Source organism: Pseudomonas sp. AC247 (assembly GCF_979258015.1).
In genome coordinates this window covers 5,201,980-5,431,053 of sequence record NZ_OZ409829.1, presented here as the reverse complement: position 1 = coordinate 5,431,053, position 229,074 = coordinate 5,201,980, and the positions used below count along the sequence as shown (strand labels likewise).

The 229,074-nt window shown below is 60.1% G+C and carries 196 protein-coding genes, 2 tRNA genes and 6 pseudogenes (2 of these 204 cut by a window edge); 103 read left to right on the top strand and 101 right to left on the bottom strand.

Going from position 1 to position 229,074, the window contains the following annotated elements:
- On the bottom strand, positions 1-2,002 hold the 5' portion of the coding sequence (locus tag ACZZ0B_RS24640; RefSeq protein ID WP_463546432.1) for a TonB-dependent receptor. Its footprint begins 98 nt before the window's first position; 2,002 of the gene's 2,100 nt are visible here — the first part of the coding sequence; its start codon is at positions 2,000-2,002; its stop codon lies beyond the left edge, outside the window.
- A gap of 263 nt (positions 2,003-2,265) precedes the next feature.
- Here ACZZ0B_RS24640 and ACZZ0B_RS24635 point away from each other — a divergent pair, with 263 nt between their 5' ends.
- From ACZZ0B_RS24635 to ACZZ0B_RS24610, 6 genes are all read left to right on the top strand, one after another.
- Positions 2,266-2,934, top strand: a complete 669-nt coding sequence (locus tag ACZZ0B_RS24635; RefSeq protein WP_463546431.1) for a DsbA family protein — start codon at positions 2,266-2,268, stop codon at positions 2,932-2,934.
- Positions 2,935-3,229: 295 nt separating this feature from the next.
- Entirely contained in the window at positions 3,230-4,534 is a 1,305-nt protein-coding gene (locus ACZZ0B_RS24630) for an OprD family porin (RefSeq protein WP_008080515.1), read from the top strand.
- 231 nt (positions 4,535-4,765) lie between these two features.
- On the top strand, positions 4,766-5,512 hold the full coding sequence (locus ACZZ0B_RS24625; protein WP_008080516.1) for a 2OG-Fe dioxygenase family protein: 747 nt from the start codon (positions 4,766-4,768) through the stop codon (positions 5,510-5,512).
- Positions 5,513-5,591: 79 nt separating this feature from the next.
- A complete protein-coding gene (locus ACZZ0B_RS24620; RefSeq protein ID WP_008080517.1) occupies positions 5,592-5,969 on the top strand; it encodes a GNAT family N-acetyltransferase in 378 nt (125 codons plus the stop codon).
- Positions 5,966-6,682, top strand: coding sequence for an AzlC family ABC transporter permease (locus ACZZ0B_RS24615; RefSeq protein WP_008080518.1), 717 nt, complete (start codon positions 5,966-5,968; stop codon positions 6,680-6,682). Before ACZZ0B_RS24620 ends, ACZZ0B_RS24615 begins: the two co-directional genes overlap by 4 nt.
- On the top strand, positions 6,661-6,978 hold the full coding sequence (locus ACZZ0B_RS24610) for an AzlD domain-containing protein (RefSeq protein WP_007952614.1): 318 nt from the start codon (positions 6,661-6,663) through the stop codon (positions 6,976-6,978). The genes ACZZ0B_RS24615 and ACZZ0B_RS24610 overlap by 22 nt, the downstream gene beginning before the upstream one ends.
- On the opposite strand, the gene ACZZ0B_RS24605 is transcribed toward ACZZ0B_RS24610, so the two are convergent.
- On the bottom strand, positions 6,895-7,821 hold the full coding sequence (locus ACZZ0B_RS24605) for a LysR family transcriptional regulator (RefSeq protein WP_008080520.1): 927 nt from the start codon (positions 7,819-7,821) through the stop codon (positions 6,895-6,897). The genes ACZZ0B_RS24610 and ACZZ0B_RS24605 overlap by 84 nt on opposite strands.
- Positions 7,822-8,206: 385 nt before the next feature.
- Between ACZZ0B_RS24605 and ACZZ0B_RS24600 the strand changes: the two genes are divergently transcribed.
- From ACZZ0B_RS24600 to ACZZ0B_RS24590, 3 genes are all read left to right on the top strand, one after another.
- On the top strand, positions 8,207-8,398 hold the full coding sequence (locus tag ACZZ0B_RS24600) for a hypothetical protein (protein ID WP_463546430.1): 192 nt from the start codon (positions 8,207-8,209) through the stop codon (positions 8,396-8,398).
- Positions 8,399-8,680: 282 nt separating this feature from the next.
- Complete coding sequence (locus ACZZ0B_RS24595) at positions 8,681-9,088, top strand: MbcA/ParS/Xre antitoxin family protein (protein WP_158830489.1); 408 nt, start codon at positions 8,681-8,683, stop codon at positions 9,086-9,088.
- Between the two features lie 11 nt (positions 9,089-9,099).
- Positions 9,100-9,765 carry an RES family NAD+ phosphorylase gene (locus ACZZ0B_RS24590; protein ID WP_463546966.1) on the top strand — a complete coding sequence of 222 codons (666 nt, stop codon included), beginning with the start codon at positions 9,100-9,102 and terminating at the stop codon, positions 9,763-9,765.
- A 42-nt stretch (positions 9,766-9,807) separates the two neighbouring features.
- Here the strand turns inward: ACZZ0B_RS24590 and ACZZ0B_RS24585 are convergent, their stop codons facing one another.
- Entirely contained in the window at positions 9,808-10,089 is a 282-nt protein-coding gene (locus tag ACZZ0B_RS24585) for a DUF3077 domain-containing protein (protein ID WP_095190047.1), read from the bottom strand.
- Positions 10,090-10,563: 474 nt separating this feature from the next.
- Between ACZZ0B_RS24585 and ACZZ0B_RS24580 the strand changes: the two are divergent.
- A pseudogene (locus ACZZ0B_RS24580) lies at positions 10,564-10,668 on the top strand (helix-turn-helix domain-containing protein); the annotation flags it as partial.
- Positions 10,669-10,999: 331 nt separating this feature from the next.
- Here ACZZ0B_RS24580 and ACZZ0B_RS24575 read toward each other — a convergent pair.
- The 7 genes and pseudogenes from ACZZ0B_RS24575 to ACZZ0B_RS24545 form a co-directional block, all read right to left on the bottom strand.
- Positions 11,000-11,075, bottom strand: a tRNA-Thr gene (locus ACZZ0B_RS24575).
- Positions 11,076-11,150: 75 nt separating this feature from the next.
- Positions 11,151-12,004, bottom strand: a pseudogene (locus ACZZ0B_RS24570) (FkbM family methyltransferase).
- 345 nt (positions 12,005-12,349) lie between these two features.
- A complete protein-coding gene (locus ACZZ0B_RS24565; RefSeq protein ID WP_463546429.1) occupies positions 12,350-13,585 on the bottom strand; it encodes a methyltransferase in 1,236 nt (411 codons plus the stop codon).
- Positions 13,566-14,255 (bottom strand): ABC transporter permease, encoded by a 690-nt coding sequence (locus ACZZ0B_RS24560; protein WP_007909164.1) that lies wholly within the window; start codon positions 14,253-14,255, stop codon positions 13,566-13,568. Before ACZZ0B_RS24560 ends, ACZZ0B_RS24565 begins: the two co-directional genes overlap by 20 nt.
- Positions 14,256-14,948 carry an ABC transporter permease gene (locus ACZZ0B_RS24555; protein WP_007909165.1) on the bottom strand — a complete coding sequence of 231 codons (693 nt, stop codon included), beginning with the start codon at positions 14,946-14,948 and terminating at the stop codon, positions 14,256-14,258.
- Positions 14,949-15,026: 78 nt separating this feature from the next.
- On the bottom strand, positions 15,027-15,776 hold the full coding sequence (locus ACZZ0B_RS24550) for an ABC transporter substrate-binding protein (RefSeq protein WP_008080539.1): 750 nt from the start codon (positions 15,774-15,776) through the stop codon (positions 15,027-15,029).
- Between the two features lie 13 nt (positions 15,777-15,789).
- A complete protein-coding gene (locus tag ACZZ0B_RS24545; protein WP_103304177.1) occupies positions 15,790-16,563 on the bottom strand; it encodes an ABC transporter ATP-binding protein in 774 nt (257 codons plus the stop codon).
- Positions 16,564-17,117: 554 nt separating this feature from the next.
- Between ACZZ0B_RS24545 and gabP the strand changes: the two genes are divergently transcribed.
- On the top strand, positions 17,118-18,509 hold the full coding sequence (gene gabP, locus ACZZ0B_RS24540; protein WP_008080541.1) for a GABA permease: 1,392 nt from the start codon (positions 17,118-17,120) through the stop codon (positions 18,507-18,509).
- Positions 18,510-18,579: 70 nt separating this feature from the next.
- Here gabP and ACZZ0B_RS24535 read toward each other — a convergent pair whose 3' ends face one another.
- From ACZZ0B_RS24535 to ACZZ0B_RS24520, 4 genes are all read right to left on the bottom strand, one after another.
- The gene (locus ACZZ0B_RS24535) at positions 18,580-19,032 is read right to left on the bottom strand and encodes a hypothetical protein (protein WP_008080542.1); all 453 of its coding nucleotides are present in this window, start codon (positions 19,030-19,032) and stop codon (positions 18,580-18,582) included.
- A gap of 6 nt (positions 19,033-19,038) precedes the next feature.
- Complete coding sequence (locus tag ACZZ0B_RS24530) at positions 19,039-19,452, bottom strand: hypothetical protein (protein ID WP_008080543.1); 414 nt, start codon at positions 19,450-19,452, stop codon at positions 19,039-19,041.
- 28 nt (positions 19,453-19,480) lie between these two features.
- Entirely contained in the window at positions 19,481-20,455 is a 975-nt protein-coding gene (locus ACZZ0B_RS24525) for an alpha/beta hydrolase family protein (protein WP_008080544.1), read from the bottom strand.
- Positions 20,456-20,522: 67 nt separating this feature from the next.
- The gene (locus ACZZ0B_RS24520; RefSeq protein ID WP_463546428.1) at positions 20,523-21,581 is read right to left on the bottom strand and encodes a PDDEXK nuclease domain-containing protein; all 1,059 of its coding nucleotides are present in this window, start codon (positions 21,579-21,581) and stop codon (positions 20,523-20,525) included.
- A 258-nt stretch (positions 21,582-21,839) separates the two neighbouring features.
- Between ACZZ0B_RS24520 and ACZZ0B_RS24515 the strand changes: the two genes are divergently transcribed.
- The gene (locus ACZZ0B_RS24515) at positions 21,840-22,289 is read left to right on the top strand and encodes a carboxypeptidase regulatory-like domain-containing protein (protein ID WP_463546427.1); all 450 of its coding nucleotides are present in this window, start codon (positions 21,840-21,842) and stop codon (positions 22,287-22,289) included.
- 74 nt (positions 22,290-22,363) lie between these two features.
- A complete protein-coding gene (locus ACZZ0B_RS24510) occupies positions 22,364-22,654 on the top strand; it encodes a YceK/YidQ family lipoprotein (RefSeq protein ID WP_158830477.1) in 291 nt (96 codons plus the stop codon).
- On the opposite strand, the gene ACZZ0B_RS24505 is transcribed toward ACZZ0B_RS24510, so the two are convergent.
- From ACZZ0B_RS24505 to ACZZ0B_RS24480, 6 genes and pseudogenes are all read right to left on the bottom strand, one after another.
- Positions 22,651-23,004, bottom strand: a complete 354-nt coding sequence (locus ACZZ0B_RS24505) for a hypothetical protein (protein ID WP_440094818.1) — start codon at positions 23,002-23,004, stop codon at positions 22,651-22,653. The genes ACZZ0B_RS24510 and ACZZ0B_RS24505 overlap by 4 nt on opposite strands.
- Positions 23,005-23,116: 112 nt before the next feature.
- A tRNA-Phe gene (locus ACZZ0B_RS24500) sits at positions 23,117-23,192 on the bottom strand.
- Positions 23,193-23,295: 103 nt separating this feature from the next.
- Positions 23,296-23,568, bottom strand: coding sequence for an oxidative damage protection protein (locus ACZZ0B_RS24495; protein WP_008080549.1), 273 nt, complete (start codon positions 23,566-23,568; stop codon positions 23,296-23,298).
- Positions 23,565-24,632, bottom strand: a complete 1,068-nt coding sequence (mutY, locus tag ACZZ0B_RS24490; RefSeq protein WP_008080550.1) for an A/G-specific adenine glycosylase — start codon at positions 24,630-24,632, stop codon at positions 23,565-23,567. Before mutY ends, ACZZ0B_RS24495 begins: the two co-directional genes overlap by 4 nt.
- Complete coding sequence (locus ACZZ0B_RS24485) at positions 24,629-26,854, bottom strand: AsmA family protein (RefSeq protein WP_463546426.1); 2,226 nt, start codon at positions 26,852-26,854, stop codon at positions 24,629-24,631. The genes mutY and ACZZ0B_RS24485 overlap by 4 nt, the downstream gene beginning before the upstream one ends.
- A gap of 78 nt (positions 26,855-26,932) precedes the next feature.
- A pseudogene (locus ACZZ0B_RS24480) lies at positions 26,933-27,073 on the bottom strand (aspartate 1-decarboxylase autocleavage activator PanM); the annotation flags it as partial.
- Positions 27,074-27,379: 306 nt separating this feature from the next.
- Here ACZZ0B_RS24480 and ACZZ0B_RS24475 point away from each other — a divergent pair.
- From ACZZ0B_RS24475 to ACZZ0B_RS24445, 7 genes are all read left to right on the top strand, one after another.
- Positions 27,380-29,044, top strand: a complete 1,665-nt coding sequence (locus tag ACZZ0B_RS24475; protein WP_463546425.1) for an OFA family MFS transporter — start codon at positions 27,380-27,382, stop codon at positions 29,042-29,044.
- A gap of 264 nt (positions 29,045-29,308) precedes the next feature.
- Positions 29,309-29,902 carry an imidazoleglycerol-phosphate dehydratase HisB gene (gene hisB, locus ACZZ0B_RS24470; RefSeq protein ID WP_007909204.1) on the top strand — a complete coding sequence of 198 codons (594 nt, stop codon included), beginning with the start codon at positions 29,309-29,311 and terminating at the stop codon, positions 29,900-29,902.
- Positions 29,902-30,540, top strand: a complete 639-nt coding sequence (hisH, locus tag ACZZ0B_RS24465) for an imidazole glycerol phosphate synthase subunit HisH (protein ID WP_008080553.1) — start codon at positions 29,902-29,904, stop codon at positions 30,538-30,540. The genes hisB and hisH overlap by 1 nt, the downstream gene beginning before the upstream one ends.
- The gene (locus ACZZ0B_RS24460; protein ID WP_064117035.1) at positions 30,541-30,801 is read left to right on the top strand and encodes a DUF2164 domain-containing protein; all 261 of its coding nucleotides are present in this window, start codon (positions 30,541-30,543) and stop codon (positions 30,799-30,801) included.
- A gap of 42 nt (positions 30,802-30,843) precedes the next feature.
- On the top strand, positions 30,844-31,581 hold the full coding sequence (hisA, locus tag ACZZ0B_RS24455; RefSeq protein WP_003220753.1) for a 1-(5-phosphoribosyl)-5-[(5-phosphoribosylamino)methylideneamino]imidazole-4-carboxamide isomerase: 738 nt from the start codon (positions 30,844-30,846) through the stop codon (positions 31,579-31,581).
- A 9-nt stretch (positions 31,582-31,590) separates the two neighbouring features.
- The gene (hisF, locus tag ACZZ0B_RS24450) at positions 31,591-32,361 is read left to right on the top strand and encodes an imidazole glycerol phosphate synthase subunit HisF (RefSeq protein WP_053116590.1); all 771 of its coding nucleotides are present in this window, start codon (positions 31,591-31,593) and stop codon (positions 32,359-32,361) included.
- Positions 32,362-32,443: 82 nt separating this feature from the next.
- Positions 32,444-33,199, top strand: coding sequence for a substrate-binding periplasmic protein (locus tag ACZZ0B_RS24445; RefSeq protein ID WP_008080555.1), 756 nt, complete (start codon positions 32,444-32,446; stop codon positions 33,197-33,199).
- An 84-nt stretch (positions 33,200-33,283) separates the two neighbouring features.
- Here the strand turns inward: ACZZ0B_RS24445 and ACZZ0B_RS24440 are convergent, their stop codons facing one another.
- The 4 genes from ACZZ0B_RS24440 to gpmI all read right to left on the bottom strand — a co-directional run bounded on the left by ACZZ0B_RS24440 (position 33,284) and on the right by gpmI (position 38,483).
- A complete protein-coding gene (locus tag ACZZ0B_RS24440; RefSeq protein WP_463546424.1) occupies positions 33,284-34,060 on the bottom strand; it encodes a divergent polysaccharide deacetylase family protein in 777 nt (258 codons plus the stop codon).
- A 2-nt stretch (positions 34,061-34,062) separates the two neighbouring features.
- A complete protein-coding gene (locus ACZZ0B_RS24435; RefSeq protein WP_008080557.1) occupies positions 34,063-35,382 on the bottom strand; it encodes a S41 family peptidase in 1,320 nt (439 codons plus the stop codon).
- A gap of 31 nt (positions 35,383-35,413) precedes the next feature.
- Positions 35,414-36,700 carry a murein hydrolase activator EnvC family protein gene (locus tag ACZZ0B_RS24430; RefSeq protein WP_463546423.1) on the bottom strand — a complete coding sequence of 429 codons (1,287 nt, stop codon included), beginning with the start codon at positions 36,698-36,700 and terminating at the stop codon, positions 35,414-35,416.
- A 253-nt stretch (positions 36,701-36,953) separates the two neighbouring features.
- Complete coding sequence (gene gpmI, locus ACZZ0B_RS24425; protein ID WP_463546422.1) at positions 36,954-38,483, bottom strand: 2,3-bisphosphoglycerate-independent phosphoglycerate mutase; 1,530 nt, start codon at positions 38,481-38,483, stop codon at positions 36,954-36,956.
- 153 nt (positions 38,484-38,636) lie between these two features.
- Between gpmI and ACZZ0B_RS24420 the strand changes: the two genes are divergently transcribed.
- From ACZZ0B_RS24420 to secB, 3 genes are read left to right on the top strand one after another with little or no spacing between them, the layout of a single operon-like run.
- The gene (locus ACZZ0B_RS24420; RefSeq protein ID WP_008080560.1) at positions 38,637-39,050 is read left to right on the top strand and encodes a rhodanese-like domain-containing protein; all 414 of its coding nucleotides are present in this window, start codon (positions 38,637-38,639) and stop codon (positions 39,048-39,050) included.
- Position 39,051: 1 nt separating this feature from the next.
- Positions 39,052-39,306 (top strand): glutaredoxin 3, encoded by a 255-nt coding sequence (gene grxC / locus ACZZ0B_RS24415; RefSeq protein ID WP_008080561.1) that lies wholly within the window; start codon positions 39,052-39,054, stop codon positions 39,304-39,306.
- A 57-nt stretch (positions 39,307-39,363) separates the two neighbouring features.
- Positions 39,364-39,849 (top strand): protein-export chaperone SecB, encoded by a 486-nt coding sequence (secB, locus tag ACZZ0B_RS24410; protein WP_008080562.1) that lies wholly within the window; start codon positions 39,364-39,366, stop codon positions 39,847-39,849.
- 181 nt (positions 39,850-40,030) lie between these two features.
- On the opposite strand, the gene ACZZ0B_RS24405 is transcribed toward secB, so the two are convergent.
- Positions 40,031-40,486 carry a tRNA (cytidine(34)-2'-O)-methyltransferase gene (locus ACZZ0B_RS24405; RefSeq protein WP_463546421.1) on the bottom strand — a complete coding sequence of 152 codons (456 nt, stop codon included), beginning with the start codon at positions 40,484-40,486 and terminating at the stop codon, positions 40,031-40,033.
- Here ACZZ0B_RS24405 and ACZZ0B_RS24400 point away from each other — a divergent pair.
- The gene (locus ACZZ0B_RS24400) at positions 40,485-40,925 is read left to right on the top strand and encodes a hypothetical protein (RefSeq protein WP_045123100.1); all 441 of its coding nucleotides are present in this window, start codon (positions 40,485-40,487) and stop codon (positions 40,923-40,925) included. The two genes, ACZZ0B_RS24405 and ACZZ0B_RS24400, sit on opposite strands and share 2 nt — an antisense overlap.
- Positions 40,926-41,430: 505 nt before the next feature.
- Here the strand turns inward: ACZZ0B_RS24400 and ntrC are convergent.
- The 6 genes from ntrC to glnA form a co-directional block, all read right to left on the bottom strand.
- Positions 41,431-42,867, bottom strand: coding sequence for a nitrogen regulation protein NR(I) (gene ntrC, locus ACZZ0B_RS24395; protein WP_008080565.1), 1,437 nt, complete (start codon positions 42,865-42,867; stop codon positions 41,431-41,433).
- Positions 42,864-43,949 carry a nitrogen regulation protein NR(II) gene (gene glnL, locus ACZZ0B_RS24390; RefSeq protein WP_008080566.1) on the bottom strand — a complete coding sequence of 362 codons (1,086 nt, stop codon included), beginning with the start codon at positions 43,947-43,949 and terminating at the stop codon, positions 42,864-42,866. Before glnL ends, ntrC begins: the two co-directional genes overlap by 4 nt.
- A gap of 231 nt (positions 43,950-44,180) precedes the next feature.
- Entirely contained in the window at positions 44,181-44,804 is a 624-nt protein-coding gene (locus ACZZ0B_RS24385) for a DUF4124 domain-containing protein (RefSeq protein WP_463546420.1), read from the bottom strand.
- Positions 44,801-45,304 (bottom strand): DUF4124 domain-containing protein, encoded by a 504-nt coding sequence (locus ACZZ0B_RS24380; protein ID WP_463546419.1) that lies wholly within the window; start codon positions 45,302-45,304, stop codon positions 44,801-44,803. Before ACZZ0B_RS24380 ends, ACZZ0B_RS24385 begins: the two co-directional genes overlap by 4 nt.
- Before the next feature lie 100 nt (positions 45,305-45,404).
- Positions 45,405-46,748 carry a toxin-antitoxin system YwqK family antitoxin gene (locus ACZZ0B_RS24375; protein ID WP_463546418.1) on the bottom strand — a complete coding sequence of 448 codons (1,344 nt, stop codon included), beginning with the start codon at positions 46,746-46,748 and terminating at the stop codon, positions 45,405-45,407.
- Positions 46,749-46,877: 129 nt separating this feature from the next.
- Entirely contained in the window at positions 46,878-48,284 is a 1,407-nt protein-coding gene (glnA, locus tag ACZZ0B_RS24370; protein WP_008080570.1) for a type I glutamate--ammonia ligase, read from the bottom strand.
- A 328-nt stretch (positions 48,285-48,612) separates the two neighbouring features.
- Between glnA and thiI the strand changes: the two genes are divergently transcribed.
- Together thiI and typA are read left to right on the top strand one after the other, a co-directional pair.
- Complete coding sequence (thiI, locus tag ACZZ0B_RS24365) at positions 48,613-50,067, top strand: tRNA uracil 4-sulfurtransferase ThiI (protein WP_008080571.1); 1,455 nt, start codon at positions 48,613-48,615, stop codon at positions 50,065-50,067.
- 139 nt (positions 50,068-50,206) lie between these two features.
- The gene (gene typA, locus ACZZ0B_RS24360) at positions 50,207-52,027 is read left to right on the top strand and encodes a translational GTPase TypA (protein ID WP_008080572.1); all 1,821 of its coding nucleotides are present in this window, start codon (positions 50,207-50,209) and stop codon (positions 52,025-52,027) included.
- A 191-nt stretch (positions 52,028-52,218) separates the two neighbouring features.
- Here the strand turns inward: typA and ACZZ0B_RS24355 are convergent, their stop codons facing one another.
- On the bottom strand, positions 52,219-52,656 hold the full coding sequence (locus ACZZ0B_RS24355) for a YkgJ family cysteine cluster protein (RefSeq protein WP_038359983.1): 438 nt from the start codon (positions 52,654-52,656) through the stop codon (positions 52,219-52,221).
- Between the two features lie 260 nt (positions 52,657-52,916).
- Here ACZZ0B_RS24355 and ACZZ0B_RS24350 point away from each other — a divergent pair, with 260 nt between their 5' ends.
- The 5 genes from ACZZ0B_RS24350 (at position 52,917) to ACZZ0B_RS24330 (ending at position 62,428) form a co-directional block, all read left to right on the top strand.
- Positions 52,917-55,367, top strand: coding sequence for a glycogen/starch/alpha-glucan phosphorylase (locus tag ACZZ0B_RS24350; RefSeq protein WP_463546417.1), 2,451 nt, complete (start codon positions 52,917-52,919; stop codon positions 55,365-55,367).
- Between the two features lie 155 nt (positions 55,368-55,522).
- Positions 55,523-59,119, top strand: coding sequence for a DUF2339 domain-containing protein (locus ACZZ0B_RS24345; protein ID WP_463546416.1), 3,597 nt, complete (start codon positions 55,523-55,525; stop codon positions 59,117-59,119).
- Complete coding sequence (locus ACZZ0B_RS24340) at positions 59,116-60,480, top strand: DUF3999 domain-containing protein (protein WP_463546415.1); 1,365 nt, start codon at positions 59,116-59,118, stop codon at positions 60,478-60,480. The genes ACZZ0B_RS24345 and ACZZ0B_RS24340 overlap by 4 nt, the downstream gene beginning before the upstream one ends.
- Before the next feature lie 331 nt (positions 60,481-60,811).
- Positions 60,812-61,822 (top strand): class 1 fructose-bisphosphatase, encoded by a 1,011-nt coding sequence (locus tag ACZZ0B_RS24335; RefSeq protein ID WP_008080580.1) that lies wholly within the window; start codon positions 60,812-60,814, stop codon positions 61,820-61,822.
- 3 nt (positions 61,823-61,825) lie between these two features.
- Positions 61,826-62,428, top strand: a complete 603-nt coding sequence (locus ACZZ0B_RS24330; protein ID WP_426618621.1) for a DUF924 family protein — start codon at positions 61,826-61,828, stop codon at positions 62,426-62,428.
- Between the two features lie 85 nt (positions 62,429-62,513).
- Here the strand turns inward: ACZZ0B_RS24330 and ACZZ0B_RS24325 are convergent, their stop codons facing one another.
- Together ACZZ0B_RS24325 and ACZZ0B_RS24320 are read right to left on the bottom strand one after the other, a co-directional pair.
- Positions 62,514-63,278, bottom strand: coding sequence for a methyl-accepting chemotaxis protein (locus tag ACZZ0B_RS24325; protein WP_371748298.1), 765 nt, complete (start codon positions 63,276-63,278; stop codon positions 62,514-62,516).
- 93 nt (positions 63,279-63,371) lie between these two features.
- A pseudogene (locus ACZZ0B_RS24320) lies at positions 63,372-64,394 on the bottom strand (HAMP domain-containing protein); the annotation flags it as partial.
- 293 nt (positions 64,395-64,687) lie between these two features.
- On the opposite strand from ACZZ0B_RS24320, the gene ACZZ0B_RS24315 reads away from it, so the two are divergent.
- Together ACZZ0B_RS24315 and ACZZ0B_RS24310 are read left to right on the top strand one after the other, a co-directional pair.
- Positions 64,688-64,942 (top strand): hypothetical protein, encoded by a 255-nt coding sequence (locus ACZZ0B_RS24315; RefSeq protein WP_003220802.1) that lies wholly within the window; start codon positions 64,688-64,690, stop codon positions 64,940-64,942.
- 30 nt (positions 64,943-64,972) lie between these two features.
- Positions 64,973-65,542, top strand: coding sequence for a lipocalin family protein (locus ACZZ0B_RS24310; RefSeq protein WP_008080588.1), 570 nt, complete (start codon positions 64,973-64,975; stop codon positions 65,540-65,542).
- Positions 65,543-65,630: 88 nt separating this feature from the next.
- On the opposite strand, the gene ACZZ0B_RS24305 is transcribed toward ACZZ0B_RS24310, so the two are convergent.
- Positions 65,631-66,995, bottom strand: coding sequence for a formimidoylglutamate deiminase (locus ACZZ0B_RS24305; protein ID WP_463546414.1), 1,365 nt, complete (start codon positions 66,993-66,995; stop codon positions 65,631-65,633).
- Between the two features lie 146 nt (positions 66,996-67,141).
- Here ACZZ0B_RS24305 and hutC point away from each other — a divergent pair, with 146 nt between their 5' ends.
- From hutC to ACZZ0B_RS24215, 18 genes are all read left to right on the top strand, one after another.
- Positions 67,142-67,852 carry a histidine utilization repressor gene (gene hutC, locus ACZZ0B_RS24300; protein ID WP_162130175.1) on the top strand — a complete coding sequence of 237 codons (711 nt, stop codon included), beginning with the start codon at positions 67,142-67,144 and terminating at the stop codon, positions 67,850-67,852.
- Positions 67,849-68,418 carry a HutD/Ves family protein gene (locus tag ACZZ0B_RS24295; RefSeq protein ID WP_463546413.1) on the top strand — a complete coding sequence of 190 codons (570 nt, stop codon included), beginning with the start codon at positions 67,849-67,851 and terminating at the stop codon, positions 68,416-68,418. The genes hutC and ACZZ0B_RS24295 overlap by 4 nt, the downstream gene beginning before the upstream one ends.
- A 495-nt stretch (positions 68,419-68,913) precedes the next feature.
- Positions 68,914-70,581, top strand: coding sequence for a urocanate hydratase (gene hutU, locus ACZZ0B_RS24290; RefSeq protein ID WP_463546412.1), 1,668 nt, complete (start codon positions 68,914-68,916; stop codon positions 70,579-70,581).
- 122 nt (positions 70,582-70,703) lie between these two features.
- On the top strand, positions 70,704-72,176 hold the full coding sequence (locus tag ACZZ0B_RS24285; RefSeq protein ID WP_159811600.1) for a purine-cytosine permease family protein: 1,473 nt from the start codon (positions 70,704-70,706) through the stop codon (positions 72,174-72,176).
- A 69-nt stretch (positions 72,177-72,245) separates the two neighbouring features.
- Positions 72,246-73,214, top strand: a complete 969-nt coding sequence (locus tag ACZZ0B_RS24280) for an ABC transporter substrate-binding protein (protein WP_440094836.1) — start codon at positions 72,246-72,248, stop codon at positions 73,212-73,214.
- An 83-nt stretch (positions 73,215-73,297) separates the two neighbouring features.
- Positions 73,298-74,149 carry an ABC transporter permease gene (locus tag ACZZ0B_RS24275; RefSeq protein WP_008080600.1) on the top strand — a complete coding sequence of 284 codons (852 nt, stop codon included), beginning with the start codon at positions 73,298-73,300 and terminating at the stop codon, positions 74,147-74,149.
- Positions 74,146-74,976 carry a quaternary amine ABC transporter ATP-binding protein gene (locus tag ACZZ0B_RS24270; protein ID WP_008080602.1) on the top strand — a complete coding sequence of 277 codons (831 nt, stop codon included), beginning with the start codon at positions 74,146-74,148 and terminating at the stop codon, positions 74,974-74,976. The genes ACZZ0B_RS24275 and ACZZ0B_RS24270 overlap by 4 nt, the downstream gene beginning before the upstream one ends.
- A 134-nt stretch (positions 74,977-75,110) precedes the next feature.
- On the top strand, positions 75,111-76,634 hold the full coding sequence (gene hutH, locus ACZZ0B_RS24265; RefSeq protein ID WP_463546411.1) for a histidine ammonia-lyase: 1,524 nt from the start codon (positions 75,111-75,113) through the stop codon (positions 76,632-76,634).
- A 116-nt stretch (positions 76,635-76,750) separates the two neighbouring features.
- Entirely contained in the window at positions 76,751-78,283 is a 1,533-nt protein-coding gene (gene hutH, locus ACZZ0B_RS24260) for a histidine ammonia-lyase (protein WP_463546410.1), read from the top strand.
- A gap of 130 nt (positions 78,284-78,413) precedes the next feature.
- Positions 78,414-79,619 (top strand): imidazolonepropionase, encoded by a 1,206-nt coding sequence (hutI, locus tag ACZZ0B_RS24255; RefSeq protein WP_463546409.1) that lies wholly within the window; start codon positions 78,414-78,416, stop codon positions 79,617-79,619.
- Between the two features lie 10 nt (positions 79,620-79,629).
- Complete coding sequence (gene hutG / locus ACZZ0B_RS24250) at positions 79,630-80,433, top strand: N-formylglutamate deformylase (RefSeq protein ID WP_463546408.1); 804 nt, start codon at positions 79,630-79,632, stop codon at positions 80,431-80,433.
- 241 nt (positions 80,434-80,674) lie between these two features.
- Positions 80,675-81,646: a prolyl aminopeptidase gene (pip, locus tag ACZZ0B_RS24245; protein ID WP_008080611.1), complete on the top strand. Its 972-nt coding sequence runs from the start codon at positions 80,675-80,677 to the stop codon at positions 81,644-81,646.
- On the top strand, positions 81,643-82,080 hold the full coding sequence (gene dtd, locus ACZZ0B_RS24240; RefSeq protein ID WP_008080612.1) for a D-aminoacyl-tRNA deacylase: 438 nt from the start codon (positions 81,643-81,645) through the stop codon (positions 82,078-82,080). Before pip ends, dtd begins: the two co-directional genes overlap by 4 nt.
- Positions 82,081-82,512: 432 nt before the next feature.
- Positions 82,513-84,324 (top strand): glucan biosynthesis protein G, encoded by a 1,812-nt coding sequence (locus tag ACZZ0B_RS24235; protein WP_008080613.1) that lies wholly within the window; start codon positions 82,513-82,515, stop codon positions 84,322-84,324.
- Complete coding sequence (mdoH, locus tag ACZZ0B_RS24230; RefSeq protein ID WP_463546407.1) at positions 84,317-86,887, top strand: glucans biosynthesis glucosyltransferase MdoH; 2,571 nt, start codon at positions 84,317-84,319, stop codon at positions 86,885-86,887. Before ACZZ0B_RS24235 ends, mdoH begins: the two co-directional genes overlap by 8 nt.
- Before the next feature lie 237 nt (positions 86,888-87,124).
- The gene (locus tag ACZZ0B_RS24225; protein WP_463546406.1) at positions 87,125-87,922 is read left to right on the top strand and encodes a transporter substrate-binding domain-containing protein; all 798 of its coding nucleotides are present in this window, start codon (positions 87,125-87,127) and stop codon (positions 87,920-87,922) included.
- 138 nt (positions 87,923-88,060) lie between these two features.
- Positions 88,061-89,020, top strand: coding sequence for an amino acid ABC transporter permease (locus ACZZ0B_RS24220; protein ID WP_034152979.1), 960 nt, complete (start codon positions 88,061-88,063; stop codon positions 89,018-89,020).
- On the top strand, positions 89,013-89,747 hold the full coding sequence (locus ACZZ0B_RS24215; RefSeq protein ID WP_064117071.1) for an amino acid ABC transporter ATP-binding protein: 735 nt from the start codon (positions 89,013-89,015) through the stop codon (positions 89,745-89,747). Before ACZZ0B_RS24220 ends, ACZZ0B_RS24215 begins: the two co-directional genes overlap by 8 nt.
- Before the next feature lie 157 nt (positions 89,748-89,904).
- Here ACZZ0B_RS24215 and ACZZ0B_RS24210 read toward each other — a convergent pair whose 3' ends face one another.
- The 11 genes and pseudogenes from ACZZ0B_RS24210 to ubiE all read right to left on the bottom strand — a co-directional run bounded on the left by ACZZ0B_RS24210 (position 89,905) and on the right by ubiE (position 98,144).
- The gene (locus ACZZ0B_RS24210; RefSeq protein WP_371850961.1) at positions 89,905-90,618 is read right to left on the bottom strand and encodes a methyl-accepting chemotaxis protein; all 714 of its coding nucleotides are present in this window, start codon (positions 90,616-90,618) and stop codon (positions 89,905-89,907) included.
- Between the two features lie 141 nt (positions 90,619-90,759).
- Positions 90,760-91,704, bottom strand: a pseudogene (locus ACZZ0B_RS24205) (methyl-accepting chemotaxis protein); the annotation flags it as partial.
- A 321-nt stretch (positions 91,705-92,025) separates the two neighbouring features.
- Positions 92,026-92,733, bottom strand: coding sequence for a 16S rRNA (uracil(1498)-N(3))-methyltransferase (locus ACZZ0B_RS24200; RefSeq protein ID WP_008080621.1), 708 nt, complete (start codon positions 92,731-92,733; stop codon positions 92,026-92,028).
- Positions 92,730-93,521 carry a twin-arginine translocase subunit TatC gene (gene tatC / locus ACZZ0B_RS24195; RefSeq protein ID WP_008080622.1) on the bottom strand — a complete coding sequence of 264 codons (792 nt, stop codon included), beginning with the start codon at positions 93,519-93,521 and terminating at the stop codon, positions 92,730-92,732. Before tatC ends, ACZZ0B_RS24200 begins: the two co-directional genes overlap by 4 nt.
- Positions 93,518-93,985: a Sec-independent protein translocase protein TatB gene (tatB, locus tag ACZZ0B_RS24190; protein ID WP_440094843.1), complete on the bottom strand. Its 468-nt coding sequence runs from the start codon at positions 93,983-93,985 to the stop codon at positions 93,518-93,520. Before tatB ends, tatC begins: the two co-directional genes overlap by 4 nt.
- 10 nt (positions 93,986-93,995) lie before the next feature.
- A complete protein-coding gene (locus ACZZ0B_RS24185) occupies positions 93,996-94,277 on the bottom strand; it encodes a twin-arginine translocase TatA/TatE family subunit (protein WP_003220847.1) in 282 nt (93 codons plus the stop codon).
- Between the two features lie 25 nt (positions 94,278-94,302).
- Complete coding sequence (locus tag ACZZ0B_RS24180) at positions 94,303-94,635, bottom strand: phosphoribosyl-ATP diphosphatase (protein ID WP_003220849.1); 333 nt, start codon at positions 94,633-94,635, stop codon at positions 94,303-94,305.
- Positions 94,628-95,029: a phosphoribosyl-AMP cyclohydrolase gene (hisI, locus tag ACZZ0B_RS24175; protein WP_007909357.1), complete on the bottom strand. Its 402-nt coding sequence runs from the start codon at positions 95,027-95,029 to the stop codon at positions 94,628-94,630. Before hisI ends, ACZZ0B_RS24180 begins: the two co-directional genes overlap by 8 nt.
- Before the next feature lie 120 nt (positions 95,030-95,149).
- A complete protein-coding gene (gene ubiB, locus ACZZ0B_RS24170; RefSeq protein ID WP_159811612.1) occupies positions 95,150-96,754 on the bottom strand; it encodes a ubiquinone biosynthesis regulatory protein kinase UbiB in 1,605 nt (534 codons plus the stop codon).
- A complete protein-coding gene (locus tag ACZZ0B_RS24165) occupies positions 96,751-97,374 on the bottom strand; it encodes a ubiquinone biosynthesis accessory factor UbiJ (protein ID WP_007909360.1) in 624 nt (207 codons plus the stop codon). The genes ubiB and ACZZ0B_RS24165 overlap by 4 nt, the downstream gene beginning before the upstream one ends.
- Positions 97,374-98,144: a bifunctional demethylmenaquinone methyltransferase/2-methoxy-6-polyprenyl-1,4-benzoquinol methylase UbiE gene (ubiE, locus tag ACZZ0B_RS24160; RefSeq protein WP_008080626.1), complete on the bottom strand. Its 771-nt coding sequence runs from the start codon at positions 98,142-98,144 to the stop codon at positions 97,374-97,376. The genes ACZZ0B_RS24165 and ubiE overlap by 1 nt, the downstream gene beginning before the upstream one ends.
- A 154-nt stretch (positions 98,145-98,298) precedes the next feature.
- Between ubiE and ACZZ0B_RS24155 the strand changes: the two genes are divergently transcribed.
- From ACZZ0B_RS24155 to ACZZ0B_RS24145, 3 genes are all read left to right on the top strand, one after another.
- Positions 98,299-98,574: a polyhydroxyalkanoic acid system family protein gene (locus ACZZ0B_RS24155; RefSeq protein WP_008080628.1), complete on the top strand. Its 276-nt coding sequence runs from the start codon at positions 98,299-98,301 to the stop codon at positions 98,572-98,574.
- A gap of 205 nt (positions 98,575-98,779) precedes the next feature.
- The gene (locus tag ACZZ0B_RS24150; protein ID WP_008080629.1) at positions 98,780-99,202 is read left to right on the top strand and encodes a phasin family protein; all 423 of its coding nucleotides are present in this window, start codon (positions 98,780-98,782) and stop codon (positions 99,200-99,202) included.
- Positions 99,203-99,212: 10 nt separating this feature from the next.
- Positions 99,213-100,136 (top strand): phasin family protein, encoded by a 924-nt coding sequence (locus ACZZ0B_RS24145; RefSeq protein ID WP_463546405.1) that lies wholly within the window; start codon positions 99,213-99,215, stop codon positions 100,134-100,136.
- A 146-nt stretch (positions 100,137-100,282) separates the two neighbouring features.
- Here the strand turns inward: ACZZ0B_RS24145 and ACZZ0B_RS24140 are convergent, their stop codons facing one another.
- From ACZZ0B_RS24140 to argS, 9 genes are all read right to left on the bottom strand, one after another.
- A complete protein-coding gene (locus tag ACZZ0B_RS24140) occupies positions 100,283-100,903 on the bottom strand; it encodes a TetR/AcrR family transcriptional regulator (protein ID WP_008080633.1) in 621 nt (206 codons plus the stop codon).
- A gap of 30 nt (positions 100,904-100,933) precedes the next feature.
- Positions 100,934-102,616, bottom strand: a complete 1,683-nt coding sequence (gene phaC, locus ACZZ0B_RS24135; protein WP_008080634.1) for a class II poly(R)-hydroxyalkanoic acid synthase — start codon at positions 102,614-102,616, stop codon at positions 100,934-100,936.
- A 139-nt stretch (positions 102,617-102,755) separates the two neighbouring features.
- Entirely contained in the window at positions 102,756-103,610 is an 855-nt protein-coding gene (gene phaZ / locus ACZZ0B_RS24130) for a poly(3-hydroxyalkanoate) depolymerase (protein WP_008080635.1), read from the bottom strand.
- 140 nt (positions 103,611-103,750) lie between these two features.
- Positions 103,751-105,430, bottom strand: a complete 1,680-nt coding sequence (gene phaC, locus ACZZ0B_RS24125) for a class II poly(R)-hydroxyalkanoic acid synthase (RefSeq protein WP_008080636.1) — start codon at positions 105,428-105,430, stop codon at positions 103,751-103,753.
- 258 nt (positions 105,431-105,688) lie between these two features.
- On the bottom strand, positions 105,689-106,066 hold the full coding sequence (locus tag ACZZ0B_RS24120; protein ID WP_008080638.1) for a gamma-butyrobetaine hydroxylase family protein: 378 nt from the start codon (positions 106,064-106,066) through the stop codon (positions 105,689-105,691).
- Between the two features lie 125 nt (positions 106,067-106,191).
- Positions 106,192-107,529: an ATP-dependent protease ATPase subunit HslU gene (hslU, locus tag ACZZ0B_RS24115; protein WP_008080639.1), complete on the bottom strand. Its 1,338-nt coding sequence runs from the start codon at positions 107,527-107,529 to the stop codon at positions 106,192-106,194.
- 49 nt (positions 107,530-107,578) lie between these two features.
- A complete protein-coding gene (gene hslV / locus ACZZ0B_RS24110; protein ID WP_003220875.1) occupies positions 107,579-108,115 on the bottom strand; it encodes an ATP-dependent protease subunit HslV in 537 nt (178 codons plus the stop codon).
- Between the two features lie 232 nt (positions 108,116-108,347).
- Complete coding sequence (locus ACZZ0B_RS24105) at positions 108,348-109,064, bottom strand: SPOR domain-containing protein (protein WP_007909385.1); 717 nt, start codon at positions 109,062-109,064, stop codon at positions 108,348-108,350.
- Between the two features lies 1 nt (position 109,065).
- Positions 109,066-110,802: an arginine--tRNA ligase gene (argS, locus tag ACZZ0B_RS24100; protein ID WP_463546404.1), complete on the bottom strand. Its 1,737-nt coding sequence runs from the start codon at positions 110,800-110,802 to the stop codon at positions 109,066-109,068.
- On the opposite strand from argS, the gene ACZZ0B_RS24095 reads away from it, so the two are divergent.
- Positions 110,801-110,923 (top strand): hypothetical protein, encoded by a 123-nt coding sequence (locus ACZZ0B_RS24095; protein WP_256579857.1) that lies wholly within the window; start codon positions 110,801-110,803, stop codon positions 110,921-110,923. The two genes, argS and ACZZ0B_RS24095, sit on opposite strands and share 2 nt — an antisense overlap.
- A gap of 92 nt (positions 110,924-111,015) precedes the next feature.
- On the opposite strand, the gene ACZZ0B_RS24090 is transcribed toward ACZZ0B_RS24095, so the two are convergent.
- Positions 111,016-113,235: a primosomal protein N' gene (locus ACZZ0B_RS24090; protein WP_463546403.1), complete on the bottom strand. Its 2,220-nt coding sequence runs from the start codon at positions 113,233-113,235 to the stop codon at positions 111,016-111,018.
- Between the two features lie 287 nt (positions 113,236-113,522).
- Here ACZZ0B_RS24090 and rpmE point away from each other — a divergent pair, with 287 nt between their 5' ends.
- From rpmE to ACZZ0B_RS24075, 3 genes are all read left to right on the top strand, one after another.
- Positions 113,523-113,753 (top strand): 50S ribosomal protein L31, encoded by a 231-nt coding sequence (rpmE, locus tag ACZZ0B_RS24085; protein ID WP_008080648.1) that lies wholly within the window; start codon positions 113,523-113,525, stop codon positions 113,751-113,753.
- 14 nt (positions 113,754-113,767) lie between these two features.
- The gene (locus tag ACZZ0B_RS24080; protein ID WP_463546965.1) at positions 113,768-114,568 is read left to right on the top strand and encodes a thermonuclease family protein; all 801 of its coding nucleotides are present in this window, start codon (positions 113,768-113,770) and stop codon (positions 114,566-114,568) included.
- Positions 114,569-114,751: 183 nt separating this feature from the next.
- On the top strand, positions 114,752-116,020 hold the full coding sequence (locus ACZZ0B_RS24075; RefSeq protein WP_463546402.1) for a malic enzyme-like NAD(P)-binding protein: 1,269 nt from the start codon (positions 114,752-114,754) through the stop codon (positions 116,018-116,020).
- A gap of 212 nt (positions 116,021-116,232) precedes the next feature.
- Here the strand turns inward: ACZZ0B_RS24075 and ACZZ0B_RS24070 are convergent, their stop codons facing one another.
- The gene (locus ACZZ0B_RS24070; protein ID WP_463546401.1) at positions 116,233-118,674 is read right to left on the bottom strand and encodes a penicillin-binding protein 1A; all 2,442 of its coding nucleotides are present in this window, start codon (positions 118,672-118,674) and stop codon (positions 116,233-116,235) included.
- A 215-nt stretch (positions 118,675-118,889) separates the two neighbouring features.
- Here ACZZ0B_RS24070 and ACZZ0B_RS24065 point away from each other — a divergent pair, with 215 nt between their 5' ends.
- From ACZZ0B_RS24065 to hemE, 11 genes are all read left to right on the top strand, one after another.
- Positions 118,890-119,954 carry a pilus assembly protein PilM gene (locus tag ACZZ0B_RS24065; protein ID WP_008077252.1) on the top strand — a complete coding sequence of 355 codons (1,065 nt, stop codon included), beginning with the start codon at positions 118,890-118,892 and terminating at the stop codon, positions 119,952-119,954.
- On the top strand, positions 119,954-120,520 hold the full coding sequence (locus tag ACZZ0B_RS24060; RefSeq protein ID WP_463546400.1) for a PilN domain-containing protein: 567 nt from the start codon (positions 119,954-119,956) through the stop codon (positions 120,518-120,520). The genes ACZZ0B_RS24065 and ACZZ0B_RS24060 overlap by 1 nt, the downstream gene beginning before the upstream one ends.
- Positions 120,517-121,140 (top strand): type 4a pilus biogenesis protein PilO, encoded by a 624-nt coding sequence (pilO, locus tag ACZZ0B_RS24055; RefSeq protein WP_463546399.1) that lies wholly within the window; start codon positions 120,517-120,519, stop codon positions 121,138-121,140. The genes ACZZ0B_RS24060 and pilO overlap by 4 nt, the downstream gene beginning before the upstream one ends.
- Positions 121,137-121,664, top strand: a complete 528-nt coding sequence (locus ACZZ0B_RS24050) for a pilus assembly protein PilP (protein WP_008077249.1) — start codon at positions 121,137-121,139, stop codon at positions 121,662-121,664. Before pilO ends, ACZZ0B_RS24050 begins: the two co-directional genes overlap by 4 nt.
- A gap of 13 nt (positions 121,665-121,677) precedes the next feature.
- Complete coding sequence (gene pilQ, locus ACZZ0B_RS24045) at positions 121,678-123,762, top strand: type IV pilus secretin PilQ (protein ID WP_463546398.1); 2,085 nt, start codon at positions 121,678-121,680, stop codon at positions 123,760-123,762.
- A gap of 4 nt (positions 123,763-123,766) precedes the next feature.
- On the top strand, positions 123,767-124,285 hold the full coding sequence (gene aroK, locus ACZZ0B_RS24040; protein WP_045122915.1) for a shikimate kinase AroK: 519 nt from the start codon (positions 123,767-123,769) through the stop codon (positions 124,283-124,285).
- Positions 124,286-124,437: 152 nt separating this feature from the next.
- Entirely contained in the window at positions 124,438-125,538 is a 1,101-nt protein-coding gene (aroB, locus tag ACZZ0B_RS24035; protein ID WP_008077246.1) for a 3-dehydroquinate synthase, read from the top strand.
- A gap of 10 nt (positions 125,539-125,548) precedes the next feature.
- Positions 125,549-127,138: an AAA family ATPase gene (locus ACZZ0B_RS24030; protein WP_463546397.1), complete on the top strand. Its 1,590-nt coding sequence runs from the start codon at positions 125,549-125,551 to the stop codon at positions 127,136-127,138.
- Between the two features lie 350 nt (positions 127,139-127,488).
- On the top strand, positions 127,489-131,934 hold the full coding sequence (gltB, locus tag ACZZ0B_RS24025) for a glutamate synthase large subunit (protein ID WP_463546964.1): 4,446 nt from the start codon (positions 127,489-127,491) through the stop codon (positions 131,932-131,934).
- A gap of 33 nt (positions 131,935-131,967) precedes the next feature.
- A complete protein-coding gene (locus ACZZ0B_RS24020; RefSeq protein ID WP_007909438.1) occupies positions 131,968-133,386 on the top strand; it encodes an FAD-dependent oxidoreductase in 1,419 nt (472 codons plus the stop codon).
- Positions 133,387-133,633: 247 nt separating this feature from the next.
- Positions 133,634-134,701 (top strand): uroporphyrinogen decarboxylase, encoded by a 1,068-nt coding sequence (gene hemE, locus ACZZ0B_RS24015; RefSeq protein ID WP_463546396.1) that lies wholly within the window; start codon positions 133,634-133,636, stop codon positions 134,699-134,701.
- A 139-nt stretch (positions 134,702-134,840) separates the two neighbouring features.
- Here hemE and ACZZ0B_RS24010 read toward each other — a convergent pair whose 3' ends face one another.
- The gene (locus tag ACZZ0B_RS24010) at positions 134,841-136,115 is read right to left on the bottom strand and encodes an MFS transporter (RefSeq protein WP_463546395.1); all 1,275 of its coding nucleotides are present in this window, start codon (positions 136,113-136,115) and stop codon (positions 134,841-134,843) included.
- A gap of 117 nt (positions 136,116-136,232) precedes the next feature.
- Between ACZZ0B_RS24010 and ACZZ0B_RS24005 the strand changes: the two genes are divergently transcribed.
- Complete coding sequence (locus tag ACZZ0B_RS24005) at positions 136,233-137,129, top strand: LysR family transcriptional regulator (protein ID WP_463546394.1); 897 nt, start codon at positions 136,233-136,235, stop codon at positions 137,127-137,129.
- Positions 137,130-137,182: 53 nt separating this feature from the next.
- Here ACZZ0B_RS24005 and ACZZ0B_RS24000 read toward each other — a convergent pair whose 3' ends face one another.
- Entirely contained in the window at positions 137,183-137,620 is a 438-nt protein-coding gene (locus ACZZ0B_RS24000; protein WP_008077237.1) for a hypothetical protein, read from the bottom strand.
- A gap of 191 nt (positions 137,621-137,811) precedes the next feature.
- Here ACZZ0B_RS24000 and ACZZ0B_RS23995 point away from each other — a divergent pair, with 191 nt between their 5' ends.
- Positions 137,812-138,195 (top strand): type II toxin-antitoxin system PemK/MazF family toxin, encoded by a 384-nt coding sequence (locus tag ACZZ0B_RS23995; protein ID WP_105706014.1) that lies wholly within the window; start codon positions 137,812-137,814, stop codon positions 138,193-138,195.
- A 209-nt stretch (positions 138,196-138,404) separates the two neighbouring features.
- On the opposite strand, the gene ACZZ0B_RS23990 is transcribed toward ACZZ0B_RS23995, so the two are convergent.
- From ACZZ0B_RS23990 to ACZZ0B_RS23890, 21 genes are all read right to left on the bottom strand, one after another.
- Positions 138,405-138,848, bottom strand: coding sequence for a hypothetical protein (locus tag ACZZ0B_RS23990; protein WP_008077235.1), 444 nt, complete (start codon positions 138,846-138,848; stop codon positions 138,405-138,407).
- A gap of 20 nt (positions 138,849-138,868) precedes the next feature.
- On the bottom strand, positions 138,869-140,104 hold the full coding sequence (locus ACZZ0B_RS23985) for a beta-ketoacyl-ACP synthase (protein WP_463546393.1): 1,236 nt from the start codon (positions 140,102-140,104) through the stop codon (positions 138,869-138,871).
- Complete coding sequence (gene fabG / locus ACZZ0B_RS23980; RefSeq protein ID WP_008077232.1) at positions 140,104-140,832, bottom strand: 3-oxoacyl-ACP reductase FabG; 729 nt, start codon at positions 140,830-140,832, stop codon at positions 140,104-140,106. The genes ACZZ0B_RS23985 and fabG overlap by 1 nt, the downstream gene beginning before the upstream one ends.
- Positions 140,825-141,289 carry a hotdog family protein gene (locus ACZZ0B_RS23975; RefSeq protein ID WP_158829919.1) on the bottom strand — a complete coding sequence of 155 codons (465 nt, stop codon included), beginning with the start codon at positions 141,287-141,289 and terminating at the stop codon, positions 140,825-140,827. The genes fabG and ACZZ0B_RS23975 overlap by 8 nt, the downstream gene beginning before the upstream one ends.
- Positions 141,286-142,482, bottom strand: coding sequence for a beta-ketoacyl-[acyl-carrier-protein] synthase family protein (locus tag ACZZ0B_RS23970; RefSeq protein WP_463546392.1), 1,197 nt, complete (start codon positions 142,480-142,482; stop codon positions 141,286-141,288). The genes ACZZ0B_RS23975 and ACZZ0B_RS23970 overlap by 4 nt, the downstream gene beginning before the upstream one ends.
- On the bottom strand, positions 142,479-142,952 hold the full coding sequence (locus tag ACZZ0B_RS23965) for a hypothetical protein (RefSeq protein ID WP_463546963.1): 474 nt from the start codon (positions 142,950-142,952) through the stop codon (positions 142,479-142,481). The genes ACZZ0B_RS23970 and ACZZ0B_RS23965 overlap by 4 nt, the downstream gene beginning before the upstream one ends.
- Before the next feature lie 122 nt (positions 142,953-143,074).
- Positions 143,075-143,800: a class I SAM-dependent methyltransferase gene (locus ACZZ0B_RS23960; protein WP_463546391.1), complete on the bottom strand. Its 726-nt coding sequence runs from the start codon at positions 143,798-143,800 to the stop codon at positions 143,075-143,077.
- The gene (locus ACZZ0B_RS23955; RefSeq protein WP_463546390.1) at positions 143,797-145,044 is read right to left on the bottom strand and encodes an NAD(P)/FAD-dependent oxidoreductase; all 1,248 of its coding nucleotides are present in this window, start codon (positions 145,042-145,044) and stop codon (positions 143,797-143,799) included. Before ACZZ0B_RS23955 ends, ACZZ0B_RS23960 begins: the two co-directional genes overlap by 4 nt.
- Positions 145,031-146,194, bottom strand: coding sequence for a cation:proton antiporter (locus tag ACZZ0B_RS23950; RefSeq protein WP_158829929.1), 1,164 nt, complete (start codon positions 146,192-146,194; stop codon positions 145,031-145,033). Before ACZZ0B_RS23950 ends, ACZZ0B_RS23955 begins: the two co-directional genes overlap by 14 nt.
- Positions 146,191-148,530: an MMPL family transporter gene (locus ACZZ0B_RS23945; protein WP_463546389.1), complete on the bottom strand. Its 2,340-nt coding sequence runs from the start codon at positions 148,528-148,530 to the stop codon at positions 146,191-146,193. The genes ACZZ0B_RS23950 and ACZZ0B_RS23945 overlap by 4 nt, the downstream gene beginning before the upstream one ends.
- Positions 148,514-149,116: an outer membrane lipoprotein carrier protein LolA gene (locus ACZZ0B_RS23940; RefSeq protein ID WP_463546388.1), complete on the bottom strand. Its 603-nt coding sequence runs from the start codon at positions 149,114-149,116 to the stop codon at positions 148,514-148,516. The genes ACZZ0B_RS23945 and ACZZ0B_RS23940 overlap by 17 nt, the downstream gene beginning before the upstream one ends.
- Positions 149,113-149,538 (bottom strand): acyl-CoA thioesterase, encoded by a 426-nt coding sequence (locus ACZZ0B_RS23935; protein ID WP_463546387.1) that lies wholly within the window; start codon positions 149,536-149,538, stop codon positions 149,113-149,115. Before ACZZ0B_RS23935 ends, ACZZ0B_RS23940 begins: the two co-directional genes overlap by 4 nt.
- Positions 149,531-151,075: an HAL/PAL/TAL family ammonia-lyase gene (locus tag ACZZ0B_RS23930; protein WP_008077612.1), complete on the bottom strand. Its 1,545-nt coding sequence runs from the start codon at positions 151,073-151,075 to the stop codon at positions 149,531-149,533. Before ACZZ0B_RS23930 ends, ACZZ0B_RS23935 begins: the two co-directional genes overlap by 8 nt.
- Positions 151,056-152,003 (bottom strand): LpxL/LpxP family acyltransferase, encoded by a 948-nt coding sequence (locus ACZZ0B_RS23925; protein WP_463546386.1) that lies wholly within the window; start codon positions 152,001-152,003, stop codon positions 151,056-151,058. Before ACZZ0B_RS23925 ends, ACZZ0B_RS23930 begins: the two co-directional genes overlap by 20 nt.
- Complete coding sequence (locus ACZZ0B_RS23920) at positions 152,000-152,734, bottom strand: glycosyltransferase family 2 protein (RefSeq protein WP_008077609.1); 735 nt, start codon at positions 152,732-152,734, stop codon at positions 152,000-152,002. Before ACZZ0B_RS23920 ends, ACZZ0B_RS23925 begins: the two co-directional genes overlap by 4 nt.
- A gap of 77 nt (positions 152,735-152,811) precedes the next feature.
- Positions 152,812-154,491, bottom strand: coding sequence for an AMP-binding protein (locus ACZZ0B_RS23915; protein ID WP_463546385.1), 1,680 nt, complete (start codon positions 154,489-154,491; stop codon positions 152,812-152,814).
- Positions 154,488-155,033 (bottom strand): COG4648 family protein, encoded by a 546-nt coding sequence (locus ACZZ0B_RS23910; RefSeq protein ID WP_463546384.1) that lies wholly within the window; start codon positions 155,031-155,033, stop codon positions 154,488-154,490. The genes ACZZ0B_RS23915 and ACZZ0B_RS23910 overlap by 4 nt, the downstream gene beginning before the upstream one ends.
- Positions 155,030-155,284: an acyl carrier protein gene (locus ACZZ0B_RS23905; RefSeq protein ID WP_007909503.1), complete on the bottom strand. Its 255-nt coding sequence runs from the start codon at positions 155,282-155,284 to the stop codon at positions 155,030-155,032. Before ACZZ0B_RS23905 ends, ACZZ0B_RS23910 begins: the two co-directional genes overlap by 4 nt.
- A 9-nt stretch (positions 155,285-155,293) precedes the next feature.
- Entirely contained in the window at positions 155,294-155,554 is a 261-nt protein-coding gene (locus ACZZ0B_RS23900; protein WP_008077600.1) for a phosphopantetheine-binding protein, read from the bottom strand.
- A complete protein-coding gene (locus tag ACZZ0B_RS23895) occupies positions 155,535-156,344 on the bottom strand; it encodes a lysophospholipid acyltransferase family protein (protein ID WP_008077599.1) in 810 nt (269 codons plus the stop codon). Before ACZZ0B_RS23895 ends, ACZZ0B_RS23900 begins: the two co-directional genes overlap by 20 nt.
- Positions 156,320-157,045: a beta-ketoacyl synthase chain length factor gene (locus ACZZ0B_RS23890; protein ID WP_008077597.1), complete on the bottom strand. Its 726-nt coding sequence runs from the start codon at positions 157,043-157,045 to the stop codon at positions 156,320-156,322. Before ACZZ0B_RS23890 ends, ACZZ0B_RS23895 begins: the two co-directional genes overlap by 25 nt.
- Positions 157,046-157,400: 355 nt before the next feature.
- On the opposite strand from ACZZ0B_RS23890, the gene ACZZ0B_RS23885 reads away from it, so the two are divergent.
- Positions 157,401-158,171: a ParA family protein gene (locus ACZZ0B_RS23885; RefSeq protein WP_008077595.1), complete on the top strand. Its 771-nt coding sequence runs from the start codon at positions 157,401-157,403 to the stop codon at positions 158,169-158,171.
- A gap of 129 nt (positions 158,172-158,300) precedes the next feature.
- Here ACZZ0B_RS23885 and trxC read toward each other — a convergent pair whose 3' ends face one another.
- Complete coding sequence (gene trxC, locus ACZZ0B_RS23880) at positions 158,301-158,735, bottom strand: thioredoxin TrxC (RefSeq protein WP_008077593.1); 435 nt, start codon at positions 158,733-158,735, stop codon at positions 158,301-158,303.
- A gap of 236 nt (positions 158,736-158,971) precedes the next feature.
- On the opposite strand from trxC, the gene mazE reads away from it, so the two are divergent.
- Positions 158,972-159,241: a type II toxin-antitoxin system antitoxin MazE gene (mazE, locus tag ACZZ0B_RS23875; RefSeq protein ID WP_008077592.1), complete on the top strand. Its 270-nt coding sequence runs from the start codon at positions 158,972-158,974 to the stop codon at positions 159,239-159,241.
- Positions 159,241-159,603 (top strand): type II toxin-antitoxin system toxin MazF, encoded by a 363-nt coding sequence (gene mazF, locus ACZZ0B_RS23870; RefSeq protein ID WP_041477600.1) that lies wholly within the window; start codon positions 159,241-159,243, stop codon positions 159,601-159,603. The genes mazE and mazF overlap by 1 nt, the downstream gene beginning before the upstream one ends.
- A 5-nt stretch (positions 159,604-159,608) precedes the next feature.
- On the opposite strand, the gene selO is transcribed toward mazF, so the two are convergent.
- The 4 genes from selO to ACZZ0B_RS23850 form a co-directional block, all read right to left on the bottom strand.
- A complete protein-coding gene (selO, locus tag ACZZ0B_RS23865) occupies positions 159,609-161,072 on the bottom strand; it encodes a protein adenylyltransferase SelO (RefSeq protein WP_463546383.1) in 1,464 nt (487 codons plus the stop codon).
- A 48-nt stretch (positions 161,073-161,120) separates the two neighbouring features.
- Complete coding sequence (gene mscK / locus ACZZ0B_RS23860; RefSeq protein ID WP_158829946.1) at positions 161,121-164,474, bottom strand: mechanosensitive channel MscK; 3,354 nt, start codon at positions 164,472-164,474, stop codon at positions 161,121-161,123.
- Positions 164,475-164,508: 34 nt separating this feature from the next.
- Positions 164,509-166,251, bottom strand: coding sequence for a potassium/proton antiporter (locus ACZZ0B_RS23855; protein ID WP_463546382.1), 1,743 nt, complete (start codon positions 166,249-166,251; stop codon positions 164,509-164,511).
- A 290-nt stretch (positions 166,252-166,541) separates the two neighbouring features.
- Positions 166,542-168,167 (bottom strand): methyl-accepting chemotaxis protein, encoded by a 1,626-nt coding sequence (locus tag ACZZ0B_RS23850; RefSeq protein ID WP_463546381.1) that lies wholly within the window; start codon positions 168,165-168,167, stop codon positions 166,542-166,544.
- A gap of 276 nt (positions 168,168-168,443) precedes the next feature.
- Here ACZZ0B_RS23850 and ACZZ0B_RS23845 point away from each other — a divergent pair, with 276 nt between their 5' ends.
- Both ACZZ0B_RS23845 and ACZZ0B_RS23840 read left to right on the top strand, forming a co-directional pair.
- Complete coding sequence (locus ACZZ0B_RS23845; protein ID WP_008077586.1) at positions 168,444-168,674, top strand: hypothetical protein; 231 nt, start codon at positions 168,444-168,446, stop codon at positions 168,672-168,674.
- A complete protein-coding gene (locus ACZZ0B_RS23840) occupies positions 168,671-168,976 on the top strand; it encodes a cell division protein ZapA (RefSeq protein ID WP_008077585.1) in 306 nt (101 codons plus the stop codon). The genes ACZZ0B_RS23845 and ACZZ0B_RS23840 overlap by 4 nt, the downstream gene beginning before the upstream one ends.
- Positions 168,977-169,035: 59 nt before the next feature.
- On the opposite strand, the gene ACZZ0B_RS23835 is transcribed toward ACZZ0B_RS23840, so the two are convergent.
- The gene (locus ACZZ0B_RS23835; protein ID WP_463546380.1) at positions 169,036-169,380 is read right to left on the bottom strand and encodes a hypothetical protein; all 345 of its coding nucleotides are present in this window, start codon (positions 169,378-169,380) and stop codon (positions 169,036-169,038) included.
- A gap of 220 nt (positions 169,381-169,600) precedes the next feature.
- Here ACZZ0B_RS23835 and ACZZ0B_RS23830 point away from each other — a divergent pair.
- A pseudogene (locus ACZZ0B_RS23830) lies at positions 169,601-170,671 on the top strand (HAMP domain-containing protein); the annotation flags it as partial.
- Positions 170,672-170,692: 21 nt separating this feature from the next.
- Positions 170,693-171,538 carry a methyl-accepting chemotaxis protein gene (locus tag ACZZ0B_RS23825; protein WP_463546962.1) on the top strand — a complete coding sequence of 282 codons (846 nt, stop codon included), beginning with the start codon at positions 170,693-170,695 and terminating at the stop codon, positions 171,536-171,538.
- A 119-nt stretch (positions 171,539-171,657) separates the two neighbouring features.
- On the opposite strand, the gene ACZZ0B_RS23820 is transcribed toward ACZZ0B_RS23825, so the two are convergent.
- A complete protein-coding gene (locus ACZZ0B_RS23820; RefSeq protein WP_008077582.1) occupies positions 171,658-173,460 on the bottom strand; it encodes an acyl-CoA dehydrogenase in 1,803 nt (600 codons plus the stop codon).
- Between the two features lie 278 nt (positions 173,461-173,738).
- Positions 173,739-177,692 carry a trifunctional transcriptional regulator/proline dehydrogenase/L-glutamate gamma-semialdehyde dehydrogenase gene (gene putA, locus ACZZ0B_RS23815; RefSeq protein ID WP_463546379.1) on the bottom strand — a complete coding sequence of 1,318 codons (3,954 nt, stop codon included), beginning with the start codon at positions 177,690-177,692 and terminating at the stop codon, positions 173,739-173,741.
- 456 nt (positions 177,693-178,148) lie between these two features.
- Here putA and putP point away from each other — a divergent pair, with 456 nt between their 5' ends.
- From putP to ACZZ0B_RS23795, 4 genes are all read left to right on the top strand, one after another.
- Positions 178,149-179,633: a sodium/proline symporter PutP gene (gene putP / locus ACZZ0B_RS23810; protein ID WP_008077579.1), complete on the top strand. Its 1,485-nt coding sequence runs from the start codon at positions 178,149-178,151 to the stop codon at positions 179,631-179,633.
- Positions 179,634-179,985: 352 nt separating this feature from the next.
- Complete coding sequence (locus ACZZ0B_RS23805) at positions 179,986-182,001, top strand: type VI secretion system Vgr family protein (RefSeq protein WP_463546378.1); 2,016 nt, start codon at positions 179,986-179,988, stop codon at positions 181,999-182,001.
- Complete coding sequence (locus tag ACZZ0B_RS23800; protein ID WP_463546377.1) at positions 181,991-182,704, top strand: DUF4123 domain-containing protein; 714 nt, start codon at positions 181,991-181,993, stop codon at positions 182,702-182,704. Before ACZZ0B_RS23805 ends, ACZZ0B_RS23800 begins: the two co-directional genes overlap by 11 nt.
- Positions 182,705-183,029: 325 nt before the next feature.
- The gene (locus ACZZ0B_RS23795) at positions 183,030-183,350 is read left to right on the top strand and encodes a hypothetical protein (protein WP_008081382.1); all 321 of its coding nucleotides are present in this window, start codon (positions 183,030-183,032) and stop codon (positions 183,348-183,350) included.
- 97 nt (positions 183,351-183,447) lie between these two features.
- Here the strand turns inward: ACZZ0B_RS23795 and ACZZ0B_RS23790 are convergent, their stop codons facing one another.
- Complete coding sequence (locus ACZZ0B_RS23790; RefSeq protein WP_440094873.1) at positions 183,448-184,044, bottom strand: hypothetical protein; 597 nt, start codon at positions 184,042-184,044, stop codon at positions 183,448-183,450.
- Here ACZZ0B_RS23790 and ACZZ0B_RS23785 point away from each other — a divergent pair.
- Complete coding sequence (locus ACZZ0B_RS23785) at positions 184,021-184,860, top strand: 23S rRNA (adenine(2030)-N(6))-methyltransferase RlmJ (protein WP_008081379.1); 840 nt, start codon at positions 184,021-184,023, stop codon at positions 184,858-184,860. The genes ACZZ0B_RS23790 and ACZZ0B_RS23785 overlap by 24 nt on opposite strands.
- 126 nt (positions 184,861-184,986) lie before the next feature.
- Here the strand turns inward: ACZZ0B_RS23785 and msrA are convergent, their stop codons facing one another.
- The 5 genes from msrA to aceE form a co-directional block, all read right to left on the bottom strand.
- Positions 184,987-185,652 carry a peptide-methionine (S)-S-oxide reductase MsrA gene (gene msrA / locus ACZZ0B_RS23780; RefSeq protein WP_463546376.1) on the bottom strand — a complete coding sequence of 222 codons (666 nt, stop codon included), beginning with the start codon at positions 185,650-185,652 and terminating at the stop codon, positions 184,987-184,989.
- A 183-nt stretch (positions 185,653-185,835) separates the two neighbouring features.
- The gene (locus ACZZ0B_RS23775; RefSeq protein ID WP_008081374.1) at positions 185,836-188,532 is read right to left on the bottom strand and encodes a putative bifunctional diguanylate cyclase/phosphodiesterase; all 2,697 of its coding nucleotides are present in this window, start codon (positions 188,530-188,532) and stop codon (positions 185,836-185,838) included.
- Between the two features lie 252 nt (positions 188,533-188,784).
- On the bottom strand, positions 188,785-190,182 hold the full coding sequence (locus ACZZ0B_RS23770) for an alkaline phosphatase D family protein (RefSeq protein ID WP_463546375.1): 1,398 nt from the start codon (positions 190,180-190,182) through the stop codon (positions 188,785-188,787).
- A 280-nt stretch (positions 190,183-190,462) separates the two neighbouring features.
- On the bottom strand, positions 190,463-192,424 hold the full coding sequence (aceF, locus tag ACZZ0B_RS23765; protein WP_463546374.1) for a dihydrolipoyllysine-residue acetyltransferase: 1,962 nt from the start codon (positions 192,422-192,424) through the stop codon (positions 190,463-190,465).
- 11 nt (positions 192,425-192,435) lie between these two features.
- Positions 192,436-195,081, bottom strand: a complete 2,646-nt coding sequence (gene aceE, locus ACZZ0B_RS23760; RefSeq protein ID WP_008081364.1) for a pyruvate dehydrogenase (acetyl-transferring), homodimeric type — start codon at positions 195,079-195,081, stop codon at positions 192,436-192,438.
- Between the two features lie 384 nt (positions 195,082-195,465).
- Here aceE and glnE point away from each other — a divergent pair, with 384 nt between their 5' ends.
- The 14 genes from glnE to ACZZ0B_RS23690 all read left to right on the top strand — a co-directional run bounded on the left by glnE (position 195,466) and on the right by ACZZ0B_RS23690 (position 213,974).
- Positions 195,466-198,405 (top strand): bifunctional [glutamate--ammonia ligase]-adenylyl-L-tyrosine phosphorylase/[glutamate--ammonia-ligase] adenylyltransferase, encoded by a 2,940-nt coding sequence (glnE, locus tag ACZZ0B_RS23755; protein WP_463546373.1) that lies wholly within the window; start codon positions 195,466-195,468, stop codon positions 198,403-198,405.
- A 1,115-nt stretch (positions 198,406-199,520) separates the two neighbouring features.
- Positions 199,521-200,555 carry a lipopolysaccharide heptosyltransferase II gene (gene waaF, locus ACZZ0B_RS23750; RefSeq protein ID WP_463546372.1) on the top strand — a complete coding sequence of 345 codons (1,035 nt, stop codon included), beginning with the start codon at positions 199,521-199,523 and terminating at the stop codon, positions 200,553-200,555.
- Between the two features lies 1 nt (position 200,556).
- Entirely contained in the window at positions 200,557-201,618 is a 1,062-nt protein-coding gene (gene waaC, locus ACZZ0B_RS23745; protein WP_463546371.1) for a lipopolysaccharide heptosyltransferase I, read from the top strand.
- Positions 201,618-202,739 carry a glycosyltransferase family 4 protein gene (locus tag ACZZ0B_RS23740; protein WP_440094878.1) on the top strand — a complete coding sequence of 374 codons (1,122 nt, stop codon included), beginning with the start codon at positions 201,618-201,620 and terminating at the stop codon, positions 202,737-202,739. The genes waaC and ACZZ0B_RS23740 overlap by 1 nt, the downstream gene beginning before the upstream one ends.
- On the top strand, positions 202,739-203,545 hold the full coding sequence (rfaP, locus tag ACZZ0B_RS23735) for a lipopolysaccharide core heptose(I) kinase RfaP (protein WP_463546370.1): 807 nt from the start codon (positions 202,739-202,741) through the stop codon (positions 203,543-203,545). The genes ACZZ0B_RS23740 and rfaP overlap by 1 nt, the downstream gene beginning before the upstream one ends.
- A complete protein-coding gene (locus ACZZ0B_RS23730; RefSeq protein ID WP_008081351.1) occupies positions 203,545-204,279 on the top strand; it encodes a lipopolysaccharide kinase InaA family protein in 735 nt (244 codons plus the stop codon). The genes rfaP and ACZZ0B_RS23730 overlap by 1 nt, the downstream gene beginning before the upstream one ends.
- A complete protein-coding gene (locus ACZZ0B_RS23725) occupies positions 204,276-205,028 on the top strand; it encodes a lipopolysaccharide kinase InaA family protein (RefSeq protein ID WP_008081349.1) in 753 nt (250 codons plus the stop codon). The genes ACZZ0B_RS23730 and ACZZ0B_RS23725 overlap by 4 nt, the downstream gene beginning before the upstream one ends.
- Entirely contained in the window at positions 205,028-206,476 is a 1,449-nt protein-coding gene (locus tag ACZZ0B_RS23720) for a lipopolysaccharide kinase InaA family protein (protein ID WP_463546369.1), read from the top strand. The genes ACZZ0B_RS23725 and ACZZ0B_RS23720 overlap by 1 nt, the downstream gene beginning before the upstream one ends.
- 235 nt (positions 206,477-206,711) lie before the next feature.
- Positions 206,712-208,469, top strand: coding sequence for a carbamoyltransferase family protein (locus ACZZ0B_RS23715; RefSeq protein WP_008079282.1), 1,758 nt, complete (start codon positions 206,712-206,714; stop codon positions 208,467-208,469).
- Positions 208,453-209,583 carry a glycosyltransferase gene (locus ACZZ0B_RS23710; protein ID WP_463546368.1) on the top strand — a complete coding sequence of 377 codons (1,131 nt, stop codon included), beginning with the start codon at positions 208,453-208,455 and terminating at the stop codon, positions 209,581-209,583. Before ACZZ0B_RS23715 ends, ACZZ0B_RS23710 begins: the two co-directional genes overlap by 17 nt.
- On the top strand, positions 209,583-210,479 hold the full coding sequence (locus ACZZ0B_RS23705) for an antimicrobial resistance protein Mig-14 (protein WP_440094882.1): 897 nt from the start codon (positions 209,583-209,585) through the stop codon (positions 210,477-210,479). The genes ACZZ0B_RS23710 and ACZZ0B_RS23705 overlap by 1 nt, the downstream gene beginning before the upstream one ends.
- 8 nt (positions 210,480-210,487) lie before the next feature.
- The gene (locus ACZZ0B_RS23700; protein ID WP_463546367.1) at positions 210,488-211,924 is read left to right on the top strand and encodes a PIG-L family deacetylase; all 1,437 of its coding nucleotides are present in this window, start codon (positions 210,488-210,490) and stop codon (positions 211,922-211,924) included.
- Positions 211,921-213,075, top strand: coding sequence for a glycosyltransferase family 4 protein (locus ACZZ0B_RS23695; RefSeq protein WP_463546366.1), 1,155 nt, complete (start codon positions 211,921-211,923; stop codon positions 213,073-213,075). Before ACZZ0B_RS23700 ends, ACZZ0B_RS23695 begins: the two co-directional genes overlap by 4 nt.
- A 14-nt stretch (positions 213,076-213,089) precedes the next feature.
- Positions 213,090-213,974: a glycosyltransferase gene (locus ACZZ0B_RS23690; RefSeq protein WP_463546961.1), complete on the top strand. Its 885-nt coding sequence runs from the start codon at positions 213,090-213,092 to the stop codon at positions 213,972-213,974.
- Positions 213,975-213,992: 18 nt separating this feature from the next.
- On the opposite strand, the gene ACZZ0B_RS23685 is transcribed toward ACZZ0B_RS23690, so the two are convergent.
- The gene (locus tag ACZZ0B_RS23685; protein WP_463546365.1) at positions 213,993-215,210 is read right to left on the bottom strand and encodes an acyltransferase family protein; all 1,218 of its coding nucleotides are present in this window, start codon (positions 215,208-215,210) and stop codon (positions 213,993-213,995) included.
- On the bottom strand, positions 215,210-217,072 hold the full coding sequence (locus ACZZ0B_RS23680; RefSeq protein WP_463546364.1) for an O-antigen ligase family protein: 1,863 nt from the start codon (positions 217,070-217,072) through the stop codon (positions 215,210-215,212). The genes ACZZ0B_RS23685 and ACZZ0B_RS23680 overlap by 1 nt, the downstream gene beginning before the upstream one ends.
- 154 nt (positions 217,073-217,226) lie before the next feature.
- Between ACZZ0B_RS23680 and msbA the strand changes: the two genes are divergently transcribed.
- The 4 genes from msbA to hldE all read left to right on the top strand — a co-directional run bounded on the left by msbA (position 217,227) and on the right by hldE (position 222,118).
- Positions 217,227-219,029, top strand: a complete 1,803-nt coding sequence (gene msbA / locus ACZZ0B_RS23675; protein ID WP_440094887.1) for a lipid A export permease/ATP-binding protein MsbA — start codon at positions 217,227-217,229, stop codon at positions 219,027-219,029.
- A gap of 256 nt (positions 219,030-219,285) precedes the next feature.
- On the top strand, positions 219,286-219,990 hold the full coding sequence (locus ACZZ0B_RS23670) for a sulfotransferase family 2 domain-containing protein (protein ID WP_463546363.1): 705 nt from the start codon (positions 219,286-219,288) through the stop codon (positions 219,988-219,990).
- Complete coding sequence (gene cysC, locus ACZZ0B_RS23665; RefSeq protein ID WP_463546362.1) at positions 219,983-220,594, top strand: adenylyl-sulfate kinase; 612 nt, start codon at positions 219,983-219,985, stop codon at positions 220,592-220,594. The genes ACZZ0B_RS23670 and cysC overlap by 8 nt, the downstream gene beginning before the upstream one ends.
- Before the next feature lie 102 nt (positions 220,595-220,696).
- Positions 220,697-222,118 carry a bifunctional D-glycero-beta-D-manno-heptose-7-phosphate kinase/D-glycero-beta-D-manno-heptose 1-phosphate adenylyltransferase HldE gene (gene hldE / locus ACZZ0B_RS23660; RefSeq protein WP_158829974.1) on the top strand — a complete coding sequence of 474 codons (1,422 nt, stop codon included), beginning with the start codon at positions 220,697-220,699 and terminating at the stop codon, positions 222,116-222,118.
- A 160-nt stretch (positions 222,119-222,278) separates the two neighbouring features.
- Here the strand turns inward: hldE and ACZZ0B_RS23655 are convergent, their stop codons facing one another.
- The 4 genes from ACZZ0B_RS23655 to ACZZ0B_RS23640 all read right to left on the bottom strand — a co-directional run bounded on the left by ACZZ0B_RS23655 (position 222,279) and on the right by ACZZ0B_RS23640 (position 225,788).
- Positions 222,279-223,241, bottom strand: a complete 963-nt coding sequence (locus tag ACZZ0B_RS23655) for a metal ABC transporter ATPase (RefSeq protein ID WP_440094890.1) — start codon at positions 223,239-223,241, stop codon at positions 222,279-222,281.
- 31 nt (positions 223,242-223,272) lie between these two features.
- The gene (locus ACZZ0B_RS23650) at positions 223,273-224,085 is read right to left on the bottom strand and encodes an aldo/keto reductase (protein WP_463546361.1); all 813 of its coding nucleotides are present in this window, start codon (positions 224,083-224,085) and stop codon (positions 223,273-223,275) included.
- Positions 224,082-225,257 carry an NAD(P)/FAD-dependent oxidoreductase gene (locus ACZZ0B_RS23645; RefSeq protein WP_440094891.1) on the bottom strand — a complete coding sequence of 392 codons (1,176 nt, stop codon included), beginning with the start codon at positions 225,255-225,257 and terminating at the stop codon, positions 224,082-224,084. Before ACZZ0B_RS23645 ends, ACZZ0B_RS23650 begins: the two co-directional genes overlap by 4 nt.
- A gap of 198 nt (positions 225,258-225,455) precedes the next feature.
- Positions 225,456-225,788 carry a DMT family transporter gene (locus ACZZ0B_RS23640; RefSeq protein WP_008079257.1) on the bottom strand — a complete coding sequence of 111 codons (333 nt, stop codon included), beginning with the start codon at positions 225,786-225,788 and terminating at the stop codon, positions 225,456-225,458.
- Positions 225,789-225,896: 108 nt separating this feature from the next.
- Between ACZZ0B_RS23640 and ACZZ0B_RS23635 the strand changes: the two genes are divergently transcribed.
- Positions 225,897-226,793, top strand: a complete 897-nt coding sequence (locus tag ACZZ0B_RS23635; RefSeq protein WP_008079256.1) for a LysR family transcriptional regulator — start codon at positions 225,897-225,899, stop codon at positions 226,791-226,793.
- 11 nt (positions 226,794-226,804) lie between these two features.
- Positions 226,805-228,079, top strand: coding sequence for a lipid IV(A) 3-deoxy-D-manno-octulosonic acid transferase (waaA, locus tag ACZZ0B_RS23630; protein ID WP_463546360.1), 1,275 nt, complete (start codon positions 226,805-226,807; stop codon positions 228,077-228,079).
- Between the two features lie 169 nt (positions 228,080-228,248).
- On the opposite strand, the gene ACZZ0B_RS23625 is transcribed toward waaA, so the two are convergent.
- Positions 228,249-229,074 carry the 3' portion of a TolC family outer membrane protein gene (locus ACZZ0B_RS23625; protein WP_463546359.1) on the bottom strand. Its footprint extends 608 nt past the window's final position, so 826 of the gene's 1,434 nt are visible here — the last part of the coding sequence; its start codon lies beyond the right edge, outside the window; the stop codon is at positions 228,249-228,251.

The following is a 229,074-nucleotide window of genomic DNA, read 5'->3' as shown; positions in this document are numbered from 1 at the left end:
TGTTGTTCAGTGCCGCCCGCAAATCCCAATCCTTCATCCGGTAACCCACCAACGCATCCCAGCGGCCATATCCCGGCAATACGGTGGTGTTGGCGTTGTCGGCATAACGCTGGCCAACCAGGGTCAGACCGGTTTCGCCGTACCAACCCATCTCCGGTTTCCAGGTCAGGAACAGGCTGCCGTTATGCTTGGCGACGTTGTTGATGCGTTTGCCTTCCAGGCCATTGTTGTCCTTCTCGATGGTCGCATCCTGCATGCCGACGCCACCGCGCATGTACCAGTTGCCGACGATGTTGCCGGTCGCGGTCAACTCGATCCCGCGAGAACGTTGCAGGCCCGACAATACGGTCAGGGTCGGGTCGTTGGGATCGGTGGTACGACGGTTGTAGAGTTCCAGGTCATAGATCGCCAGCGTGGTGCTGAGACGGTCATCGAGCCAGTCGCTCTTCACGCCGATTTCTTTTTGCTTGGTCAGCTCGGGACTGAGGTCGTTGCTGTTGCCGGCCGCGCCCGGGGTGATGCCGATCAGGCCACCGCCGACGGGCGAGAAGGTCTTCGACCAAGAGGCGTAGAACGAGTGATTCTGCAGCGGCGTCCAGACCAGGCCCACGCGCGGGCTGGTGCTGTGGCTGTCGCGGTCTTCGGAGATGTTGCGCAGCTTGTTGGTCGACTCGATGTCGAAGGTGTCGTAACGCAGACCGCCGAGCAGTTGCCATTGATCGTTCAGGCGCAGCTGGTCCTGCACGTACACCGCGCGACTTTCGACTTCGGTATGGCTGCTGCTGGAAACCTGCATGCTGCCGGTGTGGCGCAGGTCGCGATTGGGGCTGTAGAGGTCAAGCGACGGCACGGGGCGTGCGCCCGGGGTTCTGCCGGTGGCGGCGTTGTACAGCGTCGGGTCGCGGCGCTGACTGCCGGTTTCAACGCCGGTGAGCAGGCGATGCTCGAGGCCGAACGTATCGAAACCACCTTCCAGTTCGAGGTTGTTGTAGATGTTGCGAGTGGTCAGATCCTGCTGCCAGTGCTGGCGTGTAACCTGGCGGGTGGCCGGGGTGAAACCGGTCAGGTAAGTGTTGTCGAAATCGCTGTCGAGCTTGAACACGCCGAGGGTCTGGCGCAGCTGCCAGTTGTCGTTGATTTCGTAAGTGAGTTTCGAGCGCAGCGACTGCGACTTGTCGTCGATAAAGTCGTGATCGTTGCCATAGGTCGTGTCGCGACCGACATCCGCCGGGCGCCCGTTGACGCCGGGAATGCCGCGATCCGGGGTGCGGTTGTAACGGCTGTATTCGTACTGCACCAGCCAGTTCAGATCCGGCGTCAATTGCCAGCTCATCGACGGCGCGAACAGTTGGCGATTGCCGCTGACGCCGTCGCGGAAGCTGTTTTCATCCATGTTGCCCATGTTCAGGCGCAGGCTGATGTTGTCGCTCGGGTCGGTGCTGAGGTCTGCGTAAAGGCTGCGCAAATCTTCGCTGCCGCCCTGGGCTTCGAGGGTCGAGCGGCGGCCGGCTTCCGGCGTCTTGCTGACGCGGTTGACGATCCCGCCCTGACTGCCACGGCCGTACAACACGGCGGCCGGCCCCTTGAGCACTTCGACGCGTTCGATATTGTGCAGGTCGCGCTTGTATTGGCTGTCGTCGCGGATGCCGTCCAGATAGAAGTCGTTGCTGGCGTCGAAACCACGGATGCGCAGGCTGTCGAAGCGGGTGTCGGCGCTGCTGCTGACGTTGGGCATGCCGCTCAGAGCGTCGGCGATATCGTTGGTGCCGTAGTCGGCGACGTTCGACGTCTTGATCGAATCAATGGCCTGCGGCACATAACGTACCGGCGTCGAAGTGCGGGTCGCGGTGTTGCTGACTTTTACCCGTGGATCATCGGTTTCGGTTTCGGCAGCGCTGATCGATGTCTCGGGCAATGTTGTAGGAGCAGCGTAGGAAAAACCGGCAGACAGCAGGGCAGAAAGGCCAACGCTGTAGGACGTAAGGCGAAAGGGGGCAGGCATTGAAGAAAACATCCGTAGGATTTTTAGGCTGTAGCGTGTAGGGGTGCGGATGATAATGCTTGCTATTTACTTCCGTTAATTATTCCTGAGAAGTTCCCCTGCGTGATTGTTTCAATTTGTGTCGATGTTGATACAAGTTGGCCGAGCAGACCATTCGCCCGATCCACGAAACAGACTGAAAGCCGTTTTGAGGTTTTTCCGTTTCGGCTGGAGGCATAGTCTCCCGGCATCAATTTTTGCCTGTTGGCTGCCGGAGATGACAGATGATCCTTCACTACATTTACGACCCGTTGTGCGGCTGGTGTTACGGCGCCAAACCGTTGGTGCAGGCTGCGCAAAACGTGCTGCCAGTCGTGGCGCATGCCGGCGGGATGATGAGCGGCGCCAATCGCCAGTGTGTTTCGCCGCAGCTGCGCAATTACGTAATTCCCCACGACCGGCGTATCGCCGAATTCACCGGGCAGCCATTTGGCGAGGCGTATTTCGAAGGTTTGCTGCGAGATCATTCAGCCGTCTTCGATTCGACGCCGCCGATTGCTGCGGTCATGGCAGCCGAATCCATCGACGGTGGCGGTGTGCAGATGCTTGGGCGATTGCAGACTGCGCACTATGTGGAAGGGCGGCGCATTGCCGATTCAACAGTGCTGCTGGAATTGGCGGTCGAGAGGGGTTATGCACAGGAGGACTTCCACATTGCCTTTGAATCGGTCGACACCGAGGCGCACATAAAAGCCAGTCGCCAGTTGCTGGCACAACTGGGCGGCCAGGGTTTTCCTACGTTCGCCCTGGAGCAAGACGGGCAATTCAAACTAGTCGACATCAGTCCCTGGCTGGGGAAGCCGCAACCTTTCGCGGACTGGCTGAAACAATCGATCAGCGTCGATGAGGCCGATGTGACCGCTGCGCTTTGCGGGCTCGAAGGATGCGCTTGAGGGCACTGTATTCACTGGTTGCAGGCATTTCCGTGCAAGGAGTCAGCGCAAAATTTACGTTTCTTAGACGATTTTCGCCTATTTAAAGACGATTCTTGAAATTGACACATAGTTCAGGGCGCGGCTACGATTCGGCCCAACGCCTGTGGCCAACCGCCATGACTCAAAATAATAAGAAGGCCCGCCACGGCATTGTCGTGGGCGGGTCTTTTTGTTTCGGGATGAAAAAAGAGTGCAATAGCGCCGTTTCAGCCGTTCGACACAGCGCGTTTCAACCCGTAATAAGGAAAACAAAATGTTGAACAAGCGAATCAGCCTGATCGCTCTGGGGATGTTGAGCGCCACACAGGCCATGGCTAACGACCAGGCCGAGTCCAAGGGTTTTCAAGAAGACAGCAGCCTCAAAGTGCTGTTGCGCAACGCCTACATCAACCGTGATTACAAAGACGGTAACGACGACAAAGCCGAGTGGGGCCAAGCGGCCATCGGCACGTTCTCGTCCGGCTTCACCCAGGGCACTATCGGTGTCGGCGTGGATGCCTTCGGTCTGTACGCACTGCGTCTGGATGGCGGCAAAGGCCGCAGCGGCGCCGGTGGTATCGACTTCTTCAAGCAAGACAACGGCAACGTTGCCGGCCAGCACGGCGATGCCGCCAACGATCTGGCCAAGGCTGGCGCAGCGGTCAAATTCCGCTTCTCCAACACCGTGCTGACGTACGGCGACCAGATGCCGGCACTGCCGGTGCTGAACTATGACAACTCGCGTCTGTTGCCGGAAAGCTACACCGGTACTTTGATCACTTCCCGTGAGATCAAGGGCCTGGAACTGAACGCCGGCCGATTCACTGCCGAATCGCGCAAGAGCGATGAAGGCCGTGACAGCGGTGGTCTGAAGTCGATCAACGTGTTGGGCGGTAGTTACCAGTTCACTGAACACTTCAAAGGTGCGTTGTACGCTTCCGACGTTGAAGACGTATTGAAGAAACAATACGTGAACGCCAACTACGTGTTGCCGTTCAACAAGGATCAATCGCTGACCTTGGACTTCAACGGCTACCGCACCAAGCTGGACAACTCCTATGTCCGCGAAAACGGTGTGACCGGCGACGACAACAAGATCTGGAGCCTGGCAGCCACTTTCGCCACCGGCCCACACTCGTTCACCGTGGCGCACCAGCGCTCCACTGGCGACAGCAACCTGGGCTACGCCTACGGCGGCTACCAGAAAGATCAAAACCGTGTCGGCGATGGCGGCAACACCATCTACCTGGCCAACTCCTACTGGTCGGACTTCAACGCTGAAGACGAACGCAGCTGGCAGTTGGGCTACGGCCTCGACTTCGGCGCATTCGGCGTACCGGGCCTGAGCTACAACTTCGCTTACGTGCGTGGCGACAACATCACCACCTCAACCAGCACCGGTGGCACCGAGCGCGAGATCTTCAACCAGTTCAAGTACGTCGTGCAAAGTGGCCCGGCCAAAGACCTCAGCGTGAAACTGCGCAGCTCGATCCTGCGCGTGTCGCAGAAGTCCAGCGAGTACAACGTGGGCGGCAACGAAGTGCGTGTATTCGTGGATTACCCGATCAACATCTTCTGATGCCCGATCCGGTGTAAGAAACGTGAAAAAACTCCGACTGGTTCGGAGTTTTTTTTCGACGGTTTTTCGATGAAAACCGGAAAAAACCCGAGTTTTTGTCATGTAAAAGTTGTTTTTAAGTCGCTTCAATCACCGTTTCAAACAGGGCTTTAAATGCCTCAAATTCTTTCTCATGGACGCAAATTCTCCACCTAATAGATTAGGCCGCTCAACGCAGCGGAGAATTTGGTAATGATCGTTTTGAACAGAGAAGTGGGCGAATCGCTACGGCGCGACAAATATGTCAACGTCCAGGGTGGTGACTTCAATCTCTACGGTCATTTTGCCGACTTCGTCAGACTGACCAAAAGTTGGGAAAACATGGAGCCTGACAGCTACTACGGTCAGGCCGAAGCCGGCATGCGTTACCGTCGTTACAGCGACTTTGAATACAACCCGAAAACCCGCGAGCTGACGCAACTCGAGCATCGCGCGTACGTGCAATCGAAAGAGAACAACGCCTACGTTGGCGGCCTGGTACGACACTTCCAGGACTTCTCCGATGAAGTGATTTCTTCGCCGGTAATGCGCAGCCTGATCGACACCGATTTCGAAGTGTACAAAAGCGTGTTGCCGGAAGAGCTGCACGATGAAATCTGGCAGTGCCAGATCCATCAGATCCGCATCGAGATCAAACCCGGCAAACAATTGGAAATTACCCCTGAAGGCATTCACTGCGACGGTTACCCGTTCAGCGGCGTGCACTTCTGGGGCCGCAACAACGTCGAGGGTGCGGAGAGTCGTCTGTACGACATCCACGAGCATCAACTGGCGTCGACCACTTACGAGGAAATTCTCGACACTACCTACTTCCTCGACCGCGACATGCGCCACTACGTGACCCCGGCGCGCAACAGCCACACCCATGCCATGGCGTATCGGCAGATTCTGGCGATTTCTTTCTCGCGGCCCGGGACCGCTTTCGACATTGTTCGCTAATCAGATCACCCCAATCGATGGCGTCGAGTGCTCGACGCCTGTGGTGCTGCGACGTGCCACGGCCAAGGATGCGCAGCGCATGGAGCGCTTCTTCCGCCAGTTCGACGAAGTGTCCTTCTGTGAATGGCAGGACGCCAAGTGCCTGCGCGGCGTGCTGATCCAGAAAACCACGACGGCCTATCTCGCCTTCGACGTCGCCGGCGAAATCGTCGGCGCGGTGCTCGGTGGCATGCTCGGCAGTCGCGGCACCATCAATCATCTGGCCGTCAGCCCGCGCTATCGCAGCCAGGGCGTCGGTCAACGTCTGGTTGAAGCGGCGTCGTCCGACATGAAGCGTGTCGGTGTGTTGCGGATGTTTCTGTTTGTCGACGATGCTAACCTCGCGGGCAAGCGTTTTTGGACTGCCCAGGGTTTTTGCGAGCCCCACGGCGAACGGACTTTTGAGAGGGATCTATGAATGAAAGGTCCGGCAGTGCGCCGCTGATGGTCACCCATCAGCCGTCGCGCACGTTTGCCGAAGCCAGCCCGGTGGTCGCCGGCTACTTCACGGTGTCATTCGTGTTCGGGCTGATGGCCGTCAACGCCGGGTTGCCGATGTGGCTGCCGGTAGCGATGTGCTTGTTCGTGTATGCCGGCGCATCACAATTCGCCGCGCTGGCGCTGATCTCCAGCGGCGCCTCGTTGACCACCATTGTGCTGACCACGTTTCTGATCAACGCGCGGCACATGCTGATGTCGGTGTACATGGCCAAGGCCCTGCGCGCACTCGGTTTGAGTCGCATGGAACGTTGGGCATACGCCGGTGGCCTGACCGATGAATCCTTCGCCTTCCACAGCGTCAAGCTCGGCACCGGCGCACCAGTCAACGTGCGCTATCTGATCGGTTTCAACCTGTTCTGCCACACCTCGTGGGTGCTCGGCGGTTTGCTTGGCGCGGTCTGCGCGCAGTACGCGGCGCACCTGATCAAATATCAGCTCGACTACGCACTGACGGCGATGATGCTCTACGTGCTGGTGTCGCTGTGCAACACGCGCAACAAACTCATCGCCGCCGGGGCCGCGGTGATTTGCATGGGCGCACTGAGCCTGGTCGGCAGCTCGCCATTCAACGTTTTCATCGCCACGTTTGTGGGCTGCGGAGTGGGTGTATGCCTGACCAAACGTTCCTGATTCTGGTGGTCGCGCTGATGATGGCCGTGACCTTCCTGCCACGCGCCTTGCCATTGCAAGTGAATACCGAGCACTGGCCGCCGTTTGTTGCGCGGGCGCTGGAATACTTGCCGGTGGCGATCGTCGCTGCGATCAGCCTGACTCCCTTGTTGATCAAGGATCAGCACATACAGCTCGATCGCCCGGAATTCTATGCCGCGATTCCGACGTTGCTATGTGCGTATTTCAGCAAAAACCTCTTTCTCAGTGTGGCGGTTGGGACGGCTGCGTACATTGCGCTCGGCTCGTTCATGTAGCGGTAGATCGACGACGTCACTCAACGCCTGGCTCGACAACTCCGGATTGTTCACCGCCAGGCGTACCTCGAGGAAATCCTCGAAACCGGGGAAAATCGTCAGGCCGTTCTTCTGCGCGGCCTCACGCGAAACCATGCCGACCGCGTCCATTTGCGTGATCAGCGACAGCGTCAACGTTTCACTGCACGAATAGACCATGCGCTGGCCGTTCTCGTGATTGCCCAGACCGGCGTCGAGAAAGCGCAAAAAGCTGTGGGAATAAGGACAATCTTCCGCAGGACGCACCTGAAACTTGTTGCCCAGCAACGTCAGTGGATCGTTTTCCTGGCCGCAATGCGCGCCGACCACCTGCACCTGAACATCCGGCAAGACAATGCTCGGCAACCCCGGCCGCTGCGGGCCGATCAGCACCGCAAGGTCAAAGTCTTCGTTCTTCAGCTTACTGAGGTTTTCCATCGACTCGGCATAACTGAATTCCATCTGATAATCGGGGAACACCTCGATCAGGCGCCCGATCATTCGCCGATTGAAATCAGGCGACAACGTGTTGTTCAGCGCCACCTTCAACGTACGTTGGCCCGGCACCTTCAGCGCCTCGACCTTTTCTTCCATCTGTCGCGTGGCAATCAGCACTTTGTCCATATAAGGCGTCAGCTCAGTGCCTTGCGGCGTCAGCGTCAGCCCTTTGTTGGAACGACGAAACAAGCGGAAACCGAACTGCTCTTCGACCTTGTTCAACTGCGCGGCCAGCGCCTGCACAGTCAGGCACGAATGCTCGGCTGCGGCCGACAACGAGCCGGTCTGCACGATGCGCATGAGGTTGCGTAAGGTTCTGCTATCCATGGGTAATGCCCTCTAAAGTGGGCTGGGTATTGTTGTTTACGAGACCGCCGGTCCGGCGGCCATATGCTGGGTATATTCCTGCACCTGAGCATAGTTGTCGCGGGTTTAGTAGCGAATTGATGTCCCTGCCGATGGCTGGAGGCTGACACAGGATCGGGGTTTTTGGGGGGATGGGGGTGATGGGGGTCAAAAAAAGTGCGTGGTTTTGGTGCGAGGGGGCGATTTTTCACGGGGAAAAGGCTGACAACGTTAGTGGTATTGGCCTGCGAAATACGTGGATGCGTCCTAGGCGAACTTGCGACCGAGCTGATAGCGGCGAATTGTTAAAGCAGATGAAGTGGCAGCGTCGAGACATCGAGCCTATGTGGCTGCGGATCTGAATGAGGTGAGCGAAGTGATTGCATCACAAGAAGCGGTTGATCTGGACTGCCCAAATGGCACCCGGCGGCACCAGGTTATTGAGATTCGAGAGCGGCCTTCCGTTGCACGAATCCCTACGGATAAGACAGCTCAAGCGATGTTGGAAGCACTGAATATTCTGCAGCGGTTTGAGTCGGTCGACGGAATGCTCAAATAATTGAGGCAATAAAAAACCGACATCGCTGTCGGTCTTTTTTTACTCCCCAAATAGGGAAAGAGGTCTCACCCGGGCACTGATCCTCAGGTCATCAGTGGGGTTCCTAACGCCGACTATCGCCACCTGATGGCAGTCGGTTTCGCGCTCTTGGGCCGATTCTCGGCATCGCGAGTAAAACTGTCAATCCGGAGCTAGGTCATTGTTACTACGCTTGCGAATCAGATTTATAGATTGGTTCATATCTGTACTAGTATTAAAGCAAGCCAAATCAGGAGAGGCGCAATGACTACCTCATCCCAAGCCCTCACTCCACGCGAACAACTCGACGCCCCCGAAGCTGGTCGCGTTGCGCTGAAGTTCTTCTTCAACCTCATGGAGCGCTGGGGCTGCAGCGCTGAGCAGCAACGCACATTGCTGGGCGGTGTAGGTAACACCACGTTCTATAAATACAAACACCTGCCGAACATACGTCTGCCTAACGATACCCTTGAGCGCATCTCTTATTTGATGGGCATTCACAAGGCGTTGAGCATCATCTTCAGCAACAGCCGTGAGCGCGCGTACACATGGGTCAGTAGTCCGAACACCGCGGCGCCGTTCAATGGGCAAACGGCGCTGGATTACATGCTGGCCGGGCGAGTGGTCGATATCGCCGATGTACGCCGCTACCTCGATGGGGTGCGCGGTTGAAGGCGCTCGATTTGGTTGATGTGGCCTGGCCGCGAGTCTATCGGATCGTCAACAGCAGCTTCCCGCCGATCGCGTTGTTCGAAGACGTGCTCGATCCCGAAGATCTGGAAGTTGCCTACGCAATTGAAGCGCTGACCAATGATCGGTTGATAGAGCAGGCCGGGGTTCTCGCCCGAGTGCGGCCCGAAGATCGACTCTCTGGCCCCGGCTCTACTCCGGTGATGGCTGCGTTCACCCACATCGGCAAACGCAGTCGTTTCTGCGACGGCACCTTCGGTGTTTACTACGCCGCGAGCAGTCAGGCTGCTGCGATCGCCGAGACCTGTTATCACCAGGAGCGATTTCTTGCGGCGACTCAAGAAGCTGATCTTGAGTTGACCATGCGCACTTACGTCAATCGGGTGGTTAAACCGTTGCACGATATTCGTCACGATCACCCCGAGCTGCACAATCCGGATCCGGACGCTTATGGGCCGTCTCAACTATTCGCCCGGCAGCTACGCGAAACAGAGTCGTGGGGACTGCTTTACAACAGCGTTCGCCTGCCGGGCCATGAATGCATCGCCGCGTTCCGGCCGCCTGCGGTGTCGATTCCAAAGCAGGGCAAGCATTTGCGGTATGTGTGGAGTGCGACTCAGCAGAAGATTTCGTTTGTGCTTGAGATCAGTCAGGTCTGAAACGCATAAGCCCTCGCATCGGCGAGGGCCTGAAACCGGCGTTTACATCAACGGCTTGTCCGGCGGCGCATCCATCACTTTCACTACATCATCGATCAGCGCTTTGCTTAACTCCTGCAGATACTGCGAGGCATAAGCGTGAAGATCAGGGTCTCGCGAGATTGAAGTGTCCGCAGTGAGCAAACGTGAGATGTGAAGCAAGTGGGATGCGTGGGAAAGGGCGGCTATTACCGGCACACCACGGTTGGTGCGGAACATCGCTTGATTGGATTGAAAGGAAAAGTGGGTGAGGCCGAGTGTTTTCAGATCTTGAGAATGGGTCATTTCGCTTCACCTGCAGTTCGAGAAGGGCGGCGTGAAGTGACCGGGGTTACTGACGGATCAATGGCTTTCATTTGTGAACTCCCTGTATCAAATGAGAGCTGCCAATACGTTATCAGACGAATGGGTGGCAGCTATGCGCGGGCTGATAAACCGGAGATACAGGAACCCGGCAGACCCGAAGGTCTCCCACGCACAGCCGCCATTGCACGGTAATGCAGACACAAAAAATGCGCCGGCAAACGTGAGTTGGGGCGCTGGTGCGCCTGTATCTTACGCGGGTTATCAGGCCCGGTCGCTGAATTGGCAGCGACGGGTTTGACGGTAGCTTGGGGAAGAGCCGATGCACAATCGTGGCCAGTAATGGCTTTGCCTGGCTTCTCGTTACAGCAGATTTCTCAGGATTTCGCGGCATGTGTTTTGTCGGTGACGACTTGTCCTTAACCTTTTCTAAGCAACAAAACGAGGAGATCAGCGATGGTCGTTGAATTGGAGCAATTCCAGCAGGACTTACTGGAGTCTGTACGTCAGATGAAGGCCGGTGAGGCCGCGCGCGTAACGCAGATGCTGCCCTCTGCGGCGGAGAAACAAAGCGTCGAGGCATCAAGCACTCTGGACTGGGAAACCGCGTTGCCATTGACTCCGCCAGTTCAGTGAGCTGAGAAACACTGCTCATGCAATTACGCTTTTTTATGGGCGCACCAAAATTATTGCCAGTTCATAATTTGGCATAAAAGCGGAAATTCGGGCGTTTTGGGCAAAAGCCGTGTTTTGTGGGAGAAGGGCGTCTGGCGATTAGATCGATGTGTGCGGAGGAGAGGCGCTATTTCTACTGAAGCAGAAACGCTGCCAAAAATATAAACACCCCAGAAACAACGAAGCCCCTGCATTTCTGCAGGGGCTTCGTTTTGTATGGTGCCGGCACCAGGAGTCGAACCCGGGACCTACTGATTACAAGTCAGTTGCTCTACCAACTGAGCTATACCGGCGTGTGGGCGACGATTATAGCGACTGGATAATTTCTGTAAACCCCTGAATTCAGACTATTTTTGCATCTCTGTAAATCAAGCCTTTCTCAGTACATTTCGCAGCGTTCGCACTGCCTTCACAGTCCGACTGTTTTGCAGGGCAAACAACTGCGCTTCGGCCTGTTCGGCGCGGTGCAGGGCGGTGGCGAGTTGTTGGGTGGTGTCGAGTTGTTGGATGGTGTCGAGTTCGCCGGGGCTCAGTGGGTGGGCGAGGGCATGGCCTTGGCACAGCCGGAAATTGTCGAGATTGCAGGGCGGGAGGTCGAAGGCCGGCTTGATGCTCAGGTGTTCTTCGGCCAGGAACCACGTGTTGAGGCCATCGAACAGGACCGACTGGTAGCCAGCGTCGGTGACCAGGTGTTCCCAAGTGTGATCGCGCAGCCATGGGGTTTCGATGACGATGATCCATGGGCGGAAGCGGCTGAAGTCCATGCCGCGCAGGACGGTTTCTTCGTGGCCTTCAACGTCGATTTTGAGGAAATGGATCGGCCGATCGGCAGCATATTGTTCGCAGATGGAGGTCAGTGTGCGGGCTTCGACGGTGAGGCTGCGCACCTTCATGCCTAGGTCTTTGCGTTGCTGGGCGACGGCTGGGTCCGCGGTGGAGAGGCCGGTGCCGGGGATGCCGTAGAAGTGCTTTCGCCAGGTTGGTCGCTGGCGACGCATTGCACGGTGGTATCGCGCGGGCGTTGCTGGCACAGCGCGTCGTAGTAATCCTGCATCGGCTCGACGTTGACGCCGTGCCAGCCGTGATCGTAGAAGGCTTTGGTGACCGAGTCGTGGCTCGGGTCATTGGCGCCGACATCGATGTAGAAACCGTGTTCGAACTGCTTGAGTGCGCGCCACAGGCGGACGTCTTCAAAATTCTGTGCATAAGAAATGAACGTCACGGTCGCTTCCTGTCGGTCAGATTTTTCTTGTTTGAATGTGCGCTGCCGGCGCGCTGCGTACCTGTATAGCAAGGGTTACAAGGCGCTGCAATTATTCGCTGGGCGCTGCTGATTTTCGGCGGTTATGTCGTTTTGATTGGCGGCTTATGCACAACTGAGTAGCCCGAATACGCGCTTAGGCCAGTTTTTGTGGATGCGTTCTCATTTTGTTCGCAAATCCCTGTTTTATTGGTTTTTTCTTTATGTGAACAAAAAATGACCAGAGCTGTTTCAGCGCCGAAACAGGCGTGGATATTGGATCCGAGCAAAATCCATCAACAGAGTTATCCACAGGCTGGCGGTGGTTTATTCGCGTTCTGCCAACAATAGAAAATTGCGCGGCGTCAGCGCTGATTCGCAGAAAGTGCCGAGGCGTACGACGTATCCCTGTTCAGCGAGGAAAAGTGCCCGATCAAGGCTCAGCCAAAGCTCTAGCGGTCGTCGGAATAATCCGCGCAGCAATTCCAGATTGCGCACTTCGGCCAATCGTTGCCAACCGGCTGATTCCAACGCTGCCCAATCAGGCGTGCCAACTGTGGATAACTCTTTTAGATCGGCCAGATTGTGGCAGTAATCGTCAAAGGATTTATCCAGCCATGCGCTGGGCAACGATGGCGTGGGCAAATACTCGTCGACGCCGCGCACTTGCCGTTGCAGCAGGTCGAAAGCGAGGCGACGGGCCATCGAGGTGTCGCGCTGACGTCGGACGCGTGCACCGGCGGTAACGGTTTCACTCATCGGCAGCGCCAGATCTTCCAGCGAGAGCTGTAGGAGCGATCCCGAACCGGACGAAGACAAAGCCTGATATTCGCTGCGACTGATGCGGTTGTAGCAGCAGGGCGCGATCGCCATTTGCCGGCAACCGGCAGCGCTGGCCAGTTGCATCAAGCGCACGTGCAGATCGCCGCAGGCGTGGAGTGCGACGGGCGTTTGAGTCGCGCTCAATAAGGCAGAGGCGTCCGCCGCCAGTACGTCCTGCTGCACATGCAAAGCGTGCAGATGATGGCGCTGACTCAACGCCTGTCCGCTCGCGACCAATTGAGGATCATATTCAACGCAAGTCAGTTGCTGCTCCGAGCCCAACAAGCGCCGCCCCAAATGCCCCTTGCCCGAACACCAATCCAGCCAGTGCGTCGGCTGCGAAGCGAAGGACAAACGACTGGCAAACGCCTCGATCTGCTGCCACTTGCGCCCCGGCACATCGACATTCAACCGATGCCCCGCAGCGTCCAGCGTATGCCCCGGCAGCTCACCCACCGCGCTCAACTCAGCCGACAACCCGGCCAGTGAAGCAAACGGCTCCGGCGCATCAACAAGATCAGCAGGTTGGTTGTGAGCGTTTTCCGCGTCTTCCAGCGACCGCCCGCGCAGCCACAAGGCCAGTTCCGGGTAGGACGCTTCCCAAGCAAGCGAAAGATGTGTGAACGGTCGAGGTTTCCACAGCGCCTGATGCTCAATCAAAAAAGCATCCAGCGCCGTGAAGCGGGCGAGTAAGTCCTCGCCCGTCAGCACGTAGGAAGAATCAACGCCCTTGGCAGGCATCGACGCGCAGCCAGCGCTCCAGCAGCTTGAAGCCGCGGACCAGCACGTAAGCCATCAGCAGATAGAACACGCCCGCCGCGAAGAAGATTTCCACCGGCAGATAGGTGCGGGCAATGATCGTGCGCGCCATGCCGGTCAGTTCCAGCAAGGTCACGGTGCTGGCCAGCGCACTGGCCTTGAGCATCAGGATCACTTCGTTGCTGTAGGCCGGCAGGCCGATACGCGCGGCACGCGGGAGGATGATGTAGAACATCGCTTTCGGCTTGGACATGCCCAAGGCCCGCGCCGCTTCGATCTCGCCCGGCGGAATCGCCTGGATCGCCCCGCGCAGGATCTCGGCGATGTACGCCGCCGTGTGCAGCGTCATGGTTACGGTTGCGCACCAGAACGGATCGCGCAGGTACGGCCACAACGCGCTTTCACGTACCGCGTCGAACTGCGCCAGGCCGTAATAAACCAGGAACAGCTGAACCAGCAATGGCGTGCCACGGAAAAAGAAGATGTAGGCGTAAGGCAGCGAGCGCACGTACCACAGCTTCGAAGAGCGGGCGATGCCCAGCGGAATTGCCAGCAGCAGGCCAGCGATTACCGCGATGGCTACCAGCTCCAGGGTCAGGGTCGCGCCCTGCGCCAGTTTCGGCAGCCACTTGATGATGACTTCCCAGTTCATTTAAGCGCTCCTCGCAAAGCCGCGAGCGGCGCGTTTTTCCAGGAAGTGCATGCCGGTCATCGCCAGCACGGTCAGGCCCAGGTACATGATCGCGGCGACCATATAGAAGGTGAACGGTTGTTTCGACACGGTCACGCCGATTTGCGCGTGACGCATGATTTCTTCCAGGCCTATCACCGAGACCAGCGCGGTGTCTTTCATCAGGATCATGAACAGATTGCCCAGGCCGGGCAGGGCGATACGCCACATTTGCGGCATGATCAACCGGGTGAAAATCCGCCATTTCGACAGGCCCAGGGCCTGGCCGGCCTCACGGTGGCCTTTGGGAATGGCGAGGATCGCACCACGGAACACTTCCGTGGCGTAGGCGCCAAAGCACAGGCCCAGAGCGATCACACCGGCGGCAAAGGCGTTGAGTTGCAGGTCGGGGTTGCCGAAGAACTCACCGAGGGCGCGCATCAGGTTGACCGTACCGAAGTAGATCAACAGCACCCAGAGCAATTCCGGGACGCCACGCACGAGGGTCGAATAAGTGCCGCCAAGCCATTGCAGCGGCTTGTACGGGGAAGTCTTGGCCAAGGCGCCGAGCAGACCGAGCACCAATCCCAGGCACAGGGCCGTAAGGGCCAGTTGGACGGTCATCAGCGCGCCGGCAGCGAGGGCCGGGCCGAATCCGTAGAGGTCGATAATCATGGAGTTCTGTTCAAATTGCGGCAGGCAAAGTCGGGAGCCGGCGCCGTTCGATCACGGCGCCAGTCCCACAGGTCAGAATCAGTAGATGCTGAACGGGAAGTACTTGTCGTTGATCTTCTTGTAGGTACCGTCGGCGACGATTTCCTTCAGGGCAGCGTTCAACTTCTCACGCAGTGGATCGCCTTTACGCACAGCGATGCCGATCTTGTCGCTTTCTACGACCGGGTCACCTTTGAACTCGTAGTTCTTGCCAGCGTCGCTTTTCAGCCAGTCATAGTTGGCGTACTTGTCGGCGAGGATCGCGTCGACACGACCGGAGGTCAGGTCGAGGTAGGCGTTTTCCTGGGTGTCGTAGAGGCTGACTTTGATGTCATCGGCGTAGGTGTCTTCCAGCCAGGTACCGGCCAGGGTTGCACGCTGAGTACCGATGGTCTTGCCTTTCAGCGAGTCCTTGTCGGTTTTGAAGTCGACGTTTTTCGGGGCGATGAACTGCAGCTTGTTCGAGTAGTACGGGTCGGTGAAGTCGACCGCGCCTTTGCGCTCGTCGGTGATCGACAGCGAGGAGATCAGGAAGTCGAACTTCTTCGCGTTCAGTGCCGGGATGATGCCGTCCCAATCGGAAGTGACTACGGTGCACTCGACTTTCATCTTCGCGCACAGGGCGTCGCCGATGTCTTTGTCGAAGCCGACCACGTTGCCGCTGGCGTCTTTGTTGTTGAATGGCGGGTAAGCCGCTTCGATGCCCATCTTCAGGGTTTCAGCCATGGCACCGGCGCTGAACGCGAGGGTGACAGCGGCGGCCAGGAAGACCTTCTTGAAATTCTGCATGCATGTTGCTCCGTTAGCGGTTGCTGGACATGAATTGTTTGCAGCGCGCCGAAAGCGGGTTTTCGAACACCTGCTGAGGCGATCCTTGCTCTTCTATTAGACCTTGATGAAGGAACACCACTTCGCTGGAGACCTGACGGGCGAAGCCCATTTCGTGGGTCACGAGCAGCATGGTGCGGCCTTCTTCGGCCAATGCGCGGATAACACTAAGTACTTCCTGAACCATTTCCGGGTCAAGCGCCGAGGTGGGTTCGTCGAACAGGATCACCTTCGGTTGCATCGCCAGCGTGCGGGCAATCGCTGCACGTTGCTGCTGACCACCGGACAATTGCGCCGGGTAGGCGTGGCGCTTGTCGGCGATGCCGACCTTGGCCAGCAGCGCTTCGGCGACTTCGATCGCCTCGGCTTTGCTCTGGCCGAGCACGCGGCGCGGTGCCTCGATGATGTTGTCGAGGATGCTCATGTGCGGCCACAGATTAAAGTTTTGAAACACAAAACCAATCTCGGAGCGCAGGCGATTGATCTGCTTGCCATCGGCGGCAACCAGTTCGCCATTTTTGGCGGCCTTGAGCTTGAGTTCTTCACCGGCCACCAGAATCTGGCCCTGGTGCGGGTTCTCCAGCAGGTTAATGCACCGCAGGAACGTGGACTTGCCGGAACCGGAAGAACCGAGGATCGAGATCACATCGCCGTCGCGGGCGGTCAGCGAGATGCCTTTGAGCACCTCAAGCTTTCCGTAGCGTTTGTGCAAGTTGCGGATTTCAAGCGCGGGCGTGGCCTCAGCCATGTGCGTTCCTCATATATGTTGCGCTCCAGCTGTTGGATGGCCTTCCTGGCGAGGCGGCCAAGCTAGCATAGCGTTTCAATGGCAGCCAACAGCGCTGCGAGCGGTTAACGGGTGGCGTGTGGCAGGTTGTCGCATCGGCACAGCAGACTGTCGCCCCATCAACAACCGAACGGGTGTTTGATCGTGCAAACCCGCGGGTGTCGCGTAAAAAAAGGCGCGATGTTGCCAGCTTTGGCGGGGTGTTGGAAGCGCTATCCGGCCGAACGTTCCTGATTCGCCCTTTTATTGTGCATCCCACACTTTTTCAGTGTGTTTCTGGTGCGCTGATTCGTCTTGAAAGTGAGTCGCAGGGTAACGTTCTGGCGAATAGCCATTAATCTCAATGAGTTGCGATGAATGTCCGGTCGCACGCAAAGCCGCGATCCAGAAGACTTTGAAACATTTTGGCGCATTTATTGCGTGCAGAATCCGGAACGCCCTGTTGGTTTCTTTTTACGAGAAAGAACACGCCAGACAGGACGGACTGAATCGCTTTCCTCGCAAAGGTAGTTTCGATGAGCAGTACCCCAAGCTCCAATGGCCTCGAACAGGGGCTCAAACCGCGTCATGTGACCATGTTGTCGATCGCCGGTGTGATCGGCGCCGGTCTGTTCGTTGGCTCCGGCCACGCCATCGCTGCTGCCGGCCCTGCGGTGCTGCTGGCTTATGCCGCCGCCGGTACGCTGGTGGTGTTGGTGATGCGCATGCTCGGCGAAATGGCTGTTGCCTCGCCGGACACCGGTTCGTTCTCGACGTACGCCGACCGTGCCATCGGACACTGGGCCGGTTTCACCATCGGCTGGCTGTACTGGTGGTTCTGGGTATTGGTGATTCCACTGGAAGCCAACGCCGCCGCGACCATCCTCCACGCTTGGTTCCCGGGCGTAGGCATTTGGGCTTTCGCGCTGATCATCACCATGCTGCTGACCGTCACCAACCTGTTCAGCGTGAAGAACTACGGTGAATTCGAATTCTGGTTTGCCCTGATCAAAGTGCTGGCGATCATTGGCTTCATCGCCCTCGGTCTTGCAGCGATCTTCGGCTACCTGCCGAACAGCCAGGTCAGCGGTGTGTCGCACCTGTTCGACAGCGGCGGCTTCCTGCCAAACGGCATGGGCGCGGTACTGGGTGCAATCCTGACCACCATGTTCTCCTTCATGGGTACCGAAATCGTGACCATCGCGGCCGCGGAATCGAAGAACCCGGGCAAGCAAATCTCCAAAGCCACCAACTCGGTGATCTGGCGGATCGGCTTGTTCTACCTTGTATCGATCTTCATCGTTGTAGCGCTGGTGCCTTGGAACGATCCTACGCTGGCCAACCTCGGTTCCTACCAGACCGTGCTTGAGCGCATGGGCATTCCTAACGCGAAAATGATCGTCGACATCGTCGTTCTGGTCGCAGTGACCAGCTGCCTGAACTCGGCGCTGTACACCTCGTCGCGCATGCTCTTCTCCCTCGGCAAGCGTGGCGATGCCCCGGCCATGTCGACCCGCACCAACAAAAGCGGCACGCCTTACTGGGCGGTGATGCTGTCGACTGGCGCAGCGTTCCTCTGCACATTCGCCAACTACGTGGCCCCGGCCGCCGTGTTTGAATTCCTGCTGGCCAGCTCCGGTGCTATCGCGCTGCTGGTGTACCTAGTAATCGCCTTCTCGCAATTGCGCATGCGCAAACAACGCGTGGCGCGCGGCGAGAAAATCGAATTCAGCATGTGGCTGTTCCCGGGCCTGACCTACGCGGTGATCATCTTCATCGTCGCGGCCCTGACGATCATGTTGTTCCAGGAAGCGCATCGCGTGGAAATCCTCGCGACTGGTTTGCTGAGTTTGATGGTGGTGGCTGCCGGTCTGCTGGTGGCACGCCGTCGCAAGCTGGAAAAACGTGGCGCGGTGGTGTTGAACTGATCCGTAACGCGTAATGCAAAACGGCCGCTGTCAGTGATGATTAGCGGCCGTTTTTATTTGTGAGCGATGTTTATTCGCTCTTGTCTTCCTGTGCTTCCACCGACTTGCCATAAGCATCCAGCGCAACCCCGAAATCGGTGATGAACTGTGGTTCGCTCAGCCAGGCCTGGGCTTCTTCGATCGTTACGCCTTCGGCCCACATGCGGTAGTCGATCAGCATGTCGGCGGCCAGGTGGGTGGCGGCCATGCCTTCGTTGTCGGCGTTTTCCATGTCCAGCAGCTCTGGATGGTCAACGATGACGAACGCCAGTTCGCGCAGCAGCGTCAGCAGCATTTCGTTGCGGCTGATGGCTTCGGCGTCGCGCATTTTGCTGAACATCGCCAGGACGTATTCCGGTACCGGCTCGGCGAGGTGGTCGAGGTCTTCGTCCTGTTCCAGCGGCTTGCGGCCGACCATACGGATTTGTTTGGCTTTGGCCTTGGCGCGTTTGGCGCGTTTCTGTTGCTTGTTCAGGGATGCCATGGGAACTCAGTTCTTCTGTTGGGTTTGCGCGGCGATCGCGTCGGACGCCGCCACATAGTCGGCCTGAAAGGCCGGGGATTCGATCCATGCCAAGGCGCCGGCCTCGTCGGTTTCCTGCGACCACTGGCGATACTCGATCAGCGCGGCGAGGATGAAGTCCATCGCGCCTTCTTCGCCTTCCTGCTCGTAAACCAGCTCCAGCAGCGGGTCTTCGAGGAACGCGGTGCACAGGGCCTGCTGGCTGATCTTCTCGGCGTCGATCATTTTCTTGAACAGCTCGGTCAGATCCACCGACTCGAAGTCGATTCGATCGTCGTTCGGGTCCAGCTCGACCGGCGCTTCAGCGCGTTTGGTGCGGTTCTGCTTGGCCTTGGCTTTGGCCCGGGTGGCGCGTTTTTGCTGCTTGTTGGCGGAGGCCATGATGTGTTCCGTCGTGCGTTGAGAGGGCTCAGCTGCGCGGGACTTGCCGCCCGGGTGTGTCGGGGGCCAGTGCGCCGGTTTGCAGCCAGGTCAGAGCGATGGGCCATAGTGTGGCTTGGTATGCGCTGCGAAAAAAGGCGAAATGTCCGACTTGTTGTTCGCCGATGTCCTGCGGTTCGATGCGCAGGTGGGTTTTTGCCGCGTTGCTGAAGTAGCCGAGCAGGCGTTCGATGGCCGCAATTGTGCCGTAGGGATCGTCGCTGATGCTGATGGCCAGAGTTTGGGCGCGGACATTGGCGAAGGGCAGGGCGCCGCTTTTTTCCATCAATGCGCGGCCGCTTGGGCGTCCTTCGAAACGCGCGGCAGGCGTGCTCCAGTCGCGCACGACGCCCGTTGGCGTGTCTTCCAGCCAGCCGAGGCGTTTGCCAGGGAAGTAGCCGCAGAACAGCGTTATCAACGGCATCACGACATGCCATTTGCCGAACATGCGCCAGCGCTGCTCGGGTGCGTAATCTCGCCAGTAGGCGAACTGTGCGCCGACGGTGACCAACCGTCGGATAGCTCGCCCCGACTCGGCCAAACCCGCCGCGCATCCGCCAAAACTGTGCCCGACCACATCAATGGGCTGGCCGGGAAACTCGCGTTGCGCGCGCTTGAGCATCGCTTCGAAATCCAGCGCGCCCCAATCTGTCCATGAAGCGTTCAAGCCTTTGATCGAAGCATGTCGCGATTCGCCGATGCCACGGTAGTCGTAAGTCATCACGTCGAAACCATGGGCGAACAGATAAGCCGCGAAGCGCGAATAATGACGACAGCGCACAGACGTAGCCGCGTTGATGATGACGACAGGGCGCTCGGCGTCGGGCAGGGAATGGCACCAAGTGAAACCACCCAAAACAAAGCCGTCGGCAGCCGCTTCCTTGAAAGGCTCACCTTGCGTCGCAGCCAAAGTCGGCGACTTTGACTGCGTGTCCTGCATTGCGGGCATGTCTTGACAGCTCATGACAATCGACCTGGGCGGGTAAGCTGCCAACGATAGTCCGCGCGCCGCCCAGTAACAATCCGCAGGTTTATTCAGTGGATTCAGTGAGCATGCGTTCCTCGATCAAGGCCTGTTCGCGATTGAGTTCTGCGCGCAACTCCTCTTCACTCGGCAGGATCGTCTTGTAACTGCTGGCGAACAATTGCTCATTGCCCTTGAGCATTGAGTAGCGCGCCACCGAATCGTTGCTCTCGGCAGAGAGGATGATCCCGACTGTCGGCTTGTCGCCCTCGCTGCGCATGAGCTCGTCGTACATGCGCACATACATGTCCATCTGCCCGACATCGCGGGCGCTGAGCTTGCCGCGTTTAAGGTCGATGATCACAAAGCATTTGAGCAGGTAGTTGTAGAACACCAGATCGATGTACAGCTCGACGCCGTCGGTGCTGATGCGTTGCTGGCGAGCAACGAAGGAAAAGCCTTTGCCCAGTTCGAGCAGAAAGCCCTGCAGGTGGTCGATGAGGGCTTGTTCCAGGCCGCTTTCCCTGACCTTGCCCGCTGACGGCAGACCGAGAAACTCGAGCATCACCGGATCACGAATGAATTCTCGCGGATTGCACTTCATTGCCTCGATGTTGGTGGTGGCTTCTTCGATCACGTCGGCTTTGTCTCGACTCATGAGGAGCCGCTCGTAGTAGAGCGTCAGGATCTGGCGATCGAGGGCGCGGCTTGACCAGTTCAGGTTGGCGCACTCGTCCATGTACCAATGGCGAGCCTTTTCATTGTTCACTCCCAACAGCCGACGGTAGTGGGTCCAGCTCAATTCGGAACGCACTGCGTTCCAAATTGGAAACAGCTGATAAAAGCTGCGCATGTATCGCAGATTACGATCATCAAACCCTTTACCAAACTGCGCCGTCAAATCCTTCGCCAGCAAGGCAAGCAACTGCTTTCCATAGCCCGCACGCTGGGCACCTTGCTGTTCAAACTCGACGATATGCCTGCCGATCTGCCAGCAGGTCTGCACTTGTATCGTATCCACCGCTCGCAGCACTTTTTGCCGCGCCTGACGAATCAACTCGCCCAGCTCTCCCGGCAATGAATCGATTTTCGGGTCTTGCGTGTCAGCAGGTTTTAGCTGGCTCATCGGTCTTCCGCGTTATTGGGAACAGAGGCAAAAGCATGCCAAGAGTTGCCGTTGCGGTATGTCGGGAGAGGCGACGAAATCCGCAGGAAGAGGCGGTGGGTGTTGCAGGACATTGCCGAGTCAAACGGCTTTAACGGGCAAAGGTCTGTAGTCCATTTCGTACACCCGCCAAGTGCCAATCAATCTGAAACCCACTCTCGCCGGCAAAATCTAAAAGGAGTAACGGTTGGGCTCTGCCAGAGCCCGGGAGTCGTCATCATGAAACGCGTTCTAACCTTCATGCTGCCCGTCGCCGCTGTGATTGCATTGTTGTTTCCGGTGATGTTGCAGGCAGCCAGTCTTGAGCCCATCGACAGTGCCGGGGTGCAAGTTCAGCAGCAACAACAGAACGGCATCAGCTATTTGGCCGGTGGGGTCGGTGAGGATGAGGCGAAGGCCATTCAACAAGCCACCGGTTACAACCTGCACATGACGTTCGCAGTGGGGCCGCAGGATGAGTACACCGCAGATGTCGATGTGACGATTGAACAGTCGCCGGGGCAAACCGTACTGACCCTCCGCCAGACGGGGCCGCTGCTGTACGTGAAATTGCCGCCCGGCAAGTACACGGTGGTGGCCACTCGTAACGGCGAAACACGGCACGATGTCACAGACGTTGGCAGCGGCACTGCGCGCAATCTGGTGTTCCACTGGAATGATGCTGGATAGCGATGGGTGTTTGTCAGGTTGAGGCGCCGGTACAATCCCGCGCCTCTTGTTTTGTGATGTAAGGAAGCGCCGGTTTGAAAGGGATTTTGCGTGTTGGCTGTGTAGCAGGCCTGGTGTTGCAGTTGGTTGGCTGCGGAACGTTCATCGGCCGTTTGAATGACGGTTTGTCCGATGCTCAGTATTACCGAGGGGTTGATGGCAACCTGCACCTGCTGGGTGTGCGCGGAGGCGGCAGCAGTGGCATGCCGGCGGCCGTGATCTGTTACATGATGATTGTCTGTCCGATCATCACCGTTGTATCCCTGCCAGTAGACGCCGCGCTGGACACGGTTCTGCTGCCTGTCGATTACATCAATACACTTTAGGTTTTCTTTGTGCGGCGTTTGCTTTTCGGTGTGTGCACGGGCTCTTGCACTTTGCGGTAGACCCACAAGCCGAACACAGAAAACGCCAACAGAAACACCGTGCCGATGCTTTGCGACACAAACTCAACCCAGAATCGCCGCGGTTGCAGAGCCAGGGTGTAGGTGCTGCGCGGGCCGCGATTGTTGGTGGTGATGGAGCCTGTGAGCCAGCTGTCGACCAGCATCCAGATTGATGCACCGATGCCGAAAACAATCAGCAGGGCAGCGAGGATCGTCAGCCAGTAAGTCGTGCGGCTCGGGCGATACGGCGGCGGATGGGGCAGGGGCACGCGGGTTCGTTTCTGGTTCATCAGCTTGATGACCCTCTTCCGTAAGGGGCGGGCAAAGTAGCGCGGATTCAGTGTTTATCAAATCGCAGGCATAAAAAAACCCTGAATCTTGCGATTCAGGGTTTTCGGTATTTGGTGCCCAGAGACGGAATCGAACCGCCGACACGGGGATTTTCAATCCCCTGCTCTACCGACTGAGCTATCTGGGCAACGGGGCGCATTAAAAGGGTTTTTCGGATTTACGTCAACGACTTTTTTAAAATTTCTTAAATTAATTCCGTCGCTTACGATCCGACCCCCGATTTCCGGGGTTTACTCGGCAGGCGGAACGTAGCCTTCGGCTTGAGCGTATTCCTCGCCGGAGAAGTACTTGTCCATTTCGCCCTGAAGATATTTGCGGTCTTCGGCGTTCATCATGTTCAAACGCTTTTCGTTGATCAGCAGGGTCTGGTGTTTCTGCCAGTCGGCCCAGGCCTTGGCCGAGACGTGGTCAAAAATATCCTGACCTTTGGCGCCCGGGAAAGGGGCGCGTTCCAGGGCGGGCAGTTGTTCTTTGTATTTACGGCACATTACGGTGCGGGTCATGGCGACTCTCCTGCATTCAAGACGGCGGCCGCGCGTTCGAGCAAGGTTTTGACCGGGGCGGCGAGGCCCAGGCGCGGCGGGGTGGCGAGGTTATACCAGAGCCAGTCGGCCTCGGCCACGTGATGGGCGGCCTCCTGCACCTGAACCAGCCAGGGTTCGATGGACAGCTGGAAATGGCTGAACGTGTGGACAAGGCTCGGCAGTGCCTGCTGCTCGCCCATGGTCAGCGCGTGCTGATCGGCGAGGTGTTGCAGGTCGTCGAGGTCGTCGAGTTCCGGCAAGCTCCACAAACCGCCCCACAAACCGCTCGAGGGGCGACGGTAGAGCAGAATCGCGCCGTCGCCGTTGGCAAGCATCGGCATCAGCGTGCGCTTCTGCGGGATGGCTTTACGCGGCTTGGGGATCGGGTAGCGGGTTTCGAGGCCGAGCATGTGCGCTTCGCAACCGCGCTCCAGCGGACACAGCAGGCAACTCGGCTTGCTGCGCGTGCAGAGTGTGGCGCCGAGATCCATCATCGCCTGGGTGTAGGCGTTGACCCGATCGTGTGGCGTAAAGCGCTCAGCGTTGGCCCAGAGCTGTTTGGCGACCTTCGGCTCGCCGGGGTAGCCCTCTTGCGCAGTAAAGCGCGCCAGCACGCGTTTGACGTTGCCGTCGAGGATCGGCGCGCGCAGACCCATGCTGATGCTCGCGATCGCGCCGGCAGTGGACAGGCCGATGCCCGGCAGATCGGTAAGCTTTTCAACGTCACGCGGAAACTCGCCGCCGTACTGGCTGACGACGATCTTCGCGGTCTTCTGCAAATTGCGCGCGCGGGTGTAGTAACCCAGCCCCGTCCACAGGTGCAGCACTTCGTCTTCCGGCGCTGCGGCCAGCGCTTCGACCGTCGGCAGCGCGGCCATGAAGCGGTCGAAATAATTCAGCACGGTGCTGACCTGGGTCTGCTGCAACATGATCTCCGACACCCACACCCGATACGGATTGATGTCCTGTTGCCAAGGCAAATCATGGCGGCCATGGCGGTCGAACCACTCCAGCACCGCCGTGGAAAACTGCTCCGCTCTCATCGCTTGAACAGCCCCTTCAATGCGTTTTTCAATTCCGGGCTGACCTTGTCGCCGAGTTTCTCGTCGATCTTCTCGCTGAGCTTGTTGCCCGCCATTTTGGTGGCGACCTGGCCGAGGCGATCATTGTCGATACGGCAGGCCTTGGCGCCGAGTTCCAGCGGGCCACGGCAGCGCAGTGGCCACTCGATGCCGACGAACTTATCGCCGACCTGGCAGGCTGGATCCGGCATGGCGCTGGTATCGCCTTCAACGATGATGCCGACGCGATAGTCCATGCCGAGCACGCGCAGGTCGATGTCGCCGTCACCGTTGACGGTCATGCCAGGGATGCGCACTTTCAGGTCCGGGTTGCTGGCGATGCCGTTGCGGAAGGTCAGGTTGCCTTTCAGCTCCTGGAATGGCGTGTCTTTGCCGCGTGGCTCGCCGCTGAGGGTTTTGCGGTTGAGCGTGGCGATGCCTTTGCACAGTTGCTGTTCAAGGTTGGCGTTGAGCAGCACGCCGTTGTTGATCACAAAACTGGCATTGCCGTTGAGGGTGTCGATCAGCGCTTGCTGGCTATTGCCGCTGCTGGTCACGTTGCTGGTGAGGGTCACCAGGCCTTTGACCGGCGGGTTTTTGCCTTGGCTTTCGAGGATTTTTTCCGCAGGCACGCGGTTGAGCCTGGTCTGCAAATTCAGCACCGGCGCACTTTGGCGTACATCGAGGGTGCCTTTGGCTTCGAAGCCGCCGTTGTACAGCTCACCGCTCAGGTTGGTCAGGGTCAGCAAGCCGCCTTGGCCGGTGGCTTTAAGTGCGGCGTTCTGAATCGGCAGTTTGTCGAGGGTCAACTGGCCGAAGGTCAGGTCAGCATCGACGTCGAGTTTGGCCAGGCGTTCGACCGGCAGCAGGCGCTCGGTGCTCCAGGCGGTTTTGCTCGGCTTGTCCGGCAGCGGCGTGGAACCGGCGCCGGCCATGGCATCGGCTTCGGTGCTGGCCACTTCGGCCTGGCGTACTTGCGTAGCGTTCGTGGCTTTTTCCGATTTCGGCGGCAGGTAGCGGTCGACGTTGAACGTGTCAGCCTTGAGCACGGCGCGCAGCGATTGTTTGGCGAAGTCTTCGACGGCGATGCGGCCGCTGAAGCTGCTGTCGTCGAGTTTCAGATTGATGTTGTCGAAAGCGACGCTGGTTGGCGTGGCCGCCACGCGGCTGACCAGTTCGACTTTGCTCAGGCTGCCCTCGGCCATGGCCGGGAGTTTCTGGCCGATGCTGTCGACGAACTTCGCCAGATCGAACTGGGCGATGGAGAGGCCGCCGCTGATCTGTGGGGTTTTGTCGAGGTCGTTGGCTTTCAGTTCACCCAAGGCGCGCAACTGGTTGGCGGAGATCTTGATGCCGGTCCATTCGGCGACGTTCGCCGCTTTATCCAGCAACAACTGCCCTTGGGCTGCGAAGGTCATGGTCTTGCCTTGCAGCGGGTCGCCAGCCAGTTCGCCGGACAGTTTCATGTCCTCGAACTTGTAGCGTTGCAGGGCGCGCTCGATGCGCAGCTCGCCAGTGAGCTCGGTGCGCACGCGCAGCACCGGCTGATTGGTGCCGAGGAACGCCGTGGCTTTCACCGGGATATTGGTCGAATCGTGCACCGGGCCGGTGCTCAACTGAATGCTCTCAGCGCTGAACTGCTTGCCGGTCTTCTCGTCGTTGTATTCAACGCGGGCGTTGTTGACGGTCAGGCTGTCGATGTCGAGGCGGATTGGCTGCGGCGGTTTTTCCACGGCGGCGGTGGTTTCGCTCGCCGGTTGGCCCGCAGTAGCGGCTGGCGGCGTCGTGCCGGCCGGAGCGGGCACCTTGCCGATGTCTTCCCAGTTGCCATGGCCGTCCTTGTCGCGGTTCAGCCGCAGGTTCAAGCCTTCGACGCGCACGTCGCTCATCTGCACTTCGCGGCGCAGCAGCGGCAGCACGCGCACGGAAAGGCCGAGCATCTGCAAATCGGCAAACGGTTCGGTCGGCTTGACCAGTGTGGCGACGCTGGCCTCGTGCAATTCCAGGCCGAGCCACGGGAACAGGCTCCAGCCGATATCGCCATTGAGCGTCAGCTCGATGTGGGCCTTGTCGCGGGCTATCTGGCGGATCTCGTCTTTGTAATCGTTGGGATCGAAGAGGTGGGTCAGGGCAAAACCTGCCGCCACAATGATCAGCAACAGCCCGAGAAGTACCAGACCCAGGATTTTGCCGAACGCTTTCATGGGCGAGTCCTTGTAATTAGTCGAATTCGTAATTTAGCCGGGGAGTATAGCGCTGCAAATGCCCGGTTCGGTGTGGCGTCATGTTGCCAGTACCTCCAGCGGCACGCTTGGCTTCGCCGCGACGGCCTGAGCTTCGAGATGCCCGGCAGGCGCCAACAGGTGCAGTTCCGCCCCCGCTTGCGACGCCATTTTCTGCGCTTGGTTCACCCGTCGTTCAGCAAAAATCGCCCCGTGTAGGAGCTGCGGAACGCTGCGATCTTTTGATGTTTTTCAAAAACAGGATCAAAAGATCGCAGCCTTCGGCAGCTCCTACACAGGTGTAGAGATCAGATGACTGAAAAAAGGTGATATCAGTTTGGTTTTTCTGTCACCTGCAAATGGTAACCTTCGCCCGTTCGTCCGCCCTTCTGCGACTTAACGTCGCGCCTTCAAGGAGCTTCACCTTAAAAAACGGTCATGCCTGCGTGCATAAGGCCGAGGGTGAACAGTGGCTGGCGAACCATACTAATAATTGGGGGATACACAATGAGCACGAGCATCACGGCGGACGGCCTCAGCGCCGCCCAGCCTGCGTTCCTGTCCAAGGAACGCATCATCGCCAAGCCCGGTTTCAACCGTTGGCTGGTACCACCGGCCGCTCTGGCCATCCACCTGTGCATCGGCATGGCCTATGGCTTCTCGGTGTTCTGGTTGCCGCTGTCCAAGGCGCTGGGCGTAACCGCTCCGGTGGCTTGCGCGCCGGACATGAGCTTCATCGCACAAGTGTTTTCGTCGCAATGCGACTGGCCGATCTCCATGCTTGGCTGGATCTACACGCTGTTCTTCATCTTCCTCGGCTGCTCGGCAGCGATCTGGGGTGGCTGGCTGGAACACGCCGGGCCACGCAAGGCTGGCGTTGTATCGGCACTGTGCTGGTGCGGCGGTCTGCTGATCTCGGCGTTGGGTATTTATACCCACCAGATCTGGCTGATGTGGATCGGCTCGGGCGTGATCGGCGGTATCGGTCTCGGTCTGGGCTACATTTCGCCGGTGTCGACCCTGATCAAGTGGTTCCCGGACAAGCGCGGCATGGCGACCGGCATGGCGATCATGGGATTCGGTGGCGGCGCGATGGTCGGTGCACCGTTGGCGACCGCGCTGATGAGCCACTTCGCCTCGGCTGAAGGCGTTGGCGTCTGGCAGAGCTTCGTGGCCATGGCCGCGATCTACTTTGTGTTCATGATCGGTGGCGCCCTCGCTTACCGCGTGCCGCCAACCGGCTGGAAACCTGAAGGCTGGACCGCTCCGGCGAAAAAAGCCTCCAACTCGATGATCACGCACCGTCACGTTCACGTGAATGTGGCGTGGAAAACCCCGCAATTCCGTCTCGTTTGGCTGGTGCTGTGCCTGAACGTTTCTGCCGGTATCGGCATCCTCGGCATGGCTTCGCCACTGCTGCAGGAAGTGTTCGGCGGCAAACTGCTGGGTGTTGATGTGCCGTTTGGCCAACTTGATGCCGGGCAGCTGGCTTCGATTGCGGCGATCGCTGCCGGTTTCACCGGTTTGCTCAGCCTGTTCAACATCGGTGGCCGCTTCTTCTGGGCCTCGTTCTCGGACTACCTGGGCCGCAAAAACACCTACTTCGTGTTCTTCGCCCTGGGTTTTGCCCTGTACGCGCTGATCCCGAACCTCGGTCACTTGGGCAACGTTGCGCTGTTCGTGGCGGCGTTCTGCATCATTCTGTCGATGTACGGCGGCGGTTTCGCCACGGTTCCGGCGTATCTGGCCGACCTGTTCGGTACGCAGATGGTTGGCGCGATTCATGGTCGTCTGCTGACGGCCTGGGCAGCGGCGGGCGTGCTGGGGCCGGTATTGGTGAACTACCTGCGTGAATATCAGTTGAGCATCGGCGTTGAACGTGCGGCGGCTTACGACATCACCTTGTACATCCTCGCCGGCCTGCTGGTGCTGGGCTTCCTGTGCAACCTGCTGGTACGTCCGGTGGCCGATAAATACTTCATGACCGACGCTGAACTGGCGGCCGAACAGGCGCTGGGCCACGACAAAGGTGCTGACGCCAGCACCGTTCTGGAGTGGAAAGCCGCGCCGGGCAGCAAGCCGTTGGCGATTGCAGCGTGGCTGGCGGTGGGTATTCCGTTGGCGTGGGGTGTGTGGGTGACCCTGCAGAAAACGGCGGTACTGTTTCACTAAGTAAAAACGCAGTACCCCTGTAGGAGTGAGCCTGCTCGCGATAGCGGTCTGACAGTCACAGAAATGTTGACTGTGAGGCCCTCATCGCGAGCAGGCTCACTCCTACAGTTGTTTTTGCGCTACCTGTAATGGCTTGTATGGACATGTCTACCCGCGACAGCCGGGGGTTCTATCCGTCAGCCATCTCACCTCTCGTGTTTCTGTTTCGGCCCCGCGTGCCTATAATGGCTGCCTTTTTCGCCCAATGATTTTGCGGAGCTGGTGATGGCCGAACGTAAGGCTTCTGTCGAGCGCGACACTCTGGAAACCCAGATCAAAGCCTCGATCAACCTTGATGGCACCGGAAAGGCCCGATTCGATATCGGTGTTCCTTTTCTTGAGCACATGCTGGATCAGATCGCCCGTCACGGGTTGATCGACCTGGATATTGAATGCAAGGGCGATCTGCATATCGACGACCACCATACGGTGGAAGACGTCGGTATCACCCTCGGCCAGGCATTTGCCAAAGCCATTGGCGATAAAAAAGGCATCCGTCGCTACGGTCATGCCTACGTGCCGCTCGATGAAGCGCTGTCGCGCGTGGTGATCGACTTCTCCGGTCGTCCAGGCCTGCAGATGCACGTGCCGTACACCCGCGCCACCGTCGGCGGTTTCGACGTTGACCTGTTCCAGGAATTCTTCCAGGGCTTCGTCAACCACGCGCTGGTCAGCCTGCACATCGACAACCTGCGCGGCACCAACACCCACCACCAGATCGAAACCGTGTTCAAGGCTTTCGGCCGCGCATTGCGCATGGCCGTCGAGCTGGATGAGCGCATGGCCGGGCAAATGCCATCGACCAAAGGCGTTCTGTAATGCAGACGGTTGCAGTAATCGATTACGGCATGGGCAACCTGCACTCGGTGGCCAAGGCCCTCGAGCACGTCGGCGCCGGCAAGGTGTTGATCACCAGCGATGCCAACGTGATTCGCGAAGCTGACCGCGTGGTGTTCCCGGGTGTTGGTGCGATTCGCGATTGCATGGCGGAGATCCGTCGCCTCGGCTTCGATTCGCTGGTGCGTGAAGTCAGTCAGGATCGTCCGTTCCTCGGTATCTGTGTCGGCATGCAAGCCTTGCTCGACACCAGCGAAGAGAACGATGGCGTCGACTGCATCGGCCTGTTCCCGGGCGCGGTGAAGTTCTTCGGCAAAGACCTGCATGAAGACGGCGAGCACCTGAAAGTCCCGCACATGGGCTGGAACGAGGTGAAGCAGAAGGTCAGCCACCCGCTGTGGCATGACATTCCGGACATGGCGCGTTTCTACTTCGTACACAGCTACTACATCGCTGCCGCCAATGCGCGGCAAGTGGTCGGTGGCGGTCATTACGGTGTCGATTTCGCTGCGGCGCTGGCCGATGGCTCGCGCTTCGCCGTGCAATTCCACCCGGAGAAAAGTCATACCCATGGCCTGCAGTTGCTGCAGAACTTCGCCGCGTGGGACGGTCGCTGGTAAATGGCTGCCAAGAAATCCAAACCGCCGATCCTGACCCTCACTGCCGAGCAGGAGAGCGACGCCAATCGCAAGATTCAGCGGTTCATGGAAGACCGTTTCGAACTGGACCTGGGGTCGTTCGAAGCGGCGGAAATTCTTGAGCTGTTTACCCGCGAAATTGCTCCGCACTATTACAACAGGGCGATTTTCGATGTGCAGACCCACCTCAAAGAGCGGTTTGAAAGCATCGAAAGCGACCTGTGGGCGCTCGAGAAAAACTGATTTCCGAGCCAAGCTGAACATTCAAATTTGAAGGTTTGCCAGATGCTGATTATTCCCGCTATCGATCTTAAAGACGGTGCCTGCGTACGTCTGCGCCAGGGCCGCATGGAAGATTCCACAGTGTTCTCCGATGATCCGGTGAGCATGGCTGCCAAGTGGGTGGAGGGCGGTTGCCGCCGTCTGCATCTGGTCGATCTGAACGGCGCGTTCGAAGGCCAGCCAGTCAACGGCGAAGTGGTCACCGCGATCGCCAAGCGCTACCCGACCCTGCCAATCCAGATCGGTGGCGGCATCCGCTCGCTGGAAACCATCGAGCACTACGTCAAGGCTGGCGTCAGCTACGTGATCATCGGCACCAAAGCGGTGAAAGATCCTGCATTCGTCGCTGAAGCCTGCCGCGCGTTCCCAGGCAAGATCATTGTTGGTCTGGACGCCAAAGACGGCTTCGTCGCCACCGATGGCTGGGCGGAAATCAGCACCGTGCAGGTCATCGACCTGGCCAAGCAGTTTGAAGCCGACGGCGTCTCCTCGATCGTTTATACCGACATCGCCAAAGACGGCATGATGCAGGGCTGCAACGTGCCCTTCACCGCTGCGCTGGCTGCCGCTACCAAGATCCCGGTGATCGCTTCCGGCGGCATCCACAATCTGGGTGACATCAAGTCGCTGCTCGACGCCAAGGCGCCGGGCATCATCGGCGCCATCACTGGCCGGGCGATTTACGAAGGCACCCTCGACGTCGCCGAAGCGCAAGCTTTCTGCGATTCGTACCAAGGCTGAGGACTGACCATGGCGCTGGCCAAACGCATCATCCCTTGCCTGGACGTGGACAACGGCCGGGTCGTTAAAGGTGTGAAGTTCGAGAACATCCGCGACGCCGGTGACCCGGTGGAAATCGCCCGTCGCTATGACGAGCAGGGTGCCGACGAGATTACTTTTCTCGACATCACCGCCAGCGTCGATGGCCGCGACACTACGCTGCATACCGTCGAGCGCATGGCCAGCCAGGTGTTTATTCCGCTGACCGTCGGCGGTGGCGTGCGTACCGTGCAGGACATCCGCAACCTGCTGAATGCCGGCGCGGACAAGGTATCGATCAACACCGCTGCCGTGTTCAATCCGGAATTCGTCGGTGAAGCGGCGCAGCATTTCGGCTCGCAGTGCATTGTCGTCGCCATCGACGCGAAGAAAGTTTCCGGCCCGGGCGAAACCCCGCGTTGGGAAATCTTCACCCACGGCGGGCGCAAGCCAACCGGCCTCGATGCGGTCGAGTGGGCGAAGAAAATGGAAGGCCTCGGTGCCGGCGAGATCCTGCTGACCAGCATGGATCAGGACGGCATGAAAAACGGCTTCGACCTCGGCGTGACCCGCGCGATCAGCGATGCGCTGGGTATTCCGGTGATCGCTTCCGGCGGCGTTGGCAATCTGCAGCACTTGGCTGATGGCATTCTCGAAGGCCACGCCAGTGCTGTATTGGCGGCGAGTATTTTCCACTTCGGTGAATACACCGTGCAGGAAGCCAAGGCCTACATGGCCAAACGCGGCATCACGATGCGTTAAGCGTCAAAATCGATACAGGCCAGTGGACACCATGGCGCACCCAAGGCACTCTTGGGCACGCCATGGATTTCGGTAGCCCGACATGATCAAACGCCTGCTTCTAGTTCTCGCCAGCGCCTCGATGTTGCTCATCAACACGGCCCGCGCCGAAACCAGTCCCGACACCGATCTGGTGCTCCTCACCGAAAACTTCCCGCCGTACAACATGGCGAAGAACGGCAAAAATTTCGCCCAAGGCGAAAACATCAACGGCATCGCTACCGACATCGTTCGCGAAATGTTCCAGCGTGCCGGCGTCACCTACAGCCTGACCCTGCGTTTCCCTTGGGAGCGCGTGTACAAGCTCGCTCTGGAAAATCCTGGCTACGGTGCCTTTGTGATGGCGCGCCTGCCGGATCGCGAAAAGCTCTTCAAATGGGTCGGCCCGATCGGCCCGGACGACTGGATCCTGTTGGCCAAGGCTGACAGCAAGATCACCCTCGAAACCCTCAATGACGCGCGCAAATACAAGATTGGCGCCTACAAGGGCGATGCAATTGCCGAGACGCTGACCAAGCAGGGCTTGAAGCCGGTGGTGGTGTTGCGCGATCAGGACAACGCCAAGAAGCTGGTCAACGGGCAGATTGATTTGTGGGCCACGGGCGACCCGGCCGGGCGCTATCTGGCGCGGCAGGATGGGGTGACGGGGTTGAAGACGGTGCTGCGCTTCAACAGCGCCGAGCTGTATCTGGCGCTGAATAAAGACGTGCCGGAAGAGACGGTGAAGAAGCTTCAGGCTGCGCTGGATCAGATGCGCAAGGATGGCGTGGTGGACGAGATTATGGGGCGGTATTTGTAGCGCTTGTTAAAAGATCGCAGCCTTCGGCAGCTCCTACAGGGGAATGCATTGCCGATGTAGGAGCCGCCGAAGGCTGCGATCTTTTCAGCGGTAAACGCCATCCTTGCCGTGAGCCGCCGTGGCCTTGTTACTGCGCACGCTGATCATCTGCCGAATATCAATCCACTCAATCCCCTGAGCCTTCAGCTTCGGCAATTCGCGCTCCAGCACCGCCAGCGTCTGCGGATACGGATGGCCGATCATCACCGCCGAACCCTGTTTGTGCGCCAGGCTGATCGCCGTCTGCAACTGCGTGGAAATCGCCGCCTCAGTTCGCTCATCATCAAGAAACACATCTCGCGAAACACTCGCCAGATCGATCTTCTGCGCCTGCTGCGCAGCAACGGTCTGCGCACTGGTGCGGCTGTCGACGAAGAACTTGTGCCGGCGCTGCAACTCGGCCATCAGCCACGCCATCGCCACCGGTTGCGCAGTCATGCGGCTGCCCATGTGGTTATTGATGCCGGCGGTGTAGGGGACCATTTTGAACGCAGCGTCGAGGCGTTTTTGCAGTTCTTCGATCGGCAGTTCCGGATGCCAGGCGTACGACCCGGTGGCCGGGTCCATCGGCATGTGCAGGATGACGATCTTGCCGGCGCGATGAGCCTCGCGAGCAAATTCGGTGGCGTGCGGGGTGTCGGGCATGATCGCCGTAGTTACCGGGCCGGGCAGGGCCAGCACGCGGCGATCCCGGGGCAGGTTCTGCCCCAGGTCGTCGATGATCAGTGTCAGGTAGGCTTTGTGTGGCTTTGAGCTGACGGGCTCTGCGTGAGCAGCACCCGCCAGACAGCACAGCAGAACGAAGACGAAACGCAAAGACATCCTCAACGGCCGGACGTAATGCTCAGGCCTTTGAGCAGGCTCAGGGCCTGGGCCAGTTGGTAATCGTCATCCTGCGGCATCGCTTTGGCCTTGCCGCCGGAACCGGTCGGTTTGTCCGCGCCGCCGTTGCCATTGCCCAAGTGACCTTGCAGGTCGGCTTCCTTGAAGTAATCGCTGTCGGCCTCGTTGGTGATCTTGGCCTTGCGCACTTCGATGTCCGGAACAATGCCTTGCGCCTGAATCGAGCGGCCATTCGGCGTGAAGTACAGCGCCGTGGTGATCTTCAGCGCGCGGTCGTTGTTCAGCGGCAGCACGGTTTGTACCGAGCCTTTGCCGAAGCTGGTGGTGCCCATGACCACGGCGCGTTTCTGATCCTGCAGGGCACCGGCGACGATTTCCGACGCCGAGGCGCTGCCACCGTTGATCAACACCACCATCGGCACCGCTTCGCTTTCGTCTTTGCCGGTGGCCGAGAAGCGCAGTTCGGAGTTGGCGATCCGGCCCTTGGTGTAGACGATCAGGCCTTTGGTGATGAAGTGGTCGACCACTTCCACCGCCGCCTGCAATACGCCGCCCGGGTTGTTGCGCAGGTCGAGGATCACGCCGTTGAGCTTCTTGCCGTTGTCCTTGCGCAGCTTGGCCAGGGCTTTGGAAACCTCTTCGCCGGTCTTGACCTGGAACTGGGTGATACGGATGTAGCCGTAGCCCGATTCCAGCAGTTGTGCCTTGACGCTCTTCACCTGAATCACCGCACGAGCGAGGGTCACGTCGAACGGCGTGCCGCCGTCGCGCACCAGGGTCAGGGTGATTTTCTGGCCGATCTTGCCGCGCATCTTGTCGACGGCTTCGGTCATGGTCTGGCCGCGCGTTGGCGCCCCGTTGATCTTGACGATGAAGTCGCCGGCCTGAATACCGGCCTTCGACGCCGGGGTGTCATCGATTGGTGAGACCACCTTGATGAAGCCGTCTTCAGCACCAACTTCGATACCCAAGCCGCCAAACTCACCGCTGGTGCTTTCCTGCAGTTCGGTGAAGTCTTCAGGGCCGAGATAGGCCGAGTGCGGATCGAGGTTGCTGAGCATGCCCTTGATCGCATTTTCGAGCAGGGTTTTGTCGTCTACCGGTTCGACGTAAGCGGCTTTGATCCGGTCCATGACCTCGGCAAAGGTGCGCAACTCTTCCAGCGGCAGCGGCGCCTTGGAGGTCGCGGCTGTACCTGCCGGAGCGACGGCCGGGGCTGGTTGCGCGGCAAACGCCAGAGGCGCGCCGATCACCAGAGCGATCGTCAGGGCCAGCGAGGTAAGGCGGGACAAATGCAGCATGTCGAACGAACTCCTGAATTAGGCGGTGCGCTTATCCTTGCGCACGGCACCATTGCGCCGGATCACTCGGGTGACCCTGCTGACGAATTGCGAAATACAGTGCTGGTGTGTCCTGACCGCCACTGTTACCGACAGTGGAGATCGACTCACCGGCTTTAACCACGTCCCCAGCCGACTTGAGCAGCGTCTGGTTGTGACCGTAAAGACTCAGAAAACCATTGCCGTGATCAAGGATCACCAGCAGTCCGGCGCCGCGCAACCAGTCGGCGAACACCACGCGACCACCATGCACGGCATGTACCTGGCTGCCGGCGGAGGCGCTGATCATCACACCGTCCCATTTGGTCCGGGCGTCGTCGCCACGGCTTTCACCGAAGCGCGCCAATAGTCGACCATCAACCGGCCAAGGAAGTTTTCCCCGGGTTGCAGCAAAAGCGCCACCGAAGGTCTCGCCGCTGCTGGAAACCAGCGCGCCGGGAGTGGGTCTGGCAGGTTTTCGTGGGGCGTCGCTGTTTTCAGCCTGCGCCTCACGCAAACGCTTTTTTTCCGCTTCCTGCTGGGCGATCAGCGCTTTCTGCCGCGCTTCTTCTGCCTCACGAGCCTGGCGAGCCAGGGTTTCCTCAATGGTTTTAAGGACTTTAGACAGGTCTGCCTGATCCTGCTCGCGGGCGGCGAGTTTCTGATCGCGGGCCTTCACGTCATCGTTGAGCTTGGCGAGGACTTGCTGGCGTTCCTTGCGAACATTTTCCAGTTCGTCGCGCTGCGTATCGAGGGTGCTTTTCTGCACCATCAATTGCGCTTGCTGGGCGGCGATGTCTTTTTCGACATTGGCCAGTTGGCGCAGGGTTTCGTTGAAGTTCTTCAACTGCTCCAGGCGGGCCTGGCTCAGGTAATCGTAATAGGTGAGGGTGCGGGCGAATTTCTCGGGATTCTGCTGGTTGAGCAGCAACTTGAGGTATTCCTGGCGACCGTTCTGATAGGCCGCACGGGCCTGAATGGCGATCAGTCGCTGCTGTTCAGTGCGCGCGCTCTGGAGTTTTTTTTTCTCTGCATCGAGTCGCTGCAACTCGGATTCGCTTTTCTGCAGCTCTTTCTGCAGCGCATCGACCTGTTTCTGCAGCTTGCCCAGCTCGGTTTCAGTGCCCTTGAGCTCTTTCTGCACGCCGGATTTTTCTTCCTGGACCTTGCTCAGCAGTTTTTTCAGCTCGGCAATGTCCTGACGCGTGGCGTCCAACTGCTGTTGGGTTTGCGCGCGCTCGTCAGCGAAGGCCGGTTGGAGCAGGCAGGTCAGAGCGAGGGCGATCAGGACGCGGAGCATAGAGGCGGGCGGCACCAGGGTAAGGGACGGCCTAGTATGCCCGCCCGAGGCTGCAAAAAAAACGCCCAATTGGGGCTGTGTGATAACTGGACCAAGCAATACACCGAATTCCATTTCGAAAACTCCATAAACCACTGTGGGAGCTGGCTTGCCAGCGATGGCGTCTGCACATTCAACATAGATGTTGGCTGTCAGATTGCTATCGCTGGCAAGCCAGCTCCCACAGGGTTTTGCGGTGTTTTGGCGATTGGGGTCAGACCAGGATAGAAGTGCCGGTCATTTCCGCAGGTTTTTCCAGGCCCAACAGTTTCAGCATGGTCGGCGCCACATCCGCCAGCACGCCGCCTTCACGGACCTTGAGGTCGCGCTTGCCGACATAAATGAACGGCACCGGCTCAGTAGTGTGCGCGGTGTGTGCCTGGTGGGTTTCTTCATCGGCCATTTTTTCGACGTTGCCGTGGTCTGCGGTGATCAGCGCTTCGCCACCGACCTTTTCCAGGGCTTCAACGATGCGACCGACGCAGGTGTCGAGGCATTCAACCGCTTTCACCGCCGCGTCGAATACGCCGCTGTGGCCGACCATGTCGCCGTTGGCGTAGTTGACCACGATCACGTCGAAACGCTGGTTTTCGATGGCTTCAACGATGCGGTCGGTCACCTCAGGCGCGCTCATTTCCGGCTGCAAGTCGTAAGTGGCGACTTTCGGCGACGGGATCAGAATGCGCTCTTCGCCCGGGAACGGCTCTTCACGACCACCGGAGAAGAAGAACGTCACGTGCGCGTATTTCTCGGTTTCAGCGATGCGCAGCTGTGTTTTGCCGTTCTTCGCCAGATAATCGCCCAGCACGTTTTCCAGACTGCCCGCCGCGAACGCCGACGGTGCCGGAATGCTTGCCGCGTATTGGGTCAGCATGACGAAACCGGCCAGTTTTGGCTGGCGGGCGCGCTCGAAATCCTTGAAATCGTCTTCAACGAATACGCGAGTCAGCTCACGGGCACGGTCGGCGCGGAAGTTCATGAACACCACAGCGTCGCCGTCTTCGACTTTTACCGGCTCACCGATGGTCGTGGCTTTGACGAATTCATCGCTCTCGCCACGCGCATAAGCAGCGTCGAGACCTTCCTGTGCGGTGGCGGCGTTGAATTCGCTGTGGCCGTCGACGATCAGGTTGTACGCCTGAGCAACGCGATCCCAGCGGTTGTCACGGTCCATGGCGAAGTAACGGCCGATGATGCTGGCGATGCGACCTTTGCCGAGTGCCTGGAAGGTCGCGTCGAGCAATTCGATCGACGACGCAGCGCTTTTCGGCGGCGTATCGCGGCCATCAAGGAAAGCGTGCAGATAGATTTTTTCAGCGCCACGCTTGAAGGCCAGTTCGGCCATGGCGATCAGGTGATCCTGGTGGCTGTGTACGCCGCCATCGGAGAGCAGACCCATGAAGTGCACGGCTTTGCCGGCGGCCACGGCTTTATCCACAGCGGCGCAGATGGTCGGGTTCTCGAAAAACTCGCCGTCGCGGATCGACTTGGTCACGCGGGTGAAGTCCTGATACACCACGCGGCCAGCGCCAAGGTTCATATGACCGACTTCAGAGTTGCCCATCTGGCCGTCCGGCAGACCGACGTCCATGCCGCTGCCCGAGATCAAGCCATTCGGCACGGTGGCCCACAGGCGATCAAGGACGGGCTTCTTCGCCGCAAAAACGGCGTTGGATTCGGGGCTTTCGCTGTGACCGAAGCCGTCGAGAATCATCAGGACCAAAGGTTTAGGCGTAGTCGTCATGGAATCCACTCGTGGCTAATAAAGAAGAGGGCGATGGAAAAGGGAGTTGGAGTTTAAAGCTAAGTTCCGACCGCGTCACCGCCGGACGGGGTTTGGCCGACCATAGTGGCTGTGTATACTGGCCGACATTTTAACGCCCTGGAACCTCCTTCGATGGTTGCTCACCTGATTGAATTTGCCACTAACCACTACATTCTTGTCGGTATCTTCGTCGTACTGCTGGCCCTGCTGCTGGCGCACACGATGCAGGGCGGCGGTAAAAGCCTGAGCACCGGTGAGCTGACTGCACTGGTCAACAAAGACGCAGGCGTAGTGGTGGACATCCGTCCGGCCAAGGATTTCGCTGCCGGCCACATCGTTGGCGCGATCAACATTCCCCAGGACAAACTGGCTGCGCGCACCGCCGAGCTGGAAAAGCACAAGGCCAAGACCATCATTCTGGTCGACGCCCTGGGCCAGACCGCCGGCACCCACGCCCGCGAGCTGATGAAATCCGGCTTCACCGCCGCCAAGCTGTCCGGCGGGATCTCCAGCTGGAAAGGCGACAACCTGCCGCTGGTGAAGTGATATGAGCGAAGTCATCGTCTACTCCAGCGATTACTGCCCTTATTGCTCGCGAGCCAAGTACCTGCTCGAGAACAAAGGCGTGGCGTTCAAAGAGATCAAGGTCGATGGCAAGCCGCAGGTGCGCGCCGAAATGGCCCAGAAAGCCGGACGCACGTCCGTGCCGCAGATCTGGATCGGCAGCAAGCACATCGGCGGTTGTGACGATTTGTATGCCCTGGAGCGCGCCGGCAAGCTCGACGCGCTGCTCAAGGCCTGAACGGCTGCACCCACGTACAGCACTCCCTAAAAGACCCAAGATCAGAAAGGATCTGAGATGACTGACCAACAGAACACTGCAGCCAGCGAAGAAGAAACCGCACCGCAATTCTCCTTGCAGCGCATCTACGTTCGCGACCTGTCCTTCGAAGCCCCGAAAAGCCCGGCGATCTTCCGTCAGCAGTGGGATCCGACCGTTGGTCTGGATCTGAACACTCGCCAGAAAGAACTCGAAGGCGATTTCTACGAAGTCGTACTGACCCTGTCCGTGACCGTGAAAAACGGTGACGAAGTGGCCTTCATCGCTGAAGTGCAACAGGCCGGTATCTTCCTGATCAAGAACCTCGACGCGGCTTCGATGAGCCACACCCTGGGTGCGTTCTGCCCGAACATCCTGTTCCCGTACGCACGCGAAACCCTGGACAGCCTGGTCACCCGTGGTTCGTTCCCGGCGCTGATGCTGGCTCCGGTGAACTTCGACGCCCTGTACGCGCAAGAATTGCAGCGCATGCAGGAAAGCGGCGAGACGCCAACCGTTCAATAAACGGTCCTGGCTACAACGAAAAAAGCGCCGTAACAGGCGCTTTTTTCTTGGGCTGAAACAAGCCTCATGTAGGAGCTGCCGAAGGCTGCGATCTTTTGATCCTGCTTTTCAAGATCAAGATCAACAGATCGCAGCCTTCGGCAGCTCCTACAATGGAGTCAGGAAGTGCGGATTTGCGGTGTTATTTGAAGTCGTTCTGGCGCCAGGCTTCGTATACAGCGACGGCCACGGTGTTGGACAGGTTCAGGCTGCGGCAGCCTTCACGCATGGGCAGGCGCAGGCGCTGATCCGGCGCAAGGGCATCGAGCACTTCCGGCGGCAAGCCACGGCTTTCCGGGCCGAAAATGAACGCATCGCCCGGGACAAACGCTGCATCATGAAACGGTCGCGAGCCCTTGGTGGTGAACGCAAACACCCGAGGGTTACCGATGCTTGCCAGGCAACTGGCGAGATCGGCGTGACGTTGCAGCGTGGCATATTCGTGGTAATCGAGACCGGCACGGCGCAAGCGCTTGTCGTCCATCTCGAAGCCCAACGGTTCGATCAAATGCAGGTGGCAGCCGCTGTTGGCGCACAGCCTGATAACGTTGCCGGTATTCGGCGGAATTTCTGGTTGAAAAAGGATGACGTGAAACATGCACGGCTCCGAAGGTAAAGATGAGCGGCATTCTACGCCGCCTGTGGACAACCGTTCGAAACTATTCCCGCGTGTGATCGCTTCGCTGGCGATTGTCGGCGTGATGATCGGCTTGATGATCGGCCGCCTGACCACGCCGGATCCGACGGTGTTGCAGCAGATCGAGGTGACTGACGGCGGTTTGCTGGTGTGGTTCAACAACGAGCCGAAGCTGCATGGCGAAGTCATCGACGGCACGGTGGCGCTGCTGTTCCAGGCTGAGGGGCCGGCGCAGAAGGGCCAGCTCAAGCTCAATGGCAAAGACGTCAATTGGCGGACGCGAGCGAGTGACGGTGGGTTGTTGCTGACGGTGCTGGCGGCGCGGCCGCTGCAGGGTGACTGGGCCGGCAGTGCGGTCGATGACCGCTGGCGCCTGGAGATTCATCTGAGGGAGCAATAAAAGCGGGAATCCCTGACCTGCCTGTATCAGGGTTCCCAAAACGGGATGGACTTCGCGTGACGCGTCGGTCCGGTGTAAAGAGGGAACCCCCGGCCTGCCTGTACCAAGAGCCCCAAAAGGGTGAGCTCGCCGCGTTGCGGTGTGAGCCCGATGTAAAGAGGGGAATCCCCGGCCTGCCTGTACCAAGGTCCCCGAAACGGGTGGTGAAACGAATCACCTGTGAGAGTTATTGCAGGGGGCGTGCCAGGTTTTAATCTGTTGAAACAAAAAATCTGAGCAGAAACGCGAAAGCCCCGGAATTCGGGGCTTTCGTGGTTTTGGACGGTTGTTTTTCGAGCTCTGTTTGGGTGTTTTTTGATCCGGTTGTTATGCCCGATTGCGGGTCGTCGTGCCTTTTGGCGGTGCACGCAAACAAAAAGATCGCAGCCTGCGGCAGCTCCTACATGGGTTCAATGTAGGAGCTGCCGCAGGTTGCGATCTTTTCGCGGACGACTAGAGTGCCGAGTTAACCCTCATCCCCCTCATCATCATCCGCACCATCAACCTTCATCCCCAATTCCTTGATCTTGCGCGTCAGGGTATTACGCCCCCAACCCAGCAACACCGCCGCATCACGCCGACGTCCGGCCGTGTGCTTCAGCGCCGTCTCGATCATGATTCGCTCAAACGCCGGCACCGCGCTGTCGAGCAAGCTCGACTGGCCACGCGCCAAGGCTTGGTCGGCCCACTGGCGCAGCGCCTGCTCCCAGTTGGTCACCGGTGCCGAGTCCTGCGGCAGGTTGAGGAGCTCTGGCGGCAGGTCGCTGATGTGCACTTCACGTCCGGACGCCATTACGGTGATCCAGCGGCAGGTATTCTCCAACTGACGTACGTTGCCGCCCCACGGCAGGTTTTTCAGGTATTCCTCGGTCTCGCTTTTCAGCAGTTTCGGCTCGACCGCCAGTTCCTGCGCGGCACGGCTGAGGAAATGCTTGGCCAGGGTCGGAATGTCTTCGCGACGGTCCGACAGGCGCGGGATGTGGATGCGGATCACATTGAGGCGATGGAACAAATCCTCACGGAATTTGCCGGCGTGCACCAGGGTTTCCAGATTCTGGTGCGTCGCGGCGATGATGCGCACATCGACCTTGACCGGCACATGCCCGCCGACGCGGTAGAACTCGCCGTCGGCCAAAACGCGCAGCAAACGGGTTTGCGTATCCGCCGGCATGTCACCGATTTCATCGAGGAACAGCGTGCCGCCGTCAGCCTGCTCAAAGCGGCCGCGACGCAGATTCGCCGCGCCGGTGAACGCGCCTTTCTCGTGACCGAACAGCTCGGATTCCATCAGATCCTTGGGGATCGCCGCCATGTTCAGCGCAATGAACGGCGAGGCCGCGCGCGGGCTGTGGCGGTGCAGGGCGTGGGCGACCAGTTCTTTACCAGTACCCGATTCACCGTTGATCAACACGGTGATGTTGGAGTGGCTCAAGCGCCCGATGGCGCGAAACACTTCCTGCATCGCCGGCGCTTCGCCGATGATTTCCGGGGTGCGGGTCAGCGCCGGTACAACTTCCAGGCCTTGCTGTTCTTGCGCGTGCTGGTTGGCACGTTTGACCAGCGACACCGCCTCGTCTACATCGAACGGCTTGGGCAGGTATTCGAAAGCGCCGCCCTGATAGGAGGCGACAGCGCTGTCCAGATCGGAGTGAGCGGTCATGATGATGACCGGCAACCGTGGGTGCTGCTCGCGAATCCGCGCCAACAAGTCCAGGCCGCTGGCACCCGGCATACGAATGTCGGAAATGATCACGTCAGGCTGCTGACGGGCCAGGCGACTCATTACGCCATCAGCGCTGTCGAAGCTCTGGGTGGTCATGCCTTCCTGCTGCAAGGCCTTTTCCAGCACCCAACGGATAGAACGGTCGTCATCGACGATCCACACGGTTTCACTACGGCTCATGTCGATGTGGCTCCTTGTTCCAGTGGCAGAAAGATCGAGAAGGTGGTGTGGCCTGGATGGCTGTCACACTCGATCAGGCCCTGGTGCTGGCTGATGATGTTCTGGGTAATGGCCAGGCCGAGCCCGGTACCGTCCGGGCGTCCGCTGACCATGGGAAAGAAAATGGTTTCCTGAAGTTCCGCGGGGATCCCCGGGCCGTTGTCGATGATCTCGATCTTGGTCACCAGACGATGGCGGACGTGGCCGATGGTGAACTGGCGCATGGCGCGGGTGCGCAGGCTGATGCGGCCCAGGCGCAGCTCGTTCTGGCTGCTGATTGCCTGCATCGCGTTGCGCACGATGTTCAGCACGGCCTGAATCATTTGCTCGCGGTCGATCAACACGTCGGGAATGCTTGGGTCGTAATCGCGCACCAAGGTGATGCAGCCCTGACTTTCGGCCTCGACCAGATGGCCGACGCGTTCCAGTACCTCGTGAATGTTGCACATTGCCAGCGACGGCAGCTTGTTCGAACCGAGCATGCGATCGACCAGATTACGCAGACGGTCGGCCTCTTCAATGATCACATTGGTGTAGTCACGCAGACTGTCTTCCGGCAGTTCGCGGGCCAGCAATTGCGCGGCGCCACGGATGCCGCCCAGCGGATTCTTGATCTCGTGGGCGAGGCCGCGCACCAGCATTTTGCTGGTTTCCTGTTTGGAGATTTGCGCCTCTTCCTTGGTGATCCGCAGCAAGCGGTCACGCGGGTGGACTTCCAGCAGAAGCATGGTCGCGCCATTACTGAGGATCGGCGTCACCGCGTAATCCACGGTCAACGTCTGGCCAGTGAGGGCGGTGAGCATCGCTTCGCGTTTGGTGAACGGATGCGCCTGTTCCACGGCCTGGCGCAGGGAATTCAACGCCTCGGTAGATTCGGTGAACAGCTCGCTGATGAACTGCCCATGGCTGCGCTGCCCGCTGATGGCGAGCAGCATCTCCGCCGCCGGGTTCATGTACTCGAGGCGCAATTCGGCGTCGAGCAGGATGGTGGCGGTGGTCAGGTTGTCGAGCAGCAAACGGTGGATTGCGTCGCTAATGGTCATCGGAGCCTCTTTTGGGGGCGGAGCGTGCGCAACAAGCAAGCGTCGGTATCGGGAAAATGCAAAAACCAAACCAAGGCTCTGAAAAGAAGCGTTCGACGCCTGAAACGGGCGTTTGACGCTCGTTTGCGTGGCATTCGGCCAGCGCGAACGGGAAGTTTCGAACCAAAATGGGTTGGAATATGAGTACGGTGCAGCCTATTGCACCAATATAGTGCGCAAAGCTGAACGGCGTTAGAAGAAACGCAGGAAGGGGTTTTTCGGCTCTTCGGGTTTGTCTTTGAGCGGACATTCCGGGCGAACCCCGTAATCGTCGGCAACGCACGGTTTGACCTGGCGTTTCTGCGCAAGGGAGATGCGCAGCATGTGGAAGGGTTGGTTAGCGGTGCGCTCGACCGTCCGCCCTTCGGCGTCGAGGATTTCCACCGAAAGGTTGTGGCTGCCACGATCGATATTGCTCAGCGGGAAGACTGGCGTCAGGCCGGGCTCGCCAGTGGCCTGACCGTCCAGCAGCAACCGATAACGATGCCCTTTTTGCAGGCCCGGTTCGCTGGTGACGCTGACGATGACTTCGCCGGCGCTGCTGCGAATCGTGGCATCGGGTTCGGGCACCAGAATGCGCAGCATGTCGTAGTGGAACGGCGGTTGTTCCGGGGATTTCTTCGCCGTGGTGATCGGCGCGGCGGCCGTTGGATTGGCCGACATGCGATTGCTGGTGGCGATGGGCACACGCTTGGCATCGCCGCGTGGCTGGTCGGTGTAGACGCGATTGCCCTGCGCATCGACGTAGGTAAAGACCTCTGCCGAGGCTTGTAGCGTCATCAGGGCAAAAGCGGCGACCAGCCACGCGCGAATCATGGCTTGTGTACTCGCTGCACAGTGAAGGCCACGGGCGGGCTTTGCTGAACGATTGTTTGCCCGTCGATGACCTGGACGGCCAGTCGATGCTCACCCCGGTCAACATTCACCAACTGCAGGATTGGCACGTTGCTCGGCTGACCGTACGGTTCATCGTCGAGCACCAGCCGTAATTGATGCGGCGCCTGCAGACGCGGTTTGATCAGCACATTGACGGTGAAGGTGCCGTTGTTGGCGCGCAAGGCTTCTTCAGTGGGCAGGCCGGCCAGTTCAAGAATGTCGTAGGCGTTGCGCGCAGGTTCACGATTGTCGGGCTCAGGTGCGCTCGGCGCTTGCGGCTCGACCCGATTGAGCGGCGGCAAGTCCACCGGTTGCGCCTGCACGCCGTCCGGCGAGTGATCGCTGTACACCGTGTGGCCGTTGGCGTCGGTGTACTTGTAGATCTGCGCCGCGACGGGCAGGGCGATCACCAGCAGGAGGATTAGAAAACCACGACCCATGGATGCAACCGATCAGCAGTGAGATTGGCTTGCAGCATAGGCCAGAGGCGGCGGTAAGCCCAACCGCCTCAACATCAGCTCACACAAATGGCCCCAGGCCTTATCGTGAGGCGCCCGCCGCAAGCACGCTCTCGCGACTGCCGGACAGGACGCCCGCCTTGTAATGCTCGATGTAGGTCAACACACCATTGGCGTCGAAATCGCGCAGCTCGCCTTCTTTTTTGCCGGCGACGAAGTTCACGGTTTGGGTGTGTCCGTTGTCAGTCTTGAGTGTCCACGGGCCGCTTTGCAGGTCATTCGTGTAGTCGCCGTTTCCTGCTTTGGTTTCCCACGGGCCTTGGCGTTTATCGTCGACATTATTGCCGCGCTCGGTGTTGCCGGCGATGGTCAGTTCGCTCGGGCCGTTGAGTTGACCATGGACATAGGTCTGGAATCCGGTGGCGACCCATTCCATCTCGTCGTAGTTGGAAAGCTGCCAGCGGCCTTCGCGCAAATCATTGTGGTACTCGCCGTCCAGCGTCTGCCCGTCTTGGTAAATGCTCCATTGCCCCTCCCGTTTACCCTCTGCAAAGTGACCGGACGCCGAATATTTCTCGTCTTTGGAAATAGACCACGGGCCGATACGTACGCCCTGCTTGTAGGCACCTTTGGCCGAGATCGATCCGGAGTCATAAGACACCGATTGGCCGTCCTCGCTGCCGGTGAATTTAAGCGGAGCGGTTTCCCAGGCAATACGTCTGACCTGATAGTTGTAGAGCGTGCGGTTACCCTCGACGAGGGTGCCATCGAGCCAACGCCAGAAGGTAACAGTGAGAAACCGACCGTCTTTTTCCTGATAGGTTTTCTTGTAGAAATACGGTTCGTCGTCCGGTGTGGGATTGCTCAGAGGGTCGTAGTACTGGCCGTAATAGCTCACCAGTGTTCCTTGGCTGAAATCGAGTTGGTCGAACTCCGGTACGCCGGACTCTTCATAGTAGAAGCGATAGTTCAGCGGGGTGTTTTGGCTCAGGGCTTTCTTGATGGTCAGGGCATCGAGGTGTTTCTGGCCTGCGGTAATGCGATCCAGCGCTGGCTGCAGACCCATGACGCGGCTGTAGAGGTGATCGTTGTCGTTGTACTTGTAGGCGTAGATTCGGTATTGCTCGTTCTGCCGGAACAGCACAAAGCGGGTCGGATCCTCACTGTCGAGCGACATGAGGAAAACCGATTCGATGGTCGCCTGACCGAAATCGTCAAGCAAACGGGGTTCGGCATTGGGCATATTGCAAATGCAGTAATAACCTTTGACGCCCCCCGCTTCCTTGATGAACGCCAACGTCGCCGAGCTTTCCTGCAAACCCTCGATCAGCGGATGCGCCAGGGTTTTGTTTTCATAGAACGCTGCCGCTCCGGCCGTTTGGCAGGCGAGGCCGGCCGTCAGGGCGATGGCCCATAACCACTTCATGCGAATCCCTTCGTCAAGGCGCCGGTAACGGGCGCTGAGGCGGCGGATTATCCATGGATGCGCGCGCACAAAAAAGGCCTCCCGAAGGAGGCCTCTTTTTGTCACGCCGCGTAGCGCGGCGCTACCGGATCAGCAGCTGTAGTACAGCTCATATTCCAGTGGGTGTACGAAGGTGCGAACCTTGATTTCTTCTTCCGATTTCAGCGCGATGTAAGCGTCGATGAAGTCGTCGGAGAATACGCCGCCCTTGGTCAGGAACGCGCGGCCCTTGTCCAGCTCTTCCAGGGCTTCTTTCAGGCTGCCGCAAACTTGCGGGATCTCTTTCGCCTCTTCAGGCGGCAGGTCGTACAGGTTTTTGTCGGCAGCGTCGCCTGGGTGAATCTTGTTCTGGATACCGTCCAGACCGGCCATCAGCAGAGCTGCAAAGGCCAGGTACGGGTTGGCAGCCGGATCCGGGAAGCGGGCTTCGATACGGCGGGCTTTCGGGCTCGACACGTAAGGAATACGGATCGAAGCGGAGCGGTTGCGAGCCGAGTAGGCCAGCATCACTGGAGCTTCGAAGCCTGGTACCAGACGCTTGTAGGAGTTGGTCGCCGGGTTGGTGAAGCCGTTCAGGGCCTTACCGTGCTTGATGATGCCGCCGATGAAGTACAGAGCGGTATCGGACAGGCCGGCATAGCCTTCACCTGCGAAGGTGTTCTTGCCGTCTTTCCAGATCGACATGTGTACGTGCATGCCCGAACCGTTGTCGCCGTACAGTGGCTTCGGCATGAAGGTCGCGGTGCGGCCGTAAGCGTCAGCAACGTTGTGCACAACGTACTTCAGGGTTTGGGTTTCGTCGGCTTTCTTCACCAGGGTGTTGAACTTGACGCCGATTTCGTTCTGGCCGGCAGTCGCCACTTCGTGGTGGTGAACTTCGACGGTCAGGCCCATTTCTTCCAGTGCGTTGCACATGGAGGTACGGATTTCGTGGTCGTGGTCGAACGGTGGAACCGGGAAGTAGCCGCCTTTGACGCCTGGACGGTGACCCTTGTTGCCGCCTTCGATGTCCTGGTCGGACATCCACGAACCTTGCTCGGAGTAGATCTTGAACATCGAGCCGGAAATGTCCGACTTGAATTTCACCGAGTCAAAGATGAAGAATTCTGGCTCTGGACCGGCGAACACGGTGTCACCGATACCGGTGGCTTTCAGGTGTTCTTCGGCGCGCTTGGCGATCGCACGTGGGTCGCGGTCGTAGCCTTGCATGCTCGAAGGTTCGATGATGTCGCACACCAGGATCAGGGTGGCGTCTTCGGTGAACGGGTCGAGAACGGCAGTTTCGTCAACCGGCATCAGGATCATGTCGGAGGCTTCGATGCCTTTCCAGCCAGCGATGGAGGAACCGTCGAACATTTTGCCGACTTCGAAGAAGTCGTCGTCCAAAGCATCGCGGGCCGGCATGGTCACGTGGTGCTGAGTACCTTTGGTGTCCGTGAAGCGCAGATCAATCCACTTGACGTCATGATCTTTGATGAGTTGAACCGTCTTCGACATATGTCCTCCGGGTGGCTTCGGGCTTGGTAGTGGATGCCCTTGAATTTGGTTGATGCCGGCGCGAATACTCTGCCAAGGCAACCTGCCTCACAAGGGAGCAAATTGCATGCCAGTGCCCCAGCATGGGTTTTTTGCCCCAAATTCACGCTTATTAAGGTGCTGCGCGCCTGAAAGTGGAAAATCTCGCCCTCTAATGTAGCGTTATAAATCGAAAATGACCCGTTTTGGTGCATGCAAAACCTTCTGCACATTAACTGGTTAAACCTTGAGCAATTTCCGCTATAATCCGCGCCCCCCTTTTTCGGCTGGCCGTTCGCGCGCTGTTTTCATGAAACTAATCGTAAAAGTCTTCCCCGAGATCACCATCAAAAGCCGACCTGTCCGGACGAAATTCATCCGCCAGTTGGCCAAGAACATCCGCACCGTGCTCCGCGACCTGGACCCGGCCGTGGTGGTGAACGGTGTGTGGGACAATCTCGAGCTGGAAACCCGCATTACCGACGCCAAAGCCTTGAAAGAGATGGGTGAGCGCCTGACCTGCATGCCGGGCATCGCGCACTTTTTGCAGATCGACGAGTACCCGCTGGGCGACTTCGACGACATCACCGAGAAGTGCAAAGAGCACTACGGCGCGGCGCTGGCCGGGAAGATTTTCTCGGTGCGCTGCAAGCGTGCCGGCAAGCACACCTTCAGCTCGATGGACGTCGAAAAATACGTCGGCAGCAAGCTGCGCCGTGAGTGCGGTGCCGCCGGAATCGACCTGAAAGCGCCGGAAATCGAAGTCCGTATCGAAGTTCGCGACAAACGGTTGTTTGTGATCCACAGCCAGCACAACGGCATCGGCGGCTATCCGCTCGGTGCATTGGAGCAGACGCTGGTATTGATGTCCGGCGGCTTTGACTCGACCGTTGCGGCCTACCAGATCATTCGTCGCGGCCTGATGACCCACTTCTGTTTCTTCAATCTGGGCGGTCGTGCCCATGAATTGGGCGTGATGGAAGTCGCGCATTTCATCTGGAAGAAGTACGGCAGCTCGCAACGCGTGCTATTTGTCAGTGTTCCGTTCGAAGAAGTGTTGGGCGAAATTCTCGGCAAAGTCGATAACAGTCATATGGGCGTCGTATTGAAGCGTATGATGTTGCGCGCGGCCTCCAACATCGCCGACCGCCTGCAGATCGAGGCGCTGGTCACTGGCGAGGCGATCTCCCAGGTGTCGAGCCAGACGCTGCCGAACCTGTCGGTGATCGACTGCGTGACCGACAAACTGGTCCTGCGTCCGCTGATCGTGGCGCACAAGCAGGACATCATCGACACGGCCAACGAGATCGGCACCGCCGATTTTGCCCGGCACATGCCGGAATACTGCGGGGTCATTTCGGTCAACCCGAAGACCGCCGCCAAACGCGGTCGCGTTGAACACGAAGAGAAAGAATTCGACATGGCGGTGCTCGAGCGTGCGCTCGAAAACGCCAAACTGGTGCCGATCGATCGGGTGATCGACGAATTGGGCCAGGACGTACAGATTGAAGAAGTCAGCGAAGCACTGGCCGGCCAGATCGTGATCGACATCCGTCACCCGGATGCCGCCGAGGATGAGCCGCTGGAACTCGCTGGCGTAGAAGTACAGACGATGCCGTTCTACGCAGTGAACGCTCGTTTCAAGGAGCTGGATCCGACTCGCCAGTACCTGCTGTATTGCGACAAAGGCGTGATGAGTCGCCTGCATGCTCACCATTTGCTCAGTGAGGGGCATGCCAATGTGCGCGTTTATCGACCGAGCTAAGTGCCCGGGGCTGTTTGCCTGTGGCCTGCGTCACCGGCCCCCCGACACCGCCGTCAAGCTGTAACGGCCATGCCGGACACTACTGCTAATCGCTGCCAAGACTTGTCAGCAAACCGAATCCTCTGATCGAGATACACAAGTGATCGAAAATCTACGTAACATCGCCATCATTGCCCACGTTGACCATGGTAAAACCACCCTGGTAGACAAACTCCTGCGTCAATCCGGCACTCTGGAGCGCAACGAGCTCAACGACGAGCGCGTGATGGACTCCAACGACCAGGAAAAAGAGCGCGGTATTACCATTCTGGCGAAAAACACCGCCATCAACTGGAACGGCTACCACATCAACATCGTGGACACCCCGGGCCACGCCGACTTCGGCGGCGAAGTTGAACGCGTAATGTCGATGGTTGACTCCGTTCTGCTGCTGGTTGACGCTCAAGACGGCCCTATGCCGCAAACCCGTTTCGTGACCAAGAAGGCTTTCGAAGCCGGCCTGCGTCCGATCGTGGTGATCAACAAGGTTGACCGTCCAGGCGCGCGTCCGGACTGGGTTCTGGACCAGATCTTCGACCTGTTCGACAACCTCGGTGCTACCGAAGAACAACTGGACTTCCAGGTTGTTTACGCTTCGGCCCTGAACGGCATTGCCGGTCTGGATCACACCGCCATGGCGGAAGACATGACCCCGCTGTACCAAGCGGTAGTCGACCACGTTCCGCCTCCGGCCGTTGACCGTGATGGCGCGTTCCAGATGCAGATCTCCGCTCTGGACTACAACAGCTTCCTGGGTGTTATCGGCGTTGGCCGTATCGCTCGTGGTCGCGTCAAGCCGAACACCCCGGTTGTGGCGATCGGTGCCGACGGCAAGCGCCGTAACGGCCGTATCCTGAAACTGATGGGTCACCACGGTCTGCACCGCATCGACGTTGAAGAAGCTGCAGCAGGCGATATCGTGTGCATCAGCGGTATGGACTCGCTGTTCATCTCCGACACCCTGTGCCACCCGGACACCGTCGAGGCGATGAAGCCTCTGACCGTTGACGAGCCAACCGTTTCGATGACCTTCCAGGTAAACGACTCGCCATTCTGCGGTAAAGAAGGCAAGTTCGTGACGTCCCGTAACATCAAGGACCGTCTGGACAAAGAGCTGCTGTACAACGTTGCACTGCGCGTTGAAGAAGGCGACTCCGCTGACAAGTTCAAGGTTTCCGGCCGTGGTGAGCTGCACCTCTCGGTACTGATCGAAACCATGCGTCGCGAAGGCTTCGAGCTGGCCCTGGGCCGTCCTGAAGTGATCATTCGTGAAGTTGACGGCGTCAAGCAAGAGCCGTTCGAAAACGTCACCATCGACATCCCTGAAGAAGCGCAGGGCAAGGTGATGGAAGAGATGGGTCTGCGTAAGGGCGACCTGAGCAACATGGTTCCTGATGGCAAGGGCCGTGTTCGTCTGGAATACAACATCCCTGCTCGCGGTCTGATCGGTTTCCGTAACCAGTTCCTGACCCTGACCAACGGTGCTGGCATCCTGACCTCGATCTTCGATCGCTACGACACCGTCAAGTCGGGCCACATGTCCGGCCGTCAGAACGGCGTTCTGGTTTCGGTTGAAACCGGTAAGGCACTGACCTACTCGCTGGAAACCCTGCAGGCTCGTGGCAAGCTGTTCGTAGAACACGGTCAAGAGATCTACAACGGTCAAATCGTTGGTCAGAACAGCCGCGACAACGACCTGGGCGTTAACCCTACCAAGGGCAAGAAGCTCGACAACATGCGTGCTTCGGGTAAAGACGAAACCATCGCTCTGGTTCCACCAGTGAAGTTCACTCTGGAACAGGCTCTGGAATACATCCAGGAAGACGAGCTGTGCGAAGTTACTCCTAAGTCCATCCGTCTTCGCAAGAAGATCCTGGACGAAAGCGAGCGTACCCGCGCTGCCAAGAAAGCCAAGAACTGAGTCATTAGTTCAGGCTGAATGAAAACGCCCCCGGTCGCGAGCCCGGGGGCGTTTTTGTTTGTCTGGGGTTTGATGATCTCGTTCCTACGCTCTGCGTGGGAATGCCTCCACGGACGCTCCGCGTTCGGCTTTTTGGGACGCAGAGCGTCCCGGGCTGCGTTCCCACGCGGAGCGTGGGAACGATCAAGCGTTTAAAACTTCTCGATCGCGCGGAAATTCTGCTCGCGCACCACTTCCTTCGGCTTGTAAGCGCAATACCCCGGACGCGGCCCGATCTTCGGGTGATTGCGGCAGGTATCCGGGCGCTTGTCATAAATGGTGCACAGGCGGCTCTTACGATCCAGGTAGTAGCAGTCGTTGTTGCTCATGCGCTGCAGGGTGAAGATGCCGGACTTCTGATTGAAGCGCTCGACCAGGCCTTCCTTTTGCAGACGCTTGGCGATGTTCTTCGGCGGGTCACCGAGTTCGAACTCGTCGACCACACCGATGCGCACCAGATCCTTGATCTTCACCTCAACCGGCAGCGTGCAGCAGCTGGACACGCAGGAACCGCACATCGGGGCTGAATATTTTGCCCACGTATCGAGACGATCGATCTCGGCGGCGGCAATCAGGTTGGGCTTCATCATCGGGAGTTACCAGGCGTGTGTGCATCAGGGCGCGCGATCATACCGGGACTGGTGGATTTTTGAACAACCTTTCGCCAGATTTTTTCTGCGTGCAGGCACATTGCCGGACAATTCGGCACGGCCCCTGCATTCATTAGCTCATCCGCCAGGGTAATGCCGGGCTATCTCACAGTCTCAGGAAATACTGCCGAACCAGAGCCTCGACCGTCGGTCAGACCGTCTAGGCTCAGACAATTCCCCGCTCGCTCGAGGTCCCATTGATGACTCAAGAACCACTAGTTCGCGAAGCAGAGGTGGCCGCATTCCGCGACGCCGTCCTGACCAAACTCACCTACGCGGTGGGCAAAGACCCCGATCACGCCTTCGACCATGACTGGTTCGAAGCCATCGCATTGGCTGCGCGTGATCACATGGTCGAACACTGGATGGACCACACCCGGCAGATCTACCGCAAAGGCCAGAAACGGGTGTACTACCTCTCGCTGGAATTCCTTATCGGCCGTTTGCTCTACGACAGCCTGAGTAACCTCGGCCTGCTCGATGTCGCCCGTGAAGCGTTGACCGAACTCGGCGTTGATCTGGAACGCATCCGTTTGCTGGAGCCCGATGCGGCGCTCGGCAACGGCGGTCTCGGGCGTCTGGCGGCGTGCTTCATGGAAAGCATGTCGACCCTCGGCATCGCCGGCCACGGTTACGGCATTCGTTATGAGCACGGCTTGTTCCGCCAGGCCATCGTCGATGGCTGGCAACAGGAGCAGACCGAGCACTGGCTGGATTTCGGTAACCCGTGGGAGTTTGAGCGGCCAGAGGTCGTCTACTCCATCGGCTTCGGCGGCAGCGTCGAAACCGTCACCGATGCTTCCGGCAAATCCAAACAAGTCTGGTCGCCGGCAGAAACCGTCCGCGCGATCGCTTACGACACGCCGGTGGTTGGCTGGCGCGGGGCGAGCGTCAACACCCTGCGCCTGTGGCGTGCCCGCGCCATGGAAGATTTGCACCTGGAGCGCTTCAACGCCGGTGACCACTTGGGCGCCGTCGCCGAAGTGGCGCGCGCCGAGAGTATCTCCCGCGTGCTTTACCCGGCGGACAGCACCGAAGCGGGGCAAGAGCTGCGCCTGCGTCAGGAATATTTCTTCGTCGCCGCCTCGCTGCAGGATCTGCTGCGCCGTCATCGCAACATGCACACCTCGGTGCTGACCCTCGGCGATCACGCGGCGATCCAGCTCAACGACACCCACCCTTCGATTGCCGTCGCCGAACTGATGCGGCAATTGGTCGATGTCTACGACGTCGCGTGGGATGCCGCGTGGCAAGTGACGGTCGACACGCTGTCGTACACCAACCACACGCTGTTGCCGGAAGCGCTGGAAACCTGGCCGGTGGGCTTGATGGAACGCATGCTGCCACGGCACATGCAGATCATTTACCTGATCAATGCCCAGCACATCGATTCGCTGCGCGCCAAAGGCATTCACGATTTCGACGTGCTCCGTGCCGTGTCGCTGATCGAAGAAGACAACGGTCGCCGGGTGCGCATGGGCAACCTCGCGTTCCTCGGTTCGCACAGCGTCAATGGCGTGTCCGGGTTGCACACACAGTTGATGCGTAAAACCGTGTTCGCCGAACTGCACAAGCTCTACCCGGAGCGGATCAACAACAAAACCAACGGCATTACTTTCCGCCGCTGGCTGTATCAGGCCAACTCGGAACTGACCTCGATGCTGGTCGATGCGCTCGGCCCGGATTTGTTGGATAACCCTGAAGAGCGCTTGCTCGATCTCGAACCGTTCGCCGAGAAACCCGCGTTCCGCAAAGCTTTCGCCGAGCAACGGCTGCACAGCAAAAAGGCGCTGGCCTATCTGATTCATGAACGCCTGGGCATCGCGGTCAACCCGGCAGCGATGTTCGACGTGCAGGTCAAACGGATCCACGAATACAAGCGCCAGTTGCTCAACCTGCTGCACACCGTGGCGCTGTACCAGGCAATTCGCGCCGAGCCGGAAGTCGACTGGGTGCCACGGGTGAAAATCTTTGCCGGTAAAGCGGCGGCGAGTTATCACCAAGCGAAACTGATCATCAAGCTGACCAACGATATCGCGCGGGTGGTGAATAACGACCCGACTGTGCGCGGCTTGTTGAAGGTGGTGTTCCTGCCCAACTACAACGTCAGCCTGGCGGAGAGCATTATTCCGGCGGCGGACTTGTCCGAGCAGATCTCCACTGCCGGTTTCGAGGCCTCGGGCACCAGCAACATGAAGTTCGGCCTCAACGGCGCGCTGACCATCGGTACCCTCGACGGCGCCAACGTGGAAATGTGTGAGCGCATCGGTGCCGAGCACATGTTCATCTTCGGCCTCAGCGCGCAGCAGGTCGAGGCGCGTAAACAGAACCACGAGTTCAGCGCCTTGCCGGATATTGCTGCGTCGCATCGTCTGAACGATGTGCTGCAAGCGATCCGCAGTGGGGTGTTCTCGCCGGATGACACCTCGCGCTACACCGGGTTGATCGATTCGCTGGTGGATTACGACCGCTTCCTGGTCTGCGCCGACTTCGACTCGTATTGGGAAGCGCAGAAGCGTGTTGAAGCGCACTGGCATGACGCCAATAACTGGTGGCGTTCGGCGGTGCTGAACACTTCGCGGATGGGCTGGTTCTCGTCGGACCGGACGATTCGTGAGTACGCCACGGAGATCTGGAAAGCACTGGAGTAACTTTCCGCTCGGCTCGATATAATCGCGCGCCAGAAAAGATCGCAGCCTGCGGCAGCTCCTACAGGGTTATGTAGGAGCTGCCGCAGGCTGCGATCTTTTTGGGTCAGGCTGCGCTAATCTTCCCGGATTGGCCTTCGCGCTTAGGGATATCGACCATGCAATGGATGTTCATGTTGATCGGGCTGGTGCTCGGCTGGCTGCTCGACGAGTCGCTCAGTGATGCGCTGTTGGGCGCGCTGCTGGGGCTGGCGATCGGGCAGACGATCCGCATCACGCGGCTCGGCTCACAAATGGCTGAGCAACAGCAGCAATATGAACAGCTGAAGGAGGCTCTGCAGGGTGTCGCCCAGCGTCTGTTTCTGCTCGAAGGCTCACCGTCGCATGCGGTGCCACCGCCACCGCCACCGCCAACGGTGGAACCTGTCGCCGAGCCTGTCGTAGACCCCGTCGGCATCGTCGAACCGGCCCCTGCGCCGGAGCTGGTCTGGGAGCTGCCGCCCGACCTCGAACCGATTGCTGCCGTGGCCAATCAGGCCAGCCAACCCTTGCCGGCCGATGTCTGGAGCGCCGAACCGGCGCCGCGCGAGCCGCAACAGCCTGCCGCACCCCGTGGCCCCAACCTCATCGAACGCGGCATCAGTGCTGCGCGTAATTGGCTGTTTGGCGGCAACACCGTGCTGCGCGTTGGCGTGGTGTTGCTGTTTTTCGGTCTGGCGTTCCTGCTGCGCTACGCCACCGAAGGCATGGTCGTGCCGATCGAGTTGCGTTATGCCGGCGTGGCGGCGGCTGCGCTGGGCCTGCTTGCACTGGGTTGGTGGCTGCGCAAACGCAACAGCAATTACGCCTTGATGCTGCAAGGCACCGGGATCGCGGTGTTGTACCTGACGGTGTTTGCGGCGATGCGTTTGCATCCGCTGCTTGATCCATCTGCCGCGCTGGGCTTACTGGTGGCGGTGACGGTTTTCTCGGCAATTCTGGCGATCACCCAGGACTCGCTCGCGTTGGCGGCAGTGGCCGCATTGGGCGGATTCGCCGCACCAATCCTGACCTCGACCGGCGCCGGCAACCACGTCGCGCTGTTCAGTTATTTCGCGCTGCTCAACGCCGGCATTCTCACCATCGCCTGGTTCAAGGCCTGGCGCCTGCTCAACCTGATCGGCTTCGTCGGCACCTTCGGCATCGGTTTCGCCTGGGGCTTGCGCTCATATACGCCAGAGCTGTTGTGGAGCACCGAGCCGTTCCTGATTCTGTTCTTCCTGATGTACCTGGCTATCGGCCTGTTGTTTGCCCGGCGCAAGTTGCTCGACATGCCCGATGCCCCAGCGGACGGCGATCGCGAGGCGTTACTGCACTGGTCGGCGCGCAAGGGCGACTACGTCGACGGGACGATGCTGTTCGGTCCGCCTATCATCGGTTTCGGTTTGCAGTTCGCACTGGTACAGCATCTGGAATTTGCCGCCGCGTTCAGTGCGCTGGCACTCGGCATGATCTACATGGCGCTGGCCAAAGTGTTGATGGGTGGTCGCGCGGTGCTGCTGGGTGAAACCTGTCTGGCGCTCGGGGTGATTTTCGCCAGTCTGGCGATTCCGCTGGGGCTGGACGCTCGCTGGACGTCGGCGGCGTGGGCGGTGGAAGGTGCGGGGATTTTCTGGCTCGGCCTGCGTCAGCATCGACCGTTCGCGCGGGCCTTTGCGTTGCTGTTGCAACTGGGCTCGGCGTTGGTATTCCTCAGCCAATTGCGCGTCGGCGAAAGCAGTTTGCTCGACGGCGCTCCGCTGGGCGCGTTGATGCTCGGCATTGCGCTGCTATTCAGTTTCTATCAACTGCGCAAAGCTGCCCCGGAACAGGCATCGCCTTGGGAGCGCCAAGGCCTGCCAGTGCTGGCGTGCCTGGGCCTGACGTTCCTCTACTTGCTGGCGCCGTTGTTCTTCTTCATCCAGGGCACGGCGATCAGTTGGGCGCTGGCCGGGTTGGCGACGTTGTTTGTCGGCCTGCGGATTCAGTCGCGGACATTCCTGTTCACCGCGTTTGCCGTGCAGTTGTTGGGTGGCGCGTTGTTTCTGCTGCGTCTACAAGGTGCGGGGGAAGATTCCGCCGCAGTGTTCAGCGCTGGCTGGAGCGGTTTGCTCAGTGCTTCGCTGATCGGTCTGGCGTTGATCGCCGGCATGCTGTTGGCCGCTCGCGATGAAATGGTGCGCAGTGACGTGCGTCTGCTGCGCGGTCTGTCGGTGGTGCTGCTGGCCGGGTTGGTGCTGATCAATCTGGCGGTGTTGTTTGTGCTGCCGTGGCAAACGGCGAGCGCGGTGTGGGCGGCGAGTGGTTTGCTGATCATCTGGTTGAGCCTGTACCTCAAGCAGCGCGTGAGCTTTGTTTTCGGTCTGCTGTTGCAGGTGATTGGCGGCGCGGCGTTTTTACTGGCCGGTCCCGAGTTGCTTGGGCCGCTGTCCAGCGAAGGGCTGAGACCGCTGGCCCACGGCGGATTCTGGACGCCGCTGGTGCTGGGGCTGGCGGCAATGATCGGAGCGTGGCGCCTGCAGCTGGGCAATCACGCCTCGGCATTTGATGCGTTGAGTTTGCAGCGCTTGTCCGAAGTGTTGCTGGTGTGGGGCGCCGGTTGGTGGACGCTGGCGTGGGTCAGTGAAGTGCTGCGGTTTGCCTCGCCGAATCTGCAAGGCACGTTGCTGCTTTTGGTTGCCGCCGTCAGCGTGGCGTTGTGGACGTTGCTGTCGCTGCGCTTGAAATGGCCGGCACTGGGTCTGCTGTGCACTTTGTTGATTCCGGCTGCGGCACTGGTGCTGCTCGGGGCCTGGCATTCGCGTTATCACCCGGCGGCGGATTTCGGTTGGCTGGCGTGGGCGGCGGTATTCACCGTGCATTTCTTCAGTCTGCGACGCTTGGCGCCGATGTTGCCGGCGCGGGCCTTGAGTACGGCGCATGTGCTCGGCTGTTGGCTGCTGATCGGCGTGCTGGCGTTGGAATTGCGCTACGGCCTGCTGCTGTTGTCCGAGCAATACAACGCCTGGCGCTGGCTGGGCTGGGCGATTCTGCCAAGCGTTTATCTGTTGCTGGCAGCGGCCCCGCGCTCTTGGCCGTGGCCGGTCGCAGCGTTTGCTCGCGAATACCGCTTGTACGCTGCTGCGCCGTTGGCGGTGCTGATGCTCGCGTGGTTCTGGTTGGCCAATGGCATCAGCGATGGCAACGCCGAACCGCTGCCGTATGTGCCTTTACTCAACCCTTTGGAATTGGGCCTGCTGTTCGCGTTGTTCGGCGTTTACGTGTGGTCGCGCAGTGCGATTTCGCAATTGTCGATTCGTCAGGACTATGCCGATTACGCCACGCAACTGATCGCCGGGGTTTCGCTGTTCGCCTTCTGCACCGCGTTGGTCACTCGCGCCGCGCACCATTGGGCGGGGATTCCGTTTGAGCTGGATACGCTGCTCGCCTCGATGCTGGTGCAGGCTGGATTGTCGATTGTCTGGACGCTGATGGCGCTCGGTTTGATGATCGGCGGGCATCTGCGCCATCGCCGCGAAGTGTGGCTGATTGGCGCCGCGCTGATTGCGCTGGTGGTGGCCAAACTGATTTTTGTCGAACTGAGCAACCGTGGCGGCCTTGCCCGGATCGTCTCGTTTATCGGCGTCGGCGTGTTGCTGCTGGTGGTTGGCTATTTCGCGCCGCTGCCACCCAAACGCGTCGAGGCGGAACCGGCGGCGGACACACCGGCCGCGGTCACCGAAGGAGTTTCATCTTGAGTCGCATGCGAAATCTGGGTTGGTTGGCGTTGGGCGTGGTGATGGTGGCCGGCGCCCAGGAAAAGCCGGCGGACTTCGCCACGCAGGTGCCGCTGGCGGTCAGCGGCAACGGCCCGTGGTATCGCCTTGAACTGCCGCTGAGCGTGCAATTGCAGGCACGCCAGACCGATCTCAGCGACCTGCGCGTGTTCAACGCCGCCGGTGAACCACAGGCTTACGCCTTGGCGCGCGAGTCGGCGCAGACCCGCGACGACGGTAAGTTGCACGAGGTGAAATGGTTCCCGCTGTACACCGCCGCTGAAGCCAGCGAACGCGCGCCGAACGTGCGCGTGCAATCGACCACCAACGGCACACTGGTCGAAGTGCAACCGTCCAGCCAGTTGGAGGCGGGTGAAGAAGTGCTGCGCGGCTGGCTGCTCGATGCCAGCGCGATCAAGGCGCCGTTGCAGCAATTGATCCTCGACTGGACCAGCGAACGCGACGGCTTTCAGCGTTTCAGCATCGAAGCCAGCGACGACTTGCAGCACTGGCAGCCGTGGGGCGAAGGCCAGGTGGCGCGGCTGACCTTTTCCGATGAGCGCATCGAGCAGCACGAAGTGACGTTGCCGGGGCAATCGGCGCGTTATGTGCGGTTGCTGTGGGAGTCGCCGAATTCGGCACCGATCCTGACAGCGGCACAGCTGAAAAGCAGCGACCCGCGCGATCTACCGCTGCCATTGGTCTGGTCGCAGGCATTGGCCGGCAGCAGCACCAAGGCCGGGGAATACACCTGGCAGTTGCCGATGGGGCTCAACGTTGAGCGTGTGCAGGTGGAACTGAAGCAGCCAAACAGTCTGGCGCCAGTGATATTGGCGGGGCGACGTGAAAGCAGTCTGCCGTGGCAGGAACTGAGCAGCGGCTTGCTCTATCGCCTGACGCAGAACGGCCAGGACGTGGTGCAGAACGAATTGCAGCTCTACGGGCAGACCGTGCAGCAGTTGAAGCTGACGGTCGATGAACGCGGCGGTGGTCTGGGCGCGCAGGCACCGAGCGTGAAATATGCGGTGCGGGCGACGCAGGTGATTTTCCTCGCGCGGGGCGAGGGGCCGTACAGTCTGGCGTTGGGCAATGCGACGGTGAAGACGGGGAATCTGCCGTTGGCGACGCTGATTCCGGATTTCAAGCCGCAGAAGCTGGCGTCGTTGGGCAAGGCGTCGGTGCAGGGTGAAGCGGTTGGTACGCAGACATCGACGGCGACCACAGCGGCGGTGGCGCAGACCAATTGGAAGAAGATCGGGTTGTGGGCAGTGTTGTTGTTGAGTGTGGTGTTTTTGGGGGCTATGGCGTTTAGCTTGTTGCGCAAGCCGCCTGCCAATTCCTGAAAAGGCGGGTGCTGCGCACCCGATCGCGAGCAGGCTCACTCCTACAGGGGATCGCATTTCTTCAGTTGGAATACCGTCAACTGTAGGAGTGAGCCTGCTCGCGATAGCGTTTTCCCAAACAACAAAAATCCACAAACTGTCGCGCGCACCCTGCACCATCCGTCCCGAACCGGTCTACGCTAAATCCGCTACCTGAACTCTCCACCGACAATCACGTCTCATGCAGGCAATTACACCCCAACGCACGTTACCGGGCGTCTTCGCTCGCTACGTTTTCAGACTCCCTGTAAACTGCGCGGGTTTTTAGCCCCCCATTCCACCGGAGCCGTCCATGTCCCGCGTTACCCTGAGTCGCTATTTGATTGAGCAGACCCGCAGCAATAACACTCCTGCCGATCTGCGTTTCCTGATCGAAGTGGTGGCGCGTGCCTGCAAGGAGATCAACCACGCCGTGTCCAAAGGCGCCCTGGGTGGTGTTCTGGGCAGCATGGGCACCGAAAACGTGCAAGGCGAAGTGCAGAAGAAGCTCGACGTGATCTCCAACGAGATTCTGCTCGAAGCCAACGAATGGGGCGGTCATCTGGCCGGCATGGCGTCCGAAGAAATGGACAATGCCTACCAGATCCCGGGCAAATACCCGAAAGGCGCGTACCTGCTGGTATTCGACCCACTGGACGGTTCGTCGAACATCGACATCAACGCCCCGGTCGGCACCATCTTCTCGGTACTGCGTTGCCCGAACGAATACCTGAGCCAGAACGAGCCGCTGAACGAGAAAGCGTTCCTGCAGCCAGGCACCCAGCAAGTAGCCGCCGGTTACGCGATCTACGGTCCACAGACCATGCTGATCCTGACCTTGGGCGACGGCGTCAAAGGTTTCACCCTGGACCGTGAAATGGGCAGCTTCGTGCTGACTCACGAAAACATCACCATTCCTGAATCGACCCAGGAATTCGCCATCAACATGTCCAACCAGCGTCACTGGGAAGCCCCGGTACAACGTTACGTGGGCGAGCTGCTGGCCGGTGAAGAAGGTCCGCTGAAAAAGAACTACAACATGCGTTGGGTCGCGGCGATGGTTGCCGACGTACACCGCATCCTGACCCGTGGCGGTCTGTTCATGTACCCGCGCGACAGCCGTGAGCCATCCAAGCCAGGCAAACTGCGTCTGATGTACGAAGCCAACCCGATGTCGTTCCTCGTGGAACAAGCGGGCGGCGCGTCCACCGACGGTCATCAGCGCATTCTCGACATCCAGCCGGAAGGCCTGCACCAGCGCGTAGCGGTGTTCCTCGGCTCGAAAGAAGAAGTCGCACGCGCGACGGCCTACCACAAGGAATAAACCATGACCGCGCCCTGGCAGCCGTTGCTCGATTGGTGGTTCGGACATGCCGAATCACCGGACGACATTTCGGCTGACAAGGGCAAGTTGTGGTTCGGTAAGCGAGACAGCCAAGACCTCGAAGCGCAGACGCGTTTCGGGGTCTTTGTCGATCAGGCCCTGGCCGGCGAATTGACCGAGTGGACGCAACGTCCCGAAGGTTGGCTGGCGCTGGTGTTACTGCTCGATCAACTGCCGCGAATGATTTTTCGCGACACCCCCAAAGCATTTTCCGGTGATCTGCGCGCGCAGAAACTCGTCGCCCAAGGCATTGCGGCGGATTTTGATCGGCAGTTGAAACCGATCCAGCGAGTGTTCATTTATCTGGTGTTCGAACACTGCGAAAACCTCGCGGTGCAGAACGAGGCGGTTTCCCGATTTATCGAACTGGTGGCTGAACAGCCGGAAGCGCAGCGGGCGGTGTTTGCCGATAATCTGGATTATGCCGAACGGCATCAGAAAGTGATTGCGCGGTTTGGCCGGTTTCCGCATCGCAATGCGGTGTTGGGGCGGGAGTCTACGGTGGAGGAGTTGGTGTTTCTTTCCGAACCGGGTTCGCGGTTCTGATCCCAAAAAAGATCGCAGCCTACGGCAGCTCCTACAGTGAACTCGATCTATGTAGGAGCTGCCGCAGGCTGCGATCTTTTGATCCTTAAATGCGGAAACTACCGACCAACTGTTTCAGACGCGCCGCCTGCTGCTCCAGATCCGAGCACGCGCGCAACGTTGCCTGCAAGTTCTCCACACCTTCCTGATTCAGTGTGTTGATCTCGTTGATATCCACGTTGATCGACTCGACCACAGCGGTCTGCTCTTCGGTCGCAGTTGCCACCGACTGGTTCATCCCGTCAATCTCGCCGATACGCTGAGTCACGCTGCCCAGACGCTCGCCGGCCTGGTTGGCGATGCCGACGCTGCTTTCGCTCTCGCGCTGGCTCTCGGTCATGATGCTGACCGCCTGACGCGCGCCGACTTGCAGCTCTTCAATCATCTTCTGCACTTGCTGCGCCGAATCCTGGGTGCGGTGCGCGAGGTTGCGTACCTCATCGGCAACCACGGCAAAACCACGACCGGCCTCACCGGCACGCGCCGCTTCGATCGCGGCGTTGAGCGCGAGCAAATTGGTCTGCTGGGAAATGCTGGTGATCACTTCGAGAATCTGGCCGATGTTCACCGTGTTGCTGTTCAGGGTTTCGATGTTGCCGCACGAATCGCTGATCTTCGCCGACAGCTGCTGCATGGCCTGAATGGTTTTATCCACCACCTGCTGACCGTCGACCGCGAGGCTGCGCGCATCGCTCGAATGCTGCGAAGCGAGGGCGGCGTTCTGGGCGATTTCCTGAGCGGCGGCGCCGAGCTGGTTGATCGCGGCAGCGACGCTGTTGGTACGGCTGGATTGCTGGTCGGAGTTGTACATCGACGAGTTCGATGCCGCGACCACGCGCAGGGCGACTTCGTTGACCTGGCCGGTGGCCGAGGATACTTCGCGAATCGAGGTGTGAATACGTTCGACGAAACGGTTGAACGAGGTGCCCAGCGCGCCGAATTCATCGTTGCCGTGAATCACCAGGCGTTTGGTCAGGTCGCCTTCACCTTCGGCGATGTCGTGCATGGCGCGGCCCATGGTCAGCAGCGGTTGCATCAACACGCGGATGAGCATGCCAAGCAGGGCGATGATGATCACCACCGCGATGATCATCGCGATCAGCGCCGAGGTGCGGAATTCGCTGAGCATGGCGAACGCGGTGTCTTTGTCCAGCACCAGCGCCACGTACCAGTCGGCCGACGGCACGCCGTTGACGCGGGTGAAGGAGATCAACTGAGTCTTGCCGTCGAACTCGACTTCTTTCAGGCCCGGGCTGACTTTCGGCGCACCGTTCGGGTAGGCCTCGGCGAGGGTTTTTAGTACCAGTTTGCTGTCCGGGTGGATCAGGATCTTGCCATCGGCACTGACGATGAAGGCATGGCCATGGCCGCCGAAGTTCAGCGAGTTGATGATCGCGCTGACGCTGGTCAGGTCGATGTCGGCACCGGCGACGCCGAGCATCTGGCCCTGACGTTGTACCGGAGTGGCGACGGTGATCACCAGTTTGCCCGAGGACGCGGCGATGTACGGTTCGGTGACGATGGTCTGTTGCGCGCTGTTGGCGGCTTTGTACCAGCCGCGTGCGCGTGGATCGTAATCCGGTGCGCGGTTGCCGGCCGGTACCGAGAACATCACGCCGTCGGCACCGCCGAAATAGCTGAGCTGGAAATTGCCGGTGTAGGCGGGCAGGTCGATGATGCGCTTCAGGCTGGCCGGGGCATTGCCGTCGACAGCCACTTGCTGCGACAGCGATTGCAGCAATTGAATGCGGCTTTCCAGCCAGGTCTGGATGTTGCTGGTAGTCAGGCTGCCCAGTTCCTGCATCGACGCTTCGGTACTGCTGCTCAGGGCTTCGCGCTGTCGATAGTCGTTGAAGAAAATGAAACAGGCGAACGCAACGGCCACCACGAGGGCGGCCGCCAACAAGATCTTGTGGCTGAATTTCATGTTTCTGGTCATCGAATGAGCTACCGCGAAGGGGCTGGTCAAGAAAGGGCGGCAATTTGCCACACTCGGGGGCTTTGCGCTGCTCTTATTTCGACCGCGGCGCGCCAAAGATTAGGCGTCTTTTGCGAAATGCGACGAAATGCTCAATAGCCCTACAAAGTGTCTGATTTATCGGCAAAAGCCGGACGGGCGGGCTAATAAATAGCCGTCCGGCCACGGAACCAGATGAGGGTTTTCTCTTCTAAGCTTCTGGTTGGCACCATGCCATCCCCCCTCGTTCCAGGAGTTACACCATGTCGTTGCGATCTATCGCCCTTCTGACGTTTTGCGTGCTGTTGGCCGCATGCAGCAAGGTCAATCAGGAAAACTACTCGAAGCTCTCGGCCGGCATGGCCAAGGCCGAAGTCGAGACACTGCTCGGCAAACCGACTGATTGCTCGGGCGCGCTCGGCATGTCCAGTTGCACCTGGGGCGACAAGAACAGCTTTATCAGCGTGCAGTACGCCGGTGACAAAGTGCTGATGTTTTCCGGCCAAGGCCTGAAGTAAACCGGGGCTTCGCGCCCACGGAGAAGAAAAATGAAGCGGTTATTGCTGATCCTTTTTGCCGGCCTGGTACTGGCCGGCTGCGCCACTTCCGGCGTCGACCCGTTGGCGCCGAAAACCGTCAACAGCGTCAATCTCAAGCGCTATCAGGGCACATGGTACGAGCTGGCGCGTTTGCCGATGTATTTCCAGCGCAATTGCGCGCAATCCGAAGCCCATTACACCCTCAAGCCTGACGGCAATGTCGCGGTGCTCAATCGCTGCCTGACCCCGCAATGGCAGTGGGAAGAAGTGAAGGGCACGGCGTCTCCACAGGTGCCGGGCAAGACCGACAAGCTTTGGGTCGAATTCGATACCTGGTTCTCACGCCTGATTCCGGGTGTGGCGAAAGGCGAATACTGGGTGCTGTACGTCAGCGATGACTACAAGACCGCCATCGTCGGCGACCCGAGTCGCAAGTACATGTGGTTGCTGTCGCGCACGCCGACCGTCAACGGTGTGGTGCGCGAGGAGCTGTTGAGCAAGGCGCGTCAGCAGGGCTATGACACCACGCGACTGATCTGGCGAGCGTCGGATCGGCAGATGGCCAAGACTTCAAATTAAGAGCGAAAAGATCGCAGCCTCCGGCAGCTCCTACATGGGAAAGTGTTCACCCTGTAGGAGCTGCCGAAGGCTGCGATCTTTTGCTTTTCTAGCCGAGGAGGTCGCGCAAGACTTGGGTGAACGCGCGGGCGCTGTCTTCTTCGCCAGCATGGCGACCATCGCGCACCACCCACTGGCCATTGACTAGCACATCGCGCACCTGCCGATCGCCACCGGCAAACAACCAGCGATTCAAAATCCCGTCGCCATTGGCCGTCGCCAGATACGGATCGTTGCCATCGAGCACAATCCAGTCGGCACGTTTGCCAACCTCCAGCGCACCAATCGGCTGCCCCAACGCCTGCGCACCACCATCCAGCGCCGCGTCATAGAGCGTGCGCCCGACCATCGGCTGTTCCGCGCCATACAAACGATTACGCCGCTGATCACGCAGACGCTGGCCGTATTCCAGCCAGCGCAATTCCTCCACCACACTGAGCGACACATGGCTGTCGGAACCAATACCCATGCGTCCACCCTGCGCGAGAAAATCCACCGCCGGGAAAATCCCGTCGCCCAGGTTCGCTTCAGTGGTCAGGCACAGCCCGGCAATGGCGTGACTCTTGGCCATCAGCGTGACTTCTTCCGGATTGGCATGGGTCGCATGAACCAGGCACCAGCGCTGATCGACTTCGGTGTTCTCGTAAAGCCATTGCAGAGGACGCCGACCGCTCCAGCTCAGGCAGTCATCGACTTCTTTCTGCTGTTCGGCGATGTGGATGTGAATCGGGCATTGCTTGTCGCTGGCCACCAATACTTCGCTGATTTGCTGCGGCGTCACCGCGCGCAACGAGTGGAAACACAGGCCCAGCGATTGCGCCTTTTGCTGCGCCAACATTGGCTGCAAGCGTGACTGCAGATTCAGGTAGTTTTCGGTGCTGTTGATGAAGCGACGCTGGCCATCGTTGGGCGTCTGGCCACCGAAACCGGAGTGGCTGTAGAGCACCGGCAGCAGTGTCAGTCCGATGCCGCTTTCGCTTGCGGCCTGACTGATGCGCAACGCCAGCTCAGCCGGATCGGCATAAGGCTGGCCATTGCTGTCGTGGTGCACGTAATGAAATTCGGCGACAGAGGTGTAACCGGCCTTGAGCATTTCGATGTACAGCTGACGGGCGATCACGCCGAGCTGATCCGGGCTGATTTTTCCGACGAGGCGATACATCAGATCGCGCCAGGTCCAGAAACTGTCGTTCGGATTGCCGGCCACTTCAGCCAGTCCGGCCATCGCACGCTGGAAGGCGTGGGAGTGCAGATTGGGCATCCCCGGCAGCAACGGCCCGCTCAGTCGTTCGGCGCCATCTGCGGTGGAATCGGCCTGGATTTGGGTCAGCAGGCCCTCGGCGCTGACCTCAAGACGTACATTGTTGGCCCATCCGTTAGGCAGCAGTGCGCGTTCGGCAAAGAAGGCGGACATGGTTCAGCACCCCATCGTGTGTTATTTGTATATACATATACAGACGTTTGCCTGCCCGGTAAACTCCGGCAAGCTAGCCACTTTCATCCAAAGAACAGGGATCAACCGTGCCGACTCCGCCTCCAGTCTCCCCGTTGGCCGCGAACATGGGCGACAGTCCGGCGCCCTTGTACGCCCGCGTCAAACAGATGATCACCCAGCAGATCGACAGCGGAAACTGGCCGCCGCACTACCGCGTGCCGTCCGAAAGCGAGTTGGTCAATCAACTCGGTTTCAGCCGCATGACCATCAACCGCGCGCTGCGCGAGATGACCGCCGACGGTCTGTTGGTGCGCATGCAAGGCGTCGGCACGTTTGTCGCCGAACCGAAGAGCCAGTCCGCGTTGTTCGAAGTGCACAACATCGCCGACGAAATCGCTTCCCGTGGCCATCGCCACACCTGCCAGGTGATCACCCTCGAAGAAGAGGCCGCCGGTTCCGAGCGCGCACTGGCGCTGGACATGCGTGAAGGGCAGAAGGTGTTCCACTCGTTGATCGTGCATTACGAAAACGACATTCCAGTGCAAATCGAAGACCGTTTCGTCAACGCGCTGGTCGCCCCGGAATACCTCAAGCAGGACTTCACCCTGCAAACGCCTTACGCCTATCTCAATCAGGTCGCACCGCTGACCGAAGGTGAGCACGTGGTTGAAGCGATCCTCGCCGAATCCTCCGAGTGCAAGTTGTTGCAGATCGAGAAGGGCGAGCCGTGCTTGCTGATTCGTCGCCGCACGTGGTCGGGGCGTCAACCGGTGACCGCTGCACGATTGATTCACCCGGGTTCTCGTCATCGTCTGGAAGGACGCTTTCATAAATGAGTGAAGTGAAGGTTTTACGCGCGGAAGGCTACCCGCGCATGCCGTGGAAAAACGGCGGCGGCAGCACTGAGGAAATAACCCGTGATGCCGGTGCCGGGCTGGATGGTTTCGGCTGGCGCCTGTCGATTGCCGACATCGCCGAGTCCGGTGGTTTTTCGACCTTCGCCGGTTATCAGCGGGTGATCACCGTATTGCAGGGTGATGGCATGACCCTGTGCGTCGACGGCGACGATACGCGGCCGCTGTTACCGCTCGACCCGTTTGCCTTCAGCGGTGAAAGCCAGGTGTCGTGCACGCTGCTCGGTGGCGCGATTCGCGACTTCAACCTGATCTACGCGCCACAGCGTTACAGCGCGCGGTTGCAGTGGCTGGACGGTGACCAGCGATTCTTCAGCTCGGCGGGGACGGTGTTGGTGTTCAGTGTCAGTGAGTTGCTGGAAGTGCAGGTCGGTGACACTGCGTCGCAACTCGGTCGCCATGATTGCCTGCAACTGGACGGTAACAGTGGCCTGATCGAAATATCCACCAATGCCCCTTGCTGCGTAATCGAACTCCTCCAAAACTGAACACAACCCCCTGTGGCGAGGGGATTTATCCCCGATGGGCTGCGCAGCAGCCCCACTTCTTCTTAATTGTAAATGGGGCCGCTTCGCGACCCATCGGGGATAAATCCCCTCACCACAACAGCCATCCCACTCCTGTTCCCCAATGCGCACCAACTTGTTACCGAACGCCCCAGCGTGGCGCAAAACCTCGCTTTCGAAAAAATCCCCAATCCCTTCCATCAATACCCTCGAAATATTTCATCCACGCCTGAACCCTTGATTCAGGCGCTCTCCAGCCCTGTCCGCATTTTTTCTTGAACACCCCACCAGCAAGTTGGCCGCTTGATTGCATATGCTTGTATGTACAAGTAAAGACGTATGCGTATGAGTCGTTCGAGACTCTCCGCAGCGTCCACTGATTCGCTTGTCGCGCAGCGAAGCGCGCAGGCTGCTTGCCCACTGCCAGGGTTGGTTTGAATTGATCGCTGAGGAGTCTCTTTCGTGACTGATAACAAAATGACTAAGTTTCGCGACGTCGAAATCCGTGCCGCCCGCGGCAACAAGCTGACCGCCAAGAGCTGGCTGACCGAAGCGCCGCTGCGCATGCTGATGAACAACCTCGACCCGGAAGTCGCCGAGAACCCGAAAGAGTTGGTGGTTTACGGTGGTATTGGTCGCGCTGCGCGTAACTGGGAGTGCTACGACAAAATCGTCGAAAGCCTGACCAACCTGAATGACGACGAGACCCTGCTGGTGCAATCCGGCAAGCCGGTCGGCGTGTTCAAGACCCACAGCAACGCCCCGCGCGTACTGATCGCCAACTCCAACCTCGTCCCGCACTGGGCGAGCTGGGAGCACTTCAACGAACTCGACGCCAAAGGCCTGGCCATGTATGGCCAGATGACCGCCGGCAGCTGGATCTACATCGGCAGCCAGGGCATCGTTCAAGGCACCTACGAAACCTTCGTTGAAGCCGGTCGCCAGCACTACAACGACAACCTCACCGGCAAGTGGGTGTTGACCGCCGGTTTGGGTGGCATGGGCGGCGCACAACCGCTGGCGGCAACCCTGGCCGGCGCGTGCTCGCTGAACATCGAATGCCAACAAGTGAGCATCGATTTCCGCCTGAAAAGCCGCTACGTCGACGAGCAAGCCAAAGACCTCGACGACGCTCTGGCACGCATCGACAAGTACACCAAAGAAGGCAAAGCGATCTCCATCGCGCTGCTGGGTAACGCTGCAGAAATCCTGCCGGAACTGGTCAAGCGTGGCGTGCGCCCGGACATGGTCACCGACCAGACCAGCGCCCACGACCCGCTCAACGGTTACCTGCCTGCCGGCTGGACCTGGGACGAATACCGCGCCCGCGCCAAGACCGAGCCGGCCGCCGTAATCAAAGCCGCCAAGCAGTCGATGGCCGTGCACGTCAAAGCCATGCTGGAATTTCAGAAGCAAGGCATTCCGACCTTCGACTACGGCAACAACATCCGTCAGATGGCACAGGAAGAGGGCGTCGAAAACGCATTCGACTTCCCGGGCTTCGTACCGGCTTACATCCGTCCGCTGTTCTGCCGTGGCATCGGCCCGTTCCGTTGGGCGGCGCTGTCCGGCGATCCGCAAGACATCTACAAAACCGACGCCAAGGTCAAAGAGCTGATCCCCGACGACGCGCACCTGCACAACTGGCTGGACATGGCCCGCGAGCGCATCAGCTTCCAGGGTTTGCCGGCACGTATCTGCTGGGTCGGTCTGGGCCTGCGCGCCAAGCTTGGTCTGGCCTTCAACGAGATGGTCCGCAGCGGTGAATTGTCCGCACCAATCGTGATCGGTCGCGACCACCTCGACTCCGGCTCGGTGGCCAGTCCGAACCGTGAAACCGAATCGATGCAGGATGGTTCCGACGCCGTCTCCGACTGGCCATTGCTCAACGCTCTGCTGAACACCGCGAGCGGCGCGACCTGGGTTTCCCTGCACCACGGCGGCGGCGTCGGCATGGGCTTCTCGCAGCACTCGGGCATGGTGATTGTCTGCGACGGTACGGACGAAGCGGCCGAGCGCATTGCGCGCGTACTGCACAACGACCCGGCCACTGGCGTTATGCGTCACGCCGATGCCGGTTACCAGATCGCCATCGACTGCGCCAAGGAAAAGGGCCTGAACCTGCCGATGATTACCGGCAAATAAATGCAAAAGCCCTGTAGGAGCTGCCGCAGGCTGCGATCTTTTGATGTTGGTTTTTCAAGATCAAAAGATCGCAGCCTGCGGCAGCTCCTACAGAGAATCTAACAATCCACAGAGGTTGAATCATGGCTGTCAACACCGATCGTGCAAGCAACAAACCGTTGATCGAAAGGCGTTCGATTGACTACATCCCGGAAGCGGAAAGACACGGTCGTCTGTTCAGCCAATTCACCCTGTGGATGGGCGCCAACCTGCAAATCACTGCGATTGTCACCGGGGCTTTGGCCGTGGTGCTCGGTGGTGATGTGTTCTGGTCGCTGATCGGTCTGTTGATCGGGCAATTGCTCGGCGGTGGCGTGATGGCGCTGCACGCCGCGCAAGGGCCGAAACTCGGTCTGCCGCAGATGATCTCCAGCCGTGTGCAGTTCGGCGTGTATGGCGCGGCGATTCCAATCGTGTTGGTGTGCCTGATGTACCTGGGTTTCACCGCGACCGGTACCGTGCTTTCCGGTCAGGCGCTGGGCCAGTTGTTTAATGTCAGCGACAGCGTCGGCATCCTGATTTTCGCCAGCGTGATCGTGGTGGTCACGGTGCTCGGTTACCGAGTGATCCACTGGATCGGCCGTGTCGCCAGTGTCATTGGCGTGATCGCTTTCGTCTTCCTGTTCTGGCGTCTGATGAGCCAGACCGACGTTGGCGCACTCCTGCAAATCCGTCATTTCAGCTGGAGCAGCTTCCTGCTCGCGGTGTCGCTCGCGGCCTCCTGGCAGATCGCGTTTGGCCCATACGTGGCTGACTATTCCCGTTACCTGCCGAGCAATACCTCGGCGGTCAAAACCTTCTTCGCCGCCGGTGCCGGTTCAGTGGTCGGCGCGCAGGTGGCGATGATCCTCGGCGTGTTCGCGGCGGCTTCGGCCAACGGCCAGTTCGCCGGTCACGAAGTTGCCTACATCGTCGGTCTGGGCGGCACCGGTGCTACCGCTGCGCTGCTGTACTTCAGCATCGCATTCGGCAAGGTGACCATCTCGACGCTGAACTCCTACGGCAGCTTCATGTGCATCGCGACCATCATCAGTGGTTTCAAAGGTCACCTGACCGTTACGCGTATGCAGCGTCTGGTGTTCGTGCTGGTGATCGTTGGCGCAGCGACGCTGATTGCGCTGCTCGGTCAGCACTCGTTCCTTGGTGCGTTCAAGTCTTTCATCCTGTTCCTGCTCGCCTTCTTCACCCCGTGGAGCGCGATCAACCTGGTCGACTACTACTGCATCACCCGTGAGCGCTACGACGTGCCGGCGCTGGCCGATCCGAACGGTCGCTACGGTCGCTGGAATTTGCTCGGCATCAGCGTCTACGTGTTCGGTGTGCTGGTGCAGTTGCCGTTCATCTCCACCAAGTTCTACACCGGCCCGCTGGTGGCGGCCCTCGGTGATGTGGATATCTCCTGGATCATCGGCCTGGTGCTGCCGGCCGTCGTCTACTACGTGTGCGCAAAAAAATGGCACAGCGCGGTGCCCGATCAACTGATTCTGCCGGTCGAGCAGAACAGCGTTGTACAACCTAAAACAAGCGGGGCCGGTCGCGCTGCGGCGCAGGCCTGATTGGACGTGGACAGGGCTGGATGCCTCTTGACTGCCGTAAGCCAATTCATGATTAGGAGCGTCACAACAATGAAATCGAACAAGACCCTGCTGACCACATTGCTGTCCATGGGCCTGCTGGCCAGTGCCGGCGCGACTCAAGCCGCCGGCTGGTGCGAATCGGGCAAACCGGTGAAATTCGCCGGGCTGAACTGGGAAAGCGGCATGCTCCTGACCGACGTCCTGCAAGTGGTGCTGGAGAAAGGCTACGACTGCAAGACCGACAGTTTGCCGGGCAACTCCATCACCATGGAAAACGCCCTGAGCAGCAACGATATTCAAGTGTTCGCCGAAGAGTGGGTCGGCCGCAGCGAGGTCTGGAACAAGGCCGAGAAGGCCGGCAAGGTCGTCGGTGTCGGCGCACCTGTGGTGGGCGCTGTCGAAGGCTGGTACGTGCCGCGCTACGTGATCGAAGGCGACGCCAAGCGCAAGCTGGAACCGAAAGCCCCGGACTTGAAAAATATCGCTGACCTGGGCAAATACGCCGCCGTGTTCAAAGACGCCGAAGAGCCTTCCAAGGGCCGTTTCTACAACTGCCCGGCCGGCTGGACCTGCGAGCTGGATAACAGCGAAATGCTCAAAAGCTACGGCCTCGAAAGCAGCTATACCAACTTCCGCCCGGGCACCGGGCCGGCGCTGGATGCGGCGGTGCTGTCGAGCTACAAGCGTGGCGAGCCGATCCTGTTCTACTACTGGTCGCCAACCCCGCTGATGGGCCAGGTTGACCTGGTCAAACTCGAAGAAAAACCCGGCGTCGACAAGTCTGTGAGCATCAAGGTCGGCCTGTCCAAGACCTTCCACGACGAAGCCCCGGAACTGGTCGCCGTGCTGGAAAAGGTCAACCTGCCGATCGACCTGCTGAACCAGAACCTGGGACGCATGGCCAAGGAACGTATCGAATCGCCGAAACTGGCGAAAATCTTCCTCAAGGAACATCCTGAGGTCTGGCATGCGTGGGTCAGTGACGACGCTGCCAAGAAAATCGACGCGGCGCTGTAGGTCGATACCTCCCGGCCAACCGCGAGGCAGGCCGGGAGATATGCCGTAAACGCTTGATTGAGATTTCTGATTGAGAGCCGCTTATGTTTCCCGAGAGCTTTACCTTTTCCATCGCCGACTGGGTCAACGGTTGGGTCGATTCGCTGGTCACCAATTACGGTGATGTGTTCCGCCACATCTCCGACACCCTGCTGTGGGCCATCGTCAACCTTGAAGGCATGCTGCGCGCAGCGCCGTGGTGGCTGATGCTGGCGATCGTCGGTGTGATCGCCTGGCACGCCACGCGCAAAGTGGTGACCACTGCGGTCATCGTCGGTTTGTTGTTCCTCGTCGGCGCGGTCGGCCTGTGGGACAAACTCATGCAAACGCTGGCGCTGATGATGGTCGCGACGATCATTTCGGTGCTGATCGGCATTCCGCTGGGGATTCTCTCGGCACGCAGCAATCGCCTGCGTTCGGTGCTGATGCCGCTGCTCGACATCATGCAAACCATGCCGAGTTTCGTGTACCTGATTCCGGTGCTGATGCTGTTCGGTCTGGGCAAGGTGCCGGCGATTTTTGCCACCGTGATTTATGCCGCGCCACCGCTGATTCGCCTGACTGATCTGGGCATCCGCCAAGTTGACGGCGAAGTGATGGAAGCGATCAACGCGTTCGGCGCCAACCGCTGGCAGCAACTGTTCGGTGTGCAATTGCCACTGGCCCTGCCGAGCATCATGGCCGGGATCAACCAGACCACCATGATGGCCCTGTCGATGGTAGTGATCGCTTCGATGATCGGCGCCCGTGGCCTGGGTGAAGATGTGTTGGTGGGGATTCAGACCCTCAACGTTGGACGTGGCCTTGAGGCCGGTCTGGCGATCGTGATTCTCGCAGTGGTCATCGACCGCATTACTCAGGCGTACGGTCGGCCACGGCATGAGGTGAGCAAATGAGCAACGCAACCGTGAGCAAGATCGAGGTCAAAAACGTCTTCAAGATTTTCGGCAACCGCGCCAAGGATGCACTGGCGATGGTCGGCCAGGGCAAGACCAAGGATCAGGTACTGAGCGAAACCGGTTGCGTGGTCGGCGTGAACGACCTGTCGCTGAGCATCGGCACCGGCGAGATCTTCGTGATCATGGGCCTGTCCGGCTCCGGCAAGTCGACGTTGGTGCGTCACTTCAATCGGCTGATCGACCCCACCAGCGGCGCGATCCTCGTCGACGGTGTGGACATCCTGCAATACGACATGGACGCCCTGCGCGAGTTTCGCCGGCACAAGATCAGCATGGTGTTCCAGAGCTTCGGCCTGTTGCCGCACAAGAGCGTACTCGACAACGTCGCCTACGGCCTGAAGGTGCGCGGCGAGAGCAAGCAAATGTGCGCGGAACGTGCGCTGCACTGGATCAACACCGTGGGCCTGAAGGGCTACGAAAACAAATACCCGCACCAGCTCTCCGGCGGCATGCGTCAGCGTGTTGGTCTGGCCCGCGCCTTGGCGGCGGACACCGACATCATCTTGATGGACGAAGCGTTCAGTGCGCTGGATCCGCTGATCCGCGCCGAGATGCAGGATCAGTTGCTGGAGCTGCAAAAGACTTTGCACAAGACCATCGTCTTTATCACTCACGATCTTGATGAGGCGGTGCGTATCGGCAACCGCATTGCGATTCTCAAGGATGGGAAGTTGATTCAGGTCGGCACGCCACGCGAGATTCTGCATTCGCCGGCGGATGAGTACGTTGACCGATTCGTTCAGCGGCGTGCTGCGGTGGTTTAGAGAGATTTGTGTTGGCTGGGCTGGCCTCATCGCGAGCAGGCTCACTCCTACAGTTGGAATGCGTACCCCTGTAGGAGTGAGCCTGCTCGCGATAGCGTCGGTGATGCTGCATCAATGTTCGAATGAGGTTAATGATGTCCCAGGCTGAAAAAATCGTTATCACCGGCAGCCCCTTGCGTTGGCAGGACGTGGTCGCCGTCGCCCGTCACGGCGCGCATCTCGAATTGTCGAGCGACACCTGGGCGCGCATCGAAAACGCCCAGGCCATCGTCCAGCGCGTCGTCGCCAGCGGTGAGCGTGCCTATGGTGTCAACACCGGCCTGGGTGGTTTGTCCAATGTTTCGCTTAAAGACCAACAACTCAGCCAGCTCTCGCGCAACACCTTGCTCAGCCATGCCTGCGGCGTCGGCCCGGTACTCGCCGACGAGCAGACCCGCGCGATCATCTGCGCCGCCATTCACAACTACAGCCACGGCAAATCCGGGCTGCATCGCCGGGTCGTCGAAGGGCTGCTGGCGCTGCTCAATCGTGGCATCACCCCGCAAGTGCCGTCGCAAGGCTCGGTCGGTTACCTGACGCACATGGCGCACATTGGCATCACGCTGCTCGGCGTCGGCAACGTCAGCTATCGCGGGCAGATTATCTCCGCACAACAAGCATTGGCCGAAGAGGGCCTGCAACCGGTGCAGCTCGGCGCAAAAGACGGCTTGTGCCTGGTCAACGGCACGCCGTGCATGACCGGCCTCAGCTGTCTGGCGATTGCCGATGCCACGCGTCTGGTGCAATGGGCCGATGTCATCGGCGCAATGAGTTTTGAAGCCCAGCGCGGCCAGATCGACGCCTTCGATGCCGAGATCATCGCGTTGAAACCGCACCCGGGCATGCAGCAGGTCGGAATCAATTTGCGCGCATTGCTCGATGGCAGTGAAGTGATTGCGTCGAGCAAAGGCATTCGCACTCAGGATGCGCTGAGTATCCGCTCGATCCCGCAGGTACACGGTGCCGCGCGCGATCAACTCGATCATGCGATCAAACAGGTCGAAGCCGAACTCAATGGCTGCACCGATAACCCGCTGTTGCTGGGTACGCCGGACAACTTCCGGGTGATGTCGCAAGCCAACCCGCACGGCCAATCGGTGGCGATGGCGGCCGATTTGCTGGCGATTGCCATGGCCGAAATCGGCTCGATTGCCGAGCGTCGACTCGATCGTCTGGTCAACCCGCACGTCAGCGGTCTGCCGGCGTTTCTGGTGGCCAATCCGGGAGTGAACTCGGGGATGATGATCGTCCAGTACGTCGCCGCGTCGCTGTGTGCGGAAAACCGTCAATTGGCGCAACCGGCGGTGCTCGACAACTACATCACTTCGGGTCTGCAGGAAGACCACTTGAGCATGGGCACTAACGCCGCGCTGAAGCTGCATCGCGCCCTGGAAAACTGCACGCAGATCCTCGCCATCGAATACCTGCTGGCGGCGCAGGCGTTTGAATTCCTCAAGGAACAATGCTTCGGCGCGGGCACCGATATCGCTTGGCGACTGCTGCGCGAAAAAGTCCCCGCCTACGATCAGGATCGCTGGCTGGCGCCGGATATCGCCGCCGCTGCGAGCGTGTTGAAAGCGCCGAATCTGCTGCACAACGTTTTACCGAATTTGCACTGAAAAATACCCACGCCAGCGTGCCAAGGCGCGACTCCCCAAAAGGCGAGACGCGACGGACAACGGACATCTCCGGAGCGTCTGGCGAGTTAATAACAAACTCTCAAAAGGAGCACAAAATGACTGCGCTGAACCTGATTCCCGGCCAACTGAGCCTGGCCCAACTGCGTGACGTCTACCAGAACCCGGTTAAGCTGACGCTCGACAACAGCGCATCGCAGCAGATCGAAGCCAGCGTCGCTTGCGTTGAACAGATCCTCGCCGAGAACCGCACCGCCTACGGCATCAACACCGGTTTCGGCCTGCTGGCCTCGACGCGCATTGCCAGCGAAGACCTGGAAAACCTGCAGCGCTCGCTGGTGTTGTCCCACGCTGCCGGTGTTGGCGTGCCGATCAGCGATGAGCTGGTGCGTTTGATCATGGTGCTCAAGGTCAACAGCCTCAGCCGTGGCTTTTCCGGTATCCGTCGCGTGGTGATTGATGCGCTGATCGCGCTGATCAATGCCGAGGTCTATCCGCACATTCCGCTGAAAGGTTCGGTGGGCGCGTCGGGCGACTTGGCGCCGTTGGCGCATATGTCGCTGGTGCTGCTGGGCGAGGGCAAGGCGCGCTACAAGGGTGAGTGGATGGAGGCTGTTGAAGCGCTGAAAGTCGCCGGCCTGACGCCGCTGACTTTAGCGGCTAAAGAAGGTCTGGCGCTGCTCAACGGCACGCAGGTTTCCACCGCGTTTGCATTGCGTGGTCTGTTTGAAGGTGAAGACCTTTTTGCCGGTGCTTTGGCGCTGGGCGGCCTTACCGTTGAAGCTGTACTGGGTTCGCGCTCGCCGTTCGACGCACGCATTCACGCCGCGCGTGGCCAGAAAGGTCAGATCGACGCCGCTGCGGCTTACCGTGATCTGCTCGGTGAGCGTAGCGAAGTGTCCGATTCGCACCAGAACTGCGAGAAGGTGCAGGACCCTTACTCGCTGCGCTGCCAGCCGCAAGTCATGGGCGCTTGCCTGACCCAGTTCCGTCAGGCTGCTGAAGTGCTCGCGGTTGAAGCCAACGCCGTTTCTGATAACCCGCTGGTCTTCGCCGCTGAGGGCGACGTGATTTCCGGCGGTAACTTCCACGCCGAACCGGTGGCCATGGCTGCTGACAACATGGCGTTGGCCATCGCCGAAATCGGTTCGCTGAGCGAACGCCGCATCTCGCTGATGATGGACAAGCACATGTCGCAGCTGCCGCCGTTCCTGGTGGCCAATGGCGGCGTGAACTCCGGCTTCATGATTGCGCAGGTGACGGCAGCGGCGTTGGCCAGCGAGAACAAAGCGCTGTCCCATCCGCATTCGGTGGACAGTCTGCCGACTTCGGCCAACCAGGAAGACCACGTTTCCATGGCGCCTGCGGCCGGCAAACGTCTGTGGGAAATGGCCGAAAACACCCGTGGGATTCTTGCGGTGGAATGGCTGGCGGCGGTGCAGGGTCTGGATCTGCGTAACGGCCTGAAGACTTCGGCGAAGCTCGAACAAGCGCGGGCGATTTTGCGTGAGGAAGTGCCGTTCTACGAGAAGGACCGCTTCTTTGCGCCGGACATCAATGCGGCGACTGAGTTGTTGGCTTCGCGCTGCCTGACCGATCTGGTTCCGGCGAAGCTTTTGCCTAGCCTTTAACCCACCCACTGATCGTTCCCACGCTCCGCGTGGGAATGCCTCAAGGGACGCTCCGCGTCCAGTGACGCGGAGCGTCACGGGCTGCATTCCCACGCAGAGCGTGGGAACGATCACAAGACGAGGATTTGGGATGAAAACCCTCTGGCAACACTGCCACGTCGCAACCATGGCGCAAGGCGTCTACTCGATCATCGAGGATGCGGCCATCGTGACGTCCGGTGCGCTCATCGAGTGGATCGGCCCGCGCAATCAATTGCCGTCCGGCGAATACCCGGCGGTCAATGACCTGCAAGGCGCGTGGGTCACTCCCGGCCTGATCGACTGCCACACCCACACGGTGTTTGGTGGCAACCGCAGCGGTGAATTCGAAAAACGCCTGCAAGGCGTCAGCTATGCGGAGATCGCAGCGTCCGGCGGCGGCATCGCCAGCACCGTGCGCGCGACGCGCGAAGCCACTGAAGACGAGCTGTTCGCCAGCGCCGCCAAACGCCTGAAAAGCCTGATGCGCGACGGCGTGACCACGGTCGAAATGAAATCCGGCTACGGTCTCGATCTGGTCAACGAGCGCAAGATTCTCCGGGTCATTCGTCGTCTGCAGAAAGAGCTGCCGATCAGCGTACACAGCACCTGTCTGGCCGCCCACGCGTTGCCGCCGGAATACAAGGATCGCGCTGACGAATACATCGAGCTGATCTGCAAGGAAATGCTGCCTGCACTGGCTGCCGAAGGCCTGGTCGATGCCGTGGATGCCTTCTGTGAATACCTGGCGTTCTCGCCGGAGCAAGTCGAGCGCGTGTTCATCGCCGCACAAAAACTCGGTTTGCCGGTGAAGCTGCACGCCGAGCAATTGTCGTCGCTGCACGGCTCCAGTCTTGCTGCGCGCTATAAGGCGTTGTCCGCCGATCATCTGGAGTTCATGGACGAGGCCGACGCCATCGCCATGGCTGCAGCCGACACCGTCGCAGTGCTGCTGCCGGGCGCGTTCTACTTTCTGCGCGAAACCCAGTTGCCGCCGATGGACGCCCTGCGCAAACACAAAGTGAAGATCGCCATCGCCAGTGACCTCAACCCCGGCACCTCGCCGGCGCTGTCGTTGCGGCTGATGTTGAACATGGCTTGCACCTGTTTCCGCATGACCCCGGAAGAAGCCTTGGCCGGCGCCACCATTCACGCCGCGCAAGCACTGGGCATGGCCGACACCCATGGTTCGCTGGAAGTCGGCAAGGTTGCGGATTTCGTCGCCTGGCACATCGATCGTCCGGCGGACCTGGCCTATTGGCTGGGTGGTGATCTGGACAAACGCGTCGTGCGTCACGGCGTCGAATCAAATCTGTAGGAGAGCGGTTGTGGATAAAGTTCTGAATTTCAAACAAGGCCGCGTGCCGTTGCTGATCAGCATGCCGCATGCGGGCCTGCGCTTGACCCCGGTGGTCGAGGCCGGATTGATCGCGGACGCGAAAAGCCTGCCGGACACCGACTGGCACATTCCGCAGCTGTACGATTTCGCTGAAGAACTGGGCGCCAGTACTTTGGCTGCCGAGTACTCGCGCTTCGTCATCGACCTCAATCGACCGTCCGACGATAAACCGCTGTACACCGGCGCCACTACCGGGCTGTACCCGGCGACGCTGTTCGATGGCATTGCGTTGTTCCGCGAAGGGCACGAACCTTCGAACGAAGAGCGTGCGACATATCTGGAGCAAATCTGGACGCCGTATCACCGCACCCTTCAGCAAGAGCTGGCACGGCTGAAGGCCGAGTTCGGTTATGCGCTGTTGTTCGATGCGCACTCGATTCGCTCGATCATTCCGCACCTGTTCGACGGCAAACTGCCGGATTTCAACCTTGGCACGTTCAACGGCGCCAGTTGCGATCCGCAACTCGCTACGCAACTGGAAGCGATCTGCGCGCGCCATGACGATTACAGCCACGTGCTCAACGGCCGCTTCAAGGGCGGCCACATCACCCGTCATTACGGCAACCCGGCCGAGAACATCCACGCGGTGCAGCTGGAGTTGTGCCAGAGCACCTACATGGAAGAGTTCGAACCGTTCCGCTATCGCCCCGACCTGGCCGAGCCAACGCGGGTGGTACTCAAGGAATTGCTGCAGCACTATCTGGCCTGGGGCGAAAAACACTACCGCGGCTGACTCACCCTGTAGGAGCTGCCGAAGGCTGCGATCTTGATCGTTCCCACGCTCCGCGTGGGAATGCAGCCCGTGACGCTCCGCGTCACTGGGCGCGGAGCGTCCCAAGAGGCATTCCCACGCAGAGCGTGGGAATGATCAGGCCCCGGAGCATGCTCATTGACGTAAATCGGGTTTATGATGCCCAACGGCAGAATAATAGATGTCCCCCCAGGGATGACCTCGATCCTTTACGGAGCGCGCAATGCAGACTTTGTTTCCGCAGATCAAACCTCACGCCCGGCACGATCTGGCTGTCGATGACACCCATACGCTGTATGTCGACGAAAGCGGTTCACCGGAGGGTTTGCCGGTTGTGTTCATTCACGGCGGCCCCGGCGCCGGTTGCGACGCGCAAAGCCGTCGCTATTTCGATCCGAACCTCTATCGCATTGTCACCTTCGACCAGCGCGGTTGCGGGCGCTCCACGCCGCACGCCAGCCTGGAAAACAACACCACCTGGGATCTGGTCGCCGACCTTGAGCGCATCCGCAAACACTTGGGCATCGACAAATGGGTGCTGTTCGGCGGTTCGTGGGGTTCGACCCTGGCGCTGGCCTACGCGCAAACCCACCCTGAGCGTGTCCACGGTCTGATTCTGCGTGGGATCTTTCTCTGCCGTCCGCAGGAAATCGAGTGGTTCTATCAGGCTGGCGCCAGCCGTCTGTTCCCCGATTACTGGCAGGACTACATCGCGCCGATTCCGCTTGACGAGCGCGACGACCTGCTCAGCGCTTTCCACAAACGCCTGACCGGCAACGACCAGATTGCGCAGATGCACGCGGCCAAAGCCTGGTCGACGTGGGAAGGGCGCACCGCAACGCTGCGACCGAACCCGCTGGTGGTCGATCGCTTCTCCGAGCCGCAACGCGCGCTGTCGATTGCGCGGATCGAGTGCCACTACTTCACCAATAATGCTTTCCTGGAGCCGAACCAGCTGATTCGTGACATGGGCAAGATCGCCCATCTGCCGGGCGTGATCATTCACGGTCGTTATGACGTGATCTGCCCGCTCGACAATGCCTGGGAATTGCATCAAGCCTGGCCGAACAGCGAACTGCAGGTGATCCGCGATGCCGGCCACGCCGCTTCCGAACCGGGCATCACCGATGCACTGGTGCGTGCGGCGGGCAACATGGCCCGGCGTCTGCTCGACCTGCCGCCCGAAGAAGCATGAAGGGGCTTTTACAGCGCGTTCGCGGTGCGCGTGTTGAAGTCGCGGGTGAGGTAGTCGGGGCGGTCGATCAAGGTTTGCTGGTGCTGGTGGCGGTAGAACCCGACGACACGCGTGCCAGCGCCGACAAACTTCTGCATAAGCTGCTTAACTATCGGGTATTCAGCGACGCCGAGGGCAAGATGAATCTGTCCCTCGCCGATGTTGGTGGCGGGTTGCTGCTGGTCTCTCAGTTCACCCTGGCTGCCGACACCAAAAGCGGGTTGCGACCGAGTTTCTCGAGCGCCGCCCCTCCGGCGCTGGGCGAGGAATTATTCGACTATCTATTAAGCCAAGCGAAACAGGTGCATGGCACTGTGGCATCAGGTAGATTCGGCGCGGATATGCAGGTGCACCTGGTCAATGATGGACCGGTAACCTTCCTGTTACAGACTTGAAAGCGCTTGAAACATCTTTTTAAGGGCATTTCGACTGAAAACAGGCATTTTTCGCGATAAATACTTTGTTACCCCTGATGCGTTGTCATGCGGGCTACTAGATAATCGCGCGCTACGGGGATCAGCGTTCGTTGGTCCATTTTGACTTAGGTAGAGACTTGTCCGGATCCGATTGGGGAATCATTTTGCCCCAGCGGAGTCGGAACAATGCTCGCCAACCTGGTATGAGCGGTCTGTACGGCCATTTTTGCCAGCATTATTTCGAGGGCCAGGGAGTCAGAGACAAGGCGCTGCGACGACTCATAGCTTGCTATGGGGAGGAGCAGCAACGCAGTATCTGACTCCCTGGAACCGAAATAAGCTGACAAAAATGGCCACACAGACGGCTTGCTGGCCGTTGGTTTTTTGATCTGTTTTCGGCGAGGGTTGCTCGTGATTGTTAGTCCCTGTAATGCAGCAAAATTGTCTGCCAAACGCGTGCGAAGTGCTCTGGTAGCGGGCTCGGCGCTCCTGTGCCTGCTCAGCGCCGGCCAGCTTTGGGCGTTCAATCTTGACGATGTATCGGCGAAAGCTAAAGAACTGGCCGGGCAGAAGTTCGAAGCCCCGCGCAGCAATCTGCCGAACGAGTTCCGCGACATGAAGTTCGCGGACTATCAGAAAATCCGCTTCCTCACCGAAAAGGCTGAGTGGGCTGATCAGAAGACCCCGTTCAAACTTTCCTTCTATCACCAGGGTATGCACTTCGATACGCCGGTGAAAATCAATGAAATCACAGCGAACACCGTCGAAGAGATCAAATATGATCCGACGCGCTTCGATTTCGGCGACCTGAAATTCGATCCGAAAGCCACCGAACAACTGGGTTATGCCGGTTTCCGTGTGCTTTACCCGATCAACAAGGCCGACAAGCAAGACGAAATCATGACCATGCTCGGCGCGAGTTACTTCCGCGTTGTCGGCAAGGGCCACACCTACGGCCTCTCGGCGCGTGGTCTGGCGATTGATACCGCGCTGCCGTCGGGCGAAGAATTCCCGCGTTTCCGCGAGTTCTGGATTCAACAGCCGAAGCCGGGCGACAAGCATCTGGTGATCTTCGCGTTGCTCGATTCGCCGCGCGCCACCGGTGCCTACCGCCTGATCCTGCGTCCGGGCAGCGACACCATTGTCGACGTCAAGGCGCAGATGTTCCTGCGTGACAAGGTTGGCAAACTGGGCATCGCGCCGCTGACCAGCATGTTCCTGTTCGGCGCCAACCAGCCGTCGAAAGTCCTCAACTACCGTCGTGAACTGCACGACTCCAGCGGTCTGTCGATCCATGCCGGCAATGGCGAGTGGATCTGGCGCCCGTTGAACAACCCGAAACACCTGGCCGTGAGCAACTTCAGCATCGAGAACCCGCGTGGTTTCGGTCTGCTGCAACGTGGCCGCGACTTCAGCCACTACGAAGACCTCGACGATCGCTACGACAAGCGCCCAAGCGCCTGGATCGAGCCGAAGGGCGAGTGGGGCAAGGGCACCGTTGATCTGGTAGAGATTCCGACCGCTGACGAAACCAACGACAACATCGTTGCGTTCTGGAGCCCGGAAAAAATGCCGGAGCCGGGCCAGCCACTGGACTTCGCTTACCGCATGCACTGGACCATGGACGAAGCGGCGATTCATGCGCCGGACAGCGCCTGGGTTTCGCAGACTCTGCGTTCGACCGGTGACGTCAAGCAATCGAACCTGATCCGTCAGCCGGACGGCAGCGTTGCGTATCTGGTCGACTTCGAAGGTCCATCGCTGGCCGCGCTGACCCCGGATGCCGACGTGCGCAGTCAGGTCAGTGTTGGCGACAACGCCGAACTGGTCGAAAACAGCGTGCGCTACAACCCGGAAACCAAAGGCTGGCGCTTGACCCTGCGGATGAAAATCAAGGACGCGAGTAAGTCGACCGAGATGCGTGCTGCCCTGGTTCAGCCGGTGGTAACTGCTGATCTGGCGAAATCGGTGCCGGCGTCCAACTCGTCCGTCGCCAAGGCCGACAAGGTTGCCGCCAAGCAACAAGAGAAACTCGACAAGGAAGCCAAGGCTGCCGAGGCCAAACAGGCCGACGCCAAGCCAGCTGCAGATGCCAAGGACAAGGCCAACAAAGACGCCAAGCAGCCAGTTGCTGCCGACGCGGCCCCAGCCACACCGGAATCGGCACCGACTGAAGAAGTCCTGACCGAGACCTGGAGCTATCAGTTGCCTGCCGATGAGTAACTCTCAAGTACAGCCAGAGACTCTGTCCGAGTATCTGGCGCATCTGCCGATGACCGACGAGCAGCGCGCGGAACTCGCGGGCTGCCAGTCGTTCAGCGAGCTGCATGAACGCCTGTCGTCTTCAACCTTCGACGCACCTGCCGAGGCCGCCCAGGCTTCGGTGGGCAAGCGCCTGGTCCTGAGCACTGCCGAACAGCTGGAAGAAGCGGAGATGCTGGTGCTCGACGCCAGCGGTCGCGTCAGCCTGAAGGCGACGCCGCCGATCCGCCGCACCAAGGTGGTACCGGAGCCGTGGCGCACCAATATTCTGGTGCGTGGCTGGCGCCGCATGACCGGTCGCACCAACCCGCCACAGCCGCCGAAGGACGAAAACGTTCTGCCGGCCGCGCGCTGGCGTACCGTCGGTTCGATTCGTCGCTACATTCTGTTGCTGCTGATGCTCGGCCAGACCATCGTCGCTGGCTGGTACATGAAAGGCATCATGCCGTACCAGGGCTGGTCGTTCGTCGACCTTGATGAAGTTCTGCACCAGCCGCTGCTGCAAACCGCCACGCAAGTGCTGCCGTATGCGCTGCAAACCAGCATTCTGATTCTGTTCGGGATTCTGTTCTGCTGGGTATCGGCCGGTTTCTGGACGGCGCTGATGGGCTTCCTCGAGTTGCTCACCGGTCACGATAAATACCGTATCTCCGGCAAAAGCGCCGGCAATGAGCCGATTGCCAAAGACGCGCGTACCGCGCTGGTGATGCCGATCTGCAACGAAGACGTACCGCGTGTTTTCGCCGGTCTGCGCGCTACGTTCGAATCGGTTGCTGCCACCGGTGATCTGGATCGCTTCGACTTCTTCGTCCTCAGCGACAGTAATGACACCGACATCTGTGTCGCCGAGCAACAGGCCTGGCTGGACGTCTGCCGTGAAGCCAAAGGTTTCGGCAAGATCTTCTATCGCCGCCGCCGCCGTCGGGTAAAACGCAAGAGCGGTAACCTCGACGACTTCTGCCGTCGTTGGGGCGGTGACTATAAGTACATGGTCGTGCTCGACGCTGACTCGGTGATGAGCGGCGAGTGCCTGACCAGTCTGGTGCGCTTGATGGAAGCCACGCCGGACGCCGGGATCATCCAGACCGCGCCGCGTGCGTCGGGCATGGACACCCTCTATGCGCGCATGCAGCAGTTTGCGACCCGCGTGTACGGCCCGTTGTTTACCGCCGGTCTGCACTTCTGGCAGTTGGGTGAATCCCACTACTGGGGTCACAACGCGATCATCCGCATGAAGCCGTTTATCGACCACTGCGCCTTGGCGCCGTTGCCGGGTAAAGGGGCGTTCTCCGGTGCGATCCTGTCTCACGACTTCGTTGAAGCCGCGCTGATGCGCCGTGCCGGTTGGGGCGTGTGGATTGCCTACGACTTGCCGGGCAGCTACGAAGAACTGCCGCCGAACCTGCTCGACGAACTCAAGCGTGACCGTCGCTGGTGCCACGGCAACCTGATGAACTTCCGTCTGTTCCTGGTCAAAGGCATGCACCCGGTGCACCGTGCGGTGTTCCTGACCGGCGTGATGTCGTACCTGTCGGCGCCGTTGTGGTTCTTCTTCCTGGTGTTGTCGACTGCGCTGCTGGCGGTGAACACGCTGATGGAGCCGCAGTACTTCCTCGAACCGCGTCAGCTCTATCCGCTGTGGCCACAATGGCACCCGGACAAGGCGATCGCGCTGTTCTCGACGACCATCGTGCTGCTGTTCCTGCCGAAACTGTTGAGCATCATCCTGATCTGGGCCAAGGGCGCGAAAGAGTTCGGCGGCAAGTTCAAGGTAACCCTGTCGATGCTGCTGGAGATGCTGTTCTCCATGCTGCTGGCGCCGGTGCGGATGATTTTCCACACGCGTTTCGTGCTGGCCGCGTTCCTCGGCTGGGCCGCGACCTGGAACTCGCCGCAGCGTGACGACGACTCGACGCCTTGGAGCGAAGCGGTCAAACGCCACGGCCCGCAAACTTTGCTGGGTTTCTGCTGGGCGCTACTGGTGATCTGGCTGAACCCGAGCTTCCTCTGGTGGCTGGTGCCGATCGTCGGTTCGCTGATGCTGTCGATCCCGGTGTCGGTGATCTCCAGCCGTGTCGGCCTGGGCCTGAAGTCCCGTGACGAGAGCCTGTTCCTCATCCCTGAGGAATACAATCCGCCACAGGCGCTGCTGGCGACCGATCAGTACACCCACGAAAATCGTTACCACGCTCTAAACGACGGCTTCGTCCGCGCGGTGGTCGATCCGCAGCAGAACGCTTTGGCGTGCTCGCTGGCGACCTCGCGTCACGGTCAGGCTGAACCGATCGAGTGGCTGCGTCAGGAACGTGTGCGTCACGCGATCAAGGTCGGCCCGGCCGGGCTGAACAACCATGATCGTCTGCAACTGCTGAGCGACCCTGTTGCCCTGGCCCGTTTGCATGAGCAGGTCTGGGCGGAAGGTCACGCCGAGTGGCTGGATGCCTGGCGCGCTTCGGTGAAAGCCGATCCGCATGCGCCGTTGTTGCCGTTGCAACCGGTGAACATGCAGGTTCAGCCAGCCTGATAAAAAGATCGCAGCCTTCGGCAGCTCCTACAGGATTATGTGAACACCTGTAGGAGCTGCCGGAGGCTGCGATCTTTTGCTTTTTAATCCCTCCCCGTAACAACAATCCCCGGCAAAAAACCTTGTGCAAACGAACGAGTGCGTTAGCATCCGTCCCCGAATTGGCGCGCCCGGGCTTTTTGGCCCATTTCTGTCGGTTTTTCGCGCCGCAAACGCAATGGTTTTGGGGACTTGAAGATGAAGAAGTATCTGTCGATGCTGCTGGTCGGCGTCACGGCACTGGTTGCAGTCAATGCGGCCCAGGCTGGCGCAATCGATGACGCGGTCAAGCGTGGCACGTTGAAAGTCGGTATGGATCCGACCTATATGCCGTTCGAAATGACCAACAAGCGCGGCGAAATCATCGGCTTCGAAGTCGACATCCTCAAAGCCATGTCCAAGGCCATGGGCGTCAAACTGGAGCTGGTTTCCACCGGTTACGACGGCATCATCCCGGCGCTGATGACTGACAAATTCGACATGATCGGCAGCGGCATGACCCTGACTCAGGAGCGCAACCTGCGCCTGAACTTCAGCGAACCATTCATCGTTGTCGGCCAGACCTTGCTGATCCGCAAAGAGCTGGAAGGCACCATCAAGTCCTACAAAGACCTGAACACCGCTGACTACCGCATCACCTCCAAGCTCGGCACCACCGGTGAAATGGTCGCGAAGAAGCTGATCTCCAAAGCCAAGTACCACGGCTACGACAACGAGCAGGAAGCCGTGCTCGACGTGGTCAACGGCAAGGCTGACGCCTTCATCTACGACGCCCCGTACAACGTTGTTGCGGTGAACAAGGTCGGCGCCGGCAAACTGGTGTTCCTCGACAAGCCGTTCACCTACGAGCCATTGGCGTTTGGTCTGAAGAAGGGTGACTACGACAGCATCAACTTCATCAACAACTTCCTGCACCAGATTCACGAAGACGGCACCTACGATCGCATCCATGACAAGTGGTTCAAGAGCACCGAGTGGCTCAAGGACATGGAATAACGTGCATCTGCTGATCGTTCCCACGCTCTGCGTGGGAACGCATCCTGTGACGCTCCGCGTCACGATCAGGCAGGGACGCAGAGCGTCCCGAGCGGCATTCCCACGCAGAGCGTGGGAACGATCATCCGAGAACCTGCAATGAAACAGAAAAAAGCCCAATGGCCCTGGCACGTCCTCACCGTGCTGGTGCTGGTCGGCCTCGCGGGCGCGTTGTATTACGCGACGTCGCTGATGTCCTACGAATGGCGCTGGAACCGCGTGCCGCAGTACTTCGCCTATCAGGCTGAAGAAACCCAGCGTGCCACGGACATTTCCACCGTCACTGAACTCGTGCGCAAGGGCAGCAGCGCGCAAGTCACCCTGCGCAACGACGCCGGTGACGAGCAGCACCTGACTGTCGACGAGAACAGCCTGCAATTCGCTCAGGGCGACGATGTGGCCGAAGGCGACGTCGTGGGTGTCACTCGCCATTGGGCGGCAGGGCCGCTGTTGTGGGGCCTGTGGACGACGCTTTGGTTGTCGGTGGTGTCGGGGATTCTGGGATTGCTGATCGGCCTGGTCACCGGCCTGTGCCGTCTGTCCAACAACCCGACCTTGCGCGACCTCTCGACCATCTACGTCGAACTGGTACGCGGCACGCCGCTGTTGGTGCAGATTTTCATTTTCTACTTCTTCATCGGCACGGTGATGAACCTGTCCCGCGAATTCGCCGGGATCGCTGCGCTGTCGCTGTTCACCGGCGCCTACGTGGCCGAGATCATTCGTTCTGGCGTGCAATCGATCGCCCGTGGCCAGAACGAAGCGGCGCGCTCCCTCGGTCTAAGTGCCGGTCAGTCGATGCGCCACGTGGTGCTGCCGCAAGCGCTGAAACGCGTGCTACCACCGCTGGCCGGGCAGTTCATCAGTCTGGTCAAGGACACCTCGCTGGTGTCGGTGATCGCCATCACCGAACTGCTGAAAAGTGGCCGTGAAGTCATCACCACCTCGTTCTCGCCGTTCGAAATTCTGTTCTGCGTCGCCGGCCTGTACCTGTTGATCAACCTGCCGCTGTCGAAAATCGCCAGCCGGCTTGAGCGGAGGCTCGCGCAAAGTGATTGAAGTCCGCGAACTGGTAAAAGTCTTCGACACCCGTGGCCAAGTGGTGCGCGCAGTGGATAACGTCAGCACCACGGTCGCCAAGGGCGAAGTGCTGGTGGTGATCGGCCCGTCGGGTTCCGGCAAGTCGACCTTCCTGCGCTGCCTCAATGGCCTGGAGGAGTTCGACTCCGGCTCGGTGAGCATCGACGGCCTGCAACTGGCCGACCCGAAAACCGACGTCAACGCCTACCGCCGCGAAGTCGGCATGGTCTTTCAGCATTTCAACCTGTTTCCGCACATGACCGTGCTGGAAAACCTCTGTCTGGCGCAGAAAGTCGTGCGCAAGCGCGGCAAGAAAGAGCGCGAGGCGAAGGCGATGGAGTTGCTGCAGAAAGTCGGTATTGCACAGAAGGCCAACGAGTTTCCGTCACGCCTGTCCGGCGGTCAGCAACAGCGCGTGGCAATTGCCCGGGCGCTGGCGATGGAGCCGAAGGTGATGCTGTTTGACGAGCCGACCTCGGCGCTCGACCCGGAAATGGTCGGTGAGGTGCTGGACGTGATGAAGAACCTGGCCGTGGAAGGCATGACCATGGTCTGCGTCACGCACGAGATGGGCTTTGCCCGGGAAGTGGCGGATCGGGTGTTGTTCTTCGATCACGGCAAATTGCTGGAAGATGCCGCGCCGGCGGAATTCTTCGATGCACCGAAAGACCCGAGGGCTCAGGCCTTCCTGCGCCAGGTCCTTTAAACCAGCGGCCTTGGGGGCCGCTAATCGCGAGCAGGCTCACTCCTACAGGGATTTATGGTGTTCACGGCATTTATGCAACAACACCAAACCTGTAGGAGTGAGCCTGCTCGCGATAGCATCACCTCGGTCCACAGTGAACCGAGGCAAATCAATCACCTCAAACCTTGAATCGCCCCACCAGCATCTGCAGATGCGTCCCCAACCGCGCCAGCTCAACGCTGGACGCCGCCGTCTCTTCACTCGCCGCCGACGTCTGATCCGACACGTCCCGCACATTCAGCACGCTACGGTTGATCTCTTCCGCCACCGCGCTCTGCTGCTCGGCCGCCGCGGCAATCTGCTGGTTCATCGCCTGAATCGCCGACACGGTGCGCGTGATGCTTTCCAGCGAACCGCCGGCACGGCGGGTCAGCTCGACGCTGCTGTCGGTCAGGGTGCGGCTGTTGTCCATGATCGTTGCGACTTGCTGAGTGCCGTTCTGTAAGCCGACGATCAGCTCTTCGATCTCTTCGGTGGACTTCTGCGTGCGCTGGGCGAGGCTGCGCACTTCGTCGGCGACCACGGCGAAACCACGCCCGGCCTCACCGGCACGCGCCGCTTCGATGGCCGCGTTGAGGGCCAGCAGGTTGGTTTGCTGGGCCACGGATTTGATCACGTCGAGGACGCTGCCGATCTTGTCGCTTTCGCGCTTGAGCTCGCCCATGGCTTCGGTGGAGTGACCGACTTCAACGGCCAGACGCTCGATCTGCGCGATGGCTTCGCCGACGACTTTGTCGCCTTCACGGGCCTGTTGGTCGGCAGCCACGGCTGCTTCGGAGGCTTCCTCGGCGTTGCGCGCGACTTCCTGCACGGTGGCAGCCATTTCGTTCATGGCAGTGGCGACCTGGTCGGTCTCGATCTTCTGATTGTTGACCCCGGCGCTGGTCTGCTCGGTCACGGCCGAGAGTTCCTCAGCAGCGCTGGCGATCTGGGTGACGCCATCGCTGATGCCGCCGATCAACTCGCGCAGGCCTTGGGTCATGCTCTGCATCGAGCGTTGCAACTGCCCGAGTTCGTCGCGGCGCAGGGAGATAAGGTTGTGGGTCAGGTCGCCAGCGGCCACGCGCTCGGCGACTTTCAGGGTCTGGTGCAGCGGAATGATGATCTGGCGAGTGATTGCCCACGCAGCGAGCAGGCCGAACGCCAGGGCTAGCGCAGTGGCAATCAGCAGCATGTTTTTGGCGTGGGCGGCGTCGGTGTCGCGCACGATGGTCTGCGAGGCGGTGAGCTTCTTGCTGAGGTCGATCAGAATGTCGCCTTGCGCTGACATTCGCGCGAGGGACTTGGCGTTGGTGACCTGGGAGTCGCGGAACTGAGCGACCGCCGCGCGATAGGCTTTGATCGAGTCAGTGGCCTGTTGCAGGTTGGCGATGTGCTGTTCCGGCAGTTTCGCCGGCAGGCTCTCGAGGTTTTTCAGAGCGCTGTCGATGGCGTCCAGCGCCGGTTGCTCGGCTTCAGCCTTGCCGCTGTAGGTGTAGCCGCGAACCTGATAACGCGCCTGTTGCAGCAGTTTGCTCAGCTCGATCACGCTGTTGAATTGCGCGACGCTGTCGCCCTGCAGCAGGGATTTTTCCACTTCGGCAACCTTGGCCGCGGCGTTGTCGGCACTGGCGCCGAGCTTGCTGCGCGCGTCTTCGCGTTGCACGGTGGCCTGGGCCATGTCGGCAAAAGCGCGTTTGTACTCGGCGACGGCGGCCAGTTGCTGATCAACCATGGCGGCATCGGACGGTTGTTCGATCAGGCTGCGGGCGGTTTGCAGACCGCTGTCGAGTTTGCCGAGCAACTCGTTCACCGCGCCAGGGCCCTGTTCGCCACGGCGCGCTTCATAGTCCAGGCGCGCCAGACGCAAGTCCTTGGTCAGCTCATTGAGGCTGGAGATGAACCCCAGTTTGTCACCGCGGCTGATGATGCCGTTCATGCCGGTCCAGCCGGTGAAGGTGATCAACAGCGTCAGCAACAGCACCAGGCCGAAACCAATACCCAACTTGCGTTTGACGCTGACGTTTCCAAGATTCTCGGCTAACCAACGGTACATGCGACCACTCCCCGACCCACTAATTGGACTTATGGGGAGGGTATCGGCCGAGTGATGGCAATCTGTAACACCATTTATCCGAGGCGCCGCCATCCTGTAGGAGCTGTCGAGTGAAACGAGGCTGCGATCTTTTGATCTTGCTTCTAAAAAACAACATCAAAAGATCGCAGCCTTCGGCAGCTCCTGCCGGGGATTGGGCGACGCTTAAAAGAGGCGGGCGAGGAGGGCGGTGACGGCGGTTTCGACGCGCAGGATGCGCTCGCCGAGTTGCACCGGTTGCAGGCCGGACTTGCCCAGCAGGTCGATCTCGTAGGGAATCCAGCCACCTTCGGGGCCGATCGCCAGGGTGACCGGTTCGCTGAGGGCGCGCGGGCACGGCGGATAGTTACCGGGATGGCCGACAAGACCGAGAGTGCCTTCGGTAATCGCCGGCAGGCGGTCTTCAACGAAAGGCTTGAAGCGCTTTTCGATGATGATTTCCGGTAGCACCGTGTCGCGGGCCTGTTCGAGGCCGAGGATCAAGTTTTCGCGAATCGCCTCAGGCTCCAGAAACGGTGTCTGCCAGAAGCTTTTTTCGACCCGATAGCTGTTGACCAGAATCACCTTCGACACGCCCATGGTCGCCACGGTCTGAAACACCCGGCGGAGCATTTTCGGACGCGGCAGCGCCAGCACGAGAGTCAGCGGCAGTTTGGCCGGTGGCGGCTGATCGAGGGTCACGCGCAGTTCGGCTTCACCCGCTTCCAGGCGCAGCAACTCGGCCGAACCCATCAGCCCGTTGATGCGCCCGACGCGCAGGCTGTCACCGACTTCCGAGCGGTGAACTTCCTGCATATGGGTCAGGCGACGATCACGCAGCACCACGCGGTCGGCCGCAATGAAATCGGCCTCTTCGAGCAACAGCAGGTTCATGCCTGGGTCGCTGGCGGCTGGTCGTTGTGGTCGTCGGCCGGGGTTTCTTCCGGCCGTTCGCGCTTGCTGATCAAACCACCGAACAGAATGCCGATTTCAAACAGCATCCACATCGGTACGGCCAGCAGCGTCTGCGAGAAGATGTCCGGCGGCGTCAGGATCATGCCGACCACGAAGCAGCCGATGATCACGTACGGGCGGATTTTCTTCAGGTATTTGACGTCGACCACGCCGATCCACACCAGCAGCACCACGGCCACCGGGATCTCGAACGCTACGCCGAAGGCGAAGAACAGCGTCATGACGAAATCGAGGTAACTGGCGATGTCGGTCATCATTTCCACGCCGGCCGGGGTGGCAGCGGCGAAGAATTTGAAGATCAGCGGGAACACGAAGTAATAGGCGAACGCCATGCCGGTGTAGAACAGCAGGATGCTCGACACCAGCAACGGCACCGCGATGCGCTTCTCATGCTTGTACAGGCCCGGCGCGATAAAGCCCCAGATCTGATGCAGGATCACCGGGATCGCAAGGAACAGCGAAACCATCATCGTCAGCTTCAGTGGCGTCAGGAACGGCGACGACACATCCGTGGCAATCATCGTCGCGCCGACCGGCAGGTACTGGCGCAGCGGCGTCGAGACGAAGGTGTAGATCTGCTGGGTGAAGGCGAACAACCCGGCGAAGATAATGAAGATCGCCGCCACACAACGCAGCAGGCGGGTGCGCAACTCGGTGAGGTGCGAAACCAGCGGCATGTGCTGGTCGTTTTCGGGGAGATCGCTCATGGGGCTCGCGGCGGCAAAGTGGAGTCTTGAGGCGCTGGGGTGATCGGCGCGGCGTTTGGCGCAACGTGTTCAACAGACTGTTCCGCGACAACGACTGGCGCCGGTTCTGTCGGTGCTACAACGGCAGCAGGTGCAGGTGTCGGAGCAGGCACAACAGGTGCAGTCGGCGCATGAATCGTCTGCTGACCTACATGCTCAACCGGCGTCGGCTCTTGCTGAACCGGGCTGAAAATCTTCCGCGCTTCCTGCTCCAGCGACAGAATGTGCTCGTTGTGCAGTTGCCGACGGATCTCGTCGGCACCGATTTCACGTTCAACTTCCTGTTTGATCGCGTTGAAGCTGCGCTTCAGCCGTCCGACCCACAGGCCAGCGGTGCGCGCAGCGCCCGGCAGACGCTCGGGGCCCAGCACCAGCAGGGCAACGAGGCCGACGAGCAGCAGTTCAGAGAAGCTGATACCAAACATTAGTCAGTGCTCACACGTCTTTGCGGATCGGCTCTTCGACTTTCTGCGCCTGCACATCGATGGTGTGCGGCGGGTTGGCCTGAGCGGTGGCTTGCGGCTGCACCGGTGGCACTGGCTGCGCAGGCGTCACGGTTGGATCAGCGGCGGGTTTTTCATCGTCGTTCATGGCTTTGCGAAAGCCCTTGATCGACTCGCCAACGTCAGTGCCGAGGTTTTTCAGTTTCTTGGTGCCGAACACCAACACCACGACTACCAGAATGACGATCCAGTGTTTCCAGTCAAAAATGCCCATGTTGCTGTTCCTCTCTAAAAATTGTTCAGGCGGACGGACGCGAGGCTTTCTCGACGTGTCCGGACAGGCCGAAGCGGCGATCCAGTTCATCGAGCACAGCCTGCGGATGCTGCCCCAGTTGGGCGAGCATGACCATGCTGTGAAACCACAGGTCGGCGGTCTCGTAGATCACATCGCTGCAGTCGCCACTGATCGCGGCATCCTTGGCGGCAATAATGGTTTCGACCGACTCTTCGCCGACTTTCTCCAGAATCTTGTTCAAACCCTTGTGATACAGACTAGCCACATAGGAGCTGTCGGCGGCTGCGCCTTTGCGCTCTTCAAGTACCTGAGCGAGGCGGGTCAGGGTGTCACTCATGTTTGTGTCCTGCAGAATAGATAGCGTGCGGGTCTTTCAGGACCGGGTCGACTGTCTTCCAGTCGCCGTTTTCGAAGACACGGTAAAAGCAGCTTTGACGACCGGTATGGCAAGCGATGTCGCCGATCTGTTCAACCATCAGGATGATCACGTCGGCGTCACAGTCCAGACGCATCTCATGCAAGGTCTGCACATGGCCGGACTCTTCGCCCTTGCGCCACAGCTTGCCACGCGAACGTGACCAGTAGATTGCACGGTTTTCCGCGGCGGTCAGTTCGAGCGCTTCGCGGTTCATCCAGGCCATCATCAGCACGCGTCCGGTCTTGTGATCCTGGGCAATCGCCGGCACCAGGCCATCAGCGTCCCACTTGATCTCGTCCAGCCAGTTTTTCATCTTCAATTCCCGAAACGCAGCTACAAGCTTTGAGCTTCAAGCTGCAAGTAAAAGCAGATTGCGGTGTTCCAGTATCGTCAGGCTTGCAGCTCGCAGCTTATAACTTGCAGCTGATTCGTGCTATCGGCGAACGACCAGATACAAGCCCACGGCCACCATGATTCCGGCTGGCCAATGTCCCAATTCGTTTAGCGGGCCACCGATGGCGAGGATCACCCCGCCGGCCAGATGCGCGCAACCGAGCAGGCGCAGGAACCAGTCGTCCTTGCGTTTGTGCCACGGCGGCGGCGGGTCATAGGCATGCGGCTGGGACATGCGTTCGAGCAGGTCGCGGGCCATATTCGCCAGATGCGGCAACTGTTCAAACTGGCTCTGCACGTTGCCGAGCAAGGCTTTCGGGCTGACGCGCTCGCGCATCCAGCGCTCCAGAAACGGCTGCGCGGTGTTCCACAGATCCAGATCCGGATACAGCTGACGGCCAAGACCTTCGATGTTCAGCAGGGTCTTTTGCAGCAGCACCAGTTGCGGCTGCACTTCCATGTTGAAGCGGCGTGCGGTCTGGAACAGGCGCATCAGCACCTGGCCAAATGAAATATCTTTTAACGGTTTTTCGAAGATCGGTTCGCACACCGTACGGATTGCCGCTTCGAATTCGTTGAGTTTGGTTTCTGCCGGCACCCAGCCCGAATCGATGTGCAACTGCGCCACGCGACGGTAGTCACGCTTGAAGAAGGCGAACAGGTTGCGCGCCAGATAATCCTGGTCTTCCGGGGTCAGGCTGCCGACGATGCCGCAGTCGATCGCGATGTATTGCGGGCTCCACGGGTTGACGGTGCTGACGAAGATGTTGCCCGGGTGCATGTCGGCGTGGAAGAAACTGTCGCGGAACACTTGGGTGAAGAAGATCTCCACGCCACGCTCGGCGAGCATTTTCATGTCGGTGCGCTGATCGGCGAGGGTCGCCAGATCGGTGACCTGAATGCCGTAGATGCGCTCCATCACCAGCACTTTCGGCCGGCACCAGTCCCAATAGACTTGCGGCACGTACAGCAGCGGCGAACCTTCGAAGTTGCGCTTCAACTGGCTGGCGTTGGCCGCCTCGCGCAGCAGATCGAGTTCGTCGTAGATGGTTTTTTCGTAGTCCTGCACCACGTCGACCGGGTGCAGCAGACGCGCGTCGGCAGACAGTTTTTCAGCCGCGCGGGCAAGGATGAACAGCCACGCCAGATCCTGCGCGATGATCGGTCTCAGGCCCGGACGGATCACTTTGACCACGACTTCTTCGCCGGTTTTCAGCTGCGCGGCATGCACCTGCGCCACCGACGCCGAGGCCAGCGGTTCGACGTCGAAACGGCTGAACACGTCGCTGATCTTCTTGCCGAGCTGTTCTTCGATCAGCTTGATCGACAACTGCGAGTCGAACGGCGGCACGCGATCCTGCAAGCGCATCAGCTCATCGGCGATGTCTTCCGGCAGCAAATCGCGGCGGGTCGAGAGAATCTGCCCGAACTTGATGAAGATCGGCCCGAGATCCTGCAACGCCAGACGCAGACGCGCGCCCCGGCTCAGGTCCAGCGGCTTGCGCGGGAACCAGCGCCACGGCAACACATAGCGCAGCGCCAGGAGGAACCACGGCAACGGCAGATCGAACAGCAGGTCATCGAGGCGGTAGCGGATCACGACGCGCTGGATGCGCAACAGACGGCGGACGGCAAGCAGCTTCATGCGTTATCGCTTGGGTCGAGGGATCGGGAAAGGCGCTCGAAACGCGCCTCGAGACGTTCCAGATCAAGTTTGATCCGGTCCAGTTCGCTGAACCGTGCTTCGGCTTCGCGCTGCCCGACGAGGGTGCGCGATTCTTCGGCGAGGTATTCGGCGAGATTCTGGTTGAGGCTGGCAAATCCTTGTTGATACCAGCGTGCGCGACTGCGCAGATGGCCACCGACCAGTTGCGTGGCGACCGGGCCGAGCCAGCGTGAGAGTTCGTACTCCCAGTCCAGCTCAAGATCCTGCAACACGCCGGCCAGCTCCAGCAGCACGCCGCTGTCGCCATCGAGCTCGACTTCCGGGGCGTGCAGCACCGCGGTCTTGTCTTTGCTCACGGCCAGTTTGATCAGGCTCGAAGCCGGCGCACGCAGGGTGCAGTCGACACCGGTTTCCCAGTGCGAGGCCAGCATCAGACCTTCGTCGCTCGGCAGGATGAACAGTTGCAGCGCCGGGCTGCGGCAGTCGACGGCAATTACCTTGCCGGTCAAATGCGCCAGCCGCGGCAGCGCCGTGCTGTCGAGACGCAGCACCCGGTTAAGGCCGAGTTCAACGCTGGCGAGCAGCCCGGTGAGCAACATCAGGGCTTGATGCCGCGGTGCAGGGCGACGATGCCTGCGGTCATGTTGTGATAGGTCACGCGGTCGAAACCGGCGTCGACCATCATCGACTTCAGGGTTTCCTGATTCGGGTGCATGCGGATCGATTCGGCCAGATAGCGATAGCTTTCCGAGTCGTTGGTGATCAGCTTGCCCATCAGCGGCATGAAGGCGAACGAGTAGGCATCGTAGGCTTTCGACATCAGCGCGTTGGTCGGCTTGGAGAATTCCAGCACCAGCAGACGACCGCCAGGCTTGAGCACGCGCAGCATCGAGCGCAGAGCGTCTTCTTTGTGCGTCACGTTGCGCAGGCCGAAGGCGATGGTCACGCAGTCGAAATGGTTGTCCGGGAACGGCAGCTTTTCGGCATCCGCCTGAACAAATTCGACGTTGCCGGCGACACCCAGATCCAGCAGGCGGTCACGACCGACCTTGAGCATCGATTCGTTGATGTCGGCCAGGACCACCTGACCGGTCGGGCCGACCAGGTGCGAGAATTTTTTGGTCAGGTCACCGGTACCGCCGGCGATGTCCAGCACGCGGTTACCGCTGCGCACGCCCGACAGTTCGATCGCGAAGCGCTTCCACAAACGGTGCATGCCGCCCGACAGAAGGTCGTTCATCAGGTCGTACTTGGCGGCTACCGAGTGGAAAACCTCAGCGACTTTTTCCGCTTTCTGGCTTTCCGGAACGTTTTTGAAGCCGAAGTGAGTGGTGGGTTCGGCATCGCTGCCTTTGCGCTGATCAGTCATATCGCTGTCACCAAAAGAGAATGCGCGACATTCTAATCCCCAAGCCATGCTTTGTCTTGGAATGGCTAAAGGTAAGATGGGCAACCTTCGGGACGATTTGCCGCAGCGGCGGTCAAGATTTACCGACACATCTTTTTAAAACAGGAGTCATGCAATGGCCAAAATCACTGTTGAACGTGCCCACAGCCTGGGCAAGGAAGCCGCCCGCGAGAAGGCCGACAAGCTGGCGCAAAAACTCTCCGAGCAATATGGCCTGGAGCCGCAATGGTCGGGCGACACCCTGAACCTCAAACGTTCGGGCGTGAAAGGCGCGGTGCATGTGGCGGACGATTCGATCAAGGTCGACGTTGAACTGGGCATCATGATGTCGGCCATGAGCGGCATGATCAAAGCCGAAATCGAAAAAGCCCTCGACAAAGCGTTGGTCTGAACATCAAAAGATCGCAGCCTTCGGCAGCTCCTACAGAGGTACACATTCCCCTGTAGGAGCTGCCGAAGGCTGCGATCTTTTCGTTCAGGCAACACCGATTCATGTCAGTTGTTAGGGTGCCGTTTCTAATTTTTCTGCCTACTTTGTGCCTGAGCCCGACACTTGTCCGGGCAGTTCCTCAAACCTTCTGCGCGTGAGGTGCACCATGGCCAAAGTTATTTTGAAGAAAAAAATCGACGCTTCGACAACTGCTCTGAGCGACGTCAAATCCTATGCCCGCAAGATCTGGCTGGCAGGCCTGGGTGCCTACGCCAAGGTCGGCCAAGAGGGCAGCGACTACTTTCAAGAGCTGATCAAAGCTGGTCAAACTGTTGAAAAGAAAGGCAAAAAAGCCGTCACCGAAAAGCTCGAAGCGGCCAACGCCGAGATCGATGAAGCCAAGGGTGAAGTGAGTTCTTTCAAAGGTCGCGTCGAAGTTCAACTCGACAAGGTCGAGAAGGCGTTCGACTCCCGTGTCGCAAGCGCCTTGAATCGTATCGGCATTCCGTCTAAACATGACGTTGAGACACTCTCTGCTAAGCTCGATGAGCTGACGGCATTGCTCGAACGCGTCGCGCGTAAATCTTAAGGAGAACGGGATGGCTGGTAAAAAGAACACCGATAAAGAAGGCAGCTCGTGGATCGGGAAAGTCGAAGACTACTCCCGCAAAATCTGGCTGGCTGGTTTAGGCGTGTACTCGAAGATCGACACTGACGGCAGCAAGCTCTTCGATACATTGGTCAAAGACGGCGAGAAAGCCGAGAAGCTCACCAAGTCTGCAGTCGGCAAAAAAGTCGATGCCGCCAAGGATTCCGCTTCGTCGGCCAAGTCGCGCATCAGCGGCGTGAAAGATCGCGCACTGGGCAAGTGGGACGAGCTGGAAGGGGCTTTCGACAAGCGCCTGAACAGCGCGATTTCGCGCCTCGGTGTACCGAGCCGCAATGAAGTCAAAGCGCTCAACAGCAAGGTCGACACACTGACCAAACAGATCGAAAAACTGACCGGTCTGAAAGCTCAGCCTGTGGCGGCGAAAACCGCAGCAGCAAAACCGGCAGCCAAAACCGCAGCGGCCAAACCAGCGGCAAAATCCGCTGCCAAGCCTCTGGCCAAAGCGGCGGCTAAACCCGCAGCAAAAGCAGCGGTCAAGCCTGCTGCGAAAACGGCCGCCGCCAAGCCAGCAGCAAAAGCCGCAGCCAAACCGGTTGCCGCCAAAGCCGCTGCCAAGCCGGCCGCTAAACCTGCAGCTAAAACTGCAGCGAAACCAGCGGCCAAGCCAGCAGCGAAAACCGCTGCCGCCAAACCGGCTGCCAAGCCTGCGGCCAAACCCGCAGCAGCGAAAAAACCCGCAGTGAAAAAACCGGCCGCGTCGAAAGCCGCAGCGCCGAAGCCAGCAGCACCTGCTGCAGCCAAACCGGCCACCCCGGCAGCTCCGGTGAGCGCGTCGAACTCCGCCGCCGCACCGACTCCAGTAGCAACCCCGACTGCTGCATCGACGCCGTCGACGCCAACCAGTCAGTCCTGATTCATCAGGGCAAAACAAAACGCCCGGCCTGTGAAGGTCGGGCGTTTTTGTTTGAAGATCAAAAGATCGCAGCCTTCGGCAGCTCCTACAGAGGTACACATTCCCCCTGTAGGAGCTGCCGAAGGCTGCGATCTTTTGATTCCGGGTTACTCGTGGTCTTCGAGGTATTGCAAGGCCATGCGTTCGGTGGCGACTTTTACCGGCGGCAGCAGGTGCGGTGCCACCAACATCATGATCTGGTACACGACCAAACGAACTTCGCCCTCTCGATCCAGAATCCGCTGATAATCCAGCGAAAACAGCAGCGTCATGGTGATCTGCTCCACCAGTTGCCCGAGCGCCTGGGTATCGCTGACCAACTGCCCCGCCGCCTTCAACCGCGCGAGCAACGACGCCAGCGTGCGCTTCAGTGCATTGAGCAGATGACGAATGCCCTTGGCCAGTTTCGGCAGCCGCCCGGCCAGGTTCGACAGGTCCTGAAACAGAAAGCGGTACTGCGCCAGCCGCTCGACGATCAAATGCAAAAACAGCCAGTAATCCTCCGGCGCCAACTCCACGTCGGACGGCGGATCCAGCAGCGGCGCCAGTTCATTCTGGAAGCGTTCGAACAACCCGAGAATCAACGGTTCCTTGCCATGAAAGTGGTAGTAGAGGTTGCCGGGGCTGATGCCCATTTCGTTGGCAACTTCCATGGTGGAGACGTTCGGCTCACCCTTTTCGTTGAATAGTTGCAAAGCACATTCGAGAATCCGGTCGCGGGTTTTCATCCAGTCTTCTTAGAAAAGTTCGGTTAAGCGTCAGCGCACGCGCACGTAGGTACCGGGCGCTGCCTCCATCGGTGGATAGTTCGGGTTGCCGAGGGTGAATGAAGTTTCGTGCTGGGCGCCGGAGCGCTGTTGAATCCATTCCAGCCACTGTGGCCACCAGCTGCCGTCGACGTGTTTGGCGTCGTAGTACCAGGCGCGCGGGTCGCTGCTCATCTTGCCGTTCTCGACGTACGCGGCTTTCGGGTTGCTCGGCGGGTTGAGAATGCTCTGCACATGGCCGCTGTTGGACAGCACGAAACGTCGCTCGCCTCCGAGCAGCAAGGTCGAGCGATACACCGCGTCCCACGGGGTAATGTGGTCGTTCATGCCGGCGACGCTGAAACTGTCGACGGTAACTTTCTGCAGGTCGATCGGCGTGCCGCACACTTCCAGCCCGCCCGGATGGGTCAGCGGGTTGTGCTTGAAGAAGTCCAGCAAGTCGCCGTGAAACGCGGCGGGCAGGCGGGTGTTGTCGTTGTTCCAGTAGAGGATGTCGAAGGCCGGCGGCTCTTTGCCCAACAGGTAGTTGTTGACGAAGTAGCTCCAGATCAAATCGTTGGGGCGCATCCACGCGAAGACCTTGGCCATGTCGCGACCGTCGAGCACGCCTTTTTGATACGAGCGGCGCTTGGCCGCTTCGAGGGTTTGCTCATCGGCGAACAGCGTGGCCGAGGTTTCGATTTCGCTGTCGAGCAGACTGACCAGATAGGTCGCGCTGGAGACCCGCCGCAGTTGCCGCTTGGCCTGCAGATGCCCTTGCAGGGCGGCGATGGTCAGCCCGCCGGCGCAAGCGCCCATCAGATTGACCTCGCGGGCGCCAGTGATCGTCCGGCAGATGTTCATCGCCTCTTCCACCGCCTCGACATACGTCGACAGGCCCCATTCACGATGGCGTACATCCGGATTGCGCCAACTGATCATGAACGTCTGCAAGCCGTTTTTCAGCGCGTACTGGACGAAGCTGTTGTGCGGGCTGAGGTCGAAGATGTAGTACTTGTTGATTTGCGGCGGCACCACCAGCAGAGGCTTGGCGTACTGTTTTTCGCTCATCGGCTTGTACTGGATCAGCTCCAGCATCTCGTTGCGAAACACCACCGAGCCGGTAGTAGTCGCCACGGTTTTACCGACTTCAAAAGCCTGCTTGGTTACTTGCCGGGGCAAGCCATCGTTGTGCAGCAAGTCATCGAACAAATGGCTGAGGCCGCGCACCAGGCTGTGGCCGCCGGAGTTGAACAGCTCTTTGATCGCCAGCGGATTGAGCAACGTATTGGACGGCGCCACGGCGTCATTGAGCAAGGTGAAGGCGAAGTGCGCGCGGGCGCGGTCTTGCGGGTTCATGTCGCTGTCGTCGATCCAGCTTTTGACTTGCTTCTGCCAGGCCAGATACGCCTGCAGGCTGCGCCGGTAAAACGGATTGAGGCTCCATGCCGGGTCGGCAAAACGGCTGTCGTTCGGATTGGTCGGGTGCAGGGTGTCGCCGAGCAGCACGCGGCCCAGTTGGCCGCCGAGTTTCAAGGCGTGCTTCGCGCTGTGAATCGGATTGCGCAGGCCATGGGCGGCGACGCTGCGCAAGGTCGAGATCAGGTCCCGGCCGCGCAGGCCGGTGATCGCACTTTGTGCATTGATGAACACGGCGGGGCTGGGCACCACGCCCGTCGCTGGTTTTTCGCGCATGACTCAACACTCCTTCGTCTTCAGGTCAAAAACACATTCACCGAACCAGAACACCATAGACGCTGTTACGGGTTACTGCCTGCGCGGCGTCCTGCCGCGCACTCTTTGCTTAAGCCCTGCATAAAGCCTGCCGCCGGGGTCAACCGCCGAGCGGTGTCGGATGCGGGTGCATCACCGCGCGCTGCCGTTCCTCCTGGAGGAATTTCATGATGATCGGCGCCACGGCTTCGGCGCGGGTGATCAGGAACAGATGGCCGTCATCGATGATGTGCAACTGCGCGTTGGGAATGCGCCAGGCGAGCATGCGCATGTTGATCAGCGGGATCAGCGGATCGTCGTCACCGGCCAGCACCAGCGTCGGCTGATGGATCTTGTGCAGCCAGTGAATGCTCGTCCAGCCCAAGCCTGCGAACAGCTGCCAGTAATAACCGAGCTTGCCGGCCGAACGCACTTTCGCCGCGTGGCTGGCCGCCAGCGTCGGGTCGCGGCGGAACGAGCCGCCGTAGATCAGCGGCGCGATCCGAATCACGTGCGAAGGCTGAATGTAGCGCCGCGGGCTGGCCATCATCCACAGCACTTTCGGTTTGCCCGGCACCATCACCGCACCGGCCGCAGTCGCCGCGAGCACCAGTTTCTTGCAGCGTTCGGGGTAGTCGTAGGCGAATTGCTGCGCCAGCGCACCACCCCACGACACACCGATGACGTTGACCTGGCCGTAGTCGAGGTAATCGAGCATCCGCGCGGTCAGCTTGGCCAGGCCGGGAAAGCGGTACGGCCGATTAGGCGTGGAAGAGCCGCCGACACCGGGGACGTCGAAGGCGATCACTTCCAGATCCGGATCCAGCGCCGCGACAAACGGAAACACCAGCTCCAGGTTGGCACCGATGCCGTTGAAAATCAGCAAGGGCGTCAAGTGAGGCTTGCCGGGGCGCACCGCCGTGCGGATGGTCTGGCCATCCAGATCGACGGTACGGAATATGAACGGTTGCGGCATGCGTCAGGCCCTGTGGATTTAAATTCACCACCCCCATGTAGGAGCTGCCGAAGGCTGCGATCTTTTGATCTTGTTGTTTAAAAATCAAAAGTCAAAAGATCGCAGCCTTCGGCAGCTCCTACAGGGAGGGGTGGTGTCAGTTACCGCTCGTGTACGTAAGTGCCCGGCGAAGCTTCTCCGGCCGGGTGTGCCTTGTTGCCCAGTTTCAACGGGGCCTTTTTCAGGTTGCCCGAGCGTTCGGCCTGCCACGCCTGCCAGTGCAGCCACCAGGAATCGGTGTGCTTGGTCGAGTTTTCCTGCCAGTCATCGGCATTCGCGGCCATCTCTTCGCCGGTCATGTAACGCGATTTCGGGTTGCCCGGCGGATTGAGGATGCTCTGGATGTGCCCGCTGCTCGACAGCACGAACTCCACCTTGCCACCGAACAATTGCGCCGACTTGTAGCAGGACTTCCACGGCGTGATGTGGTCGTTGGTGCCAGCCAGCGAGAAGATGTCGGCGGTGACCTGCTTGAGGTCGATCGGTGTGCCGCACACTTCCAGTGCATTCGGGCGGATCAGTGGGTTGTTTTTGAACATCTCGATCAGGTCACCGTGGAACGCCGCTGGCAACCTTGTGGTGTCGTTGTTCCAGAACAGGATGTCGAACACCGGCGGCTCGTTGCCGAGCAGGTAGTTGTTGACCCAGTAGTTCCAGATCAGGTCATTCGGGCGCATCCAGGCGAAGACCTTGGCCATGTCTTTGCCTTCGAGCACGCCGGCCTGATACGAGTGGCGTTTGGCGGTCTCCAGGGTCTGCTCGTCGACAAACAGGGCGACGTCGCTGTCCAGCGTCGTGTCGAGCACACTCACCAGCAGCGTGAGGGCATTGACCTTCTTCTCGCCGATCGCCGCGTAGTGGCCGAGCAGGGCGGTGCAGGTGATGCCGCCAGAGCAGGCGCCGAGCATGTTGATGTCTTTGCTGCCGGTGATCGCGGTGACCACGTCGACCGCTTCTTTCAGCGCATCGATATACGTCGACAGGCCCCACTCGCGCTGCGCCTTGGTCGGGTTGCGCCAGCTGACGATGAACGTCTGCACGTTATTACGCAGGCAGAAGCGCGCCAGACTTTTGTCCGGGCTCAAATCGAATACGTAGAACTTGTTGATCTGCGGCGGCACCACCAGCAATGGACGCTCGTGGACTTGCTCGGTGATTGGTCTGTACTGGATCAGCTCCAGCACGTCGTTGCGAAACACCACCGCGCCTTCGGTCACGCCGAGGCTCTTGCCGACCTCGAACGCGCCCATGTTGACCTGGCTCGGCATGCCGCCGTTGTGGACCAGATCCTTGGCCAGATGCGAGAGGCCGTCGAGCAGGCTCTTGCCGCCGGTTTCGAAGAAGCGTTTGACCGCAGCCGGGTTGGCGGCGGTGTTGGTCGGGGCCATGGCTTCAGTCATCAGGTTGATGACGAAGTGACCGCGCGCGATGTCTTTGGGGGAGAGGCTGCTGTCATCAATCCAGGAGTGGAGTTCCTTGCGCCACGCCAGGTAGGTTTGCAGATAACGTTTGTAGAGCGGGTTCTGGCTCCACGCAGGATCAGCGAAGCGACGGTCATCGCCAGCCGGTTGCAGTTCGGATTTGCCGAACAGCACGTTCTTCAGTTCGAGGCCGAAATGGGTGACGTGCTTGACGCTATGGATCGGTTGTTTGATGGCCTGTTTCAGCACCATACGAGCAGAGGCCAGCAGATCCTTTCCGCGCAGCCCAACGACGGGATTAAGCCCCAGGGTGTTTTCCGAGGCTTGGTACTTCAGGTCATCGTTATTCTTGTTACTCATCTACGACGCTCCATTGTCCTGAGACGAGTACCCGGTTTTCTGCTGTGCAGTTCCACAGCCAATGCCAGGTACTACTGCTCGGGTGACCGTTAATTCTGCATAGCTGCTTTACAGTCGTAGAGCACTGCAGGGAACTTGCCAGCTCCATTGGTTACCCGAGTTTAATTTTTTTCGCAAGCGGGCCGATCCTCGGCCACACAGCGGAGCATTCAAACAGATGAATTTAGAAAATGCCCTCTAATGAGCGCAAGGCACGGGCTAGAGCATCAGCTTGACGACTGACTCGTTCGGATCGCGGGTCTTGCCGGCCGCTTTCAGCTCGGCCAGATAATCGGCCCAGAGTGCGTCATGACGTCGCCCCAGCTCGTAGAGATATTCCCAAGTGAACAAGCCGCTGTCGTGACCGTCGTCGAAGGTCAGTTTCAGTGCGTAGTGACCGGCCGGTTCCAGCTTGCTCAGACCGACGTTGAGCTTGCCGAATTGCAGGATCGGTTTGCCGTGGCCCTGGACCTCGGCGGAGGGCGAATGCACGCGCAGGAATTCGGCGGGCAGGGTGTATTCCTCGCCGGACGCGTAGGTGAGCGTCAGGGTTTTCGAGGCTTTGTGCAGTTTGATGTCGGTAGGAATAGTAGTCATTGCAGGTCATCCGACTAGAGGAACACCCCGTAGGAGCTGCCGAAGGCTGCGATCTTTTGATCTTGCTTTTTAAAAACTCAAGTCAAAAGATCGCAGCCTGCGGCAGCTCCTACAGGGACGGTGACCTACAGGATATAACGGGACAGGTCTTCGTTCTGCGCCAATTCGCCGAGGTGGCTGTTGACGTACGCCGCGTCGATCAGGATCGGCTGCTCATCGTGGGTGCTGGCCAGATCACCGGCGCTGAACGATACCTCTTCCAGCAAGCGCTCAAGCAGGGTGTGCAGGCGACGGGCACCGATGTTCTCGGTCTTCTCGTTGACCTGCCAGGCGATCTCGGCGATGCGCTTGATGCCTTCCGGCTGGAACTGAATGTTCAGGCCTTCGGTTTTCAGCAGCGCGCAATATTGCTCGGTGAGCGATGCGTGCGGTTCGCTGAGGATGCGCTCGAAATCTTCCGGGCTCAGGGCCTTGAGTTCGACGCGAATCGGCAGACGACCTTGCAGCTCCGGCACCAGATCGCTCGGCTTGCTCAGGTGGAACGCACCGGAGGCGATGAACAGGATGTGGTCGGTTTTGACCATGCCCAGCTTGGTGTTGACGGTGCAGCCTTCGATCAGCGGCAGCAGGTCGCGCTGTACGCCTTCACGGGAAACATCGGCACCGCCGACATTGCCACGTTTGGCGACTTTGTCGATCTCGTCGATGAACACGATGCCGTGCTGTTCAACCGCTTCCAGCGCTTTGGCCTTCAGCTCTTCTTCGTTGACCAGACGCCCGGCTTCCTCATCACGCACCAGCTTCAACGCTTCTTTGACCTTGAGCTTGCGCGACTTCTTCTTGCCCTTGCCCATGTTGGCGAACAGCGACTGCAACTGGTTGGTCATCTCTTCCATGCCGGGCGGTGTGGCGATTTCGATGCCGGCAACCTCGGCGACTTCGATCTCGATTTCCTTGTCATCCAGCTGACCTTCGCGCAGGCGCTTGCGGAACAGCTGACGGGTGTTGGAATCGGAGCTCGGCGCTTCTTCGTTGCTGAAGCCCATGCGGGCCGGCGGCAGCAGCGCGTCGAGGATGCGATCCTCGGCAGCGTCTTCGGCGCGGTGGCGCACGCGGGTCATTTCCTGCTCGCGGAGCATCTTGATCGCGGCGTCGGCGAGATCACGGATGATCGATTCGACGTCACGGCCAACATAACCAACTTCGGTGAACTTGGTCGCTTCGACTTTGATGAACGGCGCGTTGGCCAGTTTTGCCAGACGACGGGCGATCTCGGTTTTACCGACACCGGTCGGGCCGATCATCAGGATGTTCTTCGGGGTCACTTCAACACGCAGCTCTTCAGGCAGCTGCATGCGGCGCCAGCGGTTGCGCAGGGCAATCGCGACGGCGCGCTTGGCATCGTCCTGGCCGATGATGTGGCGGTTGAGTTCGTGGACGATTTCGCGGGGAGTCATGGACATAATAATTGGCGGTCCTCAAGCAGAAACAAGCCGTGGCACAGGGGCCGTATCAGGCTTCTTCAGCGAGATCCTGCTCCTCAATGGTCTGAGTGTGGTTGGTGAATACGCAGATGTCGGCAGCGATGCCCAGTGCGGTTTCGACGATTTCCCGGGCCGACAGGTCGGTCTTTTTCAGCAGGGCGCTGGCAGCCGCTTGCGCGTAGCCGCCGCCGGAACCCATGGCGATCAGGCCGTTCTCGGGTTCGACCACGTCACCGTTGCCGGTGATGATCAGCGAGGCGTCCTTGTTGGCGACCGCGAGCATGGCTTCGAGGCGGCTCAGGGAGCGGTCGGTGCGCCATTCTTTGGCGAGTTCGACAGCGGCGCGGATCAGGTGGCCCTGATGTTTTTCAAGCTGGCCTTCGAAACGTTCGAAGAGGGTAAAGGCGTCAGCGGTGGCACCGGCAAAACCGGCGATGACCTGGCCGTGGTACAGGCGACGAACTTTTTTCGCGTTGCCTTTCATCACGGTATTGCCGAGAGAAACCTGGCCGTCGCCGCCCATGACGACTTTGCCGTGACGGCGGACTGAAACGATGGTGGTCAAGGGAAGAGTCTCCACACAGCGGGGCGAAAGTGCCTTATGCCCATTCATATGGGGGTGCTGGAGAGGATTTCAACCGTAGCGCGGGAGAGGAGACGAGCGGTGATCAACTGTAGGAGCTGCCGAAGGCTGCGATCTTTTGATCCTGAGCTGAAAGCAAAATCAAAAGATCGCAGCCTGCGGCAGCTCCTACAGGGGATTTGCGTCGCCTGTGGGAACGGTTTTCTACGTAAAGTCAGCGGCTTTGGCGTTGTTGTAACAACAGGTTGCTGAAGCCGGCGCCGGCCAGTTGTTTCTGGGCCGTGGTCAGTTGTTCACGGTTGCTGAACGGGCCGACCAATACGCGATACCAGGTTTCATCCTTCACCGTGCCGGATTCAACCGCCACCGCCTGACCGAGCAGAATGATCTGCGCACGGACCTTGTCGGCATCGGTTTCCTTGCGGAACGAACCCGCCTGCAGGAAGAACTTGGTCACCGGCGCCGCTTTGCTCACCGGTGGCGCTGGCGGCGGGGTAATCCCGGCCAAGGCTGCCTGAGCGCGCGCGGTGTCGATCTTCGCCGCTTCCGCCGGGGTCACCGGCGTGGTCGGGATGGCCGGCACTTGTGGCGTCGGCAAGGTCTTCTCCGGCACGGCGTCCGGCGGCACGATCACTTCCGATTCCGGCAGCAAGGTGTAGAAGTCGTATTTCGGCTTCACCGGTTGCGTCGGGCTCGGCGGGGTCTTGTTGGCCTCGGCGATCTTCGACGCTTTCTGCTGTTGCGCCTGTTCGACCTTCTCACGCTTGACCGTGTCGCTGCCCTTGCCCGGCTCCAGCTTCATCAGAAACACGATGAACGCGCCGACCGTCAGGCCGATGGCCATCCACAGCCAACCCGGAATCGGTTGCTTCGCAGGAGCTTGGTAACGGCTGGCGCCACGCTTGGGTGCAGGTTTTTTCTTGGCAGCCAACTTACATACGCTCCAGAGTTTCCAGACCCAACAGCTCCAGGCCTTGCTTGAGGGTGCGACCGGTCAGCGCGGCCAGGCGCAGACGGCTCTGCATCTGGGCTGGCGTTTCGGCGGTGAGGATCGGGCAGTTCTCGTAAAAGCTGGAGAACAGACCGGCAACGTCGTACAGGTAAGTGCAGAGAATGTGCGGCGTGCCTTTGTCAGACACGTTGTTCAGCACTTCGCCGAACTGCGCCAGTTTCGCCGCCAGCTCTTGTTCATGCGCCGCTTCCAGCACGATCTGGCCGTCGACTTCGCTGAAGTCCTTGCCCAGTTTACGGAACACACCGGCGACGCGGGTGTAAGCGTAAAGCAGGTACGGCGCGGTGTTGCCTTCGAAATTCAGCATCAGATCGAAGTTGAAGCTGTAGTCGCTGGTGCGGTGCTTCGACAGGTCGGCATATTTCACCGCACCGATGCCGACGACTTTGGCGATGTTGCGCAGTTCGTCTTCGGCCAGCGTCGGGTTCTTTTCTTTCACGAGGTTGTAGGCACGTTCCTGCGCTTCGGTCAGCAGGTCGATCAGCTTCACGGTGCCACCGTCACGGGTCTTGAACGGACGGCCATCGGCGCCGTTCATGGTGCCGAAGCCCATGTGCTCCATCTCCATCGGATGGGTCACAAAACCGGCCTTGCGTGCCACGGCGAACACTTGCTGGAAGTGCAGGGCCTGACGCTGATCGACGAAGTACAGCGCGCGATCGGCTTTCAGCTTGCCGCTGCGATAGCGCACGGCCGCGAGGTCAGTGGTGGCGTACAGGTAACCGCCGTCAGCCTTGACGATGATCACCGGCAGCGGGTCGCCGTCGGCATTTTTGAACTCGTCGAGGAACACGCACTGGGCGCCGTTGCTCTCGACCAGCATGCCCGCGGCTTTCAAGTCGTTGACCACGTTGATCAGGTCGTCGTTGTAGGCGCTTTCGCCCATCACGTCGGCCATGGTCAGTTTGACGTTGAGCAGTTCGTAGATCTTCTGGCAGTGCGACAGCGAGATGTCCTTGAACTTGCTCCACAGCGCCAGGCACTCGGCATCGCCGGCCTGCAGCTTGACCACCAGACCACGGGCGCGGTCGGCGAATTCTGCGGATTCATCGAAACGCTGTTTGGCGGCGCGGTAGAAGTTTTCCAAGTCAGACAGCTCGTCGCTGGTGATCGGGTTTTCCTGCAAATAAGCCATCAGCATGCCGAACTGGGTACCCCAGTCGCCGACGTGGTTCTGACGGATCACTTCGTCGCCGAGGAATTCGAGGACGCGGGCCACGCCGTCGCCGATGATGGTCGAGCGCAAGTGGCCGACGTGCATCTCTTTGGCCAGGTTCGGTGCCGACAGGTCGACCACGGTGCGTTGCGCCGGGCCAGCCTTGCGCACGCCAACATGGGCATCAGCCAAGGCAGCGTCGAGACGCGAGGCCAACGCCTGAGTGTTCTGGAAGAAGTTGATGAAGCCCGGGCCAGCGATTTCGGCTTTGGTGACGTTCTCGTCAGCCGGCAGCGCGGCGATGATTTTTTCCGCCAGATCGCGGGGCTTCATCCCCGCAGGCTTGGCCAGCATCATCGCGATGTTGCTGGCGAAGTCGCCGTGGGTCTTGTCGCGGGCGTTCTCCACCTGGATCGCCGGCGTCAGGCCTTCAGGCAACACACCTTCGTTGACGAGTTGGGTGATGGCTTGTTGGATCAGCTGGCGAATGGTGTCTTTCATGGTCTTCTCTTTCGACCGCAAGCGCGGCGGGCGCATCGATGCGCGGGTGGAAAAACTGGGCATTATCCGTTGCGAAGACGGGCTTGCCAACCTTAGCAGGCAGCTTATGGATATGTGGTGACATCAAGATCAAAAGATCGCAGCCTTCGGCAACTCCTACAGGAAAACCCAGATCCTATGTAGGAGCTGCCGAAGGCTGCGATCTTTTGATCCTTAATACAAATCGACAGGATCGACATCCAGCGACCAACGCACCGCCCGCCCGCTCGGCATCTGCTCCAGCGCCAACAGCCAACTGGTCAGCAACCGATGCAGCGGCGCACGCGCGTTCGCCTGCAACAAAAGTTGCGCGCGATAGCGGCCAGCACGGCGCTCCATCGGCGCCGGCACCGGCCCGAGCAATTCGATCCCGCCCAGATTCTGCTCCGCCAGCAAGCGCTCAGCCTCGCTGCACGCCTCATCGAGAAACCCTTCAGCCTGCCCCGGTTTATGCGCTTCGGCGCGCAACAGCGCCAAGTGCGCAAACGGCGGCAGCCCGGCCGCCCGGCGCTCGCTCAAGGCCTGTTCGGCAAAAGCGAAGTAACCCTGCTCGGTCAGTTGCACCAACAAAGGATGGTCAGCCAGGTGCGTTTGAATAATCACCTTGCCCGGCTCTTCGGCCCGGCCCGCACGTCCGGCGACCTGCACAATCAACTGCGCCATGCGCTCGCTGGCGCGGAAGTCACCAGAGAACAAACCGCCGTCGGCATCGAGGATCGACACCAGCGTCACCCGGGGAAAGTGGTGACCCTTGGCGAGCATCTGCGTGCCGACCAGAATGCACGGCTGGCCTTTCTGAATCGTCGCGAACAGCTGATTCATCGCGTCTTTGCGCGACGTGCTGTCGCGGTCAACGCGCAGCACTGGATAGTCCGGGAACAGAATCGCCAGGCGCTCTTCGGCGCGCTCGGTGCCGGCGCCCACCGGCCGCAGATCGACCTTGTGGCACTTCGGGCACTGGCGCGGCGTGCGCTCGACGTTACCGCAATGGTGGCAGCGCAGTTCGCCATAACGCTGGTGCACGGTCATCCGCGCATCGCAGCGCGAACACTCGGACATCCAGCCGCAATCGTGGCAGAGCAACGTCGGCGCGAAACCGCGACGGTTGAGGAACACCAGCACTTGTTGCCCATTCGCCAGCGTCTGACCGATGGCTTGCTGCATCGGCCCGGAAATCCCGCTGTCCAGTGGACGGCTTTTGACGTCCAGACGCAGGAAGCGCGGTTGCTTGGCGCCACCGGCGCGCTCGTTCAGGCGCAGCAGGCCGTAACGACCGGTGTAAGCGTTGTGCAGGCTTTCCAGCGACGGCGTGGCGGAACCGAGGACGATCGGGATGTTTTCCTGCCGTGCGCGTACCAGCGCCAGGTCGCGAGCGTGGTAGCGCAGACCTTCCTGCTGCTTATAAGAACCGTCGTGCTCTTCATCGATGATGATCAGCCCGGGGTTTTTCATCGGCGTGAACAGCGCGGAGCGGGTGCCGATAATAATGTCGGCCTCGCCATCGCGCGCCGCGAGCCAGGCATCGAGGCGCTCGCGATCATTGACTGCCGAGTGCAACAGGGCGATGCGCGCATTGAAGCGCTGTTCGAAACGCGCCAGCGTTTGCGGGCCGAGGTTGATCTCCGGGATCAGCACCAGCGCCTGCTTGCCGGCCTCGAGGGTTTCGCGGATCAACTGCAAATAAACTTCAGTCTTGCCGCTGCCGGTGACGCCGGCCAGCAGGAACGCGTGATAACTGTCGAAACCGGCGCGGATCGCCTCGTACGCGGCGCGTTGCTCGCTGTTCAGCGGCAACTCCGGCTGCGCCAGCCAGTGTTCGTGGCGCGCGCCCGGTGCATGGCGGCGGATCTCGACCTGCACCAGCCCTTTGGCCAGCAGCAGATCGAGGCTGTCCTTGCTCAACATCAGTTTGCTCAGCAACTGATGGGCGACGCCGTGCGGGTGCTGGGCCAGCGTTGCCAGCGCTTCACGCTGGCGCGGCGCGCGGGCAATGCGCGGATCATCCAGGCTGGCGCCGGGGGTGATCGACCAGAAGCGCTCTTGCCGGGCTTCGGCCAGTTCGCCCTGGCGCAACAGCACCGGCAGTGCCCAGCTCAGGGTGTCGCCGAGGCTGTGCTGATAATACTGCGACGTCCACAGGCACAGCTTGAACAGGGCGGGTGGCAACGGCGGCGTGGTATCGAGCAGGGCCAGCGCCGGTTTGAGTTTCTCCACCGGCACTTCGCTGGTGTCAGTGACCTCGACCAGAATCCCGATCATTTCGCGTCGACCGAACGGTACGCGCAGGCGCATGCCCGGCTGCAATTGCTCGCGCAGCACGCCGGCCGGCGCTCGATAGTCGAACAGGCGGCGCAGGGGCGAAGGCAAGGCAAGGCGCAGAATGGCGTCGGGCACGCGGGGGGATCTCTATAAGCAGAACAAGGGCATGGCACATACCTAATGTAGGAGTGAGCCTGCTCGCGATAGCGGTGTATCAGACGACATCAATGTTGAATGGCCGACCGCTATCGCGAGCAGGCTCGCTCCTACAGGGGATCGCGTATTGGGCCGGGAGCCTAGCAGACGGTCGGTCTCGGTGACAGCTTGCGTGATTGAAAAGGTCTGGTAGAATCCGCGGCCTAATTACGTGCGGTATTCAACAATAGTGTTGAGTGGCGGCACGCTAGCCTGAGGAATACACCATGAAAGCCGATATCCATCCAGCGTACGAAACCATCGAAGTAACTTGCAGCTGCGGCAACAAGTTCGAAACTCGTTCGAACCTGTGCAAGCCACTGGGTACTGACGTATGCAACGAGTGCCACCCGTTCTACACCGGTAAGCAGAAGACTCTGGATACTGGCGGTCGTGTACAGCGCTTCGCAGACCGTTTTGGCGCTTTCGGCAAGAAAGCTCCAGCTGCTGCAGAGTAAGGTTGAAGGGCCCGTTGGGCTTTTCCTTGCTGTTGAAAAAGGCGTCCCTTGCGGGCGCCTTTTTTGTGTCTGCGATTTGGCTTTCAGACGCGCAAGCTTTCTGTCCGGTGCCTTCCGGGCTGACCAGTGTCGCCGTGCAGCGCGTGGTCGACGGCGACACCTTGCGCCTGAGCGACGGGCGCAGCGTGCGGATGATCGGCCTCAACACGCCCGAGCTGGGCAAGCAGGGTCGCAGTGATGAGCCGTTCGCAGTGGCGTCGCGCCAACGCCTGCAAGCCCTGATCGACGCCAGTGGCGGACGTGTCGGTATACGCCTTGGCAAGCAGGGCAAAGACCATTACGGGCGTACGCTTGCACATATTTACAGTGTCAGCGGTGTCAATCTCGAAGCGCAAATGCTCGCCGATGGCCTGGGTTTCCAGGTCGCGGTGGCACCGAATGTCGATCTTGTCGCCTGTCAGCAAGCCGCCGAACGCAGCGCGCGGCAGGCAGGCCGAGGCCTCTGGCGGCAAACACCTGTACTGAAAGCGCAGCAGATCCAGCGCTCGGGTTTCGCCGTGGTCAGTGGCCGTGTGAGCAAGGTTCAGCGCAATCGCGGGGGAATCTGGATCGAGTTGCAGAGCTCGCTTGTATTGCGCGTTGCACCCAATCTGGTCGGACAATTCGACAATGCCCGCCTGCAAGCGCTGAAGGGCAAGCAGATCGAGGCGCGCGGCTGGATTGTCGATCGATCACGGCGCGGCGGCTTGAAACAGGGACAGCCGCGTTGGCTGCTTCCACTGACAGATTCGTCGATGTTGCAAAGCACTCGCTGAAATAAAATTGTAGACATTTTTTCTGTCGATTGTGAACAGTCCAGCCCTTGTGCGCCGTGGCTCTTGGCCCAAAGTCGTAGGGCAGGGCGCTTGACAGGGGTGACCGCTCAGTCTTGTGGGGACTTTGCGAGGCGCGTATCCTCGCTGACCAGTCTGTCCAACAGTAAAAAGCGGAATGCCAAAATGTCTGATCTGAAAACTGCCGCTCTCGAATATCATGCCAATCCTCGTCCAGGGAAGCTGAGTGTCGAGCTCACCAAGGCCACTGCTACCGCTCGCGACTTGTCGCTGGCCTACAGCCCCGGCGTAGCTGAACCAGTGCGTGAGATCGCTCGCGATCCTGAACTGGCCTACAAATACACCGGCAAGGGCAACCTGGTTGCAGTCATTTCCGATGGCACCGCGATTCTCGGCCTGGGTAACCTCGGCCCGTTGGCGTCCAAGCCAGTGATGGAAGGTAAAGGCGTGCTGTTCAAGCGCTTCGCCGGCATCGACGTTTTCGACATCGAAGTCGACTCGGAAAGCCCGCAAGCCTTCATCGACACCGTAAAACGCATCTCCATCACCTTCGGTGGCATCAACCTGGAAGACATCAAGGCGCCTGAGTGCTTTGAGATCGAGCGCGCTCTGATCGAGCAGTGCGACATTCCGGTATTCCACGATGACCAGCACGGCACCGCGATCGTGACCGCTGCGGGCATGATCAACGCCCTGGAAATCGCCGGCAAAACTCTGGCTGATGCCAAGATCGTTTGCCTGGGTGCCGGCGCTGCCGCCATCTCCTGCATGAAACTGCTGGTGAGCATGGGCGCTCGCATCGAAAACATCTTCATGGTTGACCGTACCGGCGTGATCCACTCCGGCCGTGACGACCTGAACCAGTACAAAGCAGTATTCGCTCACGCCACCGACAAGCGCAGCCTGGCTGACGCTCTGCAAGGTGCTGACGTGTTCGTTGGCCTGTCCGGCCCGAACCTGCTGAGTGCTGAAGGCCTGCTGTCGATGGCGGCCAACCCGATCGTGTTCGCGTGCTCGAACCCGGATCCGGAAATCTCCCCGGAACTGGCACACGCCACCCGTAGCGACGTGATCATGGCCACCGGCCGTTCGGACTACCCGAACCAGGTCAACAACGTACTGGGCTTCCCGTTCATTTTCCGTGGTGCCCTGGACGTTCGCGCCAAGCGCATCAACGAAGAAATGAAAGTGGCGGCCGCCAACGCCCTGCGTGAACTGGCCAAACTGCCTGTTCCACAAGACGTGTGCGACGCCTACGGCGGTGCTCCGCTGGAATTCGGCCGTGAGTACATCATTCCGAAGCCAATGGACAAGCGCCTGATCACCCTGATCTCCGACGCTGTGGCCAAAGCTGCGATCGAGACTGGTGTGGCGACCCTGCCGTATCCAAAGAACTACCCGCTGAAAAGCGTGGATGACGTGTTCAACGGCTAAGCCGTTGTAGCGCTTCAACCCAAAGCCCCGGCTCGTGAGAGTCGGGGCTTTTGTTTGGGCAGATCAAAAGATCGCAGCCTTCGGCAGCTCCTACATGAATATTGCACTCCCCCTGTAGGAGCTGCCGAAGGCTGCGATCTTTTGATCTTGGACACCAGGCAATAAAAAGCCCCGCACTTCTCACGAAGGCGGGGCTTTTCAATACCGCTGGATCAGAACAAATCGATCGGTGCCTGCTCATCCGCCGGCAACGGGCTGCCCGGCGCCGTGCCATTGCCCAGCTCATTCACCGACGGCGGCGTGTCTTCAGCCTTGAACAGCTCGAAGTACGCGCCCGGCGTGCTCGGCGTCGCCGCACGGCCACTGACCGGGTCCACGCGCAGGCTCAGCAAGCCTTCCGGCTCAGGCTGCACGTGCAGTGGCTTGTCCTTCAGCGCCGCCGACATGTAGTTCATCCAGATCGGCAGCGCCACGGTGCCACCGAACTCACGACGACCGAGGCTTTCCGGCTGGTCGAACCCGGTCCAGACCGTGGTCACGTAATCGGCGTTGTAGCCGGAGAACCACGCATCCTTCGATTCGTTGGTGGTACCGGTTTTACCGGCGATGTCGCTACGGCCCATGGCCAATGCGCGGCGACCGGTGCCGAGCTTGATCACGTCCTGCAACATGCTGTTGAGGATGTAGGTGGTGCGGCCATCGACAACCCGTTCAGCCACGGCGGGCGTTTGCGGTGCCGCCGCCGTGCCCGGCGCTTCGCCTGGAGTGGCGTTGACCGAAATCGAGTCGGTGTGTGGTGCGGCAATGCCGTCGGTCGCTGCAGCACCCTGCGGTACGGTCGGCGGGTTGGCGACGAACAGCGTATCGCCGTTACGGCTTTCAACCTTGTCGATGATGTACGGGGTGATCTTGTAGCCGCCGTTGGCGAAGGTGCTCCAGCCGGTAGCAATCTCCATCGGCGTCAGCGTCGCGGTGCCGAGTGCCAGCGACAGGTTTGGCGGCAGATCCTGTTTGTTGAAGCCGAAGCGAGTGATGTAGTCGATGGTCTTGCTCACCCCCATCGCTTGCAACAGGCGGATCGACACCAGGTTGCGCGACTTGTACAAACCTTCGCGCAAACGAATCGGGCCAAGGAAGGTGTTGGTGTCGTTCTTCGGACGCCAGACCTTGTCCAGGTACTCGTCGACAAACACGATCGGCGCGTCGTTGACCAGGGTGGCAGCGGTGTAGCCGTTATCCAGTGCGGCGCTGTAGACGAACGGCTTGAAGCTCGAACCCGGCTGACGCTTGGCCTGCATGGCGCGGTTGTAGTTGCTCTGCTCGAAGGCGAAACCGCCGACCAGCGAACGGATCGCGCCGTTCTGCGGATCCAGCGACACCAGTGCGCCCTGCGCCTGCGGGATCTGGCTGAATTTCAGCGAATTGTCCTTCTGACGCTGCACCCGAACCAGATCGCCCACCTGCGCGACATCCGACGGCTGGCGCGGAGCGGCGCCCATGCTGTTGGTGTTAAGGAATGGGCGCGCCCATTTCATGGTGTCCCAGGCGACATGCTCTTCGCCGGTGCGGGTCAGCACTTGCAGGCCGTTCTTGTCGACCTGCGTAACGATGGCCGGCTCCAGGCTGCTGATGGTGCGTTGCTTGGTCAGCTCGCTGGCCCAGGCTTCGCGGGTCTTGCCCGGCAGGCGCGACTCGGGGCCACGGTAGCCGTGACGCTGGTCGTAGGTCATCAAGCCTTCGTGCAGCGCGGTGTTGGCCATTTCCTGCAGGTTGCTCGGCACCGTGGTGGTGACGCGGAAACCTTCGGTGTAAGCGTCGCTGCCATAACGGCCGACCATTTCGGCACGGGCCATTTCGGCGATGTACGGTGCGTTCACTTCCGGGGTCGGCACGTGATAGCTGGCGTTCAGCGGCTCGTTGATCGCGGCGGTGTAATCCGCCTCGGTGATCTTGCCGAGCTTGTACATGCGCCCGAGGATCCAGTCGCGGCGTTCTTTACTGCGCGCCGGGTTGGCCAGCGGGTTGAAGCGCGACGGGGCTTTCGGCAGGCCGGCGATCATCGCCATCTGCGCCAGGCTGACGTCACGGATCGACTTGCCGTAATACACCTGCGCCGCCGCCTCGATGCCGTAGGCACGGTTACCCAGATAGATCTTGTTCACGTACAGCTCAAGGATTTCGTCCTTGGTCAGCTGTCGCTCGATCTGCAGGGCCAACAGAATTTCGGTGGTTTTGCGCGAGAAGCTGCGTTCGCTGGTCAGGAAGAAGTTCTTCGCCACCTGCATGGTGATGGTGCTGCCGCCGGACTGAATGTGCCCGCTCTTGACCAATTGGGTCGCGGCGCGCATCAGGCTGCTCGGATCGACGCCATAGTGGTTGGCGAAGTTGTCGTCTTCAGCACTTAGTAACGCATTAATGAAATTGGGTGGAATGTCGGCGAAACGGATCGGCGTACGGCGCATTTCGCCAAATTCTGCGATCAACTTGTTGTCGCTGCTGTAGACCCGCAACGGAATCTGCAACTGAATGCTTCTCAGGGCCTCCACAGACGGCAAACCCGGACTAAGGTAAAGATAGGCGCCGCTGAGACCTAAAAGCAGTCCGCAGAAAACGGCGACGATGGACCAACCGAAAAATTTCAGCAGACGAATCAAGGCGTTTGGACATCCAGGCAAAGAATGAATTTGGCGACGGGGTTCCGGTTACACACAGAACGGCCCGCGCAGGCAGTAAAAAGCGGAAAAAAACGCTGGGCATTATAAGCACTTTTCCGTCGGAGGCGTCATTGGCGCTTCTGTCAAGACGGGGTGAAGGAACGCAATGCGTATTACAGAGTCCGTAACTCACGGAAAGTCATAGGGAATTGGTAGTGCTGGGACTCTTCAATAAAAAGACCAATACGTTACTGGGGATCGACATCAGCTCCACGTCGGTGAAGCTGCTGGAACTGAGCCGTCAGGGTGATCGCTACCGGGTCGAGGCGTACGCGGTGGAGCCATTGCCGGCGAATGCCGTGGTCGAGAAAAACATCGCCGAGCTTGAAGGCGTGGGCCAGGCCCTGAGTCGCGTGCTGGTCAAGGCGCGCACCGGGCTTAAAAGCGTGGCGGTGGCGGTGGCCGGTTCTGCGGTGATCACCAAGATCATCGAAATGGACGCCGGGCTGTCCGAGGACGAGCTGGAGAACCAGCTGAAGATCGAAGCCGACCAATACATTCCCTATCCACTGGACGAAGTCGCCATCGATTTCGAAGTCCAGGGCGTGTCACCGCGCAACCCCGAACGGGTCAACGTGTTGCTGGCCGCCTGTCGCAAGGAAAACGTCGAAGTCCGTGAGGCGGCACTCGCGCTGGCCGGGCTGACGGCGCGGGTGGTCGACGTCGAGGCCTACGCGCTGGAGCGATCATTCGGCCTGCTGGCGACGCAACTGGCTGCTTCGCAGGAGCGCCTGACCGTCGCCGTGGTCGACATCGGCGCGACCATGACCACCCTCAGCGTCCTGCACAACGGCAAGATCATCTATACCCGCGAACAGTTGTTCGGCGGCCGCCAGCTGACCGAAGAAATCCAGCGTCGTTACGGCCTGACAGTTGAACAGGCCGGGCTGGCGAAGAAGCAGGGCGGTTTGCCCGACGATTACATCAGAGAAGTCTTGCAGCCGTTTCGCGAGGCTTTGGTGCAGCAGGTGTCGCGCTCGCTGCAATTCTTCTTCGCTTCCGGCCAGTACAACGCGGTCGATCACATTCTGCTGGCCGGTGGCACGGCGTCAGTGCCCGGGCTGGACCGGCTGATCGAGCAGCGCCTGAATACGCCGACCCAGGTCGCCAACCCGTTTTCCGACATGGCCCTGAGCAGCAAGGTCAACGCCGGGGCCCTGGCGAGCGACGCGCCGGCCCTGATGATTGCCTGCGGGCTCGCGCTCAGGAGTTTCGACTGATGGCGCGGATCAACCTTTTACCCTGGCGCGAAGAGCGCCGAGAGGAGCGGCGCAAACGCTTCCTGCTGACGCTGATCGGGGTGGTGGTCGGCTCGGTGGGAGCGGTGTTGATTGCCGATCAGATCATCAGTGCCGCCATTGAGCGACAAATGGCGCGCAACGACTACATCAGCAAGCAGATCGCCGTGGTCGACGAACGGATCAAACAGATCAGCGAGCTCAAGGCGCGCCGCCAGCAACTGGTCGAACGCATGCGCATCATCCAGGACCTGCAGGGCAACCGGCAGATCAGCGGGCGGATTTTTGATCAACTGGCGCGCACGTTGCCGGACGGGGTGTATTTCACCGACGTGAAAATGGCCGGCAAAACCCTGTCGATCAACGGTGCTGCCGAATCGAACAATCGCGTTTCCGAGTTGATGCGCAATCTTGATGCTTCCGACTGGTTTGACGCGCCGAGCCTGAACGAAGTGAAAGCGACCTCGGCCGACCAGGTCGAGCAGGCCAACGTGTTTCAATTGACCGTTCGTCAGACCCAGCCGAAGACTGCGGAGGACGAGCCATGAAGCCGTCCGAATGGCTGGAGAGTCTGCGCAACATCGACTTCAACGATCTGGATACCAGCAATATCGGTTCCTGGCCGGCCGCAGTGAAGGCCATGGCCGGTGCGCTGTTGATGGTGCTGGTGTTGGCGCTTGGCTATAACTTTTTCATCAGCGACATGGAGAACCAGCTCGAGGCCAAGCGAGAAGAGGAGGCCACGCTCAAGGAACAGTTCGCCAGCAAGGCGCATCTGTCGGCCAATCTGGAGCTGTACACCCAGCAAATGAGGGAGATGGAAAACTCGTTCGGCGTGTTGTTGCGGCAATTGCCCAGTGACACCGAAGTGCCGGGCCTGCTCGAAGACATCACCCGCACCGGTCTGGGCAGCGGGCTGGAATTCGAAGAAATCAAATTGCTGCCGGAGGTCACCCAGCAGTTTTACATCGAGCTACCGATTCAGATCACCGTCACCGGTGCCTATCACGACCTCGCCACCTTCGTCAGTGGTGTGGCCGGGCTGCCGCGCATCGTCACCCTGCATGATTTCGAGCTGGCGCCGGCCAACCCCGAGGGCGGGCCGAAGCTGCGCATGAGCATCCTCGCCAAGACGTACCGCTACAACGACAAGGGGCTGGCGAAATGACCCCGATGCGTTATCTGGCCTTGTCGATGGTTTTGCTGGTGCTGCATGGCTGTGGCGGTGGCGATGACTTCAGCGACCTCGACGCCTACATGAATGAAGTGCGCCTGCGCCCGGCCGGCAAGATTGAACCTACGCCGACATTCCGGTCTTACCCCACATTCACTTACAGCGCCGCCAACCTGCGCAGCCCGTTTTCGCGGCAGGTGCGCGTCGATCTGGCCGGGCAGCGGCATGGCTCGCGCAACGTCAAACCCGACCCCAACCGGGTCAAGCAATACCTCGAAGGTTTCAACATCGAGCAGTTCGAGATGGTCGGCACGATCTCCAATGTTTCCGGCTCCTTTGCGCTATTGCGTGGGGCGGGCGGGGTGCATCGGCTGAAAGTCGGCGATTACCTGGGACGCAATGACGGCCGCATCGTCGCCATCAGCGCCACTCAGGTCGAAGTCGTCGAAATCGTCCCCGACGGCGAAGGCGCCTGGCTGGAGCGTCCGCGCACCATTCCTTTGAAAGAGCACTCATAGTGGAAGTCGAACAATGAACAGGATTTTCTCCACCCTCGGTTTTTCGCTATGGATAGCGCTGATGTCGCCGATGGTACTCGCGGCCAATCTGAAGACGCTCGACGTGGCGGCGTTGCCGGGGGATCGCGTCGAGTTGAAGCTGTCGTTCGACGGCCCGCCACCACCGCCCAAGGGCTACACCACCGAATCGCCGGCGCGGATCGCCCTCGATTTGCCGGGTGTCGCCAGCCAGTTGGCGAGCAAGAATCTTGATCTGGGCAGCGGCAACGCGCGCACCGCTACGGTGGTTGAAGCCAAGGACCGCACGCGGCTGATCGTCAGCCTCACACAGCTTGCGCCTTACACCACGCGGGTCGAAGGCAATAATTTGTTCGTGGTGGTGGGGCAAGGCGCGCCGGTTGCAGCACCGCGCCCGGCTACCGTTGCACCGCGTGCGGCGCCAGCGGCGCCAGCGGCGCCGGTCAAGGCGTCCGTAGCGAAAGCACGCGCCATTCGCGGCGTGGATTTCCAGCGCGGCACGGCGGGCGAAGGCAATGTCGTCATCGATCTGGCCGACCCGACCATCGCCCCGGACATCCAGGAACATGACGGCAAAATCATCCTCAGCTTCGCCCGCACGCAGTTGCCGGAAAAATTGCGCGTGCGTCTCGACGTCAAGGATTTCGCCACCCCGGTGCAATTCGTCAATGCCGGCGTGAGCGGTGATCGCACGGTAATTACCGTCGAGCCCAGTGGCACGTACGAGTACTCGACCTTCCAGACGGATAACAAGCTGACCGTCAGCGTGCGTCCGATGACCGTCGACGATCTGCAAAAGCGCAATGCCGATCGCAACAGCTATGTCGGCGAAAAGCTGTCGCTGAACTTCCAGGACATCGACGTGCGCTCGGTGCTGCAACTGATCGCCGACTTCACCAATCTCAATCTGGTCGCCAGCGACACGGTGCAGGGCGGCATCACCTTGCGCCTGCAAAACGTGCCGTGGGATCAGGCGCTGGATCTGGTGCTGAAAACCAAGGGCCTGGATAAACGCAAGATCGGCAATGTGCTGCTGGTAGCGCCGGCCGATGAAATCGCCGCCCGCGAACGCCAGGAACTGGAATCGCAGAAACAGATCGCCGAACTGGCGCCGCTGCGCCGCGAACTGTTGCAAGTGAATTACGCCAAGGCTGCGGACATTGCCAAACTGTTCCAGTCGGTCACCAGTGCCGAAGCGAAAATCGATGAACGTGGCTCGATCACCGTCGATGAGCGGACCAACAACATCATTGCCTATCAGACCCAGGACCGACTCGATGAGCTGCGGCGGATCGTGGCGCAACTGGATATTCCGGTGCGGCAGGTGATGATCGAGGCGCGCATCGTCGAGGCCAACGTCGATTACGACAAGAGCCTGGGCGTGCGCTGGGGCGGTTCGATCCAGAACAAGGGCAACTGGAACACCTCCGGGGTCAGCAACGGTTCATCGACAACCATCGGCACGCCGGGCAGCACCAGTACCAACTCACCGTTCGTCGACATGGGTACGGTCGGCAATACCTCGGGAATCGGTATCGCCTTCATCACCGACAACGTGTTGCTCGATCTTGAACTGACGGCGATGGAAAAAACCGGTAACGGCGAAATTGTCTCGCAGCCGAAAGTGGTCACTTCCGACAAGGAAACCGCGAAAATCCTCAAGGGCACCGAGATTCCGTATCAGGAAGCCAGTTCCAGCGGCGCCACTTCGGTGTCGTTCAAGGAGGCCTCGCTGTCGCTGGAAGTCACCCCGCAGATCACCCCCGACAACCGCATTATCATGGAGGTCAAGGTCACCAAGGATGAACCGGACTACTTGAACAAAGTGCAGGATGTACCGCCGATCAAGAAAAACGAGGTCAACGCCAAGGTGCTGGTCAATGACGGCGAAACCATCGTGATTGGCGGCGTTTTCTCAAATACTCAAAGCAAGGTCGTAGATAAGGTGCCATTTCTTGGCGATGTGCCGTATCTTGGCCGCCTTTTCCGGCGTGATGTGGTTTCGGAGAAAAAATCCGAGCTGCTGGTATTTCTCACACCACGTATCATGAATAACCAGGCGATTGCTGTGAGTCGTTGATTCTGTGCGAAATTTGATTCTTGTAGGACCGATGGGCGCTGGCAAAAGCACCATCGGCCGGTTGCTGGCCAAAGAGCTGCGCCTGCCGTTCAAAGATTCCGACAAGGAAATTGAACTGCGCACGGGCGCCAATATCCCGTGGATCTTCGACAAGGAAGGCGAGCCCGGCTTTCGTGACCGTGAGCAGGCGATGATCGCCGAGCTGTGCGCGTTCGATGGCGTGGTGTTGGCGACCGGCGGTGGTGCCGTCATGCGCGATGCCAATCGCAAGGCCCTGTATGAGGGTGGGCGCGTGGTGTATCTGCACGCCTCCGTCGAACAGCAGGTCGGCCGCACCTCGCGCGACCGCAACCGGCCGTTGCTGCGCACCGCCAATCCTGAAAAAACCCTGCGTGATTTGCTGGCGATCCGTGATCCGCTTTATCGGGAAATCGCCGATCTGGTGGTGGAAACCGACGAACGGCCGCCACGCATGGTGGTGCTCGACATTCTCGATCGTCTGGCGCAACTGCCGCCCCGTTAAAGCATCGCTCGAAATGCGCTATCCTCGGCGTCCTGTCACAGCCCGTCGAGGTTGTGGCGGATGGCGTGCGAGCGGCGTCATACCCGCTATAGGCCGCAGATAACCAATAATTCAGGGCAGGACGCCTGCTTCCATCTTCACTGTGGGGACACATGCAGACACTCAAGGTCGATCTAGGCGAGCGCAGCTACCCGATTCATATTGGCGAAGGTTTGTTGGATCAGCCTGAACTGCTGGCGCCGCATATCCACGGGCGGCAGGTGGCAATCATCTCCAACGAGACCGTTGCGCCGCTCTATCTTGAGCGTCTGACCCGCAGTCTTGCGCAGTTCTCGGTGATCTCGGTGGTGTTGCCGGACGGCGAAGCCTTCAAGAACTGGGAAACCCTGCAACTGATCTTCGACGGTCTGCTGACCGCCCGTCATGACCGCCGCACCACCGTCATCGCCCTCGGCGGCGGTGTGATCGGCGACATGGCCGGTTTCGCCGCCGCCTGTTACCAGCGCGGCGTCGACTTCATCCAGATTCCAACGACATTGCTGTCCCAGGTCGATTCGTCGGTGGGTGGCAAGACCGGCATCAATCATCCGCTGGGCAAGAATATGGTCGGCGCGTTCTATCAGCCGAACGTCGTGCTGATCGATACCGCGTCCCTGAAAACCCTGCCTGAGCGCGAACTCTCCGCCGGTCTGGCAGAAGTCATCAAATACGGCCTGATCTGCGATGAGCCGTTCCTGACCTGGCTCGAAGACAACGTCGACGCCCTGCGTGCGCTGGATCAGAAAGCCCTGACTTATGCCATCGAACGTTCCTGCGCGGCCAAGGCTGCGGTGGTTGGCGCCGATGAGAAGGAAACCGGGGTACGCGCCACGCTGAATCTTGGCCACACCTTCGGCCACGCCATCGAGACCCACATGGGCTATGGTGTCTGGCTGCATGGCGAGGCGGTCGCGGCCGGTACCGTGATGGCGCTGGAAATGTCCGCGCGCCTGGGCTGGATCAGTGATGAGGAGCGCGATCGCGGCATCCGTCTGTTCCAGCGCGCCGGTCTGCCGGTGGTGCCGCCGGAAGAGATGAGCGAAGCCGATTTTCTCGAACACATGGCAATCGACAAAAAAGTGATCGACGGTCGTCTGCGCCTGGTGCTGCTGCGCCGGATGGGCGAAGCGGTAGTGACCGCCGATTATCCGAAAGAGGTTCTACAGGCCACGCTGGGAGCGGATTACCGCGCCCTGGCTCAGCTTAAAGGTTAATAAGATTCCGATGACTAGTTTGCATGCCGACGAGGCGTTCCTCGGCCATTTCCAGTTAAGTCACGACCCCTTCGCGCCACGCGTGCCGGGCTTCAAATTCTTCCCGGCCCAGCGCAAACCGGTGCTGGGTCAACTGCATCATCTGGCGCGTTACAGCCAGTTGCTGCTGGTGGTTACCGGCCCGCAAGGCAGTGGCAAGACTCTGTTGCGTCAGGCGCTGGTCGCCAGCACCAACAAGCAATCGGTGCAGAGCGTGGTGGTTTCCGCCCGTGGTGCCGGCGATGCTGCTGGCGTCCTGCGCCAAGTGGCTCAGGCGTTGAACGTGGCCCAGGCCGAGGTCGGTGCGATTCTGGATCAGGTAGTGCAGCTCGCGCTGACCGGCCAGGAAGTCTATCTGCTGGTGGATGACGCCGAGCAGCTCGACGAATCCGCTCTCGAAGCGTTGATGGCGCTGGGTGCCGGTGCACCGGAAGGTCGACCGCACGTATTCCTGTTCGGTGAGTCGTCGCTGATCGCTCAGCTCGAGGCTTTGCACCTCGAAGAGGAGCGCTTCCACGTCATCGAATTGCAGCCGTACACCGAAGAAGAAACCCGCGAATATCTCGACCAACGGCTCGAAGGTGCAGGCCGGGGTGTCGAACTTTTCACCGCGGATCAGATCTCTGATATTCACGAAAGTGCCGAGGGTTGGCCGGGCAACATCAACCAGGTCGCTCGCGATGCTCTGATCGAAGTCATGATTGCCAGCCGCTCTGCGGTCAAGCGTCCAAGTATGGGGTTCAACATGCCGAAGAAACACGTATTGGCGATTTCCGCCGTCGTTGTGGTCGCGGTCGCCGCCGCCTGGTTGATGCCGGGTCGCAACAAGGCGCCAACCACCGGCGCGCCGGCCAATGAACAGGCACAGTTGCCATTGGGTCAAGGTGCCAATGGCGCCGCGCCGAACGTCGAGTTCGCCGGCAATACGCAACCGATGCCGTTGCCGCTGGTCGGCAACTCGCAACCGGTCATGCGCGGCCCGCTGGCTGAAGCGGCTGGCGGTATCACTGAAGGCGACGACGGTGTGCCTCTGGAAGGCTCCAGCGCGACACCGCCTACCGTGACCACGTCGGCGCCTCCAGTGGGCGTTCCAGCCGGTCCTGCACCGACACCGGTTCCGGTGCCTGCCGCCAAGCCAGCGCCGGCCCCGACTCAGGTTGCCACTGCCAAGCCTGCTCCGGTAGCGCCAGCGGCAAAACCGGCTCCTGCGCCAGCCAAGCCAGTTGCAGCAGCCAAGCCTGCCGAGAAGCCGGTGACCGTCGCCAAAGCCGCCGGTGGCAGCTGGTACGCCGGTCAGCCAACCGGTAACTACGTGGTGCAGATCCTCGGCACCAGTTCCGAAGCGGCCGCGCAAAACTTCGTCAAGGAGCAGGGCGGCGAGTACCGTTATTTCAAGAAAGTCCTCAACGGCAAGCCGCTCTACGTGATCACCTACGGCAACTTCGCCAATCGTGATGCAGCCGTTTCTGCCATCAAGGCCTTGCCAGCGAAGGTTCAGGCTGGTAAACCTTGGCCTCGCACTGTCGCCAGCGTCCAACAGGAACTGGCAACAACTCGCTGAAGATTCGGCGGCCTTACCCAGGCCGCCTCTCCAAGCACCTCAAAATTTCTACGAGTGCGCGCCGCCTTCACAGGCCGCGTGCCTTGTGGTGTCTGCGTCATAGTAGTCTTTGAGTCGTTGCAGTCAGAATTAAAAAAGTTTTGACTAGCACAGCAGATCGCTTTAAACCTTTCACAAATGCGACATGAATTTGCGACATTTCGTCGTCAAATTTGTGAGCCTCTGTGTCGCTGTGTACAATGACCACCCTTTTGCCCCCGCTAAGCCGGCGTACGTTCGGCGCGGAATGCAAGTGGTTGAATTGAAAAGAAATTTGCCTCGAAAAGAGGCAGCCTGGTGAGAAAGTGTCTATGAAAGCAGGTCTGTACCAACCAGATGAATTCAAGGATAACTGCGGTTTCGGCCTGATAGCCCATATGCAGGGCGAACCCAGTCATACCCTTTTGACAACGGCCATCGAGGCCCTGACCTGCATGACCCACCGCGGTGGGATTAATGCCGACGGCAAGACCGGTGACGGTTGCGGTCTGCTGATTCAGAAGCCTGATGCGTTCCTGCGCGCGATTGCCCAGGAAACCTTCAGCGTCGAGCTGCCCAAGCAATATGCGGTGGGCATGGTTTTCTTCAACCAGGACCCGGTCAAGGCCGAAGCCGCTCGCGAGAACATGAACCGCGAGATCCTCGCTGAAGGCCTGCAGTTGATCGGCTGGCGCAAAGTGCCGATCGACACCAGCGTCCTCGGCCGCCTCGCTCTTGAGCGCCTGCCGCAGATCGAGCAGGTGTACATCGGCGGCGAAGGCCTGAGCGATCAGGACATGGCCGTGAAGCTGTTCAGTGCGCGTCGTCGTTCGTCGGTGGCCAACGCCGTCGACTCCGACCACTACATCTGCAGCTTTTCGCACAAGACCATCATCTATAAAGGCCTGATGATGCCGGCCGATCTGGCCGCGTTCTATCCAGACCTGAGTGACGAGCGCCTGCAAACCGCGATCTGCGTGTTCCACCAGCGCTTCTCCACCAACACCCTGCCGAAATGGCCGCTGGCGCAGCCATTCCGCTTCCTCGCCCATAACGGCGAGATCAACACCATCACCGGTAACCGCAACTGGGCACAGGCCCGTCGGACCAAGTTCACCAACGATCTGATGGATCTGGAGGAACTCGGCCCGCTGGTCAATCGTGTCGGTTCCGACTCTTCCAGCATGGACAACATGCTCGAGCTGATGGTCACCGGTGGCATCGACCTGTTCCGTGGTGTGCGGATGATCATTCCGCCAGCGTGGCAGAACGTCGAAACCATGGACCCGGATCTGCGTGCGTTCTACGAGTACAACTCGATGCACATGGAGCCGTGGGACGGCCCGGCTGGTGTTGTGATGACCGACGGTCGCTACGCGGTATGCCTGCTCGACCGTAACGGTCTGCGCCCGGCACGCTGGGTCACTACCACCAATGGTTTCATCACTGTCGCTTCGGAAATCGGCGTCTGGAATTACCAGCCTGAAGACGTGATCGCCAAGGGCCGTGTCGGCCCGGGTCAGATCCTCGCCGTGGACACCGAAACCGGGCAGATCCTCGACACCGACGCGATCGACAACCGTCTGAAGTCCCGTCATCCGTACAAGCAATGGCTGCGCAAGAATGCCCTGCGCATTCAGGCGACCATGGAAGACAACGATCACGGTTCGGCTTTTTACGACGTCGATCAGCTCAAGCAATACATGAAGATGTATCAGGTCACGTTCGAAGAGCGCGATCAGGTCCTGCGTCCGCTCGGCGAACAAGGCTACGAAGCCGTTGGCTCGATGGGCGACGACACGCCGATGGCCGTGCTGTCGCAGCGCGTGCGCACGCCGTACGACTATTTCCGCCAGCAGTTCGCGCAGGTCACCAACCCGCCGATCGACCCGCTGCGTGAAGCGATCGTGATGTCGCTGGAAATCTGCCTCGGTGCCGAGCGCAACATTTTCCAGGAGTCGCCGGAACACGCCTCGCGTGTGATCCTCAGCTCGCCAGTGATTTCGCCGGCCAAGTGGCGCTCGCTGATGAACCTTGACCGCCCGGGTTTCGAGCGGCAGATCATCGACCTCAACTACGACGAAAGCGTTGGCCTCGAAGCGGCGATCCGCAATGTGGCCGATCAGGCTGAAGAAGCCGTGCGCGCCGGTCGCACCCAGATCGTCCTGAGCGACCGCCATATCGCCCCGGGCAAGCTGCCGATCCACGCCTCGCTGGCGACCGGTGCCGTGCACCACCGCCTGACCGAAAAAGGCCTGCGTTGCGATTCCAACATCCTTGTTGAAACCGCGACCGCCCGTGACCCGCATCACTTTGCGGTGCTGATCGGTTTCGGCGCCTCGGCGGTCTATCCGTTCCTCGCGTACGAAGTGCTGGGCGACCTTATCCGTACCGGTGAAGTGCTGGGCGACCTCTATGAGGTGTTCAAGAACTACCGCAAAGGCATCACCAAAGGTCTGCTGAAGATCCTCTCGAAGATGGGCATTTCGACCATCGCTTCGTACCGTGGTGCGCAGCTGTTCGAAGCCATCGGCCTGTCCGAAGAAGTTTGCGACCTGAGCTTCCGTGGCGTGCCGAGCCGCATCAAGGGTGCGCGTTTCGTCGACATCGAAGCCGAGCAGAAAGCACTCGCCACCGAAGCCTGGAGTCCGCGCAAGCCGATCCAGCAGGGTGGTCTGCTGAAGTTCGTCCACGGTGGCGAATATCACGCGTACAACCCGGACGTGGTCAACACCCTGCAAGCCGCCGTGCAGCAGGGCGACTACGCCAAGTTCAAGGAATACACCTCGCTGGTGGACAACCGTCCGGTGTCGATGATCCGCGACCTGTTCAAGGTCAAGACCCTCGACACGCCTCTGGACATCAGTGAAATCGAGCCGCTGGAATCGGTGCTCAAGCGCTTCGACTCCGCCGGTATCTCGCTGGGCGCCTTGTCGCCGGAAGCTCACGAAGCCCTGGCCGAAGCCATGAACCGCCTCGGTGCGCGTTCCAACTCCGGCGAAGGTGGTGAGGATCCAGCACGTTACGGCACCATCAAGAGCTCGAAAATCAAGCAGGTTGCGACTGGCCGTTTCGGCGTAACGCCGGAGTATCTGGTCAACGCCGAAGTGCTGCAGATCAAGGTCGCGCAAGGCGCCAAGCCCGGTGAGGGCGGGCAACTGCCGGGCGGCAAGGTCAACGGTCTGATCGCCAAGCTGCGTTACGCAGTGCCAGGCGTAACCCTGATTTCGCCACCGCCGCACCACGACATCTATTCGATCGAAGACTTGTCGCAGCTGATTTTCGACCTGAAACAAGTCAACCCGAAAGCACTGGTTTCGGTGAAGCTGGTGGCTGAAGCAGGCGTCGGCACCATCGCCGCCGGTGTGGCCAAGGCCTATGCGGACTTGATCACTATCTCCGGCTACGACGGTGGTACCGGTGCTTCGCCGCTGACCTCGATCAAATACGCCGGCGCACCGTGGGAACTCGGCCTCGCCGAAACCCACCAGACCCTGCGTGGCAACGACCTGCGCGGCAAAGTTCGGGTGCAGACCGACGGCGGCCTGAAAACCGGCCTCGACGTGATCAAGGCAGCCATTCTCGGCGCTGAAAGCTTCGGCTTCGGTACTGCGCCGATGATCGCGCTGGGCTGCAAATACCTGCGCATCTGCCACTTGAACAACTGCGCCACCGGCGTCGCCACTCAGAACGAGAAGCTGCGCAAGGATCACTACATCGGTACCGTCGACATGGTGGTGAACTTCTTCACCTACGTCGCCGAAGAAACCCGTGAGTGGCTGGCCAAGCTCGGCGTGCGCTCCCTCGAAGAGCTGATCGGTCGTACCGATCTGCTGGAAATCCTCGAAGGGCAGACCGCCAAACAAAACCATCTGGATCTGACGCCGCTGTTGGGCAGCGATCACATCCCGGCAGACAAACCGCAGTTCTGCGGCGTTGAGCGCAACCCGCCGTTCGACAAAGGCCTGCTGGCCGAGAAAATGCTCGAGATGGCCTCGTCGGCGATCAACGACATGAGCGGCGCCGAGTTCGATCTGGATATCTGCAACTGCGACCGTTCGATCGGCGCACGGATCTCCGGCGAAATCGCCCGCAAGCACGGCAACCAGGGCATGGCGAAAGCGCCGATCACCTTCCGCTTCAAGGGCACTGCTGGTCAGAGCTTCGGTGTGTGGAACGCCGGCGGTCTGAACCTGTACCTGGAAGGCGATGCCAACGACTACGTCGGCAAAGGCATGACCGGTGGCAAGCTGACCATCGTGCCGCCGAAGGGCAGCGTTTATAAGACTCAGGAAAGCGCCATCATCGGCAACACCTGCCTGTACGGCGCCACCGGCGGCAAGTTGTTCGCCGCCGGCACCGCAGGCGAGCGTTTTGCCGTGCGTAACTCCGGTGCCCATACGGTTGTGGAAGGCACTGGCGATCACTGCTGTGAGTACATGACCGGTGGTTTTGTCTGCGTTCTGGGCAAGACCGGTTACAACTTCGGCTCTGGCATGACCGGTGGTTTCGCCTACGTGCTCGATCAGGACAACACCTTCGTTGACCGGGTCAACCACGAACTGGTGGAAATCCAGCGGATCAGCGGCGAGGCGATGGAAGCCTATCGCAGCCACCTGCAAAACGTGCTGAACGAGTACGTCGCGGAAACCGACAGCGAGTGGGGTCGTGAACTCGCCGAAAACCTCGATGACTATCTGCGCCGTTTCTGGCTGGTCAAGCCCAAGGCTGCCAACCTGAAATCGTTGCTTTCCAGCACTCGTGCCAACCCGCAGTGATATGCGCCTGAAGAGTTTGATGAGGTTTTAACAATGGCTGAACGTCTGAATAACGACTTCCAGTTCATCGATGTCGGGCGCAAAGATCCGAAGAAGAAACTGTTGCGTCAACGCAAGAAAGAGTTCGTCGAAATCTACGAACCGTTCAAACCCCAACAGTCGGCCGATCAGGCCCACCGCTGCCTGGGTTGCGGCAACCCGTATTGCGAATGGAAGTGCCCGGTGCACAACTTCATTCCAAACTGGCTGAAGCTGGTGGCCGAGGGCAACATCCTTCAGGCCGCCGAGCTGTCGCACCAGACCAACACCCTGCCGGAAGTCTGCGGCCGGGTCTGTCCACAGGATCGTCTGTGCGAGGGTGCCTGCACCCTTAACGACGGTTTCGGCGCGGTGACCATCGGTTCGGTCGAGAAGTACATCACCGATACCGCGTTCGCCATGGGCTGGCGCCCGGACATGTCCAAGGTCAAACCGACCGGCAAACGTGTCGCGATCATCGGCGCAGGCCCGGCGGGTCTGGGTTGTGCCGACGTGTTGGTGCGTGGCGGCGTGACACCGGTAGTGTTCGACAAGAACCCGGAAATCGGTGGTCTGCTGACCTTCGGCATCCCCGAGTTCAAGCTAGAAAAGACCGTGCTGAGCAATCGTCGCGAAGTTTTCACTGGCATGGGCATCGAGTTCCGTCTCAACACCGAAGTCGGCAAAGACGTGACCATGGAACAACTGCTCGCAGAATACGATGCGGTGTTCATGGGCATGGGCACTTACACCTACATGAAGGGCGGTTTTGCCGGTGAAGATCTGCCGGGCGTTTATGACGCACTGGACTTCCTGATTGCCAACGTCAATCGCAACCTGGGCTTTGAAAAGTCGCCGGAAGATTTCGTCGACATGAAAGGCAAGAAGGTTGTGGTACTCGGCGGCGGCGACACGGCGATGGACTGCAACCGCACGTCGATCCGTCAGGGCGCCAAATCGGTGACCTGCGCTTATCGTCGTGACGAAGCGAACATGCCCGGCTCGCGCAAAGAGGTGAAGAACGCCAAGGAAGAAGGCGTGAAATTCCTCTACAACCGCCAGCCGATCGCCATCGTCGGTGAAGACAAGGTCGAAGGCGTCAAAGTGGTCGAGACCCGTCTCGGCGAACCGGACGCCCGTGGCCGTCGCAGCCCTGAACCGATCCCGGGTTCCGAAGAGATCATCCCGGCCGACGCCGTGGTTATCGCCTTCGGTTTCCGCCCGAGCCCGGCGCCGTGGTTCGAACAGTTCGAGATCCAGACCGACAGCCAGGGCCGCGTCGTTGCGCCTGAACAGGGTCAGTACAAGCACCAGACCAGCAACCCGAAAATCTTTGCCGGTGGCGACATGGTGCGCGGTTCCGACCTGGTGGTGACGGCGATCTTCGAAGGCCGCAATGCTGCCGAAGGGATCCTTGATTACCTGGGCGTCTAAACCCGTCTAGCTGACTGCAATGCAATAACTGTGGGAGCTGGCTTGCCAGCGATGCAGACACCTCGGTTTGTCAGGCAAACCGAGGTGATGCTATCGCTGGCAAGCCAGCTCCCACAGTTGTTTGTGGTGTTGCGAAGATCTGTATTTATAACGATAAATTGACCCGATAGACAAAAGGCTGACCTGCATCCGTGCCTTTTGCGTCGCGCTCTGAGAAAATGCCCGCACTTTTTTTCCGGATGCCGACATGACTGCCCTGAAGAACGACCGTTTCCTCCGCGCCCTGCTCAAGCAACCCGTTGACGTCACCCCGGTGTGGATGATGCGCCAGGCCGGCCGCTACCTGCCGGAATACCGCGCCAGCCGCGCCCAGGCCGGTGATTTCATGAGCCTGTGCATGAATCCGGAATTCGCCTGCGAAGTCACCATGCAACCGCTCGACCGCTATCCACAACTGGACGCGGCGATCCTGTTTTCCGACATCCTCACCATCCCCGATGCCATGGGCCAGGGCCTGTACTTCGAGACCGGTGAGGGTCCGCGCTTCAAGAAAGTCGTCAGCACCCTCGCCGATATCGAAGCCCTGCCGATCCCTGATCCGCACAAAGACCTCGGCTACGTGATGGATGCGGTCAGCACCATCCGTCGCGAGCTGAACGGGCGTGTACCGTTGATCGGTTTCTCCGGCAGCCCGTGGACCCTGGCGACCTACATGGTCGAAGGCGGCTCGTCGAAAGACTTCCGCAAGACCAAAGCGATGCTCTACGACAACCCGCAAGCCATGCACCTGTTGCTGGATAAACTGGCGCAGTCGGTGACCTCGTACCTCAACGGCCAGATCATGGCCGGCGCGCAAGCGGTGCAGATCTTCGACACCTGGGGCGGCAACCTGTCGGCGGCGGCGTATCAGGAGTTTTCGCTGGCCTACATGAAGAAAATCGTCAGCGGCCTGATCCGCGAACACGACGGTCGCAAAGTGCCGGTAATCCTCTTCACCAAAAACGGCGGCCTGTGGCTGGAAAGCATCGCCGAGGCTGGTGCCGACGCATTGGGCCTGGACTGGACCTGCGACATCGGCAACGCCCGCGCCCGCGTTGGCGACAAGGTTGCCCTGCAAGGCAACATGGACCCGACCGTGCTCTACGCCAAACCGGAAGCGATCCGCATTGAAGTCGGACGCATTCTGGCCAGCTACGGCAAGGGCAGCGGTCACGTATTCAACCTTGGCCATGGCATCACGCCTGAGGTTGATCCGGAACATGCCGGTGCATTTTTGCGCGCGGTACATGAGTTGTCGGCGCAGTATCACGAGTGATCGCCACACAGCTCTAAATAACAGAAAACAAAACGCCCGGCTTATGCCGGGCGTTTTTTCAAGATCAAAAGATCGCAGCCTTCGGCAGCTCCTACATGGGATTAATGTAGGAGCTGCCGAAGGCTGCGATCTTTTGCTTTCAGGCTTTGACACCACCGAGAGGCGGCAACTTCGCCAGCTTCAACGCCACCAGCAGCGCGATCAGCAACAACGAACCGATAAACAAACCAATCCCGTTCCACCCGCCCAGATGCCAGAACACCCCGCCCGCCGTGCCGGCAATACTCGACCCGGCGTAATAGCTGAACAGGTATAACGACGACGCCTGCCCTTTGGCCTTGGTCGCGCGCCGACCGATCCAGCTGCTCGCCACCGAATGCGCGCCGAAGAAGCCAAAGGTGAAAATCAACATGCCGACAATCACCAGCAACAGCGGCGTAAACATCGTCAGGGCAAGGCCGGCGAACATCAGCGCTATGGTCGCCCACAACACTTTGCGGCGCCCCAGCTTGTCCGCCAGCGAACCAATTTTCGCCGAGCTGTAGATCCCGGACAGATACACAACCGACAGCAAGCCCACAAACACCTGATCGAGGTTGTACGGCGTGGCCAGCAAGCGATAGCCGATGTAGTTGAACAGCGTGACAAACGCGCCCATCAGCACGAACGCTTCTAGAAACAGCAGCGGCAGACCGGCATCGCGAAAGTGCATGGTGAAGCCGTCGAGCAAGCTGCGCGGATGCAGCGAACGCGAGCGGAAGTTGCGTGATTCCGGAAGGATCTTCCAGAACACCGCTGCGGCAATCATCGCCAGACCGCCAATCACCAGCATCGCCGTGTGCCAGCTGACAAAGTCGATCAGCACGCCGGTGATCAAGCGCCCGCTCATCCCGCCAATCGCGTTGCCGCCGATGTACAAACCCATCGCCAGGCCGATGTGTTGCGGGTGAATCTCCTCACTCAGATAAGTCATTGCCACCGCTGCCAGCCCGCTCAGCGACAGCCCGATCAGCGCGCGCATGATCAGCACGCCGTGCCAGCTCGGCATCATCGCGCTGGCCATGGTGCACAGCGCCGCCGCGAACAAAGCGGCAACCATCACCGGTTTGCGCCCGACCCGATCGGAAATCGGCCCGGTGATCAGCAGGCCGATGGCGAGCATGCCGGTGGCCACCGAGAGGATCAGGCTGCTCTGCGCGGCGTTGATCCCATATTCGTGGGACAGCAACGGCATCATCGGCTGCACGCAATACAACAGCGCGAACGTCGCGAAGCCGCCGCTGAACAGCGCCAGCACCGTGCGCATGAACATCGGCGTGCCTTTTTCGATGTAGATCTCTTGCAGTTCGGCGACGACATCGTCCGCCGCAGCAGGCGGGACTTCATGGGCTAGGGGCGCAACAGCAGTTTTCACTTCAGACCTCGGAGGGCACGGCCGGGCAGGCAATGAAAAATCATATAGCTGGCTAATGTTTCTATCCAATATATTGTTCGACCTGTTTGAGAGCTTTTACGACCTAATGGGGTTTCCATGGAATTGCGTCATCTGCGCTACTTCATCGCTGTCGCCGAAGAACTGCATTTCGGCCGTGCCGCTCAGGTGCTGGGCATCTCGCAGCCCCCGCTGAGCCAGCAGATTCAGGCGCTGGAGCAAGAAGTCGGCGCGCGATTGTTCGAGCGGACCAATCGTCGGGTCGAGTTGAGCGAGGCTGGCCGATTGTTTCTCGAAGAGGCGCGATTGGTGCTGGCGCAGGTTGATAAAGCGGCGGATGTGGCCCGGCGTGCGCAACTCGGTGAACTGGGTGAGTTGAAGATCGGCTTTACCTCCTCGGCACCGTTCAACTCGACCATTCCGCAAGCAATTTTTGCCTTTCGCCAACGCTTTCCAGCGGTGCACCTGAACCTGCGCGAGATGAGCAGCACGATGGTCGCCGATGCCTTGGTTGATCAGTCGATCGAGGTGGGGATCATGCGCCCGCTGGGATTGCCGGATTCGTTGAGCGTAGTCGAGTTGATGCGTGAGCCGCTGGTAGCAGTGCTCAGTTCCAAGCATCCGCTGGCGCAGGGCTCGGAAGAGGGATTGTTTCTGGCGGCGCTGGCGCATGAGCCGTTTGTGTTCTTTCCGCGCAGTTACGGCAGCGGTTTGTATGCGCAATTGCTCAGCCTGGCCCGCGACGCCGGGTTCAGTCCGCATTTCGCGCAAGAGGCCGGCGAGGCGATGACCATTATCGGCCTGGTGGCAGCGGGGTTGGGCGTGTCGGTGATGCCGGCGTCGTATCAGCGGATGCGCATCGATGGCGTGGTCTATCGGCCATTGCTCGATCCAGAAGCGATGACGGCGGTGTGGCTGGTGCAGCGCAAGGATCAGAAGTCGCCGATGGCCAAGGCGTTTGTTGACCTGCTCACGCGCAAGGTCGAGTCCGCCTAAAAGATCGCAGCCCTGTAGGAGCTGCCGCAGGCTGCGATCTTTTGATCTCGCCGTTATGGCAACCGCACCAAATCCCCCTTCAACGCCACCCGCGTGACAAAAATCCCCGCCCGGCATTCGTACGTATTGAGATCCTTGCGCACATGCTGGTCGTAATAACTGACGAGATTGACCACCGCATTCGCCCCGACCCGTTTGGCGTCCGCCTGCAACTTGATCAGGTTCGACTGCAACACCCACTCGCAGGAATCATGATCGCTCTTGTTGAAACCATTGGTACCCAGATCACTGATCACCTCCCGGCGCAGCAACTGCTGAGTCCCCTGCGGCCCATTGCCGGCCAGATAAAACTTCACACTGCCATCCAGACGCCCGGCCCGCAACGCGTCCGACACGACGGTTTCGAACGGCATGTACATGAGGTTGGTGGCATGGCTGGCGCCCGGTAACAGAGCGAAAAGCGTGGCGGCGATCAGAGCTTTCACTTGCATGGTCATCTCCTTGACGGTGAAAGAGAAGCGCGGGCAGGCATGGTGCTGATGTGGTTTGAGGGAGTGTAGATGCTGCTTGTTCAGGTTGCAGGTTGAAGTCAGTAGCGAAACTTACATTTTCAGTAACGGAACAGCCTTAGTGAAAACTCCGTTTTTTGCGCAAAATCGGTTCTTTTCAGTGAGCGCAACGGATGCCACTTCGTTACCAGCCCAAGGAGGGCAGTGTGCTGATTTGTGATTTTAGGGGGTATGAAGTCCCTGAGATGGTCAAGATCAGACCCGTAGTTGTCATACGTAAACACAGGACTAACAGCTTGTTGGTAACCGTCGTGCCACTGAGTACTACGGCGCCCGATATCATGCTTGGTCACCACCTTGAACTCGCAAGTCATCTGCAGGGCGCCAGCCCCACATGCTGGGCAAAGTGCGACATGGTGGCGACAGTTAGCCTTTCTCGGCTTGACCGTATAAAAAGCAAGGATCGAGAAGGACGGCGCGTTTACCTGATTTCACATCTTGCAATAGACGAGTTTTCTGCGGTCAAAGCCGCCGTTAGACTCGCGCTTGGGCTGTAATGGCAGCAGGGGTGGTAGGGCAAGGCCAAACGCCAGCCGTTGTCCGGCAATCCAATTCAGGCAATACTGTGGGGGTTCCCGTAAGGGGCTTGTGAGACTCTGAGGATCCTGGGTAACCAGCCATCGCAGAGCCAGACAGGTAATCGGCCATGACAAGCCAACCTGTTTGTGAAAGGGCGCCCAAAGGCGCCCTTTGTCGTTTCTGGCGGTTACTGAACCTTGGCCAGATCACCCTTCAACGCAACACCGGCCATGATGGCGCCGGCGTGGCATTCGTAGGTCTGCGCGTCCTTGCGCTCGTTGCTCTTGTAGAAGCTGACGATGTTGGTCACGGCATTGGCGCCGGCGCTTTTTGCGGCCTGGTGCAGGCTGATGATGGCCGACTGTGCAACCCATTGGCAGGCTTCTGCGTCGGACTTGTTGAAGGCGTTGGTCTTCTTGTTGGTCACGGCGCCGGGGCTGATGACGCTGACTTTGCCGGCCGGGGTGTTGCCGGCCAGGTAGAACTTGACGCTGCCATCGATTTTTCCGGAACGCGTGGCTTCGGCGACGGCTTTGTCGAACGGCAGGTAAACCGCCGTGTCACGGGCCTGGCTGACGGTCGGCAGGGCGCAGAGCAGCAGGGTGGCGACAGCGAGTTTCTTGAAGTGCATGGAGGTCTCCTTGACCCGGATTAATTCGGTTGCGGCCAGCGGCGGAAAATCAACGAGGTGTTGACGCCACCAAAAGCAAAATTGTTGTTCATCACGTAGTCGTGGTGCATCTGGCGAAATTCGCCGCGCAGGTAATCGAGTTTGCCGCAGTGCGGGTCGACCTCGTCGAGGTTGAACGTGTGCACGTACTGGTCGCTGTTGAGCATTTCGATGCTGAACCACGATTCCAGCGCTCCGCAGGCACCAAGGGTGTGGCCGAGGAAGCTTTTCTGCGAGCTGATCGGCATGCGCTCGCCGAACAGGCTGCTGGTCGCCAGTGTTTCGGCAATGTCGCCCTGTTCTGTAGCGGTGCCGTGACCGTTGACGTAGCCGATCGCGTCCGCCGTCAGCCCGGCGTCTTCCAGCGCCAGCTCCATCGCGCGGCGCATGGTCACTTGCTCCGGGCGGGTGGTGTGCTGGCCGTCGGCGTTGCTGCCGAAACCGACGATCTCGGCGTGGATGTGCGCACCGCGGGCGAGGGCGTGTTCGAGCTCTTCGAGGACCAGCATGCCGCCACCCTCACCGATCACCAGACCATCGCGGCCCTTGTCGTACGGACGCGGGCTGGTCTGCGGCGCATCGTTTTTCAGGCTGGTGGCGTACAGTGCGTCGAAGACCATGGCTTCGGTCGGGCAGAGCTCTTCGGCACCGCCGGCGAGCATCAACGGCAGGCGCCCGAACTTGATCGCCTCGTAGGCATAACCGATGCCCTGGCTGCCGCTGGTGCAGGCGCTGGACGTCGGAATCAGGCGCCCGGTGAGGCCGAAGAAGATGCTGATATTCGCAGCGGTGGTGTGCGGCATCATCCGTACGTACGAGTTGGCGTTAAGCCCCTCGGCCACCGAGTTGAGCAGCATGTTGCCGAAGGCCTTGATCTCGTCGGTGCTGCCGGTGGACGAGCCGCAGGCCACGCCCATGCGCCCGTCCTTGATTGATTCATCGCCGAGCAAACCGGCATCGGCGAGGGCTTTTTCCGCCGCGCCGACCGCCAGCCGTGACACCCGGCCCATGCTGCGCAGTTGTTTGCGCGTCCAGTGCGCCGGCACGACAAAATCATCGATCGGCCCGGCCAGGCGCGTATTGAGTTCGCTGAAGCGATCCCACTCGTCCATCCGGCGAATGCCGCTGCGGTTGGCCGCAAAGTTGCCAGCGATGGTCGGCCAGTCGCTGCCCAGCGAGGTGATGCCGGCCATGCCGGTGACGACGACGCGCTTCATCAGCACAAGCCTCCGTTGACCGCCAGGACCTGGCGGGTGATGTACGAGGCTTCCGCCGACATCAGGAAATTCACCGCACTGGCCACCTCTTCAGGTGTGCCCATGCGTTGCGCGGGGATCATTTTCATCAGTTCTTCCACCGGCACGTTTTCGTCGAGCATTGCGGTGTCGATCAGACCGGGCGCGACGCAGTTAACGGTGATTTTGCGTTTGCCCAGCTCGATCGCCAACGCCTTTGCCGCGCCGATCACGCCGGCCTTCGAGGCGCTGTAGTTGACCTGGCCACGGTTGCCGATCAACCCCGAGACGGAAGTGATGCAGACAATGCGACCGGCGGCGCGACGACGGATCATCGGCATCATCACCGGGTGCAGGACGTTGTAGAAACCGTCGAGGTTGGTGCGCAGCACCACATCCCAATCGTCATCGCTCAGCGCGGGGAATGCGCCGTCGCGGGTCAGCCCGGCGTTCAACACCACGCCGTAATAGGCGCCATGGGTTTCGACGTCGGCTTCCAGAATGCTTTTGCAGGTTGCACGGTCGGCAACGTCGAATTGCAGGATGCGCGCCTGGCGCCCCAGCGCTTGGATTTCAGCCTGCACCGCTTGCGCCTCAGTCACGCCGCTGCGGCAGTGCAGGACAATGTCGTGGCCGGCTTGCGCCAGGCGCAGGGCAATGGCGCGGCCGATGCCACGGCTGGAGCCGGTGACCAGTACGGATTCAGTCATCGTTCGACTCCTTTTTTTGCACAAGATAATCAGCCGCTTCAGGCGGACGGAACACATTCAACCGGGCAGTCGCTGCGATGCCGGGGGCGTTGATATGGCATTCGAAAACGCCCATGCCGTTGTCGTCTTCCAGTGAGCGGATGCCATGAATGGTCAGCTCGCTGCCCACGGGAAATGCGGCGACGTTGCACTCGAACTTGCGTGTGCCGAGCAGGAAACCCAACTCCACCGCATTGCCTTTCTGGCGGGCGTGGCAACCGGCGAAGGCGGCGACGCTTTGCGCCATCAGCTCGACGCCGACCCAGGCCGGCAGGCTGCCGTCGGGCAGGTTGAACAGACCGTCAGGCTTGACGGTGAGCCGGGTGAAAATCTGCTCATCGTCGAAACTGAGGATCGTATCGATCAGGATCATGTCGCCGGCGTGGGGCAGCAGTTCGGCGAGCGGCCAATCAGTCATGGGGCGTCTCCGATAATCAGGCTGACGTTGTTGCCGCCGAAGGCAAACGAGTTGCTCATCAGGTAGCGGGGTGCAATGGACGACAGGCGTTGGCTCGCGGTCACCCATTTCAGCGGTGGCAGAGCGGGGTCTGCCTGGCCGTCCCAGACGTGCGGCGGCAAGGCGTGATCGATGTTGTCGGCGCTCAGGCTCAGCCAGCAGAACGCCGCTTCCAGCGCGCCAGCCGCACCGAGGGTATGGCCGGTCAGCGGTTTGGTCGAGGAACAGGCGACGCCGTCGGGGAACAGCGCGGCCACCGCCAGGCTTTCCATGGCGTCGTTGTGTTGGGTGGCCGTGCCGTGCAGGTTCAGATAGTCGATCTGATCGGCCTGCAGTCGGGCGCGGCCCAGGGCTTTTTGCATCGCTTGCAGGGCGCCGCGACCGCTCGGCTCCGGAGCGGAAATGTGATGCGCATCGGAGCTGGCGCCTGCGCCGAGCAGGGCGATGGCCGGGCCGTCGCCTTGCTGCTTGCTCATCAGAAACAGCACGGCCGCCTCGCCGATGTTGATGCCGTTGCGATTGGCCGAGAACGGATTGCAGCGCTCGTCCGATACCGCCTCCAGCGACGAGAAACCGTTGAGCGTCAGTTTGCACAAGCTGTCGACGCCGCCGCACAGCACCGCGTCGCACAGGCCCAGATCGAGCAGGCGCTGGGCGCTCATCAGTGCGCGAGCGCTGGAGGTGCACGCCGTGGAAATCACGTAGGTCGGCCCGCTCAGTTGCAGCCAGTCGGCGAGGAAGTTGGCCGGGGCGCCGAGTTCCTGTTGTCGATAGTCGTACTCGGCCGGGAATTGCTGTTCGCGAATGAAATGCGCCAGGCCACGGCTGGCTTCGTCGATCCCCGAGGTGCTGGTGCCGAGTACCACGCCGATACGTTCGCGGCCATACATGTGGATCGCCTGGTCGATGTCATCGCGAATCTGCAACGCGGCTTCGAGCAGCAGTTGATTGTTGCGACTGCTTTGCTCTGCGAGTTGCGGGGGAATCGGCGCCAGCTCACCCCGCACCGCCGCCACAGGCAATTCACGCTCCGGCACCCAGCCAGGCTCGCGACGCATGCCCGAGCAGTCGCCGGCAAACAGATGGCGTGCGACTTGCGACTTGTCGCGACCCAGGGCGCAGATCACGCCGAGGGCATTCAGGTAAGCGGTCATGGCGTCGATTCACTCAGCGGAGAAACGCGATAGTGCGGGCCTTGGGGCAGGTTCAATTCGAAGCTCGACGGTTGTGCATAACGCACGTCCCAACGTGCTGGCAGGGAGCGTTGCTGACCCTGTTGCACGGCCGCAGGATAGTTGCGCAACAGCTCGCCCGACGGCGTCAGCGCGAACAGCAGCGCGGCAAACAATTCCCGGGCCTCCGGGTTCGGCGGCAGCAGACCATCGGCCTGCCATTGCCCGTCGATCAGTTGCTGACGCGCCAGGGGAATGCCCAGCGGGTCCATCATCGACCAGCGAATGCCGGGGCCTTCGCGCTGGATCACCAGCAGCCAGTCCTGGCGTTGCCCGGCTTGCTCGCGCTCGATGTGCAGTTGCAGGGGCAGGGGCAATGTAGGGTTGCCTGCTGGCAATGGCGCGTGACTGGCGCAGGCACTCAACAGAAGTATTCCGCCGACCATTACCATCCGCAGCACTGCGCAAACTGTAGGAGTGAGCCTGCTCGCGATAGCGGTCATACATTCAAAAAAAAAGTCAGCTGACCCACCGCTATCGCGAGCAGGCTCACTCCTACAAGGATTTGCGTACATCAGGAAACCTCTGTCAAAGGCTTGCGCGCCACGACGTTGACCAACGTCTCTTCGCGCTGCCCAAACGGCTTCGGCTTGCGCAATCCAAACCGCTCCAGCAAGCCAAAATCCTTCGACCGGCTCCACCACAGATACGGGTACGAGACGTTCTGCTCGGCAAACTCGAAACCCTGCCCGCGAATCATCTCAAGGTACTGCGCGGCACTCTTCTGCACGTGCATCGGATGGCGAAACAACCAGCGAATTACCCAGGTATCAATGTAAGCCTCGGTGGACTCGGCGAACAGCAGATAACCGCCGGGTTTGAGTACGCGATAAAACTCGGCCAGCGCTTGTTCCTGCTCGACCAGATGATGAAAGGTCTGGTGACAGAACAGCAGGTCAACGCTGGCGTCCGCGACATTGAGTGTCGCGCAATCGCTGCCGATCAGTTCGACGTCCAGGCCCTGACGCGCCGCTTCTTCGCCGCTCAGTTCAAGGCTGTGTGGGTCGGCGTCAACGCCGATCAGGCGTTGCGGGGCAAAGGTCTGGCGCAGATGAGCGAACGACTTGCCCTGGCCGCAACCGGCGTCGAGCAGCACCGGATGCTCCGGCAGCGCTTCGCTGAACAGCCCGCGCAAGTCATTGATCGCCACGCGCAAGACATGGTGCTGCCAGGTATGGCTGCGCAGGAACCAGAAGCCGAAACGGGTTTCCTCGACGTAGCTGTCGCTCAAGTAATTCATGTGGCGTCCTTTGCACAGAGTTCGGAAATCATCTTCAAGCGACGGCGCGCTTCGCTGACAAACGGGTTGCGCTCATCCCAGGCGTAACCGGCGAGGATCGAGCAGATCATCCGGCGAATCTCGGCCTGGCTGTCCTCGTAGAAAATCACGTCCTGAAAGGTGCCCGCGTACCAGCCTTCGACGTAGCAGCGGAAGGTGTCGACGCCGCGCTTCAGCGGCTCGGCGAATTCGCCCTGCCAGTCGACCGTTTCGCCTTGCAACTGGCGATGCAGCACCGCCGCCGCCATGCTCGCCGAACGCATGGCGATGGTCACACCGGAGGAGAACACCGGGTCGAGGAATTCCGCGGCGTTGCCCAGCAGTGCGAAACCCGGGCCGTGCAAGGTTTTAACGTTGGCCGCGTAGCCGCCGAGGGTGCGCGCCGGGGTGTCCCACACGGCGTTGTTCAGCACGCCGGCGAGGCTTGGAGTTTCGGCAATGAAGCTGCGCAGGCAGGCGTCGAGGTCGGCATCGCGACCGGCGAAATGCTCGGCGGCAGCGACCACGCCTACCGAGCAGCGACCGTTGCTGAACGGGATCGTCCAGAACCAGATATCGCGATGCTCCGGATGGGTGGTGACGAGGATTTTTTCGCGGTCGAACGCCGGGTGGTCGATGTGATCTTCGACGTGGGTGAACACCGCTTGGCGCACCGGGAAGTTCGACGGTGCTTCCAGATCGAGCAGGCGCGACAGCACGCGACCGTAACCGCTGGCATCCAACACGAAATCCGCTTCAACGCGGTATTCGCTACCGTCTTCGCGGCGCACGTCGAGGTGCGGTTTTGTCCGGTCGAAATCGACGCTGACGATGGCATCGCCATAACGAATCTCGGCGCCTTGCAGGGCGGCTTGATCCGCCAGCAGCTTGTCGAAATCGGCGCGCTGCACCTGGAAAGTACTCGGCTTGCCTTCGCTGAAGGTGTCGCTGAAATCGAACGCACTGTAGCGCTCGCCCCAGGCAAACGCCGCACCGGTCTTGCGCTGGAAACCGGCGGCATTGACGGCCTCGAGCATGCCGGCCTCCTCGACGAAATCCAGGCAATGGCTGAGCAGGCTTTCACCAATGGAAAAGCGCGGAAAGTGCTGGCGTTCAATCACCAGTACATCGTGGCCCTTGCGCTTGAGCAATGCAGCAGCGATAGCGCCGGAGGGGCCTGCGCCGATGATCACGACCTGACGGGATTCCATTTCAACGATTGGCACGCGAGCTCCGGGGCAAATGATGTTCAAGGTTAAGCGGGGCGCGATGCAGGCCGATCACGGCCGGCAACAGCGTTGCGATCAGACCCATCAGCATCAGCGCGAAATACAGCGCCGGGGTGATGAGTTGTTGTTGCAGCAATAAATTCAGAAAGACGATTTCGCTCAGGCCACGGATGTTCAGCAGCACGCTTTCGCGCCAGCGGCTGGCGCCCTCGAACGAGGCGCCGGCCCAACCGAGGCCGAGCCAGTTGCCGAGCAGTTTACTGGCGATCGGCAACAGCAGCAGCGCCGCCCATTGCAGTGCGCCGAGGCTGGCGAGGGCGCTGTGCACATCGATCTGGACGATGCCGAAAGTGAGGATCAGCGGGATCGCGATCCACGTCTGCAAACGGCTCATCCAGCGCGCCGGCAACGGCAGCACCAGCGGCACTTTCAGCGCGGCCATGCACAGCAGATAGCCAACGCCGAAGATCAACGCATTGAGTTTGTAATGCTCGGCCATCACCAGCAGGGCGAAAAAACCGAGGCTGTAGGTCAGCGGCCGGCGCACCCCGACCACACGCAGCAACAGCGGCACGCACGCGAGCCCCAGCGGCAGCAACAGACTACTCAGGTGCAAACTGCCCTGAGCGAGGCCGAACACGGTCCAGCAGGTGAGGTCGATCAGGATCGCTGTCTGCACCAGCCGTCGCGTGGCGGCGGGCGGGTAGTCGATATGGCGCAGATACAGGTACAGCACCGGGATCGCGGTAATCGCGAACACGAGGCCGATCGCCAGCGAGTTCAGCCACGGTTGCGCCGGCAACAGCCAGGCCGCGACGGCGACACCGCAGGCAAACGGCACGGCGAAACTCGGCAGCGCGATTTTCACGCTCTGGCGATCCAGGCGCAGGTCAATCACGTCACTGAGGATATGCCCGAGCAGCACGGCAAAACTCAGGCTGTAGAGGTTTTTCAACCAGTCTGGCGCGATCAGGGCAGCGCCGCTGAGCTGCCAGCCCGGCTCGATCCAGAAATACATCAACAGCGGCAGGCCGAAGCTCGCCAGCAGCAACTGGCTGACAATCGGGATCAGACCGAAGTGGCGACCGACACGGGTGGCCACGGCAAACAACGCCAAGGCCAGTAACCAGAACGCTACGACCATCATGTTGCCGACTCGGTGGCGCTGACGGCGTGTGGCTGGCGTCCGGCCCACGGCGCGAGCATGAAGCTGAAGGCCAGGCCGAGGCTGACCGACAAGCCGAAGTTGCTCACTGCCGGCGTGCTCGAAACCGCCAGCAGACCGAACGACAACCATGTCGTCAGCGCTGCTAGCAAGGTGCCCAACAGGCTGACCGCCGCGCCGCCGACCTGTTCGCGCATGAGGATGGCGTAATCGACGCTGATCGCCGTCACCAGCAGCAGGCCGAACAGGCTGAACAGGGTCAGCGGCTGGCCGAGCCAGCCGAGGCTGGCGAGGCTGCACAGCGCCGCAAGCAGCGGCAGCGCGACGATGCGCAACGCGCCACCGAGGCCGAACGGCAGGATCAACACCAGCACGATCAGCACGCAGGAGGCGAGTTTCAGTTCGGCAGCGCTGATCTGTGTCGCGGCGAAGACTTCATTCAGTTCGCCGAGCCGATCGACCAGCATCACCCCCGGCAAGTCCAGCGCCTGCACCCGCAGCAAGGCCGGGTTGTTCAAGCCTTGCAGGCTGGTCATCGCCGCCACGCCGTCTTCGGTCGCGCCGAGCCAGAGGGTGCGATAAGGCTCGCCGAGCGGCCCGGCCAGTGCGGCGTCGATGTCTTCGGCGGGCACCGTCTGCAACTTTTGCAGCTCGGTTTGCAGCGCCGCGAGCGGCACGCCGAGGTCGAGCAGCGGTTGCCAGTATTGCGGCAGTTTGTTCAGCGCGGCGCGCACTTGCTCCTGTTGGCTCGGCGGGCTGACCAGTTGATCGAGGGCCAGATAACCCTGCAACTTGTCGAGGTTGACCAACTGTTCCAGACGCTCGCTCAGCGCAGCCTGACGCTCCAGCAGTTGTTGCTGGTTGGCCGCGCGCACGAGGAAGAACTGGCTGGTCGGCTGATAGCCGGTAATCCGCGCGATGGTCTGTGCTTCATCGGTCAGGTGCTGCGGTGCACCGACCCATTGGCGGATGTCGTTTTTGCTTTGCAACTGCACCAGACCGCCGGCGCAGAAGGCGATCAACAACGCCAGCAGCACCGGCGTACGCACATGTTCGAGAAGTTTTTCGCGCAGCGTCACCAAGCGTTCGGCCAGGCGCAGCGGCCATTGCGCCGGGCGCAGTTCGAGATTGTTCAGCAGTGCCGGCAGCAGGCACACCGCCGACAGGTAGGCGCCGAGCAGCCCGGCAGCGGAGAACACCGCAATCTGCGTCAGTGCCGGGAACGGCGTCCAGGCCAGCGCCAGGTAGCCGATGGCGCTGGTGATCAGGCTCAGCGTCAGGCCCACCCAGGTCAGGCGCAGCGCCGGCCAGCTGCGCCAGGGTTTCAGGCTCCAGCTCTTCGACAGATAGTGCAGTGGGTAATCCACCGCCACGCCGATCAGGCTTGAGCCGAGTACCAGCGTCATCACATGCATGTGCCCGAACAACGCCACGCAAGCGACTGCGCCGAACAACATGCCGACCAACACCGGCACGAAGGCCAGCAGCACGCGCCAACGGCGGAAGGCGAGCAACAGCAGCAACAGAATGCCGACGGTGGCGCCGCCGCCGACCCAGGTCATCTCGCGAGTCGCTTGTTGCTGACCATTGGCGGCGTACAGCAGGCCACTGGCAGCGAGCAGTTGCACGTCGGCTTTGGCCGCCTGTTCACGGCTGTGCTGGAGCAGAGCCGCCACTTGCAACGGCAGGTTCATGTCGAAGGCATTGCCGGTGGTGCGTGCTCGCAGCAACACCCAGCTCTTGCCATCGGCGTCGGCGATCAACGCGCCGCTGCCGATGTCCAGTTGCACCGCGCCGTGTTTCGGCTGGCTGTTCTGGATACGCCCGGTGAGGCCCAGCCAATCGTCCTGACTCGGCACCAGGCTAAAGCCGTTGAACGGGTCGAACAACGCTTGTACGCGCTGCTGAATAAAGACGTCGGGGTGTTCGACCAGCAATTGCCGATCATCCGCCGAGAGCATCGCCAATCGCCCTTGCAGCAATTGCGTGCGCAGCGCGGGGAGATCCGCTTGCAGGTTCCACTGGACTTTTTCGAACAGGCCGCTGGCTTGCCATTGCTCGCCCAGCGTCTGCGCCATGGCCACTGCTTGCTGGCGATCGGCATGGCCGACCAGCACCAGCATTTCGCGATTGAGCGGCTCCTGCATGCGCTGTTCGGCGCGCAGTTCAAGGGCGTCAGGATTGGTGCCGGGCACCAGCTCCATCAGGTTCGCCGACAGCGGCGCGCCGTCGCGCCACTGCCAACCGGCCAGCGCCACAACTGCCAGCAGCAGGATCAGAAACAGCCAGGGCAGCCTGCGTTCACTCGGCAAAGTCATGTTGCTCCGTGTCGCTCAATGGTTGCCCGGCGGTGCTGTCCTGCATGCGCAGCACGGTGCTGTCGCCCTGGGTTTCCAGCAGTTCGATGGTTTGCACCAGTGCGCCGCCGTCGATGTTGATCTGCTTGAACACTTGCTTGAGCAGCAGCGAGCGCGGGGTCAGCGTGAGTTTCCACTGCTGGGCGTCGCCGCTCAGGGCCAGTTCGAAGTCGCGTTGCAGGCCGCTGCTGTCGCCTTGCAGCACGGCAAGGAACAAGCGGTTCTGCTCAGCCCCGGCGCTCTTGTTCGGCAACATTTGCCAGCCGTTGTCGTCGCGGCGGGCGATGCCGTTGGCGCTGATGCGGTAATCCTGCTGCAGCGGAATTTTCAGCAGCCAGAGCAGGCCGTGATTTTTCGCGAGGACAAAGCTGCCCTTGCTGATCAACGGTTGCGGCAGGGCGCGCAGGTGTTTTTCCTGGATGAACTGGCCGTGGATTACGTCCGGTTTCGCCAGTTGCTCGCTGAGTTGTTGCAGGTCAAAGGCGTTGGCCAGCGCTGACATCGTCAGCAGCGCCAATACGCTCAAACTTTTAACAAAAACATTCATCGCAGCATCCTTTCCACGGCATCGGTGAAAACTTTCGGCGAAGCCAGCTGCATTTCGCGGCTGCTCACGTCGACGGCGACCTGCACAGAGCTGGCACGGGTCAGGCGCTCACCCGTTTGCAGGTCGGTGATCAGGTAATTGATCTTCAGACGGTTTTCCCACTCGACCAGATTGGCGCGCACATTCAGCCGTTGACCGAACACCGCGCCGCGCACATAGCGCAGTTGCAGGTCGATGACCGGCCAGGCGAAACCGGACTCGACCATGTGCGTGTAGTTGTGGCCGATCTTGTCCAGCAGCGCACACCGCGCGACTTCGAGGTATTTGACGTAATGGCCGTGCCAGACCACGTGCATGGTGTCGACGTCAAAAAACGGCACGAGGATTTCGGTGTCGGCGTGCAGTACTCCGGCGCTACGCATGCAGCCTCCAGTGTTGCGCGGCGATGCGTTGCAGGCACAGGCGCAGTTCGCCTTCCAGTGCGCGGTCTTCAATGACCGGCGGGAAGTCTTTTCCGAGTTCTTCGTGCATCGCTGCCAGCGATGGTGGCAGCGGACGGGCGTCTTCAGCCTGCGCACGCAGCCATACGCCTTGATTGGCGGCGAGCAGGGTCGCGGCGGCGACCTGTTCGGTCAGTTCCAGCACGCGGATCGCATCGCGGGCGGCGATGGTGCCCATGCTCACCTTGTCCTGGTTGTGGCACTCGGTGGAGCGCGAGAACACGCTGGCCGGCATGGTGTTTTTCAGCGCTTCGGCGGTCCAGGCGCTGGTGCCGATCTGCACGGCTTTGAAGCCGTGGTTGATCATTGCGCGATCCGCTGGCGCGCCGGACAAGTTGCTCGGCAGACCGTGGTTGTAGCGCTCGTCGACCAGCAAAGCGAGCTGGCGATCCAACAGGTCGGCGACGTTGGCCACGAGGTTTTTCAGGCTGTCCATGGCGAACGCAATGTGCCCGCCGTAGAAGTGTCCGCCGTGCAAAACGCGCTCGGCTTCGGCGTCGATGATCGGGTTATCGTTGGCGCTGTTCAGTTCGATTTCAATGAACGAACGCAGCCAGTTCAGGCTGTCGGCCAACACACCGAGTACGTGCGGAGCGCAGCGCAGCGAGTAGCGATCCTGCAAGCGATGCAGTGGCGCGGTCGGCGCATCGATCGCCAGATCCTTGCGCAGCCACGCGGCAACCTGCATTTGCCCCGGATGCGGTTTGGCGGCGAACAGACGCTCGTCGAAGTGCTCCGGATTGCCTTGCAACGCGACGACATTGAGCGCGGTGATGCGCGTGGCCAGTTGCAGCAGGTAATCGGCGCGGGCGAACGCCAGACAAGCGAGGCCAGTCATCACGGCGGTGCCGTTCATCAGTGCCAGCGCTTCTTTCGGGCGCAGCACCAACGGCGTCCAACCGAGTTCACGATGCACCTCGGCGGCCTGACGGCGTTCGCCACGGAACATCACTTCGCGTTCACCCGAGAGGGTGGCGGCGACGTAAGACAGCGGCGTCAGATCGCCGCTGGCGCCGACCGAACCTTCTTCAGGAATCAGCGGCAGAATGTCGTATTCGAGGAATGCGTGCAGACGCTCGAGCAATTCCACGCGCACCCCGGACACGCCGTGGCACAACGACTGCAAACGCGCCGCCAGCACCGCGCGGGTGGCTTGTGCGTCGAGCAATTTGCCCAGCCCGCAACCGTGGAACGTGTAGAGGTGACGCGGCAACGCTTCGACGTGATGCAGCGGCACCGCGACCACGCAGGAATCGCCGTAACCGGTGGTCACGCCGTAGATCACGCCTTCCTTGTCCAGCAGCGAATCGAGGAACCGCGCGCCTTTGGCGATGCGCTCGCGATAGTCGGCGTCACTCTGCAACTGCACGGGCGCCTGACGGTTGGCCAGGGCCAGCACGTCTTCGATGCGCAATGGGCGTTCGCCGAAGGTTACCGGCTCATGGGTTGGCGTCGTCATCGGTCTTCCAGAAAGGGTAAAAGTTGAACCATTGTTGCGGCGCTTCGAGGCAATAGTGACTCAGGCGCTGCGCATAGCGGGTGGCCCACTGATGAATGACCTGCTCGCGCTCGCTGCGCTTCCACACGATGGTGTCGGCAAAGGGTTCGAGGGTCAGGCGATAGTGGCCGTCCGGCTGTTTCAGGCACATCAACAGATTGACCGGGCATTTCAGCAGACCGGCCAGCAACCACGGACCTTGCGGGAATGGTGCCGGGTGGCCGAGAAAGTCCACGGTGACACTGCGCCCGCCGTGCAGCGGCACGCGATCGCCGGCAATCGCCAGCCATTCGCCGCGCTCCAGCCGTTCGTGCAGTTGCAGCATGATCACCGGGTCGAGCTCACTGACCTGAATCAGGCGCAGGTTGGTCGCTCCGGCTTCGCCGAGCAGGCGGTTGAATTGTTCAGCGTGCTTGGTGTGCACCAGCACATTCATCGTGACCTTTTCGCCGATCTCCGCCAGCGCGCGGCAGACTTCGAGGTTGCCCAGGTGCGCGCCGACCAGCAGTTGCCCGCGACTGCCACGCAATTGATTGCGCAGCAGTGCCGGGTCGACGATTTCGATCTGTTCGATGCGCAGCTTGCCGTTCCACACGTCGAGCTTGTCGAGCATCGAATCGGCGAAGGCCATGAACTGAGCGAACACTCGCCAATGAGTGGGGCGCAAGTCCTCGCGCTGATTCCAGTCGGCCAAGCGCTGCTGGTACTGCCAGGCGCTGCGGCGCGCCGTGCGGCCGAACAGGAAAAAGTACAGAACGATGCCGTACAGCAACGGACTGAGCAGACGGCGGCCGAGGACTTTGGCGGCGAACGCGGTGAATTTCATCAGCAGAAAGCTGCCGCGCTCTTCGCGGTCGGCCCAGTGCTTCTTGTCGGTTTCACCGGTCATGCTCGCCACCGCCGCCAGAGGATCACCGGAAAGCGCAGCAGCATGCCGAAGAACAAGCGCGTGTGCATGCTCGAAATCAGTGCGTTGTCGTGGAACAGCCGGAAGTGCGACACGCCGTCCAGCGGGTAATGCACGCTGGTCTGCAACCAGCGCATCGGCTGATTGCGCCACGCCAGGCGCACGAGAATGTCCGAGTCGAAATCCATGCGCTTGCCGACTTTCGCGGTGTCGATCAGCGCCAGTGTCGGCGCCAACGGGTACACGCGAAAGCCACACATCGAGTCGCGGATCTGCAGCGACAGCGTGTTGATCCACACCATCACGTGGGTCAGATAGCGCGCGTACAAACGGCCTTTCGGCACGCTCTCGTCGAACAACGGATAGCCGCAGATCATCGCGTCGGGGTGAGCTCGGGATTCTTCGACGAAACGGGCGACGTCGTGCAGGTCGTGTTGACCGTCGGCGTCGACCTGCAACGCATGGCTGAACCCCAGCAACGAGGCCTCACGCAGACCGGTCATCACCGCGCCGCCCTTGCCCTGGTTGGCAGCAAGACGCACCAGATGCACATTGTCGCGTTCGGCCAGAGCATCGAGCACGCGGGCACAGGATGGCGTGCTCGCATCGTCGACCAGAATGCACGGCAGACCTTGCGCGAGCAGAGCATCGACCACCGTACCGATCGCGGTTTCGTGGTTATAAACCGGAATCACCGCGCAAGGGTTATGCATAACAGTTCTCCTGTGGAAAACCGCGATCCCTGTAGCAGTGAGCCTGCTCGCGATTGAGTGCGCAGCACTCACCAAGGTCAATCATGCTCTACATCCAAAAGAATCCGCCCGCTGGAGCATGTCGCCGTGTCATTGCGATAAGCGAAATACAACTTGCTGCGCTCCGGATCAAAGCGCAGATGCAGCTGGATTTCATCCCCTGGCCGCACCAGTTGCTGGAATTTCAGCACTTCCATCCCGGCAAACGCGCCACCCAGATTCAGCAATTGCCGCCCAAGATTGAGCGCCCATTCCACCTGCACTACGCCTGGCAGCACCGGGGCCTTGGGGAAGTGGCCGCTAAAGTAGGCCAGATCCGGGGGCACACTCAGTTGCAGGCTCCACTCGCCTTCGCTTTCGATTTGCTCGAGGACTTGCGGCGCTTTCGGGCGCGGGGCCAGCAGCAACGCCTCGACCTCGGCCTGCGGCAGTTTGCCTTGGCTGTTCAGCGGCAATTGCCGCACCAGACGCCAGCGTCGTGGCAGGGCCAGCGCTTCACAGTGTTGGCTCAAATGCTTGCGCAGGCCTTCAGTCAGGCTGCGCCGGCCGTGTTCACGCAAGGCAAACAGGCCTGATTCGGTGAGAACCAGCAGTGCACCCAGCGATGCACGATTTTCCTGCACCACGCCCAGCCGCGCTTCGGCGACCCAGGCGTGGGCGACCAGGGCTTGCTCAAGCATTGGCAGGGAGATGCGTTTTTCTTCCAGTTTGACGATCCGGTCCAGACGTCCGAGCAGCTCGAAACGACCGTCGGCGGCGATGCGCGCGGCATCGGCGGTGTGTTCGATGTGGCCGGCAGGTAGATAAGGCGACGCAATCAGCAGTGCACCGTCGGCGTCTTGACTGAGTTCAACACCGGCGAACGGCTGCCACAGTTGTTCGCCCTGACGCCAGGCGATACCGCCGGTTTCCGAACTGCCGAGAATCTCCGTCGGCCATTGTTGCAAGCGTTGCTGCAGGCTCTGCGCGGCTTCTGCTGGCAGCGCGCCGCCGGAGGAAAACACCCGGCGCACGGGGCTCAGCGCGGGCCAGTCGAGGTTGTCGCCCATGCGCTTGAGCAGCGCCGGGCTGGCGACCCAGGCGAAGGCCGGATGCTCGCGGCTGGCGCGCTGCATGTCTTCGGGGAATGCCAGTTGCTTGCGCACTAACGGCCGTCCGGCGCACAGCGGCCACAACACGCGAAACAGTAGTCCGTAGATGTGCTGGGTGGCGACGCTGCCGATGATGCAGGCTTCACCGAGATCCGCGCCCCAGAGTTGTTCCAGCGCCTCGACCTCATTGGCCAACTGGCGCAGGGTTTTGTCGATGCGCTTGGGCTCACCGCTGGAGCCGGAAGTGCACAGGCTCAACTGACATTGATCGAGATCCAATTGCGCAGCGGGCAATGCTGGCTGCTGGAAGTCGTTCAGTTGTGCGTCTTCGGCTTGATCAGTCAGCCAGAGATCGACTTCACTCGACCAGCGCTGGCGGGTCTGCGGTTGCAAATCAGACGGCAATAACACGCTAACGCCTGCGCGCCACGCGCCCAACAGGGCAATGGCCAGATCAGCGGCGTCTTCCAGGTGTACGGCCAAACGCTTCACGCCCTGCGCTTGCAGGCCGGCGGCAACGCTCAGCGCCTGAGCGTGCAGTTGCGCGTGATCGAGTGCCGGCGCAGCGCAGATCGCCCGCGCCGGCAGGGCCTTGAGCAACAGCTGCTCAAGTTTTATCCAGTTCATGTACGGCCTCTTACCCGTTGTCGTATCAGCCATTCAATGGCAAACATCAGGCCGATCAATCCGTAGGAGATCAGGCCGGTGTACAACATCCACCAATTCAGCGGCGCCCACAGGGTCAGGAGGGCGGCGCACAAACCGTTGCAGAAGAAAAACACGCTCCAGGCCACGGTGACCTTGCGCGTATAGCGAATCGCGATGTCCGGCAGCTCTGGCTCGCGCAGGCGCGCCAGGCGCTCGACCATCGGCGGGCCGTATTTCAGGCTCAGGCTGAACAGCACCAGCATGAAACCGCTGATCAGCACCGGGTACCAGCGCAGCAACAGCGGGCTGTCGAACAGCGCCAGCAACACGCAGAAGACGATCGCCACACAGGCCATCCACAAGCTGCCGGGTTTGCGCTCGCCGGTCAGCGCTCGCGCCAGCCACAGGCCGCCCAGCAGCAAGCCGAACTGCCACGGGGCAAAGTGCTCCATGCCGAAATACACCGCGAAGGGGTAAAGCAGACCGGCCAGCAGCAGGCCGAGGCCGATCAATCGACTCATGCGGCGGGTTGAACCAGACGGTAGACCGCCTCGACCACGTCACCGACGGTGCGCACTGATTTGAATTCTTCGGCGGCGATTTTCTTGCCGGTCTGGCGTTTGATGTGGTCGATCAGATCGACCGCGTCGATGCTGTCGATTTCCAGATCCTGATACAGGTTGGACTCCAGACTCACACGGGCCGGATCCAGTTCGAACAGCTCGACCAGGGCATCGCGCAGGGTGTTGAAAATGTCGTCACGAGTTTGCATGGTCCGGTCTCAAGCTGCCTGTTTGGCCGTGACGAACGCCGCAAGGCTGGCCACGTTGGTGAAATGGTTGCGGGTGTCTTTGGCGTCGGCGTCGATCTTGATGCCGTACTTTTTCTGGATCGCCAGACCCAGTTCCAGCGCGTCGACGGAATCCAGGCCCAGGCCTTCGCCGAACAGCGTCTGGTCGTCGCCGATGTCGTCGGCGCTGATGTCTTCAAGGCCGAGGGCGTCGATGATCAGCAGTTTGATTTCACGGTGTAGTTCGCTCATCTTCGGCGAGCTCCTTGATGAAGTAGGTATGCAAATAGTCATTGAGCTTGCGCGATGCCTGCGGTGCAGGCCCCTGCGCAGCGAAAGTCTGTGGGTCTATATCGGCCCCGACACGAAAACTGAAGTGCACGCGGCGATGAGGGATCCGATACCAGGGTTCGGCTTTGGTCAGGGTGGTCGGGCTGACCTTGATGATCACCGGCGTGAGGATTTTCGCACCGCGCAAGGCAATCGCCGCGGCGCCCCGATGAAAGGCCGGTGCCTGTCCCGGCTGAGTACGCGTGCCCTCGGGAAAAATGATCAGGGTCTGGCCGTTTTGCAGGGACTCGGCGGCAGCGTCGAGCATGTCCATGCTGCCGTCGTTACTGATGTATTCGGTGCTGCGCAGCGGGCCGCGGGTGAAGGGGTTTTCCCACAGGCTTTTCTTCACCACGCAATTGGCCTGGCGCACCAGGCCGATGAGAAACACCACGTCGATCAGCGACGGGTGGTTGGCAATGATCATCTGTCCCGGACGGCCAAGGCGTTCGGCGCCTTGAATGTCGTAAGTCAGCACGCCTGTTCGGGCCATGAACCGGACAAAAAACCAGAACAGCCGACTGACCATCTGCCGCGCGCGCCGGCGGTGAGCCAAGGCATCGCCGGGCAGGCAGCCGAGGATCGGGAACACCACGAGGCGCAGGCACAGCCCGCCGAGCCCGAACAGGGCGAAGCTTGCGGCGGTGGCCAGCAACCGCCAGTAATAGGCGTCGCGGTTTTTCTCGGTCACGGGCTGCGTTGCCAGGTCCATAGACGATTTTTCCAGGCATGTTGGCAAAGGGTTTGCTGGCCGAGCAGGGTTCGCAGCAGATTGAGTGCGTGGGGCCAGTGCGTTTTGGACAGTGCTTCAGTAGTGCTGTTCAGGGTCAGCCGCCAGTCGGTACCGGGGGTGAGCAACAGACCGAGCGCGTAGGGAAACGGCACGTCATCGATCCACTGCGAATAGGCCTCGGGCGGTTGTTCTTCGGTGATCACCAGCAGCACCGCCGGCGCGCCTTCATTGAGCAGCGCCGCCGCTTCGAGCATGCCGTGTTCAAGGCCGTCGCCCGCGGCGGCGAGGGCGGTCATTTCGCTGGTTTCGCCGCGCATGATCGACCACAGGCCAATGATCGCGTTATGCACCGACAGGCTGAACTGAGTTGGAGACAGTGGCTGATGGGTCGCCAGATCGCTGAGGATCTCGTAGGTGCGCGGGGTTTCACCGTGACGGGAGACGAATACCAGCGGCAGGTTGTCCCGTCCGTCGGCGAGCGGCCAGCCCACGCTGAAAGCCATGCGTGCCAGGCGACTGAGACGGCGGCGTTGCATGGCCGGCAAAAACGACACATCGGGCGCGGCATCACTGCGCTGGAGCACCACCGGCTGTCGGCTCCAGGCCTGCCAGGCGTCCACGCTGTCGAGCCCGGGAGCCCACGCGCGCCATTGGGCGATGTTGAAGTTGATCACGGACATTCATCCCGCCCCTGCGGGCATTTGTTGACGCGTTGAGTCGCCGGAGCCGCAGCAGGCTTGACGTGGCGCTGGGCGCCGGGTGGCGCGCATTATCCCGGTGCGGGGAGTGTGTAGCAAATGCTGGTTACATATTGCCCAACGAAATGTACCGATTGGTTCGCGAAAAAACTGTCACTTGGCCATTATCCAGATTATCAGCGGCCTGTCTGTCGGCCATCTCGCGATCAAAGGCAGTTTTTACGCCGTCAGTCTGTGGATATTTGCACCTGACCCTGTAGTCCATGTCCGTGAAGGTAGCGAAGCGAGGTCGCGCGCATCTACACTCGGTCATTCTTTGATACACGGAGGTTTTGTCATGCGGCGCGTGGTGTTCAATCAGAAAGGTGGTGTAGGCAAATCCAGCATTGCCTGCAATCTGGCGGCGGTCAGCGCGAGCGAGGGGTATCGCACGCTGTTGGTGGATCTCGATGCCCAGGCCAACTCCACTCAGTATCTGACCGGGCTCACCGGCGACGACATCCCGATGGGCATTGCCGACTTCTTCAAGCAGACGCTGTCCTCGGGGCCGTTCTCGAAGAAGAATCAGGCGGATATCTACGAAACCCCGTTCGACAACCTCCATATCATCACCGCCACCGCCGAACTGGCCGACTTGCAGCCCAAGCTTGAGGCCAAGCACAAGATCAACAAGCTGCGTAAGTTGCTCGATGAGTTGGCCGAAGATTACGACCGGATTTACCTGGATACGCCGCCGGCGCTGAATTTTTACGCGGTATCAGCGCTGATTGCTGCTGATCGAGTGCTGATTCCCTTCGATTGCGACAGCTTCTCGCGTCAGGCGCTGTACGGTTTGATGGCTGAGATCGAGGAACTGAAAGATGACCACAACGAAGGCCTGGAAGTCGAAGGCATCGTGGTCAACCAGTTCCAGGCCCGCGCCAGCCTGCCGCAACAGATTCTCGACGAGCTGATTGCCGAAGGATTGCCGGTGCTGCCGGTGTACCTGACCAGTTCGGTGCGCATGCGCGAGTCGCACCAAGCCAGCACGCCGCTGATCCACCTCGATCCGCGCCACAAGCTGACCCAGCAATTCGTCGAATTGCACAACCTGCTCGAAGACCATTGATTCCCTGAGCAACGCAGATCCCCTGTAGGAGTGAGCCTGCTCGCGATAGCGGTGTGTCAGTCACATAGATGTTGGCTGGACGAACGCCATCGCGAGCAGGCTCACTCCTACAATTGGTTCGGTGGTGTGTCAGATGCCCTGGCTACGCAGCCACGCCATCAATTGCGGCAGCGGGAATGCACCACTCTGCCGCGCCACCTCGCGGCCGTTCTTGAACAGAATCAGACTCGGAATCGAGCGAATCCCCAACTGCGCCGACAACTGCTGATTCGCCTCGCTGTCGAGCTTGGCCAACCGACACTTGCCTGCCAACTGTGCCGCCGCCTGCTCGAACACCGGCGCAAACGACTTGCACGGCCCGCACCAATCCGCCCAGACATCTACCAACAACGGCAGATCGCCCTTGATCTGACTGGCGTAATCGCCTTGCTTGAGTTCGAAAGGCTTGCTCAGCAGTACTGCGGATTTGCAGCGTCCGCACTTGGGTTGATCGGCGAGACGCTCGGCGGGAATGCGGTTGAGGCCGTTGCAGGAGGGGCAGGGGATGAGGAGTGGGGTGGTCATGATTGGTTCTCTGATAGGCAGTCTATAGAACTGATTTGGAGTCGATCTGCCAACTTATCAATGTCGCAACTGCTCACATTTTTCTCAAAACCGTTCCGGGATCGATGGCTAGTCTGAAGACCAATTCGGCGTTTTACGCTTGTCGTGAGGAGATCGCTTTGTCTTTATCTGCGTGCTACTTTTGTTGCACTAATCCAGGAATCGATGATTCCCATGCATCAAATCGGAGCGCCATAATGTCCGTAACTTCCAAGATACGCCGCCAAGGCGGCGCTGCCGTCATTACGATTCCGCCCACGCTTTTAAAGTTGTTGCATCTGGAGGTTGGCGCACAGCTAGAGCTGAATGTGGTCGATGGCGAACTGATTGCTCGTCCAGCCGTAGCCGCTACGCGTAAGCGTTATAGTTTGTCCGAGCTACTCGAAGGCGCAGAAGAATTGCAGAAACTTAACGCTCAGACTAGCGAGACTCTTGAAGGTGATTCTGTCGGCCGGGAGCTGGGTTGATGGTGCGCCGACAGCCCCCTCAGCGGGGTGACGTTTACTGGATTGATCCAAACCCGGTGGCGGGGCGGGAGATGATGAACAGACATCGCTTTGTGGTGATTACGCCCAGAGAGATCAACGCATTGGGCGTGAGCATGACGGTGCCTGTTACTAGCGGTGGGAATTTCAGCCGGAATATGGGTTTGGCGGTGGCCATTACTGGCCACGAAACCAATGGTGTAGCGGTGTGTAATCAGGTTCGCAGTTTTGACATAGAACAGCGGGTGCGAGACGGCACGGCCAAATTCATCGAGCGACTGGATGACGTGACAATGTCTGACATCGTCGACCGTGTAATCAGCGCAATCGACCCGCTAAGCTGAAGCGCCTACGAAGAACAACTGATCTCCAAATGCTTGCCCCATTCCGGCGGCCGCTCCGCATAACCCTCCATCCCCGGCTGCTCCTCAAACGGTTTACTCAGCACCGCATGCAGTCGGCGTACCTCGGCGTAATCCCCTTGTTCCGCCGCATCAATAGCCTTTTGCGCCAGGTAATTGCGCAGGATGTACAGCGGATTCACCGCGTGCATCCGCGCTCGGCGCTGCTCTTGATCGGCGTCGCCATCGCGGGCAACCCGGGCGATGTAGCGCTCGCCCCAAGCATCAAAACCTTTGATGTCGACGAAATCATCACGCAAGCGGGCGACTGCCTGCTGAGGTGAGTCTTCGCCAAGTCGGCGGAAAAACAGCGTGTAGTCGACGCCGCTGTTCTGCATCAGTTGCAGCAAGTCTTCCAGTAGCTTCTGGTCATCGTCTTCAGCCGTGATGAAACCAAAGCGTCGGCGCATCAGGTCCAGGTAGTGCGCCTGAAACAGCGGCAGATACAAACCCAGCGTCTCGCGCAGGGCTTCGACACTGATAAACGGCGTCAATGCCTGCGCGAGCGCGCTGAGGTTCCATTGGCCGACCGGCACCTGATTGCTGAACGAATAACGGCCCTGATCATCGGAATGGTTGCAGATGAAGTTGGCGTCGAAATCATCGAGGAAAGCGAACGGGCCGAAGTCGAAGGTGATGCCGAGGATCGACATGTTGTCGGTGTTCATCACGCCATGGCAGAAGCCGTAGGCCTGCCACTTGGCGATCAGTTCGGCGTTGCGCTCAACGATCTCGCGGAACATCGCCAGATACGGTTCCGGCTGCTCAAGGCATTCAGGGAAATGCATGGCCAGCACGTGCTCGCCGAGTTCTTTCTGTTGTTCGGGACGCTTGGTGTAGTAGAAATATTCGAAGTGACCGAAGCGGATGTGGCTCGGCGCCAGACGCAGCACCATCGCCGCGCGTTCCTGCTTTTCGCGCCAGACCGGGGTGTCGGAGCCGATCACGCAGGCTGCCCGCGAGGACGGAATGTTCAGCGCGTACAAGGCTTCGGAAGCGAGGAACTCGCGGATCGATGAGCGCAGCACCGCACGACCGTCGCCCATGCGCGAAAACGGTGTCTGCCCGGCGCCCTTGAGGTGCAAGTCCCAGTGCTCGCCGGCTGCGTTGTAGACCTCGCCCAGCAGCAAACCGCGACCATCACCCAATTGCGGCGTGTAGCCGCCGAATTGATGCCCGGAGTAGACCATCGCGCGCGGCTCGGCATCGGCCCACAGTTTGTGGCCGCCAAACAGTTCGGCAAATTCCTGTGTTTCAGCGGTCGCCGGATCGAGATCCAGCAAGGCCAGGGCTGCCGGGCTGGCGACGACCAGGCGCGGATTGTCGATCGGCTCGGGCAGCACGTGGGCGGAGAACGCGTCGCCGAGGCGGGCGAAGCGATTGTCGAAGGTCAGTTCGTCGAGGGCTTTCAAGGGCCGGCTCCAGCAGAATGTCCGAGCATTCTGCTGGGAATAGACCGGTTAGTCGAGTTTGCTCGACGGCGGCTCTTGCAGCGGTTTTTGCTCGTCGGGCACCGCCACGATGGTTTTCGCGTCCGCCTCGATCGGCACCAACTTGTATTCCTGGCCGTGCAGGTTCTTCAGGTAAACCTCCATCTGGCGGAACGAAATGTTGATGTGCTGCTTCTTGAACTCGCGATTGATGAAGCGGTTGACCTCATCGAGCACCGGGTTGCGGTCGCCAAGGTCGCGCACGTGCATGCGCAATTCGTGGTCGAGGGTGCTTTCGCCGAAGTTGAGGAAGTACACGTGCGGCTCGGGTTCTTTGAGCACGCGCGGGTTCTCGCGGGCAGCCTTGAGCAGCAGTTCCTTGACCAGATCGAGATCGGAGCCGTAGTCGACGCCGAGTTTCAGCGTGACGCGGGTGATGGTGTCGGTCAGCGACCAGTTGATCAGTTGCCCGGTGATGAACGTCTTGTTCGGGACAATGATGTCCTTGCGGTCGAAGTCGGTGATGGTCGTGGCGCGGATGCGGATCTTGCTCACCGTGCCCGAGAGGTTGCCGATGGTGATGGTGTCACCGATCCGCACCGGGCGTTCGAAGAGGATCATGATGCCGGAGATGAAGTTGGCGAAGATCTCCTGCATACCGAAACCGAGACCGACCGACAGCGCCGCCACCAGCCATTGCAACTTGTCCCAGCTGACGCCAAGCGTCGACAGGGTCGAGACGAAACCGACACCGGCGATCACATACGACAGCAGCGTCGTGGTCGCGTAGGCACTGCCCTGCGCCAGATTCAGCTTCGACAACACGAACACTTCAAGCAGACCCGGCAAGTTGCGCGCGAGGGCGAACGTGATGCCGATGATGATCAGCGCGCCGAGCATGTCGCCGATGCTGATCGGCACCATGCTCATGTTGGCGCCGGTGCCGCTGGTGTATTCGTAGAGGGTGATGTTGTCGAGGTACGAGAACACCGAAATCAGGTCCGACCAGACCCAGTACAGCGCGGCGATGAAACCGCCGAGCAAGGCCAGACGAATCAGGCGCAGGGACTGTTCGTTGACCTTTTCGATGTCCAGGGTCGGCTCTTCGATTACCGCTTCGCCGTCGCCGGCTTCTTTCGCCGCCTGACGTTTGGCCAGGGCGCGCTGATAGGCCAGGCGACGCGCGGCGACACTCAGGCCTCGGACGAAAGTCGCTTCGATCACCAGCCAGAACATCAGCAGGTACAAGGTGTTGATCAAGCGGTCACTGAGTTTCAGCGCGGTGTAGTAGTAACCGAAGCACACCGCCACAAACAGGGCGATGGGTAGCAAGGTGAACATCACGCCCACCACTTTACGGAACAGCGAGGCGTTTTCGTGGGCCGGGCTGCTGATCAGCAGACGACTGAGCAGCCATGCCATCAGGGCGTAGCAAATCAGCACCACCGGCATTCCCAGCACGTCGTCGGCCAATGCCGCCGGTTGCAATTCGGCCACGGCGACCACCGCCACCAAGGCCAGAACCACGAGGCCCAGACGACGGACCCAGCCCTGGAGGAATTCGACCTGGGGTTTTTCCCAGCGAAAGTGCAGTTCCGCCACGCCGCCCGGCGCCAGGATCCGGTAAGCGGTGTAGAACACCAGCCACGCCTGACCCATTTGCAGGAGTGCCGCGCCCATGTTGGCGTTTTGTCCCCGGGCATCGATCTGCAGGGCCAGACCACACAGCGCCAGACCCAAGGCTACTGGCATCGCCAGCAGAATATTGATCAGAATCGCCTGCGGCGTGTGCCATTGGCTGTCACGTTTGAAGTGACCGATGTCCTGGTGAACCTTGTTGAGTTTTCCGTAGAGACTTTTGCGACGCCACAACAGCGCGCCGATCAGCAATGCCAGGGGCAGGAACAATAGCGGGCGCTGGGTCAGGCCGTCGGTCAGCTCACTCAGGCTGGATGCCCACGGCAGTGTGTCGACCTGCCGCTTCAGACGCTCCGGCACACCGCGCATCCACTCCACGTCCAGCGGTTTGTTGCTGGGGATCCAGAACATCTGCTCATCGAGGGTCGCGCGCAGGCTTTGCGCGGTGCTCAGCAGTTGTTTCTGATTGAGTTGCAGGGTGATCGATTCGTTGAGCACCGCGCTCAGTTCGCGGTTCAGGCGCTCCAGCAAGTCGGCGCGGGTATTGGCCAGATCGAGCAGGCTCTTGCGCAGTTGCGGGGTGATCTGTTCCGGCGGCTGGGTCGCCAGCAGGTTGTCGACGTAAGTCGCCGGGTTGCTGAGCAATTCGCGTTGCTGGCTGACTTCGAACTGATACAGACGAATGTCGGCGATCTGGTCCGCCAGGTCGCGGTCGACCTTGAGGCGCGGCAGGGCTTGTTTCTGTTTATAGAGGATCTTCGACAGCAGCAGGCTGCCCTTGAGCACGTTGATTTGCTCGTCGAGGGCCGAATCGCTCTGGGTCAAGGTATCGAGTTGCTGCTTGGTCTGCAGATTCTGCTGGGTGACTTCGTTGAGGCGGTCGGTACTTTTCAGCAGGTAGTCGGAGAGCTTGAGGTTGGCCGTGCTTTCGCTGGCGAGCAGGCTGCTGCCACCGGCCTTCTGCGCTTCGATCGATTGCTGGGTCACGGTCTCCTGCGATTGCGCCAGACGCTTCTGGTTGATCAGGGTCTGCAGTTCCTGAATCTCGCGGTCGAGGCGGTCGGACTTTTCCGAGAGCAAGTCATGCTGAGCATTGCCCAGATCCTGCAACTGGCTGTTGCCGGCCAGTTCCTGACGGCGCAGCGGGATCAGCGCATTCAGCGCGGCAAGCTCGGCGTTCAACTGGTCGCGCTGCTCGGCGCTGACGGTCTTGCCCGCGTCCTTGCCGGACTTGAGGATGTTGTTGATCTGCTGAATGCGCGTCTGGCTGGCGGAAATTTCCGCCTGCGCACGCTCCGGGCGGGTCTGCGCGGTGATGATCAGGCTGTTGGCGTCGGCCAGGGCTTTTTGCAGGTCACTTTGCTGGGTCGAGCGATCGGTGAGGATCTGCTCCAGCTGCGGAATCGATTCGCGCGGGAAACGCTGCGCCACCGGCACCACGGCGGTGGCCTTGAGACGCGTCAGCTCGCGGGCGTTTTCGATGGTCTGCTTGGGCGCCGTCGCCAGTTGCTGTTTGAGATCGATCAGCTTCTGTTCGTAATCACGCTGGTTGTTCAGCTGATTGAGGGTGTTCTGCAGGACGGATTGCAGGGTCTTTTTGTCGGCATCCGGCAGTTTGCTGTCGGCAAGCTTGTCGAGGCTGGCCTGTACGGCTTCGCTGGACGGCGGTTCGGCGGCGTACAGCGGGCCGACAGTAAGACTCAGGCCCAGCAGGGCCGCGGCGAAAAAGGAGCGCAGGGTAGGCATAGAGACCGGTCAAGCAAGTGAGAGTGGACGCAGTTTAGAGGAAGAGTCCGGGGCCCGGGCGACTTCCTTCGGGGAATCTGACGCCCACTTTGCCAATCTTGTTCCCGTCCATGACCGCGACCGTCCAGTGGGTGTTATTCCACTCCACCTGGTCACCGACGATCGGTGCACCACCGACTTTATGGGCGATGAAGGTGCCCAGGGTCATGTCCGGATCAATGCCTTCAGCCGGCAACCCGTAAAGCGCTGCAACCGCTTTAAGCTGGGCGTCTCCTTCGAGCACGAAGTCGCCGAAGAAACGCAGATCGAGACCGCGTTGCGGCGCTTGGCTGAAGAGTTTTCCGAGCGCCGGCAAGTTATGTTCATGGCCGATAACACACAGCAAATCATCGACTTCCAGCACCGTACTACCCGACGGATGGAGCAATTGCTGGCCACGAAACAGGGCCGCGATGCGCGTGCCTTCGGGCATTTTCAGCTCGCGCAGGGGCGAACCGATGCACCATTTCTCCGCGCCGAGCTTATAAACGAACAACTCCCACTCGCTGGTGACGTGAACTTCCAGCGCCGCCCGGGAAATCGGCGCCGGCTCCGGCGGTACCGTCACTTTCAACAGCTTGGCAACCCACGGCAGGCTCGTGCCCTGCACCAGCAGCGACACCAGCACGATGAAGAACGCGAGGTTGAAGTACAGCTGCGCATTCGGCAGCCCGGCCATCAGCGGGAACACCGCCAGAATGATCGGCACCGCGCCACGCAGGCCGACCCAAGAAATAAAGGCTTTTTCGCGACCGTGGAAGGCCTTGAACGGCAGCAGGCCGACCATCACCGACAGCGGCCGCGCAAACAGAATCATCCACAGCGCCAGACCGAGGGCGGGCAGGGCGATCGGCAACAAATCATGCGGCGTCACCAGCAGCCCCAGTACAAGGAACATGCCGATCTGCGCCAGCCACGCCATGCCGTCGAGCATGTGCAGAATGCCGTGACGGCTGCGCACCGGGCGGTTGCCGATCACCAGGCCGCACAGATAAACGGCGAGGAAGCCGCTGCCGTGGAGGGCGTTGGTCAGGGCGAACACCACCAGACCGCCAGCGATCACCAGAATCGGATACAGGCCCGCCGCGAGGTTGATGCGGTTGACCATTTGCAACATCAGCCAGCCGCCACCGAGGCCGATCACACCGCCGATGCCGAACTCGCGGATCAGGTGCGTCAGCAGGCTCCAGTGCAGGCCGGTCTGGCCGCTGGCGAGCATGTCGATCAGGGTCACGGTGAGAAACACCGCCATCGGGTCGTTGCTGCCGGATTCGATTTCCAGGCTGGCGGTGACCCGTTCGTTCAGGCCTTTGCCGCCGAGCAGCGAGAACACCGCGGCGGCGTCCGTGGAGCCGACGATGGCGCCGATCAGCAGGCCTTGAATCAGGTTCAAGTCGAACAGCCATGCGGCCGCCATGCCGGTCAGCCCGGTGGTGATCAACACCCCGACCGTGGCCAGCGATAACGCCGGCCATAACGCCACGCGAAAACTCGACACCCGCGTGCGCAAACCGCCGTCGAGGAGGATCACCGCCAGTGCGAGGTTGCCGACCAGATAGGCCGTCGGGTAGTTATCGAAAATGATCCCGCCGCCATCGACCCCGGCGGTCATGCCGACCGCAAGAATAATGACCAGAATCGGAATGCCGAGACGGGAGGAGAGAGAACTGACGAGAATGCTTGCACCTACCAGCAACGCGCCGATCAAGAACAGGCTGTTGATGGTCGTCGCATTCAAAGGCACTACTCCAAAGACATAAAGACGGGCGCAAACTGACCATGCAGTCTGCGTGCCAGCGATTCTAACCTGTTGAAATGTGATGCTGTCAAAAAGCTTTTTGCGTTGGCATCACATTGAACGTTTGCCGAGTGATGACTGTGGCGAGGGGATTTATCCCCGATGGGTGGCGAAGCCGCCCCAAACGCTGAGTGCGAGGTGTATCAGATACACCTCGCGCGAGGGATTTACGACTGCTGCGCAGCCGATCGGGGATAAATCCCCTCGCCACAAAGGAGCTTCTTCAGCAGTTAGAGGCTGAAACGCCCAACCATGTTGTTCAGATCCAGCGCCAGCCGCGACAGCTCGTTACTCGCCGCGCTCGTCTGGTTCGCGCCGGTCGCCGATTGCACCGACAAATCACGAATGTTCACCAGGTTGCGATCCACTTCGCGCGCCACTTGCGCCTGCTCTTCGGCCGCGCTGGCGATCACCAGGTTGCGTTCGTTGATCTCGACGATCGCCGTGTTGATGGTGTCCAGCGACATGCCGGCGCCACGGGCGATGTTCAGCGTCGATTCGGCGCGCTCGGTGCTGTTGCGCATCGAATCCACGGCGTGCTCGGTGCCGCTCTGAATGCTGCCGATCATCCGTTCGATTTCGCTGGTCGACTGCTGGGTGCGGTGCGCCAGGGCACGCACTTCATCCGCTACCACGGCAAAACCACGACCGGCTTCACCGGCACGCGCCGCTTCGATCGCCGCGTTCAGGGCCAGCAGGTTGGTCTGGTCAGCCAGGCCACGGATCACGTCGAGCACCTTGCCGATGTCACGGGATTCATTGGCCAGATCACCGATCAACGAGGCCGTGCTCTGCACATCGGCGCTCATGCGTTCGATAGCGCTGACCGTTTCCTGAACCAGATCACGACCGTCACCGGCCGACGTTGTGGCGTTCTTCGAGGCTTCCGACGTGCTCACGGCGTTGCGTGCGACTTCTTCCACGGCGCTGGTCATTTCATTCACCGCGGTGGCCGCTTGCTCGATTTCGTTGTTCTGCTGCGTCAGGCCGCGTGCGCTTTCATCGGTGACGCTGTTCAGCTCTTCTGCTGCCGACGCCAGTTGCGTGGCCGAACCGGAAATCCGCTGCAGGGTGTCACGCAGTTTCGCTTGCATCTTGGCCATCGCCGCCAGCAGGCGACCGGCTTCGTCGCTGCCATCGACGTGAATCGGCTGGGTCAGGTTGCCTTCGGCGATGGTTTCCGCAGCGTCCAGTGCTTTGGAGATTGGTTTGGTGATACTGGTGGTCAGCAACCAGGCGAAGAGAAAGGTCAGGCCGGTCGCGATCACCAGCAACGTCACCACCAGATCGAACGCCGACGAATACTGATCGGCTGCTTGCTGATTGGTCTCGCTGATCTGCTCGCCGTTGATCTGCATCAGGCGGTTGAGCACGGTGTTCATCGCTTCGGAATTGTTGAGCAACTCGGTGTTGAGCAGGTTGCGCAGCTCGTCCACCTGATTGTTGCGCGACAGGCTCTTCATGCGGTCTTCGATCTGGCGATATTGACCAAGCAATTGCACGTACTGGTCGTAGGCCGAACGTTCCTCGGGGCTGCCGATCAGTGGCTCGTAGGCCGTTTGAGCAGCGCGGATCTGCTGGTTGCGCATGTCCAGCAACTCAACGGTCTTCTGCTGCACGTCCGGTTCGCGGTTGACCAGCAAACGGTACGACAACACCCGCAGGCGCAGGGTCAGTTGGGTGAACTCGTCGAGGTTTTTGATGCTCGGTACGCTGCTCGACGAGATGTCCTCGGCGGCGCCGCGGATTTTGCTCATCTGGTTCAGGGCGAACACGCCAAGAATCAACATCAGGCCGCCGATCAGGGCAAAGCCGGTGAACGCCCGAGGGGCGATATTCATATTGCGAAGGGACATGTGCGGATACCAGGAAGGGCCGCGTCCATGCGGGCTGAAACTGCTGTATGGGTGACTTATCGGTCAGCCCAATGAACTCTTTAGTCCATGTGCGTATTTGTCGCAGACAGCCTTGATCGACGAAGTGCAGGAACAAGATCGGCAAATCACAGTCTTTAAAGCTCGCGGGAACGCTCGCCCGCCAGGAAAATCAAGGCCTTGCGCCGGTTTAACCCTGGCATCCGTGGTGACTTTTCTTTATCGTACGCGCCCTTTGAAAATGCCTGGAAGATCAAAATGTTGGAAGCATCCCTCAGTCAATTGGAACAGCTCGTCAGCGACCTGGTGCAACAGAACCAGACCCTGGCGCAAACCAACCAGAATCTGTCCACGGAACTGGCTCAGGCCAAGGATGAAAACGAAAGCCTGCAACTGAACCTGATGGAACAGGAAGAAAAGCACGGCGCCACCGCAGCACGTATTCAAGCCCTGGTTGATCGCGTCAACGCCGGTCCTGTCAGCGCATGAACCACCACACAGCAGGGGTAAAAGTCATCTCCATTCTCGGGGAGGACTATTCGATCAAGGCACCGGCCGGGGAAGAACAGACCCTGCTGGACGCGGCACTGATGCTCAAGGCCGCTTTGGCCGACACCAAGCGCAAATACCCGACGCTGATCGGCGACCGCTTGCTGGTGCTGGCAGCGATGAATCTGTGTTCGCAGCAGATCGAAATGAAGAAGCTGCATCAGGAAGAACTCGACCGTTACCAAGAGCAAGTCAGCGCCACGGTCGACACCATCGCCAAGACTATCGGCCAGCAAGGCTGATGAAGGTAAAGGGCGCCTCTGGGTCAGGAGGCGTCACTATCTTCGAAGCAGGCAAATGATCATCCCTTTTCCCAAGTGGCGTATTTGACCCATAGGTGGCCGTCTTTTTGGTACCACACTGAGTCTGCCACGCTGATGTTTCCGTTCGAGTTTATGTAGTCACCCTCGCGTATAAGATTACTGAGCTCCTCGTGGGTAATTGAATGTGTGGTGGTGGAGGTTTCGCCAGTGTCCAAGGTAATTTGGACGAGATAATGGCTGCCGCTCACCTGAAATTCTTTTTTGACGACACTGTGTTTTTCTCCGGCGATCCTGACCTCGTCTCCAACATTCACAAATTTTAGAACGGCGTCGGTTTCCTGGGTGGTCAGTGGCTGTGAGGATTGCAATGGTTCGTCGTGCATGACGGCCCCTCTCTGCTTAATGCAATCGAGTTGTGCGTGCCCAGATTGGCACTTCTCAAAACATACCCAGCTATTCGATGCTTGTAACCTGTTAGATATGACAGTTTTTTCTTGTTTGCATGCGAAACAAGCTGCTGATTGAGATTGATTTTCTGCGTCTTTGTATACAGTCGGCACGACAGTTGCAGTGTTTCCGCCTCTTATCTCCTGGGGGTGCTCCATGCAGTTGTGGCGACGCAGTATTCAATGGCAGCTGATTCTCAGCATGGGCACCGCCCTACTGGTCAGTATCCTGATCGTGGTTGGCATTTATACCCTGGTAGTCAATCGCCTCGCCCAGAGCTATCTGGTCGAGCAAGCCCTGCCGTCGAGCATCGAAGCGACGCGCAACGACATCGAACGTATCCTTGTTCAGCCGCTGACGGCGGCCAAGGACATTGCCAGCAACACCATGGTTCGCGACTGGCTCGCGTCGGGTGAAGACAGCGGCAAAACAGCAGCCTTTGCGCAGTATCTGGAAGGCATCCGCGCCGAACACAAAGCGTTTACCGCTTTGATCATCGGCACCGATTCCAATCATTACATCACCGAAAAAGGCCTGGATCGCACCCTCAGTCGCTCCAAACCGGCCGATGCCTGGTTCTATTCTTTCCTCGACAGCAATCAGCCGCGCACCTTGAATATCGACAACGACGGGGCCACTGGAGAGTTGGCGCTGTTCATCGATTTGAAGGTCGAGCAGGCCGGCAAAGTGGTGGGTGTGGCGGGGCTTGGGCTGAGCATGAAAGAGCTCTCGGAGCTGATCCACAACTTCAGCTTCGGTGAGCGCGGCAAGGTCTATCTCGTGCGTTCCGACGGTTTGATTCAGGTGCATCCCGAAGCGCAGTTCAGTGGTAAACGCACCTTGACCGAGCAGATCGGCGCCAATGCAGCGCAGGCCGTCATGGGCCAAAAAACGGCGATCAGCAGCAGCTTCCAGAGGGATGGCGAAGACTTCCTCGCCTTCAGCCTGCCCTTGCGTGATTTAGGCTGGACCCTCGTGGCCGAAGTGCCGCAATCACAGATCTACGCCGAGGCCCGCAAAGCGATGTGGATGAGCGGCGGAATCGGTCTGGCGGTGGCGTTGGTGTGCCTCGCCTTGGTGGTGTGGCTGGCGCAAGGTCTGGTGCGGCCGATTCGTCAGGTAACAGCCGCGCTGGTAGCAATCGGTAGCGGTGGGGGAGATTTGACCCACCGGTTAGATTCCAGTCGCGCTGACGAACTGGGCGACCTCGCCCGGGGTTTCAACAGTTTCCTCGACAGCCAGCGCGGGATGATCGGCGAAGTGCTGGCCACCAGCGAGCGTTTGCGCACCGCTGTCGGGCAGGTGGCGAAAGTCGTCGAGAACACCGCAGAGCGTTCCGGTCGTCAGCAGGAAATGACTGACATGGTCGCGACGGCGGTTCATGAAATGGGCCTGACCGTGCAGGAAATCGCGCAGAACGCTGGCAACGCGGCGCTCGCCTCGCAAACTGCGCGAGATGAAGCGATGCAGGCGCGGGAAGTGGTCGGTGGTTCGATTCGGCATATTGAAAGCATGTCGGACGAGATTGGCTTGGCGGCAGGCGCGGTGGGTGAGCTGGCGCATCAAGTGGCATCGATCGACTCGGTGCTGGCGGTGATTCGCGGGGTGTCCGAGCAAACGAATTTGCTGGCGCTCAACGCGGCGATCGAAGCGGCGCGTGCTGGCGACATGGGCCGGGGTTTTGCCGTCGTCGCCGATGAAGTGCGCACCTTGGCGCGGCGTACGCAGGCGTCAACCGACGAGATTCAGCAGATGATCGGCAGCCTTAAACAGGGCGCGGAAAATGCCGTGTCGTCGATGCGCACCGGCCAGGCCGCGACGGGCACCGGGGTTGAGTCGAGCCAGCGTACCGGGGCTTCATTGACTGCGATTACCGGGCAGGTCGAGCGCATCAGCGACATGAACCATCAGGTGGCGACGGCGACGGAAGAGCAGTCGGCGGTGACTGAAGAGATCAACCGCAATGTGCAGGGGATTTCCGATCTGGCGCGGGCGACGGCGGGGGAGGTTCGGGCTTGTCGTGAAGACTGCCAGATGTTGCAGAAACTGGCGGATGATCTGGCGCGGCAGATGGGTGGGTTCAAGTTGAGCTGAGAGGTGCATTGTTTGAGCTGACGCCATCGCGAGCAGGCTCACTCCTACAGGGGAAAGCGCTCCAAATGTAGGAGTGAGCCTGCTCGCGATTAGATTTCAGCCACTACAAATATCCCGGATCAGAACCACGCATCCTGCATCGCCAGGCACGTATCATCCCGCGTCTCCAGCAGCGCCAGCTCATGATGGCAACCCGGCACTTCCCAGGTCAGGAAATACCGCGCCGCCTGCAACTTGCCCTTATAAAAGTCGGCATCCGCCGCATTGCCCTTGGCCAATCCTTCCTCGGCACGAATCGCCTGTTCCAGCCAGCGCCAGCCAATCACCGTGTGCCCGAACACTTTCAGGTACAACGCCGAATTCGCCAGACTGCTGTTGACCTTGCCCTGCGCCAGATCGGTCAGCAAACCAATGGTCACCGTTTGCAGGCGCGCCACCAGTTTTTCCAGTGGTTCACGCAGTGCGGTCAGCGATTCATACGCTGTCGCGCGCTCAGCAGTGTTGGCAATCAGGCGAATCAGTTGTTTAAGCCCCGCACCACCGTTCTGCGCCAATTTACGCCCGAGCAAGTCCAGCGACTGAATACCGTGGGTGCCTTCATGGATCGGGTTCAAGCGGTTATCGCGGTAGTACTGCTCCACCGGGTATTCACGGGTATAACCGTGGCCACCAAGAATCTGGATCGCCAGTTCGTTGGCTTTCAGGCAGAACTCCGATGGCCAGGATTTGACGATCGGTGTCAGCAAATCCAGCAACTCATGCGCCTGTTTACGCTCGGCTTCAGACTCAAGCGTGGTGGTGTCATCGAACAACCGAGCGGCATACAAACCGAGGTCAAAGGCGCCTTCGACGTAGGATTTTTGCGTTAGCAGCATGCGTCTGACGTCCGCGTGCTGAATGATCGCTACCGGCGCAGTGGTCGGGTCCTTGCTATCCGGTACGCGACCCTGTGGACGTTCGCGGGCGTACTCCAGCGAGTACAGGTAACCGGCGTAACCGAGCATCACCGCACCCATGCCGACGCCAATCCGCGCCTCGTTCATCATTTGGAACATGTAGCTCAAACCGCGATGTGGCTCGCCGACCAGATAACCGATGCACTCACCGTTATCGCCGAAGTTCAGCGCTGTGGAGGTGGTGCCGCGCCAGCCCATCTTGTGGAACAACCCGGCCAGCAGCACGTCATTGCGTTGGCCGAGGCTGCCGTCATCGTTGACCAGAAACTTCGGCACGATGAACAACGAAATGCCTTTAACGCCCGCAGGCGCGTCCGGCAGTTTGGCCAGGACCATGTGCACGATGTTTTCCGAGAGCGGGTGATCGCCGCCGGAAATGAAGATCTTGTTGCCCTTGAGGCGATAGCTGCCGTCAGACGCCGGCTCGGCGCGTGTACGAATATCCGACAGCGACGAACCGGCGTGGGGTTCGGTCAGGGCCATGGTGCCGAAGAAGCGCCCGTCGATCATCGGTTGCAGGAAGCGTTGTTTCTGCTCGTCGGTGCCAAAGCTTTCAATCAGATTTGCCGCGCCCATGGTCAGGAACGGGTAAGACGTCGAAGCGGCGTTGGCCGACTGGAAATGCGCGAAGCAGGCTTGCGACAGCAATGTAGGAAGTTGCATGCCGCCGGCGTCGAAACTTCTCGCGGCGTTGAGGAATCCAGCCTCAAGGAAGGCATCCACCGCCGGTTTCACTTCAGGAATCAGAATCGCCTTGCCGTCTTCATAGCGCGGCTCGTTCTCGTCACCCTTGCGGTTGTGCGGCGCGAAGTACTTCTCGGCGATGTTGCGCGCGGTGCCGATGGCGGCGTCGAAGGTCTCGCGGTTGTGCTCGGCAAAGCGCTCACGCCGGGTCAGGCCCTCGGCATCAAGGACTTCATACAGCTCGAAAGCCAGATTGCGGGAACTGAGCAGCGTCTCGGACATGGCGGCCTACCTGAAATTGGGGTTGGGCCGAGTCTAGGCGTGCTGATAAAGGCTGAACAGGATGATTGATGGGCGTGATACGGAAGCAAAAGATCGCAGCCTTCTGTAGGAGCTGCCGAAGGCTACGATCTTTCGATCTTTTGTAGGAGTGAGCCTGCTCGCGATAGCGATCTATCAGACACATTTATTTAACTGACAGACCGCTATCGCGAGCAGGCTCACTCCTACAGGGAATCGCACTCCAGGCGACCGTTGCGGGCGCCTGGAGTTACAGCGGTTTAGCCGATCGTCATCAAGCTCGCATTACCACCCGCTGCCGCAGTGTTAACGCTCAACGCCCGCTCGATCACCAGACGCTCCAGCGCAATGTTGGTCTCGCCCTGGGACAAGCCCTGAACCCCAACGATCGCGCCGGCACGCTTGGCAATCTGCTGGCAAACGCCGCGCAACTGGTCGGAATGGCCGTGATGCAGAACCGCATCAAACACCACTTCGTCTTTATTCCAGTCAGCAACCAGCTTGATCCGCGCCTGAATGTCCTTCGGCAGACGTGCGAACAATGCCTTGCTGATGTCGGACTCCGGCCATACCGCCGAACCTCCTACCGCCAGCACTGCTGCCAGTTGCGTCAGCAGATCGCCTTCAACCTCGGCCAGGCACAGCACGTGCTCGCGCGGCAGAATCGCGTAGCTGTTTTTCTCACCGGTCGGGCCGGCCAGTACGCGGGTGATGCCGCTCTGCGATTGCGCAGCGTACTGCACGCACAGCGTGCTCAAGTCGGCGTACTTGCTGCTTTCAGCCCAGGCTTTCAGGGCGTTCAGCGGTTTGCTCATGGCATCGCGCAAACGAACGTCCGGGGCGACAACAGCATCACCGCGAGCGAAGGATTGTTCGATGGCATCGGTAGGACGGGTCGCCAGCAAACGGTACAGGTACAGCGGGCCACCGGCCTTCGGGCCGGTACCCGACAGGCCTTCGCCGCCGAATGGCTGCACGCCGACCACAGCGCCAACGATGTTGCGGTTGACGTAGACGTTACCGGCATTGACGTTGTCGATCACCTTGGCGATGGTCTCGTCGATGCGCGTGTGTACGCCCAAGGTCAGGCCATAACCGGACGCGTTGATCTGGCCGATCAGTTGATCGATCTCTTTGCGCTTGTAGCGCACCACGTGCAGCACCGGACCGAAGATCTCGCGTTGCAGCTCGTCGAAGCTTTCCAGTTCGATCAGGGTCGGCATGACGAAGGTGCCGCGTTTGACCTCTTCAGTGTCGGCAATCGCGACCTGGTACACATTGCGACCTTTATCACGCATGCCCTGGATGTGCTTGTCGATGCCCGCCTTGGCTTCGGCGTCGATCACCGGGCCGATGTCCACGGACAGGCGCTCCGGGTTGCCGAGACGGCTTTCTGCCATGGCACCTTTGAGCATTTCGATGACACGATCCGCGGAATCTTCCTGCAAGCACAGTACCCGCAGCGCCGAGCAACGCTGACCGGCGCTGTCGAAGGCCGAGGACACCACGTCGATCACAACTTGTTCGGTCAGTGCCGAGGAGTCGACGATCATCGCGTTCTGCCCGCCGGTTTCGGCGATCAGCGGAATCGGGCGGCCCTGGCTATCGAGACGTCCAGCGATGTTGCGTTGCAGCAGACGCGCGACTTCGGTGGAACCGGTGAACATCACGCCTTTGACGCGCTCATCGCCAACCAGACCGGCGCCGACGGTTTCACCGCGACCCGGCAGCAATTGCAGCACGCCTTCCGGGATGCCGGCTTCGAGCAGCAAGCGCACGGCTTGCGCGGCCACCAGCGGAGTTTGCTCGGCAGGCTTGGCCAATACCGGGTTGCCGGCAGCCAGTGCCGCAGCCACTTGGCCGCTGAAGATCGCCAGCGGGAAGTTCCACGGGCTGATGCACACGACTGGGCCCAATGGACGGTGGGCGTCGTTGCTGAAATCGTTGCGCGCTTGCACCGCGTAATAACGCAGGAAGTCGACGGCTTCGCGGACTTCGGCGATGGCGTTGGCGAAGGTCTTGCCGGCTTCGCGAGCCAACAGGCCCATCAGCGGCTGGATCTCGCCTTCCATCAAATCAGCGGCACGTTCCAAAATCGCCGCACGTTCGGCGGGCGGGGTGGCCTGCCAGATCGGTGCAGCGTTCAGCGCGCATTGAATGGCGTTGTCGACGTCTTCGACAGTGGCTTCCTGAACGTGACCGACCACATCACGGTGATCGGCCGGGTTCAGCACTGGCGCAGGGGTTTCAGTGCTGGACGCGCAACCGAGCATCGGCGCAGCTTTCCAGTCGGTGTGGGCAGTGGCGAGCAAGGCGCAGGACAGCGAAGCCAGACGATGTTCGTTGGCCATGTCGATGCCGCTGGAGTTGGCACGTTCGGCACCGTACAGGTCACGCGGCAGCGGAATGCGCGGGTGCGGCAGGCCGAAACCACCTTCCACGGTCGCCATCTGCTCGATCTGCGCCACTGGATCGGCCACCAGCTCCTGAATCGAAATCGACTGATCGGCAATACGGTTGACGAACGAAGTGTTCGCGCCGTTTTCCAGCAAGCGACGTACGAGGTAGGCGAGCAGGGTCTCGTGAGTACCGACCGGCGCGTACACGCGGCACGGACGGTTCAGCTTGCCTTCGGAAACTTTGCCTACAACTTGTTCGTAAAGCGGTTCGCCCATGCCGTGCAGGCACTGGAATTCGTACTGGCCGGGGTAATAGTTCTGACCGGCAATGTGGTAAATGGCCGACAGGGTGTGGGCGTTGTGCGTGGCGAACTGCGGGTAAATGACTTCCGGTACCGACAGCAGTTTGCGTGCGCAAGCGATGTAGGAAACGTCGGTGTACACCTTGCGGGTGTACACCGGATAGCCTTCCAGGCCTTCGACCTGGGCGCGTTTGATTTCGCTGTCCCAGTACGCGCCTTTCACCAGACGGATCATCAGGCGATGACGGCTGCGGCGAGCCAGGTCGATCACGTAATCGATCACGTATGGGCAACGCTTCTGATAAGCCTGGATAACGAAACCAATGCCGTTCCAGCCAGTCAGTTGCGGCTCGAAGCACAGGCGCTCAAGCAGATCCAGCGACAGTTCGAGGCGGTCGGCTTCTTCTGCGTCGATGTTCAGGCCGATGTCGTATTGCTTGGCCAGCAGGGTCAGCGACAGCAGACGCGGGTACAGCTCGTCCATCACGCGCTCGTACTGCGCACGGCTGTAACGCGGGTGCAGTGCCGACAGTTTGATGGAAATGCCCGGGCCTTCATAAATCCCACGACCGTGGGAGGCTTTGCCGATCGAATGGATGGCTTGTTCGTACGACGCCAGGTACTTCTGCGCGTCGTGCTCGGTCAGCGCTGCTTCACCGAGCATGTCGTAGGAATAACGGAAGCCCTTGGCTTCGAACTTGCTCGCGTTGGCCAGTGCTTCGGCGATGGTTTCGCCGGTGACGAACTGCTCGCCCATCAGGCGCATGGCCATGTCGACGCCCTTGCGGATCATCGGCTCGCCGCTCTTGCCGATGATGCGGCTCAGCGACGAGGTCAGGCCGGCTTCGTTGTGCGTCGAGACCAGTTTGCCGGTCAGCAGCAGGCCCCAGGTGGCGGCGTTGACGAACAGCGACGGGCTGTTGCCCAAGTGCGGATGCCAGTTGCCGGTGCTGATCTTGTCGCGGATCAGCGCGTCGCGAGTGCCCTTGTCCGGGATACGCAACAGCGCTTCGGCGAGGCACATCAGCGCCACGCCTTCCTGGGACGACAGGGAAAATTCCTGCAGCAGGCCCTGAACAATGCCTGCACGACCGCCGGCACTTTTCTGGTTACGCAGTTTTTCCGCGATGGAAGCGGCGAGCTTGTTGGTGGCTTCAGCCATGGCGACCGGCAGGCGAGCCTGTTCGATCAGCATCGGCACCACTTCCGGCTCAGGGCGACGGTAAGCAGCGGTGATCGAAGCGCGCAGAACGGACTGCGGCAGGATGCTCTCGGCAAATTCGAGGAAGCATTGGTGGGCGTGATCGGTGTGGACTTCGCCTGCCTCATCGGCGTCCTTGGCGGTCAAACCGTTCAGCTCGGTCAGGGTTGCACCACCCTCGAGTTTTTCCAGGTAATTGAAAATTGCCTGCTTGATCAGCCAGTGCGGTGTGCGATCAATCGAGGTCGCGGCCGCCTTCAGGCGCTCGCGGGTCGGGTCATCGAGTTTGACCCCAAGGGTGGTGGTAGCCATATTTTTATCCTCATGGTTGCCACAGTTGCGTGGCATCAGCTGGCCGCAAGATTAGCCGCGCGCTGAAAGAGGTGCAACCGGGTGCAACCCTTTTTTTGTCGGAAAAATAAACGCTTCGTCAGGAATTATTTTCTGGTACTGAAGTGCCGCACTTGCTTGGTGCTTTTGCTTCTAGCAAAGCGCTCGGACTGCGCTAAAAGGGAGCAAAAACGGCTTATTTCTCGGTATATCCGACTAGGTGCAACTAATTCTCACGAAACTGGTTGCACCTTTTTTACTTTGTTGCATAGCATTCGCGCCCAAGGTGCAACCGGTATAAACCGGTGCATCGGCTGGTGGCTTTCCTGGGGAAACATCAGTCCTAAATGCGCGGGATCTGAAATCGTCTGCCAAACGTCGTCGTTTGCGTGCGGTTGATCACCGCTGCTACATAAAAACAAAGCCAGGGCGTAACTAATGAGCGTAAGCAATCCAACACTGATCACGTTCGTGATCTACATCGCAGCAATGGTGCTGATCGGCTTCATGGCCTATCGCTCCACCAACAACCTTTCTGACTATATTCTTGGCGGCCGTAGCCTGGGCAGCGTTGTTACTGCACTGTCTGCCGGTGCTTCCGACATGAGCGGCTGGTTGCTGATGGGCCTGCCGGGCGCCATCTACATGTCCGGTCTGTCCGAAAGCTGGATCGCCATCGGCCTGATCGTCGGTGCCTACCTGAACTGGCTGTTCGTCGCCGGCCGTCTGCGCGTGCAGACCGAGCACAACGGTGATGCCCTGACCCTGCCGGACTACTTTTCCAGCCGTTTCGAAGATAAAAGCGGCTTGCTGCGCATTATTTCAGCGATCGTGATTCTGGTGTTCTTCACCATTTACTGCGCATCCGGCATCGTCGCTGGCGCCCGTCTGTTCGAAAGCACCTTCGGCATGTCCTACGAGACCGCGCTGTGGGCCGGTGCTGCAGCGACAATTGCCTACACCTTCGTCGGCGGTTTCCTCGCGGTAAGCTGGACTGACACCGTACAAGCCACGCTGATGATTTTCGCGCTGATCCTCACGCCGATCATCGTGCTGCTGGCCACCGGTGGCGTCGACACCACGTTCCTGGCGATCGAAGCACAGGACCCAAGCAACTTCGACATGCTTAAAGGCACCACCTTCATCGGCATCATCTCGCTGATGGGCTGGGGTCTGGGCTACTTCGGTCAGCCGCACATCCTCGCGCGTTTCATGGCGGCGGATTCGGTGAAATCGATCGCCAAGGCGCGTCGCATCTCCATGACTTGGATGATCCTGTGCCTGGGCGGCACCGTGGCGGTGGGCTTCTTCGGTATCGCGTACTTCTCGGCGCACCCGGAAGTGGCCGGTCCCGTCACCGAGAACCACGAGCGTGTGTTCATCGAACTGGCGAAAATCCTCTTCAACCCATGGATTGCCGGTGTGTTGCTGTCGGCGATTCTGGCCGCTGTGATGAGCACCCTGAGCTGCCAGTTGCTGGTGTGCTCGAGCGCCCTGACCGAAGACTTCTACAAAACCTTCCTGCGTAAATCCGCTTCGCAACTGGAGCTGGTCTGGGTCGGCCGCGCCATGGTGCTGCTGGTTGCACTGATCGCGATCGCCTTGGCGGCCAACCCGGAAAACCGCGTACTGGGCCTGGTGTCCTACGCCTGGGCCGGTTTCGGTGCCGCGTTCGGTCCGGTGGTGCTGATCTCGGTAATCTGGAAAGGCATGACCCGCGACGGTGCACTGGCCGGTATCCTGGTCGGCGCGATCACTGTTGTGGTGTGGAAGCATTTCGAGGTGATGGGTCTGTACGAAATCATCCCGGGCTTCATCTTCGCCAGCCTGGCCATCTTCATCGTCAGCAAGCTTGGCTCGCCGACCACTGGCATGGTGCAGCGCTTCGAAGCGGCGGAAAAAGATTTCCACCTGAACAAGTAATTGTTCTGAGCTGACGCTCACCTGAAAACGGCCCGTTTCCTACAGGAGACGGGCCGTTTTTTATTGCCTGCAATTTCTTGCGGACACTGGAGAAACCTGTGGGAGCTGGCTTGCCAGCGATGAGGTCGACACATCCAACACATTGGGTGACTTACACACCGCCATCGCTGGCAAGCCAGCTCCCACAGGGTTTGGTGGTGAAGTTGGGGGATTTGTCTGTAGTCGAAGGCGCCGGTTTTTGCAGGGGCTTTCGTAAATGGAAGTAGGGCAAATCTGATTTCCCCGTCACCCACTCAATACCCCTTGCCCCTCATGCAGAATCGCCCGCCCTCACTCTGCAGAGAAACATCGGATGTTCGCGCCTGCCAATCAACCGCGCTTCACGTTGACCCTCGAAGGCGCCCAACATGACCTCAAGGTCCTTGAGTTCACGGGCAAGGAAGCCATCAGCCAACCCTTTCGTTTCGAGCTGGAGCTGGTCAGTGAGCGACCCGATCTGGACCTTGAAAGCCTGCTGCACTGTCAGGCGTTTCTGAGTTTTGATGCCGACGGTTCCGGCGTCCACGGTCAGATTTATCAGGTCGGGCAGGGCGATTCCGGGAAACGTCTGACGCGTTATCACGTGAGCCTGGTACCGCGTCTGACGTACCTTGGGCATCGGATCAATCAGCGTATTTTTCAGCACCTCAGCGTTCCGCAAATCATTGAGCGGATCCTCAAGGATCACGCGATCCTGCGCGATGCCTTCCAGTTCCACCTCGGCAGCGACTACCCGCCGCGTGATTATTGTGTGCAGTACGCCGAGAGTGATCTGGCGTTCATCCAGCGCTTGTGCGCCGAAGTCGGCATTCATTACCACTTTCAGCACAGCCCGGAAGGCCACTTGTTGGTGTTCGGCGATGACCAGACCGTGTTTCCGCGACTCGCCGAGCCGACGCTGTATCTGCCCGGCAGCGGCATGGCCGGTGGCGCCCCGGCGATCAAGCGTTTCAACGTGCGCGTGGAAACCCGCAGCAGCGTGGTCACGCGGCGCGACTACAACTTCATCAAGCCGCGCCTGCAACTGGAAAGCCGTATTGACGGCGAGCAACGCCCGGTACTGGAGGACTACCACTTTCCCGGCCAATTCAACGACCGTGAAACCGGCAAGCACCTCGCCCAGCGCGCGCTCGAAAGGCATGTCGCCGATTACCGTCAGGCCGAAGGCATCAGCGACGAATCCTCGCTGGTGTGCGGACATTTCCTACAGCTCACTGACCATCCGCGCCACGACTGGAATGATCTGTGGCTACTCACCGCCGTCGAGCACCATGGCCGACAGCCGCAAGTGCTGGAGGAATCGGTCACCAGTGATGGGGAAGAATTCCAGGGTTACCGTAATACCTTTCTCGCCACGCCGTGGGCAGTGTTCTTTCGCCCGCCGCTGGGCCCGGAAAAACCGCGAATGCTCGGTTATCAACCGGCGGTTGTCACCGGCCCGAAAGACACCGAGATCCACTGTGATGAGTACGGCCGGGTCAAAGTGCAATTGGCCTGGGATCGTGATGGCGAGCTGAACGAGCATTCCAGTTGCTGGCTGCGCGTTGCCACCGGCTGGGCCCATGATCGTTATGGCAGCGTGCTGATTCCACGGGTCGGCATGGAAGTACTGGTCGGCTTCATCGACGCCGATGCCGACAAACCGCTGGTGATGGGCTGTCTGCCCAACGCCGCGACGCCGGTGCCGCTCGATCTTCCGGCCGACAAGACTCGCAGTATCTTCCGCAGCCAAAGCAGCCCTGGCGGCGGCGGTTACAACGAACTGCGCATCGAGGATCGCAAAGGCGCCGAAGAAATCTACCTGCGCGCCCAACGCAACTGGACGCAGCACGTGTTGCACGATCAACAGGTGCAGGTCGATAACCAGCGCAGCATTGTCGTCACCGGCACCGCGCGGCATGAATTGAAGGCCGATGAACAACGCATCACCCACGGCCAGCGGCAAACCGCAGTGCGGCAGGACGATCACCTGACCGTGACCGGCGACCGACATATTCGCGTCAGCAGTCAGGCGCTCAGTGCCAGCGGGCAATTTCATGTCAGCGCTGGCCAGCAAGTGGTCATCGATGGTGGTGCGAGCGCAACCATTCAGGCCGGTGGGCAGTGGATCAACATCGGCCCTGGGGGGATTTTCAGCAGCGTGCCGATCATGGTCGGTGGCGCACCGATGGTGCCCATGAGTGCCGCGCCCGTTATGCCGGGGTTGCCGGAGAAACTGGCGGCAGCGCCCGCCGCCATGCTCACGCCGGCACAGATCATGAGCCTGAAAGGCGATGCACCGTTCTGCGAAGAGTGCGCGCGGTGTAAGGAGGGTGTTTGTGCCGTCTGAATGTCTAGCGCCGTCGGCGTGGCTGGCGAACGTACCGCTGAAACCGTCGGAGCAATTGTTCGCGATTTTCAGCAAAACCAGCGACGCCAATCCATCCAGGGCTTGGCAAGGGGCGTCGAGCCCAATCTGGGCGGACACTATTTACGCCGAGTGGGATGCGGTGATGCCCTTCGTGGGAATTGTCGCTGTGGACAGTGAGTTTCTCCATTGGGTGGCGGCTACCGAGTCTGTTGATTGGGGGTGGCTGGCGGTTTCCTCGGCGAGCCTTGAAGCGGTGGTTGAGCATTTTCGCAGTCTGACTCAGGTGCTGATGCCGGACGGCAAAGCAGTGTTTTTCCGGTTTTGGGATGGGCGGTTTTTGTCGCCGATCTTGCAGTCCGAGGCGGTCAGCGCGGCGCAGTTGTTGCCGGTGATTTCGCGTGGGCTGATTAACGGTCAGGCCATTGATATTGGAGGAGCGGCGCCGGTTGGCGGGCGGGTGTTTCCATGGTGGACAGTGCCTGATTCGGTATTGGCGGCGGGCGGAGCTGATGTTCAGGTCGGTAATGCTGTGCAGTGGCTGAGTGAAGAGCATCCGGCGCTGTTCGAGGCGTTTCCCGACCCGGTTTTGCGCTGCAAGGTCAGGCAGTTTTTTCAGGTTTCGGCGTCGGAAGATTCGACGCAATCGGCGTTATTGGCGTTTTTGCTGGCAGAGTCGGTGTGAGTTTTCCGGGCGAAGGCTTCGGACGTTTCCTTCGAGTTGCGGCGGTTTTCATGAACTGGTGGGCGGTGGGTTGCAGGGATAGTCTTTTCGTTGTCACTGCGAGAGTGGTGGCAGGGTGTAGGAGCCCTACCTAAGGTGCATCAGCGCTGTTGATTAATCTGCGGCACGTAGTTCGTGTCAGCAATATCGTTAGCGGCGGCTGTGTGCGGGACACGTTTCGGCGTGGCCGAATTCCTTGGGTCGGTTCCTACTCCCGCGCACAGCTGCCACCCAATCCCGTAGGAAGGAATGTGGCAGTTCATTTTCACATCCCTTGGAAGAACAAATGACGACGCTCAAGCCCGATCCTCCCTACGAAAAATTCATCCCCCATCCCGCCAACCGCTTCATGGCCCTGACCAGCAATTGCAGCGACATGCCCACCCTGTTCGTCGACACCCACGCGCCCCTCGACATCCTCCTGGACGCCGCCAACTACCGCCTCCGCGCCGTGGTTCAAGTGTTGGAGAACCTGTGCATGCGCGGCTCGGTCGAGTGCGATTCGATCATCCTCAGCGACTTCGCCATGCTCTGTGCGATCCCGCTGCGCGATGGCTGTGATGTGCTGGATGTTATTGGGCGCAGGTTGGGCGGCATGCCGTCCTGACGGCTCAAGATCAAAAGATCGCAGCCTGCGGCAGCTCCTACATGAATCGCCGTGTAGGAGCTGCCGAAGGCTGCGATCTTTTGACTCTCAAAAAGGCTCAATCAACAACGATGTAAGCATCCTGAGCCCGAATGAAACGCTCGAACGCCTCTGAGTTGTAAACCTGCAGGCAAGCATGGAAGACCATTTTTTCATCGGAGTATTTGCTGTTGGCGGAGGTCAGGTCATACGCCGCAGAGACATGGTTCCTCGTCTCTTCATAGGGATCGTGCAGTACCTGCAGCGTGTCTTCATTTTGCAGGACTGTGTGCATGCCCTTGCCCATGAACGAGTAGGCACCGGCGGCCAATGCGATGTCTTTTCTCAGGGCGGATTGCTCATTGAATGGCGCCAGGAGGCAGTGGCTCAAGCCGTAATTCTTGAGGGTTTGCCGGGCTTGATCGGTGTGGTTCTCGTCCGCCAGGGCTTGGGATGAGCACAGTAGGCACAGAGAGAAAATGATCGGATGCCGCATGAAGTTCTGACGTCCTGTCGGGAAATACGCGTCAGTTAAGCGAGTAACTGACCCTTTGGCGAGAGGATCTTGTTGTCTGTGATTGCCCGCTCGGCTGTGAGGCCCTGACTTGCCGCCCGGTAAAAGGTAAACTTTGCGCCCTTCGCAGGAGCAGCCATGAATTATCGTCACGCCTTCCATGCCGGCAATCACGCCGATGTGTTCAAACACCTGACCTTGACCCGCCTCATCGCCCTGATGTCGCGCAAGGAGCAGCCGTTTGCCTATCTCGACACACACGCCGGCATCGGTCTGTATGACTTGCAGGGCGATCAGGCCAATCGCACCGGCGAATACCTGGAAGGCATCGCGCGTTTGTGGGAGCAGCCGGATCTGCCGGCGCTGACCGCCGACTACATGAAGGTGCTGCACGAGATGAACCCGGATGGCCAGTTGCGCTATTACCCGGGTTCGCCGGAGCTGGCGCGACGGCTGACGCGGCCGCAGGATCGGGTGATGCTCAACGAGAAGCACCCGGAAGACGGCGTGCTGCTCAAGGACAACATGGCCGGTGATCGTCGGGTCAAGGTGCATCTGGGTGAGGGCTGGCACGTGCCGCGGGCGATGTTGCCGGTGCAGGAAAAGCGGGCGGTGATGTTGATTGATCCGCCGTTCGAGCAACTCGACGAGATGCAACGTTGCGCGGCGTCGTTGAAAGAGGCGATTGGCCGGATGCGCCAAACCGTGGCGGCAATCTGGTACCCGGTCAAGGACCAGCGTGCGCTGCGTCGTTTTTATCAGGACTTGGCTGGCACTGGTGCGCCGAAGTTGCTGCGCGTGGAGTTACTGGTGCATCCGCTGGACACGCCGAACAGCCTGAATGGCTCGGGCATGGCGATAGCCAATCCGCCGTGGGGGCTTGAGGAAGAATTGCGCGAGCTGCTGCCGTGGTTGTCGAAGAAGCTTGGGCAGACCCAGGGCGGGTGGCAGATGGACTGGTTGATTGCCGAGAGCTGATTAACGGCAAGATCAAAAGATCGCAGCCTGCGGCAGCTCCTACAGTGGTTAGTGTCGTCCACCAATGTGCGGACGATCACGGACATGTAGGAGCTGCCGCAGGCTGCGATCTTTTGCTTTCAGGCTTTAGTTACCCGCCAAACTCGCTGGCATGCACACGCCGGTGCCGCCAATCCCGCAATAGCCTTCAGGATTCTTTGCCAGATACTGCTGGTGATACGTCTCGGCGAAGTACACGGTCGGCGCCTGTTCGATTTCGGTGCTGATTTCACCCAGACCGGCCTTCGACAGTTCAGCCTGATAGGTCGCCTTGCTCTTCAGCGCCGCATCCAGATGCGCAGGCGAGGTCGCGTAGATCACCGAGCGGTACTGCGTGCCGATGTCGTTGCCCTGACGCATGCCCTGCGTCGGGTTGTGCAGTTCCCAGAACATCGCCAGCAACTCTTCGTAGCTGACTTTATCCTTGTCATACACCACCAGCACCACTTCGGCGTGGCCGGTGAGGCCCGAGCAGACTTCTTCATACGTCGGGTTCGGCGTGAAACCGCCGGCATAACCGACCACCGTGCTGACCACGCCTTCGCGCTGCCAGAAGCGACGCTCTGCGCCCCAGAAGCAACCCAGACCGAAAATCGCAAAGTCGACGTCCTGGAAAAACGGGCCAAGCAGCGGGGTTTCTTCGAAGACGAAGTGCTTTTCAGGCAGGGTCATTGCGGTTTCGCGGCCAGGCAGAGCTTGTTCTTTAGTCGGGAGCACGTTTTTGTTCACCAGAATTTCCGAGCGCAGAACCATGATCGTTCCTCTCAGTCAGGATGGGATGTAAAAAGTCAGACCGCCAGTGTGCCCAATGATGCCCGACTTCGCACTACCCAATGTAGGAGCTGCCGCAGGCTGCGATCTTTTGATCTTGTCTTTAAAAAACAGGATCAAAAGATCGCAGCCTGCGGCAGCTCCTACATGAACGGGCGGCGGGGGTTAGAGGCAGAGCGGGCCGCGTGGGTAGCGTTTCAGCGCCTGGATCAGTTCGGCGCCGGGGATTGGCCGGTCGAACAGGTAGCCTTGGCCGACGTCGCAGCGGTGCCGGCGCAGGAACGCCAATTGCTCGGCGGTCTCGATGCCTTCGGCCACGACCTTGAGCTTCAGGTTGTGTGCCATGGCGATCACCGCAGAGGTGATTTCCATGTCGTCCTGGTTGTCGGGGATTTCGTGGATGAAGCTGCGATCGATCTTGATAATGTCGATCGGGAATTTCTTCAAATAGCTCAGCGACGAATAACCGGTGCCGAAGTCATCCATGGCCAGGGTCAGGCCCAGGCGCTTGAGCTGATCGAGCTGCAAGTGCGTGTCTTCGGTGGCTTCCAGCAGCAGGCCTTCGGTCAGTTCCAGTTCGAGCAGATTGGCCGGCAGCGCTTCTTCCTTGAGGATGTTGGCGATGGAGGCGACCAGGTCCGGGTCGGAGAACTGCTTCGGCGAGAGGTTGATCGCCACTTGCAGATTGCCCATGCCGGCAGCGGTCAGCGCTTTGCTCATGCGGCAAGCCTGACGCGCAATCCACTTGCCGATCGGAATGATCAGGCCGGTCTCTTCGGCGACGCTGATGAACTGATCCGGGCGAATCATCCCGCGTTCCGGGTGGTTCCAGCGCAACAGCGCTTCCATGCCCAGCAGACGACCGCTGCGCAGGCACAGCTTGGGCTGGTAGAAAACGTCCAGCTCATTCTGGGTCAGGGCGCGGCGCAGGTTGTTCTCGACGAACAGTTTGTAACTGGCCTCGGCGTTCAGCGCCTCGGTGAAGACTTGCACCTGATGTTTGCCGTTGGCCTTGGCCTTGTGCAGCGCCAGACCGGCGTTGCGCATCAGGGTTTGCGGGTCGCGGCCGTGCAGCGGCGCGCAAGCCAGACCGACCGAGCCGGTGACGCTGATCAACTGGTTGTCGACGAACATCGGTTTATCCAGCGTCGCCAACAGTTGGTTGGCGATCTGCTGACCGGTCGCCAGATCGGTGTCGTCGAGCAGCACGGCAAATTCGTTACTGGCGAAACGCGCGAGGCTGCCGCTCGGGCTAAGGCTGTTGCGCAGACGTCGGGCCAGGCTGATCAGCAGTTTGTCGCCGGTCTGGTGGCCGAGGCTGTCGTTGATCCGCTTGAAGTTGTCGATGTCGACCAACAGCAGGCTGATCGGGGTATCGCTATCGCGGGCGAAGCGTTCGTCCAGATTGCGGATAAACGCCGGGCGGTTACCGAGGTTGGTCAGGTTGTCGGTGTAGGCCAGGCGCTCGATGCGCTGTTGCGCCAGTTTGGTCTGGGTGATGTCTTCGTAGATGCCGATGTAATGCGTCAGTTCACGGTTATCGCCATACACCTTGGAGATCGACAACTGGCCCCAGTACGGTTCGAGGTTCTTCCGGCGGCTCTTGAATTCGCCCTGCCAACTGTTGCTCTTGGCCAGCGCCGAGGGCGCGTCGAACAACAGTTCGCTGAGGTTCTCCAGGGCCGGCAACTCGGACAGGCGCTGACCGTGGACTTCCTCGGTGGTGTACTGGGTGATCGCGGTGAAGCTCGGGTTGACGTACTCGACCACGCCGTCGCAATTGACCAGCAAAAACGCGTTGGCGCTTTGCTCGACCGCACGCTGGAACAGGTGCAGGGCGCTGGTGGCGGTGCGGCGGTTGTGATTGTTGATGACTTGCGCGAACTGGTCGGCCAGCTCGCCGGCAAAGGCGATTTCATCGGACTGCCAGGCGCGGGTGACGCCGGTCTGCTCCAGGCACAACACGCCGACCACTTGGCCGTCGACACGGATACTGGCGTCGAGCATCGCGTTGACGTCGCGCGGGCGCAGCGCCTCGGCCATCTCGCGAGTGCGCGGGTCGCGCATCGCGTTGTGCGCGTCGATCGCACGGCTGCTGTGCAACGCTTCCATGTAGTCGGGGAAACTGCTGATGTCGATCACGTCTGGCAGCAGGTATTCCTGCGTCGCGCGGTGGTACGCCGAGATCGGCACCAGTTGCTGGCCTTCGAGATTCCACAGGCTGGCGCAGTCGATTTCATAGATATCGCAGGCGCAGCGGGTGATCAGTTCGGCGGCTTCTTGCAGCGAATTGTGCGTGCTGTAGCGCTGACGGGCGAGCAGCAGAATCAAGTCCTGCTGGGCGCGCACGCGTTCCAGATGTTGCAGTTGCTCTTGCTGGGCGCGCTGGTTCAGCTCCAGAGCGATTTGCAGACGTGAATTCTGGGTTTCAAGGTCGACGGAAGGCAGTGGCGATGCTTCATCCAGCGCTTCACCGACGGCCAACAAGTAGCCGCGCAGCAAATGGCGGTTATGTTGTTTATAGGCTTCGCCGAGTTCAAGGATGCTCAGTGCGCCGGCCGGGGTGTGCAGGGTGTAGCGCACCAGATAATGCGGGCTGGCGCCGAGTTGTTGCTGGATGGTGTCGTGCAGCTGATAGCGCGCTTCCGGCTCCATCAGGCTGGCGTAGGGGGCGCCGACCAGAGCGCACAGCTCGACAGCCGGTTGCCCGAATTGGCGTTCGCAGTTGGGGTCGAGGAACAGCATTGCCCAACTGGCTTCATTCAAGCGCTCGAAACGCAGCATGCCGAGCCGCGAGGGCACAGGCAACTGCGTCACTACCTCGGCCGCCATACGGCTGGCGGCATCGGGTTGGCTCTTCATGAAGGGAACTCGCTTGGAAATATGCTGAACGCGCCGGGCTCTCGCCCTCTTAAACGTTGCCTGCGGCAAGGTTGCATCATTGCGGCACTGACTGACAAGAGACATGAAGGCCAAGTGCTATAAGAATGTGTCGGCTGCGCTGAACATTTCTCCAGCGTGGGGGTGAAAAGAGCAAAAGATCGCAGCCTGCGGCAGCTCCTACAGGGCAACGCTCCCCATGTAGGAGCTGCCGAAGACTGCGATCTTTATGGCTTAGCGAAGCTTTATGGCAATTGACTGCAATTGTTTGCCATCACGATCATGGTAATTGATCAAAATATGATCAACCTCAACCACCATGTGTGCAAAGTTATCCTCACTGATCACTTCGCTGGTCAATTCATGCGAATAGTCGCCTGCCGCCGTGCGTACCAGCGGTTGATCGAGGACAAACGTCGACGCCTTGGCGTACGGCAACAGTTTGCTGTTGCACAGCGGCGAAGACACCACGGTGTGAATTTCGAAATCAGCATCTTCGCTATGACTCAGCCGCGACGTCAGCGAACCGTGCACATCACCGGAAACGATCACGACATTTTTGATGCTGTGCGTGCGCACCGTTTCCAGCAGGCGCAGGCGCTGCTGGGCAAAGCCTTGCCAGGCATCGTCGCCATTCAGTTGGCGATCCGGGAAGAACATCACGCTGGTCACGACGAATTTGACCCGCGCCGTGCTATTGATCAGCCAATTGCACAAGGTCTGTTCCTGGGCTTCATCGAGGATGCGGGGTTCATCGCCAGACAGGTCGCGTCGGGTGCGCGTGTCGGTCACGAACCATTCGATATCGCCTTCACTGAATTGATACCAGTAGTGCTCAAGCGAAGCATGATCAAGTTGCCCGTTAGTTGTCAGTGCGTACGCCGGGCTGTGGCTGACTTGATATAACTCATAAGCGGTCATGGCGTTGCGATATAACTCATCGTCTGCAGCGTCTGCATTCGCCGGCCAGTTGTCTTCGATTTCGTGATCGTCGAGGATCATGTAAGTTGATGTGCCGGACATCAGTCGTTGTATGCCTGGTTGCGAAAACGCTGCACGGTACTTGCACAGAATGTCTTTATAACTTCGGTCGGGGGCGATCAGGTTCAAGTCATCGGCATAAATCTGGTCACCGCTCATGACCGTTGCGCTGATCGGTGGTTGTGCGCCCTCGATCAATTGATTGATCGAGGTGAAGATCCGGTCTCCCAGCAATGGCAGGATCGGTACGCCTGCCGTCAGTCGCAGATAGCGGCACGAGCCGAGAATATAAGCCCGTGCCTGCAAGGGCTTGTTGCAACGGGTGCGCAAGCGATAGAGCTCGCGGGGCCACTGCAGCGGCAGTTCTGCAACGCTGTCGACGGTGTGTACCGGGCTCATCGGGCAGAACCAGCCGGTTTGAAACTCATACTCGGTGTCCTCCAGTAAATTATTCAAGATGAACACGTCGGATAGATCGCGTGATTCATCAAGTTTGATAAACAGGGCGTTTGACCATTGCGCTGTATTACTGGCCCGATAACGCAGGCCGGCAAAGACTTGCAAGTTTTTTTGCGGTTCGCCACGGATTAATATGCGTGCGTGGTTAGTTGTCGTGTGGCCGATTATCGGGCCGACAGTGGGTTTTAACATGTTCGAATCCATTCGAATGAGTGATAAATAATTTATAAGTGGCAGACAAGTAAGTAAGTTGTTCTGGTGCTGGCAAGACTAGTTGTCGGCGGGATAAAAAGAATGGCGCGAAGTTGACTGAAGCTGTAGCCGATGTCAGCGGCTTATGTGGGAAAAGCCCCCGTCAGTAATCTTCAGGCAAAAAAAAGCCCCGCCAAACTGACGGGGTTGAGGTACGAGCGTGTGGCGCTCGAAAACGTGAAACGCAAGCGGCCCTCCATTGCTGGAGGGCCACTTGGGATTACAGCAGGATGGTGCGGATGTCCGCCAGCAGGCTGCCCAGACGTTGGGTGAAGCGTGCGGCAGCGGCGCCGTTGATCACACGGTGATCGTAGGACAACGACAGCGGCAGCATCAGTTTCGGCTGGAAGGCTTTGCCGTCCCAGACTGGCTGGATGGTTGCCTTGGAAACGCCGAGGATCGCCACTTCCGGCGCGTTGACGATCGGCGTGAAGCCGGTGCCGCCAATGTGGCCGAGGCTGGAAATGGTGAAGCAGGCGCCCTGCATGTCGTCAGCGGTGAGCTTCTTGTCGCGGGCTTTGGCGGCCAGCGCAGCGGCTTCGGCTGCCAGTTGCAGCAGGCTCTTCTGGTCGACGTTCTTGATGACCGGTACCAGCAGGCCATCCGGAGTGTCGACGGCGAAGCCGATGTTGATGTACTTCTTGCGGATGATCGCTTTGCCGCTTGGCGCCAGCGAACTGTTGAAGTCCGGCAGCTCCTTGAGCATGTACGCGCACGACTTGAGCAGCAGCGGCAGGATGGTCAGCTTGACGCCAGCCTTCTCGGCAACGGCTTTCTGCGCCACGCGGAACGCTTCCAGCTCGGTGATATCAGCCGAATCGAACTGAGTCACGTGCGGGATGTTCAGCCAGCTGCGGTGCAGGCTCGACGCGCCGATTTGCATCAGGCGAGTCATCGGCACTTCTTCGATTTCGCCGAAACGGCTGAAGTCGACGACCGGAATCGGCGGGATGCCCGCGCCACCGGTTGCGCCAGCAGCAGCGGCCGGGGCTTCCTTGGCCTTCTGCATCATCGCTTTGACGTAAACCTGCACGTCTTCTTTCAAGATACGACCGTGCGGGCCGCTGGCGCCGACAGCGTTCAGCTCGACGCCGAACTCACGAGCCAGTTGACGCACGGCTGGGCCGGCGTGAACTTTGGCGCCCGGCTTGGCCGGTGCGGCGGCTGGTGCGGCAGCAGGTGCAGCGGCAGCCGGAGCAGCAGCGGCAGGTGCCGGAGCGCTCGGAGCAGCGGCGGCAGCTGGCGCCGGGGCAGCAGCAGGGGCCGCGCCTTTGACTTTCAGCTTCAGAATCAGGTCGCCGGTACCGACTTCGTCATCCAGCTTGATGGAAACGCTTTCCACCACGCCAGCGGCAGGCGATGGAATTTCCATGCTCGCCTTGTCGGATTCCAGGGTGATCAGCGACTGGTCGGCTTCAACGGTATCGCCAGCCTTGACCAACACTTCGATGATCTTGGCTTTGCCCGACGAACCGATGTCCGGAACGTGGATGTCCTGAACGCTGTCAGCCACCGGTGCTGCTGGCGCGGCTGCCGGAGCAGGCGCAGCGGCAGCGGCCGGTGCAGTAGCCTGAGCCGGAGCGGCAGCAGCAGGGGCCGCAGCACCCGCCACTTCCAGATCCAGAATCAGGTCGCCAGTGCCGACTTCGTCGTTGAGCTTGACGCTGATGGCCTTGACCACGCCAGCGGCAGGCGACGGGATTTCCATGCTCGCCTTGTCGGATTCCAGAGTGATCAGCGATTGATCAGCTTCGACAGTGTCGCCGACCTTGACCTGGATCTCGATGATCTGCGCCTTGCCCGACGAACCGATGTCCGGCACGTGCACTTGCTGAACCGAAGCGGCAGCAGGGGCAGCGGCGGGCGCGGCAGCAGCAGGAGCGGCGGCCGGTTTTTCTTCAGCCTTTTTAGCCGGTGCAGCAGCCGGAGCAGGGGCCGCTTCAGCGGCGCCCTCGACTTCCAGCTCAAGCAGTTCGTCGCCTTCTTTCAGACGGTCGCCCAGCTTCACTTTCAGGCTTTTGATGACGCCGGCTTTCGGGGCCGGCACTTCCATGCTGGCCTTGTCCGATTCCAGGGTCAGGATGCTCTGGTCGGCTTCGATACGGTCGCCGACCTTCACAAACAGTTCAATTACTTCACCTTCACCGCTGCCGATGTCAGGTACGCGAATGAGTTCGCTCACAAAATGTCTCCTCAGCAGTCCAGTGGGTTGCGTTTTTCCGGGTCGATGCCGAACTTGGTGATGGCTTCAGCCACAACCTTAGGTTCGATATCACCACGGTCAGCCAATGCTTCCAGGGCTGCCAACACCACGAAATGACGGTCAACTTCGAAGAAATGACGCAGTTTCTTGCGGCTGTCGCTGCGGCCGAAACCGTCGGTGCCGAGGACTTTGAATTCCTTCGACGGTACCCACTGACGGATCTGCTCGGCGAACAGTTTCATGTAGTCGGTAGAAGCGATGACCGGACCTTTACGGCCGTTCAGGCACTCTTCGACGTAGCTCAGCTTAGGCTTCTGGCCCGGCTTCAGACGGTTGCTGCGCTCTACAGCGAGGCCGTCGCGACGCAGTTCGTTGAAGCTGGTAACGCTCCAGACGTCAGCGCCAACGTTGAACTCTTCACGCAGGATCTTCGCCGCTTCACGGACTTCACGCAGGATGGTGCCGGAGCCCATCAGCTGTACGTGGTGCGCCGCATCGCGGGTGTCTTCTTCGAGCAGGTACATGCCTTTCTTGATGCCTTCTTCGGCACCGGCCGGCATGGCTGGCTGCTGGTACGACTCGTTCATCACGGTGATGTAATAGAAGATGTCCTGTTGCTCTTCGGTCATCTTCTTCATGCCGTCCTGAATGATCACCGCCAGCTCGTAGCCGTAGGTTGGATCGTAGGTGCGGCAGTTCGGGATGGTCGCCGCCAGCAGGTGGCTGTGACCGTCTTCGTGTTGCAGACCTTCACCGTTCAGGGTGGTACGGCCGGCGGTGCCGCCGATCAGGAAGCCACGGGTACGGCTGTCGCCGGCAGCCCAGGCCAGGTCGCCAATACGCTGGAAGCCGAACATCGAGTAGAAGATGTAGAACGGCAGCATCGGCTGGTTGTGGCTGGAGTACGAAGTACCGGCAGCGATGAAGGAACTCATGGCGCCCGCTTCGTTGATGCCTTCTTCAAGGATCTGACCTTTCTGGTCTTCCTTGTAGAACATCACCTGGTCTTTATCGACTGGCTCGTAGAGCTGGCCGACGGACGAGTAGATGCCGAGCTGACGGAACATGCCTTCCATACCGAAGGTACGGGCTTCGTCCGGGATGATCGGAACGATGCGCGGGCCGATTTCCTTGTCCTTGACCAGTTGCGCGAGGATTCGCACGAAGGCCATGGTGGTGGAAATTTCACGGTCGCCGGAACCGTCAAGGATGGCCTTGAGGGTGTCCAGGTCCGGGGTCGGTACGCTGAAGCTTTGTGCGCGGCGCTGAGGCACGAAACCGCCCAGTGCAGTGCGACGCTCGCTGAGGTAGCGGGCTTCGGCGCTGTTTGGCTCTGGCTTGAAGAACGGCAGGTTCTCCAGCTCTTCGTCCTTGACCGGGATGTCGAAACGATCGCGGAACAACTTCAGGCTGTCGACGTCGACTTTCTTGGTGTTGTGCGCAGTGTTTTTCGCTTCGCCGGCACCGGTGCCATAACCTTTGATGGTCTTGGCGAGGATGACGGTTGGTTGTTCTTTGTGGTTGACCGCTTCGTGGTAAGCCGCATAGACCTTGTACGGGTCGTGGCCGCCACGGTTGAGTTTCCAGATCTCGTCGTCGGACAGATCAGCAACCATCGCCTTGAGTTCTGGCGTGTTGAAGAAGTGCTCGCGAACGAACGCGCCGTCTTTGGCTTTGTAGTTCTGGTACTCGCCGTCGATGACTTCGTCCATACGACGTTGCAGGATGCCGTCGACGTCTTTGGCCAGCAGTGGGTCCCAGAAACGGCCCCAGATGACTTTGGTCACGTTCCACTGAGCACCGCGGAACACGCCTTCGAGTTCCTGGATGATCTTGCCGTTGCCGCGAACCGGGCCGTCGAGGCGCTGCAGGTTGCAGTTGATGACGAAGATCAGGTTGTCCAGCTTCTCGCGGCCGGCCAGGGAGATCGCGCCCAGGGATTCCGGCTCGTCGCACTCGCCGTCGCCCAGGAAGCACCAGACTTTCTGTTTGCCCGGCTGGATGAAACCGCGGTGTTCCAGGTACTTCATGAAGCGTGCCTGGTAGATCGCCTGGATTGGACCCAGACCCATCGATACGGTCGGGAACTGCCAGAAGTCAGGCATCAGCCAAGGGTGCGGGTAGGACGACAGGCCCTGACCGTCGACTTCCTGGCGGAAGTTGTTCATCTGGTCTTCGGTGATGCGGCCTTCCATGAACGCACGGGCGTAAACGCCTGGCGAGGTGTGGCCCTGGAAGTAGATCAGGTCGCCGCCGTGTTCGTCGGTCGGGGCCTGGAAGAAGTAGTTGAAGCCGATGTCATACAGGGTCGCACTGGAAGCGAAGCTGGAGATGTGACCACCGAGGTCGGAATCTTTCAGGTTCGTACGCATTACCATGGCCATCGCGTTCCAGCGCACCAGCGAGCGAATGCGGCGTTCCATGAACAGGTCGCCAGGCATGCGTGCTTCGTGGGTTACCGGGATGGTGTTGCGGTAAGGCGTGGTGATGGCGTAAGGGAGCTGCGAACCGCTACGGGTTGCGAGTTCACCCATACGGGTCATCAGATAGTGAGCACGGTCTTCGCCTTCTTTGTCGAGAACCGATTCCAGGGCGTCCAGCCATTCCTGGGTTTCGACGGGATCGAGGTCTTGCATGGCTTGCTCCAGGGCGGAAAGGCTTCCAGAATCGGTTGCCTGAGTTTGCGACTGGCCTTGTGGGCAGACGATTTAAAATTCTTGGATTGCCGACAGGTTGTTCCGGCGGCGTGTAGTTTTACTACAAATCTTCCGGCATTTCAGCCTTTCGGATGTATAGACGAGTAGTAAAACTACAGATGAAAGGCTTGTGGCCTCCGACTGCGTTGTGAGAATAATCGTTAAGGTTGGTCGATTACCATCCGTAAAAGGTGAAACTTTGATGCTGGATGCTAAAGAAGAAGAAATTTCAGCTATTTCTAACTTTTGTTCGACAGTCCTTCACGTAGCGGGTTTTCAACATTCACTACAAGCGGCCATTTACACGCCGATCAAGGATAGACCATGACCCTGCCCGTGCTTGCCGAACTGCCTGCCATTCTCCTGCCGTTGGTCACTCGATCCGAGCAGTCGTTCCGTACGGCCGTCGCCGAGCTGGAAGACGATCACGGCTTCGCCAACTGGACGCCGGAGCGCTGGGCACAGTTCGCCCGCGTCACCGCCGCCAGTGAGTTTGTCATTGAACAGAGCGTTCGTGACCCTTTGATGTTGTTGGCGCTGGTGCAGTCCGGCGAACTCGACCGGCCGTATGCCCCGGGTGAATTGTGTGCGCAGATTTCCGCTGCGGTGAACGCGGCACAGACCGAAGACGAACTCGGTCGCGCCCTGCGTCGCCAGCGTGCGCGCCATCAAGTGCGGATCATCTGGCGTGATCTCAACCGTCAGGCCGATCTGGTGCAGACCTGCCGCGACCTCTCAGACATGGCCGACGCCACCATCGATCAAGCCTATCAATGGTTGTACAGCCGCCATTGCGAACAATTCGGCACGCCGACCGGCCGCCGCAGCGGTGAGCCGCAGCCGATGGTCATCCTCGGCATGGGCAAGCTCGGCGCCGTCGAGTTGAACCTGTCTTCCGACATCGATTTGATTTTTGCCTACCCCGAGGGCGGCGAAACGGTGGGCGTGAAGCGCTCGCTGGATAATCAGGAGTTCTTCATTCGTCTCGGCCAGCGCTTGATCAAGGCACTGGACCCGATGACCGTCGACGGCTTTGTGTTCCGCGTCGACATGCGCCTGCGCCCGTACGGTTCGTCCGGCGCGCTGGTATTGAGCTTCAACGCGCTGGAGCAGTATTACCAGGATCAGGGCCGCGACTGGGAACGCTACGCGATGATCAAGGCGCGGGTAGTGGCTGGTGATCAGGTCGCGGGTGCGCAGTTGCTCGACATGCTGCGCCCGTTCGTTTATCGACGTTACCTCGACTTCTCGGCGATCGAAGCGCTGCGCACCATGAAACAGCTGATCCAGCAGGAAGTGCGGCGCAAAGGCATGGCCGACAATATCAAGCTCGGCTCCGGCGGGATTCGTGAGGTCGAGTTTATTGCTCAGGCCTTTCAGTTGATCCACGGTGGCCGCGACTTGAGCCTGCAACAGCGTCCTCTATTAAAGGTGTTGAACACGCTGGAGGGGCAGGGCTACCTGCCGCCAGCGGTGATCAGCGAGTTGCGTGAAGGTTACGAATTTCTGCGTTACACCGAGCATGCGATTCAGGCGATTGCCGACCGCCAGACGCAGATGCTGCCGGACGGCGCGCAGGATCAGGCGCGCATTGCCTTTATGCTCGGGTTTGCCGATTGGGAGGCTTTCCACGAAAAACTGATGTTCTGGCGCGGCCGCGTCGCTTGGCACTTTGCGCAGGTGATTGCCGATCCCGATGAGGAAGAAGGCACCGAAAGCGAAGTGGTGGTTGGCGGTGAATGGTTACCGTTGTGGGAAGAGGAACAGGACGAAGAGGCCGCGTGCCGTCAGTTGGAAGAGGGCGGTTTCGCTGATGCGAGCAAAGCCCTGAAGGCACTGGCCGGTTTGCGCGGCAGCCCGCAATTGCGCGCGATGCAGCGGCTAGGGCGTGAGCGCCTTGATGCGTTTATTCCGCGCCTGTTGGCGCAAGCGGTTGAGCATGCCAATCCGGATCTGGTGCTTGAGCGGGTGTTGCCGCTGGTGGAAGCGGTCGCTCGGCGTTCGGCTTATCTGGTCTTGCTCACGGAGAACCCCGGTGCGCTGCGCCGCTTGCTGACGTTGTGCGCGGCGAGCCCGTGGATTGCTGAGCAGATCACTCGCTTCCCGCTGCTGATGGATGAATTGCTCAACGAAGGGCGTTTGTTCAAGCCGCCCCTGGCGCCGGAATTGGCCGCCGAATTGCGCGAGCGGCTGACGCGAATTCCCGAAGACGACCTCGAACAACAAATGGAAGCGCTGCGTCATTTCAAATTGGCGCACCGTTTGCGCGTCGCCGCTTCGGAAATCGCCGGCAGCCTGCCGTTGATGAAAGTCAGCGATTACCTGACCTGGCTGGCCGAAGCGATTCTGGAGCAAGTGCTGGCTCTGGCCTGGCGCCAGACCGTGGCCAAACATGGCACGCCGCTGCGCACCGACGGCACCTTGTGCGATCCCGGCTTCATCATTGTCGGTTACGGGAAAGTCGGCGGGCTGGAACTGGGGCATGGTTCGGATCTGGATCTGGTGTTTATCCATGACGGTGATCCGCAGGCGGAAACCGACGGGGCGAAACCGATTGATGGCGCGCAGTTCTTTACCCGGCTGGGGCAGCGGATCATTCACTTGCTGACGGCGCAGACCAACTCGGGCCAGCTCTATGAAGTGGACATGCGTTTGCGGCCGTCCGGTGCTTCCGGGCTGTTGGTGAGTTCGCTCGGCGCGTTTGCTCGTTATCAAGAAAATGAAGCGTGGACGTGGGAGCATCAGGCTCTGGTGCGTGCGCGGGTGCTGGTCGGCAGTCAGGATGTCGGTCAGGCGTTCGAGAAGGTTCGCGCGCAGGTGTTGGGCAAATCCCGTGATCTGGCCAAGTTGCAACAGGAAGTCAGCGAGATGCGCGCGAAGATGCGCGACAACCTCGGCACCAAGAGCACCGCGGCCGGCACCGCGGCGAATGCCTTCGACGCCACGGCGCCGTTCGACCTCAAGCAGGACGCCGGAGGTATCGTCGATATTGAATTTATGGTGCAATACGCGGCCCTGGCGTGGTCGCACAGCCATCCGCCGTTGCTGCGCTGGACGGATAACATCCGCATCTCGGAAGAGCTGGAGCACGAAGGGCTGATGCCAGCCGAAGACGCCAGCCTGTTGCGCGAGGCCTACAAAGCCTATCGCTCCGCCGCCCACCGGCAGGCCTTGCAGAAGGACCCGGGGGTGATTGCAGGCGACCAGTTTGTCGAAGAACGGCGACAGGTGTTGCGGATCTGGAAAGAGATGGGGCTAAGCTGAAACACGGATGTGTGGACGAATGCAAAACCCTGTAGGAGCGAGCCTGCTCGCGATAGCGGAGTGTCAGACAACATCAATGTTGAATGTAACGGCCCCATCGCGAGCAGGCTCACTCCTACAATAGATCTGCGCTGAAACGCAGATGTGTGACTGGACGCAAAACCCTGTGGGAGCTGGCTTGCCAGCGATAGCGGCGTGTCAGGCAACATTGATTTTGGATGTGCCGGCCCCATCGCGGGCAAGCCCGCTCCCACAGTGATCTGCGTTGAAATGCAGATGTTGGAACGTATGCAAAACCCTGTGGGAGCTGGCTTGCCAGCGATAGCGGCGTGTCAGGCGACATTGATTTTGGATGTGCCGGCCCCATCGCGGGCAAGCCCGCTCCCACAGTGATCTGCGTTGAAATGCAGATGTTGGAACGTATGCAAAACCCTGTGGGAGCTGGCTTGCCAGCGATAGCGGCGTGTCAGGCGACATTGATTTTGGATGTGCCGGCCCCATCGCGGGCAAGCCCGCTCCCACAGGGATCTGCGTTGAAATGCAGATGTTGGAACGGATGCAAAACCCTGTGGGAGCTGGCTTGCCAGCGATAGCGGCGTGTCAGGCGACATTGATTTTGGATGTGCCGGCCCCATCGCGGGCAAGCCCGCTCCCACAGGGATCTGCGTTGAAATGCAGATGTTGGAACGTATGCAAAACCCTGTGGGAGCTGGCTTGCCAGCGATAGCGGCGTGTCAGGCGACATTGATTTTGGATGTGCCGGCCCCATCGCGGGCAAGCCCGCTCCCACAGTGATCTGCGCTGAAACGCAGATGTTGGAACGTATGCAAAACCCTGTAGGAGCGAGCCTGCTCGCGATAGCGGAGTGTCAGACAACATCAATGTTGAATGTAACGGCCCCATCGCGAGCAGGCTCACTCCTACAATGGATCTGCGGTGTACGCAGAATCAAGGCAAGACGAAAAAACCATGTGGGAGCGAGCCTGCTCGCGATAGCGGAGTGACAGTCGACAGTTATGTTGAAGGTAATGACCCATCGCAAGCAGCGCCGTTCCCTCAGTGATTCTTGAGGCGGGGAGGCGTAAATGCCTCCCCGGTTCGTTTTTGGAAACCACATGAATATTCTGATCGTTGGGCCCAGTTGGGTCGGTGACATGGTGATGGCGCAGACACTGTTTCAGTGTCTCAAACAGCGCCACCCGCAATGCGAAATCGACGTGCTGGCCCCCGAGTGGAGCCGGCCGATCCTTGAGCGCATGCCCGAAGTGCGCCAGGCCTTGAGCTTCCCGCTCGGCCACGGCGCGCTGGAATTGGCGACGCGTCGGCGCATCGGCAAATCCCTGCGCGGTCAGTACGATCAGGCGATCCTGCTGCCCAACTCGCTGAAATCAGCGCTGGTGCCGTTTTTCGCCGGCATCCCGAAACGCACCGGCTGGCGCGGCGAATTCCGTTACGGCCTACTCAACGACGTGCGCACCCTCGACAAAGAGCGCTATCCGTTGATGATCGAGCGTTTCATGGCCCTGGCCTATGAAGCGAACGTCGAGCTGCCGAAGCCCTATCCGCGCCCAAGCCTGCAAATCGACCCGGTGACCCGCGAAGCCGCACTGGCCAAATTCGGCCTGTCCCTCGATCGTCCGGTGTTGGCCCTGTGCCCCGGCGCCGAGTTCGGCGAGTCCAAACGCTGGCCGTCCGAGCACTACGCCAAAGTCGCCGAAGCGCGTATTCGCGAAGGCTGGCAGGTCTGGTTGTTTGGCTCGAAAAACGATCACGCGGTTGGCGAAGACATTCGCGCCCGGTTGATCCCTGGCCTGCGCGAAGAATCGGTCAACCTCAGTGGCGGCACCTCGCTGGCCGAGGCCATCGACCTGATGTCCTGCGCCGACTCGGTGGTCTCCAACGACTCTGGCCTGATGCACGTTGCCGCTGCGCTGAACCGCCCACTGGTCGCCGTCTACGGCTCGACTTCGCCGGGTTTCACTCCGCCGCTGGCCGAGCACGTCGAAGTGGTGCGTCTGGGTCTCGAATGCAGCCCATGCTTCGACCGTACCTGCCGCTTCGGCCATTACAACTGCCTGCGCCAGCTGATGCCGGACGCGGTCAACGATGCCTTGCAGAAATTGCAGGGCTCCGTGGTCGAGGTTCATTAAGTTGCGGGTACTGCTGATCAAGACTTCATCGCTGGGCGACGTGATCCATGCGTTGCCGGCGCTGACCGACGCCGCCAGGGCGATCCCCGGGATCAAATTCGACTGGGTCGTGGAAGAAGGCTTCGCCGAGATCCCGGCCTGGCACCCGGCCGTCGACAAAGTGATTCCAGTGGCGATCCGCCGCTGGCGCAAAAACATCTGGAAAACCATCACCAGCGGCGAGTGGAAGCGCTTCAAGCAAAGCGTGCGCGCGAACAAATACGACTTGGTGATCGACGCTCAGGGCCTGCTGAAAAGTGCCTGGCTGACCCGTTACGTCAAAGCGCCGGTGGCCGGTCTCGACAAAGGTTCGGCCCGTGAGCCGATGGCCGCACGTTTTTACGATCGCAAACTGGCCGTGGCCCGTGGCCAACACGCCGTCGAACGCGTGCGTCAACTGTTCGCCATCGCCCTCGGTTACGACCTGCCAAAAGGCCTGGGCGATTACGGCCTCAACGTCGAGCGTCTGGTCGAGCTGCCGCGCAAAAACGCCTTCGTGGTGTTCTTGCATGGCACCACCTGGGACACCAAACACTGGCCGGAAGCCTATTGGCGCGAACTGACCGAACGCGTTGGCTACCTCGGCGTCGGCATCAAACTGCCGTGGGGCAATCCGCAGGAGAAGGCCCGCGCCGAACGCATCGCTGCCGGTTTCAAACACGCCGAAGTGCTGCCAAAGCTCAATCTGGCCGGCGTCGGCAAAGTCCTCGCCGGGGCGCAAGCCTGTGTCGCGGTAGACACCGGCCTCGGCCATTTGGCGGCGGCACTGGACGTGCCGACCATCTCGCTGTTCGGCCCGACCAATCCGGGCCTGACCGGCGCCTACGGCAAATTGCAGATTCACCTGGCCAGCGACTTCCCGTGCGCGCCGTGCCTGCAAAAGAAATGTACCTATCAACCGACCGCGCAGGATGCCCGTCAGTTTGACCTGAAGCGTGAACAGCCTCTGTGCTTCACGCGTCTGAATCCCGAGCGTGTCGCCAGCCGACTGAGCACGTTGTTAATGGCTGAGGAGCTGCGCTGATGCAATTGGCATTCGTCCTGTACAAATATTTCCCGTTCGGTGGCTTGCAGCGCGACTTCATGCGTATCGCCCTCGAATGCCAGAAACGCGGGCATCAGATCCGCGTCTACACGCTGATCTGGGAAGGCGACGTGCCGCCCGGTTTTGAGGTGCTGGTGGCGCCGGTGAAAGCGTTCTTCAATCATCGTCGCAACGAAAAACTCAGCGCATGGATGGCAGCGGATCTGGCCAAGCGCCCGGTTGATCGCCTGATTGGCTTCAACAAGATGCCGGGGCTGGACGTCTATTACGCCGCCGACGGCTGCTTCGAAGACAAGGCGCAGAATCTGCGCAACTCGCTGTACCGCCGCTGGGGCCGTTATCGCCACTTCGCCGAGTACGAGCGCGCGGTGTTCGCCAAAGACGCGAAGACCGAAGTGCTGATGATTTCCGAAGTGCAGCAGCCGCTGTTCATCAAGCATTACGACACGCCGCTTGAGCGCTTCCACTTGCTGCCACCGGGCATCGCTCAGGATCGTCGCCGTCCAGCGGATGCTGACGAAATCCGCGCCGGTTTCCGCGCGGAATTCAATCTGAAGGATGACGAACTGCTGCTGGTGCAGATCGGTTCCGGTTTCAAAACCAAAGGCGTCGATCGCAGCCTGAAAGCACTGGCCGCATTGCCCGCTGAACTGAGAAAGCGTACCCGGCTGTTTGTAATCGGCCAGGATGACCCCAAATTATTCCAGATGCAGAGCGCGACGTTGGGTCTGGGCGATAACGTGACGTTCCTCAAAGGGCGCAGCGATATCCCGCGTTTCCTGCTCGGCGCTGACCTGTTGATTCACCCGGCGTACAACGAAAACACCGGTACTGTGTTGCTTGAAGCGCTGGTCGCCGGCTTGCCGGTGCTGGTCAGTGCGGTCTGCGGTTATGCCCATTACATCGCCGAGGCCGACGCCGGGCGAGTGCTGGACGAGCCGTTCGATCAAGCGCAGTTGACGCAATACCTGACTGACATGTTGAAAGACGACGCTGCACGCGCGGCCTGGAGCCGCAATGGTCTGGCCTTCGCCGAGACGGCCGACCTCTACAGCATGCCGCAGCACGCGGCCGATGTGATTCTGGCGGAGCACGCTTAATGAAGTTGATGCTGGCTGAACCGTTCAAAAGCCTTTGGGCCGGACGCGACCCGTTCGCCGAAGTCGAAGGCTTGCAGGGCGAGGTATACCGCGAGCTGGAAGCACGCCGGACACTGCGCACGGAAGTCGACGGCAACGGATTCTTCGTCAAGATTCACCGTGGCATCGGCTGGGGCGAAATCTTCAAGAACCTGCTGACCGCCAAGCTGCCGGTACTTGGCGCGGGTCAGGAGTGGAAGGCTATCCAGCGTCTGCAGGAAGTCGGCGTGCCGACCATGACCGCCGTCGCGTACGGCGAGAAGGGCAGCAACCCGGCGGATCAGCACTCGTTCATCGTCACCGAAGAGCTGGCGCCTACCGTCAGCCTTGAGGACTTCAGCATCGACTGGGTCAAGCAGCCGCCGGAGCCGAAACTCAAGCGCGCGCTGATCGCCGAAGTCGCGCGCATGACCGGCATGATGCACCGCGCCGGCGTCAATCACCGCGACTGCTACATTTGCCACTTTCTGCTGCACACCGATAAACCGGTGACGGCAGACGATTTCAGGCTTTCGGTGATCGACCTGCACCGTGCCCAGACCCGCGCGAAAATCACCCAGCGCTGGCGCAACAAGGATCTGGCCGCGCTGTACTTTTCCGCGCTGGACATCGGTCTGACTCGCCGCGACAAGCTGCGTTTCCTCAAAGGCTATTTCCAGCAACCGCTGCGGCAGATTCTCGCGGAAGAAGCGCCGTTGCTGAGTTGGCTGGAAGGCAAGGCCAACAAGCTCTATGCGCGCAAGCAGCGTTACGGGGATGCGCTCTGATGGCGGGTTGGATTCTGGAGCCGCAATACAGTGAACTCGCCGAAGACTTTGGCAGCCTCGAAGCGGTGTTTGCCCTGCAAGGCGAACGGCTGACTCGCGATCCACTGTCCGAAGTCGTCCGTGTCGAGCGCAACGGCGTCAACTATTACGTCAAACGCTACGTCGGCGCCGGTAAAGGCTTGCGCCGTTACCTCGGCAAGCCGCGGGTGAAGATGGAATGGCAGAACCTCAAACGCTTCGCCAAGTGGGGCATTCCCACCGCTGAAGTGGTGGCCTGGGGTCTGGAGCGACGTGGCGCGGCGTACGACCGTGGCGCGATGATCACCCGCGAATTGCCGCGCACCGAAGACCTCTCGGCGCTGGCCGAGCGCAACGATCCCAAGCTCAAGGATCGCGCCTGGGTCGATGGCGTCAGTCGGCAACTGGCCGCTTACACGCGGACCATGCACGATCACCGCTTCACCCATAACGATTTGAAGTGGCGCAACCTACTGATCGACGATCAGGCGCAGTTGTTTTTGATCGACTGCCCGAACGGTGATTTCTGGCGCGGTTTCTGGCTCAAGTACCGCATCACCAAGGATCTGGCCTGCCTCGACAAGGTCGCCAAATATCATCTGTCGAACACCCAGCGCCTGCGCTTCTATCTGCAATACCGTGGGCGTGATCGCCTGGATGCCGCTGACAAGAAGCGCATTCGCCACGTGGTGAGATTTTTCGAGGGACGCGAATGACTGATTTTCTGGCCGCTGAAGACCGTGCGCTGCTTGAGCGCCATGGCCTCGGCACCTTCGACGCGCTCTGGGCCAAACAGCTTGAAGCGGTGGACGAGCCGAACACCGATGGTGGTGGCTGGAGCAGCGTGTTTCGCCTCGAACTGGAAGGTCACGCTTATTACCTCAAGCGCCAGAGCAACTACCTGACGCGCACCTTGCACGCGCCATTTGGCGAGCCAAGTTTTGCCCGCGAATTTCGCAACATCAGCCGCTACAACACGCTGGGGATTCCGGCGTTGCAAGCGGCGTTCTTCGGGCAGCGCAAGGTCGACGGTGAAGTCCGCGCGATCCTGCTGACCCGCGCCCTTGATGGCTGGGATGATCTCGATTCGTTGTTGCAGCGCTGGTCGGAACTGACCGCCACGCAGCAATCGGCGATCCTCAAGGCCTGTGGGCAACTGGCGCGGCTGCTGCACGGCTTGCGTCAGGTGCACGGTTGTTTTTACCCGAAACATATTTTTTTGCAGGCCGACGGCGCTGAATATCGCGCGCAGTTGATCGACCTGGAAAAGACCCGGCCCTTGTTGTTCGGTCAGCGCGACCGGGTCAAGGATCTGGAGCCGCTGCTGCGCCGTGCGCCGCAGTGGAGCGAGGCGCAACTGCGCGAATTGCTCGCGGCCTATGTTGATCAACCGAGCGACAGTTCGCTGGTCGACAGTTGGGTTACGCGTCTGACCGCAAGACGCAGTCGCAAGGAGACCCGCTGATGCAGTTGTCCGACCTGAAAAACGCCGGGCGCACGCCAAGTCTGCCGTTGACGATTGCCCTGGCCGATGCCGCCGGGCCTGCCGATTTGCAGCTGCTAAGTCTGCTGCGGGTGCTGCCGGGGCAGCGTTATGTCGGTGCCGGTGTTTGGCGCGGTCGGCCGGTGCTGGCGAAATTGCTGGTCGGCAGCAAGGCGGCGCGGCATTTTCAGCGTGAACTCAATGGCGTGAAGCTGCTGGCGGCGCAAAGCTTGACTACGCCGCTGCTGTTGGCCGATGGCTTGAAGGAAGGCGAGGGCGGCTGGCTGCTGTTCGAATTCCTTGAAGATGCGGAAAGCCTTGGTGATGCCTGGTTGCAGGTCGAGTCGTTGCCGGTGCTGGCGGATGAACAATCGGCGGTGTTGGGCGACGCACTCGGCGCGATCGCGCAGTTGCACAGCAAGGGCCTGTGGCAGGAAGACTTGCACCTGGATAATCTGCTGCGTCACGGCGGTCAGTTGTATTTGATCGACGGCGCCGGGATCTGCGCGGAAACCGCTGGTCAGCCATTGTCGCGGCAGAAAGTCCTGGAAAACCTCGGAGTGTTTTTCGCCCAGTTGCCCAAGGCGCTGGAGCCGTTTACCGAAGAATTGCTGGTGTATTACCTGCTGAGCAACGCCGAGCACGCGCTGCCGCTGGAAGCGTTGCAGAAGCAGATCGACAAGGTGCGCGCCTGGCGTCTGCGCGATTACCTGATCAAGGTCGGTCGTGAGTGCACGTTGTTTGCCGTGCAGCGCGGAGCGTTCGCCTTGCGGGCTATTCGGCGCGAAGAAGAGGCGGCGATGGTGCCGGTGCTGGAACAGGCCGATGCGCTGCTCGATCAGGGCCATTTGTACAAAACCGGTGGCGCCGCGAGTGTCGGCAAGGTCGACGTGGCCGGGCGCACACTGGTGATCAAACGCTACAACATCAAGAACTTCGCGCATTGGCTCAAGCGCTTCTGGCGTCCGAGCCGCGCCTGGCATTCGTGGCGTGAAGGCAATCGCCTGGCGTTCCTCGGCATCGCCACGCCGAAACCGCTGGCGGTGCTGGAAAAACGTTTCCTGTGGCTGCGCAGTCGAGCGTATCTGATCACCGAATACCTGCCGGGTCCGGACATCATCGAGCGCTTTGCGCCGTATGTTGAAAACGGCGAGGCGCCGGAATCCGAGCTGCAGGCACTGGATCAACTGTTCGCCCGCCTGATCGCCGAGCGCATCAGCCATGGCGATTTCAAGGGCCATAACCTGTTCTGGCAGGACGATCGCTGGGCCCTGATCGACCTCGACTCAATGTGCCAACACCGCTCCCTCGGCAGCTTCGCCCCGGCCTACGCCCGCGACCGCGCACGCTTCATGCGCAACTGGCCAGAAAGCAGTGCGCTGTATCAAGTGATTGATCAGCGTTTGCCGAAAAGTATTGATCGAGTCTGAAGACTTAAAAAATCGCAGCCTTCGGCAGCTCCTACATTTGGAATGCGATTTCCTGTAGGAGCTGCCGAAGGCTGCGATCTTTTGATCCTCACCGCTGTTCGGCAAATAGCTCTGGGTCATTCCCGCCACGTTTACGCTATAATCCCGCCCTTTAGCTGTCTCTCGCCCGGTGCGAGGGCACATCAATTTTCAAGGCGCATCGCGCCTGAATGCAGACTAAAGAGGCTAGACCCCTGTGGCATTGACGATTCTTGGCCTGTCCGGCGCCCTTAGCCATGACCCTTCAGCCGCGTTGTACATCGACGGCAAGCTGGTGGCGGCGGCTGAAGAGGAGCGTTTCGTACGCGATAAGCATGCAAAGAACCGCATGCCCTACGAATCGGCGAAGTTCTGCCTCGAACAGGCTGGCATCAAGCCGTCCGACGTTGACGTTGTAGCGATTCCGTTCGCGCCGATCAGCCTGTTCGGTGAGGCCCGCTGGCACTACGCCAAACGCTACTGGTATGCGCCGGATCGCGCCCTCGATGCGATTCTGATGGGCAACCGTCGCTACAAGCGCTATCGCAACAAGATCGTCTGGTGCCTCGAACAACTGGGTTTTGATCCGAAAAAGATCAAGATCGAGCCGGTCGAGCACCACTTGGCTCACGCCTCCAGCGCCTACCACTGCTCGGGTTTCCAAGAGAAAACCGCGATCCTCGGCATTGACGGCAAGGGCGAGTACGCGACGACCTTCTTCGGTTACGGCGAAAACGGCAAGATCCACAAGATCAAGGAATTCTTCGACCCGGACTCCCTCGGCGGCCTGTACGGCGCGATCACCGAGTTCCTCGGTTTCGAGATGCTCGACGGTGAGTTCAAGGTCATGGGCATGGCGCCGTACGGCGATGCCAGCAAATATGACTTCTCGCGTCTGGCCTCGTTCGAGAACGGCGAGCTGGTGATCAACACCGACTACGCCAACGTGATCGGCCTGCGTCGCTACAAAGAGAAGGGCAAAGGCTTCTACTTCTCGCCGAAGCTGATCGAATGGCTGGGCCCGAAACGCGAAGGCGATATCGCTGACGAGCCGTACATCCACTACGCCGCAAGCATGCAAGCGCTGTTCGAAAAGATCTCGCTGCAGATGATCGACCACTACCTGGGCGACATCCTCAAGGAAACCGGCAAACTCGCGTTCGCCGGCGGCTGTGCCTTGAACGTCAAGCTCAACCAGAAAATCATCGCCCGTGATGACGTCAAAGAATTGTTCGTACAGCCGGCGTCCGGCGATGCCGGCACCGCAGTTGGCGCCGCCGCTTACGTGTCGCACGCCCGTGGCGTGCCGGTCGAGAAGATGGAACACGTCTACCTCGGCCCGTCGTACAGCAACGAAGACGTGATCGCCGCGTGTGCCCGTCACGAGAACAAACCGACCTGGCGCAAGCTCGACAACATGCCTGAGCAAATCGCCAAGATCATGGTCGATGGCAACCCGGTGGCCTGGTTCCAGGGCCGCATGGAATTCGGTCCGCGCGCACTCGGTGGTCGTTCGATCATCGGTTGCCCGAGCATCCCTGGCGTGGCTGACCGCATCAACCATCAAATCAAGTTCCGCGAGCGCTGGAGGCCTTTCTGCCCGTCGATGCTCGACACCGTTGCGCCACAGATGATCAAGATCGATCACCCGGCGCCGTTCATGACCTTCACCTTCGAAGTGGCGGATGAGTGGAAAACCCGCGTGCCGGAAGTCGTCCACGAAGACGGTACCTCCCGTGCCCAGGTGCTCAAGCGCGAATACAACCCGCGCTACTACGACATGATGAAAGCGCTGGAAGTCCTCACCGGCAACGGTGTGTCGCTGAACACCTCGCTCAACCGTCGTGGCGAACCGATGATCTGCTCGCCGACCGATGCGCTGAACATGTTCTTCGGCTCCGATCTGCAGTACCTGATCATGGAAGACATTCTGGTGGTCAAAGAGGGCGCAAACGCTTATGACTCGCTCGGCTGAACGCCATGTGCTGCAGTTCTGTCACGGCTATGACGGGCCGTTCCTCGACTGCGCACGGCAGTACGCCAGCCTGTTCGCGGGCACCGGTTATCGGGTGACCACGGTCTTTCTGACCGGGGCCGCCGATAGCGAGGTGGCCGCAGCGTGTGCCTCTGATGAAGTGTTGTTCATGGAATACAGCTCCAAGGCCATTCGTGGCCTGAAGCTGGGCGCCATCGGCGATCTGCGCAAGATCGCCGCTTCACGCAATTTCAGTTTCTGCATCGCCCATCGCTTCAAGCCGATCTACATCGCCTTGCTCGGCACGTCGCTGCCGGTGATTGGCGTGCACCACGCGTTTGACGATTACAAACGCGGTACGCGCAAACTCTTTGCGCACATTTTCCGCAAGCGCCTGAGCCTGCTTGGCGTGTCCGATGCGGTGCGCGACGACATGCGTCGTTGCCTGCCGAAATGGCCGCAAGCGCGAATTCAGACGCTGTACAACCGTATCGATCTGCCTGCCCTGCAATTTGCCCAGGTGTCCGCCCGCGAAGCCCGCGAGACGCTCGGTCTGGCGGCGGATGCGTGGATTGTCGGCAACGTCGGTCGGCTGCACCCGGACAAGGATCAGGCGACATTGCTGCACGGTTTCGCCGCCGCGCTGCCGGGTTTGCCCGACAACAGCCAACTGGTGATTCTCGGCAAGGGCCGTCTGGAACAGGATCTCAAAGAGCTGGCGCGCGAGCTGGGTATCGGCGATCGCGTGTTGTTCCTCGGGCAGGTGCCGGACGCGCGCAATTACTTCCGTGCCTTTGATGTGTTCGCCCTGAGCTCCGATCACGAACCGTTTGGCATGGTGCTACTGGAGGCCATGGCCGCCGGCGTACCGTTGCTGGCCACGGCGTGCGGCGGGGCGAAGGAAGTGGTCGAAGGCGTGGGCATTCTGTTCCCGCTGGGCGATGCCGAGCGTCTAGCCCAAGGCCTGCAACATTTGGCCGGTATGGATGATCAACAGCGCCATCAGTGCGCCGAGATGATGCTCGAACGTCTGCGTGAGCAATTCTCCGACCGTGCGGTGCGCGACACCTTCTGGCGTCTGCCGCAAGTTATCGATCTGGCACCGAGGGGCTGATGCTCAACCGATTCCAAGGCTGGCGCGAACGTGGCTGGTCGCCCGTTGACGCCTCCACCTATGCCAGCGCCTGGCAGCAATTTGGCGGCAGTGTCGCGACGCATCCGCTGGTGGTCGAGCGCCTGGCGGATCTCGCCGGCATTCCAGTGCGCTATCTGGCCTGGGAACAGCAGGGCGAAGTCAAAGCGGCGATCCCGACCTGGGGCCGCGATCTGGCCCTGTCCAAGGACGTGCTCAAACGCAACGGCAAAAAAGGCCTGTTCGACCTCGGCAACGCCGAGCTGATCCTGCCGGCCGCCGTCGATGCCCAAGCCCCGCTGCGCCATCGCGCGCGCTACCTGTCGGCCCTCAATGAAACCCGCTTCAGCGGCATGAAGTTGCAGGCCGAACAACTGGCCATGGCCCGTACCCCCGAAGAACTGTCGAAGAAGTTTCGCTACAACCAGCGCCGCGAATTGCGTCTGCTGGAAGAGGCGGGTGGCGTGGTGCGTCCGGTCAGCGACTTCTCCAGTGTTGAACTGGCGGCGATCTACTGCGATCTGTTTCAGCGCCGCTGGGGTTTCCCCGCTACCGGCGCAGCGCGTATGGCTGATGTCATCGAGCTGCTGCGCGAGCTGCTGATCGGTTCGGTGATCTTCCTCAACGAGGCGCCGATCGCGATTCAACTGGTCTATCGCGTTGAAGCGCCGGAGTGGATCAGCGTCGAGTACATCAATGGCGGCGTCGACCCCGAAACCCGTGAATTCAGCCCCGGCAGCGTGTTGAGCTTCCTCAATACGCAAAGCGCCTGGGAGCATGCGCGCGCGCTGAACAAGCCGCTGCGCTTTTCCTTCGGTCGCGCCGACCGTGAATACAAGGATCGCTGGTGCAATCCTGTGCCGGTGTTCACCGTATGAGTCAGCCCATGAGCCGCAAACAGCAACTGCTCAAGCGCCACCGGCGCAACAAACGCATCGGCCTGCTGATCGCACTGATCGTGTTGATCGCCATCGGTGTGCTGGTCGCCTGGTGGTTGCCGCTGCTGCTGGCGGTGGTCGGCTGGATCGCCCATGAAGCGTGGTTCGCCGATCACCTGTTTTATTCGCCGAAAGACGATTACCAGTACAACTTTCCACCGTATACACCGCAGCCAAAGGTGCATCTGAACGGCGAGCAATTGCGCCTGGACGAAGGCGTGATGCTGGTGGATGACGCCACCCTGATTCTCGCGGTGCAGGTCAAAAGCACGTGGCTGGGACGCTTCTTCGATCCGCGTATCGAATTGGTGGGCGGTACAAATCCTGACGCGCAGACCTTCGAGCGCGGCGTCAACGGCCTGCGCTATCTGAACCTCAGTGGTCAGGCGCAAGCCTTGTCGCAAGGCGGGCTGCGCTTGCGCGGGCGTTTCTGTCGCGTCTCCGGCGAGCCGGTGCTTTGGGCGCTTGAACAAGCGGACTATCGCCGCTCGCGAGTGATGGTGATCGCCCCGCACGCCGACGACGCCGAGCTGGCAGCCTACGGTTTGTACAGTCAGGCAGACGAAGCCTGGATCGTCACCCTGACCGCTGGCGAAATCGAAGCCGAACACTATCAGCAGATGGGCCTGAACAAGGTCGAAGCCGCGCGACTCAAGGGTCGATTGCGCGCTTGGGACAGCCTCGCGGTGCCGCGCTGGGCCGGTGTGCCGGCGGAAAATTGCGTGCAACTCGGTTACTTCTGTCTGCAACTGGCAGCGATGCAGGCAGCGCCGAATCAGGCGATTGCTTCACGCGAAGCCGATCTGAGCGATACCCGCCTGTTCCGTCAGTTGAACCCGTTCAGCTTGCCGAGCGATGTCGATGGCGCGCCGACCTGGAACAATTTGCTGGCCGACCTGCGCGAAGTGCTGCTGCGCGCACGTCCGGACGTGATCGTCCTGCCGCATCCGACGCTTGATCCGCACCCCGATCATATTTGCAGCCAACAAGCCGTGTTGCAGGTGCTCAGCAGCCTCGACTGGCAGCCAACCCTGCTCGGTTACGCCAACCATCTGCACGACAACGATCGCTGGCCGATGGGCAATGCCGGTGACGGCATCGCGCTGCCGCCGGCTTTCGACGCCGCCGTACCCATGCAGCCGTTGTGCCTGCCACTGACGGTTGAGCTGCAACGTGACAAGGCCATGGCGTTGGGCATGATGCATGACTTGCAGCCGCCAGCACCGTTCAAGCGCCGTTTGCGCCGCGTGATCCAGCGTTTGCTGGCCGGTCGCAAGCCGTCGGTGTACGGCGAAAACGAATTTTTTCGAAAAGCGGTCAGACGCCAGGAATTGCTTTGGCTGCTGAAACCGGGTGAATCAGGCGTCAATCGGGGAGAGTTATGAGTCAACGGTCGAAGGTGCTGCAGTTGCAGCCTGACTACAACGTCAAAGCCCATGATTTCGCCGACCTTGCCGAGCAGATCGTCAAGGCGCTGCCGTCGGATCGTTATGAGATCACCGCTGCGTTTCTGCGTGGCAAACCCGCACCTGGCGAGCCGGTCAGCCGCGCCGATCGTTCGGTGTATTTCGAGTTTTCCGACAAATCCCTCAAAGGCATGCGCCTGCGCGCGATGTGGGAGCTGTACAAGTTCTGCCGCCGCGAGAAGTTCGACGTGGTCATCTGCAACCGCTTTAAACCGGTGAACATGATGCTCACCCTGAACCGCTGGTTGAAGGTGCCGCTGTGCATTGGCATCTCCCACGGTTTTGGCGAGTACGACCGCTTCTATCGTCGTCGTCAGACTCAGCGTTTGATCGACCGCCACTGGCGCTTCGTCGGTGTCTCTCCGGCGGTTAAACAATACCTGCTGGACTGCGATTGCGGGTTCACCGACCAGAACACGTATGCAATCACCAACGCTATTGATATTGAACAGGCCGAAGGCTTGCAGCACAGCCGGGAAAAAGCGCGCGAGCTGCTCGGCATCGACCCGAATGTGCGCCTGATCGGTGCGCTGGGGCGGTTGGTCTCGGTCAAGGGCCATACCTATCTGTTGCAGGCCTTTGCCGCGCTGAAAGACAAATACCCGAACACCCAGTTGGCAATCATTGGTGCCGGGCGCCTGCAAGCGCCGCTGGCCGCCGAGATCGAGCAACTGGGCCTGAGCGGTCGCGCGCACCTGCTCGGTTTCAAGGAAAACGCCCTGCAATACGTGCGTGCCTTTGATCTCTGGACCATGCCGTCGCTGGCCGAAGGTTTGGGGCTGGCCCTGCTCGAAGGCATGAGCGGGCATTTGCCGGTGATCGCCTCGAACGTGCCGGCGATGTTGCCGCTGATCGAAGGCGCTGGCGGTCTGGCAATTACGCCCAAGGATGTACCGAGTATTGTCGCGGCGCTGGATCAGTACCTCGCGTTGTCCGATGACGAACTCAAGGCCAAGGGCGAACAAGCCTACCGCTATCTGCAGGAACAGCATGACATCGAGGTGTTCCGTCAGGAGTACCTGGACCTGATCGACTCTGGCCTGGAACAAGCGCGCAAGGTGCAGCCATGAGCGAACAGGAAGCCATGAGCAAAGCCAATGCCCTCGTCACCGTGATCATCGCTTCGTACAACCACGGCCCGTATATCGAGGAAAGCATTCTCAGCGTCCTCAAGCAGACCTACCAGAACATCGAACTGCTGGTGATCGATGATGGCTCGAAGGATGACAGCGTCGAGCGCATCAACGCCTTGCAGGCGCAGTACGGTTTCGATTTCCGTGTGCAGCAGAATCAGGGCCTGACCAACACGCTCAATGGCGCCATTGCGCGCGCGAAGGGCAGCCTGATCGTGCCGTTCGGCTCCGACGACATCATGTATCCGGAGCGCATCGCGACTCAGGTGGCGTACATGGACGGCAAGCCAGAGGTCGGGATTTGCGCCGGCAACATCGAGTTGATGGACGCCGATGGCAACCTCTACCCGGAAAAACGCCAGCGTCGCGATGTGCCGTTCCGTCGCCTCGACTTCGATGACATGTTCCTTGAGCGCAAGCCTTACCCGCCGGCCCCGACCTTGATGATCCGCCGCGAAGCGCTGGACAAGGTTGGTGGCTTCGATCCGACGATTCGCCTCGAAGACCTGTACATCGAGTTGAAGGTGACCCGTGCCGGTTACTTCATCGACGGCTTGAACGTGGTGATGGCGCGCTATCGCAAGCACGCCACCAATTCGTACAAGAATCACCGCTTCATGATCGAAAGCATCCTGCGCATCTATGCGTTGTTCAGCGATCATCCGCTGTACGACGAAGTGCGTTACAAGGCACTGAATTCGATGTTCCTCAAGACCGCCAACCGCAATCGCAAGCTGGCCCGCGAGCTGCTGGCGCAGATCCCGTTCAAGGCGTGGAACAAGAAGACCTGGCGCGGTCTGGGGCGTTTGCTGTTTTCGCCGCTGGAAAAGGACTGAAGCCGCTGCCGCTCGCGATCAGCGAGCGGCTTTCTCCGACAGGCGCTTTTCGCCTTTCTGGCGTTGGCGCAGCCAGTGCAGGAGTTTCTTGCCGGCGGCCATTCCTGGCAGTTCGATGTACAGGAACGTCGCGCTGCTGATCACAATCAACAGGCAGGTACATGCCGCCACCAGCGGCAGGTAGACCCACGCTTCAGTAGCGTCCAGGTTCAGCATCAGCGGCAGGCGCTGCACCATCAGCCACAGTACGAAACCGTGCAGCAGATAGGTGCTGTAGCTGATCTCGCCGAGCCAGCGGATGCTGCGCGGCTTCAATACGCCGAACAGGGAATTGCCGGAAGCGACGATCACGAAGAACAACGACAGCAGAAACAGCGGCGCTGCCTTGAACGCACGATTGAATGCAGTAAAGGCGATCACCAGTGCCAGCAAAGCGATAAACCCGGCCAGACGCGTGCGGCTCCACGCCACTAGTGCGGGTCGACGAATCCAGTACGCCGCGGCGATACCGCCGAGAAAGCTGGCGAGGAAATGCTTCTTCAGCGAGTGCTCCCAGCCCACGACCTGATACAGGGCGTAAATGCCGATCAGGCACAGCACTACTTGCAGCCAGCTGCCGCGATAGATGAAGACCAATCCGGCCAGCGGCAGTGCCAAATAGAAAAACACCTCATAAGCCAGCGTCCAGGTGACGTTGGAGATCAGCATGCCGGTCTGGGGGTATTGGTTGATGTCGGGTCGGTCGAAGGTCAGCCACGCCAGAATCTGCTTGAACAGTTGTACGCCGGGCTCTTTCAGTTCCCAGTTCTGCAGATGGAACACGGTGACGAAGACGATCAGCATCAGCGGCAGGTACAACGGATACAGGCGAAACACGCGCGAAATCCCGAACGCCAGCCAGTCATGCTGTCGACCCTGGGCCAGCAGGCGATTCCAGAACAGAAACCCGGTGATCATGAAAAACAGCGCGACGCTGCCCTGACCCAGCATCGAGTAAAAGTTGCTCGGCGGAAACTCGAACACCCCGGTGCGCAGGAAAATCCAGGTAATGACCGAGTGGTGCACGAACACGCCAAACGCCAGGTAGCCGCGCAGACCATCGATGCTTGCATAGCGGCTTTCGCCGGAATGCTGCAGGTGACGGGCAATTTTTGGCACCGCGCGCAACAACAGCGCAGCGGATACGATCGCCAGCAGATAGGCTGCCAGCGCAATCAACGGGTTGGTTTCGTTCATCAATGAACCTGGGCCGGAGTGTTGCCGGCCAGCACTTGCTTGTGCAGATTATCCACAGCGGATTTCGACGCCATCGTGGCGTACCCCTGGAGCAGCGCTTCGAAGTGATCCTCGAACAGCCAGCGCTTGTCGACGGTGTAACGTTGCATGTGGCGCAGATTGCGCTGACGCAAGGACAGACTGAGCGGGGTAGGGTAGACCCGCAGGTCGGCCAGATCAATCAGGCCGAATTCGCCATCCTCCAGCACCAGTACGTTGCCCAGATGCAGCGAGCGGAAGTACACACCCTTCTCATGCAGTTGCGCCATGAACTTGCCAAAGCGCTCGACCAGCGCCTGGCGAACCGCGGGCGCGGTGATGCTTTGCAACACCTGGCGCAGCGTGTGGCCCGGCAACGGTGCGTAATGCACCGCGCTGCTGCCGTCGGCCAGGCGATACAGATTCAACACCTGCGGGGTAGGAATGCCCATCTGGCGCAATTGTTCGCTATTGACTGCAAAGCGTTCGGAATACGGGTTGAAGCTGCCCGAGGTGTACCAGCGGCGACGGCGGAACAGCTTGAGGAACGTGCCGTCGTTCAGGCGCAGGACTTTCGGGCCGAGGCCGTCCTCTTCAATGATTTGCGCATCGCGACTCATGCCTTGCAGGTCGGTTGCCGAGAGCTTTTGCACCGGCAAGGTGAGCAGGCGGCGTGCGCGCTGATTGATGCTCAGTGCCGCGATCAGTGCCAGCGGGATCCACAGCAGGAACCAGTGCTCCTTGGGCCGCGAAATGATCCCGCCGCCCTCGGTCAGCCCGGCGCCGATACCGAACACCAGCAGGGTCGAGGCCATGATCAACAGCGGCTGCACGCGCTGGCGCCAACTGCTGAGCAAGCCCCAGGCAAGGAAGAACAGCCACGGCAGCAGCCCGAAGATGCCGACGTAAAACAGCACGCCGAGGACAAAGCTGTGCGGTTCCTGAAAGTTGTAACCGACGCCCGGGTCGATCGCCAGACTGGCGTTGTAGCCATGGCCGATCCACGGATGTTCGCCGATCAGGTGCAGAACCTGTTGCCAGATTTCCAGCCGGTAAGAGTCGCCTCGTTCGATGATCATCTGCGAGAACAGGGTCAGCACTGCAATGCCGCTGGCTGCCAGCGCTGCCAGCAAACCCAGCGAACGCCGATTCCAGCAGATGAAGCAGAGCCACAGCGCGGCTATGGTCAGCGCCACCAGTGGCGTCCGGGAGCCAGTGCCAATCACCGCCATGAACATGATCGCCATGGCCGGCACGCTGAGCCACATCATCTGGCGGCGCTTGCAGGTCATGGTCACGGCGAGCCAGTAGGCACTGAAAAAACCGAACAGGTGCGAACTCAGCAGTGGGTTGTCGAAGGCCCCACCGCCCACCAGGCGCATGCCGGGTTCATAGACTCGGGCGAACTGGAACAGGAAGCACGTCGTGGCAATCAGTGCGACCAGGGCGGCGGTAAACAGCAGCGGCTGCAGGATGTCATTGCGGTACCGCACCAGCAGATAAGAGCCGGCAAACAGCAGCAAGGTGTGCAGCGGCGGTTTGAACATGCCGCCGACCGGTTCTCCGCCAGGCCCCCAACTGAGGCTGAGCAAGGCCCAGGCGACAAACAGCAGAAGGGCGATGAAGATCGGCTCGCGCAGCAGCTCCTTGAGCTCGCGCGGACGCAGGCACAGGGCAATCAGCGTGGGAATGCTGAACAGCCCGTAAAACAGCTTGTGATGCAGACTTCGGCCCGGCAGGAAAAACAGCGCGCACAAGAGCAAGAGATAGCCGGTGGGAAGAATCCACAGGCTAATGAAATCGAAGACTCGATTGGACGTACTGCTGAAGCCGCGAAGTTGCATGCTGTGAGATTCAATCCTGAAGTTGATCGACCATTCGGATGATGGCTATTTGATGCTGAAAAAGTTGCTTAACAATAACAGCCTTTCGCCGATTGCCAGAACCCTGAAGAAGCTGTGCTAAAGTCAGCGTCCTTTTTATCGACTCTCGCGTGATATGACCGACTCCAGTCCTGCCGCAAGCCCTTCGAGCTTGAAAATCTACTTCCGCCTGCTCGGCTATGTCCGGCCGTACATCAGTCTGTTCCTGATCAGCATCGTCGGATTCCTGATTTTCGCCTCGACCCAGCCGATGCTTGGTTACATTCTCAAGTACTTCGTCGACGGCCTGTCGAACCCTGAAGCGGTGCTGTTTCCGACCGTACCTTACCTGCGTGACCTGCAACTGTTGCAGGCCGTTCCGCTGCTGATCATCCTGATCGCCGCGTGGCAGGGGCTGGGATCTTATCTGGGCAACTACTTTCTGGCCAAGGTTTCCCTCGGCCTGGTGCATGACCTGCGCGTGCAGTTGTTCAACAACCTGCTGGTCCTGCCCAACCGCTACTTCGACAAGCATAACTCCGGTCATCTGATTTCGCGTATCACCTTCAACGTGACCATGGTCACGGGGGCGGCAACAGATGCGATCAAGGTCGTAATTCGTGAAGGCATGACCGTGATCTTCCTGTTCGCGTCCCTGCTGTTCATGAACTGGAAACTGACGCTGGTGATGGTCGCGATCCTGCCGCTGATCGCCGTGATGGTGCGCACCGCGAGCAAGAAATTCCGCAAGCAGAGCAAGAAGATCCAACTGGCCATGGGCGACGTCACTCACGTGGCCTCGGAAACCATCCAGGGCTATCGCGTGGTGCGCAGCTTCGGCGGTGAAATCTACGAAGAAAAACGCTTCCTCAAGGCCAGCCAGAGCAACACCGACAAACAGCTGCGCATGACCCGCACTGGCGCGATCTACACGCCGATGCTGCAACTGGTGATCTACAGCGCCATGGCGGTGCTGATGTTCCTCGTGCTGTACCTGCGCGGTGACGCGTCGGCCGGTGACATGGTGGCTTACATCACCCTGGCGGGCCTGCTGCCGAAACCGATTCGCCAATTGTCCGAAGTCAGCTCGACCATCCAGAAAGGCGTGGCCGGTGCGGAAAGCATTTTCGAACAACTGGACGTGACGCCGGAAGTCGACACCGGCACCGTCGAGCGCGATGCCGTGACCGGTCGTCTGGATGTGCGCAACCTGAGCTTCACCTACCCGGACACCGAGCGTCAGGTGCTCGACAACATCAGCTTCTCGGTGGAACCAGGGCAGATGGTCGCGCTGGTCGGTCGCTCCGGCAGCGGCAAGTCGACCCTGGCCAATCTGATTCCGCGCTTCTATCACCACGACAAGGGCGAGATCCTCATCGACGGTGTCGAAGTCGAAAACTACAAACTGCTCAACCTGCGTCGTCATATTGCTCAGGTGACCCAGCACGTGACCCTGTTCAGCGACACCGTGGCCAACAACATTGCCTATGGCGATCTGGCCGGCGCGCCGCGTGAGGACATCGAGAAAGCCGCGCGTGATGCCTATGCCATGGACTTCATCGCGCAACTGCCCGAGGGCCTCGACACTCAGGTCGGCGAGAATGGCGTGCTGCTTTCCGGTGGTCAGCGTCAACGTCTGGCGATTGCCCGTGCATTGCTCAAGAACGCGCCGCTGCTGATTCTCGACGAGGCCACCTCGGCCCTCGACACCGAGTCCGAGCGTCATATTCAGGCGGCACTCGATCAAGTCATGAAGGGTCGCACCACGCTGGTGATCGCGCACCGTCTGTCGACCATCGAGAAGGCTGACCTGATTCTGGTCATGGATCAGGGCCGCATCGTTGAGCGCGGCACCCACGATGAGCTGCTGGCGCAGAATGGCTACTACGCCCGTTTGAACGCCATGGGCCTGGATGCCCCGGCTGAAGACATCGCCTGATAATGTTCACGCGGCCCGGTAGGAGCTGCCGCAGGCTGCGATCTTTTGATCTGTTTTCATAGAAGCAAGATCAAAAGATCGCAGCCTTCGGCAGCTCCTACATGGAAAGTGGATTGCAGTTGTGGGACGTTGTTTGTATCCAGACCTTTACCCTTCTTGACCAAACCGGCATAAAACCGGGCACCGCGCTTGTTAAGGTTCCTCAACGAACTCTTACATCTATCGAGGGGGACATCCCCGTCGCGCGGGTACTCTCATGTTGCAACGCTATCTGTGGAAACTGCTGCCCAAACCGCAGCGGGCCTTCCTGCTGGGGCGCTTGTCGGTGGTTGATCGGCAGGTCGTGAACAAGTCGATGTCGGCCAGCGTGGCGTTTCCAAAGGCTTTCCAGCAGCACTCCTGTTTATTCATTCATGTGCCCAAGTGCGCCGGTAGCAGTGTCTGCGAAGCGATGTTCGATGGCTGGCGCCCGGGGCATCTGCCGTTGTACTGGTATCAGGAGCAGTTTCCGCAACAGTTCGCCACGGCGTGGAAGTTTGCCTTCGTGCGCGACCCGCTGGAGCGCGCGTACTCGGCTTTCGCGTTTCTGCGCGGTAATGAACTGAGTGGCCGCGATCAGGCCGCGCAGCAACTGGTCAGGCAGTACCGGGATTTCGACGATTTTGTCTTGCGCTGGCTACATCCCGACAATATCTCCCGGCAATTGCACTTTGCTGCGCAAACCGATTTCCTCACCGACTCGCTGGGGCATCTGGCACTGGATTTCATCGGCTATCAGGAGCATTTGCAGCGCGACTTTCAGTTGGTCTGCGAGCAATTGGGGCTGGCCAGCCAGTTGCCCCACGTCAACAGCTCCCGGCAACGTCAGCCCATGCCCGCACGTGAATTTTGCACCGCGCGCACCCGGCGACTGGTGAAGCGGGCCTATCAGCGTGACTACGAGTTGCTCGGCTATGAATGAATCGCTGTCGCTGCCGGCGCCAGCGCCGGCCATTCGCCCTTATGGTCTGGCGCTGTCGCATCAGGCCCGCGCCATGATCAAGGGGCAGCGTCCGCGTTGCCTGTGGCTGACCGGATTTTCCGGTGCCGGCAAATCGACGCTGGCCAACGCGCTGGAGTTATATCTGCATCAGTTTGGTCTGCACACCTTTTTGCTCGATGGCGACAATGTGCGCAGTGGGCTGTGCTGCGATCTGGGCATGGGCGATGCCTGTCGCCGCGAGAACATTCGGCGTATGGCCGAAGTGGCGCGGCTGATGGTCGATGCCGGGTTGATCGTGATCGTCGCGGCCATCTCGCCGTTTCGCGCCGAGCGTGAGGCTGCGCGCCGACTGTTTGCGCCGGAGGATTTTATCGAGGTGCATGTCAGTACCTCGTTGCAGGTCTGTGCGCGGCGCGATCCGAAAGGGTTGTATCAAGCGGTTCGCGAGGGCCGGATCAGCAACTTCACCGGCGTCGACAGTCCCTACGAGGCGCCGCTGAATGCGGAGTGTCGAATCGACACCGACGCCCTTGAACTGCCTGAGGCGTGCCAGCAGTTGGCGGCGTTTGTGCTCAAAAAATGAGCAGAAAACCCACCTGTTTCATCCTGTTGCAGCCTGCGCGCAAGCCGGCGCCAACCCTGTGTTAATATCGCGCCCCTGTTCATTTTGTATGTGGGTTGCTCCATGAAGTTGTCCATGCCGCGATTCGATCAAGCCCCTGTCTTGGTGGTCGGCGATGTCATGCTCGACCGTTACTGGCATGGTGGTACCTCACGGATTTCCCCTGAGGCGCCGGTGCCGGTCGTTAAAGTCGAGCAAATCGAAGACCGTCCGGGCGGCGCTGCCAACGTTGCCTTGAACATTGCCGCGCTGGGTGCGCCGGCGTCGCTGGTCGGTGTGACCGGCGATGACGAAGCCGCCGACAGCCTGAGCAACAGTCTCAAGGGCGCGGGTGTGCGTGCGCTGTTTCAGCGCATTGCGCATCAACCGACCATCGTCAAACTGCGGGTCATGAGTCGCCACCAGCAATTGCTGCGTATCGACTTTGAAGAACCGTTCGCCACCGATGCCCTGGCCCTGGCCTCGCAGGTCGATGACCTGCTGGAAGGCATCAAAGTGCTGGTGCTGTCGGACTACGGTAAAGGCGCGCTGAAAAACCATCAGGTGCTGATCCAGGCCGCACGTGCCAAAGGCATTCCGGTGCTGGCCGATCCGAAGGGCAAGGATTTCTCGATCTACCGTGGCGCCAGCCTGATCACGCCGAACCTCAGCGAATTCGAAACCATCGTCGGCGGCTGTGCCGATGAGCACGAGTTGGTGAGCAAGGGCGCGACCCTGATGCACGACCTCGAGCTCGGCGCGTTGCTGGTGACCCGTGGCGAACACGGCATGACCCTGTTGCGCCCGGATCATCCGGCACTGCACTTGCCGGCACGTGCCCGTGAAGTGTTCGACGTCACCGGTGCCGGCGATACCGTGATTTCGACGTTGGCGGCAGCAATTGCAGCGGGCGAAGAACTGCCTCACGCGGTGGCGCTGGCCAATCTGGCGGCCGGCATTGTTGTTGGCAAACTCGGTACGGCGGCGATCAGCGCCCCGGAGCTACGCCGCGCGATTCAGCGTGAAGAAGGCTCCGAGCGTGGCGTGCTGGGGCTGGAGCAACTGCTGCTGGCGGTTGACGATGCCCGTGCGCACAACGAGCGGATCGTCTTCACCAATGGCTGCTTCGACATCCTCCATGCTGGCCATGTGACCTACCTGGAACAGGCGCGCGCGCAAGGCGATCGCCTGATCGTCGCGATCAACGATGACGCCTCGGTCAGCCGTCTGAAAGGGCCGGGTCGTCCGATCAACAGTGTCGACCGGCGCATGGCGGTACTCGCCGGTCTGGGCGCGGTGGATTGGGTGATCAGCTTCCCTGAAGGCACGCCGGAAAACCTGCTGCGCGAGGTCAAGCCGGATGTGTTGGTCAAGGGTGGCGATTACGGCATCGAGCAGGTGGTTGGCGCGGATATCGTGACCGCTTACGGCGGTACGGTGAAAGTGCTGGGGCTGGTGGAAAACAGCTCGACCACGGCGATTGTGGAAAAAATCCGCAAGTCCTGATGAAGGACAATTGTGGCGAGGGGATTTATCCCCGTTCGGCTGCGCAGCAGTCGTGAAACCGGTCACCGCGATTAATCTCAATCACCGCGGTCACGGGTTTTGGGGCGGCTTCGCCACCCAACGGGGATAAATCCCCTCGCCACAAGATTATGTGAAGATTTCAAATCGCTTTGCGCGGTACGATTTTTTTCAGCAGTTGCCTGGCCTTGCCGCGCAACCGCGCCAGACCAGTCGCCTTCTCCGGTGGCGTCAGTCCCTGCTGACGCAACCAGTCCTTCCAGCGAATCCGCTCATCGCGCACCAGCCAGCCCTCCTGGCGGGCAAAGCTTTCCGCCAGATACAAACCACGGGTACTCGCCGGGTACAGTTGATCCTTTTTCAGGGTGTACAACTCCGGCAACGGTTGGCCGTCCTGCAACGGCATCAGATAAAGATCCGGCCGCTTGCGATCCAGTCGCGCCACCAGTTGATCACCTTCCAGTCGTTCATCGACATGAAACAGGCTCAGGGATTTGGCTTCCTTGGGCACGTCCAGGCGCAGGTCGTAGATCAATTGCAATGATGCGGTCGGCAGATGCACATAGGCGCGTGGTCGTTCCAGCAATTGCAGATTGGCGCAGCGCACCGGCCGTGCAGACCCGGACAACGGGGTCAGGCGAAACGGCAAGGCCTCACGATAATGCAGGGCAGATGAGTAGGGCGCCGGCAGCCAGGTGTCGTTGAAACGCCCGCCGAGCCAGCCTTCAGGCGTTTCCAGCAAACACTCTTCAGCAATTTCCTGAATCGCCGTGTGCAGCGGAATGTTCAATTCGTGCGCCGGTACGTAGCCGGAAATCAGCTTGAGCACCACGTCGCCGCGATCTTGCCGGCGCTGGCGCACCAGCACCCAGTAGTCGCGATTCTGCCAATGCAGGGTCAGGCGCACCGACACACCGAGGTTGGCCAACTCCAGCGAGAAGCGCTCGGCATCGGCGACGCTCACCGGTTTGCGCCGCTGCAAGGTCTGGGCGAAGTTCAGCGGCATGCCGACGCTCTGGTAGGTCAGGCCTTCGGGCGTGGCTTCGACGAACAGCGGCAGGGTCTTGAAGTTGCTCGGGTTCTTTCTGATGAGCGTGCGCGGCATATCGGCTCCTGCTTAAGGCCGCGAAGCGGCGTCAGTGACCACGCAGGACCTGGGCTACGGTCGCAACGTTGTGGGCGAGGTGCAGCGGATTGATCGTGCCGACAATAGCACTGGCCACGCCAGGCTGCGCGAACAGCAACTCAAAACTGGCGCGCACCGGATCTACGCCCGGGCTCAGGCAAACGTGACCGCTGGCCAAGGCTTTTTTCACCAGAATGGCTTTGCCGTGGGCAGCAGCATAGTCAATGACAGCTTTCTCGTTTTGTTCGTTCAGATTGTAGGTGACCATCGCGCAATCGCCCTGCTCCAGTGCTTTCAGGCCACCCTCGACGGTTTTGCCGGAAAAGCCGAAGCCGCCAATCTTGCCCTCGGCCTTGAGCGCGGCGAGGGTTGCGTAAACCTCTTCGTGCTCGAGGATCGCCATGTCGTTGCCGTCGGAATGCACCAGCAGCAGATCGATAAAATCCGTTTCCAGACGTTTCAGGCTGCGCTCAACCGACATGCGCGTGTGCGCAGCGCTGAAGTCGTGGTGCGACACGCCATCGGCAAACTCCTCGCCGACCTTGCTGACAATCACCCAGTCCTGACGCTGACCGCGCAACAGAGGGCCGAGGCGTTCTTCGCTGCGACCGTAGGCCGGGGCGGTGTCGATCAGGTTGATGCCCAGTTCGCGCGCCTGGCGCAGCAACATCCGCGCTTCGTCGTCGCAGGGGATCTGAAAACCGTTGGGGTATTTCACGCCTTGGTCGCGGCCGAGTTTGACCGTGCCCAGGCCCAGCGGCGAAACCGTCAGACCGGTGCTGCCCAGTGGACGGTGGAAGTCGTGCAGGGTTGGAAGGCTCATGGCAGCAATTGCTCCCAGGCGGGAACGCCCATCGGTGGTTTCGGCAAGGCCGGCAATGGTTCGCTGGCTTGTGGCTGGATGCCGTCGCGCTCAAGAGAGGCGATCACACGGTCAGCGAAGTCCGGCGCCAGCGCCAATTTGGTCGGCCAGCCGACCAGCAACCGGCCCTGCTCGGCGAGGAAGGCGTTATCGGGGCGTGTCAGCCCGGTTTGCAGCGGTTCGGCGCGGTCGACGCGCAGGGTCGCCCATTGCGTGGTGCTGAGGTCGATCCACGGCAGCAACTGGGCGATTTCCTTTTGCGCGGTGGCGATCTGCTCGGCCGGTTCGCGGTGTACGCCTTCGCTTTCGGCGATGTCGCCGCCCATGTACCAGACCCACTGACCGTCAGCCGCCGGGTGCGTGGTCACGGTGATGCGCGGTTTGGTGCCGCCGCCCAGGCAGTGTGCGTACAGCGGTTTCAGGCCCGGGCCTTTGGCGATGATCATGTGCAGCGGCCGGCGTTGCATGGCCGGCTGGCTCAGGCCGAGGTCTTCAAGCAATTGCGCGGTACCGGCGCCGGCGCTGAGGACGATGCGCTGGGCGCGGATCTCGCGGCCGTCGACTTTCAAACCGACCAGCACGCCCGCTTCCAGCAGCGGCTCGATGGTTTGCCCGGCGAGCAGGCCATCACCGGCCAGATCGGCCAGGCGCTGGATCAGGCTCGGCACATCGACCACCAGTTCGGCGAGGCGGTAGACCTTGCCCTTGAAGCGTTTGTCTTGCAGGGCCGCCGGCAATTGCTCGCCCTTGACCTGATCGACGCGGCCGCGCACGGCTTTGCTGGCGAAGAAACTGGTGAGGTTGCCGGCGAGGGTGCCGGGCGACCACAGGTAGTGAGCTTCGGAGAGCAGGCGCACGCCGGACAGGTCCAGCTCGCCGTTGCCGGCCAGCGCTTCACGCCAGCGGCGCGGCATGTCGGCGATGGCTTCCGAGGCGCCGGTCAGCGCACCGTGCAGCGCGTACTTGGCGCCGCCGTGGATGATCCCCTGCGACTTCACACTCTGCCCGCCGCCGAGGCTGGCGCTTTCCACCAGCACGGTCGAAAAACCCTGACGGCGCAGACGCGCGTTCAGCCAGAGGCCGGCGACACCAGCGCCGACAATCAGAACGTCGGTGGAAATAACGGATGGCATGCAGCGACCTCAGGTGTTCAAGACGAGGGCGCAGTATACAGACTCGGGAAAGAGGGGGATTTGTCGATGATCAACAGAGGGAGCGCAAACCTGTAGGAGTGAGCCTGCTCGCGATGCGTTCTATCAGACGACATAAATGTTGAATGACAGATCGCTATCGCGAGCAGGCTCACTCCTACAGGGGGATGTGTTTTGTCTTTAGTGGCCGGCGGTTTTCGAGAACAGCTGGATGACGACGACGCCCAGCACGATCAAGGCCATCCCGAGCATCGCCGGGATATCCAGTTTCTGCCCGTAAATGAACAGCGCCGCAACACTGACCATCACGATGCCCATCCCGGCCCATACCGCGTAGGCCACGCCAACGGGAACGGTGCGCACCACCAGGATCAACATCCAGAACGCGATGGCGTAGCCCACGATCACCACCAGCAGAGGCAGCGGCGTGCTGAAGCCTTTGACCGCTTTCATCGAAACGGTGGCCATGACTTCGGCGCAAATAGCGATGGCAAGGTAGGCGTAGGCGTTCATGGGTATTCCTCAAGTGGAGCGTTACTGTCTGAGGTCGGCATTTTAGTGATTCTTCAGATGCGGTAAAGTCATTACCTATCTGTTTGAAAGATGGGTTGGGCGAGCAGCATGCAGTGGAATCTAGATCAATTACGCACATTTATCGCGGTCGCCGATCAACGCTCGTTCTCCGCCGTGGCGCGTCAGCAGCGCAAGGCGCAGTCGGCGATCAGCAGTGCTGTCGCGATGCTCGAGGACGATCTGGGCGTCAGCCTGTTCGAGCGAAGCAGCGGTCGTCAGCCAACCCTCACTGAAGCAGGTGAAGCGTTACTCGAAGAAGCGCGGGAAGTGCTGCGCCAGTGCGAACGCCTCAACGGCCGGGCCATGGCGATGATGCGCGGTCAGGAAGCGCAATTGCGCGTGGCGCAGGATGAAGCGATGCCGTATCAGGCGCTGGTGGAAAGCTTCGGCGCCCTGGCCGAACAATTTCCCAGCCTCGAAGTGCAACTGACCAGTGCCGCCCAGGGCGAAGTCGCGCGCAAACTGGTCGAGCGTCGTGCCGATCTCGGCTTGCTGTTCTATCACGATGAAATCCCCGAAGCGCTGGAGCGCCGAGTCCTTGGTAGCGTCGAAATGGTCACCGTCTGCGGGATCAATCATCCATTGGCGACGCAAAGCTACGTCACATGTCAGCAGATGGCGCAGCATCGGCAATTGTTGATGTCGACCCAAACCAGCGTCTACCCCGGCAACGAACCGGCCAGCCCGCAAGTCTGGCGCGCCGACAGCTACTACGTGATGGCCGAATGGCTGGTGCGCGATCTCGGTTGGGCGTGGTTGCCGCGCCACGTCGTGCAGTACTCGGCGTATCAAGGGTTGATGGTCGAACTCGACAGCGAATGGACGCCGCCGGCGCTGGTGGTGGAACTGGTCTGGCGCCGTGACGAGCCGCTTGGCCCGGCGGCGCGTTGGCTGGCGGAGCGTTTTGCCGTGCACTTGCGGGCGATCGGCGACAAAAGTCGATAAACTCCGCCGCCATGAATAGAACTCTGTACACCGCGCTGTTTTACCTGGGGCTGCCATTGGTGGCGATTCGGCTGTGGCTGCGGGCGCGCAAGGCGCCGGCGTATGCCAAGCGGATTGGCGAACGTTTCTCCTACGGCATGCCGACGCTGCAACCCGGCGGCATCTGGGTGCACGCGGTGTCGGTGGGCGAGAGCATCGCTGCGGCGCCGATGATCCGCGCTCTGCTGCAACGTTATCCACAACTGCCGATCACCGTAACCTGCATGACGCCGACCGGTTCGGAACGCATTCAGGCGCTGTTCGCCAATGAGCCGCGCATCCAGCATTGCTATCTGCCGTATGACTTGCCGTGTGCGGCGGCGCGGTTTCTTGATCGCGCACAGCCGAAACTGGCAGTGATCATGGAAACCGAACTGTGGCCCAACCACATTCATCAGTGCGCCAAGCGCGGGATTCCGGTGGCGCTGGCCAATGGACGCTTGTCCGAGCGTTCGGCACGCGGTTATGGGCGGTTCCGCAAACTGACGGCGCCGATGCTCGCCGAGATGAGCCTGTTTGCCGTGCAGACCGAAACCGAAGCCCAGCGCTTCCGGGATCTGGGCGCGCGCCCGGAGACGGTTGAGGTCACCGGTTCGATCAAGTTCGACCTGACCATCGACCCGCAACTGCTGCAACGTGCCGCTGAATTGCGTGGGCAATGGCAGGCGCTGGAGCGTCCGGTGTGGATCGCCGCCAGCACCCATGAAGGCGAAGACGAAGTGGTGCTCGATGCCCATCGCCGTTTGCTGGCCAATCACCCGGATGCGTTGCTGATTCTGGTGCCGCGTCATCCTGAGCGTTTCAACTCGGTGTTCGAACTGTGTCAGCGCGAAGGTTTTTCCACGCTGCGACGCTCGACAGGGGCGAATGTCGATGCGCAGACTTCTGTACTGCTCGGCGACACCATGGGCGAATTGCTGTTTCTGTATGCCTTGGCTGACAGCGCATTTGTCGGCGGCAGCCTGGTGGCTAATGGCGGGCACAATTTGCTGGAGCCCGCAGCCTTGGCGAAACCGGTGCTCAGCGGCCCGCACCTGTTCAACTTCCTCGACATCGCCGCGCAATTGCGTGAAGCCGGGGCGTTGTCAGAGGTCGATGATGCTGAAGGGCTGGCGGTGGAAGTGCAGCGTTTGTTCGAATTGCCGCGTGATGCGCAGCGCATGGCCGAGGCCGGGCTGGCGGTGATGCGCCGTAACCAGGGCGCGTTGCAGCGCTTGTTGGATGGCTTGGCGCGGCTGGTCAAATAGTCGCTTGGAATATTACTGTGGCGAGGGGATTTATCCCCGTTGGGTTGCGAAGCAGCCCCAAAACCATTCACCGCGGTGATTCAGCAAAACCCTGTTCACCGGTATTGCGACTGCTGCGCAGCCGAACGGGGATAAATCCCCTCGCCACAGGGGATTCATTCCAGATTGTTTATGGGCGGGCCTTGAGTTGTTCTTCTGCAGCCTTGGCCAGATCCGGCGGGAGGAAATCCTTGTCCGGGTTGTAGTCGGCTTTCAGATAACGGCGCAGATCTTCCAGATCCCCCGGATTCAGCGTCCCCGCCGCCTGCTTCAAGCGCAGGTTGTCGAGAATGTAGTCATACCGCGTGTTGTTGTAGTTGCGCACCGAGGTGTACAGCTGACGCTGCGCATCGAGCACGTCAACGATGTTGCGCGTGCCCACCTGATAACCGATTTCCGTGGCTTCCACCGCGCTCTGGTTGGAAATGATCGATTGCTTGCGCGCCTGCACCTGCTCAACGTCGGTGTTCACCGCGCGGTGCAGATTGCGGGTGTTCTCAACGATCTGCCGACGCAGCGATTCACGCTGCTGCTCGCTCTGATCCAGTTGCGCATACGACTGACGCACTTGCGAACTGGTCAGGCCGCCACTATAGATCGGGATGTTCAGCTGCAGTCCGACGGTGGTCTGTTCAACGTTGCCACCGTAAGGCGCACCGAACGAGTTCGGGTTGGCGAAACCGAGGGCGTCGTTGTCACCCTTTTCGTATTTGGCCACAGCATCGAGGGTCGGCAAGTGACCGGCCTTGCGCTGCTTCAAGGTCTCTTCGGCGGAACTGACGGCGTAGTTACTGGCCAGCAAATTCAGGTTCTGACGCGCCGCCGTATCAACCCACGATTTGGCATCGTTCGGCGCTGGCGGCAGGATAGGCAGTGAGTGGACGATGCCCTGAATCGAGTTGTACTGACGGTTGGTCAGGGTGATCAGCGCTTCAAACGCATCATCGACCTGACGC

Excerpts from the sequence above, each read along its gene's own strand:
- ACZZ0B_RS24635 (WP_463546431.1), top strand. The coding sequence starts at position 2,266 with ATGATCCTTCACTACATTTACGACCCGTTGTGCGGCTGGTGTTACGGC.
- ACZZ0B_RS24630 (WP_008080515.1), top strand. The coding sequence starts at position 3,230 with ATGTTGAACAAGCGAATCAGCCTGATCGCTCTGGGGATGTTGAGCGCC.
- ACZZ0B_RS24625 (WP_008080516.1), top strand. The coding sequence starts at position 4,766 with ATGATCGTTTTGAACAGAGAAGTGGGCGAATCGCTACGGCGCGACAAA.
- ACZZ0B_RS24620 (WP_008080517.1), top strand. The coding sequence starts at position 5,592 with ATGGAGCGCTTCTTCCGCCAGTTCGACGAAGTGTCCTTCTGTGAATGG.
- ACZZ0B_RS24615 (WP_008080518.1), top strand. The coding sequence starts at position 5,966 with ATGAATGAAAGGTCCGGCAGTGCGCCGCTGATGGTCACCCATCAGCCG.
- ACZZ0B_RS24610 (WP_007952614.1), top strand. The coding sequence starts at position 6,661 with ATGCCTGACCAAACGTTCCTGATTCTGGTGGTCGCGCTGATGATGGCC.
- ACZZ0B_RS24605 (WP_008080520.1), bottom strand. The coding sequence starts at position 7,821 with ATGGATAGCAGAACCTTACGCAACCTCATGCGCATCGTGCAGACCGGC.
- ACZZ0B_RS24595 (WP_158830489.1), top strand. The coding sequence starts at position 8,681 with ATGACTACCTCATCCCAAGCCCTCACTCCACGCGAACAACTCGACGCC.
- ACZZ0B_RS24585 (WP_095190047.1), bottom strand. The coding sequence starts at position 10,089 with ATGACCCATTCTCAAGATCTGAAAACACTCGGCCTCACCCACTTTTCC.
- ACZZ0B_RS24565 (WP_463546429.1), bottom strand. The coding sequence starts at position 13,585 with ATGCCTGCCAAGGGCGTTGATTCTTCCTACGTGCTGACGGGCGAGGAC.
- ACZZ0B_RS24560 (WP_007909164.1), bottom strand. The coding sequence starts at position 14,255 with ATGAACTGGGAAGTCATCATCAAGTGGCTGCCGAAACTGGCGCAGGGC.
- ACZZ0B_RS24555 (WP_007909165.1), bottom strand. The coding sequence starts at position 14,948 with ATGATTATCGACCTCTACGGATTCGGCCCGGCCCTCGCTGCCGGCGCG.
- ACZZ0B_RS24550 (WP_008080539.1), bottom strand. The coding sequence starts at position 15,776 with ATGCAGAATTTCAAGAAGGTCTTCCTGGCCGCCGCTGTCACCCTCGCG.
- ACZZ0B_RS24545 (WP_103304177.1), bottom strand. The coding sequence starts at position 16,563 with ATGGCTGAGGCCACGCCCGCGCTTGAAATCCGCAACTTGCACAAACGC.
- gabP (WP_008080541.1), top strand. The coding sequence starts at position 17,118 with ATGAGCAGTACCCCAAGCTCCAATGGCCTCGAACAGGGGCTCAAACCG.
- ACZZ0B_RS24535 (WP_008080542.1), bottom strand. The coding sequence starts at position 19,032 with ATGGCATCCCTGAACAAGCAACAGAAACGCGCCAAACGCGCCAAGGCC.
- ACZZ0B_RS24530 (WP_008080543.1), bottom strand. The coding sequence starts at position 19,452 with ATGGCCTCCGCCAACAAGCAGCAAAAACGCGCCACCCGGGCCAAAGCC.
- ACZZ0B_RS24525 (WP_008080544.1), bottom strand. The coding sequence starts at position 20,455 with ATGAGCTGTCAAGACATGCCCGCAATGCAGGACACGCAGTCAAAGTCG.
- ACZZ0B_RS24520 (WP_463546428.1), bottom strand. The coding sequence starts at position 21,581 with ATGAGCCAGCTAAAACCTGCTGACACGCAAGACCCGAAAATCGATTCA.
- ACZZ0B_RS24515 (WP_463546427.1), top strand. The coding sequence starts at position 21,840 with ATGAAACGCGTTCTAACCTTCATGCTGCCCGTCGCCGCTGTGATTGCA.
- ACZZ0B_RS24505 (WP_440094818.1), bottom strand. The coding sequence starts at position 23,004 with ATGAACCAGAAACGAACCCGCGTGCCCCTGCCCCATCCGCCGCCGTAT.
- ACZZ0B_RS24495 (WP_008080549.1), bottom strand. The coding sequence starts at position 23,568 with ATGACCCGCACCGTAATGTGCCGTAAATACAAAGAACAACTGCCCGCC.
- mutY (WP_008080550.1), bottom strand. The coding sequence starts at position 24,632 with ATGAGAGCGGAGCAGTTTTCCACGGCGGTGCTGGAGTGGTTCGACCGC.
- ACZZ0B_RS24485 (WP_463546426.1), bottom strand. The coding sequence starts at position 26,854 with ATGAAAGCGTTCGGCAAAATCCTGGGTCTGGTACTTCTCGGGCTGTTG.
- ACZZ0B_RS24475 (WP_463546425.1), top strand. The coding sequence starts at position 27,380 with ATGAGCACGAGCATCACGGCGGACGGCCTCAGCGCCGCCCAGCCTGCG.
- hisB (WP_007909204.1), top strand. The coding sequence starts at position 29,309 with ATGGCCGAACGTAAGGCTTCTGTCGAGCGCGACACTCTGGAAACCCAG.
- hisH (WP_008080553.1), top strand. The coding sequence starts at position 29,902 with ATGCAGACGGTTGCAGTAATCGATTACGGCATGGGCAACCTGCACTCG.
- ACZZ0B_RS24460 (WP_064117035.1), top strand. The coding sequence starts at position 30,541 with ATGGCTGCCAAGAAATCCAAACCGCCGATCCTGACCCTCACTGCCGAG.
- hisA (WP_003220753.1), top strand. The coding sequence starts at position 30,844 with ATGCTGATTATTCCCGCTATCGATCTTAAAGACGGTGCCTGCGTACGT.
- hisF (WP_053116590.1), top strand. The coding sequence starts at position 31,591 with ATGGCGCTGGCCAAACGCATCATCCCTTGCCTGGACGTGGACAACGGC.
- ACZZ0B_RS24445 (WP_008080555.1), top strand. The coding sequence starts at position 32,444 with ATGATCAAACGCCTGCTTCTAGTTCTCGCCAGCGCCTCGATGTTGCTC.
- ACZZ0B_RS24440 (WP_463546424.1), bottom strand. The coding sequence starts at position 34,060 with ATGTCTTTGCGTTTCGTCTTCGTTCTGCTGTGCTGTCTGGCGGGTGCT.
- ACZZ0B_RS24435 (WP_008080557.1), bottom strand. The coding sequence starts at position 35,382 with ATGCTGCATTTGTCCCGCCTTACCTCGCTGGCCCTGACGATCGCTCTG.
- ACZZ0B_RS24430 (WP_463546423.1), bottom strand. The coding sequence starts at position 36,700 with ATGCTCCGCGTCCTGATCGCCCTCGCTCTGACCTGCCTGCTCCAACCG.
- gpmI (WP_463546422.1), bottom strand. The coding sequence starts at position 38,483 with ATGACGACTACGCCTAAACCTTTGGTCCTGATGATTCTCGACGGCTTC.
- ACZZ0B_RS24420 (WP_008080560.1), top strand. The coding sequence starts at position 38,637 with ATGGTTGCTCACCTGATTGAATTTGCCACTAACCACTACATTCTTGTC.
- grxC (WP_008080561.1), top strand. The coding sequence starts at position 39,052 with ATGAGCGAAGTCATCGTCTACTCCAGCGATTACTGCCCTTATTGCTCG.
- secB (WP_008080562.1), top strand. The coding sequence starts at position 39,364 with ATGACTGACCAACAGAACACTGCAGCCAGCGAAGAAGAAACCGCACCG.
- ACZZ0B_RS24400 (WP_045123100.1), top strand. The coding sequence starts at position 40,485 with ATGCACGGCTCCGAAGGTAAAGATGAGCGGCATTCTACGCCGCCTGTG.
- ACZZ0B_RS24405 (WP_463546421.1), bottom strand. The coding sequence starts at position 40,486 with ATGTTTCACGTCATCCTTTTTCAACCAGAAATTCCGCCGAATACCGGC.
- ntrC (WP_008080565.1), bottom strand. The coding sequence starts at position 42,867 with ATGAGCCGTAGTGAAACCGTGTGGATCGTCGATGACGACCGTTCTATC.
- glnL (WP_008080566.1), bottom strand. The coding sequence starts at position 43,949 with ATGACCATTAGCGACGCAATCCACCGTTTGCTGCTCGACAACCTGACC.
- ACZZ0B_RS24385 (WP_463546420.1), bottom strand. The coding sequence starts at position 44,804 with ATGATTCGCGCGTGGCTGGTCGCCGCTTTTGCCCTGATGACGCTACAA.
- ACZZ0B_RS24380 (WP_463546419.1), bottom strand. The coding sequence starts at position 45,304 with ATGGGTCGTGGTTTTCTAATCCTCCTGCTGGTGATCGCCCTGCCCGTC.
- ACZZ0B_RS24375 (WP_463546418.1), bottom strand. The coding sequence starts at position 46,748 with ATGAAGTGGTTATGGGCCATCGCCCTGACGGCCGGCCTCGCCTGCCAA.
- glnA (WP_008080570.1), bottom strand. The coding sequence starts at position 48,284 with ATGTCGAAGACGGTTCAACTCATCAAAGATCATGACGTCAAGTGGATT.
- thiI (WP_008080571.1), top strand. The coding sequence starts at position 48,613 with ATGAAACTAATCGTAAAAGTCTTCCCCGAGATCACCATCAAAAGCCGA.
- ACZZ0B_RS24355 (WP_038359983.1), bottom strand. The coding sequence starts at position 52,656 with ATGATGAAGCCCAACCTGATTGCCGCCGCCGAGATCGATCGTCTCGAT.
- ACZZ0B_RS24350 (WP_463546417.1), top strand. The coding sequence starts at position 52,917 with ATGACTCAAGAACCACTAGTTCGCGAAGCAGAGGTGGCCGCATTCCGC.
- ACZZ0B_RS24345 (WP_463546416.1), top strand. The coding sequence starts at position 55,523 with ATGCAATGGATGTTCATGTTGATCGGGCTGGTGCTCGGCTGGCTGCTC.
- ACZZ0B_RS24335 (WP_008080580.1), top strand. The coding sequence starts at position 60,812 with ATGTCCCGCGTTACCCTGAGTCGCTATTTGATTGAGCAGACCCGCAGC.
- ACZZ0B_RS24330 (WP_426618621.1), top strand. The coding sequence starts at position 61,826 with ATGACCGCGCCCTGGCAGCCGTTGCTCGATTGGTGGTTCGGACATGCC.
- ACZZ0B_RS24325 (WP_371748298.1), bottom strand. The coding sequence starts at position 63,278 with ATGTACAACTCCGACCAGCAATCCAGCCGTACCAACAGCGTCGCTGCC.
- ACZZ0B_RS24315 (WP_003220802.1), top strand. The coding sequence starts at position 64,688 with ATGTCGTTGCGATCTATCGCCCTTCTGACGTTTTGCGTGCTGTTGGCC.
- ACZZ0B_RS24310 (WP_008080588.1), top strand. The coding sequence starts at position 64,973 with ATGAAGCGGTTATTGCTGATCCTTTTTGCCGGCCTGGTACTGGCCGGC.
- ACZZ0B_RS24305 (WP_463546414.1), bottom strand. The coding sequence starts at position 66,995 with ATGTCCGCCTTCTTTGCCGAACGCGCACTGCTGCCTAACGGATGGGCC.
- hutC (WP_162130175.1), top strand. The coding sequence starts at position 67,142 with ATGGGCGACAGTCCGGCGCCCTTGTACGCCCGCGTCAAACAGATGATC.
- ACZZ0B_RS24295 (WP_463546413.1), top strand. The coding sequence starts at position 67,849 with ATGAGTGAAGTGAAGGTTTTACGCGCGGAAGGCTACCCGCGCATGCCG.
- hutU (WP_463546412.1), top strand. The coding sequence starts at position 68,914 with ATGACTAAGTTTCGCGACGTCGAAATCCGTGCCGCCCGCGGCAACAAG.
- ACZZ0B_RS24285 (WP_159811600.1), top strand. The coding sequence starts at position 70,704 with ATGGCTGTCAACACCGATCGTGCAAGCAACAAACCGTTGATCGAAAGG.
- ACZZ0B_RS24280 (WP_440094836.1), top strand. The coding sequence starts at position 72,246 with ATGAAATCGAACAAGACCCTGCTGACCACATTGCTGTCCATGGGCCTG.
- ACZZ0B_RS24275 (WP_008080600.1), top strand. The coding sequence starts at position 73,298 with ATGTTTCCCGAGAGCTTTACCTTTTCCATCGCCGACTGGGTCAACGGT.
- ACZZ0B_RS24270 (WP_008080602.1), top strand. The coding sequence starts at position 74,146 with ATGAGCAACGCAACCGTGAGCAAGATCGAGGTCAAAAACGTCTTCAAG.
- hutH (WP_463546411.1), top strand. The coding sequence starts at position 75,111 with ATGTCCCAGGCTGAAAAAATCGTTATCACCGGCAGCCCCTTGCGTTGG.
- hutH (WP_463546410.1), top strand. The coding sequence starts at position 76,751 with ATGACTGCGCTGAACCTGATTCCCGGCCAACTGAGCCTGGCCCAACTG.
- hutI (WP_463546409.1), top strand. The coding sequence starts at position 78,414 with ATGAAAACCCTCTGGCAACACTGCCACGTCGCAACCATGGCGCAAGGC.
- pip (WP_008080611.1), top strand. The coding sequence starts at position 80,675 with ATGCAGACTTTGTTTCCGCAGATCAAACCTCACGCCCGGCACGATCTG.
- dtd (WP_008080612.1), top strand. The coding sequence starts at position 81,643 with ATGAAGGGGCTTTTACAGCGCGTTCGCGGTGCGCGTGTTGAAGTCGCG.
- mdoH (WP_463546407.1), top strand. The coding sequence starts at position 84,317 with ATGAGTAACTCTCAAGTACAGCCAGAGACTCTGTCCGAGTATCTGGCG.
- ACZZ0B_RS24225 (WP_463546406.1), top strand. The coding sequence starts at position 87,125 with ATGAAGAAGTATCTGTCGATGCTGCTGGTCGGCGTCACGGCACTGGTT.
- ACZZ0B_RS24220 (WP_034152979.1), top strand. The coding sequence starts at position 88,061 with ATGAAACAGAAAAAAGCCCAATGGCCCTGGCACGTCCTCACCGTGCTG.
- ACZZ0B_RS24210 (WP_371850961.1), bottom strand. The coding sequence starts at position 90,618 with ATGAACGAAATGGCTGCCACCGTGCAGGAAGTCGCGCGCAACGCCGAG.
- ACZZ0B_RS24200 (WP_008080621.1), bottom strand. The coding sequence starts at position 92,733 with ATGAACCTGCTGTTGCTCGAAGAGGCCGATTTCATTGCGGCCGACCGC.
- tatC (WP_008080622.1), bottom strand. The coding sequence starts at position 93,521 with ATGAGCGATCTCCCCGAAAACGACCAGCACATGCCGCTGGTTTCGCAC.
- tatB (WP_440094843.1), bottom strand. The coding sequence starts at position 93,985 with ATGTTTGGTATCAGCTTCTCTGAACTGCTGCTCGTCGGCCTCGTTGCC.
- ACZZ0B_RS24185 (WP_003220847.1), bottom strand. The coding sequence starts at position 94,277 with ATGGGCATTTTTGACTGGAAACACTGGATCGTCATTCTGGTAGTCGTG.
- ACZZ0B_RS24180 (WP_003220849.1), bottom strand. The coding sequence starts at position 94,635 with ATGAGTGACACCCTGACCCGCCTCGCTCAGGTACTTGAAGAGCGCAAA.
- hisI (WP_007909357.1), bottom strand. The coding sequence starts at position 95,029 with ATGAAAAACTGGCTGGACGAGATCAAGTGGGACGCTGATGGCCTGGTG.
- ubiB (WP_159811612.1), bottom strand. The coding sequence starts at position 96,754 with ATGAAGCTGCTTGCCGTCCGCCGTCTGTTGCGCATCCAGCGCGTCGTG.
- ACZZ0B_RS24165 (WP_007909360.1), bottom strand. The coding sequence starts at position 97,374 with ATGTTGCTCACCGGGCTGCTCGCCAGCGTTGAACTCGGCCTTAACCGG.
- ubiE (WP_008080626.1), bottom strand. The coding sequence starts at position 98,144 with ATGACTGATCAGCGCAAAGGCAGCGATGCCGAACCCACCACTCACTTC.
- ACZZ0B_RS24155 (WP_008080628.1), top strand. The coding sequence starts at position 98,299 with ATGGCCAAAATCACTGTTGAACGTGCCCACAGCCTGGGCAAGGAAGCC.
- ACZZ0B_RS24150 (WP_008080629.1), top strand. The coding sequence starts at position 98,780 with ATGGCCAAAGTTATTTTGAAGAAAAAAATCGACGCTTCGACAACTGCT.
- ACZZ0B_RS24145 (WP_463546405.1), top strand. The coding sequence starts at position 99,213 with ATGGCTGGTAAAAAGAACACCGATAAAGAAGGCAGCTCGTGGATCGGG.
- ACZZ0B_RS24140 (WP_008080633.1), bottom strand. The coding sequence starts at position 100,903 with ATGAAAACCCGCGACCGGATTCTCGAATGTGCTTTGCAACTATTCAAC.
- phaC (WP_008080634.1), bottom strand. The coding sequence starts at position 102,616 with ATGCGCGAAAAACCAGCGACGGGCGTGGTGCCCAGCCCCGCCGTGTTC.
- phaZ (WP_008080635.1), bottom strand. The coding sequence starts at position 103,610 with ATGCCGCAACCGTTCATATTCCGTACCGTCGATCTGGATGGCCAGACC.
- phaC (WP_008080636.1), bottom strand. The coding sequence starts at position 105,430 with ATGAGTAACAAGAATAACGATGACCTGAAGTACCAAGCCTCGGAAAAC.
- ACZZ0B_RS24120 (WP_008080638.1), bottom strand. The coding sequence starts at position 106,066 with ATGACTACTATTCCTACCGACATCAAACTGCACAAAGCCTCGAAAACC.
- hslU (WP_008080639.1), bottom strand. The coding sequence starts at position 107,529 with ATGTCCATGACTCCCCGCGAAATCGTCCACGAACTCAACCGCCACATC.
- ACZZ0B_RS24095 (WP_256579857.1), top strand. The coding sequence starts at position 110,801 with ATGGTCTTCTCTTTCGACCGCAAGCGCGGCGGGCGCATCGATGCGCGG.
- argS (WP_463546404.1), bottom strand. The coding sequence starts at position 110,802 with ATGAAAGACACCATTCGCCAGCTGATCCAACAAGCCATCACCCAACTC.
- rpmE (WP_008080648.1), top strand. The coding sequence starts at position 113,523 with ATGAAAGCCGATATCCATCCAGCGTACGAAACCATCGAAGTAACTTGC.
- ACZZ0B_RS24075 (WP_463546402.1), top strand. The coding sequence starts at position 114,752 with ATGTCTGATCTGAAAACTGCCGCTCTCGAATATCATGCCAATCCTCGT.
- ACZZ0B_RS24060 (WP_463546400.1), top strand. The coding sequence starts at position 119,954 with ATGGCGCGGATCAACCTTTTACCCTGGCGCGAAGAGCGCCGAGAGGAG.
- pilO (WP_463546399.1), top strand. The coding sequence starts at position 120,517 with ATGAAGCCGTCCGAATGGCTGGAGAGTCTGCGCAACATCGACTTCAAC.
- ACZZ0B_RS24050 (WP_008077249.1), top strand. The coding sequence starts at position 121,137 with ATGACCCCGATGCGTTATCTGGCCTTGTCGATGGTTTTGCTGGTGCTG.
- pilQ (WP_463546398.1), top strand. The coding sequence starts at position 121,678 with ATGAACAGGATTTTCTCCACCCTCGGTTTTTCGCTATGGATAGCGCTG.
- aroB (WP_008077246.1), top strand. The coding sequence starts at position 124,438 with ATGCAGACACTCAAGGTCGATCTAGGCGAGCGCAGCTACCCGATTCAT.
- ACZZ0B_RS24030 (WP_463546397.1), top strand. The coding sequence starts at position 125,549 with ATGACTAGTTTGCATGCCGACGAGGCGTTCCTCGGCCATTTCCAGTTA.
- gltB (WP_463546964.1), top strand. The coding sequence starts at position 127,489 with ATGAAAGCAGGTCTGTACCAACCAGATGAATTCAAGGATAACTGCGGT.
- ACZZ0B_RS24020 (WP_007909438.1), top strand. The coding sequence starts at position 131,968 with ATGGCTGAACGTCTGAATAACGACTTCCAGTTCATCGATGTCGGGCGC.
- hemE (WP_463546396.1), top strand. The coding sequence starts at position 133,634 with ATGACTGCCCTGAAGAACGACCGTTTCCTCCGCGCCCTGCTCAAGCAA.
- ACZZ0B_RS24005 (WP_463546394.1), top strand. The coding sequence starts at position 136,233 with ATGGAATTGCGTCATCTGCGCTACTTCATCGCTGTCGCCGAAGAACTG.
- ACZZ0B_RS24000 (WP_008077237.1), bottom strand. The coding sequence starts at position 137,620 with ATGCAAGTGAAAGCTCTGATCGCCGCCACGCTTTTCGCTCTGTTACCG.
- ACZZ0B_RS23995 (WP_105706014.1), top strand. The coding sequence starts at position 137,812 with ATGCCACTTCGTTACCAGCCCAAGGAGGGCAGTGTGCTGATTTGTGAT.
- ACZZ0B_RS23990 (WP_008077235.1), bottom strand. The coding sequence starts at position 138,848 with ATGCACTTCAAGAAACTCGCTGTCGCCACCCTGCTGCTCTGCGCCCTG.
- ACZZ0B_RS23985 (WP_463546393.1), bottom strand. The coding sequence starts at position 140,104 with ATGAAGCGCGTCGTCGTCACCGGCATGGCCGGCATCACCTCGCTGGGC.
- fabG (WP_008077232.1), bottom strand. The coding sequence starts at position 140,832 with ATGACTGAATCCGTACTGGTCACCGGCTCCAGCCGTGGCATCGGCCGC.
- ACZZ0B_RS23975 (WP_158829919.1), bottom strand. The coding sequence starts at position 141,289 with ATGACTGATTGGCCGCTCGCCGAACTGCTGCCCCACGCCGGCGACATG.
- ACZZ0B_RS23970 (WP_463546392.1), bottom strand. The coding sequence starts at position 142,482 with ATGACCGCTTACCTGAATGCCCTCGGCGTGATCTGCGCCCTGGGTCGC.
- ACZZ0B_RS23965 (WP_463546963.1), bottom strand. The coding sequence starts at position 142,952 with ATGGTAATGGTCGGCGGAATACTTCTGTTGAGTGCCTGCGCCAGTCAC.
- ACZZ0B_RS23960 (WP_463546391.1), bottom strand. The coding sequence starts at position 143,800 with ATGAATTACTTGAGCGACAGCTACGTCGAGGAAACCCGTTTCGGCTTC.
- ACZZ0B_RS23950 (WP_158829929.1), bottom strand. The coding sequence starts at position 146,194 with ATGATGGTCGTAGCGTTCTGGTTACTGGCCTTGGCGTTGTTTGCCGTG.
- ACZZ0B_RS23945 (WP_463546389.1), bottom strand. The coding sequence starts at position 148,530 with ATGACTTTGCCGAGTGAACGCAGGCTGCCCTGGCTGTTTCTGATCCTG.
- ACZZ0B_RS23940 (WP_463546388.1), bottom strand. The coding sequence starts at position 149,116 with ATGAATGTTTTTGTTAAAAGTTTGAGCGTATTGGCGCTGCTGACGATG.
- ACZZ0B_RS23935 (WP_463546387.1), bottom strand. The coding sequence starts at position 149,538 with ATGCGTAGCGCCGGAGTACTGCACGCCGACACCGAAATCCTCGTGCCG.
- ACZZ0B_RS23930 (WP_008077612.1), bottom strand. The coding sequence starts at position 151,075 with ATGACGACGCCAACCCATGAGCCGGTAACCTTCGGCGAACGCCCATTG.
- ACZZ0B_RS23925 (WP_463546386.1), bottom strand. The coding sequence starts at position 152,003 with ATGACCGGTGAAACCGACAAGAAGCACTGGGCCGACCGCGAAGAGCGC.
- ACZZ0B_RS23920 (WP_008077609.1), bottom strand. The coding sequence starts at position 152,734 with ATGCATAACCCTTGCGCGGTGATTCCGGTTTATAACCACGAAACCGCG.
- ACZZ0B_RS23915 (WP_463546385.1), bottom strand. The coding sequence starts at position 154,491 with ATGAACTGGATAAAACTTGAGCAGCTGTTGCTCAAGGCCCTGCCGGCG.
- ACZZ0B_RS23910 (WP_463546384.1), bottom strand. The coding sequence starts at position 155,033 with ATGAGTCGATTGATCGGCCTCGGCCTGCTGCTGGCCGGTCTGCTTTAC.
- ACZZ0B_RS23905 (WP_007909503.1), bottom strand. The coding sequence starts at position 155,284 with ATGCAAACTCGTGACGACATTTTCAACACCCTGCGCGATGCCCTGGTC.
- ACZZ0B_RS23900 (WP_008077600.1), bottom strand. The coding sequence starts at position 155,554 with ATGAGCGAACTACACCGTGAAATCAAACTGCTGATCATCGACGCCCTC.
- ACZZ0B_RS23895 (WP_008077599.1), bottom strand. The coding sequence starts at position 156,344 with ATGGACCTGGCAACGCAGCCCGTGACCGAGAAAAACCGCGACGCCTAT.
- ACZZ0B_RS23890 (WP_008077597.1), bottom strand. The coding sequence starts at position 157,045 with ATGTCCGTGATCAACTTCAACATCGCCCAATGGCGCGCGTGGGCTCCC.
- ACZZ0B_RS23885 (WP_008077595.1), top strand. The coding sequence starts at position 157,401 with ATGCGGCGCGTGGTGTTCAATCAGAAAGGTGGTGTAGGCAAATCCAGC.
- trxC (WP_008077593.1), bottom strand. The coding sequence starts at position 158,735 with ATGACCACCCCACTCCTCATCCCCTGCCCCTCCTGCAACGGCCTCAAC.
- mazE (WP_008077592.1), top strand. The coding sequence starts at position 158,972 with ATGTCCGTAACTTCCAAGATACGCCGCCAAGGCGGCGCTGCCGTCATT.
- mazF (WP_041477600.1), top strand. The coding sequence starts at position 159,241 with ATGGTGCGCCGACAGCCCCCTCAGCGGGGTGACGTTTACTGGATTGAT.
- mscK (WP_158829946.1), bottom strand. The coding sequence starts at position 164,474 with ATGCCTACCCTGCGCTCCTTTTTCGCCGCGGCCCTGCTGGGCCTGAGT.
- ACZZ0B_RS23850 (WP_463546381.1), bottom strand. The coding sequence starts at position 168,167 with ATGTCCCTTCGCAATATGAATATCGCCCCTCGGGCGTTCACCGGCTTT.
- ACZZ0B_RS23845 (WP_008077586.1), top strand. The coding sequence starts at position 168,444 with ATGTTGGAAGCATCCCTCAGTCAATTGGAACAGCTCGTCAGCGACCTG.
- ACZZ0B_RS23840 (WP_008077585.1), top strand. The coding sequence starts at position 168,671 with ATGAACCACCACACAGCAGGGGTAAAAGTCATCTCCATTCTCGGGGAG.
- ACZZ0B_RS23835 (WP_463546380.1), bottom strand. The coding sequence starts at position 169,380 with ATGCACGACGAACCATTGCAATCCTCACAGCCACTGACCACCCAGGAA.
- ACZZ0B_RS23825 (WP_463546962.1), top strand. The coding sequence starts at position 170,693 with ATGATCGGCGAAGTGCTGGCCACCAGCGAGCGTTTGCGCACCGCTGTC.
- ACZZ0B_RS23820 (WP_008077582.1), bottom strand. The coding sequence starts at position 173,460 with ATGTCCGAGACGCTGCTCAGTTCCCGCAATCTGGCTTTCGAGCTGTAT.
- putA (WP_463546379.1), bottom strand. The coding sequence starts at position 177,692 with ATGGCTACCACCACCCTTGGGGTCAAACTCGATGACCCGACCCGCGAG.
- putP (WP_008077579.1), top strand. The coding sequence starts at position 178,149 with ATGAGCGTAAGCAATCCAACACTGATCACGTTCGTGATCTACATCGCA.
- ACZZ0B_RS23805 (WP_463546378.1), top strand. The coding sequence starts at position 179,986 with ATGTTCGCGCCTGCCAATCAACCGCGCTTCACGTTGACCCTCGAAGGC.
- ACZZ0B_RS23795 (WP_008081382.1), top strand. The coding sequence starts at position 183,030 with ATGACGACGCTCAAGCCCGATCCTCCCTACGAAAAATTCATCCCCCAT.
- ACZZ0B_RS23785 (WP_008081379.1), top strand. The coding sequence starts at position 184,021 with ATGAATTATCGTCACGCCTTCCATGCCGGCAATCACGCCGATGTGTTC.
- ACZZ0B_RS23790 (WP_440094873.1), bottom strand. The coding sequence starts at position 184,044 with ATGGAAGGCGTGACGATAATTCATGGCTGCTCCTGCGAAGGGCGCAAA.
- msrA (WP_463546376.1), bottom strand. The coding sequence starts at position 185,652 with ATGGTTCTGCGCTCGGAAATTCTGGTGAACAAAAACGTGCTCCCGACT.
- ACZZ0B_RS23775 (WP_008081374.1), bottom strand. The coding sequence starts at position 188,532 with ATGAAGAGCCAACCCGATGCCGCCAGCCGTATGGCGGCCGAGGTAGTG.
- ACZZ0B_RS23770 (WP_463546375.1), bottom strand. The coding sequence starts at position 190,182 with ATGTTAAAACCCACTGTCGGCCCGATAATCGGCCACACGACAACTAAC.
- aceE (WP_008081364.1), bottom strand. The coding sequence starts at position 195,081 with ATGCAAGACCTCGATCCCGTCGAAACCCAGGAATGGCTGGACGCCCTG.
- glnE (WP_463546373.1), top strand. The coding sequence starts at position 195,466 with ATGACCCTGCCCGTGCTTGCCGAACTGCCTGCCATTCTCCTGCCGTTG.
- waaF (WP_463546372.1), top strand. The coding sequence starts at position 199,521 with ATGAATATTCTGATCGTTGGGCCCAGTTGGGTCGGTGACATGGTGATG.
- ACZZ0B_RS23740 (WP_440094878.1), top strand. The coding sequence starts at position 201,618 with ATGCAATTGGCATTCGTCCTGTACAAATATTTCCCGTTCGGTGGCTTG.
- rfaP (WP_463546370.1), top strand. The coding sequence starts at position 202,739 with ATGAAGTTGATGCTGGCTGAACCGTTCAAAAGCCTTTGGGCCGGACGC.
- ACZZ0B_RS23730 (WP_008081351.1), top strand. The coding sequence starts at position 203,545 with ATGGCGGGTTGGATTCTGGAGCCGCAATACAGTGAACTCGCCGAAGAC.
- ACZZ0B_RS23725 (WP_008081349.1), top strand. The coding sequence starts at position 204,276 with ATGACTGATTTTCTGGCCGCTGAAGACCGTGCGCTGCTTGAGCGCCAT.
- ACZZ0B_RS23720 (WP_463546369.1), top strand. The coding sequence starts at position 205,028 with ATGCAGTTGTCCGACCTGAAAAACGCCGGGCGCACGCCAAGTCTGCCG.
- ACZZ0B_RS23710 (WP_463546368.1), top strand. The coding sequence starts at position 208,453 with ATGACTCGCTCGGCTGAACGCCATGTGCTGCAGTTCTGTCACGGCTAT.
- ACZZ0B_RS23705 (WP_440094882.1), top strand. The coding sequence starts at position 209,583 with ATGCTCAACCGATTCCAAGGCTGGCGCGAACGTGGCTGGTCGCCCGTT.
- ACZZ0B_RS23700 (WP_463546367.1), top strand. The coding sequence starts at position 210,488 with ATGAGCCGCAAACAGCAACTGCTCAAGCGCCACCGGCGCAACAAACGC.
- ACZZ0B_RS23695 (WP_463546366.1), top strand. The coding sequence starts at position 211,921 with ATGAGTCAACGGTCGAAGGTGCTGCAGTTGCAGCCTGACTACAACGTC.
- ACZZ0B_RS23690 (WP_463546961.1), top strand. The coding sequence starts at position 213,090 with ATGAGCAAAGCCAATGCCCTCGTCACCGTGATCATCGCTTCGTACAAC.
- ACZZ0B_RS23685 (WP_463546365.1), bottom strand. The coding sequence starts at position 215,210 with ATGAACGAAACCAACCCGTTGATTGCGCTGGCAGCCTATCTGCTGGCG.
- ACZZ0B_RS23680 (WP_463546364.1), bottom strand. The coding sequence starts at position 217,072 with ATGCAACTTCGCGGCTTCAGCAGTACGTCCAATCGAGTCTTCGATTTC.
- msbA (WP_440094887.1), top strand. The coding sequence starts at position 217,227 with ATGACCGACTCCAGTCCTGCCGCAAGCCCTTCGAGCTTGAAAATCTAC.
- ACZZ0B_RS23670 (WP_463546363.1), top strand. The coding sequence starts at position 219,286 with ATGTTGCAACGCTATCTGTGGAAACTGCTGCCCAAACCGCAGCGGGCC.
- cysC (WP_463546362.1), top strand. The coding sequence starts at position 219,983 with ATGAATGAATCGCTGTCGCTGCCGGCGCCAGCGCCGGCCATTCGCCCT.
- hldE (WP_158829974.1), top strand. The coding sequence starts at position 220,697 with ATGAAGTTGTCCATGCCGCGATTCGATCAAGCCCCTGTCTTGGTGGTC.
- ACZZ0B_RS23655 (WP_440094890.1), bottom strand. The coding sequence starts at position 223,241 with ATGCCGCGCACGCTCATCAGAAAGAACCCGAGCAACTTCAAGACCCTG.
- ACZZ0B_RS23650 (WP_463546361.1), bottom strand. The coding sequence starts at position 224,085 with ATGAGCCTTCCAACCCTGCACGACTTCCACCGTCCACTGGGCAGCACC.
- ACZZ0B_RS23645 (WP_440094891.1), bottom strand. The coding sequence starts at position 225,257 with ATGCCATCCGTTATTTCCACCGACGTTCTGATTGTCGGCGCTGGTGTC.
- ACZZ0B_RS23640 (WP_008079257.1), bottom strand. The coding sequence starts at position 225,788 with ATGAACGCCTACGCCTACCTTGCCATCGCTATTTGCGCCGAAGTCATG.
- ACZZ0B_RS23635 (WP_008079256.1), top strand. The coding sequence starts at position 225,897 with ATGCAGTGGAATCTAGATCAATTACGCACATTTATCGCGGTCGCCGAT.
- waaA (WP_463546360.1), top strand. The coding sequence starts at position 226,805 with ATGAATAGAACTCTGTACACCGCGCTGTTTTACCTGGGGCTGCCATTG.